Source organism: Aquitalea magnusonii (genome assembly GCF_003202035.1).
Lineage (GTDB): Bacteria > Pseudomonadota > Gammaproteobacteria > Burkholderiales > Chromobacteriaceae > Aquitalea > Aquitalea magnusonii.
The window spans coordinates 1-230686 of record NZ_QJKC01000004.1 but is presented as its reverse complement, the minus strand read 5'-3'; the positions used below and the strand labels follow the sequence as shown (position 1 = coordinate 230686).

Here is a 230686-nt window from a genome sequence, read left to right as displayed (position 1 = left end):
CCCCAAGGGCGTGCTGTATTCGCACCGTTCCACCGTGCTGCATGCCTTTGCCAGTTCGCTGCCGGACAGCCTGGATATCTCGGCCCAGGGTGCCATCATGCCGGTGGTGCCGATGTTCCACGTCAATGGCTGGGGCCTGCCCTACAGCTGCACCATGAACGGGGCCAAGCTGGTGTTGCCCGGCCCCAAGATGGACGGCGTCAATCTGTACGAGCTGATCGAAAGCGAAGGCGTCACCATGGCGGCCGGTGTGCCCACCATCTGGATGATGCTGTTGCAGCATTGCCAGAAGAATCACCTGAAGATTCACAGCCTGAAGCGGGTCATTGTCGGTGGTTCGGCCGCGCCGGAAAGCATGGTGGACCAGCTGGCCGAACACGGTGCCGAGCTGCGCCAGCTGTGGGGCATGACCGAATTGTCGCCCTGTGGCACCACCAGTACGCCCAAGTTCAAGCACAACGGTTGCGACACACCGACACTACGTGCACTGCAAACCAAGCAGGGTCGTCCCATTTACGGCGTGGCCATCCGCATTGTCGACGACGAAGGCAAGCCGCTGCCCAATGACGGCGTGGCCTTTGGCAATCTGCAGGTCAAGGGTTCCTGGGTGCTGTCGCGCTACTTCAAGCGCGAGCTGGACGACTCGCATACCGAGGATGGCTGGTTCAATACCGGCGACGTGGTCACCATCGACCGCGATGGCTACATGAAGATCACCGACCGCACCAAGGACGTGATCAAGTCCGGTGGCGAGTGGATCAGCTCCATCGAACTGGAAAACATCCTGGTGGGTCATCCGGCGGTGGCCGAAGCCGCGGCCATCGGTGTGCTGCATCCCAAGTGGGACGAACGCCCCTTGATGGTGGTAGTGCTCAAGCCCGGTGCCAGCGCCACCCGCGAAGAGCTGATCGGCTTTTACGAAGGCAAGATTGCCAAGTGGTGGACGCCGGACGACGTGGTGTTTCTGGACGAGCTGCCGCATACCGCCACCGGCAAGCTGCAGAAGATGAAACTGCGTGAAATGTTCAAGGATTACCAGTGGGCATGAGCGCTAAGAGCGGCTGACAAAACCCCGTAGAGAACCCGGCCACGGCGCGCCGACGCGACAGTACAAAGAGTACGGCAAGGAGGCGCAAGGCAGGAGCGGGGGTTTTGTCAGCGGGTCTAAGCTGCTGAATTGAATGGACAGAATAGAGCTTTTGCGCTAAATTGTGCATCGCACTGAAGGCCGCAAGGCCTTTTGTGGTGTTAGCCCCTCGAAGCATCAAGCTGGTAACCCCAGCCAGATGTTTCTTCCTCGTGTTGGCCCCTGAGAACCCTCAGGGGATTTTTTTTGCCTGCCTCCCGCCTTTCCTGCGCGCCGCCACCTGGCCGGCCCCTGCTGCCTTGTCGCCGACCTGCCCTGTCAGGGCAGGGATCCGTGCCGCGCTGTTTCCTCGCTGTGCCGTAGCGGTGCTGGTCGCTGGCCAGCCACTTTGCTGTGCTGGATCAAATTGTAAATTAGATTTTCATAATTTAATGATGGCCATGCGTGCTCGCCGCCCGGAAAAAGGCGCATGGCTGAACGAGATTTTAACGGTGAGCTGCAACAATTCGACCCTGATAGCCGCTGACAAACCCCCGCTCCAGCGTGGCGCCGCCTTGCCGTACGCCATGTACCGTCTGCGGCGGCGCGCCTTGGCCGGGGTTCTCCACAAGCTTGTGTGAGCGGCTCTTTAAGCATACGAGGGGAAAACATGAAATCCTTGCGCAGCAAACTGATAGCCTTCAATGCCTTGCTGATGGCCTTGTTTGGCCTGGTGCTGGTACTGCTTGTATTCATCCAGATGCGCGGAGAAATTCTCAGCGGGCTGAATCACGAATTCGATTCTGCGCTCAAGGGGCAGAGCAGCGTGGTGAAAACCTGGCTGGATGACAAGAAACAGGAAATCGCCGCCCAGGCCAGCGTGGCCGGCGAGGCCGATGCCCTGCGTTTTCTCAAGGTGGGCGCCAAGGCCGGTTTCAATGTGAATTACGCCGGTTTTGCCGATGGCCATTCGCTGTTTTCCGACGACTGGAGCGCCCCGGCCGACTACAAGGTGACCGAGCGCGACTGGTATAAGCAGGCCATGGCCGCCGGCAAGCCGATCGTGACCGAGCCCTATGTCGATGAAGCCAGCAAGAAGCTCACCATCACCGTGGCCGCCCCCATCACGCATGCGGGCAGCACGGTGGGGGTGGTGGGGGGCGATGTTTTCGTCGACAGCCTGGTCAAGTCAGTGCTGTCACTGCAGATTCGCGGCGGTGGCTATGCCTTTATCGCCGACAGCAAGGGCAAGCTGCTGGCGCATCCGCAGGCGGCACTGACCCTCAAGCCCCTCAGCCAGCTGGCCCCCGAGCTGACCGCCGACAAGCTGGCCGAGCTGGCCGGGTCGGCCAGCCTGCAACAGGTACGCATGGGCGATCAGGACATGCTGTTGTCGGTGCAGCGCATTCCGGACAGCGACTGGCTGATCGGGCTGGCCACGCACAAGGATGCCATCCTGGCACCGCTTGATACCCTGTTGCTGACTGTGGCCGGCCTGAGCGTGCTGGTGTTTGCCTTGCTGATTCCGCTGGCCGGGCTGCTGCTGGGGCGCATGCTGGGCGGACTGGTGGCCTTGAAAAACGCCATGGAAGACATTGCCCACGGTGAGGGCGATCTCACCCTGCGGCTGCAGGAGGGCGGGCAGGATGAAATCGCCGCCACCGCCCGCGCTTTCAACCAGTTTGTGACGCAACTGGCCACGCTGTTCCGTGGCCTGCGCGACAATGCCGGCGGCGTGATGGCGGGTGTCGGCCAGGTGTCGTCCCAGGTGCAGGGCGTGGCAGACAGCGCGCGCAGCATTTCCGACATGTCTTCGTCCAATGCCGCCACGCTGGAGCAGATTACCGTCAGCATCGCCCATATCGCCGACAATGCGCGGGCGGCCGACCAGCTGGCCAGCGCCACCGGCAGCGGGCTGGAGTCCGGCGCGCAGGGCATGCTGCAGCTGGCCGATGGCATGGAAAGCACGGTGCAGTCGGTGCGCTCGCTGGAAAGCATGCTGGCGGCACTGGAGCAGCGCTCGCAGCAGATTTCCGGCATTACCGAGGTGATCCGCGATATCGCCGACCAGACCAATCTGCTGGCGCTCAACGCCGCCATCGAGGCCGCGCGGGCCGGCGAGCAGGGCCGCGGCTTTGCCGTGGTGGCCGACGAAGTACGCAAGCTGGCCGAGCGCACGGCGCAGGCCACGGTGGAAATTGCCGGCATGGTGACGGCCATCCGCACGGAAACCGGCAAGGCGGTGGGCGATGTGCAGCAGACGGTGACCGTGGTGAACGATGGCGTGCTGCTTACCCAGCAGGCGGTGGCCACCATCCAGTCCATCCGCCACTCCATGCTGGAAGTGGTGAGCAAGATGTCAGAGATTTCCCATTCCACCCAGGAACAGCACAATGCCAGCACGCTGATTGCGCAAAGCTCGGAGCAGATCAACAGCCGGGTGCTGGAAAACGACAGCCTGCTGCAGCAGGCCAGCGAAACCTTGCAGGGCCTCGCCGGCCAGGCCGGACAGATGAATGGCGAGTTTGCCAAGTTCCGGCTGTAAGCCGCTAAAATGCACGAGCGCAGCCGCCTTCGGGCGGCTTTTTACCGTCGGCTGCCGTGCAAGGAGGGCTGTTTGAAGATGCTGTCGCCACTGGCCCTGCTTGCCGCCACGCTGCTGGCCGAGCACAAGCTGCCCGCTGCCTTGCTGGCGGCACAGGATTGTCTGCAGGCCGAGCCGGACAATGCACCGATGTGGAATCTGCTGGGCGTCTGTGCCGCCAGGCTGGGGCAGGGCGAGCTGGCCCGCCACTGCTGGCTGCAGGCACTGCAACTGGATGCGGCGGTGGCCGATGCCCATTACAACCTGGGCTGCCTGCATGAGGACGGCGGCGACACGGCCCAGGCCGTGCTGCATTACCAGGCGGAATTGGCGCACAACCCGCGACACCAGGACAGCCTGTTCCGCCTGGCGCGGCGTTATCAGCAAGAGGGCCGCGCGGTGCAGGAGGCGGCCTGCTGGCGCCGCTTGTTGCGCTTGCAGCCCGATCATGTGCTGGCGCTGCACGACCTGCTGCTGCTGTGCCAGCGGCAGCGGCGCTGGCGGCTGGCGGCGCGCTTGTTGCAGCGGGCATTGCGCTTGCCGCAGTTGAGTCATGCCGAGGCGGCGGCACTGGCGGCGGCCTGTCTGCACCAGGGCATGGCCAGGGAGGCCATGCGCTTGCTGCAGCAATCTGTGCCGCTTGCCCAGGCGGATGCCGGCCAGGCGGCGATCTGGGCACTGGCCTGCAGCGAATTGCGCCAGGCGGCGGCGGCCGAAGCGGCCTGGCGTCAGGCGGTGACCAGCCAGCCACAACAGCCACGGCATCTGCAGAACCTGGGCTATCTGCTGCTGGCACAGGGGCGCTGGCAGGAGGGCTGGCAGGCACACGAAGCGCGCCTGCTACGCCCACCTGTCGAGCTGGGCCTGCCATGTCTTGCTGCGCCGCGCTGGCAGGGCGAGTCGCTGGCCGGGCGACATCTGCTGGTGTGGTTCGAGCAGGGGCTGGGCGATGCCCTGCAGTGTTGCCGCTATCTGCCCTTGTTGCAGGCTGCGCGTCTGAGCGTGGTGTGCCGGCCGGAGCTGATGCGCCTGTTGCACAGCATGGCGCTGAGCTGTCCGGTGCAATTCCTGCCGCTCACCAGCCTGGACATGGCCTTACCGGCCCACGATTGCCATGTTTTTTCCATGAGCCTGCCCTGGTTGCTGCAGCCCGATCCGGCGCGCACGCCGCCAGCACGGTTTGTCCTGCCACCCGTTCCCGCACTGCCGGCCCCACAGCGCAAGCTGCGGCTGGGACTGGTATGGCGTGGCCATGCGCGGCATCCCTTTGATCATCACCGTTCGCTGCCCGACATCCGCCAGCTGACGCCGCTGTTGCAACTGCCGCATATCGAGTGGCTCAGCCTGCAATTGCCAACTGACGCCACCGAGCAGACATGGCTGGGGCAGTGGCCGCAGCTGCAGGCCGGGGAGGGTGGACTGGCTGATCTGGCGGATACGGCGGGCGTACTGGCACAACTGGACGGGCTGGTGACGGTGGACACCGCGCTGGCGCATCTGGCCGGCAGCCTGGGACTGCGCTGCTGGCTGTTACTGTCGGCCAGCCATACCGACTGGCGCTGGGGCTGGGAGGGCGCGCACACGCCATGGTATCCGGCGCTGCGCTTGTACCGTCAGCAGCAGGCCGGCGACTGGCCGGGCCTGCTGGCCCGGCTGGCGGCCGATCTGGCGGCGCTGGCTTAGCGTGGCCAGCAAGGGCGTAACGTTACCGGGAGCGTGACAGAGCTGTCAGCCGCTATTCATCGCCGAGAGCGGACAACCACTTGCCGGGATTCATCAGCCCCTGCGGGTCCAGCAGCTGCTTGATGCTGCGCATCAGCTGCAGGGCAAGCGGGTCCTGGTAGCGCTGCAGCCAGTGGCCCTTGAGCTGGCCCACACCATGCTCTGCCGCCAGTGTGCCCTGATGGCGGTAGACCAGCTCGTAGACGATGGCATTGACGCTATCCTCGTCCTCGAACAGATCGGCATTGTCCGGCCGGGTAAAGCTGATGTTGTAATGCAGATTGCCATCGCCGGCATGGCCGAAGGCAAGGATGCGCACGCCGGGAAAGGCGCGAGTCAGTGCCGCCTCGCACTCGGCCAGAAAGACCGGAATGGCCGAGCTGGGGACGCCGATATCGTGCTTGATGCTGGGGCCATCGCGCTTCTGGGTTTCCGACATGGCTTCACGCAGCTGCCACAGGCGCTGGCGTTCGGCTTCGCTGTGTGCCAGCACGCCGTCACCCAGCGTCTGTGTGGCCAGCCAGTCCACCAGCTGCTGTTGCAGTGCCTGGCTGTCGCCGCTGTCGGATAGCTCCACCAGTACCGCCCACGGCTGGATGAAGGGCAGCTGGCCGGGGTGGTATTTGTCCAGCAGCTGCTGGCAGGCTTGCGACATGATTTCAAAAGTGGTCAGCCGGTCGCCAAAAGCCTGGCGCAAGGCCGACAGCAGGGCGATGGCGGCCTGGCTGCCCGCTACCCCCAGCCAGGCCGTGGCATGGGCGGTGGGCAGCGGAAACAGCTTGAGCGTGGCGGCGGTAATCAGCCCCAGCTGGCCTTCTGCCCCGATAAACAGCTGCTTTACATCCAGCCCGCTGGTGTCCTTGCGCAGGGCGGAGAGCTGATGCAGCACCCGCCCATCCGGCAGCACCACTTCCAGCCCCAGTGTCAGTTCGCGCATGGTGCCGTAACGCAGCACTGCCAGCCCGCCGGCATTGGTGGAAAGATTGCCACCGATCTGGCAGCTGCCTTCGCTGGCCAGGGACAGCGGAAACAGCCGGCCGGCGTCTGCGGCCAGCTGTTGTAGCTGGGCCAGCGTCATGCCGGCCTCCACCGTGATGCTGTCATTGGCGGTGTCGATGGCGCGCAGACGGTTGAGCCGGCGCAGGCCGATCACCAGCTGGCGGCCGGAGGCATCCGGCGTGGCGGCGCCACAGGTGGAGGTGTTGCCGCCTTGCGGCACCACGGCGACCTGATGTGCCTGACACAGCTGCAGCAGTGCCGCCACTTCGGCCGTGCTGCCGGGCAGGGCCACCGCCAGCGGCAGGCCCTGATAGCGGCGGCGGTAGTCCAGGGCGTAGGCGGCGGTATCCTGCGGCTGGGTCAGCAGATGTTGCGGCCCGATGATGGCGGCAACGGCAGCGAGAAACGGGGGCATGTCAGTCATGCTCCTGTTGTGCGCGCAAGGCATCCGGCAGACCGTCGTGTGCGCCCTGCAACTGGCCGGGGCAATCACGCCAGTGACGAGGGCCAAGCGCATCATTGCGCGCCGGATGCAGCGGGTAGTGCAGCTGGTTGTCGTCGCGGTCGCGGTCGCCCACACACAGCAGCCGCACATCGTGCGCGGTATTGTTAAGGAAGCTGTGGGCAATGCCGCTGCCGGCGGGAAAACCCACCGAGTCACCGGCTTGCAGGCGATGCAGCACGCCATCCAGCCAGACATCCGGTTCGCCTTCCAGCACGTAGACGAATTCGTCCTCGGTCTTTTCGGCATGCGGCCAGGAAGTACGACGACCCGGCGGCAGCAGTTCATGATGAATGCCGATGCGCTGCAGGCCAAAAAAGCGGCCCAGCGGCGAACCGATGGACAGCAACTCGCTGCTGCCCGGGTAACTGGCCGTGTCCGCTTCTTGCAGCTCGCGCCAGTGTCTGATGCAGGATGGCCGTTCCATCACGTTTCCCCCTGTGTGTTTCAGTCCGGAATCTCAGCCGCCATCAGCTCATCCGGATGCTGCCAGCCAGGCAGCTGGCTGATGCGCTGCAGCCAGGCCGCCACATGCGGCCAGCTGGCGATGTCCAGTCCGGCATCGCCCAGCCACCACAGATAGGCACTGGCCGACAGGTCGGCGATGGTCGGGGTCGTGCCGATCAGGTAGGCATGCTGGCTCAGGGTGTTGTCCAGCACGGCCAGGTCGGCGCGCACCCGTTGCTCCAGCCAGGCAGTGACCTCGGCCGGTTGCGGGAAGAACTTGCGTGCCAGGCGCAGATTGGGCAGGGAGAAGCCGATACGGTTGCTCTCCCAGCACAGCCATTCGCGCACCAGCTGGCGTTCGCCCGGCGCACCATCCAGCCGACCGTAATTGTCGGCCAGCCATTGCAGGATGGCATTGGACTGGCACATGGCGGTACCGTCCGCTACCAGCACCGGCACCTCGCCAAAGCGGCTGACGGCGCGGAAGTCCTCGGCGCGTTCGGCGCGCGGCAGCGCCAGGTCGACATGAACGTAGTCATGGGATACATCGGCCAGCATCAGTGCCAGGCGCACCTTGTAGCTATGGCCGGAAAAGCAGTTGCCGTACAGAGTCAGTGTGGTCATGTGGTTTTTCTATTGCGGTGTTGTGCTGGCGGCCAGCCTGTTTGCTGCAAGGCTGGCCCGGATGAGGTGGAATGATTGGCAGTGTCGGCGCCTGCTTGTGCCGCGTCAATGCTGCGGCCATGCCCCTTGTCGCAGACCGAGGCCAGCCAGGCGGCGGCAAAGGCCAGCGGCACGGAGAACAATGCCGGGTTGGCATAGGGGAACAGCGGCCGGGCATGGCCGAGCATGCCCACCCACACGGTCGGGCCGCTGATGATCAGCCCCAGCGCAGCCAGCATGCCGCAGCCGCCGCCGGTCAGCGCCCCGCGCGCTGTCAGGCCGCGCCAGTGCAGGGTCAGCAGCAGGACCGGGAAATTGCTGGAGGCAGCGATGGCGAAAGCCAGGCCCACCAGAAAGGCGATATTCAGATTCTGGAACAGGGTGGACAGCAGCACGGCGGCCACTCCCAGCAGCAGCACGGCCAGCCGCGACAGCTGCCATTCCCGCTGTGGATCAGCCTGACCGCGGCATAGCCACAAGGCATACAGATCGTGGCTGATGGCACTGGCACCGGCCATGGCCAGCCCGGCCAGCACCGCCAGGATGGTGGCAAAGGCCACGCCGGCAATCAGTGCCTGCAGCCATGGCCCGCCCAGTAGCGCGGCCAGATGCAGCGCCGCCATATTGCCGCCACCCAGCAGCTTGCCGGCGGCATCATGAAATGGGGCGGCAGGCCCGACCAGCACCAGTGCGCCATAGCCGATCAAGATATTCAGCAGGAAAAACAGGCCGACGATGCCGGTGGCCCAGCCCACCGAGTGGCGGGCAGCACGGCCATCGGCCACGGTGAAAAAACGCAGCAGGATATGTGGCAGACCCAGCAAGCCCAGGCTGAGTCCCAGGCCCAGCGACAGGGCATCCAGCGGGTCGGACAGCGATGGGCCGGGCAAGAGCGCCTGTCCATGGCTGAGCCGGTCTACCTCGGCAAACAGGGCGGGCGCGCTGTAGCCGAAGCGTTGCAGCACCCCGCCGGCCAGCAATAGCGCACACAGCAGCATCAGCGCGGCCTTGCTCATCTGTACCCAGCTGGTGGCCAGCATGCCGCCCAGCCCCACTTGCAGCACCATCAGCAACACCACCAGCCCGACTGCGGCCAGATAGGGCAGACCGAACAGCAACTGCAACAGCTTGCCGGCCCCGACCAGTTGCACGATCAGATAAAACAGCGTGATGGTGAGCGAGCTGATGATGCTCATCAGCCGTACCGGGCGCTCGTCAAAACGGCTGGCCAATACCTCGGCCACACTGTAGCGCCCCAGTGCCCGCAGCTTGTCGGCCAGCAGCAGCATCAACAGCGGCCAGCCGGCCAGCGTGCCTACCGCATACACCAGTGAGTCGTAGCCCTGTCCCAGATACATGCCGATGGAGCCGAGAAAGGCCGCTGCCGACAGAAAGTCGCCTGCCAGCGCCAGGCCATTTTGCCAGGCCGGCAATTGTCCGCCGGCGGTATAGAAGTCATCGGCAGAACGGGTGAGCCGTGCCGCCCGGCGGGTCAGCAGCAGGCTGGTGGCGATGAACAGCAGGAAAAGAAGCGTGGCCGGACTCATGCGTCTGGCTTTCGGTCGCTTGCCCGGATATGCCACAGGGTGACTGCGAAAAACAGCAGAAACAACAGCAAGGCCAGCAGGATGGCGCGCGGCCAGCCGCCGATATCGCCCTGCAACAGGGCCGGTGCGGCGGCAATCAGGCCGAAATAGCCCAAGCAGGCCAGCAAGACCAGCCAGGCGAGGACAGTAGTGGATGCAGGACGAAACTTCATGACAAACCGTGCAGGGCGGCCAGCAGCGAAACAGCAGGCCAGTGTAGCGCATTGCCGCACTGGCCGCCGTGCGGCTTATTTCTGCCAGTAGGTTTTGACATTGACGAATTCATACAGGCCGAACTCCGACAGCTCGCGCCCATAGCCGGAAGCCTTGACGCCGCCAAAAGGCAGGCGCAGATCCGAGCTGGTGTGGCGGTTGAGAAAGACGCTGCCCACTTCCAGCTGCCGTGCCAGTTCCCAGCCATGGGTGGTGTCCGCGGTATAGATGGAGGCACCCAAGCCAAACGGCGTGTCATTGGCCAGCCGGATGGCATCGGCCTCGTCACGGGCGCGCAGGATGCTGGCCACCGGGCCGAACACTTCCTCGTGATAAACCCGACAGCCGGCATGTACATGGTCCAGCACCGTGGCCGGATAGAAGAAACCGGGGGCCGCTGGCAACTGGCCGCCCAGCAACAGGCGGGCACCCTGGTGACAGGCATCCAGCACCTGCGCATGCAGGGCCTCGCGCAGATCGGCGCGGGTCAGCGGTGACAGGGTGGTGGCCGGGTCGCGCGGGTCGCCGGGGCGCAATGCGCTGGCGGCGGCGACAAAGGCGGCAACAAATTGCTCGGCAATTTCCGGCACCACGATCATGCGTTTGGCCGCATTGCAGCTTTGGCCGGCGTCGCGATAACGCGAATTGACCGCATCCTGCGCGGCAGCCTCGACATCGGCATCGGCCAGCACGATAAAGGGATTGCTGCCGCCCAGTTCCAGCACGGTTTTTTTCAGATGCTTGCCAGCCAGGCTGGCGATCAGGCGTCCGGTATGGGTGGAGCCGGTAAAGGCCACGGCGTCGCTGCGGCGGATGGCTTCTTCCACCAGCTCGTGATCGATCCAGGCGATGTCCAGGCAATCCAGCCCGGCGGCGTGCACCAGTTCCAGCAGCAACTGCGTGCATTGCGGCACCGAGGGGGCGGGTTTCACCAGGCAGGTATTGCCCGCCATCAGCGCCGGCACGGCAAAGCGCAGCAATTGCCAGATGGGGAAGTTCCACGGCATCACCGCCAGCACGCAGCCCAGCGGCTCGAAGGCCACACCGCTCTGGCTGGCCTGGGTGGCAATGGATTGCGGGGCCAGCAGGGCAGGGGCCAACTCGGCGTAATAGCGTATCAGCTGCGCCGACTTGTCGATTTCGGCCAGGCACTCGGCGGTGCGCTTGCCGACTTCCAGTGTCACCAGCGCCGCCAGTTGTTCACGGTGGGTTTCCAGTTGCACGGCCAGTTTCAGCATGCGCTCGGCACGTTGGGACACGCTCAGGGCCGCCCAGTGGGTCTGGGCAGATTTCAGCCGCTGGATGGAGTCGTCAAGCTGGGCCTGGCTCCAGCCAGGACGGGTAAACACCACCTCGGCGGTGGCGGGGTTGCAACTGGTAAAGGCATTCATGGCCGGTAAGCAGAGGAATCAGCAGGAGCAGCGACTGTAACAAATCGCCCTGCCTTGTAACAGGGTCTTGACCGGAAGATGCTGGTGATGGCTTGCGCAGGCTCATGCTGTTGCCGGGGCAGAGCATGGCGCACAGCCAAAAAAAGGCCCCGTGAAGCCGGGGCCGAATGTTTCAGGTGAGTGCATGGGTCAATCAAGAAGAGACTTGCAGATTGAAACTCCTCTGACAGTGCTGTACCGCACGGATACGGTGCAGTTGCCATTGGAGTATCGATTCTAGCGGCAAGCCGTTTCTGCCGTTACTGGCTGTAGTGCCTGCTCTGTCATCTTGCCGCAGGCTACATCGTGCCGGCGACCGTGGTCAGCCCCAGTTGCAGGCCGATGACGATGGCGTGGGTGCGGTTGTTGGCATTCAGTTTGCGGATGATGTTGGCGACATGGAATTTCACCGTCCTTTCACTAATGCCCAGGATGGTGGCAATTTCCCAATTGGTCTTGCCATGGCTCATCCAGTGGAAAATGTCGAATTCGCGCTGCGACAGCGGCATGGCGGCGGGAGCGGCCGGCGCCAGATTGGCCACCCGGCCGGCGGCTTGGCGCAGATGCAGCAGCAGGCTGTTCAGCATTTCGGTGAGCTGGCTGTCCTTGCCGATTTCACTGCCGGAAACCGATAGCACACAGACCAGGTTCTGCCGTTCGGACAGTGCGCTGAAGCTGATGCCGTTGCCCATGCCGATGGAGGTCAGTTCCTGGATGAACTGTTTTTCCTGCTGGCCCTTGGCACGGGAAAACTTGTCGGCCCAGTGGATGGGGCCCTGCCCCATGACCGAACGCAGCACCGGGTCACAGCTGATGTAGTTGTGGCTCATGTAGTGCTCTACCCAGTCTTCCGGAAAGCTGACATTCACTACTTTTTCCACGCGGTGCAATTGCTGGTGCTGGTTGATGCGCCCCAGGGTGATCACCATGTGTTTGGTGGGCAGTTGCGATTGCAGGTGGTCCAGATAGAGCTTGAGTTCGTTTTCGGTCTCGATCTGGCCGACGGTATGAATCCAGTCCAGCAGGGTCTTCTGGCTGGCCGGGGACAGGTTGCCCGGTATGGGTTGAGCAAAGGGAAGCTTGCTGTGCATGATGACGTGACCTTCATTGTCGGGTGGCCAAGACGGTGGTCCGCTTGCAATGTTCCAGCGTTCATCATGAAGGCGTGGCAATTTGAGCGCCGGACTCCACTAGCGATGCTTGCTGGCTGGTCTGGAGTTTATTAAGCAGCCACCAGGCGAAACCAGTAGGTAAAGGCCCAAGTAGAGCGATCGCTATGCTGAATAAGTAATTTCTCTATGTTCAGTAAGACTGTGCGGAATTTTCCGGGGTGGCGGGATGCTTTTTCCTGAGTGTTCTGCCCATGTCATGGCCAAAACAGCTGCCGGCTTGTGGCCGGTTTGTGTTTGATGCTCAGGCGTTTTGTCTGCGGCGGGGCAAGGGCAGGCAGGGTGGGCATATGGCACAAATGCCGGGTATGCGGTGCGTCGTGATGGCCGTGGCGGTGGCGGGATCAAGGTTCTGCCGTTGGCTGGCGGCCTGCCTTGGACAGGCTCTTGTGGTGATGCCGTTTGATGTTGCACAGAGTTGGCTTGCCGGCGGTGCTGCAGAATGATGGCGATCCCTTTCCGGGGGGATCTGATGCCGTCCTGGACGATAGCGGCTTTGTTTAAGCTCGAACTATCTTTTGTTGCGGTCTTGAACAATATTGATTGTTAAGCGTATGCCGACCGTCAGCAGCGGGCTTGTGCCCTGGCTGCTGACAGCATGCAGCCGGGTGGCGGTGTGTCGTGATTGATATTAAATGCCAATGTCAAGATGTTGGCAGTGTTTTAAAATCAGAGCGAATTTGGCTTGTTTCTGCCAAAGGACTCCAGAAAATTGTGAAATTTGAAACAGATTACTGGCATTTCAGGCCGGAAACGTAAGTCAAACTTCATTATTCACTGGATATGGTGTACGCTTTTTAAAGAAGAACTACTTAATAATGAAGTTGGCAAATCATGCAGCCGGGGCGGGGAATGCCGTGCATCAGTCGGTCGCATGAGTTCAATGCCGCTCAGGGAACGTTTCAGCTATGGATACTTTAAAAGCTTTGATGGTCTTCATGACCACCGCCGAGAATGGCAGTTTCTCGGATGCTGCAAGAAAACTGGGGGTATCGCCGGCGGCTATCAGTCAAAGCATTGCGCGACTGGAGCAGGAGCTGGAGGTTCGCCTGTTTAACCGGACTACCCGCCAGCTGACCCTGACGGAGGATGGACGCCGCTTCTATGCGCAATGCCGCGGGCCGGTGAACAATCTTGATTCGGCCATCAACCAGCTGAAAGCCAGCCGTGATGAACCGGCCGGTCATTTGCGCGTCAGCATGCCCAATTCTTTTGGTCGCCGTTTCATTTTGCCCATCATGGGCGAATTCTGCGAACGCTACCCCAAGATCCGCGTGTTCTTTGGCCTGGATGACCATTTCAGCGACCTGATCGAAGACGGCTACGATGTGGGGGTGCGTATCGGCATGATGCCGGACAGCCGCATGGTGGCGCGTAATCTGGCGCAGATTCCGCAGTATGTGGTGGCTTCTCCCGCCTACTGGGACAAGCATGGCCGCCCGGCGACCACTGAAGAACTGAGCAATCACGATTGCATCAACTTCCAGTTCCCTACCTCGGGCCGCCTGTACAAGTGGGAGTTCGATCGCAAGGGCGAGCGTATTCCGCTGGAAGTGACCGGCACCTATACCCTGAACGAGATGGAAGCGGTATGCGAGCTGGCACGTCTGGGCATGGGCGTGGCGCAGTTGCCGGGGCACGAGGTGGTGCACCTGATCCGCAATGGCGAGCTGGAAGCGGTGCTGACCGATGTGGTGTCGCTGGAGCGCTCCATCTACATCTGCTTCCCGCATCGCGACCATATCGCTCCGCGTACCCGCGTGTTTGTCGATTTCGTGGTGGAAAAACTGGCCGATCACCCGGATGTGATGGCTGATTTGCCTGGCCTGGATTTGTCGGCCAAGCGCAAGGCGGCAGCCCAGCTGGTTGCCTGATTCAGCAGTGTACTACCGTAAAAAGCCCGGCTTGCCGGGCTTTTTGCATGCTGGCTTGGCGCCGTGTTTCACACTGCCATGAAACGCTGCAGCGGGGTGCTGCTCCAGTCCACGCTATCCAGCAGGTTCTTTACGATCAGGCCCAGTTCGGTGTCGCCTTCGATGATCAGCTTGCGATTGAAGAACAGGGTGTCCGGATCTTCCTCGCGCAGCATCATGCGGGCAAAGTCCGCCAGATTGGCCGATAGCCGCAGGTCTGGCGCAGTGCCGACGCTGGCGACCTTGAAGTGTTGCTCGTCAGCGCAAAAGCCCAGCCGCAAGCCGGCATCCTGCACATGCACTTCAAAGCTGTGCCCGGCCAGCAAGCTCATGTCGGCCGGCAGGATGTCGCGCTTCTTCAATTGATTCAGCGTGGTCACCAGCGCCCAGCAGGGCGGGGTGGCTGGCAGCCGGCCCAGCAGGCTGGCCATGGCGGCGGGCAGGGTGAGTTCAGGAATGCGCATGATGGGTTTCTCCAAGGGCGGCAATGCCGGCTTCGCCACGCCAGTAGCCATCCACCAGACGGCTGTCGGCATAGGGTGCCAGGTCGATGTCGGTGTGCAGCGGGCTGTGCAGCGCCTGGATGGCTTGCTGGTAGCCGGCAATCACCTGCGCGGTGTGCTGCCACTGTGGGCTGATGCGCAGCGCCTGCACGCCCATGGCTGCAATAGCGGCCAGGTGCGGCAGCAGGGAATGGCAGCCGTCCGACATGGTCTGGATGCCGTTGATGGTGAGGAAGGCCTGCTGCTCGCGGGTATTCAGCCGCAGCCCGTCCGGATGCTCCAGGCAGCGGAACTGGCAATCGTCCTTGGACAGATTGTAGTGGCGTGCGGTAAAGCAGCGGGCGGATAGTGCCAGTGGCAGGCGGCCCCAGGCGAACAGCTCGGTTTCGATAGGCTGCCCGGTGCGGCTGAACTGTTGCAGCACGGCAGCCAGGGTGTCGCGGTCCATTTCCACAGGGGGAATCCAGCGCCGTGCTCCCAGCGATTGCAGCAAGGCCAGGGTGTCGGCGTTGTAGATATTCAGGTGATGGCCGGCGACAAAGGGTCGCCCTTGCTGCTGTGCCAGCCGGGCCGCGCCCAGATCATTGGCCTCCAGCTGCAATTCACCGTTTTCCACCAGCTTGCGCAGGCGGCGCAGGTCGGACTCGCTCTCGATCAGCGCCAGGCTGGACAGCACCACCCGGCGGCCGCTTTCGGCCAGTTCCTTGCCCAGGGCGATCCAGTCCTGGCCGCGCAGCTGCTGGCGGCGCGAGCAGACGGCTTCGCCCAGATAGATGGTTTCCAGCGGCCAGTCGGCGGCTTCACTGTAAAACCGCAGGATATCGTCGCGGGACCAGTAAAACAGTACCGGCCCCAGCGTCAGTTGCAATGTATTCATATCAGCCCTGCTTGTTGGGCCGGCATGGCGTGCGAGCCTGCCGGCACGCTGTCATTCATTTCCATGGCCGGTTATAGGCGCCCAGGGTCTGCTGCTGGCCTTCCGCCAGCTTGGACAGTGCCTGGGTCCAGCCCGGTTTCACCGAAAAGCGCTGCGGCTCGCGTCCGGCCGCATCCAGTGCTTCGCGCAGGGTGCGGGTGACTTGCGCCACATAGGCCGGGCTGCGCTGGCGGCCTTCCACCTTGATGGCGGCCACGCCGATATCGATGATTTGCGGCAGCATGGCCATCACGTTCAGGCTGGTGGGTTCTTCCAGCGCGTAATAGGTGTCGCCCTCCACCTCGAAGCGCCCCTTGCACAGGGTGGGGTAGCCGGCTGCTTCGCCCTGCTGGTATTCGTCGATCAGGATGCCATTGAGCCGGGCGCCCAGTGCCTGGCTGCCGTGCTCCCAGCGCACGAACTTGGCCGGCGAGCACACGCCGTGGCTATTGGGCGATTCGCCGGTGGCATAGCTGGACAGCAGGCAGCGGCCCTCCACCATCACGCACAGGCTGCCGAAACCGAACACTTCGATTTCCACCCGGGTGTGATCGATGACCTGCTTCACCTGATCCAGCGTCAGCACCCGTGGCAGCACGGCGCGGCGGATGTCGAACAGCTCTTGCGCCAGATTGATGGCTTCGTAATTGGTGGCCGAGCTTTGCACCGACATGTGCAGGCGCAGCGCGGGGTAGCGGCGGCGGGCATATTCCATCAGGCCGATGTCGGCCAGGATGATGGCGTCCACGCCCAGCTCCGCGCCTTCGTCGATGGCGCGATGCCAGCGGCTGATGTCGCCGCCCTGGGCATAGGTGTTGATGGCCAGCAAGACCTTGCGCTCATGCTGATGGGCATAGCGTATGCCCTCGCGCGCGGTGCGGTCGTCAAAGTTCAGCCCGGCGAAATTGCGGGCATTGGTGTCGTTTTTCAGGCCGAGGTAGACGGTGTCGGCACCGTTGTCCACGGCGGCCTTGAGGGCGGGCAGGCTGCCCGCCGGGCAAACCAGCTCCGGCAGAGGTCGTGTGGCAGGCATGATGGCTTGGTGTCAGCGATTGAAACCGCCAGACAGTAGCAGAGCGATGTGGCGCGGGACTTGTTCTGGGTCAAGCGGCGGGATTGCTGTGCGTGGAAGCTGATTGCCCGTCACCCGGGGGAGCCGAAAGGGATGGCACCACCCCATCTGCCATGCATCCGACATGTTTTTTGACATGACAATTCATAATGCATACAATCTCGCTGAATTTTCAATCTGTTTACATAAATAATTTTATTTTTAAAATTCAATTATTTAATTGATAAAAATATATTTTATGAAAAAAATTATGAAAAATTCATCGAAGGTAAGCTGGGTAAAAATCCTGCCGCTGGCCGGTGTGGTGATGTCGCTGACCGCCTGTGGATCGATGCGTCACTACCAGGCGGAAATGCAGGGCTCCTTGCAAGCAACCAAGCAGGGCAATCTGGATGAGGCGGTGGCAAACCTGGAGAAAAACAATACAGGTAGCGACAAGGATCTGCTCTATTTCCTGGAAAAGGGCCAGCTGCTGCGCCTCAAGGGCGACCTCGCTGAAAGTGTAAATACATGGCTGAAAGCCGATGAAAAAGTCCGCCAATGGGAGGATGAATCCAAGCTGACGGTTGGCAAGGCGCTGGAGGCGGCAGGCAGCGTGGTCGTCAATGACAAGGTGCGCCGCTATGATGGCCAGGATTATGAAAAAGTAATGCTCAGCACCTTGTTGACGATGAATCATATGCTGAGTGGAAATGTCTCCGGTGCGCGTACCGAAATCAAGAAAACCTATGAACGTGAGTCCTTGATCGCCAGCCTGCACGAGAAGGAGTACGACAAGGTCGAGGAAGAAGCCAAGAGCCACAATGTGGAGACGACCTTCAAGAACCTGCGGGGCTATCCCGTTGAGACCCTGGATGACCCTGAAGTCTTGTCCTTGAAAAATGGCTATCAAAGCGCTTTCAGCCATTATCTGGCCGGCTTTGTCTTCGAGTCCTTACATGAGCCTTCCCTGGCATCTGCAGGCTACCGCAAGGCAATTGAATTGCGCCCGAACCAGCCTTTGCTGGAGCAAGGCTTGAAAGGATTGCAAGGGCGCCTGGCACGTAAAGTCAAGGACACCGATGTACTGTTGGTGGTGGAAAGCGGCTTCATGCCTGCGCGCAGTTCCAAGACGATACCGCTGCCCTTTATCTGGAAAAACAAACCGGTCATCACCCAGATTGCCTTTCCGGTAATTCAGCCAAGTCATGACTTCCGGCCAAGCAATATCCAGATTGGCAACAAATCGGTTGAGCTGTCGCCCATCAGCAATCTGGATGCCATGGCCCGCAGGGCGCTGCGTGATGAAATGCCGGGGATTATTGTGCGCAGCAGTATCCGTGCGGCTGCCAAGGGCGCGATGCAACAGGAAATGGGCGAAAAAATGGGGGCGCTGGGTAGTTTGGCAGGCATTATTGCGACTGCCGCGACCGAGCAGGCCGATGAACGTATCTGGACCACCTTGCCGTCCAGTATTTCCATTGCACGTATCAATCTGAAGCCGGGAGTTCACCAGGCAACGATTTCGACACCACAAGGCCCGCGTACCGTTCAATTGAGCGTGTCTGGGCAGTACGCGATTATTCCCCTGCGCCTGCTCGATCAAAGTGTGATTGTGCCCACGCCAAGAACAACTGAGCAGTTGGCTGCCGCCGATGCTGTTAAATCTGCTAATTAAACTGGAAATTTGATGAAAATGAGAAAAATACTCAGCGGGCTTGCCCTTGTCGCCTTGAGTTGTGCGGCTCAAGCCGATGGCCTGGAAAGCAAGCTTGAAGAGTTGGGCAAAATGGACCACGTCAAGGTGGAAGCGGCGCGCGTGGTGAAGCGTAATGAGCTGATCAATATCCAGGTGGAGCTGGCCAACGATTCGACCCGGCCGCAAGTGGTGTTTTATCGCTTCAAGTGGCTTGATGCCAGCGGCTTCATGGTGGGAGGCGAGGAAACCTGGAAACAGGTACTGATTTACGGCAAGGCCCGTCAGACAATCCAGACCGTTGCCCCCGTGCCGCAAGCCGTTGATTTCCGCCTGCAATTGCAGAGTCCTGAAAATACCGTCAATCCAAGCAATTAATTTCAATTTTAAGGGTAAAACATGATTTCCATTGGCAAAACCTCCCGCATGGCACTGTGCGTGGCGACGTTTTCGATGCTGGCTGGCTGTGCCCAGACCGGCTCTCCGCTGATTGGTAACGGCAACGTCAGCTATGGCGACAGCAAAGGGGTCGAGCTGGTCAGCAATGAATTCGGCTCCACCGATCTGCAGCGTCTGGCCGAAAACATGACCCGTTCCCTGGTGCAAGTCCCCTCCATTCGTGGCAAGCGTCTGACCTTGGCCGATGTGCAGAACAAGACCAGCGAATACATTGATACCGCTGAAATTACCAAATCGATTCGTGTGCAATTGATGAAGGCCGGTACCGTGCGTTTTGTTGCCGATGTCAGCCATATGGAAGGTCAGACGCAGGAGTTGATGCGCCAGAATCAATCCGGTCTGTACGACAAGAGCAAATCCAAGAAAATTGGCAAGATGGTGGGGGCCGACTTCCGTCTGACCGGCGGAATTTCTTCCATCGTCAAGAAGAATAGCGACATCAAGGATGTGTATTACAAGCTGAGCCTGGAGCTGGTTGACAACGAAACCGGCGAGTTGGTGTGGGCTGATGAGCAGGAAATTCGCAAGACATCTCGCCGTTAAATCATGCCGGGTTACACCCGGCTTTTGTATTTGGACATTTCCAATGTTGAAGCACTTGCTTAAATCGTTTGGCGGCCTGTGTCTGGCCATGCCATTGCTTGTTTATGCCGCCCCGCCCAAAATCGCCGTATCCAACCTGGCGTACGAGGAAAAGGTAGAAGAATATTTTCGGGTGGTTGCGGCATCCAGCCAGGACAATTTCAGTGCCAGCAATACCCATGTGCGTGCCAATAGCAGCAATCAGTATCTGGAAGTGGAAGGCACCTCCGTTCGTATCGACCGTGGCGAATTGCGTCGCTTTACTTCCGACATCAAAGGCGAGCTGCTGAAATTGCACAGCGTGCAATTGGTGGAGGCCCAGGGCTATAAGCCGACAAAAAACAATGAAAAACTGTTTGATGTCATTGCCCGTATCAAGCGCGGCGAATTCAAGGGGGCCGACTATGTGCTGTTCGGTACGGTTTCTGCCATCGATGTGCAAGACAATGCGGGCATGATTGCAGGCAGCAGCGCGGCATCGGCGGTGCGCAATATGGAGCTGGTCGCTGATTTCAGCCTGGTCAATACCAGAAACTATGGGGTAAAAGCCGCTTTCAGTGCCAAGGGCGAGGGTTCCGACGTCAAGTTGATCAATGCCGGTAGCATTGCGGTCAAGCACCAGAATGGCAAAATCGTTGCGGAAGTATCCAAGTCGCTGGGGAAGGATGTGGTCAGTCAGCTGACCGAGCAGTTCCGGGGCCTGGGCACGATGGCCGTGGAGAATACCGCGGACATGCGTGAGCAGGCGCCGCCTCCAGCCAAGGCGGAGGAAGTCATGATCCTGACACCTCAGCAGACCAAGTAAACCGTCTCCCTTGATGGTTCCGTTTCAGGCCGGGTAGTGAACCCGGCCTGAAGCATTTAGAAGGGCAGCGCCAGCTTGGTCTTGGCCACCAGCACGATATAGCCGACCACCAGCAGGGCGGCCAGCAGCGCCAGGCTGCGTATCTGCTTGGTGCGGCCACGCTTGAGGGCGATGGTGCCCAGCAGCACATAGAGCAACAAGCCGCCGATCTTGGCCAGCAGCCATGGGCTTTGCAGCACTGGCCAGCCACCCATCACCACCAGTGTCACCCCCAGCGCCAGCAACAGGGTGTCGATCACATGCGGCAGGATGCGCAGGGGTTTGAGCGCCAGCATGCGCTGCTGATCCGCCAGCATCAGTCCGCCGCGCACGGCAAACAGCAAAATGGTGAGGTAGGCCAGGCCCATGTGGGCATGTTTGATGATCAGATAGGGATACATGCGGATTCCTGAGTGTTATGCCTTCGGCATTGCGTGATGGCAGCCAAAGGCTGATGGTACACTGACATCCTTGTTTTTCGCCGTGTTCCCGCCATGCTTTTTCTCTATCAGTCCAATCGTCTGGAGCAATTGGGTCAGCTGTATGCCGCCATGTTGCAGGCACAGCCGCTGTCCGACCCCTTTGCCGCGGAAACCGTCATCGTGCAAAGCCGTGGCATGGGGCGCTGGATGACGCTGGATCTGGCGCAGCAGTGTGGCATTGCCGCCAATATCGACTTTGTGCTGCCGGCGGCCTTTGCCTGGCGGCTGATGCAGCAAGTGATGCCGGAGCTGCCGCGCAAGTCCTCGTTTACTCCCGAGGTACTCAGCTGGCGCTTGCTGCAACTGCTGCCCACGCTGGAAGGCGAGGTGTTTGCCCCACTGCAGCGCTATGCCGCCGGTGGCGAGAGCGCCGCCTTCGAGCTGGCCGGCAAGGTGGCCGACATCTTTGACCAGTATCTGGTATTCCGCCCGGACTGGATTCGCGCCTGGGAACGCGGCGAGCGGCTGGATCTGGGCGAGGATGAAGCCTGGCAGGCCGCCTTGTGGCAGCAACTGGCCGCACAGGACCCCAGCCGCCACCGCGTGCGCATGCTGGATGAATTCTTTGCCGAGCTGCGACCGGAGCATCTGCCGGAGCGCATTACCCTGTTTGGCATTGCCAGCCTGGCGCCGATGTATCTGGCGCTGATCAAGCGTCTGGCCGAGCTGACTGATGTCTGCCTGTTCACCCTTAACCCCTGCGAAGCCTACTGGGGCGATATCGTCGATACCCGCCGCAAGCTGAAGCTGCGGGAAAAGGGCGACCTGTTCGCCACCGAAGGCCACCCGCTGCTGGCCTCGCTGGGCAAGCAGGGGCGCGATTTTTTCGAACTGATCGCCGCCGATGCCGAGCTGGATGCCCGCCCGCTGTTTGCCGCGGCCACGGGCGACAGCCTGCTGGCCCGGTTGCAGCGCGATATCCTGCAACTGGACATGCCCGGCCATGATGGCCAGTGGCTGAGCCCGGAGGATAGCTCGATCGAGCTGCATGCCACCCACGGCGCCATGCGCGAACTGGAAGTGCTGAAAGACCGGCTGCTGGCCATGCTGGCGGACGACCCCACGCTCAGTGCGGCCGACATTGCGGTACTGACGCCGGACATCAACAGTTATGCCCCCTATATCGATGCGGTATTCGGCCAGCGCGACGATGCGCCCAATCTGCCCTATGCCATTGCCGACCGCCGCGTGGAGCGCGAAGAACCGCTGCTGGCGGCCATCGGCAATCTGCTGCACTTGCTCGATTCGCGCTTTGCCGCCGACCAGGTACTGGCCTTGCTCGACAGCCCGGCGCTGTTGCAGCGCTTTGGCCTGAGCGCGGAAGACCTGCCCTTCATCCACGACTGGGTGCGTCAGACCGGCATCCGCTGGGGGCGCGATGCCGCCCACAAGGCGGCACTGGGCTTGCCGGCCGATCCGCTGTTTACCTGGCGCTGGGGGCTGGACCGCTTGCTGCTGGGCAGCATCCTGCCGCCGGCCATGGCCGGCGATGACAGCGGCCTGTTTGCCGGCCTGTTGCCGCAGGCGGGTGCCAGCGGCCAGCTGAGCGAGGCCCTGGCGCGATTTGCCAGCTGTTATGCGCTGCTGGACGAGCTGGCCCGCGACTGGGCCACGCCAGCAACGGCGGCCGGCTGGGCCGAACGGCTGCTGCTGGCCTGCGACCGCCTGTTTGCCGTGGACGAAGAGGGCGAACTGGCGCTGGAAGTGCTGCGCGATGCCCTGCAAGAGCTGGTGGACGATGCCGCCATGGCCGACTTTGCCCAGCCCTTCCGCCTGGCCGTGCTGCGCGACTGGCTGCAGCGCAAGCTCACCGTGGCCTCGCCGCTGGGCTTTCTGTCCGGTGGCATCACCTTCTGCGCCATGGTGCCGATGCGCTCCATTCCCTTTCGCGTGTTGTGTCTGATCGGCATGAACGACGGCGCTTATCCGCGCGACGAACGCCCGGTCAGCTTCGATCTGGTGGCGCGGCATCCGCGCCGGGGGGACCGCTCGCGCCGCTTTGACGACCGCTACCTGTTTCTGGAAGCCATCCTGTCGGCCCGCCAGCGGTTGTATCTGTCTTATGTCGGCTTGTCAGCGCGCAATAACGAGCCGCTGCCGCCATCGCCGCTGATTGCCGAATTGCAGGACTGCTTCAAGGCCATGTGTGGCGATGCGGCCACGGCGCAGCTGCTGCTACGCCATCCGCTGCAGCCGTTTTCGCCGCGCTGCTACGACGGAACCGAACCGCGGCTGGCCAGCTTTGAACCCAGCTTTGCCCAGGCACTGGCGGCCCCGCCCAGCCAGCCCCAGCCTTTTGCTACTGAGCTGCCGCCACGGCCGGGTAGCAGCGTGGTGCATGTCAATGACTTCATCCGCTTCTGGAAGAACCCGCCGCGTGCCTGGCTGGCCGAGCGTCTGGCCATTCGCCTGCAAGGCCAGCAGGATGCGTTGCCGGTGCGCGAGCCCTTCAGCGTGGATCGCGATGCCAGCCGCACCCTGCGCAGCCAGCTGGTGGAACGCATGCTGGCCGGCAAGCCGGTGGCTCCGGTCAAGCAGCGGCTGGCAGGCGCTGGCCTGTTGCCACCGGCTGCGCTTGGCCAGGCCTGGCTGGGCAGTGAAAGTGCCAGTGCCGCCCGCCTGGCATACCGGCTGCCCGCCGTGCTGAGCGAAGCCACCCTGCCGCCGCAGCCGGTGAATATCCAGCTGCATGGCCTGACCCTGGCTGGTGAGCTGGGCGGGCTACGGGCCGAAGGGCAGATCCGGCTGGTGATCGGCAAGATGAATGCCGCCGAGCGGCTGGAATGGTGGCTGACTCATCTCTTGTTATGCGCCATGCGCCCCGCAGGCATTGCCTGCCAGTCAGTGCTGTATGACGACAGCGGTCACCTGCGGCTGGACGACGAGCCGGATGCCCTGGAACTGCTATCACCCTGGGTAGTGCGCTGGCAGCAGGGCCAGCAACAGCCGCTGCCGTTTTTTGGCCGCACCAGCTGGGCCTATGCCGAGCAGCTGTTCAAGCAGAAAGAGGCCCCGCAGCTGGCGCTGGCCAAGGCGCTGGATAAATGGGACCCCGGCTTTGTCGGCGATTTTGCCACGGCGCAATGCGAGGAGCCGGTCAACCGGCTGGTGTTCCGCCATCTCGACCCGCTGGCCGACCCGCTGTTTGCCCAATTGGCCGAAACACTGTTATTGCCGCTGCTAGCGCGGCTGGAGGGCCAGGCATGAGCCTGCAGGTACTGAATGCACTGGAATGCCCGCTGGCCGGGGTCAATCTGATCGAGGCCTCGGCTGGCACCGGCAAGACCTGGACCATCGCCGCGCTCTATCTGCGGCTATTGCTGGAGGAGGTCAACGGCGAAGCCCCGCCCGGCATCGACAGCCTGCTGGTGGTGACTTACACCAAGGCCGCCACCGCCGAATTGCGCGAGCGTCTGCGCCAGCAGCTCAGCGATTTTCTCGAGGTGTTGCAGGGCAAGCAGGTGGGCAATGATTTCCTGCAGGCCCTGGCGCAGCGGTTTGCCCCCGGTGCCGCCCGTGATCTGGCCGAACAGCGCCTGCTGGCGGCCATTACCGGTTTTGATGGAGCGGCCATTTATACCATTCATGGTTTCTGCCAGCGCGTGCTGACCGATGCCGCTTTCGAAAGCGGCCAGACCTTTGCCGCCGAGCTGGTCAGCGACGACGACCGCCTGCTGGTGGAAGTGGTGGACGACTTCTGGCGGCGGCGGGTGGTGACCAGCCCCTTGCTGTCGCAGGTACTGGCCGAAGCCGGCGAAACCCCGGATGGCTGGCTTGCCGAAATCCGCCCCTGGCTGGCCAAGCCCTATCTGCAGATGGTGATGCCGGCCCAGCGCGATCTGCAGCAGGCCTTGCAATTGGTCGAACAGTGCTGGCAGCAGCTGGCGGCGGATGCGCTGGTGATCCAGAGCGGTTTTGACCTGCTGCTGGCCACCGAGGGTTTTCATGGCAGCAAGCTAAGTCCCGCCCAACTTGCACGTTGCATGGCTGAACTGCAGCAATGGCTGGCCGAGCCGGACAGCCTACCGGTTCCCGACAACAGTGCTCTCAAGCTGCTGCGCAAACTGACTCCGGAAGAGTTGGCCAAGGCCATGAAAAAGGGCTTTGTCGCGCCGGAGCACCTGCTATTCCAGCGTATCGGCGACTGGCTGGCCGCCTGGGATGGCTATCTGGCCCAGCTGCAGCTGTCGCTGGCCGGGCTCAAGCTGGAACTGATTGCCTGGGTGAACGAGGAACTGGCGCGCCGCCGCAGTCAGGAACGGGTGCGCAGCTTTGACGATTTGCTGACCGAACTGGGCGCGGCGCTGGCAGCTGCCGAGGGCGGCGCACAACTGGCTGCCGCCGTGGCGCGCAGTTTCCGCGTGGCGCTGATCGACGAATTCCAGGATACCGACCCCATCCAGTACGACATCTTCCGCAGCTGTTTTGCCCTGCAGGGCCGGCCCTTGTTTCTGGTGGGCGACCCCAAGCAGGCGATTTACAGCTTTCGCGGTGCCGATATCTTTGCCTATCTGGATGCGCGGCAGGATGCGCCCGCCACCCAGCAATATTCGCTGGATACCAACCGCCGCTCGGATGCGCCGCTGGTCGAGGTGGTCAACCAGCTGTTTGGCCGCGCCCGGCCGTTTTTGCTGGATGCCATCAGCTATCAGCCGGTGCATGCCGCGCCCAGCTCGGGAGCCGTGCTGGAAGTGGCGGACGAGGACGCCGCCTTTACCGTGCTGTGGCAGCCGCCGGAGGGCGACAAGCCGCAAAACAAGGACAGTGCCGCCCGCGCCAGCGCACAGGGCTGTGCCCATGAAATCGCCCGCCTACTGACACTGGCCGGGCAAGACCGGGCTGCCATCATCAAGGGTGGCCAGCGCCGGCCCTTGCGTGGTGGTGACATTGCCGTGCTGGTGTCCACCCATCGCCAGGGCGAACAGATGCGCCAGGCCCTGGCCGAACGCGGTGTGGCCAGCGTGGCGCTGACCCAGGAAAGCGTGTTTGCCAGCCAGGAGGCGGCCGAGCTGCTGGCCTTGCTGCGCGCCTGGGCCGAGCCAGCCAGCGAAAGCCGGCTGCGTGCCGCGCTGGTCACCGAGCTGTACGGGCTGGATGCCGCCCGCCTGCTGGCCGAAGTGGAAGACGAGAGCCAGTGGGAGGCACGGCTGCTGGCCAATGCCGCCGACCACCAGCGCTGGCTGGAGCAGGGCTTCATGAGCGCCTGGCGGCATTTCCTGGCACGCGAGCAACTGCCGCTGCGCCTGTTGCCCTTGCCCGATGGCGAGCGGCGGCTGACCAATCTGTCGCATCTGGCCGAGCTCTTGCAAAGCGAAAGCGACAGCCGCCACGGCATGGCCCCCTTGCTGGCCTGGCTGGAGGGCAGGGTGGCCAGCCCGGCTGGCGGCGAGGAAGCCATGCTGCGCCTGGAAAGCGATGCCGCGCTGGTGAAGATCGTCACCATCCATACCTCCAAGGGGCTGCAATACCCCATCGTGTTCTGCCCCTATCTGTGGGATGGCGCACTGGAGCGGCGCAATACCAGCTTCTGGCGTTACCGCGCAGCCGGGCAGGCCATGCTCAGCCCGGATGTGCTGGCCGATGCCGCCGTGCGCCAGCAGGCCGGTAGCGAAATGCTGGCGGAAAAGCTGCGCCTGCTCTATGTGGCACTGACCCGCGCCCAGCACCGCCAGTACCTGGCCTGGGGCTGGGTCAAGGACATGCAGACGGCGGCCTTGTCCTGGCTGCTGCATGCCACGGATTGTCCGGATCTGCCCAGCCTGCGCGAGCTGGAATTCAGCCCGGCCGTGCTGGAGCAGCAACTGGCCGCACTGGCCGGCCGCTTGCCGGCCGCCTTGCGGCTGCGTCCGCTGGAGGGCGGGCTGAATCCCTTGCCTCTGGCGCAGGGCGCGCGGCAGGACTATAGTGCGCGCCTGTTTCAGCGGCCGGTTTACAGCCCGTGGCGGGTGGCCAGTTTTACCTCGCTCACCCATGGCCGCAGCAGCAAGGCCAATGAGCGGCCGGATCACGACGGCGGCCTGCCGGTGCCGTCGGCAGAGCGCGGCGAGCTGCTGGCCAGCGACAGCCCGTTTGCCTTCCCACGCGGGGCGCGGGCCGGTACCTGCCTGCATGCCATGTTTGAAAACATCGATTTCGGCATGAGCGATGCCCAGCTGCAGCCGGTGGTGGCACAGCAGCTGCGCCGTCACGGTTTTGCCGACAGCTGGCAGCCGGCGGCCCTGCAGCTGCTGCGCCAGACACTGGATGCCGAGCTGGCCCCCGGCGTGCGGCTTGCCGGGCTGCCTGCCGGGCGCAAACTGGTGGAAATGGAATTCACCCTGCCGGTGCAGCAGCTGGATGTGAGCGCCTTGCGCCGCGTGCTGAGCGATCCGGCGCACGGTCTGGCCCAGCCTTTGCGCACGGCCGCCGCCGGGCTGGATTTCCGCACCGTGCGCGGCTATCTCAAGGGCTTTGTCGATCTGGTGTTCGAGGCCGACGGGCTGGTGTATCTGGTGGACTACAAGTCCAATCACCTGGGCGAGCAGGCCACCGACTATGCCCCCGAGCAGCTGCTGCAGTCGGTGGCGCGCGAGCACTACTATCTGCAATACCTGATTTACTGCGTGGCGCTGCAGCGCTATTTCAAGGCGCGCGGGCGGGATTTCGCCAGCTGCTTTGGCGGTGTGCGCTACCTCTACCTGCGTGGCATGGGCAGCGCCGGCATGGGCATCTGGCAGGACCAGCCGGCGCAGGGCCTGCTTGCCGAGCTGGATGGCTTGTTGCGCTGACTGCATCTATCATTGCCTTGCCAATGGCATGGCGTAGACTATGCACCACGCCACTGTGGCGGAAGCCGCGTGGCAGATTGTGCGCGTGATACCGGCAGCTGATGCCGTGGCGCAGATGGTTTTTGAGAATTTATTCCATGAATAAGGCCGTGTTGCAGGAAAAAATGCACCAGCAGCCATAACAGCAGTTCATCACGGGAGAAGGGAATGTTTGAATCGGCAGAAATCGGCCACAGCATCAGCAAAGAGAGCTATCGCGAGCAAGTGCCGCTACTGCGCGAGGCCTTGCTGGACGTGCAGTACGACCTGAAGGAAAAGGCCGATTTCCCGGTGCTGATCCTGATCCACGGCTTTGACGGTGCCGGTCGTGGCGAAACCATGAACCTGATCAACGAATGGCTGGACCCGCGGCTGATCGACACCGTGGCCTTTGCCAGCGCCAATGACGAAGAACGTGCCCGGCCCTGGATGTGGCGCTACTGGCAAAAGCTGCCGGCGAAAGGCCGCATCGGCATGTTTTTTGGCTCCTATTATTCCGATGCCCTGTTCGACCGTGTCTACGATGAGATCGACCACGACGCCTTCGACCGTGAAATCTTCGACATCATGCGACTGGAGCGCATGATCAGCCAGGATGGCGCGCTCATCCTCAAGTTCTGGTTCCATCTGACCAAGGACAAGCAGCGCAAGCGGCTGAAAGAGCTGGAAAAGGATCCGGCCACCCGCTGGCGCGTTACGGAGGATGACAAGGCCAATATGGAGCGCTACGACACCATCCGCAAATACGGCGAACACATGATCCGCCTGACCAATACCGCCTATGCGCCATGGATCGTGGTGGATGGCGAGGATGCCAATTTCCGCAGCCTGACGGTGGGTCAGACCATTCTCAAGGCCATCCGCAACCGCATCAACCAGCACGGTACCGCGGTGGATGTGTCGGAGGCCCCGCCGCTGCTGGCCCCCATCGACGACAAGGTCATTCTGGACACCCTGCAGCTGGACCAGAAAATGGACAAGGCCGAGTACAAGACCCGGCTGGCCGAACTACAGGGCCGCCTGAGCAAGCTGACCCGCGACGAGCGTTTCAAGAACCATTCGCTGGTACTGGCCTTCGAAGGCAATGACGCCGCCGGCAAGGGCGGCACCATCCGCCGCATCACCCAGGCACTGGATGCGCGCAGCTACCGCGTGGTGCCGGTGGCCGCCCCCACCGAGGAAGAGCGCGTCAAACCCTGGCTGTGGCGTTTCTGGCGCCAGGTGCCGGGCAAGGGCGGCATCACCATCTTCGACCGCACCTGGTATGGCCGCGTGCTGGTGGAGCGGGTGGAAGGCTTCGCCCAGGAACACGACTGGATGCGTGCCTATTATGAAATCAACGACTTCGAGCACCAGCTGAGCGAAAACGGGGCGGTGGTGCTGAAATTCTGGCTGGCCATCAGCAACGAGGAACAGATGGCGCGTTTCAAGCTGCGCGAGGAAACCGGCTTCAAGCGCTTCAAGATTACCGAGGAGGACTGGCGCAACCGTGAAAAGTGGAATGCCTACAAGCTGGCGGTCAGCGATATGGTCGATCGCACCAGCACCAGCAAGGTGCCGTGGACGCTGGTGGAAGCCAATAACAAATACTATGCGCGCATCAAGGTGCTCAGCACCATTTGCGCCGCGCTGGAGGCCAGGTTGGGTGCGTAGTTTCCTGCTGTTGTGCTGCTGTCTGTGGCTGTTGCCGGCGCAGGCAGCTGACATCACCCTGCGTGCAGGGGTGGTGGTGGATAATGCCGGCCCTTACAACTTCACCCCGGACAGCCCGATGGCCGGCATCTATCGCGAGGCGCTGGAGCAGATCGGCAAACTCAGCGGGGTGCGTTTCGATATCGAGTACTACCCGGCGCTGCGTATCCAGCAGCTGTTCGAAGTGGCCCGGCTGGATGTGGAAGTCGGCGTCAATCCGGCCTGGCGCAGCCTGTCGCCGGTGGGCGGTTTTTACACCCTGCCCATCGGCACCCTGGATTACCAGCTGTGTGGCCGCATCAATAATGGCCGCAGCGGGCGCTCGCTGGACGAGCTGCACGGCCAGACCATCGGCCTGCTGCAGGGACAGCCGCTCAGTGCCTTTGAAACCGAATTCGCCCGCCACGGCGTGCACTATGAAATGTCGCAGAGCGAAAACGAAGTCCTCAGCAAATTACGCCTGGGCCGGCTGCAGGCCGTGGTGCTGGAGCGGCGCCAGATCGAACGGCTGATGCTGGCCCCGGAGGAGCTGCGTTGCGAACCGGGCGGCCTGATCAGCTCACAGCCGGTCATGCTGCGCCTGCACCCGCAATTCCGCCAGTGGCTGCCCGCACTCAACCGCGCCATCAGCCAGTTGCAGGCCAATGGCAAACTCAAGGCCATTTTCCAGAAATCCCGCGGATGAGTGATTCTTCCCCGGCGCTCACTGCGCCACTGTTACCACAGCAACTGTCCCAGCTGCTGTTGCGGCTGGATCCGGCACTGGATGACAGCACGCTGGCGCTGGTCAGCGAGCTGGCGGCGGCCAATCAGGCCGGCCATGTCTGCCTGCCCATTGCCCACCGGCCAGAGCGCCGGCTGTTGCAGGCTTCCCCGGTGCTGGGGGCGCCTGGCAGCTACGCCCCGCTGATTCTGGATGCGGCCGGGCGGCTGTATTTCGCCCGCCACTGGTTTGACGAACAGAGCCTGGCCCGCAAGCTGGCACAGCTGGCGGCCGACCAGCGGCCGCTGCCGGCCAGCACGCTGGCGCCGGTGCTGCACCAGCTGTTTCCGGCGCTGCCGGCCGGGCAGCCCGACCGGCAAAAGCTGGCGGCAGCCTTGGCAGCCCGCCAGCGCCTGCTGGTGGTGTCTGGTGGGCCAGGCACCGGCAAAACCACCACGGTGGTGCGCTTGCTGGCCATGCTGGTCATGCTGGCGGAGCGGCCGCAGGTCATGGTCATGGCGGCACCGACCGGCAAGGCCGCCGCCCGCCTGAGCGAATCGGTACGCAATGCCCGCGACAGCCTGCCAGTCGCGGACAGCGTACGGGCCCAGCTGCCGCAACAGGCGCAGACCCTGCATCGGCTGCTGGGTTTGCGGCCGGGAGCCGCGCAGCCACGCTATCACGCCGGCCAGCCGCTGCCGCTGGACGTACTGGTGGTGGACGAAGCCTCGATGATCGATCTGGCGCTGATGGCCCGTCTGCTGGAAGCCCTGCCGGCGCAGGCCCGGCTGATTCTGCTGGGCGACCGCGATCAGCTGGCATCGGTGGATGCCGGTGCGGTACTGGGCGATTTGTGCGGACAGGTGGCGTATCTGCCGGCGACCCGCGACTGGCTGACGGAGGCCGGTGCCGGCCCGCTGCCGGCAGATGAGGGCAGGGCGGGGGCGCTGGCCGACAGCGTGGTGTTGCTGACCCATAGCCATCGTTTTCGCGCGGATTCCGGCATCGGGGAGCTGGCACGGCTGGTCAACCTGGGCGATGCCAGCGCCGCCTTGCAGCTATTGCAGGCCGGCCAGCACGCCGACATCCGTCAGGCCGCGCAGCTGGACGATGCCGGGCTGTCGGCCCGCCGGCAGCCCTATCTGGACGCCATCCAGCGTCAGCTGCCGCTGGAGCAGGTGCAGGCGGCATTCGCGCAGTTCATGCTGCTGGCGGCCGAGCGCCGCCAAGTCGAGCAGGCCAACCAGCGCATGGAGGCCCTGCTGGAACAGCAGGGCTGCAAGCAGGCCGGGCGCGACTGGTATGCCGGCCGCCCGGTGATGATCACCGCCAATGATTACGGTGTCGGCTTGTTCAATGGCGATATCGGTTTCACCGTGGAGCGGCCGCAGGGGCTGCGGGTGGCGTTTCCGGCGGCAGAAGGCAGCTGGCGCGAGTTCGCACCGGGGCGGCTGCCGCAGCACGAAACCGTGTTTGCCATGACCGTGCACAAAAGCCAGGGCTCGGAATTCGACGAAGTCTGGCTGCAATTGCCGGCCACACCGGGCCCGGTGCTCAACCGCGCACTGATCTACACCGCCATCACCCGTGCCCGGCAGCGCTTTGCCGTCGCCGGCAGCGACGAGGTGTGGCAGCAGGCGGTACGGCTGGCCCCGGCACGCTACTCCGGACTGGCCGATTTGCTGCGTCAGCCGCGCGTGTGAATTCTGCAACACTTCCACATGGAATATTTGTTTTTCGCCCGCAAGGCGCTGAAAAAATTGGGCAAAATCCTGCTTGCATCCTATGATGGCGCCTTCCCGCGATAGGCAATCTGTTCGGAGTCATCATGCAAGTGGATGGAGTTCTGGGGTATCTGGCCAAGATCACCCGTTTCGATCGCAGTGCATTCACCCCGCTCTTCATCGGTCCGCACCAGCTGGGCTGTGTCAATCAGGTTTGGCTGGAACGCCTGCTGCTGAGCGAGGCCGCGCTGTTTCGCCGTCAGCCGGCCGGATTGGTCTGCATGGTGGAGGGCGATTACGCCGCCATCAGCAGCCAGTTGCAGGCCGCAGCCCGGCGCTGGCACGAGGCCGGCTGGCTCAATGGCTGGCGCAATGAAAACTTCACCGCCTTTCTGGCCGATGGCACACCGCTGTTCGAACTGGAGCGCGCCGCCTTCCGTCCGCTGGGGCTGACCAGCCGCGCCGTGCATCTGAATGGCCTGACCCGCACCCCGGAAGGCGAGGTACGCATGTGGGTGGGACGGCGCAGCCCGGACAAGGCGGTCGATCCCAATCGCATGGACAATCTGATGGGAGGCGGCATTGCCGCCGGCGAATCCATCGAGCTGGCGCTGGAGCGCGAAGGCTGGGAAGAGGCCGGCATTCCCGCCGACCGGCTGGAGCTGCTGCCGCAGACCGGCCTGCTGCTGGCCGAGCGACCGGTGCAGCGCGGCCTGCATCGCGAATGGCTGCATGTCTACGATTTATGGCTACAGCCCAGTGAGCTGCCCTGCAACCAGGATGGCGAAGTGGCCGAGCATGTCTGCCTGTCACTGCGCGAAGTGGAAGAGCTGCTGCTGGCCGAACGCTTCATGATCGACGCCGCGCTGGTGGCGACAGACTGTATGCTGCGCCTGGGCTACTGGCAGCAACATGGTCCCGCCATTGCCGCCGCCATGGCAGGCGTGTGCCACCCGCTGGACTTTGCCATTCATGCCGGCGTTTGAGTGAAACCGGGCGGCATTTCCGGATAATCTCTTTTTGAACCGTGGCAGTTTCTGGCATCATGCTGCAAAAACCTATAAATAATAGTGTTCAGCATCATGAGGAGAGAGGGAAATGTACCGCCTGCGCCTGATTTCGCGCGATTTCGGTGTCGATGACAGTGGTCCGTGGCACTCGACCCACGAGCAGGCGCGCAAGGCTGCCAGGCTGATGTATCTGCTTTACAAGGGCGAAGTCCGCGTAGAGATACATCGGGTCGTGGATTTGCGCAGCCGCAAAATGGAAAAAGTGGAAGAGCTGAAATAAAGCAGCCACCCCCCGCTGGGGCACTCCTGTCCTTTCTGCCTTGCCATCCTGCTGTCCCTGCCTGCCCTGTCTGCAGTCATGTTCATGGGCAATCCGACTGCATCTGAAAAAGATTTTCAAAATTCAACTGCCTGAAAGGGCGACTTTTCCTATTTGGGAATCTTCACTAATACTGTTAAGAGAATGCTTGCTGGGATAGTGCGGATTTCTCCGTATCTTCGCGAGAAGATCCCGCTGGTGACATGACATGTCCAATCCTGCTTGTCGCCTGTCTGCCACATCATGGCAGCACGTCCTGCAAGCAGCAGATTGAACGGTTCTCTTCAATCCTTGGTAGTGGAAAAGTCATGCGCTTATTTTGGCTGTTGTTGCTCTGGCTGTGCCTGCTGGCCGGCCCCATCGCTCGTGCGGCCGTGCCGCCTGCCGGCGGGGCAGTAGCCTTGCAACTGCTGGCGCAAAACGTGTACAGCGGGCAGACCCTGGAGCTGCCGGTACGCGAGGCCGACTGGCTGCAGCACAAGAAACGCCTGCGGCTGGGTGTCGTCGATGACTCTCCCCCCCTTGACATCATCAGTGCCGGCGACAGCTTCCAGGGGCTGAACGCCGATGTATTCGGTTTTGTCGCAAGCAGGCTGGGCCTGCAGCCGGAGGTCTACCGCTACCCCACTCCACAACTGGCACTACAGGCAATGCAGCGGGGAGACATCGACCTGCTCAGCAGCAGCATCCCGCTCAAGCCAGCCACGCCAGGCGTGAGCCTGAGCCAGCCCTATCTGGAAGACCAGCCGGTTCTGGTGGGTTACGCCGATCCCAATCCGCACAAGCTGCGCATCGGCATGCAGCGCATGTATCCCTCGCCTGCCTTGCTGCGCGAGCGCTATCCGGAAGCCGACATCAGCGACTATCCCTCGGTGGCAGAGGGCTTGTCGGCGCTGGAGGCACACCAGATCGACCTGTTTTTTGGCGATGCCATCGTGATCAATTATGTGGCCAACCAGAACCTCGTCGACGACCTGAAAGTCATCCAGCGTTTTGGCCAGCGCAACAGCCGGGCCTTTGCATTGCCGGCCGGCCAGCCGCTGTTGCGGCAGGCGCTGAACAAGGCACTGGGCCTGCTGCGTGAACCGCAGCACCAGCAATTGATCCAGCGCTGGAGTGGTGGGGCACTGCTGCTGCTGCCCCATGTCCTGCCCATTGATTTCACTGCGGAAGAAAAGCAATGGCTCAAGCAACATCCGGTGCTGCGGGTGGCGGCCGGCCACAGTTTTGCCCCCATTTCCTTTTTCGATGACCAGGGCGTGTGGCGTGGTGCCAGCGCCGAACTGCTGGAGCTGATCGCGCAGCGTATCGGGGTCAGGCTGGAAGTGCGCAAGGCGCATTCGCTGGAAAACATTCTCGAAATCATGCGCCGTGGCGAGGCCGACCTGACCACGCTGCCCACCCGCAATGTCGGTAGCGCCGACGACCTGCTGTTTTCCGAGCCGCTGACCCCGCTTTCCTACAATCTGGTGGTGCGGATCAATACCGATCCGCCGCAGACCGTGGCAGACCTGCACAACAAGGTGGTGGCGGTGAATCGCGGGCTGGTCAAGGCCATGCAATGGGAAAAGACCTTTCCTGGCGCCATTTTCAAAGAGGTCAACAATCCGGTTTCCGCCTTTGACATGGTGGAGAACGGCAAGGCTGACATGGCACTGGTTGCCACCATGAACAGCCGCTACTACCTGCCACTGCTGTTCAACGGCAAATTGCGCGAGGCCAACATCACCGGCTTGCCCGGCAATGTGCTGTCGCTGGCGGTGCCGAGCGATCATCGCATCCTGCTGTCCATTCTCAACAAGGCGCTGTTCAGCATCGGCCCGGAGAGCCTGGACAATCTGTTCAATGAACGCTGGCGCACCAATGTGGGGGCCAGCAACCAGAGCTGGTATGACTACAGCCTGGGCCTGATCTATCTGGTGATCGCCGTGGCCAGCCTGCTGCTGCTGGTGTCGCTGGCCTGGAACAGCCGCCTGCGCAAGCAGATCGCCAAGCGCCAGACCGCAGAAAAGGCCTTGAGCGACCAGCTCAACTTCATGACCACGCTGATCGATGTCACGCCTTATCCGGTTTACGTGCTGGACCGCAAAGGCCAGCTGCTCAGTTGCAACGAGCATTATCTGCAGGCGCTGACCCTGACCCGCGAAGAGGCCATGAGCCATCGCGACAATATCGGCGGCATCATCGACATCGACGACAAGTCCCGCTCCACCCTGGCGCAGGATTACCAGCTGGCCATCGAATACGGCGTGCCCATCCAGCGCGACCGTGAAGTCATGCTCAACCGCCAGCACATTTCCGCCTTTCACTGGATACAGCCCTTCCGCGATACCGAAGGCGTGATCCGTGGCGTCATCTGTGGCTGGATAGACATCAGCGAACGGCGCCGGCTGATCGAGGAACTGCAGGCCGCCAAGGAACAGGCCGACAAGGCCAGCCAGGCCAAAACCACCTTCCTCGCCACCATGAGCCATGAAATCCGCACCCCGATGAGCGCGGTCATCGGCATGCTGGAACTGGCCCTGCGCCAGGCCGACCATGGCGTGGTGGATCAGCCCTCGCTGCAAGTGGCCTACGACTCGGCACAAGGTCTGCTGGGCCTGATCGGCGATATTCTCGACATCGTGCGCATCGAATCAGGCCATCTCAGCCTGAACCCGGAGCCCTGTAATCTGCTGGAACAGACCCGCTCCGTCATGCGCATTTTCGACGGGCTGGCCAGGCAAAAGCAGCTGGGGCTGTTTCTGGATGTCGATCCGGCCACACCGGCCCCCTGGCAGGTCATGCTCGATCCGCTGCGTTTCAAGCAGATCCTGTCCAATCTGCTCAGCAATGCCATCAAGTTCACCCAGCAGGGCAGCGTCACCGTGCGCGTGCGCCAGAGCGTGCTGCCCGACCAGCAGTTGCTGGTACAGATACGGGTCACCGATACCGGCATCGGCATCTCGGCCGAAGACCAGCAGCGCCTGTTCCTGCCGTTCGGGCAGGCGGTTGCCTCGCAGCGCAATGTCCAGAGCGGTACCGGGCTGGGGCTGGTCATCAGCCGTACCCTGTGCGAAATGATGCAAGGCTCGCTCACCCTCAGCAGCCGCCCGCACGATGGCACCCGGCTGGATATCGAATTGCGGCTGCCCCTGTCCGGACAAGCCTATGTCGAAGTGGAGGCCGCGCCGTCGGCCAGCCTGCAGGCCGGGCAGTCGGACAAGCTCAGGCTGCGCATTCTGGTGGTGGACGACAATGTGGCAAACCGCCTGCTGCTGTCGCAGCAACTGCGCTATCTCGGCCATCAGACCGATGTGGCCGCCAACGGCCGCGAAGGCCTGGTCATGTGGCAGCAGGGGCGATTCGACGTGGTGTTTACCGACTGCAACATGCCGGAAATGAATGGCTACCAGCTGTCCCAGGCCATTCGCCAGCAAGAGGAGCAGGAACAGCTGGCCCCCGTCCTGCTGCTGGGCTTCACCGCCAATGCACTGCCGGACGAACGCGAGCGCTGCCGCGCCGCCGGCATGGATGACTGCCTGTTCAAACCCATCAGCCTGGCCGGCCTGCGCAGCTGTCTGCAGCAGCACATGCACGGCCGCATCAGTGAAGCCGATCAGGGACAGGACCCCGGCTACAGCCTGGACGAACTCTCCTTCATGGAGGCCGAACAATTGCAGCAATTGCTGGGGCATCTGCAACAGGGTCTGCAAGACGACATGGAATCGCTACGCGCCCTGGTCTTGCTGGGCAATGCCGCCGGTGTCGGACGCATTGCCCACCAGATCAAGGGGGCCGCCCGCATCATCAATGCCAGCCAGCTTATCGCCTGCTGCCAGGCCCTGGAGGAATATTGCCGTCAGCATGAGGAGATCAGCGAGCAGCAAGCCGAGGTGCAGGCACTGTATGCTGCCGTCCCCGATCTGCTGGCCGTGCTCAGCCAGGAAAGGGCGCAGCTAAGCTGAGCCACCAGCCCGCCGCCGCCTGCCTCAGCCACACCGCTCGTCGCCTCCACGACACTTGCTGGTAGTATGGATAAATCTTGTCATTTAAACTGCAGGCAAGTCCCGTTTCCTCCGCTGCCGGCATCCCTGCTCATGGCTGGATGCCGGCACTGCCATGGCCCGTGCGGCCTGCCCGTTCAACTGCTGGAAGGACCTTTCCCCATGCAAGGCAAACAAAACATCATCGATCTGCTCAACACACTGCTGGCGGGAGAACTCACCGCCGTCGACCAATACCTGCTGCACGGCGAAATGTATGCCGACATGGGCCTGCACAAGCTGGCAGAAAAAGCCCTGCACGAATCAGCCCATGAGCGCGAACACGCCCAGGCCATCATCCAGCGCATCCTGTTTCTGGAAGGCAAGCCCGACCTGAGCAAGCGCGAAGCACTGCAAATCGGCAGCACCGTGCCGGAGATGCTCAAGTCCGATCTGGCCGTGGAATACAAGGTCACGCGCGAGCTGAAAAAGGCGATTGCCCTGTGCGAGCAGGAAGCAGACTATGTCAGCCGTGAAATGCTGGTGCTGCAGCTGGACGACACGGAAATGGACCACGCCTACTTCCTGGAAAAGCAGCTGCGCCTGATCGAGCTGACCGGTCTGGCCAACTACCTGCAAAGCCAGATGGCATAAGGACACATCATGAAAGCCGACAAATCCGTTATCAAATTGCTCAACCAGCTGCTGCGCAACGAACTGACTGCCATCAACCAGTATTTCCTGCATGCCCGCATGTTCCGCAACTGGGGACTGCAACGCCTCAACGACTACCAGTACAAGCAATCCATCCGGGTGATGAAGGAAGCCGACGCCCTGATCGAGCGCATCCTGTTTCTGGAAGGTCTGCCCAATCTGCAAGATCTGGGCAAGCTGCACATTGGCGAAACGGTGGAAGAATGCCTGCGCAGTGACCTGCGCTATGAAACCGAAGTACAACGCCCGCAACTGGTGGCCGGCATTGCCCATTGCGAGCAGAAGCAGGATTTTGTCAGCCGCGAACTGCTGCAGGACCTGCTGGAACACTGCGAAGAAACCATAGACTGGCTGGAAACCCAGCTCAGCCTGATTCAGGATGTCAGCCTGGCCAACTACCTGCAAAGCCAGATCGGCAGCTAAGCCCCCGGCGACGGGTACCAGCCCGCCATGCCAGCCCAGGCACCCGGCATTCTGCGGGTGCTTTTCTTTTGTCCGCGCTTCCCTGGCTGGTGGTAACGCGGCCAAGCGGTCAATGCCGCATCCACCTCGCTACATCGTCCATGCGGACGTCCCGGCTGCGTCCTCCCCCATGGCACAGTACAACGCAAGCGGATGGCACTATGTCTTTCCGTGGCAAGACCACGCCAGACAACCAGGACTTCCCCGTCCGGCATGTTTTTGAGACGGCATAGCGGCCCATTTGCAATTGTCATGCAGGCAGTTCAAAACCCGAGAGGACGGAGCGCTCAAGGTGCTGCCGGCTGGCCGCCACTGCTGTGCGGCGGCTGGGCAAGTGGCTGATCCGCCTAGCCGCTTGCGATGCAGTTACAGCCATGTAAACAGATGATATGCTTTTGAGATATTTCATTTGCATGAAAGATGCTTTCATGGAGCCAAAGCGCGATCTGTACCAGATACTTCATGTCAGCAAAGATGCTGACGTGGCCATGATTACTGCCGCTTACAAAATCAGGCAGGCACAACTGGAAAGCAAGCCGGATATCGAGTCTGTCAATGAGCTAAAGCTGGTCAACTGGGCTTATGTGACGCTGCGCGATTCTGTCACCCGGGCGCAGTACGACATGAAAATCCAGAGCACCGCCACACAAGCCAGCCCGGCCATTAGCTATTATCGGGACGCGTCTGAGCTTGCGCATACAGGAGATGGCAAGGGTAAATACACCCTGTTACTGCTGCTTGTCTTTGGCTTGGCTGCGGCCTACCTTTATTCAAATCACAGCAATACGGCAAAGCATTTGGTCAATGAAGGCGCTGCCGTCAACGGCCTGGTCAACAACCAGAGCAAGGAAATTGACATTGCCAAGCAGGCCGAAGAAGAACAGGCGCGGGCCAATGCCGCTCGTGAGCAGGCGCTAAGACAAAATCAGGACACCCAGAAGCTGGCGGCACAACAGCGAGAGTTTGAAGCACAGAGCCGCCGCGATGCCATGGTGGAAATCATCCGCCAGAATCAGCAGGCACAGCAGGAGCAAATGAAAAAGGCGCAGGACAGGATGATACAGTTCCAAGAGCAGCAGCAAGCCAATCGTAGCATTGCCTACTTTGCTTGTTATAACGCCGCACGCAACGCAGCACAGGAGGCGGCTTGCGCCAGAATGAGATAAGTACCTTCGTTGCCAAAGGACCAGGCCGTGATATGCATCCGCGATGACAGGCAGCCCGCATTGAGCGCTTGATACAACAGGGACTGCCGCTGGCTGGACGGGTAAGGCGAGTGGAAATTCTGAAGCCGATGAAAAATTTTCGCCGGAGGCAGGAAAATTTTTGCGGAGCTGGGGTGGGTTCAGCTGCACCAACAGCGGCACAATCGGTGTTGGCAAGGTGAGACCTAGATTTGTATGCGGCATCTAAGTCATTGATATTGTTGGCGCACCCGACAGGGATCGAACCTGTGACCTTCAGCTTCGGAAACTGACACTCTATCCAACTGAGCTACGGGTGCGCTGTGATCTTGCTATAAAGCAGGGCGGATCATAGCGCAAAGGGCATGTCCGAGTCCAGTGTATGGTTTTTGCCTTGCTTCGCGGCTTACCGTATAATCCCTCCCATCTTAATTGTCATTTTTTTCAGGCGAGGCTCGAATGAGTAATGAGAACGGAATGGCTCCCGGTCAGATCATCAAGGTCCTGATTGGTGTCGTTGTGGGTCTGGTAGTGGCGATCTGGTTGCTGGCGAAGCTGGCGACGGGTGGTTACAACGTTGATGCCGAGGTCATGACCAAGGAGGCTGTTGCCGCTCGCCTGAAGCCGGTTGGCGAATCGAAAGCCAGCGACGCGCCTCCGGGCATGCGTAATGGTGAGCAGGTATTCAAGGCGATTTGTATTTCCTGTCACGGCCAGGGTCTGGCTGGTTCGCCGAAGTTCGGTGATGCCGCCGCCTGGGGCCCGCGTATTGCCAAGGGCTGGGACACGCTGACCCAACACGCGCTGCAAGGCTTCAATGCCATGCCGGCCAAGGGTGGCGCGGCTGACCTGACCGACGACGAAGTGAAGCGCGCCGTTGCTTATATGGGCAATGCCGGTGGTGCCAAGTTTACCGAACCGCCAGTAGGTGGTGCAGGTGCGCCGGCCGATCCGGCCGTGGTCGGCAAGAAGATTTATGAAACCGTCTGCACCAACTGTCACGCGGCTGGCGTGGCTGGTGCACCGAAGTTCGGCGACAAGGCTGCCTGGGCTGAGCGTACCAAGGTGGGTCTGGACGAAGTGCAGAAGATCGCCACCAAGGGTCTGAACGCCATGCCGCCCAAGGGTGGTTTTGCTGGCAGCGATGCAGAATTCCGTGCCGCCATCGAATACATGGTGAACAATTCCAAGTAATCGGGATCTCTTTCAGTAAAAACGCGCTGCTTGCAGCGCGTTTTTTTATGTCTTGCCGGCGGGGCCGCGGCTCAGCTGTCGGCCGGTTTGGTTTTTTCGGCCAGCATGGCGCTAAGGCTGGCCAGCTTGGACTTGCCTTCGCTCTTGCTGACGATGGGTTCGGCACCAGGGCGGCCAAAGTGGCGCAGATCGCCTCCGTCGATTTCGGCAATGAAACGTGATGGCTCGACAAACTGCCACTCGCCGGCGCGGCGGCGTTTCACGCAATAGGTGAGGGTGAGCATGCGCTGGGCACGGGTAATGCCCACATACATCAGCCGCCGTTCTTCTTCCACCATGCCGTTATCCACCGATTCGCTGTGCGGCAAAATGCCTTCCTCGGTGCCCACCAGAAAGACATAGGGGTATTCCAGGCCCTTGGAGGCGTGCAGGGTGGACATCTTCACAGCGTCGACCTCGCCTTCGTCGCGGCCTTCCAGCATGGTGATCAGGGCAATGGTCTGCGATAGCTCGATCAGGTTCTTGCTATCGGCCTCGCCCTTGCGCGCCAGCCAGGCTACCAGCTCCAGCACGTTTTTCCACTTGGTTTCGGCAATGCGCGGGCTGTCTTCGCTGTCGTACAGCCAGGCTTCGTAGTTGATGGCCTTGACCAGCTCCATGGCCAGTTCGCCGGCAGGCTCGCGGGTAGCACGGTATTGCAGGCGATTGATGAAGTCGCAGAACTGGCTGAGCGGCTCCAGCTGCGCGCTTTGCACCTGTACGCGAAAGCCGGGTTCGAAGGCGCTGGCAAACAGGCTTTTGCTGCACTGGCCGGCCCAGCCGCCCAGTTTTTCCAGGGTGCCGGTGCCCACGCCGCGTTTGGGGGTGGTCACGGCGCGGATAAAGGCCGGGTCGTCGTCCGGATTGGTGATCAGGCGCAGGTAGGACAGGATGTCCTTGATCTCCGGCTTGTCAAAAAAGCTCTGGCCGCCCGCCATCTGGTAGGGAATGCGCTGGTTGCGCAGGGCTTGCTCGAAAATGCGCGCCTGATAATTGCCGCGGTAGAGGATGGCGTAGTCCTTGAATTCGGTGCGGTATTCAAATTTATGCGCCAGCAGCCGCTGCACCACGATTTCCGCTTCGTGCTCCTCGTCCTTGCATTGCACCACATGAATCGGCTCACCCAGGCCCAGCTCGCTCCACAGCTGCTTTTCAAACAGCTTGGGATTGTTGGAAATGACTGAATTGGCGGCGCGCAGAATCCGGGCGGTCGAGCGGTAATTCTGTTCCAGCTTGATGATTCTCAGTTGGGGAAAGTCTTGCTGCAGCAGGCGCAGGTTTTCCATATTGGCACCGCGCCAGGCGTAGATGGACTGGTCGTCGTCCCCCACTGCGGTGAACTGCCCGCGCACACCGGCCAGCAGCTTCACCATCAGGTACTGGCAGGTATTGGTGTCCTGGTATTCGTCAATCAGCAGATAGCGCAGCTTGCCCTGCCATTTGAGCAGGACGTCCGGGTGGGTCTTGAACAGCTGCACCGGCAGGCGGATGAGATCGTCAAAATCCACTGCCTGGTAGGCGGTCAGCGTGTCCTGGTAGGCCAGATAGGTGCGGGCGCAGATGCTTTCCCATTCGCCCTGGGCTTCCAGCAGCATCTGGTCCGGCCCTTTCAGGTCGTTCTTCCATAGCGAGATCTGGCTTTGCACCTTGCGCACTTCGTCCTTGTGCGTGGTTTTCAGGATGTCGGCGATGATCTTGCCGGCATCGAAGGCATCCAGAATGGAAAACTGCGGCTTGTAGCCCAGATGCGGCGCTTCCTGACGCAGGATCTGCATGCCCAGCGAGTGGAAGGTGGACACGGTGATGCCGCGGATTTCCTGCGCAGAGAGCAGCTTGCCCACCCGCTCCAGCATTTCGCGGGCCGCCTTGTTGGTAAAGGTGATGGCGGCGATATGCCGTGCCGGGATATTCCCGTGGCGGATCAGGTGGGTGATCTTGTAGGTAATGACGCGGGTTTTGCCGGAGCCGGCTCCGGCCAGCACCAGCAAGGGGCCGTCAAGGTGATGAATGGCTTCGCGCTGCGGCGGATTGAGCTGAGGTGCGGACATGGGTGGAGTTCCGGCGGTGAGGCTGGCCGGGCGAAAGCCAGGGCGGCTGTCGGGCGGCGTAGCATCGTGGTAACCAAGGCCGTGCATTGTAGCATGGGGTATCATGAGACTATCCGCGGTTGGCCCGGTGCGACCAGCCGCATTGTCAGAGGTGAAGATGGCGACATACGCAATTGGCGATATCCAGGGCTGTTTCGGCCCCTTTCAGCAACTGCTGCGACAAATCGAATTCAATCCCGGCAAGGATACGCTGTGGCTGACCGGTGACCTGGTCAACCGTGGCCCGGAGTCCTTGCAGGTGCTGCGCTGGGTATTCCAGCAACAGGACCGGGTGCAGATCGTGCTGGGCAATCACGACCTGCATTTGCTGGCGGTGTCCGAAGGCTTTGGCAAGCTGCACCGCAGTGATACGGTGGACGACATCCTGAACGCGGCGGACGGCAAGGTGCTGCTGGACTGGCTGCGCTGCCAGCCGCTGATGATTGCCGAGCAAGGCTATGCCATGGTGCATGCCGGCCTGCTGCCGGAGTGGAGCATAGACAAGGCATTGCGGCTGGCTGAAGAGGTGGAGGACGGCCTGTCCGGCCCTTACTACCGCGACTTCCTGTCACGGCTGTATGGCAACAAGCCCACGCGCTGGGCTGACGACCTGAAGGGCGCCGAGCGGCTGCGGGTGATCGTCAATGCCATGACCCGCATGCGCTTCATCACCCGGGAAGGGGAGGTTGATCTGGCTTACAAGGGCGAGCTGGACGGTGCGCCGGCCAACCTGATTCCCTGGTTCGAGGCCAAGGGCCGGCGCAGCAGCCACACGCCCATCATTTGCGGCCACTGGTCGGCACTGGGCCTGCATGTGACCGAAGACATCCTGTCCATCGACAGTGGCTGCCTGTGGGGCGGCAGCCTTACTGCACTTCGGCTTGAGGATCGGCAGACGTTTTCGCTGCCCTGCCCGGTGTATCGGGAAGTGGCAGCTTGAGGCCCAGGCTGACTTCGCGGAACGCCCGCTCCGACAGGGCAAAACGCGTGGTCAGCTCGCCTTCGCCCGCCTTTAGCGGCTGGCCGTATGTCAGTACGACCTCCATCGCCGGCTGCGCCAGTATCCGCTTGATGCTTTGCCAGAAAGTGGTGTCGCCGGCGTAGGCCGGCGCGGTGGTCAGGCTGCCATCGGGCAGCTGGTAGCGCATGGACACCGGCTGCACCGTACTGCGCGAGGGCAGGGCTGCTTCAAACAGCGAGGCCTTGAATGGCAGGATGCCGTGCCCTTCCGAGGTGGTGGCCTCCGGAAACACCGCCATGCAACTGCCCTTGCCCAGCGCATCGGCCAGCAGCTGGTTGACGCGGCTGGCGTCGCGGCGATTGCTGCGGTCGATAAACAGCGTGCCGCCCGCATTCACCACCCAGCCGATCAGCGGCCAGGAGCGGATTTCGCGCTTGGCGACAAAGCGCGACACCGTGCAGCTGCTCAGTACGAAAATATCCAGCCAGGACACATGGTTGGCCACCAGCAGGGTATTGGGCGGATAAAAGCCCGGATTCACGCCCTCCACCCGCACCGAGATGCCGAGAATCTTCAGCAGATGACCGGACCAGCGCCGCGTGACCACGGCGCGCTCGGCCTGGGCCAGGCGCGGATAACGGGTGGCGACGATGAAAATGCCCAAGGCAATGTGACAGACCAGGCGCAGCAAACGGCTGGCGCGGGTGAGGTAAGACGTGGTAGCAGTAGACTTCAAGGTGCGCGGCGCTTCATGTGCGGGGTTGAATGATCAGCCACTCTAGCATGGCTGGCACAGCGGGCAATAGTAGGAACTCCTTTGGCCTTGCCGTATCTGCCGAATCGGGCTGCTGCAGATGCGACAGGCCTGCTCCTGCCGGTCGTAGACAAAGTATTCCTGCTGGAAGTAGCCGGACTTGCCCTCGGTGTTGACGAAATCGCGCAGCGTGCTGCCACCGGCCTCGATCGCCAGCGCCAGTACCCGCTTGATTTCCGTCGCCAGTGCCTGGCATTCCGCCCGGCTCAGCGTGCTGGCCGCGCGGGTGGGGTTGATGCCGGCATGGAATAGCGATTCGTTGGCGTAGATATTGCCCACGCCAACCACCACGTGATTATCCATGATGACCAGCTTGATGGCGGCGCTGCGCTTGCTGATGGCAGCGTGCAGCACATCACCGTTGAAGTCGTCGGTCAGGGGCTCCGGCCCCAGCGCCTGCAATAGCGGATGAAACTCCAGCGGCCCCACATGCCACAGCATGGCACCAAAGCGGCGCGGATCGCGGTAGCGCAGCACATGGCTGCCCAGCTTCAGGTCGATATGATCATGTTTCTGCGCCGGGGTGGTGGCCGGAACATAGCGCAGGCTGCCGGACATCCCCAGATGGATCAGCAGGGAACCACTATCGAAATGGATGATCAGGTACTTGGCACGACGCGTGACTGCGCGTACTGTCAGACCGGAAAGAATGGCGTCCAGTTGTGGCGGCACCGGCCAGCGCAGGCGGCCATCACGCACGATGGCACCTTGCAGCGTGGCACCGTCCAGATAGGGTGCCACACCACGACGGGTCGTTTCGACTTCAGGCAATTCAGGCATGCTGCTTTTGCTTTCAGGACAAGATTGACTAGATCAAATAACCGAGCGTGCTATTCTACGCGTTCAACCGGCACAGACTCCATGCGAATGACACCGCTGAATCGACCTATTTCCTTGCTGCTGGTGCTGCTGTTGTCAGCCTGCACCACCTTGAAATCCCCCTTGCACAGCAATGCGCCGGCCCCGAGCAATGCGGAAGCGGCTGACGACGAAGCGACAGCCAGCGCCGAGGACACTGCCAATCTGCCCCGGCTGGAGCTGACGCCGCAAATCGTCTATGGCGTACTGGCCAGCGAAATCGCCGCCCAGCGCGGCGCGGCCGGTTCCTCTGCGGTGACCTATCTCGATCTGGCCCGCCAGACCAAAGACCCGCGGCTGGCCCAGCGCGCTGCCGAGTTCGCCCTGTTCTCCGGACAATTGAAAGAAGCCTCCGCTGCGCTGGCCTTGTGGATGGAGCTGGACCCCAGCTCGCAAGTCCCGCGCGAGCAGCTGTTCATCACCATGTTGCGTTCCGGCAAGCTGGCGGAAAGCGAGCCGCTGGTGGAAGACCTGCTCAAGCGCGAGCCGCAGCGTGCCCCCGACATCTTCGTGCAACTGGCGCGGCTGACGGCCCGCCAGTCCGACAAGCAGGCGGCATCGGCGCTGGTCAACCGCCTGGCCAGCCGCTATCCGGAGCTGCCGGAAGCCCGTTTTGCCGTCATCGCCGTGGCGGCAGAGATCAATGACGAAGCCACCATCCAGCGCGAGTTCGACCGGCTGGCGCAGATCGCCCCCAAATGGGATCTGCCGGTAGCCTGGCAAACCGACCGTCTGCGCCGCATCCGGCTGGACCAGGCCATCGATTTCCTGCAGCGCGAACTGCAGCGCCGTCCCGATGCCGGGCTGGAACTGCGCACGGCCTATCCGCGCCTGCTGGTGGGGGCCAAGCGCTTTGTCGAGGCACGCAGTGCCTTTGAAGCCTTGCTCAAGCAGAATCCGGACAATCCGGAACTGCTTTATGCCACCGGTTTGCTGGCCTACCAGTTGCGCGATCTTGACGCAGCCGACCAGCGCCTGAGTGCCGCCCTGCAGCAGAAACACCCGGAAGCCGACTTCATCCGCTTCACCCTGGGCCAGGTGGCAGAAGACCGCCAGGACAAGAGCGCGGCGTATCGCTGGTATGAAAGCGTGGGCAAGGGGCCGCAGTATCTGCCCGCGCAAGCCCGGCTGGCCGCATTGGACGCTGCCGATGGCAAGCTGGACCAGGCGCTGCAGCGACTGGCGCCGCTGGGCGAGGGCGAGCAGGAAAAAGTGCAGGTGGCCATGCAGCAGGCCGAAATGGCACGCAATGCCAAGCGCTACGACCTGTCCTACCGCATTCTGACCCAGGCGCTGGAAAGCTGGCCGCGCTCGCCCGAGCTGCTCTACGACCGCGCACTGGTCTCCGACCAGCTGGGCAATCTAGGCGATGCCGAACGTGACCTGAAGGCCCTGCTCAAGGAAAAGCCGGACGATCCACAGGCGCTCAATGCCCTGGGCTATACCCTGGCCAATCGCAGCAGCCGCCACTTGGAGGCTCTCGCTTATATCGAAAAGGCACTCAAGGCCGACCCGGATAATCCGATGATCCTCGACAGCATGGGATGGGTGCTGTTCAAGCTGGGACGCAACGAAGCCGCCCTGAAATACCTGGAGCGCTCCTACGCCGCCATGCAGGACAGCGAAGTCGCCGCCCATATGGGCGAGGTGATGTGGAGGCTGGGCCGCAAGCAGGAAGCGCTGGGCGTGTGGAACCGTGCGTTGGCGCGCGATCCCGGCAATGAGGCGCTGCAGGACGTCCTCAAGCGTTTCCGTCTGCCATGAAGTGCCCGCTCCTCGTGGCCGTGCTGGCCGGCAGCCTGCTGCTGGCCGGCTGCGCCACGGAAACCGTATTCCGTCCGGCAGGCAGCGCCAGCTCCGCCGTGCAGGACCGGCCGTTTACCGTCAGCGGCCGCATTTCCATCAATATGGATGGCAAGGGCTCGGTCGGCCAGTTCGACTGGTCGCACCAGCCACAAGCCGACCAGCTCTCGGTGAACAGCCCGCTGGGCAGCACGATGGCCCAATTGCGGCGCGATGCCAGCGGCGTCACCCTGCTGGCCGATGGCAAAAGCTGGCAGGCCGCCAATGTCGAGGACCTGACCCACGACGTGCTGGGCTGGACCCTGCCACTGGGCAATCTGGTGTGGTGGATACGCGGCCTGCCTGCGCCGGATGCGCCCTACCAGTTTGCCAGCGATGGCAGCCTCGACCAGCAGGGCTGGACCATACGCTTTGTCAGCGATGCCGACGCGCCAGGCCTCTATCCCAAACGGGTGGAAATGCAGCGTGACAAACTCACCTTGCGTTTGTTGCCGCAAAACTGGCGCTAAGCGCTGATTGTCTTTTCCGCTTAATTCCCGGATGAATTCCCGCATGTCCCCACAATTTCACAGTTACCCCGCGCCGGCCAAACTCAACCTGTTGCTGCACATCGTCGGCAAACGCGCCGATGGCTATCATCTGCTGGAAACGGTCTTCCGCTTCATCGACTACAGCGACACGGTGGAACTGGCGGTGCGCGACGATGGCCGGATTGTCTTGCTCAACCCGATTGAGGGTGTGGCGCCGGAGCAGGACCTGACGGTGCGTGCCGCCCGTTTGCTGCAACAGGCCAGCGGCTGCAGCTTGGGCGCCTCCATCCGTTTGACCAAGCGCATCCCCATGGGCGGTGGTTTGGGCGGTGGCAGCTCCGATGCCGCCACGGTTTTATTGGCGCTCAACCAGCTGTGGCAGACAAATTTCTCCCGTGAAAAATTAATGGAGCTGGGTTTGTCGCTGGGTGCGGACGTTCCGGTGTTCATTTTCGGCAAAAATGCGCTGGCTACCGGGATTGGCGAAAAACTGAATGAAATCAATCTCAAACCAGCCTGGTATGTTGTAATTCATCCCGGGGTACATGTACCAACTGCAGAAATATTTAAAAAATTTGCAGGAAGGGTGTTGACAGAGGAAGGTCGCATCAGCATAATGCGAATCCTCGAAACAACGCAGCAACGACGAAACGAGCTGCAGCAAGTTGTTTCAGAGATGTACCCGGCGGTGAATGAAGTACTGAGCGAGTTGAAAAAATATGGTTCGCCGCTGATGACTGGTTCAGGAGCATGTGTGTTTCTGGAGTGCCAGTCAAAGGAAGAAGCCGATAAAGTTTATCAGGCAATGTCCGTAAAATATAAGGGATTTGTTGCAAAAGGGCTGAATAGCCACCCCTTGCTGGACATTGAATGAAAGTTTATTGGGGAGTCGCCAAGTGGTAAGGCACCGGATTTTGATTCCGGCATTCGTAGGTTCGATCCCTACCTCCCCAGCCAAGACTTTCTCTCAATAGAGAGAGCATGAAAAAAGCGTGTAAGAATCCCTTACACGCTTTTTCTTTATCCTGCTAAGGCAAATGGAATCATGGCGTCATACGACAGTTTGATGGTATTTACCGGGACCGCTAACCCGGAACTCGCTCAAAACGTGGTCAAGCATCTGGATATCTCCCTCGGCCGCGCCGATGTCGGCAAGTTCAGCGATGGCGAAGTCGCTGTTGAACTGCTGGAGAATGTCCGTGGTCGCGACGTGTTCATCCTGCAGTCCACCTGTGCGCCCACCAATGACAACCTGATGGAAATCCTGACCATGGCCGACGCGCTCAAGCGTGCTTCTGCCGGCCGGATTACCGCAGCCATCCCGTATTTTGGCTACGCCCGTCAGGACCGTCGTCCGCGCTCGGCACGCGTACCGATCTCCGCCAAGCTGGTAGCCAACATGCTGACCAGCGCCGGCATCGACCGTGTACTCACCGTCGACCTGCACGCGGACCAGATCCAGGGTTTCTTCGACATCCCGGTGGACAACGTTTACGCCACCCCGGTGCTGCTGAAAGACATCCGTTCCCAGCGCATTGACGACCTGATCGTGGTCAGCCCGGACGTGGGCGGTGTGGTGCGTGCCCGTGCCATGGCCAAGGCCCTGAACACCGACCTCGCCATCATCGACAAGCGTCGTCCCAAGGCCAATGTGGCCGAGGTGATGAACATCATCGGTGATGTATCCGGCCGTACCTGTCTGATCGTGGATGACATGATCGACACCGCCAACACCCTGTGCAAGGCCGCTTCCGCGCTGAAAGAGCGCGGTGCCCAGCGCGTGCTGGCTTACGCCACCCATGCGATTTTCTCCGGCCAGGCCGTGGATCGCATCAAGAATTCCGACATCGACATGGTCGTTGTCACCGACACCATTCCGTTGACTGCACAGGCCCTGGCCTGCCCGAACATCCGGGTTGCCAGCATCGCCGGCCTGCTGGCCGAGACGCTGCGCCGCATCAACAACGAGGAATCGGTGTCCTACCTCTTCAATGAGGAACTGGTTTCGTCGGGCGCTTGCCTGCCGTAACATCAGGCCCGCTGGTCGCGGCGGGGCTGGTGCCTTTAACTTGAAATACTGGAGCTTTACATGGCTTATGAACTGATCGCCGCCAAGCGCGAAGAGATGGGTACTGGTGCGAGCCGCCGCCTGCGTCACGCTGGCAAACTGCCGGCCGTGGTATACGGCAACGGCGCTGCAGAATCCATCGTGCTGGACCACAACACCGTGTTCTACGCACTGAAGGAAGAAGCATTCCACTCCGCCATTCTGGACCTGGTCATCGACGGCCAGAAGCAAGCTGTCATCCTGCGTGACTTCCAGAACCACCCGTACAAACAGCAAGTGATGCACGTTGATTTCCAGCGTGTTGACCTGAGCCAAAAAGTACACGTGAAGATTCAACTGCACTTCGTTAACGCCGACCAATCGGACGCCGTTAAGCTGCAAGGCGCCAAGATCAGCCACATCATCAATGAAGTGGAAGTTCGCGCACTGCCGGGCGACCTGCCGAAGTTCATCGAAGTTGACCTGTCTGCCATCAAGGTAGGCGAAGCCGTACACCTGTCCGACCTGAAACTGCCGGCCGGTGTTGAAATCGCCGCCCTGGTTCGTGGCGAAGACGCAGCCATTGCTCTGGCCAACGCCTAAGCATTAGTGCTTGTTTGACAAGGGCTCGTTGTCAGGCTTTGGCCTGCAGCGGGCCTTTTTACTGGAAAATCCGATCATGTCCGCCATTCGCATGATTGTCGGTCTGGGCAACCCCGGGCCGGAATATGAAAAGACCCGCCATAACGCCGGTTTCTGGCTGCTGGACGAGCTGTGCTGGAAATACAAGGGCAACTGGCGTACCGAGGGCAAGTTCCACGGCGATATTGCCCGCGTGCAGATCGAAGGCCAGGATATCTGGCTGCTCAAGCCGCTGACCTTCATGAACCTGTCCGGCCAGGCCGTGCTGGCGCTGGCGCATTTTTACAAGATACTGCCGGATGAAATCCTGGTGGTGCATGATGAGCTGGACCTGCCGCCCGGCACGGCCCGCCTCAAGCAGGGCGGTGGCCATGGCGGCCACAACGGCCTGAAAGACATTGCCGCGCGCCTGAGTTCCCCGGCGTTCTGGCGCTTGCGTCTGGGCATCGGCCATCCGGGCGACCGCAACGAAGTGGCCAATTTCGTGCTGAAAAAGCCGCGGGCGGAAGAGCAAAGCGCCATTGATGACGCCGTGCTCAAATCGCTGAATCATCTGCCGCTGGCCATTGCCGGCAATATGGCGATGGCCATGAAAGAACTGCATACTGCAGCCAAGTAATGAACCGGGCCGGCGCAAACGGCCCGCCTGATTGTGAACCGATTTCAAGGAATGCTGACATGAGTCTGAAGTGCGGTATTGTTGGCCTGCCCAATGTTGGCAAGTCCACCCTGTTTAATGCGCTGACCAAGGCCGGCATCGAAGCCGCCAACTATCCCTTCTGCACCATCGAGCCCAATGTGGGCATCGTGGAAGTGCCGGACCCGCGTCTGGCCGAACTGGCCAAGATCATCAACCCGCAAAAAATCCAGCCGGCCATCGTCGAATTCGTCGACATCGCCGGCCTGGTGGCGGGTGCGTCCAAGGGTGAAGGCCTGGGCAACCAGTTCCTGGCCAACATCCGCGAAACCGACGCCATCGTCAATGTGGTGCGCTGCTTTGACGACGACAATATCGTGCATGTGGCCGGCAAGGTCGACCCGATTGCCGACATCGAAACCATCGGCACCGAACTGGCGCTGGCCGACCTGTCCTCGGTGGAAAAGGCCATGCAGCGCGAAGGCAAGAAAGCCAAGTCCGGTGACAAGGACGCCCGTGCGCTGATCGCCGTACTGGAAAAGCTGGTGCCGCATCTGGACCAGGGCCAGCCGGTGCGCTCGCTGGACTTGTCCGACGAAGAAAAAGCCATCCTCAAGCCGCTGTGCCTGCTGACCATCAAGCCCGCCATGTACGTGGCCAACGTGGCGGAAGACGGCTTCAGCAACAACCCCTACCTGGACAAGCTGCAAGCGCTGGGCGAGCGCGAAGGCGCACCGGTGGTGGCCCTGTGTGCAGCCATCGAAAGCGAAATCGCTGATCTGGATGACGCCGACAAGGCCGAATTCCTGGCCGAAATGGGCCTGGAAGAGCCGGGTCTGGACCGCCTGATCCGTGCCGGTTACAAGCTGCTGGGCCTGCAGACCTACTTCACCGCCGGGGTGAAGGAAGTGCGCGCCTGGACCATCCACGTCGGCGACACCGCCCCGCAGGCTGCCGGTGTGATCCACACCGACTTCGAACGTGGCTTCATCCGCGCCCAGACCATTGCCTATAACGATTTCGTCACCCTGGGTGGCGAAGCCAAGGCCAAGGAAGCCGGCAAGATGCGCTCGGAAGGCAAGGAATACGTAGTGCAGGATGGTGACGTGATGAACTTCCTGTTCAACGTCTGAGTCAGCAGCGGCCTTGGCCGCTGTTGCATGTGAAACGCCCCTGGATGGTCCATCCCAGGGGCGTTTTGCTTGGCGGGGCGTTCGCCGGCTTGCTGAGGCGGGCTTAACCCTCGGCGCAGCGCATGATGGCGCGGTCGTTGGGCAGGCTCAGGCAGTGTCTGAGGTCGCGCTGCGGGCCGGGCAGGGGGTGGTGGGCCGGGGCCGTTGTGGCTGGCTCGGCCTTGCTGGCCGCCACGGCGGCGGGTATGGGGCTGCTGTTGGCACTGGCTGCTGCCACTTTGGGGGGCTCCGGAGCCACTGGCGGCGCTGGTGCGATGGCCGCAGCGGCGGACGGGGCTGCTGTTACGGATGGGGCTGCTGTTACGGATGGGGCTGCCGTGGCAGGGGGGACGGGGGCCGGCTGAGGCGGTGCGCCGTTCATGCCGCTCATGCCCGCCATGGCGGCCGGCAGCTTGAGCGGCTGGCCATTGGCCTTGATGCCGTTGCTGTCGATTTGCAGGCTGCTGCTGATGAATTTGCCATCATCCTTGATCAGCCCTTGTGCCTGCCATTGCGCCAGCATGACATCGGCGCTTGCCCTGGCCTGGGCGGTTTGTCCGGGGCCGCCGCTACGGGGCAGCAGGCCGTCGAGCAGGCTGCGCTCCAGCGTCATGCCCGCTTGCAGGCTGCTGCGGCGCTGTCCCTGTGCCGCCAGCCAGGGCAGGGTGATGTCGGCCGCTTTGACGCCCGATCCATCAAAAGCGATGGTGAAATTGGCCTTGAAGCTGCCCTGTGGCATGTGGAAGGACAGGCGATCCAGCTTGAAACTGGGGGATTGGGCCAGGAAGGTGCCCATGTATTTGTAGACCAGCGCCATCGACGCCTGCTGCATGGCGGCGGGGTTGGCGCGCAGGTCGGCGCGGTTGTTCAGTGCCAGGGCTTCGCTTTGCCAGGCGGTCAGCGTCTGTTTGTGCAGATTGTTGTAGCTGAAGTCGGCATCGATATTGTCCTGCTGGATGGGCGGCAGTCCGGGGGGTGTCAGCTTGAGGCTGGCCAGGTGGGTGCGATAGCTGACGTCGACATTGCCAGCCTTGTCGCGCACGCTGATCTCCAGATGGGCGGGGCCTAGCTGGGCCAGCGGCAGCGTTCCGCTTTGCAGGCTGGCGCTGTCGAATTGCTGTGTCAGTTGCGAGGCCCACGGTTCTTCCGGCGTGCTGAAGGCGGCCAGGCTGCCATTGAGCTTGAGATTGACCAGGCTCAGCCTGATGTCGCCAGCCGCCGGGACGGTAGCGCGGTAGCTGATATCCGGCAGGGTCAGGTCGTAGCTGACCGGCTGCCCTGCCTGGCTGCGTGCGCTGCCCTTGATGCTGAAGCTGAGGGCGCCGGCCGGGCTGCCCAGAGTGATGTTCTGCCCGGAAAACTGGCTGCTGGTGCTGCCATCGGTGGCGCGGATGGTGTCAATCTGCAGCGGCAGCGGCTGGCCGGGCTGGCCCTGGGCATCCAGCGGGGTGATGGTGGTTTGCGTGCGCGACCAGCGCACGAAAGGCAGCGGAAACTGGTTGATGTGGTAGTCGAGCTGGAAGATTTGCTGCTGGCCGCCCAGCGGCAATTTCAGCTGGGCACGGGCGCTGGAGCTGAACCAGCCGCGATCAAACTGCTGCAGGCTGAGCAAGGATCCCGCGCTGCTGTTGCCCAGCGCGGCAAAGTCGCTGCGCATCTTGTCTTCGCTACGCATGCCGACAATGCCGGGGGCGATGGTGCACCAGCCTGTTACGGCCAGCGCCAGTGCGGCGGCGACTCCGGTGATCAGCTTCATGTTTTCTCCCTGCCGCAGTGGATGCTGGCGGCCTTGTCGGCGTATGCCGACAGACTAACAGGGCTGCTGGCCGACGGCCAGTCTGCCGGCTTGCCGTGCGCTGCATGTGTGGCCCGGCGGGAAAACCCGAGTGTTTTTCTTCGGTATCCAAGGCAGAATGGCGGCTGGCGTGTGGCCGATCTACTGCGGAGCTGTTTTTATGTCGAATTTGTCCCTGCCGCTTCCCTTGCTGGCACTGATTGCTGCGGCCGGTTTGTATGCCGGCATCCAGAACGCGCTGGCCGGCGGTGGTTCCTTCATTACCTTTCCCGCCTTGTTGCTGGCCGGGCTGAACCCGCTGGCGGCCAATATGAGCAGTACCATTGCGCTGTTTCCCAGCCAGATCACCTCGGCGCTGGCCGGGCGCAAGCTGGTGGGCGGCGTGGGACCGGTGCCGTTTCGGCAGCTGTTTGTGGTCAGCCTGATTGGGGGCGTGCTGGGGGCGCTGCTATTGCTGTCGACGCCGGTGAGCATCTTTACCCGGTTGGTGCCATGGCTGGTGCTGTTTGCCACCAGCGTGTTTGCCTGGGGCAGCTTTCGCCGCAAGCCGGTGGTGGCCGCCGATGCCCCCGCGCGTCATCTGTCCACGCCCTTGTTGATGCTGATCCAGGGGGTGATTGCCGTTTATGGCGGTTATTTTGGTGGGGGCATCGGTTTTCTGATGCTGGCGGCGCTGACCATTGCCGGCCAGCAGGTGCGGATGGCCACGGCCACCAAGAATGCATTGGCCATGACCATGAATGCTTCGGCGGTGGTGATTTTTGCCTTTTCGCCGCTGATCAACTGGTCGGCGGTGTTGGCCTTGGGCGCGGGTGGCATTGTCGGTGGCGTGGTGGGTGGCTGGCTGATGCACCGCCTGCCGGAGCGCTTGTTGCGCGGCTTTGTGGTGGTGGTGGGAACCGCACTGACAATATGGCTGTTTGTGCGCTAAACCCGGCGTATGCTGTGACCACTGTAGAAGTTGCTGGCTTGCCGGCGTGAGTATTGATATATTCCGCCTTTGATTAAATTGTTTGTTTAAAATAACTCAGGGTTATTTTGATATGAAAAAAATTCTGCTGGCTACCCTTATCGCCGCCTGCGCTGGCCACGCCCTGGCTGCCGACCTGCTGGATACCGTGAAACAGCGCGGTACGCTGAAAATTGCCGTGGAAGGCACCTACCCGCCCTTTACCTTCAAGGATGCCAATCAACAGCTCACCGGCTTTGATGTGGAAGTGGCCACCGAGGTGGCCAAGCGCCTGAAGGTGAAGCCGGAATTCACCACTGGTGAATGGAGCGGCCTGCTGGCTGGCTTGCAGGCTGGCAAGTTTGACGTGGTGGTGAACCAGGTGGGCATTACCGACAAGCGCAAGGAAACCTTCGATTTTTCCCAGCCTTATACCTATTCCAGCGCCCAGCTGATCGTGCGCAAGAACGAGAGCCGCGTGTTCAAGTCGCTGGATGACCTGAAAGGCAAGAAGGTGGGCGTGGGCCAGGGCAGTAACTATGCCGACATGGTCAAGGCGGTGAATGGCATCGAGGTCAAGGTCTATCCCTCGGCACCGGAGAACCTGCAGGACCTGGCCAGCGGCCGTATCGACGCCGCGCTCAATGACAGCCTGCTGATTCCCTTTGCCATCAAGCAAGCCAAGCTGCCCTTGAAGGCTGGCCATCCGGTGGGTGACATCACCACCATGGGCATTCCGTTTGCCAAGAACAACCCCAAGTTCAAGCAGGCGGTGGACAAGGCACTGAATGACATGAAGGCCGATGGCAGCTTCAAGAAGATTTCGCTGAAGTGGTTTGGTATTGATGTATCCAAGGCGCCGACCGCCGCCAAGTAAGCGGGTCTGGCCCGCTGCGGCCATCGTGTTTTACCGTCAGTACCATTAGAATGGGCTGATTGCTGCGCCCCTGCCGGTCAGGGGCGCAGGTGTTTTTGAATGGGGATGAATACATGGAGTGGGCCGATCTGATAAGGGCCGCCTTGCCGGTCATGCTCAAGGGCGCGTTGTATACCTTGATGTTTGCCGTGGTGTCCATGGTGCTGGGTTTGCTGCTGGGCTTTGTGGTGGCCCTGCTGCGGGTGGGCAAGGTGCCGGTGCTGTCGCAGCTGGTGGCTTTTTACGTCAGTGCCATGCGCGGTACGCCGCTGCTGGTGCAGATTTTCGTGATCTATTATGGCTTGCCGGGCATCGGCATCGAACTGGAACCGGTGCCGGCCGGCATCATCGCCCTGACGCTGAATGTGGCGGCCTATCTGTCGGAAAGCCTGCGCGGCGGCATTGCCGGGGTGGAGCGTGGCCAGTGGGATGCCGGGCTGTCGCTGGGCCTGAGCTGGTGGCAGACCATGCGTTATATCGTGGCACCGCAGGCATTGCGGCTGTCGGTGCCCAGCCTGTCCAATTCGCTGATCAGCCTGATCAAGGACACCTCGCTGGTGTCGGTGATTACCGTGACCGAGCTGATGCTGGCCACCAAGGAAGTGATTGCCCAGACTTTCCAGCCGCTGCCGCTCTATCTGGGTGCGGCGGCCTTGTACTGGATGATGAGTGCCAGCTTCGAGCGGCTGCAAAAGCGGGTGGAGCGCAAGCTGGAGCTGGCGCACCAGCGTTAAGCCACGGCGGGCTGGGGGCTAGGACAGGTATTCGGAAATCTCGATCAGGTTGTGATCGGGGTCGCGCACATACACTGAGTTGATCTTGCCGGTGGCACCGGTACGCAGTACCGGACCTTCGACAATGGCAATCTGCCTGGCTTGTAGTTGCTGGATGACCTCGGCCAGCGGCAGCGCGGCGATCAAGCACAGGTCCAGTGCGCCGGGGGTGGGCAGCTGGGCCTTGGGCTCGAACTCCTTGCCCTGCACATGGATATTGATCTTTTGCCGGCCAAAGCGCAGCGCCAGCCTTTCCACCGCTGGCGTGCCGCCGACGAAGCGCTCCAGCGTCATGCCCAGCGCATCGCAATAAAAGGCGATGCACTCATCCAGGCGGGCGGTGGTCAGTACGATATGGTCAATCGCGGCAATCATGAAGTCTCCTGCGTGTTGGGCGCCCGCCAGGGCCGGCGCCTTGGCAGGCGCGGGCTCAGGCGTGGCGGTACATGGTGTCGATCAGGGCGCGGCAGCGTTCGCTGATTACCTTGCGCCGCAGCTTGAGTGTGGGGGCCAGCTCACCGGCGTCCACGCACCAGGGCTTGTCCAGCAGGGAAAACTTCTTGATGTGCTCCCAGCTGCCGAAGTGCCGGTTGAAGCGTTTCACTTCGCGCTCGATCAGCTCGACGATGCGCGGGTGCAGGCGCATCTCGCTATTGGTAGTGTAAGTGATGCCATGTTCCTGGCACCACTCCTGCAGCCGCTCATACAGCGGCACGATCAGCGCGGCGGCGAATTTCTGCCCGTCGCCCACCACCATGATCTGGTCGATATAGGCCGATTCCTTCAGCTTGTTTTCCAGCAATTGCGGGGCGATGTATTTGCCGTTACTGGTCTTGAACATTTCCTTCTTGCGGTCGGTGATGCGCAGATAACCCTGTTCCAGCACGCCGATATCGCCGGTATGCAGCCAGCCGTCCTGCACGGTTTCCGCGGTGAGTGCCGGCTCCTTGTAATAGCCCACCATGACATTGGGGCCGCGCACCAGGATTTCACCATCATCAGCCAGTTTCAACTCCACGCCCTTGAGCGGAATGCCCACGCTGCCGATGCGCACATCCTTTGCGCTAAAGGGATTGGCGCTGATCACCGGCGCGGTTTCGCTCATGCCATAGCCTTCGGCCACGGCGATGCCGCTGGCCCATAGCAGGCGCGCCAGCCGTGGCTGCAGCGCGGCCGAGCCGACATTCACCCAGCGCAGTTCACCGCCCATGGCCGCGCGCCACTGGCGGTAGACCAGCCGGTCGGCAAGCGCATGTTGCAGCGCAGCCAGGCCGCGTGGCGGCTGGTCGGGCTGGTAGGCTTCGGCGCGGGCGATGGCCCACAGGTAGAGGCGGCGGCGCCAGCCTGACAGATCGCGGGCCTTGCCCACCAGCTTGTCATGCACTTTTTCCAGTACGCGCGGTACCGCGCTGAAGGTATGTGGACGTACTTCCCGCAGGCTGGTGGACAGGCTGTCGACGCTGGCAAAATACACTCCGGTGCCGGTGAACAGGTAGTACAGCACGCCGGCGCGCTCGAAGATATGCGACAACGGCAGAAAACTCAGTGCCCGGCACTGGCCGGCGGGCAGGCGGGTGTGCTCGGCCGTGGCGATGACGGTGCTGAGCACATTGCGGTGCGACAACATCACCCCCTTGGCGCGACCGGTGGTGCCCGAGGTATAGATGATGGTGAATACATCGTCGGCCCGGATGCTGCTGCGCAGCGCAGCCAGCTGGCGCAGATCGCCATGGCGGCCGGCATCGCGCAGCGCGGTCCAGGCGGGCAGCCCGGCCAGCGGGTTCAGTGCGTACAGCGGGCAGCTGCGTCCATCCAGCGCCTGCGCCAGCTTCTTGTGCAGGGCAGCGCTGCCGACAAAGGCCAGCTTGACCTCGGCATGCGCCAGGATATAGCGTGCATCATCCAGCGTGCAGGTGGGGTAGAGCGGTACACTGATGGCCCCGATCTGTTGCAGTGCCAGATCGACAATGGTCCAGGCCGGGCAGTTGTCGGCGGCGATGGCCACCTTGTCGCCGCGTACCATGCCCTGTTGCAGCAGGCCCAGGCTGACGGCATTGACCGCCTCCATCACCTCGCGGCTGCTGAGCGACTGCCACTGCTTGCCGGTTTTGGCAGACAGGCAATCGGCGCGCGGCAGGGTTTCCAGTTGGTGAAAGAGAATGTCAAAAGCGCGTTCTAGCTTCATTCGTACAGCCGTTTGAATCTGAAACGGCGAAAAATAGTCCCAATCGCCGGGGCTGTAAAGAAAATTGCGGCGGATTATTGGGAATGATCAAGAAAATGCCGGCAAGCTGCTGGGTTTTGCCGTGATCATGCTTTTATTCATGCCAGTGGTATGGCCTGCCCGTACCGGCCAGTCCGGCCGCTGGCGGCGGGCTGCCGCAGCATGCAGCAAGGAAAAATCAGGAATACATCATGAAATTTGCCACCAAAACCATCCATTCCGGCCATGACAGCACTCAGCACAGCCGCGCGGTGATGCCGCCGATCTATCAGACATCGGTATTCGAATTTGCCGAAATCGGCGAACAACTGCCCTTTGCCTATGCCCGTACCGGCACCCCCACCCGTGCCGCACTGGAAAGCTGCCTGGCCAGCCTGGAAAACGCCCAGCATGGCCTGGCTTTTGCCAGCGGCATGGCGGCGATCGACGCCGTGCTGCGCGCCACGCTGAAGCCGGGCGATGAAGTCATTGCCGTGGCCGACCTCTACGGCGGCGCCTACCGCCTGCTGACCAAGGTGATGGCGCCGGCCGGCATCACCGTGACCTTTGCCGACCTCACCGACCCCGCCAATCTGGCCGCCATCATCAGCCCTCGCACCAAGTTGCTGTGGCTGGAATCGCCCACCAACCCCTTGCTGAACCTGGTGGATATCCGCGCGCTGTCGGCGATTGCCCACCAGCATGGCTGCAAGGTGGCGGTGGACAGCACCTTTGCCACGCCTTATCTGCAAAACCCGCTGGACCTGGGGGCCGATATCGTGGTGCATTCCGCCACCAAATACCTGGGTGGCCACTCTGACGTACTGCTGGGGCTGGTGGCGGTGAATGAGCAGCAGCTGTTTACCGACATCAAGTTCATCCAGAACTCGGCCGGTGGCGTGCCGGGGCCGCAGGATTGCTTCCTCACCCTGCGCGGCATCAAGACCCTGCACCTGCGCATGGAACGCCACTGCGACAATGCCGAACAAGTGGCGGCCTTCCTGCGTGACCATCCCAAGGTGGAAAAGGTGTTCTTCCCCGGCTTTGCCGACCATCCCGGCCACGACATCGCCAAGCAGCAAATGCGCCGGTTTGGCGGCATCATCACTATCTGGCTGAAACAAGACAGCCGTGCCGAAGCCAGCCGCATCGCCAGCAAGCTGCAGCTGTTTGCCCTGGCCGAATCACTGGGCGGGGTGGAGTCGCTGGTCAACCACAGCTACACCATGTCGCACGGCGGCATGCCGCCGGAACAGAAGGCTGCGCTGGGCATCCGCGAGGGCGGGCTGCGGCTGTCCATCGGTGTGGAAGATATCGAGGACATCCTGGCTGATCTGGCACAGGCACTGGCAGATTAAGCCGTCATGACTTGAAACGGGCTGCGCAACAAGCCGTGTCTGGCTTGTTGTGGCGGCCCTGATGCGGTAAATTACCTGAGTAAATTACTAAGGTATTGCTCATGACCGCCCCCGCCGCAGAAAAATTCACCACCCAGCCCATCCTCTCCTTACACCACTGGAACGACAAGCTGCTCAGCTTCCGCCTGGCCCGCCCACCATCCTGGCGCTTCACCCCCGGCCAGTTTGCCCGGCTGGGCCTGCCGCTGGAAAACGGTGGCATGGTGTGGCGCGCCTATTCCATGACCTCCGCCAGCTGGGACGAGCATCTGGAGTTTTTCTCCATCGTGGTGCCGGACGGCCTGTTTACCTCGCGCCTGGCCCGCTTGCAGGCCGGCGCTGCAGTGCTGCTGGACAACAAGGCCAATGGCTTTTTCACCGTGGACCGCCTGCCCGATGGCGAAGACCTGTGGCTGCTGGCCACCGGTACCGGCCTGGCACCCTATCTGTCCATCCTGCAGCAGCCGGAAGTGTGGCAGCGCTTTGCCCATATCGTGCTGGTGCATTGCGTGCGTGAAGCCGGCGAACTGGCCTATCGCGAGGAAATCGCTGCCTTGCGTCAGCACCCCTTGTGGGCGGAGTGGGGCGAGCGGCTGCAGTATCTGCCGGTGGTGACGCGTCAGGCCGAGCCCGGCATGTTGCAGCAGCGCATTCCGGCCTTGCTGGCCAGTGGCGAACTGGCTGATGCGGCTGGCCTGCCGCTGACCGTGGAGCGCTCGCGCTTCATGATTTGTGGCAATCCGGCCATGGTGGAAGACACCCACCGCCAGCTGATGAAAATGGGCTTTCGCCTGAGCCGGCTGAGCGCGCCGGGCCATCTGGTGCTGGAGAACGGCTGGTAAGCATGGGGCTGGCTAATGGCCGGCCTTGACTTTGTTTAACATATTAATAATATGGAGCAAGGTCAGTCGTGGGCTATTCCCGCGTCTGGCAAGGCCGAGCGGTGATGACACCGCCGGCTGTACGGCCCCGCGCAAGAGGGCCACCCGGAGGAGAAACCATGCACACCATTACCCACCGCGCCGGTCGGCCTGCGTGGCCGCCTGCCATGTGTCGTCCAGTATCTTGCCTGCCGTCAGCCGGGAGCCGCCGATGACCGCCCGCGTGCTGGCGGATGTCAGCATTTCCACCCGTGCAGTCAGCCGCAGCGAACGGGTGGATTTCTGGCGCGAACAAGTAGGACGGCTGCTGATTGATGTGGAGTGCCAGCGCCCGCCAGAGCAGGAGCTGGACGCCAGCCTGCGTTACCAGGACTTCGGCCTGTTCCGCATGGCCACCATCCAGGCCAATGCCCATGCCGTGGCACGCAGCGGCCACAGCATCCGCCATGATGGCCGCGACAGTATCTTTGCCTGTCTGATGCTGCAGGGGCGAGGCTTCAGCCATCAGGGTGTGGACTGCGCGCTGCATGTACCGGGTGATGTGGTGCTGTATGACACCGCCCAGCCCTATGGCCATGGTTTTCCCGAGCAGATGGCCATGGCGGTGCTGGACATTCCGCGCCAGCTGTTCGAGCAGCAGGTCGGCGGCTGGCCGGGGAAGGGGCTGGTCAAGATCGACCACAGTGTCGGTATTGCTGGCTGGGGGCCGCAGGTAGTACGGCAGCTGCTGGCCGAAGGCGTGCCGGCAGCGCTTGCCGCGCGCGCGCATCAGGCCAGCCAGTTGCTGGAGTGGCTGCATTCCTTGTGGGCGGTGCAGTGCGGTCAGGCGCTGGCCGGCAAATCCACCCTGTGCAGTTTGTGGCGTGCCAAGGCTTATATCGAGCAGCACCTGACCGAAGATGAGCTGGACGGCGAGCGCATCAGCCGCGCGCTGGGGCTGTCTGCCCGCCAGTTGGCGCGCATTTTCGAGCAGGAGGGCCTGTCGGTCAGCCGCTATCTGTGGGGGAGGCGGCTGGAGCGCTGCCGCATCGATCTGCAAGACCCGGCGCTGCGCCACCTGTCGGTGAGCGAGCTGGCTTTCCGCTGGGGTTTCAATCACATCGCCCATTTCTGCCGCAGCTACAAACAGCGCTTTGGCGAAACGCCCAGCCATACCCGCCGGCAAGGTCGCAGCCAGCCCGGCGGGCGTAAGTGCTAGAGGGCAGTTCGCTGTGGGCCAAGCTGGTGCTGCCCTTCTGATTGTTTCAGCTTAACCAGCAGCAGCCCCTTGCCTTGCGGCAGCGGGCTTTTCGCTTGGGGGCAGGGCTCAGGCTTGCAGGATGAAGTCGGCGCAGCGTTCGGCAATCATGATGACCGGCGCATTGGTATTGCCGGAAATGATGCTGGGCATGATGGAGGCATCGCAGATGCGCAGCCCTTCCACGCCATTGACCTGCAGCTGCGGATTGACCACGGCAGCGGCATCGCTGCCCATGCGACACGTGCCCACCGGGTGGTAGACGGTTTTGGCATGGCTGCGGATGTGCTCGATCAGCAGCGCATCACTGGCCTCTGCGGCGGGCGAGGGCAGCAGCTCGCCGCTGATCACCTGCTGTAGCGAAGGGGCCCGCAGAATGCGCCGCGCCAGCTTGACCCCGCGTAGCAGGCCAGCCACATCGTCCTCATGGCTGAGCGCACCGCTGACAAAGCGCAGCGGGGCGCGGGCATCGGCACTGTTCAGGCTGACCGAGCCGCGTGATTTCGGCCGTAGCAGGCAGGGGTTGATCGAGATGCCGTGGCCGGGCAGTGGCGCCCGTTCCACATCGCCCACCAGCACCGGCAGCACGTGAAACTGGATATCCGGCCGAGTGCCGCCGTCGGTGCAGGCAAAGCCGCCGCTTTCCACCACATTGGAGGTGAGCAGGCCCGTACGCAGCAATTGCCACTGCAAGCCGTTGCGCAAGGCCTTGAAACCGCGCTCCTGCCCCAGCAGGCTGATCGGCTCGCGGCAGCGGCCATACACCGATACCTCCAGGTGATCCTGATAATTCTGGCCAACTTCCGGCGCATTCTGTACGACCTCAATGCCTTGTTGGCGCAGCTGTGCCGCCGGGCCCACGCCGGACAGCAGCAAAATCTTGGGGGTGGACAGCGCACCGGCGCACAGAATGACTTCGGCTTCGGCATGGGCCTGCTGCTGCTGGCCATCAGTAGTACGCCACTGCACGCCGATGGCACGCTTGCCCTGCCATAACAGCTTTTCCACATAGCAGCCGGTGCGTACTTCCAGATTGTCACGCTGCCTTACCGCTGCCAGATAGGTGGCGGCGGTGCTGCCACGCTGGCCATTGAAGGTGGTGGTATGAAAAAAACCGCTGCCTTGCTGCACTGGGCCGTTGAAATCATCGTTATAAGGCAGGTCGCACTCTTGCGCCGCCTTGACGAAGGCCAGGCTCAGCGGGTGGCGATAGCGGGTATCGCTGACGTGCAGTGGCCCGGCTGTGCCGTGGTAGGGGCCGGACAGCCGCATGTGGTTTTCGGCTTTCTTGAACGCCGGCAACACCTGCTCCCATTCCCAGCCCGTGCAGCCCTGGGCCGCCCAGTCGTCGTAGTCGGCAGCGGTGCCGCGGATATACACCATGGCGTTGATTGAGCTGCCGCCACCCAGGGTGCGGCCTTGCGGTACATGCAGGCGGCGGCCGGCGGCACTGGCCTGTGGTTCGCTGTGATAGATCACGCTGCGCTTGCTGCCGATGACCTTGATGAAGGTGGCCGGCATGTGAATGAAGGGGCTGTTGTCGGGCGGGCCGTCCTCCAGCAGCAGTACCCGCTTGCCGGCTTCCACCAAGCGGCAGCTGATGGTGCAGCCCGCCGAGCCGCCACCCACCACGATGTAGTCATAATGTTGCATTGCCTTCTCCTTGTTCTGCTGCGCCCGTAGCGGGCGGGACTTCAGCTTACGGGCTGGGGAAAAGGCAAGTTGACTGTCACGGCCATCGGTTTTGACCGGGCCTGCCAGCGCGTGGAATCATGCCAGGCGTGCAGGGTGAGGTGATGCGCGCTATGCCTTGGCCTACCGGGGCAGGCCGGGGGGCGCAAGGCTGCCGCCGGTTTTTGTTAGCGGCATCAATAATTGGCAACTATCTTTAAACAGACTGTCGGCATCGCCGAGCAGCGGTACGCCAGCGCGAAGGTGAGAGCGCGCTGACGGCCAATAACAAAATGGGTGGAAACCAGCGGATGTCTTTACCAGAACAAGGCGCCATCGCCGGCGAGCTGCAGGCGGCGCTGCACGATTCGCCCGTGCTGTTGGCCCTGTTTGATCGCCATGACCGGTTGCGTTATGCCAATGCGGCGTTTTGTCAGGCTTATGATGTGGCGCCGCACGAAACGCTCAGCTGGTCCGAGCTGATGCGGCGCAATTATCAGCGCTGCATTGGTGCGCTGATCTATACCCATGATTTCGAAGCCTGGCTGGTGTCGGCCCGTTCGCGTCGTGGCAAGCAGGTTTATCGTGCCTTCGAGGCCGACCTGACCGATGGTCGCTGGATATGGATGACCGAGGCCATGCAGCCGGATGGCAGCATGTTGTGCGTGGCCACCGACATGAGCGAACTCAAGGTGTCCGAGCGCGAATTGCGCCAGGCACGCGACCTGGCCCAGCGCGCGGCACAGACCGATCCGCTGACCAGCATCTGCAATCGCTCCGCCATCATGCAGCAGTTTGCCCGCTTGCTGGCACGGGCCGCGGCTAACGGCTTGCCACTGGCGGTGGCGATTATCGATCTCGATCATTTCAAGCAGATCAACGACCGCCTGGGTCATCCGGCCGGAGACCGCGTCATCATCGACTTTGTGCAGCGCATCCAGCCCATGTTGCGGCCGCACGACGGTTTTGGCCGGCTGGGCGGCGAGGAGTTTCTGTTGCTGCTGCCTGGCTACAGCCAGTCCGAGGCCGAGCTGTCCTTGCACGCCATGCTGGCCGCGGTGGCGGCGTCGCGACCGCTGCCCGAGCTGCCGGGTTTCGGCTATAGCTGCTCGGCCGGGCTGGCCATGTGGCGGGCCGGTGATGATCTGGCCCAGCTGTATGCGCGTGCCGATGTGGCGCTGTACCAGGCCAAGGCCAGCGGCCGCAATACCCTGTGCCGTCATTGAGGCGCCGCAGACCCGGGCCAGAAAAAAGCCGCAGGACAGTGCCTGCGGCTTTTTGCATGGTGCAAGGTGGGCGCCTTACTTGACGCAATCCACGCAGTACACCTTGCGGCCTTCCACTTCGGTAGCCACCAGGCCGTGCACGTCGGTTTCGAAGCCCGGCAGTTCGCGGTTGAAAGCCTGGGCAAAGCGCAGGTAGTCAACAATGGTCTTGTTGAAACGTTCGCCCGGAATCAGCAGCGGAATGCCCGGCGGATACGGGGTCAGCAGCACGGCGGTGACGCGGCCTTCCAGCTGGTCGACCGGCACGCGTTCGATCTCGCGGTGGGCCATCTTGGCGAAAGCATCGGACGGACGCATGGCCGGCTCCATCTCGGACAGATAGATCTCGGTGGTCAGGCGGGCGATGTCGTGCTTGGTGTACAGCGCATGGATGCGCTGGCACAGGTCCTGCAGACCCACGCGTTCGTACTGCGGGTAGCGCGCGACAAAGTCCGGCATGGCGCGCCACAGCGGCTGGTTCTTGTCGAAGTCGTCCTTGAACTGCTGCAGCAACGAAATCAGCGTGTTCCAGCGGCCCTTGGTGATGCCGATGGTGAACATGATGAAGAAGCTGTAGAGGCCGGTTTTTTCCACCACCACACCGTGTTCGGTCAGGTATTTGGTGACGATGGCGGCCGGAATGCCCATCTCTTCGAAGCTGCCGTCCACATCCAGGCCCGGCGTCAGCACGGTGGCCTTGATCGGGTCCAGCAGGTTGAAGCCTTCTTCGATGCCGGCAAAACCATGCCAGTGCGCGCCGGGTTTCAGTTCCCAGTCCACCGGGTCGCAGATGCCGTCGTCGGACAACTCCTCCGGGCCCCATACGCTGAACCACCAGTCGTTGCCGTATTCCTCGTCCACCTTGCGCATGGCGCGGCGGAAGTCCAGGGCCTCCACCAGCGATTCTTCCACCAGTGCCTGGCCGCCCGGCTGTTCCATCATGGCGGCTGCCACGTCGCAGCTGGCAATAATGGAATATTGCGGGCTGGTGGAGGTGTGCATCAGATAGGCCTCGTTAAACCAGGCGGTATCCAGCTGACGGTTTTGCGGGTCCTGCACCAGAATCTGCGAAGCCTGGCTGATGCCGGCCAGCAGCTTGTGGGTGGACTGGGTGGAGAAGATCAGGCTGTCCTTGCAACGCGGACGGCCTTCACCAATGGCGTGGAAGTCGCCATAGAAATCGTGGAAGCTGGCATGCGGCAGCCAGGCTTCGTCAAAGTGCAGGGTGTCCACTTCGCCATCCAGCAGGCCCTTGATCTCTTCCACGTTGTACAGGATGCCATCGTAGGTGGACTGGGTGATGGTGAGGATGCGCGGCTTGAGCTTGGGGTTCTTTTCCAGCGCTTCGCGGGCAAAGGGGTTGGCCAGAATCTTTTTCTTGATGCTGTCCAGCTGGAATTCCGACTTCGGAATCGGGCCGATGATGCCGTAGTGGTTGCGCGTGGGCATCAGGAAGACCGGAATGGCACCGGTCATCATGATGGCGTGCAGATTGGACTTGTGGCAGTTGCGGTCCACCAGCACGATGTCGCCGGCCGCCACGCAGCTGTGCCACACAATCTTGTTGGATGTGGAGGTGCCGTTGGTGACGAAGAACAGGTGGTCGGCATTGAAGATGCGTGCGGCATTGCGTTCCGACGCGGCAATCGGGCCGGTGTGGTCCAGCAGCTGGCCCAGTTCGTCCACCGCATTGCATACGTCGGCGCGCAGCATGTTTTCACCAAAGAACTGGTGGAACATCTGGCCTACCGGGCTCTTCAGGAAGGCCACACCACCGGAGTGACCGGGGCAGTGCCAGGAGTAGGAGCCATCGTGGGCGTAGTCCACCAGCGCGCGGAAAAACGGCGGGGCCAGGCTGTCCAGATAGCTCTTGGATTCGCGGATGATATGGCGCGCCACGAATTCCGGCGTGTCCTCATGCATGTGGATGAAGCCATGCAGCTCGCGCAGGATGTCATTGGGAATATGGCGCGCAGTACGGGTTTCGCCGTACAGGTAGACCGGGATGTCCGGGTTGCGGCGGCGGATTTCCGCCACAAAGCTGTACAACTGGCCCAGGGCGTTTTCCGAGGCGTCGTCGGTCTGGAATTCCTCGTCGTCGATGGACAGGATGAAACCGGCTGCCCGGCTTTGCTGCTGGGCAAAGGAGGTGAGGTCACCATAGCTGGTGTAACCGATCACGCTCATGCCTTCGGCCTCCATGGCCGCTGCCAGTTCGCGGATGCCGGAGCCGCTGGTGTTTTCCGAGCGGAAGTCCTCGTCGATGATGACGATGGGAAAATGAAAACGCATACCTGAGTCCTTGTCGGTCAAAACTCGGACACCACAGCCGGGGATGGCCATTCAGGAAGGCAGCCTTTGCCATGGGCAAGAGCAATACCGTGCACCTGTAACGCCTGTCGGCCCGCAGCTTGCTGCAGTGTCACTCGGTGCGCGTTGGGGCGCAGTCGCCGGTGGGCGAGGCTGGCCTTGAGGCGCGTAAATGTTACTGGGCGCGCACGAAAACCGGGGTGCATCCTGCAGGCTGACGTGGTGTGGCCGCAGACCCCCGGCTTTCTTAGGGAGCAGCCAAATGGTGCGTCCTTCACGTCGGCCGGCTTGGAGAACATCCCAAGAAAGCGCGCATTGTAGACCTTTTACCGTGCTTGTGTTGCAAGGCAATATCAGGGAGTGAAAATATTCTGCAGGTTTGATCAAATATCCGGTTGAAAGCCTTGTCTGGCAAGGGTTTCAGCCCGGCGCTGCCGCGTTAACGGATTGTTTTAAGACAGATTAGCCGGCAGGCGGTGCTGGCGGTTTGAGATTATTTTTTGTCGCGGCCAACTGTTGTTTTTTTTCATTACGGCGGCGGTACAGGCCCAGTGCCTTGAGCACGATGGCACCACCGCTGACCAGCAGCAGGAAAGCCAGCGGTCCGGCCACCAGCCAGGGAAACAGCAGCACCAGCACGGCCAGCGCCAGCAAGGCCAGGCCGATGGTGAGAAAAGCCGCCGCCTCGCTGGTATCGATGCTGCGGGTGCCGCGTACCACCGCACCCAGCGCATCGCCGATGCGTGCCGCCTGGCGCGCCGCGGCACTGGCACTGCTGCGTGCAGCATGGCTGGCCGCCGGCAGCAGGAAGGAGGGGGGCTGGCGCTGGCGCGGCTGGGTCAGTACCGGTGTGCGCTTGTGGCCGCTGAGCACCACCTCGGTGGACTGCTGCAGATCCTGCAGAAAGCGCGCAGCCAGTTCACCGGCCACTGTTTCATCTTCGATGGCGACATCGATTTCACGGTTGGCCAGCCAGCTGGAGATATTCAGATTGGTGGAGCCGATGCGTGCCCAGCGGCCATCGGCCACGGCGGTTTTGGCGTGAATCATCGGGCCATTCCATTCGAACACCCGCACGCCGGATTCCAGCAGCGGCCGGTACATGGTGCGCGACACGGTGGCAATCCAGCGGATGTCGCTGGAGCGCGGCACCAGCAGCCGCACATCCACCCCGTCGCGTGCGGCCTGTTTCAGTGCCGACAGATAGGTGCTGGTGCCCATGAAATAGGCATCGGTCAGCCACAGCGTGCGGCGGGCAAAACTGGCAATCAGCATGTCCAGCCGCATCATGTGGGCGGTGGACGGGGTGGTGGCAATCAGGCGGGCGGCAATGGTGCCGCATTCCGCGATGGGGGTGGGAAAATCCAGCCAGTGCGCGTCCAGTGGCGGGCCACAGCTGGCCCAGCTATCGGCAAACGCCGCCAGCGCCTCGGCCAGCAGCGGACCGCGCAGTGCCAGCCCGGTATCGCGCCAGGGGGCGATGCCGGCTTGCGGCTGGCCTTCCCAGCTGGAACTGATGCACAGGCCGGAAATAAACGCGGTTTGCCGGTCCACCACGATCAGCTTGCGATGGTTGCGCCCCAGCAGGGTCAGCCCGCCGGTCAGCGTGGGCGGGTTATAGGCACGCACCTCGGCGCCGGCACTGGCCAGCGGCCGGAAAAATCCGCCCAGGCTGGCTTTCCAGCTGCCAAGCCAATCGTATAGCAGGCATACCTTGACGCCGGCCGCGGCCTTGTCCATCAGCAACTGGCGGATCTCGCGGCCAAAACGGTCGTTGGCCACGATATACATTTCAATGAATACCGACTCTTCCGCTGCGGCAATGGCCTGTTTCCAGGCGGGAAAGTTATCGCTGCTGTCATACAGCAATTGCACACTATTGCCGGCAATCAGTGGCGCACCGGCCGAGCGCGCGAAGGCCTGGTCGGCCAGCTTGCGCACGAAATCCTGGGTTGCCGCTGTAGTGGCATCGCTACGCATATCACCTCGTGAATGTTGTCAGACAATATTCAAAATATGGTGTTTTTCCCGGTTTTGGATAAGGGCGGTACACGACGGAGAAAGTCGTAAATATGAATATGGGTGTCACAAAACTGGAAGAAAAATGTGCATATTTTGCGGGTTTTCCCTGATTTTTCTACAGAAAAACGCAATCAAGCTGTTGAATTTAAACAATTATTGCGCTGCGGAAAAGCAGCTAATAACTGGTTGCAAGGTCAAGCAAGTTGCCCTTAGAATCGATTCACTCGATTCACAATTATAAGCAGGACAAAGCAATGGACAGACAGCGCTGGTTGCAGGGTACCCTGTACCATCCGGATTTCGAGCAGGACAGCTGCGGATTCGGCCTCATCACCCAACTGGACGACAAACCCAGCCACTGGCTGGTGGAAACCGCCATCTCCTCGCTGGCCAAACTGACCCACCGTGGAGCGGTGGCGGCAGACGGCAAGTCGGGCGACGGCTGTGGCCTGCTGTTCCGCAAGCCGGACGGCTTTTTGCGTGAAGTGGCAGCCGAGGCGGATATCGCGCTGAAGGCAGTGTACGCCGCCGGTCTGGTATTCCACCACCCCGACAGTGAAATCGGCGAGCGCAGCCTGCGCCGGCTGAAAGAGTACCTGGAAGCCCAGCAACTGGAAGTGGCAGGTTTCCGCGTGGTGCCCACCGACATCAGCGCCTGTGGTGAAGCCGCACTGGCCAGCCTGCCGGCCATTTCTCAGGTTTTCGTCAACTGTCCTTTCGGGATGGACGAGCTGACTTTCCAGCGTCGCCTGTACATGGGCCGTCGTCAGGCAGAAAAAGCCAACAAGGTGGACGACCCGTCCTTCTACCTGCCCACGCTGTCGCCGCACACCCTGTCCTACAAGGGCCTGGTGACGCCGGAAAACCTGCCCAAGTTCTTCCTGGACCTGAACGACCCACGTTTTGAATCCAGTCTGGCGGTATTCCACCAGCGCTTCTCCACCAATACCTGGCCGCAATGGAAGCTGGCACAGCCTTTCCGTTTCCTGGCGCACAACGGTGAAATCAACACCGTGCAGGGCAACCGTTACTGGGCGCGTGCCCGCGAGCGCATCATGGCCTCGCCGCACCTGGACATGGACGCCGTGCGTCCCATCGTGCAGACCGACGGTTCGGACTCCATGAGCCTGGACAATATGCTGGAAGGCCTGCTGATGGGCGGCATTCCGCTGTTCCGTGCGCTGCGTCTGCTGGTACCGCCGGCCTGGCAGAACGTCGACTCCACCGACAAGGACCTGCGCGCCTTCTACGAATACAACTCCATGCACATGGAGCCGTGGGATGGCCCGGCCGGCATCGTGCTGACCGATGGCCGCTACGCTGCCTGCATGCTGGACCGCAACGGCCTGCGCCCGGCGCGCTGGGTGCTGACCCGCGACAATATCCTGACCATCGCCTCCGAAGTGGGCGTGTGGGACTACAAGCCGGAAGATGTCGTCCGCAAGGGCCGCGTCAAGCCCGGTCAGCTGTTTGCTGCCGACCTGGCGACCGGCGAGCTGCTGATGCCGGAAGACATCGACGCCATGCTCAAGAGCGCCAAGCCTTACCGTCAGTGGATCAAGGACAGCGCCAAGTATCTGGAACTGTCGATCGAGGACGATGCCGGCATCGAGGCGGTGAGCAAGGAAGAGCTGTCCCGTCTGCAAAAGCTGTACAACTTCAGCTTTGAAGAACGCGACCAGATCCTGCGCGTCCTGGCCGAAGACGGTCAGGAAGCCGTTGGCTCCATGGGCGATGACACCCCGATGGCGGTGCTCAGCCAGAAAGTGCGCTCGCCGTTTGACTACCTGCGCCAGCAATTTGCCCAGGTGACCAACCCGCCGATCGACCCCATCCGCGAAGCGGTGGTGATGTCGCTCAACAGCGTGTTTGGCCCGGAACGCAATATGTTTGAAGAGAGCGCCGAACACGCCAAGCGTCTGGAAGTGCGCTCGCCGGTGCTGTCGCACGAAAAATTCATCCGCGTCACCACCCGGCCGGAACCGTATCTGAAGGCCACCACTTTCGACCTGTGCTACGACCCGAAGGAAAGCTCGCTCAAGCAGGCCATCGAAAAGCTGTGCCAGCACGTGATCGAAGCCGTACAAGAGGGTACGGTGATCGTGGTGCTGTCCGACCGCATCATCACCCAGGGTCGTCTGCCCATCCATGCGCTGTTTGCCACTGGTGCGGTACACCATGCGCTGATTGAAAGCGGTCTGCGCTGCAAGACCAACATCCTGCTGGAAACCGGCACTGTGCGCGACGCGCACCAGATGGCCTGTGTCATCGGTTATGGTGCCACCGCGGTTTATCCTTACCTGGCTTACCAGAGCATCATCGACCTGGTGAACAGCGGTGTGGTCAACTGCAAGATCAACGAAGCGCTGCAGCACTACCGCAAGGGCATCAACAAGGGCCTGCTGAAAGTGCTGTCCAAGATGGGGATTTCCACCATCGCTTCCTATCGCGGTGCCCAGCTGTTTGAAGCCGTCGGCATCCACAAGGACGTGGTGGACCTGTGCCTGAAGGGCACCGTGTCGCGCGTTTCCGGGGCCAGCTTCGAGGACTTCGAGGACGACCAGCAACAACTGCTGCGTTTTGCCTTCAACCCGATGCGCCCGATTTCGCAAGGCGGCCTGCTCAAGTACGTGCACGGCGAGGAATACCACGCCTACAACCCGGACGTGGTGCAGCTGCTGCAAAAAGCGGTACAGAACGACGACTACCAGGCCTACCAGCAATACGCCGACACGGTGAACACCCGTCCGGTGGCCATGCTGCGTGACCTGATGAAGGTGAAACTGGCCGAGCAGCCGATCTCCATCGACGAAGTCGAGCCGATCGAAGCCATTCTCAAGCGTTTCGACTCCGCCGGCATGTCGCTGGGTGCGTTGTCGCCGGAAGCCCACGAGGCACTGGCAACCGCCATGAACCGTCTGGGTGGCCGTTCCAACTCCGGTGAGGGTGGCGAAGATGCTTCGCGCTATGGCACCGAGCGCATGTCCAAGATCAAGCAGGTGGCCTCCGGCCGCTTTGGTGTCACCCCGCATTACCTGGTGAATGCCGAAGTGCTGCAGATCAAGGTAGCCCAGGGCGCCAAGCCGGGTGAGGGTGGCCAGCTGCCGGGCGACAAGGTGACCGGCCTGATTGCTCGCCTGCGTCACGCCAAGGAAGGCATCAGCCTGATTTCGCCGCCGCCGCACCACGATATTTACTCCATCGAAGACCTGGCCCAGCTGATCTTCGACCTGAAGCAGGTCAACCCGACCGCGCTGGTATCGGTGAAGCTGGTGGCCGAGCCGGGCGTGGGCACCATTGCCGCCGGTGTGGCCAAGGCCTATGCCGACCTGATCACCATCTCCGGTTACGACGGTGGTACCGGTGCCTCGCCGCTGACCTCGGTGAAATACGCTGGTTCGCCGTGGGAACTGGGCCTGTCCGAAGCCCAGCAAGTACTGCGTGCCAACGGCCTGCGTGGCCGGGTACGGGTGCAGACCGACGGTGGTCTGAAAACCGGCCTGGACGTGATCAAGGCAGCCATCCTCGGTGCAGAAAGCTTCGGCTTCGGTACCGGCCCGATGGTGGCGCTGGGCTGCAAATACCTGCGTATCTGCCACCTGAACAACTGCGCCACCGGCGTGGCTACTCAGGAAATCAAGCTGCGCTCCAAGTACTTCCTCGGCCTGCCGGAAATGGTGATGAACTACTTCCTGTTCATTGCCCGCGAAACCCGCGAATGGATGGCCAAGCTGGGCGTACGCAGCATGGAAGAGCTGATCGGCCGCATGGACCTGATGGAACTGCTGGAAGGCGAAACCACCAAGCAAGCCAAGCTGGACCTGTCGCCGCTGCTGTCGCAAGGCACGGTGCCGGACGATGTGCCGCGCTTCTGCATCAGCGACAGCAACCCGTCCTTCGACAAGGGCGAGCTGGCCGAGCAGATCCTGGCCGATGCCCTGCCTGCCATCCATAACAAGCAGATGCTGGAACTGTCCTACCCGATCGAGAACATCCACCGTTCCATCGGTGCCCGCCTGTCCGGCGAAATCGCCCGCGTGCACGGCGCCGCTGGCCTGCCGTTTGGCTGCCTCAAGGTCAAGTTCAACGGTAGCGCCGGTCAGAGCTTTGGCGTGTGGAACGCGCCTGGCCTGCACCTGGAACTGGAAGGCGATGCCAACGACTACGTCGGCAAGGGCATGGCCGGTGGCCGCGTCACCATCTACCCGCCGAAGAATGCGGCGTACGACAGCGGCGAAGCCATCATCATCGGCAATACCTGCCTGTATGGCGCCACCGGTGGCCAGCTGTTTGCCGCCGGTGTGGCCGGCGAGCGCTTCGGTGTGCGTAACTCCGGCGCGCTGGCGGTCATCGAAGGTGCGGGCGACCACTGCTGCGAATACATGACCGGTGGTACCGTCATCGTGCTGGGTGAAACCGGCTACAACTTCGGTGCCGGCATGACCGGTGGTTTCGCCTTCGTCTACGACCCGGGCGAGCGCTTTGCCTACCGCTACAACAATGAACTGGTCGACATTCACCTGATCAACGGCGAAGCAATGGGCATGTACCGTGCCTTCCTGCTGGAGAAGATTGCCAAGCATGTCGAGCTGACCGGCTCCGAAACCGGCCGTGCCATGCTGCAAAACTTCGACGACTACGTGGACTACTTCTGGCTGGTGAAGCCGAAGGCCGCCACGTTGGACAGCCTGCTCAAGGATTGACGATCAAGGGCGGGGCGTGCTGCCCCGCCGCAATGGAAACAACAGGGCCTGCCGCCATTTACAAGGCCGGGTCCGCAGTCAGGAAACGATCATGAGTGACGTATTCCAGTTCATGAAGCTCTCCCGCAACCCCGGCGAAAAAGTCGAAGCCGCGGTGCGCAAGATTGAGTTCAAGGAAATTTATCAACCGCTGCACAAGGTGGACGCTGCCGACCAGGCCGGGCGCTGCCTGTCCTGTGGCAACCCCTATTGCGAATGGGAATGCCCGGTACACAACTACATTCCCAACTGGCTGAAGCTGGTGACCGAAGGCAAGCTGTTCGAAGCCGCCGAAATGTCGCACAAGACCAACAGCCTGCCGGAAATCTGCGGCCGTGTATGCCCGCAAGACCGCCTGTGTGAAGGCTCCTGCACGCTGAATCAGGGTGGTTTCGGTGCCGTGACCATCGGCAGCATCGAAAAATACATCACTGACGAAGCCTATAAAGCTGGCTGGCGTCCGGACATGTCCAAGGTGATCTGGAGCGACAAGAAAGTCGCCGTCATCGGTGCCGGCCCGGCAGGCCTTGCCTGTGCCGACGTCTTGGTACGCAACGGCGTGAAGCCGGTGGTATACGACCGCTACGAAGAAATCGGCGGCCTGCTCACCTTCGGCATTCCGGAATTCAAGCTGGAAAAGGCCGTCGTGCAGCGCCGTCGCGAAATCATGCAAGGCATGGGCGTGGAATTCGTGCTGAATACCGAAATCGGCAAGGACATCGAAATCGAAGCCCTGCTGGAACAGTACGATGCCGTATTCATGGGCATGGGTGCCTACAAGTACATGAAGGGTGGCTTTGCCGGTGAAGACCTGCCGGGCGTGCTGGAAGCACTGCCTTATCTGGTCAACAATGTGCGCCAGTGCATGGAAACCCTGCCCGCAGGCGAGCCAGCCATCTCCATGGCCGGCAAGCGTGTGGTGGTGCTGGGTGGTGGCGACACCGCCATGGACTGCAACCGCACTGCCATCCGTCAGGGTGCCAAGCGCGTCACCTGCGCCTATCGCCGTGACGAGGCAAACATGCCGGGCTCCAAGCGCGAAGTGGCCAACGCCAAGGAAGAGGGCGTGGAATTCCGCTGGAACAGCCAGCCGGTAGGCATCGAACAACTGCCCAATGGCGCGCTGGCGGTGATCCTGGCCGAAACCCGCCTGGGTGAGCCGGATGCCCGTGGCCGTCGCAATGCCGAAATCGTACCGGGCAGCGAAGAGCGCATCGAGTGCGACCACGTCATCATCGCCTTCGGCTTCCAGGTGGAAGCAGCCAGCTGGTTTGACCGCGCCGGCATCAGCAGCCAGCCCAATGGCCGCACCATTGCCTCGGAAAAGTCCAGGTTCAAGTACCAGACCAGCCACGCCAAGATCTTCGCCGGTGGCGACCAGGTACGCGGTGCCGACCTGGTGGTACGTGCCGTGTTCGAAGGTCGTCAGGCAGCGGAAGGTATCCTGAGCTATCTGCAGGTGTGGTAAGCAGGGGTAGCCTGAGCGCTTGAGTAAAGAAGCCCGCCGACTGGCGGGCTTTTTTCATGAATCATGCGATAATTGCCAGCTGAATAGATATCGGCTGAACCTCCAGGCTCCGGAACCATATGAAAATCAGATTAGGACCACTGCACGCAAAGCGTAGAGCCATGTTTGGCAAATTGGCCTTATGGCTGTTGAAGCGTGCCCCAGCTCCGGTATTCAAGCCGGAGTCCATCAGGAAAGTCCTCTTTCTGAGAGACAATGACAAGTTTGGTGATCTGATCGTATCCACCATCGCTATTCGGGAACTCAAACTGGCGGGAAAACAGGTCGATGTGATAGCAGGTTTGCGCAATGCCGAGTTGCTGAAATTGAATCCACATGTAGATCAACTGCATGTACATAACGACAAGCTGTTCTCGGTGATCAAACTTGCCTTGCAATTGCGTAAAGAAAAGTATGATCTGCTGATTGACCTCAGGAATGAAGTTCCAACTTATAAGGATATTGTCCTGATGAGTTGGAGCAAGGTTCGGCATGTTATTGGCTTTAATCGTGAATTATACCCGGTGTTTGATGTCAATTTGAAAGAAGATTTCAGTTTGAATCAGCATGCTGCCTGGCGGAACTTTGCTTTGCTGGAGGCATTGCATATCGATTGCAAGCATTGCAACAGACATTATGATGTTCATATTGATTCTGTTGAAGAAGGCAAAGTACAAACCTATCTCAAAAATCTGCCTAAGCAGCGAACCTTGCTAATCAATCTAAAAGGTGAAGGGCCATACCGGCGGCTGGATCAAGCGCAACTGGATGCTATTCTTGCCTACATGCAGGGGAATTATGCTGATTGGAATATCGTACTGACTGCAAAGCCGGAGGATCTGGCTGGCATTAGTACAATTGGTATGCAGAAATCTCCATTTAGAACCTATTTTGCTGCAGTGGCATTGGTAAAATATGCTGATGTGGTTATTTCGCCAGATACCTCCATCGTTCATGCAGCAGCTGCATTCGACAAACCGCTGCTAGGACTGTATGAAAAAGACAGAACGTCAACTTATTTGAATAGCCGAGCTTGGGGGCCAAATAACCAAAATGCTGTTGTTGTTCAGTCAAGTGAATTTTCGGTTTACTCAATTCCATTGCCAGCCTTGGTCGAGGGGCTGGCCCAGGTCATGAATAATAATTTTCCACATATCAATGAGAGAAAAATTTCATATGATATGGCTGAAATAAAAAATTAAGAGGATTGCATGTTTAGTCATTTCAATGCTAATGCTTGGGTGAATTCTCGATGGCATGGCTCATTGGTTATCCTGTTGTCGTTTCTATTTGTTGCCACTTGCAGTGTTTCACACACCGTCGCATTACGCTATGTATTGCAAGCCTGTTTACTGTTACTTGCGCTACCTTTGGTTGCTGGTAGTATGCCTGTTATACGTACAGCCAAGTATCCCATCATGTTTCTTGGCTTATTCATGGCATATGCAACATTACATACTTTGTTTCTTAGTTACTGGCCAGATATTTCGAGAGCAGAATTACGTAGCCAGTTGGGCATCGCTGTATTGTGGTTTTCCATCGGAATGGTTTTGTTCCGGGTCTCGCGCAAGTTTTCGATTGTTGACGTCGTCATCGCCGGTGGCGTTGCACTGGCGATGACCGAGTTTTGCATCGAAGCCTACAAATACCTCACAACTGGTACCTGGCCGTACCGAGAAACATTTTCCACTCCCACGTATCTTGAGTTCACCTTCCTGATCAACTTCGTGTTGGCCTTTGTCGTCGCCACCCTGTGTTTTGGTCATTGGGGCCGGCAAAGGGTCAGCCGTATCAGCAAACCATGGTTGCTGGCCATTCTGGCTTTGTTCGTGTTTGTCAGCCTGCATGCTGCTGCCCGTAACGGCATGATAGGCATGGTCTACCTGAGCTTTTCCATGTTGCTGTTATATTCCATTTTCCAGGGTGTGAAGCACGGCTGGGCTAAGCTATTACTGATCTGGCTGGTGGTGATTTCCAGCCTTGGTGGGCTGGTCACTTATGCCATCAAGAAAGACAGTAGAAATTTGGCATTTTCAGAGTCAGTTGCAGCTGGATGGGATTACAAACATTACCCTGCATGGACTGGTATTGGCCCACTACCATTGATGTCCAATGGTGAGCCAATGGACGACTCTGCCTTTAAGCGCGTAGCCTGGATTCACAGCGGTCTGGACATGATTGCCAGCCATCCCCTTGGGTTTGGCTTCATGCGCGAAGTATTTGCCCAGGCGGCCACCAGCATGGGCATCAAGAATAATCTGGGGCATGCGCATAGCGGTTTCATTGACCTGGGTGTAGCCTTGGGTGTTCCCGGTATCGTACTGTGGTTGCTGTTTTGCGGCAGCCTGTTTTTCACCGGCTATAGGCGCTTCCGCTATCAACAGGATGTTCGCGGACTGATGCTGATGCTGATGGTGTGTGGTTTCCTGGGACGCATGCTCAACGAAAGCATCTTCCGCGATCACATGTTGCAGTTGTTGTTGTTTGTAGCTGGGGCCTTGCTTGCCGAATTGGCCCATGAAAATTACTCAGGCGCAGTCGATACTGCCAAGTAAATATTGTAAGCAACTATTTCATCGCACATGATTAGTCATTTTGGCTTTTTTTGCCATGCTTTGCAAGTACCATGACTCCCTGAGTAAGTGTTTATAAACTGTTATCTGATTCTAAGCATACTTCATTGCACATTTCAGGTAGGCTGGTGACAAGTAGTTGGTGATACTGTATTGCATCAAGTGTGATGGGTTGAATACTGATTTAGCCAAAAGTTCAGAATTTACTTCTTTTGGATTCATACATTCCTATAGGTTTGAAGAGCTCTTTCATCATTATATGTCATCAGTTGCATGGTAAAGTATTCTGTGTGATTTTGTAGGGCGGCGAATGAAATTTATTTGTAGGCATCTTTTTATGATGCATTTGCACTTCTTATTGTGGTGGCTTGCCGTTTTATAACTGTATTATTTTATGTTGTGCTAAATGGTATGACTATTCACCGATTAGTGAATAGGGTCTAATTGTGCGGCAGTGATGTATTGTCCGTGGTTATTGACTTGATTGGGTCATTTTATTTGGACATGCCGCATCTTTGACATTGCTTGATATGTGTTAAGATTAAAGTTGATATTTTTTATCTTCCACTCTGTTTTTGGAGTCATTTAAATGAAGGCAGTATTGCTAGCTGGTGGTTTGGGGACCAGAATTTCCGAAGAGACTCATCTCAAACCTAAACCAATGATTGAGATCGGCGGTCGCCCAATCCTTTGGCATATCATGAAAATGTACTCTGCGCATGGTATTAATGATTTTGTTGTGTGTTGCGGTTATAAGGGTTATGTCATCAAAGAGTACTTTGCAAACTACTTCTTGCATATGTCAGATGTTACATTTGATATGCGTAGCAATGAAATGCAAGTGCATCAGAATAACGCCGAATCCTGGAGGGTGACGCTTGTGGATACTGGTGAAAGTACCATGACAGGTGGGCGTCTACGCCGTGTGGCTCAGTATGTAGGTGATGAAGATTTCTGCTTTACCTATGGTGATGGTGTTGGTACGGTTGATATTCGTGCATCCATTGAGTTTCACAAAGCTCACGGCAAGCAAGCTACTGTAACCGCTGTCCAGCCACCTGGCCGGTTTGGGGCGTTGGAAATCAACGGGAGTAGCGTCAATAGTTTTATGGAAAAACCGACTGGTGACGGTGCTTACATCAATGGTGGTTTTTTTGTCCTGTCGCCAAAGGTAATCAGTCTTATAGACGACGACACTACCATCTGGGAGCGCCAACCTCTAGAAGCGTTGGCACGCTCAGGTCAGCTGCAAGCCTTCAAGCATGATGGTTTCTGGCAGCCTATGGATACCCTGCGGGACAAGCAGCACCTGGAAGAACTGTGGAATAGTGGTAAGGCACCGTGGAAGGTGTGGGAATGACCCCCGAGTTCTGGCAAGGCAAGCGTGTTTTACTGACTGGGCATACCGGATTCAAAGGTAGCTGGATGTCCTTGTGGCTTCAGTCGCTTGGTGCTGAACTGCATGGATTCGCTTTATCACCACTCAGCTCTCCATCCTTGTTCGAAACCGCTGGACTAATGCACGGTATGCGTTCCGAGATCGGAGATATCCGTGATTACGACCATGTGTTGCGCGTAGTTCAGGATTTTCAGCCTGAAATTGTCATCCACATGGCGGCCCAGCCTCTTGTGCGTTATTCCTACAGGCATCCGATAGAAACATACGCCACCAACGTGATGGGAACCGTGCATCTTCTTGAAGCAACTCGGCAGGTTGGTAGCGCCAAGGTGATTGTCAACATCACGACAGACAAGTGCTACGAAAACCGTGAGTGGGTATGGGGGTATCGTGAAGATGAGCCTATGGGCGGGCATGATCCATACAGCAGTAGCAAAGCTTGTGCAGAACTGGTCAGCTCTGCCTATCGCCGTTCCTTCATGCAAGAGGCGGGCATTTCACTAGCAACAGTCCGTGCTGGTAATGTGATTGGTGGCGGTGACTGGGCTGAAGATCGTCTGGTTCCCGATATGCTGCGGGCCTTTGAAAAAGGATTGCCTGTAGTTATTCGCAATCCGCTTTCTACTCGCCCTTGGCAGCATGTACTAGAGCCGCTTTCCGGATACCTAGATTTGGCAGAAAGGCTCTGGCACGAGCCTTTGGCTTTTGCTGAAGGATGGAATTTCGGTCCCAAAGACGAAGATGCCAAACCGGTAGAATGGATTGTGTCCAAGTTGTGCGACAAATGGGGTAGCGGCGCTAGCTGGCGCTTAGATGATGCTGCTCAGCCGCACGAAGCTGGTTTTCTAAAACTGGACATTTCCAAAGCCCGCCATCTGCTTGGTTGGGGCCCTCGTTGGTCATTGGAGCAGGCGCTGGAAAAGATTGTTTTGTGGCACAAGGCCTGGCTGGCAGGTGAGGACATGCGTCAACTGTGTTTGCAACAAATCCATGAATATCAAAAAACTCCCATTAAGTATTAAGAGTGTGAATCAATGACGGATACCAAAATTCTTCGTGAGAAAATCAGCCAACTGGTGGCTGAATACGCCGAGCAAGCGCTGGCGGCAAAACCTTTTGTACCAGGACAGACCGTTGTGCCGCCGTCCGGCAAGCTTATCGGGGCTGAGGAGCTGCAAATGATGGTGGAGGCCTCGCTGGACGGTTGGCTGACGACTGGCCGCTTCAACGACGAATTCGAGCGTAAGCTTGCTGAGTTTTACGGTGTCAAATATCTTATTACCGTTAACTCTGGCTCTTCGGCCAACCTTGTTGCTTTTAGTACGCTCACATCACCCAAGCTGGGCGAAAGAGCTATCCGCCCAGGTGACGAAGTCATCGGTGTGGCCGCAGGCTTTCCCACTACCGTAAACCCGATCATCCAGTTCGGCGCAATTCCTGTATTTGTCGATGTGGAGCTCGGTACTTACAACATTGATGCCAGCAAGATAGAAGCTGCCATCAGTTCGAAAACCAAAGCCATCATGCTAGCCCACACCTTGGGCAATCCGTACAACTTGGAAGTCATCTCCGCGCTGTGCAAGAAGTACAATCTGTGGCTGGTGGAGGACTGCTGCGACGCACTGGGCTCCACTTACGATGGCAAGATGGTTGGTACATTCGGCGATATCGGTACTGTTAGCTTCTATCCGGCCCACCACATCACCATGGGCGAAGGTGGTGCAGTATTCACCAATAATGAAGAACTGAAGAAAATCGCGGAAAGTTTCCGCGATTGGGGCCGTGATTGCTATTGCGCACCAGGCCGCGACAATACCTGTGGCAAGCGTTTCTGCCAGAAACTGGGCAGCCTACCGGAAGGCTACGATCACAAGTACACTTATAGCCATCTTGGTTACAACCTCAAGATCACGGACATGCAAGCGGCCTGCGGTTTGGCACAGCTGGCCAAGGCTCCTGAGTTTGTACAAAAGCGCAAGGACAACTTCGCCTACCTCAAGACTCGCCTTCGTAGCTGTGAAGAGTTCCTCATTTTGCCAGAGGCTACTGAAAAGTCTGATCCTTCCTGGTTTGGCTTTCCGATCACGCTTCGTGAAAATGCACCAGTTTCTCGCGTGGAATTACTGCAGTACCTTGATCAATATCGCATAGGCACCCGTTTACTGTTTGCGGGCAATCTGACACGTCAGCCTTATATGATAGGTCGAAATTACCGTGTTGTGGGTGAGTTGACTAATACAGACATCGTCATGAACAACACCTTCTGGATTGGAGTCCAACCAGCATTGACCGAAGAAATGCTGGATTGGGCGGCTACCAAAATTGAGGCCTTTTTAGGTGTTAATTTTTGATTAAGTCTATGGTGGCCAGCCTTAATAGGCTGGCTAAGAAAAAAGGTATTTCGACCGAAGAGCTCCTCCGCTATGTACTTGTTGGAGGAGGTAATACCATTTTTGCTTATGTATTCACTGTGGTGGTCTACTATCTATTTCAGCAAAAATTTCACATCGTACTAATTGTTATCTTTACTAACATTGTGTGTATTACAGTATCATTTTTCACAAACAAATTTCTTGTGTTTAGAAGTAAGTCGCACTGGTTTTTAGAGTATTTGCGCTGCTATGTCGTATATGGAGGTAGTACTGTTCTTGGAATCGCGGGGCTATGGCTGTTGGTAAGTCAGATTGGAATCCCATTCTGGATTGCACAGGCTGGTCTTATGGTGATTAGTGTCGTTTTTTCGTATGTCGGTCACCGAAAATTTACATTTAAGAGCGTAAGATCATGAGCAATAAAAAAATTGTTAGCATCGTTGCAGGTTGTTATAACGAAGTGGACAATGTTGAAGAGTTGACTAGGCGAGTTGGGCTGGCTATGAGTCAGTTCCCAGAATTGGACTATGAAATAATTCTGATTGATAATGACAGTGTCGATGGTACTGATTTAAAAATAAAGCAGCTATGTGAGGCGGATAAACGGATAAAGGCAATTTTCAACGTCCGCAATTTTGGGCATATACGTTCACCATATCACGCTTTGCTTCAGGCCCAAGGTGATGCCGTGATCGGCATGGCTTCAGACCTGGAGGATCCGCCGGAGCTAATTGTTGATTTTGTCAATAATTGGTTGAAAGGCAGTAAAATAGTCATTGGGGTTCGCCGATCGCATCAGGAAAAAGGACTTACGCCTTATTTGAGGAAATTATATTACTCGCTGATTACTAGGATATCAGAAGTCGATCAAGTGAGGAACTTTACCGGTTTTGGCCTTTACGATAAAAAGGTAATGGATATTTTACGTGATATGCAGGATCCTTACCCATATTTTCGTGGGTTGATCTGCGAGATTGGCTATCCACGCGTGGAAGTCCCTTTTGATAAGCCATTGAGAAGATCAGGGCTATCAAAAGGAAATTTCTTTGTTTATCTTGATAGTGCTTTGCTTGGGGTGGTAAATCACTCCAAAGCTCCTTTACGTCTCGCAACCATTATTGGTGGCTCCATGAGTGGCTTGAGCTTCATGCTTGGGGTTTATTATCTGGTGCGGAAACTTATTGCGTGGGATGATTTTCAAGTAGGTTTTGCACCTCTTGCAATAGCATTATTTTTCTTTCTAGGTGTTTTATTTTTCCTTGTTGGAATGTTAGGTGAGTACATTGGCCTTCTGGTGACGCATACGGTTAAACGACCGATGGTTGTCGAGCGGGAACGCGTCAATTTCGAATAAATAGCTATGAATACATCAATTCCTGCCGGTTTTTCTCTTTTTAAACAAGATTTGAATGAAATCATTCAGAAAACGAGTGATGTTCACCATGATTTTGAAAACGGTAATGTCTTTATTACCGGCGCTAGTGGTTTCTTTGGCATATGGTTAGTTGAAGCGTTCCTTTGGATAGCACGTGAGCGGCGGATGAATCTGACGGTTACTGTGCTACTTCGTGATACTGCCAAATTTTTTGCACGCTATCCTCATCTTCGTGGCAATGATGCGCTGCGGTGGGTGGAGGGTGATCTCGATGATTTCAAGTTTCCTGATCAGCCTGTCAGTCATATCATTCATGCTGCGTCTGTACCCAATCTTGGCGGGTATGATGATTGGGCGAGTGAACATATATGCGCTGGCGTAATTGGTATGGGCCGGGTTCTGAAATTGGCCGCAGAAAAACAGGTCCGAGCGTTGCTTGTTACGAGCTCCGGTGGTGTCTATACCTCGGTGCTTGAATACCAGAGTGAAAGTGGCTTTGTCGAAGAAGTTGACAGCATGGCAGCGTTGACGAGTGAGAAGGTTGTCTACGGTCAGACCAAGCGAATGATGGAAATCATGTCTGCGGCAGAGGCAAGAAAACATGGTTTCAAATTGGCCATCGCGCGATGCTTTGCTTTCGTCGGTCCTTATCTACCCATGAATGCCAACTATGCAATTGGCAACTTCATCCGCGATGCCCGTGCGGGTAAGGACATTGTGATCATGGGTGATGGTACTCCACTACGCTCCTATTTGTATGCTGCTGACTTAGCTGCATCCTTGATCCGAATGTTGGTGAAGTCACGCAGTGGCGTGCCATACAATATTGCCGGTAAGGAAGTACTATCCATCAAGGAGCTTGCCCTGCTGGTTGCTCAGTGCCACGATATGCCAACCGAGTCGGTAAAAGTAATGACGCAGGTAATCTCTGGTGCACCGGTAAATAAGTATCTGGCTGACATCGATAAAGCCTCCAAAGAAGGACTGCTTTGTGACTCCACCAGTCTAGTGGATGCCATTACTAGAACAAGCAAATGGCTTGATCAGAAAGCATGATGTCGGTAACCCATTAAGAATATATTTTGAGCAATTGCAATGAAAAATGTTGAGCTCTCCAGAATTTCTGTTAATGCGGAATCCAAAATTTCCGATATCGTCAGCTGTATTCAGAACAGTGGCTCAGTAGCGTGCTGTCTTTACTACAATAATGAAGGAAAATTCGAGAATATATTCACTGATGGTGATGTACGTCGTGCCTTCTTGGCTGGGCGAGGGCTGGCCGACTCTGCACAGGAAGTACTCAAGATCAAGCAAGCGAGTAGCAGATCAAAGCCGATTACTGCTAACGAAGATGCTACGGAAGATACACGACGTGACTTGTTTACCGAGCATAGCTTACGACAGCTAGTGCTGGTAGATCAGCTTGGAGATCCGGTAGACGTAATTGGTGCTGATTATCTTTGCCATGAGTATGATTTCCAGAAGAAGAATTTTTCAGCCATTGTCATGGCGGGTGGCTTCGGTACGCGCATGCGACCTTTTACTGACACCACTCCCAAACCGATGCTGAAAGTGAATGGGCGTCCAATTCTGGAAATTAGCATCATGAAAATGATCGAGTTCGGTGTACGTAAGTTTTACATCACTACGCACTATCTACCGGAGAAGATCATGGAGCACTTTGGCGATGGTAGCCGCTATGGTGTCGAAATTAAATATATCAATGAAGACACTCCTTTAGGTACCGGTGGTGCATTGGCTCTGGTAGATCAACCAGATGAGCATATGTTGGTTTTCAATGGTGATATTCTCACCAATCTGAATGTACGAATGTTTTTTGCAGATCATATGCGAACCAATGCTTGTATGACTATTGCTTCCACTCAGTACCATGTTGAAGTTCCATTCGGTGTAATCGCTGAAGAGGATGGTGTGGTTGCGAAGATTGATGAGAAGCCGGTCTACAAGTTCATGGTTAATAGCGGAATGTATTTCCTATCGCGTGAGGTTTTCCAATATTTGCCAGCATCAGAAAAATTTAATATGACCGATGTGGCTGAGTGTTTGATCGAAAAAGGGAAAAAAGTATCCTGTTTCCCAATTTTTGAGCATTGGTTGGATGTAGGTCGCCCTAGTGATTATGATATCGCGGCAACAATTTTCGAGTGAGCCTACGAGGCTAGCTTTCATTGCGGATCACCTTGCTGAGTAATTAAATTGCTAACCTTAAAAAGGCTGCCCTTAGTTTTTTTTCTACTGTTTTTCTCTTGTTACTTTTCTTTGAGTAATCCAGGATATTTTTGGGATGACTGGGTCTGGATTTTTAAAGGAAAAGAGGAGGCTATTCGTATTGGGCGCGAGCTCGGAATCTGGTGGGGTGGGTATGCTACTTATGCGATAAATAGTCTGCCTAATCCTGCACTGGCTATACGGTGGTTCGTTTTTGTATTTTGGGGAGCCGCCTCTGTATTGGTGGCCAAGTTTTTTCGGCGCGAAGAATGGGTTAATGCTCCAATGGCTTTTGTTTTGGCACTGTTGCATGCCATTACGCCTGTTGCCTTGGTTCGGTATCAAACAAGTGTAGCTTTTTATTGTTTGTATATCGCTTGCTTCTGGTTTGGAGCGTTGATTTTTTCTAAAAATCGTACTCTGTACTTAAGGTTAATTTCATTACCTTTTTTCTTTTTCTCTTTTTACCTTAATTCATTGCTGGTTGTCTATGCGTTGTTGCTGGCATATTTTTTCTTTCGCTATCCATTGGGCTCTAGGCTACAGATTACGAATTGCAAGAGCTTGTGGGCTTTACTCAGAAAGAATGCCGATGGTGTGCAGGTTGCTTTTTGGGCTGAGTTGTTCATCTTCTTAAGATCAAATGCAGCTTTCGTTTTGCTTCCGATTGTTTTTTATGTATTGAAATGGGTAACGACACAACATTCTCAAATGTATGCTGATTATAATGCGATTCAATTTTCAGATTTGATTTGGAATGCATTTAAAATTTTGCCGACCTTTTTTAAGGCCGTGCGCGATCTTCTTGCTGTCGCTTTTTTTGGTAGTACTACTAAAGGCTTGGTTATTGCTTTTGCCATCAGCTATTCTTTGCTAATGCTTGCTTTTCAGGGGAAAGAGCTGCTGCTTCGTCATGCTGGAAAGTCAATAGCATTGGCGTGTATGGGGATTGTTTTTGGCTGCTTCGCCATTTTACCTTACGTACTGGTAGGCAAGCCACCCGTACTTACAAGTTATTATGAAGGTCGTCATATTTTACCTGGACTGCCTGCAGTTTTGCTTTTTTTGCTTGGTTGTATTAGCACTGGTCTGGCTTTTGTCCGGCATGAGCGCGTTCGTGTCCAATCGGGCTATGTCATCATTTCCTGCTTGTTTGCGTCATTTTCAATGACATCCATGTTTATTGGTGCTGACGTGTGGCGGGACTGGATGCGTCAAGATGCAATATCTGGCTATATAAGAAATAATGCAAAAGAATTTCATGATGTTGGGACCTTTATTATAGTTGATCACACCTCGGGGTATCGTGTAGGTAAGCGAAATATATGGAATTATGAATACACCGGTAATATCATTTACGCCAGAGGCGGAAAAAATAGTCTTGGGGTTGGTGTGAATGAATACCGTCATTGGGGCAATAATCTAATGTTGATTCACGATGCCTCCTATCGTGAGCGTTACAATATTAGCCAATATGTTTTTTCTGCTAGGCATGTCTTTATTGAGATAGACAACGGAAATTATTACCCCAGTCTTGGGACGGTGTTTGCTATTTCAGCATACAGCCTGCTGGGCGAAAAGTGGAAGTCGGAGTCTGGTAAGTTTTTTGAAATTAACTTTCACGAAGAAGCACGGATTTATCCAGTCATGCTGGGAAAGTTACGTTTACTGACAGCTAAGTTGGAAAATTATAAGAAGGTTTATGGTAATTATCCTTTGTCGAATAGGATTGCTGCTCCGGGTAGTGTTTCGTTAATGCGAAATGGCCGTGTCGCACCTATACCGCTTAGTTATGCGGATACTGGTGGAAATGGTTTGGCAGATAAATTTGTGGATATTCCAAACTTCGAGATGGAACCTGGCTTCTTGTATTATTCTAATGGACAGGATTACAAGTTAGTTTACGAAAATGCACCAGATTATAATTATGCGAAAGTGGCGATGACAAAGAATTTGGACCCAAGACATCTTGGGTATGGTTTTTGGACGGTTGGCGCTACGAAATGGTAATTAAGGAAATGAGACATTCTGATGATTCTGTCATTTTTTCGCCTGCCCGGCCTGATATAAAATCACTGACTGGTCTGCGTTTTTTTGCGGCATTTTTTATTTTGCTTAATCATCTTTTACTCGGTTTTGTCTCTAGGGATACCATGTTTTTTGGGCGATTTCTTGCAAATTGCGCTTTTCTTGGGATGGATATTTTTTTTGTTTTGAGTGGATTTATTATTCACTATAATTATAGTGTTAAAATCAATGGTTCGTTAAAAAAATTCTATGCGTTTTTTGTGGCACGTTTTTCTCGGTTGTATCCTTTGTTTTTAGCAACTTTTATTATTGATTTGGTATTGGTTACTCGTGGTGGTGGTGTCCCGTGGCCAGATGTGCTCCGAGTGATTCCTTTTTTTATATCAATGTCCCAGTCTTGGTTTTATCAGTTGGCGAGCACGGGGGCTACTTTTTACTATATTTTTCCGCGCGCAAGTATTACATGGTCTGTTAGTACTGAAATGCTTATGTATGCATTTTATCCATTGTTATGGTACTGGCTTGTAAGAGTGCGTAGTTTTTCTCTGAAAATGACCGGAATTTTAACAATATTCAGCATACTGGTTCTTTCCTCTGCTTTTAGATGCCTGCATACTAATGAGGCATTTTTTGATAGGATTGGAGTCAGTATTTTTGGTGATATTTCTTCTGTTTCACGAAGCCCTGAATTTTCTTTTTCATTTTGGGTTTGGTATGTTTCTCCATACTCAAGGTTGTTGCAGTTTATATGTGGTATTGTCGTCGCGGATTATTGTTTGAAACAATTTGATCGAGTATTGAATCGTTCTGAAACGATCTTTGTTAAAATTGGTAGCTTGCTGTCATTTTTATATGTTTTAGAAACTTTCCTCCCTCAGAAATATGCCTTTCCGCTGTTTGATGAAATTTTCCAACTATTTGGTTATGCCCCCATTGTCTGCTTTTGTATTTATTATTGCTATGTTTGTCCAGTCGGGCATTTCTCCAGGCTTCTTTCCACGAGTTGGTGTGTGAGGCTGGGTGAACGTAGTTACTCTATTTATATTTGGCATATTTATTTTTACGGTTTTGTCTTGATGTTGCCGGGAACGCGGTTCCTGCATGTGGTCATGGCATGGGTAGGTATTTATATTTTTTCAGCGATTTCTTATGAGTGGCTGGAGAAGCCCCTAAGACAGCGCATGCGCAAGTTGTTGTCTTGGGCATGATCTCCTCCCCTTTAGACATGTCATTCGAGGTGGCTATGGCATTTGGCAGTCAAAACAGTGTTTTCATCATCGCCGAGGCGGGCGTCAATCATAACGGCGACCGCGAAATGGCTTTTCGCCTAGTCGATGCAGCAGTATCCGCCGGGGCCGATGCGGTCAAGTTCCAGACATTCAAGACAGAAAAGCTGGTTTCGCGGTCGGCACCGAAAGCGGCATATCAAGCGAAGCAGACTGGTGCCGGGAGCAGTCAGTATGAAATGCTAAAGCAACTGGAGCTTTCGCATGACATCCATCATGAACTGAAGGCCTATTGTGTCAAACGCGGCATCCAGTTTCTTTCCACGGCTTTTGACGAAGGTAGTTTGGACTTCCTTTGTGAAATGGATATGCCGTTTTTCAAAGTACCTTCCGGGGAGCTGACTAACCTTCCGTTGCTGTGGAAATTTGCTCATACTGGCAAACCGTTAGTGGTATCTACTGGAATGGCTACGCTTTCCGAGGTGGAGGCTGCGCTTGCAACCATTTGCCATGCCATTACTCACGAAAGCGAGCCCGCCTCTTTGGGTGAGGTTTGGCGCACTTGGTCTTCGCAAGCAGCGAGAGCAGCGCTTGCAGAACAAGTTGTCTTGCTCCATTGCACTTCGCAGTATCCGACTCCGATGCATGAAGTGAACCTTCGCTCCATGCAAACGCTGGGCAAGGCTTTCGGACTGCGCATTGGTTATTCCGATCATACGGAAGGCACCCTGATCCCGACTGCCGCAGTAGCGCTTGGCGCAGTGGTGATTGAAAAGCACTTCACGCTGGATCGCACATTGCCAGGGCCTGATCACGCCGCATCCCTCGAACCTGCTGAACTGGCCCAGATGGTTGGTGCTATTCGCCAGCTGGAAGTGGCAATGGGAAGTGCAACGAAGGCCCCCAATGATAGTGAGTGGGATACGCGGGCGGCCGTCAGAAAGCAGGTGGTTGCCGCTCGCCCAATCAAGGCGGGGCATCGACTGGAGCGCGACGATCTGGCTACCGCACGGACTGGCGATGGCCTTGGTGCGGAGCACTTGTGGGATCTTGTGGGCAGCACAGCCAAGCTGGATTTGAATGTTGGCGACCATCTGTAGTGTGATGTTGGCGCAATGCGATTTTGACTGGATTGAATGATTATGCAGAAACAAGTTTGTATTCAGGGTCTTGGTTTTGTCGGTGCGGCCATGGCTGTTGCTTGCGCCCAGGCTGGCAAACGCCAGCAGGGAAAGCCTTTATATCAGGTTGTGGGACTGGATCTGGACAGCCCGGTGGGCAGGGAGCGCATACGCAAGCTGAATGAAGGTGTCTTTCCCTTCGGCACCACGGATAATGACCTGATACGTCTGACCGCCGATTCGCATGCAACCGGTAACCTGAACGCTACGTCCGATATCGAACCGTTGCGAACAGCAGACGTGGTTGTAGTGGATGTGCATTTCGATATTGGCGATCTTAGCGGGGACGGCCATCTCAAAACCGGGCCTTTCCTTGAGGCCATCAAGACGCTTGGCCGAAACATTCCGCAAGGATGCCTCGTGATTGTGGAAACGACTGTGCCGCCGGGCACCTGCCGCAACATCGTCAAGCCTGCGCTGGCGCAATGCGCGCTTGAGCGAGGTTTGCCGGAGGATGCGTTTTTACTGGCGCACGCTTATGAGCGGGTGATGCCTGGAGACCAATATCTTGCCTCCATCACGGATTACTGGCGTGTATTCGCCGGCGATACGCCGGCTGCCGCGGATGCCTGCGAAGCCTTCATGTCCACGGTGGTCAACGTGGCGGAGTACCCGCTTACCCGCCTTTCCAATACAACGGCTTCGGAAACTTCCAAAGTTCTGGAAAACAGCTATCGCGCACTGACCATCGCTTTCATGGACGAGTGGGGCAAGTTTGCCGAAAAAGCCGGCGTCGACATGTTCGAAGTCGTGGGCGCCATCCGCAAGCGGCCCACACACAGCAATATCCGCCAGCCGGGTTTCGGCGTGGGGGGCTACTGCCTGACCAAAGATCCCTTGTTCGCCGATCTGGCTGCGAAGGACATATTGGGTCTGGACGGCATCGAGTTCCCCTTGTCGCGGATGGCCGTGCGGATCAACCAGGCCATGCCGCTTCACCCTGTAGACAAGCTGCGGACGCATCTTGGCGGACTGAATGGCGCGAGAGTGCTGCTGGCGGGCGTGTCTTATCGTCAGGATGTGGCGGACACCCGTTATTCTCCCTCCCAGACATTCTATGAGATTGCGGTTGGGGAGGGCGCGGTGGTCATGTGCGCCGATCCATTGTTGAACTATTGGGATGACCTGCAGATTCCGGTGGATGATGCCTTGCCATCGTGCCCTGATGTGGATGCGGTGGTGTTTGCCGTGCCGCACAAGGAATACAAGAAACTGGATCCGGTTGCATGGCTGGACGGGCGCACGCCTTATATTCTGGACAGCAATGATTGCCTCAGCGCCGCTCAGCGCGAAGCCTTTGTGCAAGCGGGTTGCCGGGTCGAATCTGTCGGTCGCGGCTCTTGAGCCGGATTGCCTTATCAAATTTTGAAATTATTCAGGAGCTGACGTGAAAGTACTCATTACTGGCGGTGTAGGTTTTGTTGGCGGCCATCTGGCCCGTTCCCTGGCTTCCGAGGGGCATGATGTAACCTTGCTGGACAACTTCAAGCGGGGTGTGCAGGACCCGTTCATCGAGTCTTGCATCAATGAGTTGGGCGTAAAGGTGCTGAAAGCGGATTTGCTGGATGAATCCACCCTGCAGGATTTGCCGACCGACTTCACGCATGTGTACCATCTGGCGGCCATTATCGGCGTGACCCATGTATTGCAGCGACCTTACGAAGTACTGGCCGACAATACCAAGATGACTGACAACGTTATCCGTCTGTGTCGCCGCCAAGAGAAGCTGCAGCGTTTGCTGTTCAGCTCCACTTCTGAAGTCTACGCTGGCAGTCTGATCCATATGGACATGCCGATTCCGACCCCTGAGACCACCCCGATTGCCCTGACCGGACTGGACCAGCCTCGCACTAGCTACATGCTCTCCAAACTGTACGGCGAAGCCATGTGCAATATGAGCGGCCTGCCGGTTACCAATGTCCGCTTGCATAATGTCTATGGCCCGCGCATGGGAATGTCCCATGTGATTCCGGAGTTGTTGTTCAAGGCGTGGAAGGCGAAAGATGGCGATACGCTGGATGTATTCAGCGTGGACCATCGTCGTACCTTCTGCTACGTCAGCGATGCGGTGCGCATGATTCGTGCGCTGACCGAATCCGAAAGCGCTCTGGGAAAGACTGTCAACATCGGTAATGAATCGCCGGAAATTTCCATCGGCGAGTTGGCCGAAGTAGTGGTAACCACTGTAGATCGCAAGCTCAATCTTGTGCCGCAACCTGCGACACCGGGCTCCCCGTCGCGCCGCTGCCCCAAGACCGGTCTGTTGCAAGACCTGACCGGCGTCAGCGGGGAGGTGTCCTTGCAAGAAGGCGTGCGCCAGACCTTTGACTGGTATCTTGCCAATGTCTTCCAGGGCGGGGTGAGCGCAAAATGATCCCCTTGGCCATTCCGAACCTGGCCGGCAACGAGCGGGCCTATCTCAACGAGTGCATCGACTCCACGTTTGTTTCGACAGTGGGGCCCTTCGTCAACCGGTTTGAACAGATGGTGGGAGAGGCTGCGGGCTACGCATATACCGTTGCCACTTCCGCCGGCACCACAGGGCTTCATGCCGCGTTGATCGCGGTGGGCGTCGAGCCAGGTGACCTCGTGATCATCCCAGGGCTCAGTTTTATCGCCACGGCAAACGCGGTTGCTCACGCGCACGCTCTGCCGTGGATGCTGGATATTGATAGCGAAAGCTGGACGCTGGATCCGCGCCAGCTGGAGAAAGCCTTGCGCGAAGAAACCGCGCGCAATGAGCACGGAGCACTGCTTCATAAGGCAACGGGCAAGCGTGTCGCGGCGATTGTGCCGGTATACACGCTGGGCATGCCGGCCGATATGGATCCCATCGTTGCCCTCGCGCGTGAGTTCCGCTTGCCGGTAGTTGCCGATGGGGCGGCTGCGTTGGGCGCGCGCTACAAGGGCCGCAGCCTTGGCGAGCTGGGCGCAGATCTCACCATGTTCTCATTCAATGGCAACAAGACCGTCACTGCTGGCGGCGGCGGCGCAGTCTCCGGCAATGACGAGGCTCTTGTCAAGCGAGTGCGTCATCTGACTACGACTGCCCGCGTCGGTGCTGATTACGATCACGACATGGTCGGCTTCAACTACCGGATGACTAACATCCAGGCTGCCGTCGGTTGCGCCCAAATGGAGTTGTTGCCTCGCTTTGTTGCACGCAAGCGCGAGATCAGCGCTTTTTACGACAAGCGTTTTGCCGCGCTGCCAGGCGTTTTGCCATTTCCCATGCCGGACTTCGCCGAAAGCGCCTGCTGGTTCGCCGGATTTGTGCTTAAGGAGGGCGATTCGGCAGCGCTGCGAGCCCGCTTGCGCGAGAAGGGCATCGACGCGCGTCCGTTCTGGAAGCCGCTGCATTTTCAGGCTCCCTTTGCCGCTTGTCCGCGTGGCGACTTGTCAGTCAGCGAGAGCATCTGGCAGCGGATCGTAACCTTGCCGTGCTCCACTGGCATCAGTGATGCTGAACTGGAGCAAGTGGCCGCCATCGTGATGGCGGAGGTGGGGTTGTGAGCGATCAAGCCCCTCGCAGGATTTGCTTTGTCACGGCCACCCGCGCCGATTACGGCCATTTGTACTGGGTAATGAAGGCGGTACAGGCAGATGCCGCATTACAGTTGCAGGTGATTGTTACCGGGGCGCACCTGTGCGAGCAGTGGGGCCGGACAGAGCAGGTGGTTGTGCGGGATGGTTTCCCTGTCGATGCACGCATCGAAATGCAGATGGCGGGTGATTCGGGCGTTGGCGTCAGCAAGTCCACCGCTTTGGCCACGATGGGGTTTGCCGAAGCCTATGAGCGCTTGTCTCCGGATCTGGTCGTGCTGTTGGGGGACCGTTATGAGGAGCTGGCAGCCGCGCAGGCCGCTTTGTTCATGCGTGTACCTGTAGCGCACATTCATGGCGGTGAAACCAGTGAGGGTGCGATGGACGAGTCCATTCGCCACGCGGTTACCAAAATGTCGCATGTGCACTTTGCCGCCGCAGAGGCCTACCGGCAGCGCATTCTGCAGATGGGTGAAAATCCGGCGATGGTATTCAATTACGGCGCGCCGGGACTGGACCACTTGCAGCGGACGCCGATGATGTCTCTTGCCGAGCTGGAGCAGGATCTTGGCGTGGCCCTGGCGGAGAAGCCGGTATTTCTCGTCACGTACCATCCCGCCACGCTGGGCGATATGGAGCCGGGCGCTGCAGCTGACGAACTAATGTCGGCGCTCGAAGCTTATCCGGACGCTGCGGTGATTTTCACCGGAGTCAATGCTGATGCCGGCAATGCGGCCATAAGCTCCCGGATTCAGGCCTATGCGGCGCGTTACCCGCAGCGGGTGCGCTTTTTCAACTCGCTGGGGCAGCGGCGATATCTCAGTCTGATGCAGTGTGCCGACGTGGTGATCGGCAACTCCTCCAGCGGGCTGATTGAAGCGCCGGCCGTACGGGTGCCAACGGTCAATATCGGCGACCGTCAAAGGGGCCGATTGAAAGCCTTGTCCGTTATCGATTGTCTCGAGAATGCCGGCGATATCCGACGCGCCATTGATCTTGCCCTGTCCGAGTCGTTTATGGCGGGACTGCCGCAGGATGTTTCGCTCTACGGCAAGGGCGACGCCGCCGTCAGGATTGCGCAAAAACTGAAGACGGTTGGGCTTGATGGCGTTCTCGCCAAGAAATTCTATGACTACATGCCTTCAGGCAACTGAGCGCGAAGAGCGAATCATGAGTAAACCCATTTATGTACTGGGCGCGGGCGGTCACGCAAAGGTAATTATCGACGCTTTGCAAAGTCAGGGCCTGACGCCGTCCGGCGTTGTCGATCCCGTCGCGCAACCCGGCGACAAAGTGCTGGGCATTGAGGTGATTGGCGGCGACGATGTATTGCAATCCTTTGCGCCGGACTCCGTCTGGTTGGCAAACGGCGTTGGCGCCACACCCAAGAGCCGAGTCAACGCCAAACTGTTCGCAATCTGGCGCGACAAGGGATACCGCTTTATCAATGTGCGGCATGCCAGCGCCATCGTTTCGGTTCATGCGCAGGCGCATGAAGGATCGCAAATCATGGCGGGGGCTGTCGTGCAGGCCTCGGCGGTGATCGGCGCCGGCGTGGTCGTCAATACCGGGGCCAGAATCGATCATGATTGCGTTATCGGCCAACACTGTTTCATCGCGCCATCTGTCACGATGTGCGGCGGCGTGCAGGTGGGTGAGCGCACGTTTATCGGGGCCGGCGCCGTGCTGTTGCCGGGGGTCCGTGTCGGCAGCAATGTGCTCATCGCCGCGAATGCGGTAGTGGACGCCGATGTCGCGGATGGCGGTTGCTTACTGCGCGCCTGACCGGCTTGTAAAGCCAAATCATTTGAAGAGTTCATCATGAATGTATCTGATGTAGTGATCCGCTTTCTGGAGAAAATCGGTACCCGACATGTATTCCTGCTGTCGGGCGGGGGCATCATGTATCTGCTGGATGCGCTGGGGAAAAGCGAAAAAGTGGATTACGTGTGCAACTATCACGAACAAGCTTGTGCCATTGCCGCCGATGGTTATGCCCGCATGTCCGGCTTCGGTGTTTGTTTCGCTACTTTCGGGCCCGGCGCGGTCAATGCCTTGTCCGGGGTCGTGGGCGCCTGGTATGACTCCGTACCGATGCTGGTGGTATCTGGCCAGGTACGTTCCAATCTGGTGGCGGACTATGACAAGGTAAGGCAAGTGGGACCGCAAGAAGGCAACGTACTGGAAATGGTGAAGCCAGTGACGAAATATGCCGTTTCCCTGCGTGATCCGTCCATGATCCAGTACGAACTGGAAAAGGCCTACCACATCGCCAAGAATGGCCGCCCCGGTCCGGTGTGGATCGAGCTGCCGCTGGACATGCAGTCCGCCGAGGTTGATCTGGATACGCTACCCCATTGGCAACCTGAGGCTCCGGGCGATGACGCTTGGCGGACGCAGCTGGATGAGGTGGTGAAGTCATTGGAAAGTGCGGCAAGACCCGTGTTGATCCTGGGCAACGGCGTGCGCCTCTCTGGTATGTACGAGGCAGTGAGAGGGCTCGTTGAGCGACTGCAGATTCCAGTGCTGACGCCCTACACCGGCAAGGATTTGCTGGAATCGGACAACACCTGCGCCTTTGGCACTTTTGGCACGGCCGGGCAACGGCATGCCAACCTGATCATGCAGAACGCGGACCTGATTTTGGGGTTGGGGGTGGGTTTCTGCGTGGCAAAGACTGGCTTTGAAACTTCCAAGTTTGCAGTGGGTGCCAAGAAAATTTTTGTTGATATTGATCCGGGCCAGCTACAAGCCCATCCCTTGAAAGCGGATATGCCATTACTGGCGGATTTGCGCGGCTTCGTGCCAGCACTGCAAGAAAAGCTGGCTGGCTATGAGGCCCATAACGCGAAATGGCTGGAACTGTGTCGTTATTGGGAGGACAAGTATCCTCTGGTGACGGACGCACAGCGAGCAGATTGCGGCTTTATCAACTCTTACGTATTCATGGAAGCCCTGTCCCGTTTGTCGGCTCAGAACGATATCATCGTCACTGGCAATGGTCTTGATTGCGTCAGCTTCTATCAAGGTTACAAGATCAAGGCCGGTCAACGCGCCGCACTGAACGGTAATTGGGGATCGATGGGCTGGGATTTGCCGACAGCCGTTGGCGCGCACTATGGCACGGGGCAGCGGGTGTTGTGCATTGCTGGTGACGGCGGTGTAATGCTGAATAGTCAGGAGTTGCTCACTATCGGTGCTAACAAGCTGCCGATTAAGGTGTTCATCTTCAATAATGACGGTTACGGCTCAATCAAGGCGACACAGGACAACTTGTTTAATTCTCGCTATGTGGGCGCTAATCCGCAGTCCAATGTTTTCAATCCCGATTTCGAGGCGCTGGCCGCTGCTTATCGTTTGGGCTACTCCAAGGTGGCTGAGCACTCTTCGCTGGACGAGGTGTTGGGGAAAGTACTGGCTTCCGATCAGCCCGAGGTATGCGAGGTGATGCTGTCTTCGGAGCAGTGGATTTCTCCCAAAGCATCCACTTTCCGTAATGCGGAGGGCAAGCTGGAGTCCAAGCCGCTGGACGATATGTTCCCTTTCCTGCCTGATGAGGAAACCCGGCACAACCGGGAGTTGGCTCGTGCCATTGTCTGATCGCCGGACGATAAAAAACACCCGCCTTGGCGGGTGTTTTTTATTGTACAAACCCTAAAGGTCTTACCCTTTCAGCCGATTGATGGCGAAGTGGATGCCGCGTCGCAGATCGCCCGTAAGCACGCGACCAAGGAATACCGTTACCCAGGCCCACAAGATGGCCAGCGGTCTGGGCAGCTTGAGGATAGGCGCGACCCAGATATAGAAAAGCGGCGAGCTGCCAAACCGGTCATGGAAGCGGCGATAGGCGGCTGTGAGATCCCCTGCGCGGGAAAGTCGTTGGCGCAGCAGGTTGAACGGATAGTAAGAAATCAGCATTTTTTTGCCGAAGGCCTTGATGGCGTCTTCGGTCAAGCCTTTGGGCTGGAACGAGTCTAGGATGCGGAAAATGCGTTCAACAAAGACCTCGGAGAAGTCGTACCCACCAGAGTTGTTGCGTTTGCAGGCAAGCATGTAACGAGCAACAAAGGCATTGCGGGGCTTGGAGATAATGGCCTGAATCACCAGGTTCACCTGTACCAGATTGGTGCCGCAAAACTGGTTGGCGTCAGTAGAAGCCTGTACCTCTTTGTTGATGATGCAAGCGGAGATAAAGCTGATCAGCGCACCGATTTTGTACAGAAAACTTCCGGCATCGCTGTAGTCGATTACTTCGCCGCCACCGCCTGGAAATTCCTGTACGTAGTCTTTTTCGTAACCATAAGACTTCATGCATACTACGCCGTAGTCATTGGCTTGTAGGATGTCGAGCAGGTCCGCCAGTTTCCCTTCCAGATAAAGATCGTCATCCCCCATGATCTGAACGTATTTGCCTTTGGCTTCATTGAAACATTGGGCAATGTTGGCGTCTGAGCCTATGTCCTGAGGGTTGCGGATGTAGCGTACAGGCAGCCCCTCCCGGATGGCAGCCTCGACCACCTGGGGGGTGTGGTCGCTGGAGCCATTGTCTGACACGATGATTTCCACTCGATCCGGGTGCACCCCGCGCATCTCCTTGACGAGATGATCAAGGTTGATTTTAAGAAAGTCTGCGCGGTTGTAAGTGGGAATGGCGATGCTCAGTAGATATTGGCTGGTATGGGACATGGGGGGCAATCTTTTCTGGATATGATTCAAGGCCGATCGCGTTGCAGGGCGCGGCGGTCAGACTCTCCAGTCGCGGTTGTATCTTCTCCACAGGAGGAGCGCGACCGGAATGTTGATGAAAATATAGATGCTGTCGAGCACTGCGATCATGCCGCTTACCGAGTAGCGCGGCACAACAATCAGGGTGCCGATTACTGCCACAACGGTAGTGGAAACGATGAGCAACAGAAACGGCTCCCGCTTGAAGCTTCTCAATTGCACAGTGAGGCCGCCAATGAACTGGTTGGCCAGCGTGTAGGCGAGCAGGCCCGCGAAGTCCGGCAGGTCGAGCAGGCGCTGAACAAAGCGTACTTGGGGAAACAGACTGACCAGCAACAGCGCGACAGAGGCCATGCCGATGAACATTGACAGCGAACGCATGAAGTTGCGCCGGAAGGTCGTGTCCAGCAAGTGCCAGTCCTTGTTTGCGGCGGCCAAGGCCATGGCTGGGACCCGCCGCGTAAGCCAGGATTGTGAGAGCAGACTAATGGTGTTGACAATGGCGAGGGACAAACCGAGCTTGCCGGCCACGACAGCCCCTTGCATATGAAACAGCAAGGGGATGTTGATCTGGGTGAGCAGGTAGCCGCATAGCCAGTTGAGAGCAAGCCGCCATTGCAGGGGCCAGATTTCTTGTCGCCAGGCGAATGTGGCGCTGCGATTTTGTACGGCGGTGAGCAGTAGATTTTTGCGTTTCAGCAGCAGCCAGCCAGCAGGAAGCAGCATGGCGATGGCTGGCGCCATGACGGTGGCCCATAACCCTCCATGCAAGAAGAAGGCGGCCCAGCACAACACTGAGCCGCACATGATTTGCAAAAGACGAACAATATAAACGCGAGTGATTTGCCCGCTGCCTTCCAGAATGGCCAGGAAGGGGATGGACAGCAGGCTCAGTGCAGTAAAACTGCAGATGGCGACCCAGGGTTGCAACCAGTTCAGCGTCTGGTCCGCGTGTTGCGAGCTGAAGAAAAGATAGCCTCCCGGCAGCATCAGCAGCCAGAAGGCCGCAGCCATCATGCCGTACCAATGAAAAGCCCGCCCGGTCAGTGCCGAGCAGTAGGCTGCGTTGGCGCCTTCTATCCTGTAGTCCGCGCTCCAGCTGGCGTTGCTGAAGCTGTGTGCGGATACCTGGATCAGTACGCTGGAAAGGCCCAGTTCGAATAGCGTGTAGAAAGCGGCCATACTGGTGAAGCTGTAGTACCAGCCTTGTTCTTCCGCCGTAAGAAAGTGGACGGCAAGCAGGGTGGTCACTAGGCCCGCGCCGGCTTGCCACAGCCGGAACAAGAGGATGACGATCAGATCAAAGCTGGGTTTCATGATCGGCGGGGCTCAGCAATCATACTTGGGTGGCAGGATTTTGGCGTCGAGAGCGCGCTGATTGATAAGGCTACGTTCCTTGTCGAATATCCAGCCCCATTTGTTGAAATAACGGGCCGCGGACTGTATGTGGATCCACATCAGTCTGATATTGCGATACGAGGCCTTACCAAATTCGTGAACGACAACAGCCTCTGGGATGAAGACCACACGCCCAAGACGACCAAGCCGGCGTACAAGGTCGGTGTCTTCCATATACATGAAGAAGCGCTCGTCAAAGCCACCCAGCTGCTGCAGCGCGGCCGTGCGCGTAGCCAGGAAGCAGCCGGATGCGTTGGGCAGATCAATGCGACGGTCGTAGCCGAACCATTGCATTTCGTAGTCGTAGTCGAGTCGCTTGGCCAGAAAGGGTAGAAAGCGGCGGGCAAACAGGTTGGCTGGTGTGGGCAGCAGTTTATTCAGTCGCTGCAGGCGGCCATCAGGGTAGCGCACCAACGGTGCGCAGGCGACGATGTCAGCCTTTTCCTCCAGCGGAGCAATGAGTTTTGTTACCGTGTCGGCGCTGAATTCGATGTCCGGATTCAGGATGAGATGCACATCGCTGTGCAGACCGGCAATGGCCCGATTGTGTGCCGCGCCAAAGCCAATGTTGCTGCCGCTGTGACGATAGTCATGTCGACCAAAAAGTGCAGCCAGCGTCGTTTTGGGCGAGTTGTCCTGTACTACCAGATGAATGGGCATAGTGCTAGCGTTAATGCTGGCCAGCAGCCGTTGCAATTGTGCAGCCGGATTGTTGTACAGAACCAGAGAGGCGCTTACATGCATGGGGAGTCTTGGTTCGGGGTCAGTTGGAGAGCTCGGCCTTCGCAAAGCGCTCGCCTACCATATCTTTGGCGGACAGGATGGGCTCGATGTTGTTCAGTGGCCATGCGATGTCCAGTTGCGGATCATTCCAGAGGATTGAGCGTTCCGCGTTGACGTTCCAGTAGGCGTTAGCCTTGTACTGCACTTCAGCATGTTCGCTTAGGGTAAGGAAACCGTGGGCAAAGCCTTCCGGAATCCACAGTTGACGCTTGTTGTCAGCAGACAGCATGACACCAACCCATTGACCGAATGTAGGCGAGCTACGGCGGATATCCACAGCAATGTCATACACTTCGCCCAGCGTGCAGCGTACCAGCTTGCCTTGGGCAAAAGGTGGCATCTGGTAGTGTAGCCCACGCAACACACCCTTGCTGGAGCGGCTGTGGTTGTCCTGAACAAACTCAACTTTGCGGCCAATAGCCTGATCAAAGTGCTGCTGGTTGAAGCTTTCGAAGAAAAAACCTCGGTCGTCACCGAATACGGCAGGTTCAATGATTTTGACGTCCGCAATGGCGGTATCGATGATTTTCATGAATGGCTTGCTTTCTTACTTCAGCAGCTGCAGCAGGTATTGCCCGTAGGCATTTTTCTTTAGCGGTTGCGCCAGCTGTTCCAGCCGGGATGCATCAATCCAGTGCTGCACGTAGGCAATTTCTTCCAGGCAGGCTACTTTCAGGCCCTGACGGTTTTCCACGGTGGCAATGAACTGGCTGGCTTCCAGCATGGATTCGTGGGTGCCGGTATCCAGCCAGGCATAGCCACGGCCCATGGTCTGTACATCCAGCTGGCCTTGTTGCAGGTAGTGATTGTTGACATCGGTGATTTCCAGCTCGCCGCGCGCTGAGGGGCGAATGGATTTGGCGATGTCGACGACCTGATTGTCGTAGAAGTACAGGCCGGTGACGGCATAGTTGGACTTCGGAGTGGCAGGTTTTTCCTCGATGGACAAGGCCTTGCCCTGGGCGTCGAATTCCACCACGCCATAACGCTCCGGGTCCTGTACGTGGTAGGCAAACACACTGGCACCTTGCTGTTTGGCGTTGGCCGCTTTCAGCAGTTTGGGGAAGTCATGGCCATGGAAGATATTGTCGCCCAGCACCAGTGCCGAAGGCGCGCCGGCCAGGAAGTTTTCGCCAATGATGAAGGCCTGTGCCAGTCCGTCCGGGCTGGGTTGTACCGCGTATTGCAGGCTGATGCCCCACTGGCTGCCATCGCCTAGCAGCTGTTCGAAGCGCGGGGTGTCCTGCGGGGTGGAGATGATCAGGATGTCGCGAATCCCGGCCAGCATCAGGGTGCTGAGCGGGTAGTAGATCATCGGCTTGTCGTAGATGGGCAGCAATTGTTTGCTGACGGCCAGTGTGGCGGGGTATAGGCGGGTGCCGCTGCCCCCCGCCAGGATGATGCCTTTACGTTTCATCTGCTTGCGTCCTGCATCAGGAATTGAAGATCTGCTGGAACACCTGTTCCACGCCGCTCTGCCATGCTGGCATGATCAGGCCGAAATTTCCCTCGATTTTACTGCAATTCAGCCTGGAGTTGCCGGGGCGTTTCGCCGGGGTCGGATAGGCGCTGCCGGGAATGGCGTGCAGGTTTTCCGGCTTCAGTTGAAGTGCCACACCGTAACGTTCCGCCAGCGCAAGCAGGAATTCGGTATAACCATGCCAGCTAGTGCTGCCGCTGCTGGTGAGGTGGTAGGTGCCAAGCAGTGTTTTGTCCTGACTGGTTTGCCACTGTTTGATGATGTGGGCGCTGATATCGGCAATCAGCGCCGCGGGGGTGGGCGCGCCAATCTGGTCGGCCACCACGTTCAGGCTGTCGCGTTCGCGCGCCAGTCGTATGATGGTTTTCAGGAAGTTGCCGCCATGTGCCCCCACCACCCAGCTGGTGCGCAGGATGATGTGGTCTGCACCGCTGGTAAGAATGGCTTGTTCACCCTGCCATTTGCTTAAGCCATAGACGGACTGTGGATTGGTCGCATCGTCCTCTGCATAAGGGCTGGCCTTGTCACCATCAAATACATAGTCGGTGGAGTAGTGCAGCAACAGTGCATTGTTTGCCGCGGCCCAGTCGGCCATCGCGGCTGGTGCGGCGGCATTCACAGTATGGGCCAGCTGCGCTTCACTCTCGGCTTTGTCCACTGCGGTGTAGGCCGCCGGGTTGACGATGATGTCCGGCTGGGTTTGATCCAGCACTGCGGCAATGCCCGCCGGGCGGGAAAGATCCAGTTGCTGGCGATCCAGGCAGATGCACTCGCCCAGCATGGCCAGCGAGCGGCGCAGCTCAAAGCCCAGCTGGCCATTGATGCCGGTAATCAGGATGCGGCTCATGCCTTGTTCCCGTAGTGTTGCTCCAGCCATTGGCGATAATTGCCGCTGGTGACGTTGCTGACCCAGTCCTGATTATCCAGATACCACTGTACTGTTTTGCGGATGCCGCTTTCAAAGGTTTCTGCCGGTTTCCAGCCCAGTTCGCGTTCCAGCTTGCGTGCATCAATCGCATAGCGGCGGTCATGGCCGGGGCGGTCCTGTACATAGGTGATCTGCTCGGCGTAGCCTGTACCATCGGCTTTGGGGCGTAAGGTGTCCAGAATGCTGCAAATGGTGTGGACAACGTCCAGATTGGCTTTTTCGTTCCAGCCGCCAACATTATAGGTTTCACCCAGGCGACCTTGCGCCAGCACGGTGCGGATGGCACTGCAATGGTCTTTGACATACAGCCAGTCGCGGATTTGCTGGCCATCACCGTAAATTGGCAAGGGCTTGCCGGCCAGTGCATTCAGGATGACCAGCGGAATCAGCTTTTCCGGGAAGTGATAGGGGCCGTAGTTGTTGCTGCAGTTGGTGGTGAGCACCGGCAGGCCGTAAGTATGGTGCCAGGCGCGTACCAGGTGGTCCGAGGCGGCCTTGCTGGCCGAGTAGGGGCTGTTGGGTTCGTAGCGGTTGCTTTCGCTGAATGGTGCGTCAGTGGCGGACAGGGTCCCGTACACTTCATCGGTGGAAACGTGCAGGAAGCGGAAGGCTGCCTTGGCTTCGCCTTCCAGTGCATTCCAGTAGGCCCGGACAGCTTCCAGCAAGTTGAAGGTGCCTACCACATTGGTCTGGATGAACTCACCCGGGCCGTGGATGGAGCGGTCAACATGGCTTTCCGCCGCGAAGTTGATGACAGCGCGAACCTGATATTCCTGCAACAGGCGGCTGACCAGTTCCCGATCGCCGATATCGCCTTGAACAAATACGTGGCGCGGGTCGCTTTCCAGGCTGGCGAGGGTTTGCAGATTGCCGGCGTACGTCAGCTTGTCCAGGTTGATCACACCTTCGCCATTGCCATTCAGCCAGTCCAGAACAAAGTTGGCTCCAATGAAGCCGGCACCGCCAGTCACCAATATCATTTAACAATTCCAATAAGTAAGTGGTTTTTGCTATGGGCAGAGCCATGGTAAAGTAGCCCGCTGTTAATTATTGCAATGTATCCGCTTGCAAGGCGGATATTATAAGACAAAATCGGCCAGCTTCTTACCGGACGGTCCTGTGACTGCTCTACGAATACGGTTAATTACACTTTTACGCCCTTTCAGGCCCTGACTTCCTATGTTGCAGATACTATTGCTCGCGCTGTCGGCTTCGCTTTTTTCGGGGCTGTTGTTGATCCGTTACTCTCATTTGCATTCCCGCTATTCGACGGATAGTGATGTCAATGGTGTGCAGAAATTTCATGCGACACCAGTGCCCAGAATTGGTGGATTGCCCATCATGATTGGTCTGATTGTCGGGTGTGCGCTATCTGGATTTCTGAATTCTTCGGTTTGGGTTTTGTTACTGTTGTTGTCGGCCTTGCCGGCATTTGCTGCGGGCTTTGTCGAGGATCTCACCAAGAAAATCGGCCCTTTGCCGCGCCTGCTCGCCACCTTTGTGGCAGCGGCGCTGGGCTATTTCCTGCTGGGGGCCGGGCTGGCTCGACTGGATATTCCGCTGATCGATACCTTGTTGGGGCATTACTGGTGGCTGTCTCTGCTGCTGACCATGGTGGCAGTGGGCGGCGTGGCGCATGCGGTCAACATCATCGATGGTTATAACGGCTTGTCGGGCATGGTGGCGGTGTTCATCTTCCTGGCCATTGCTTATGTCTGCTTTAAAGTGCAGGACATTGTATTGATGAGCGTGTGCTTTGCCATGGTCGGAGCCATCTTCGGTTTTTTGTTCTGGAATTTTCCGCGTGGGCTGATTTTTGCCGGAGATGGCGGAGCCTATCTGATCGGCTTCATGATTGCCGAAATATCCGTATTGCTGGTGGCGCGCAATCCGGCGGTGTCGCCGTGGTTTCCTCTGTTGTGTGTGATTTATCCGGTTTTTGAGACGATTTTCTCCATTTACCGGCGCAAGTTTCTGCAGGGGCGGGCGGTGGGCTACCCGGATGCACTCCATCTGCACCAGATGGTGTACAAGCGCATGGTGTTGTGGATGGTCGGCTCCAAAGAGGCCCACCATCTGACCCAGCGCAATAGCATGACCTCCCCTTATCTGTGGGCCCTGGCCTCTTTTTCGGTGGTGCCGGCCATGCTGTTCTGGAATCACACCTGGGTGCTGATGCTGCTGGTGCTGCTTTTTGTACTGGCCTATCTGCGGCTGTACCGCATGATTGTCCGTTTCAAGACCCCGCGCTGGATGGTGTTGCGGCGCGACGACTCTTCGCGCTGAACCTTCACTTAATGCCGGCAAGGGCTGGCAAGTTTTTGCCGGCCCCCCTCTTGAAACATCGTTTCCCCGTCCCTATTATTAGCACTCGTCAGGGGTGAGTGCTAAAGCCCGCCCCGTACTGCCATCCTGGCAGATGATTTTTGCTTTCAACAGCCACTTGTATTAGGAGAGATCAATGGCAATTCGTCCGCTGCACGATCGTGTTGTTATCAAGCGCCTTGAGGCTGAAGAAAAGACTGCTTCCGGTATCGTTCTGCCGGGTGCAGCTGCTGAAAAGCCCGACATGGGCGAGGTGCTGGCTGTCGGTAACGGCAAGGTTCTGGACAATGGCGAGCGCCGTCCGCTGGAACTGAAAGTTGGTGACAAAGTGATTTTCGGCAAGTACTCCGGTCAGTCCGTCAAGGTTGACGGTGAAGAAGTCCTCGTGATGCGCGAGGAAGATGTAATGGGCATCGTCGAGTAATTCCGACCCATACCGACTTCTAAACGACCCTATAGAATTCTGGAGATTTGAGAATGGCTGCAAAAGACGTAAAGTTTGGTGATTCCGCTCGTGCCAAGATGGTGGTTGGCGTCAACATCCTGGCTGACGCTGTCAAGGTGACCCTGGGCCCGAAAGGCCGCAACGTGGTACTGGACCGCTCCTTTGGCGCGCCGACCATCACCAAGGATGGTGTTTCCGTTGCCAAGGAAATCGAACTGAAAGACAAGTTCGAAAACATGGGCGCGCAGATGGTGAAGGAAGTGGCTTCCAAGACTTCCGACGTGGCCGGCGACGGTACCACCACTGCCACCGTACTGGCACAGGCCATCGTGCAGGAAGGCATGAAGTTTGTTGCCGCCGGCATGAACCCGATGGACCTGAAGCGTGGCATCGACAAGGCGGTGATTTCCCTGGTAGGTGAAATCGCCAAGATCGCCAAGCCATGTGCCACCAGCAAGGAAATCGCTCAGGTTGGCTCCATTTCCGCCAACTCCGATGCCGATATCGGTGAAATCATCGCCACCGCCATGGAAAAAGTGGGCAAGGAAGGCGTGATCACCGTTGAAGACGGCAAGAGCCTGAACAACGAGCTGGACGTGGTGGAAGGCATGCAGTTCGACCGCGGCTACCTGTCCCCGTACTTCATCAACAACCAGGAAAAACAGATTGCCGCTCTGGACAATCCGTTTGTTCTGCTGTTCGACAAGAAGGTTTCCAACATCCGCGACCTGCTGCCGGTACTGGAGCAAGTGGCCAAGTCCGGTCGTCCGCTGCTGATCATCGCCGAAGATGTTGAAGGCGAAGCGCTGGCTACCCTGGTGGTCAACACCATCCGCGGCATCCTGAAGGTGGTTGCTGTCAAGGCTCCGGGCTTTGGCGACCGTCGCAAGGCCATGCTGCAGGATATCGCCATCCTGACCGGCGGTACCGTGATTGCCGAAGAACTGGGCCTGACCCTGGAAAAAGCCACTCTGGACATGCTGGGCCAAGCCAAGCGTATCGAAGTGGGCAAGGAAAACACCATCATCATCGATGGCGCTGGTCAGGCTGATGCCATCCAGGCCCGTGTTGGTGAAATCCGTCGCCAGATCGAAGAAGCTTCTTCCGATTACGACCGCGAAAAACTGCAAGAGCGCGTGGCCAAGCTGGCCGGCGGTGTTGCCGTGATCAAGGTTGGCGCGGCCACCGAAGTGGAAATGAAAGAGAAGAAGGCTCGCGTGGAAGACGCGCTGCACGCTACCCGCGCCGCTGTGGAAGAAGGCGTTGTGGCTGGTGGTGGCGTGGCCCTGCTGCGTGCCCGTTCCACCCTGGACAGCCTGAAGACCGACAACGTCGATCAGGATGCTGGCGTGAAGATCGTGCTGAAGGCCATCGAAGCCCCGCTGCGTCAGATCGTCAAGAATGCTGGCGACGAGCCGTCGGTTGTGGTGAACAAGGTGCTGGAAGGCAAGGGTAACTTCGGTTACAACGCGGCTACCGGCGAATACGGCGACATGCTGGAAATGGGCGTGCTGGATCCGGCCAAGGTAACCCGCTCGGCCCTGCAACACGCTGCTTCCGTTGCCGGCCTGATGCTGACCACCGACTGCATGATCGCCGAACTGCCGGAAGACAAGCCGGCTGCTGGCGGCATGCCGGACATGGGCGGCATGGGTGGCATGGGCGGCATGATGTAAGCTGCTTCGGCCTCTCGCTGAACCTGAAAACCCCGCACTTGTGCGGGGTTTTTGTTTTTCTGCACGATGACGGGGTATGGCTGGCTTCTCTGGCACAATAGGCGGCAGCTCATTTCGCAAGGACGGATCATGCAATTACCGCAATTGATTGCCAGCATCGATGAATGGCTGGAGCCATGGCGTTATCAGGACTACGCGCCCAATGGTCTGCAAGTGGAGGGCAGGGCAGAGGTACGGCATATCATCACGGGAGTGACTGCCTCACAAGCACTGATTGATGTGGCGATTGCCCGCCGCGCCGATGCCATCCTGGTGCATCACGGCTATTTCTGGAAGGGAGAGGATGCCCGGCTGGTGGGCATGAAGCGTGCGCGCGTGGCCAAACTGTTGCAGCATGACATCAGCCTGATCGCTTACCATCTGCCACTGGATGGGCATGCAGAACTGGGCAATAACGCCACGCTCGCCAAGCGACTGGGCTGGCAGGTCGAGGGACAGACGGGGGAGCAGGGATTGTTATGGCATGGCCGCTGGCCGGCGGCTGCCACGGCAGCAGAGCTGGCCGAGGCCATTTCGCTCGGCCTCGGCCGGCAGGCCATGCTGCTGGGCCCGGCCGAGCGGCCGGTGCGCCGGCTGGCCTGGTGTACGGGAGGGGCGCAGTCTTTTTTTCAGGAAGCCATCCGGCTCGGTGTTGATGCATTTGTCACCGGCGAAGTCTCGGAGCAATGTTTCCATCTGGCCAACGAGTATGGCGTGGCATTCATTGCCGCCGGGCACCATGTAACCGAGCGCTACGGCGTACAGGCGCTGGGCGAGAAGGTTTCTCATTTACCCGGCATAACTGTTGAATTTGTCGATCTTTTCAATCCGGTTTAGACAAATCTACCCAACCTGGCTCAATTTATTTGCATAGGCGCTTCATGTCCCTACTGGTAATCAGGTAAAATCGTCTGGTTTGAAGTTTGAGCTCGGTTTCCACGTTTGAGGATGACTGTAATGAGTGAACAACAAGTCGATACGGGGCGCCGTCGGTTTCTGACGGTAGCAACCAGCGCTGTTGGGGGTGTGGCCGTTGCCGGGGTGGCAACGCCGTTTCTGATGAGTTTCTTCCCGTCTGAACGGGCAAAGGCTGCTGGCGCACCGGTTGAGGTGGATATCAGCAAGCTGGAGCCGGGCCAGAAGATCAACGTCGAGTGGCGTGGCAAGCCGGTATGGCTGTTGTCCCGTACCAAGCAGCAAGTTGCCGACCTGCCGAAGAACGACCCCAAGCTGGTGGACCCCAAGTCCGAAGTAGACCAACAACCCAAGTACTGCCAGAACGAAGGCCGCTCCATCAAGCCTGAACTGCTGGTGGCCGTGGGTATCTGTACCCACCTGGGCTGTTCGCCGACCTTCCGTCCTGATCTGGCACCTGCCGATCTGGGCCCGGAATGGCTGGGTGGCTTCTACTGCCCGTGTCATGGTTCCAAGTTCGACCTGGCTGCCCGTGTGTTCAAGGGTGTGCCGGCTCCGAAGAACCTGGAAATCCCGCCGCATAAGTATCTGTCCGATACCCGCCTGCTGATTGGCGACGACAAATAAGCTTAGGGGGAAAAATGAGCAAAGGACAAAAGCTGCTGAACTGGATTGACGATCGCTTCCCGCTGTCGTCGATGCTGAAAGAGCACGTTACCGAGTACTACGCACCGAAGAACTTCAATTTCTGGTACTTCTTCGGCTCGCTGGCCATGCTGGTGCTGGTTATCCAGATCGTGACCGGTATCTTCCTCACCATGAACTACAAGCCGGATGGCACGCTCAATGGTGCCGGCATTCCGGTGGCATTCGCCTCGGTGGAATACATCATGCGTGATGTGGCCGGTGGCTGGATCATCCGCTACATGCACTCCACCGGTGCCTCCATGTTCTTCGTGGTGGTCTACCTGCACATGTTCCGTGGCCTGATCTATGGCTCCTACAAGCAGCCGCGCGAGCTGGTGTGGGTGTTTGGTTGCCTGATCTTCCTGTGCCTGATGGCCGAAGCCTTCATGGGTTACCTGCTGCCCTGGGGCCAGATGTCCTTCTGGGGCGCACAGGTGATCGTGAACCTGTTCGGTTCCATCCCGGTCATCGGTCCGGACCTGTCGGTGTGGATTCGTGGTGACTTCGTGGTATCCGATGCCACGCTGAACCGCTTCTTCGCCCTGCACGTGATTGCTGTGCCGCTGGTGCTGCTGGCCCTGGTGGTGGCTCACCTGATTGCCCTGCACGAAGTGGGTTCCAACAACCCGGACGGCGTGGAAATCAAGAAACTGAAGGACGAAAAGGGCATCCCGCTGGATGGCATTCCTTTCCATCCCTACTACACCGTGAAGGATATCTTCGGTGTGGCCGTGTTCCTGATCGTGTTCTCCGCCATCGTGTTCTTCCTGCCGGAAATGGGTGGTTACTTCCTCGAGCATCCCAACTTCGACCAGGCTGACCCGCTGAAGACCCCGCCGCACATCGCGCCGGTATGGTACTTCACCCCGTTCTACGCCATTCTGCGTGCCATTCCGTCCTTCCTGGGTACCCAGGTATGGGGTGTGATCGGCATGGGCGCTGCGGTGGTGGTGATTGCCTTCCTGCCGTGGCTGGATCGTTCGCCGGTCAAGTCCATCCGTTATCGCGGTCCGAAGTTCAAGTTCATGCTGGTCTTGTTCATCATCGCCTTCATCGGTCTGGGCATGCTGGGCGCCATGCCGCCGACGGCTGGCCGTACCCTGATTTCGCAGATTCTTTCGTTCATCTACTTTGCCTTCTTCCTGGGTATGCCGTTCTACACCAAGAACGATGTCGGCTCGGTACCGGTACCGACCCGCGTGACGGAGACCAATGGCAAGCGCCAGTTGCAGTTCCTGGTGCTGGTGGCGGTGACGATCATCGCGGCCTATCTGTTCGGCACCAACGTGTAAGCAAGGGGAAAGGACATATGAAAAGCAAAATCCGCCACCTGATCGCTGCCATGGCGCTGGTGTTGCCGGTCAGCGGCACGGTTCTGGCCAATGAAGGCCCGACGCTGGAAAAGGCGCCGATCGACATTCAGGACACGGAAAGTCTGCAGCGCGGCGCGCAGATCTTCAGTAACTACTGCCTGTCCTGCCACTCGGCCAGCGCCATGCGCTACAACCGTCTGGAAGACATCGGCCTGTCCGAAGAGCAGATCAAGGCCAACTTGCTGCCTGACGGCGCCAAGATCGGCGACCAGATGAACATCAGCATGGACAAGAAGGATGCCAAGGTATGGCTGGGTGCGGCACCGCCGGACCTGTCGCTGATTGCGCGTTCGCGTGGTGCTGACTACCTGTACGCCTATCTGCGTGGCTTCTACCGTGATCCGACTCGTCCTACCGGCTGGAACAACCTGGTGTTCGACAAGGTCGGCATGCCGCATGTGCTGTGGGAAATGCAGGGCGAGCAGGTACTGAAGACCGAGAAGAACGCCGCTGGTCATGAAGAGCACAAGCTCGAACTGGTCAAGGCCGGTAGTCTGACCAAGCTGGAAAACGGCAAGGCCAATACCGTGGAGTTTGACAAGCGCATGGCTGACCTGACCAACTACCTGGTCTTCATCGGCGAGCCGGCACAAGTCAAGCGTCACCAGATCGGCTATGTGGTACTGATGTTCCTGGGCCTGCTGCTGTTGCCGCTGACCTACTTCCTGAAGAAGGAATACTGGAAAGACGTGCATTAAGCCCGGCTGCTGCATGACGAAAAAGGCGGAAATTTCCGCCTTTTTTCTTTTGTAATCATGGCTTTGCGATGTAGTTGTGGAAATTGCCTGCCTGAAAATGGTAAAATCATCGCTTCGATCGAAAATGATTGCCTCTGTCAAGGATATCCGCTAGCCATGATGACTCTTTATTCTGGAATTACCTGCCCCTTCAGCCAACGTTGCCGTATCGTGTTGTATGAAAAGGGAATGGATTTCGAGATCATCGATGTGGACATTCACAACAAGCCGGAAGACCTGGCTGTGATGAATCCCTACAACGAAGTGCCGGTACTGGTAGAGCGCGACCTGATCCTGCACGAATCCAACATCATCAATGAATACATCGATGAGCGTTTCCCGCACCCGCAGCTGATGCCGGCCGATCCGGTGATGCGTGCCCGTGCCCGCCTGTTCCTGCACCGTTTCGAGAACGAGCTGTTCTGCAATGTGAAGGTGCTGGAAGCCGGCGCAACCGGCAAGGAAGCCACCAAGGCCCGTGAAGCCATCCGTGACGGCCTGACCACCATTGCCCCGGTGTTTGCCAAGCAGAAGTTCATGCTGGGCGATGACTTCTCCATGATCGACGTGGCCATCGCCCCGCTGATGTGGCGTCTGGAGCATTACAACATCGACCTGGGCAAGCATGCTGCACCCATCCTCAAGTACGCGGAACGCATTTTCCAGCGCCAGTCTTTCATTGACTCGCTGACCCCGTCCGAAAAGGCCATGCGCAAGTAAGGAATGACCATGAGCGCCAGCACCAAGCCTTACATGATCCGTGCCCTGTATGAATGGTGCACGGATAATGGCCATACGCCGTTTCTGGTGGTGTGGGTGGACGAGCACGCAGATGTCCCGCGCGAATATGTGAAGAATAACGAAATCGTGTTGAATATTGCAGCCGGAGCCACCCAGAACCTGCGTATCGACAACGAGTGGGTGTCGTTTTCCGCGCGGTTTGCCGGGGTGTCGCGTGATATCTGGGTGCCTGTCGGCAATGTGATGTCCATTTTCGCCCGCGAAACCGGCGAAGGGATGGGCTTCGAGGTCGAGCTGGGCAGTGCGACGCCGGCACCGGCACCGGCGCTGTCTCCGGTCGCCGCCAGCGAAACCGAGCCGGCCGCGGGCAAGGCAGAGGATGCCGCCGCACCGCGGCCCAGTGGTCGGCCCAGCTTGCGCATCGTCAAGTAAGGCCACTGCTGTACCATGCCAAGCCGGGACGCGTTCCCGGCTTTTTTATGGTTCCTTGCTGACCATATGGGCTTGCAGCAAGGGAATGTCGGTCAGCTCCTGCAGCGGATTGCCATGCAGCCTGACCTGGTTTTTGCCATGAGCCTTGGCTTCGTACAAGGCCATGTCCGCCAGCTGGTAAAGTTTGGCGAAACTATTGCCGTCACTGGGGTAGCAGGCAATGCCACAGGAGAAGGTGGACGAAAATTCCACTGCTTCCACCCTGTAGCGCAAATCGGAAAAACGGCGGCGTAGCATTTCCAGCCGCATCCAGCCATTGCGTTGATCAGCGGCAGGCAGTACCACGATGAATTCCTCGCCCCCCAGCCGGCAAACGATATCGGCCTGACGACAATGGCGGCGCAGCAGGTCGGCCAGCGCACACAGTACCTGATCGCCGGCCATGTGGCCGTAGCGATCATTCACCCCTTTGAAATTGTCCAGATCGATCAGGGCAAAGGTCAGCGGCTGTTGTTCGCGTTCGGCCCGGCTGATTTCCCGGCTGAGCGTCTCCTCCAGATAGCGTCGGTTGTAAAGTCCGGTCAGCGGGTCGTGCAGGGCCTGTTCGCGCAGGGTGTCCTGCAGGGTTTCGATTTCATCGATGCGGTTTTTCAGTTGCATATAAGCCTGATGCAAGGCTTCCTCGGCGCGGCGCTGGCGCGAAATGTCGCGCAGCACCAGCATGCGGCCACCCAGGGTGACCCCCGACTCCCGGATGGGAAAGGCGCGTACTTCCAGAATGGCGCGTGAGCCCGGGCCATTCAGTTCCACCTGATGGGCCCCATCCTGATCGGCGACCGCAAGCAGTGCGGCAATCTGCAATGGCTGGCCGCACAGTACGGCGGCTGGCTTGCCAAACAGGTTGGCCGCCGCCGGGTTGATATCGAGCACGGTCTTGTTGGGGTCAATCACCACGATGCCATCCCCCATGGCATTGAAGGCATTGCCACGGGCAATGGGCACGACATACAGCATGCGCAGATAAAGCAGGTCAAAGGCAAACACCATGCCGGTGATGGCAAAGCACAAGGGGGTGGGGTCCAGCCCGCGCAAAGGGATGTTGCCGGACAGATAAAGCAGATTGCCAGCCCAGGGAACGATGGCGCCCAGCATCAGGATCAGCGACTGGCCACGGTAATGGGGAGGGTAAAAGTGCAGGGTCCGCAGCAACAGCAAGGAGCCCAGCAGCATCATCAGATAGGAATAGCCGGCGACCAGCAGCCAGAACAAGGGGCCGTGGTTGAAAATCAGCAAATTATAGCCAGATGGTGAAGGCTGATAACTGCTCCAGATCAGGCCGTGCCGTTCATTGCTGATGGCCAGCGCCAGACTGAGCAGGGGGATGAGGAACAGCATGGCGATGCTGCGCAGGCGCAGAGCCTTGTCCAGCTGGTTGTAGTCGGCGGCCAGCAGGAAAAACAACACCGGCGCGCTGAGGGTGCCGAGGTATTCCAGCTTGGACCAGAAAATTTTCTCGCGCAGCATGGAAGAGGACAATTCCAGCATGGCACTGCCGGCCCATATCGTCACTGCCAGCATCAGCCAGGCCAGCCAGCGCGCGCCCGTCACCTGGCGTCGCTCCCAAGCCAGGATGCCGATGGTGGCAGCACTGAGTGCAGCCAGGCCGGCAGTCGCTGAAATGGTGGTGAATACAAAGGACATGCGCTTTTCTATGCAATATGACTATGCTGATGGCAATGTTGAAGTGTAACCCCTGTCAGCGAAGTTTCATCCACATTTTTACGTCTCTAGGTATAATTACGGCACTCCCGAGGAGCGCTGCGAGGTTCATCCCCAGGCTCGGGCTTCTTGCAAACGGCGCTCACCTGACTAAACTCCGTGCCGAAGCCGGAATAGCGGGTGAGCCGCGTTCTGGCCGGCGTGTAAAAGGACTTTGCACGATGGCTGAATTCACCGATTTCCATGTCGCCGACATCAACCTTGCCGCCTGGGGGCGCAAGGAACTGGCAATCGCCGAAACCGAAATGCCCGGACTGATGGCGCTGCGCGAAGAATTCGCGCACCAGAAGCCGCTGCGTGGCGCGCGTATCGCCGGTTCGCTGCACATGACCATCCAGACTGGCGTGCTGATCGAAACCCTGGTGGCACTGGGTGCCGATGTACGCTGGGCTTCCTGCAATATCTTCTCCACGCAAGACCACGCCGCTGCTGCCATTGCCGCGGCCAATATCCCGGTGTTTGCCTTCAAGGGCGAGAGCCTGGACGAGTACTGGGAGTTCTCCCACAAGATCTTCGAATGGCCTGAGGGTCAGGAAGCCAACATGATTCTGGACGATGGCGGCGACGCCACCTTGCTGCTGATGCTGGGCAGCAAGGCCGAACAGGATCGCAGCGTGATCAGCCACCCGGCCAATGAAGAAGAAACCGCGCTGTTTGCCGCCATTGCCCGTTATCTGGAAGTGGACCCGCACTGGTACTCCAAGCGTCTGCCGCATATCAAGGGCGTCACCGAAGAAACCACCACCGGTGTGCATCGCCTGTACCAGATGCAAAAGGAAGGCCGCCTGCCGTTCCCGGCTTTCAACGTCAACGACTCGGTCACCAAGTCCAAGTTCGACAATCTGTACGGCTGCCGCGAATCGCTGGTGGATGGCATCAAGCGCGCCACCGACGTGATGATCGCCGGCAAAGTGGCCGTGGTATTGGGTTACGGTGATGTGGGCAAGGGCTGCGCCCAGAGCCTGCGTGGCCTGGGTGCCACGGTATGGGTCACCGAAGTGGACCCGATCTGTGCCCTGCAAGCAGCGATGGAAGGCTACCGCGTGGTACGCATGGATGATGTGGCCGACCAGGGCGACATCTTCGTCACCACCACCGGCAATGTGTCGGTGATCACCCATGATCACATGGTCAAGATGCGCAACAACGCCATCGTGTGCAATATCGGCCACTTCGACAGCGAAATCGAAGTCGCCAGCCTGCGCCAATACCAGTGGGACAACATCAAGCCGCAGGTGGATCACATCATCTTCCCGGCTCAGGGTAATGAACCGGCCAAGCGCATCATCCTGCTGGCCGAAGGCCGCCTGGTGAATCTGGGTTGCGCCACCGGCCACCCCAGCTTCGTGATGTCCAACTCCTTCACCAACCAGGTGCTGGCGCAGATGGAAATCTTCCAGCACGGTGAAAAGTACGGCAAGGAAGTCTATGTGCTGCCCAAGCATCTGGACGAAAAAGTGGCCCGCCTGCACCTGAAGCGTATCGGTGCCAACCTGACCGAGCTGACCGACGAGCAGGCTGCTTATATCAGCGTGCCCAAGCAGGGTCCTTATAAGCCGGCGCACTATCGTTATTGATAGCGGGCTGTAAGGCAAACGGACAGGGCAGGGTAGAATGCACCTGTCCGTTTTTCTATCCGCGGGCTGCTACCGCTTTGACACGCTGCAGTATAAAAACAAAGCCTGCCGCTCCGAGCAGGGACAGAGACGATCATGAACCAACAGAAAAAAACCTTCAGCTTCGAGTTTTTCCCGCCCAAGACCCCCGAAGGCGTGGCCAAGCTGCGTACCACGCGCCAGCAGCTGGCGCAGTTCAAGCCGCAGTTTTTCTCGGTGACCTTCGGTGCTGGCGGCACCACCCGCGATGGCACCCTGTCCACCGTGCTGGAAATCCGCAGCGAAGGCCATGCCGCCGCGCCGCATCTGTCCTGCATCGGCTCGACGCGGGAAAACATCAGCGCCATCCTCAACGAATACCGCAATCACGGCATCCGCCACATCGTGGCGCTGCGTGGTGACATGCCGTCCGGCATGGTGGCCGCTGGCGAATTCCGCTATGCCAACGAGCTGGTCGAGTTCATCCGCAGCGAGCATGGCGACCATTTCCATATCGAAGTGGCGGCCTATCCGGAATTCCATCCGCAGGCCAAGTCGGCCGAGGACGACCTGAACAATTTCGTGCGCAAGGTCAAAGCCGGTGCCAACTCGGCCATGACCCAGTATTTCTTCAATGCCGATGCCTACTTCCGCTTTGTCGACGAGGCCCAGGCGCGTGGTGTGGACATCCCCATCGTGCCGGGCATCATGCCGATTGCCAACTTTGGCCAGCTGTGCCGCTTCTCCGACATGTGCGGGGCCGAAGTGCCGCGCTGGCTGCGTCAGCGCATGCAGTCCTACTATGACGATACGGCCTCCATCCGCGCCCTGGGGCTGGATGTGGTGACCGAGCTGTGCGACCGTCTGCTGGCCAATGGCGCGCCGGGCCTGCACTTCTACACCCTGAACCAGGCGGGCCTGGTGTCCACCGTATGGCAGCGACTGGGTTTGTAAGCGCTAGCAGGCCATCATGAGAAAGCCCGGCACTGCCGGGCTTTTTGCATGGTCGGGCGACGCCGCAGATCAACCGCTGTGCGGTGTTGCCGCATGGGCGCCGGCCGTTTCCACCCGGTTGCGCCCCCGGTGCTTGGCCAGATACAGCGCCTTGTCGGCATCGCGCATCAGCTGGTGTTCGGACTGTGGCGGTCCGTGCAGGCTGGCCACGCCGATGCTGATGGTGACCCGGTCGCCGGCACTGCTGCGACCATGGGCAATGGCCAGCTGCCAGACGGCCTGGCGGATGGCTTCGGCCAGCGTGGCCGCCGCCGTGGCCTGGTAGCCCGGCAACAGCACGGCGAATTCCTCGCCGCCGACCCGCGCCACCAGATCGGTGGCGGCGGGGAGCTGTGACTGTATGCAGAGCGCCACCTGGCGCAGGCACTGGTCGCCGGCGAGGTGGCCATAGCTGTCATTGAATTGCTTGAAAAAATCGATGTCGATCTGCAAGACGCTCAGCGCCTTGCCTTGGTCGCGCGCCTCGCGGACGCACAGGGCGAGCTGCTCGTCGAAATGGCGCCGGTTGGCAATGCCGGTCAGGCCATCGCTGAAGGCCATGCGCGCCAGGTCGGCATTGGCGGCGTGCAGCTGCTGCTGAGCCAGGCCCAGTGCCTGCAGCTGCTGGCGGCGGATGATGGTATTGGCCAGCGTTTCACCCAGCAGGCGCGCCTGCTGCTGTTCCTTGCCCAGCCACTGGCGCGGGTGGCTCACCATGTCGCAGCCGAACAGCCCCACCGGGCGGCCCATGTGATCGATGCGCAGCATGAACAGGCTTTGTACCCCGTGTTCTTCCAGTTCCTGGCGCTCCAGCACGGCCTGCTCGGGCAGCGCCGCCAGCGTATCCACTGACAGTAGGCCATGCTCCTGCAATTGCTGGCAGGCCCAGCTGCGCTGTAGCATGCTCTGGCCTTGCAGGGCGTGGGTGGTGGGCGGGATGCCGGAAGCGCACCATTCGTGCACGGTATTGACCAGCCAGTCATCGGCAAAGCTGATCAGATAACAGCGCTCTACCTGCATGAAGTGTCCGATCTCGCCCAGTGCCATCTGCGTGGCCTGATCGATGTCATGCAGCGGAATATTGATGAAGCGGGTGGAAATGCCGGCAATCAGCTGCTGAAAGCTGAGCAGCTGCTTGAGCTCGCGCGTGCGTGCGGTCACCAGGCCGGCCAGCTGGTCGCGATGGCTGGCCAGCTCGTTTTCGATCCGCTGCCTTTCCTGCAGGTAGTGGCTGATATTGTTGCTCATGCTGCGGAAAGCCAGGGCCAGTTCGCTCAGCTCATTGTCGATCTGGCCATGCTGCTGGCCGGGCAGTAGCGGTGGCAGCTGCATGCCGGGCTGATAGTTGCGCACGATTTCCGCCATGCCTTGCAGCGGGCGCACCAGCCGGCGGTTGAACAGCAGCCACAGCAGCAGGGCCAGGCCGAAGAAGCCCAGCAGGAAGGCCAGGGTGGCGCTGGCCACTTCCTGGCGCATGGCGCTGTAGATGTGCTGGCGGGAAACAGTCAGCTGCAGGTTGCCAATTGCCTCCATGCTGTGTGGCGAGTACAGGGGCAGCTGGTATTGGCCGCTATTATCCGGCCCGCCCTGTTCCGGGTTGTCATAGCGCAGCGACTGGCCCAGCTCGGTGCGCAGGACCACACTCTGCACGCCGGGAATCTGCGCGATCAGCCGTAACTGCAGCTGGATGGCCGGAATATCCACATCCCAGGCACTCTGGCTGAGCAACGGCAGGTAGAGGCGCGATACCGTGGCCGGTATCGCATCCATCTGCTGCTGACCGTTGCGCCAGACCAGGGCGGCTTTCAGGCCGGTCACCACAGCCCCGAACAGCAAGGTATACAGCAGCAGCTGCCAGATCAGCTGGCGGGTGAGTCTGCGGGTTGGCATATGCCAGCTCCTATGGCCTGTTAGCGCGATGCGGCACGGCAGAGTTTGTTAAGAGCGGCTCACAAAAAGGCATTGCGTCCGTGGTGCAAGGTGGCCAACACGCGTGCGCTAGTACGCATCGCGCCAGCAGCGGCTAGTCCAGCACCATGTCGAAGCGAAAGGCGTAGTGCTGCAGGGCTGGATTGGCAAATTTGCTGAACTGTCTGAAACGGATGCTGCTGAAATCATTATCGGCAAATCGATGCTGAAAGTGCAGGGCTTGTGGCGCGGAAATGCTGCTGAACATGGCCGGTTGCAGCTGCAGGCCTTCGCTGGCGAAGTCGTGGCCGTGTTGATAGTCGTACAGCAGCACCAGGCTCCAGGCCCCGGTCATGAAATGGCCGGCGGCCAGGGCGCTGAGCCGTCCTTGCTGGCGTTCGACCATGGCTTGCTGTGAGTTGTTGATGGCGCTGAGCAGTACCTCGCGGCCGGCTTGCTTGCCGCTGCGATGGATGGCTTCTTCCAGGCCGAAGGCCATTTCGTCATTGGCTGCCCATACCAGATTGATCTGCGGATGGCGTTGCAACAGCCACAGCCCCTGCTGCAAGGCGCGCTGGCGTTCCCATTCGCCATAAACCAGCTGCGTCAGCCGCACCTCCGGATGGGCCGCCAGCACGCGCTGGGCGGCAGCCACCCGTTCGCTGGAGGCCGGGGTGGCGTGGTCGCCGGCCATCATCAGCACATGCAGTGGCGTGCCGGGGGGGAAGTGCCGGCTGGCCTCGCTCAGCAGTCCCTGCATGGTGAGCGTGCCGGCGGTGGCATTGTCCGGCGCCAGCGAGCCCAGCCAGTGTTTCAGCCTTTGCCGCGGCAGGCCGCTGTTGCGTAACTGGGTGGGGGTGAGCTGGTTGAAGCTGAGAAAGCAGGGGATGCCGGCCTGTTCCGCCAGCGACAGCAGGGCGGGGCCGGTCAGTTTTTCGTTGACCAGCAGCAGGTAGTCCGGTTTGTGGCGGCGCAGGGTGACGGTGCGGGTCAGCTTGACCATCTGCAAGGGATCGCGTTCGGCGTACAGCACTTCCAGCTGGATATCCAGTTGCTGTGCCGCCGCCTGCATGGCCCGCGTTGCACTGAGCCAATACGCTTCGTCATGGCGCCCCGGCGAAATGAAAGTGACCGAAAATGCCCATGCCGTACTGTGCAACATTATTGCAACAGCCAGGGACAGGGAGTGCAGTTTTCGGATCATGCTCATGCCGGGGCCTTTGCTTATTCCTCCAGGATATATCGGATGGCGCAGCGCTTCAGGCGGGCTGGCCGGCTCACAGGCTGCGGAGCTGGCTGAGCGGTAGCGAGGTCGTGCGCTTGATTTCTTTCAGGACAAAGCTGGATTTCACATCTTCCACGCCTTGCTGTTGTAGCAGCTCATCCATGACAAAGCGCGAGAAATGTTCCAGATCTTCAAAATAAACTTGCAAGAGGTAGTCCATTTCCCCGGTCATTGCAAAGCAATTGATCACTTCCGGCCAGCGCTGGACGGCATCGATGAAACTTTGCACATGGGTATTGCCACGCTTCTCCAGCACGACACGGACATAGGCCTGCAAACCGAGGCCGATTTTTGCCGGGTCGAGCAGGGCGACATATTGACGGATGACGCCGGACTCCTCCAGTTGCTTGAGACGTCTCAGGCAAGGTGAGGGAGAAAGGGCCACTCTTTCCGCAAGCTCCACATTGGTCAACCTGCCGTTGAGCTGCAGCTCCGACAGGATGCGCAAGTCTGTCTTATCTAGCGTAAGACTTGGCATGTAAACTCCTCTGATTTGAATTTTTTGAAATTATATTTCTAGTTATTGTTTGTCTGGGGAATGTTTGCAAGAAAATTGCCAGGCGTTTTCCCTAGAATAAATAGCCTAACCCGGACATTTTACACGGTGGCGCGAGATCACTGGATAATGTCGGCAAAGATAGAGGAGAGCCCCCGGTGAGACACATACAATCGTGCCGCCTGGGAAAGACGACAGCCCCGGCTGTCGCACGGCATGGCGCACCCCACTGCGTGCACCTGCCGGGTCTGGCCCGTTGCGGCCGGCCGGTTTGCCTGTACAGCCGCCCTGCGCTGTGCCGCCTGCCGACTTGCCGACGCGCCGCCATCTCCTCCGCTTTGTCCATTGTCCCCCTGTCTTGACTGCTGCTGCCGTGCCCGGCCGGTTGTGACCCTTGCCGTATTGCACATCAGCCATTGCGCCCGGCTTGTGATCCAGGTCCGCGCAGCCAATGGATAAAGAGGAGAAAAGATGAAAATGGAAGCACTGCTGCAAAACCCGCTGGCGACCGACGGTTTCGAGTTTGTCGAGTACACCGCCCCCACTGCCGAAGGCATTGCCGATCTGCGCCAGCTGTTCCTGTCGCTGGGTTTTATCGAGGTCGCACGCCATCGCAGCAAGAATGTCAGCCTGTACCGTCAGGGCGACATCAATTTCATCCTGAATGGCGAACCCACCCAGCCCGCCAATGAATTTGGCAAGGTGCACGGCCCCTCCGCCTGTGCCATGGCCTGGCGGGTCAAGGATGCGGCCAGGGCCTATGAATATGCGCTGGCCCACGGTGCCAAGCCTTATGTGCGGCCCATCGGCATGATGGAGCTGAACATTCCCGCGGTGGAAGGCATTGGCGGCTCGGCACTGTACTTTGTTGATCGCTACGGACCGGCGCACAATATCTACGATGTGGATTTCCTGCCGCTGGAGGGCGTGGAGCAGCACCCGGCGGGTGTCGGCCTGATCGAGATCGACCACCTGACCCACAATGTTTTCCGCGGCAATATGGGCAAGTGGGCGGATTTCTACACCGGCATCGGCAATTTCCGTGAAATCCGCTACTTCGATATCGAAGGCAAGCTCACCGGCCTGGTGTCCAAGGCCATGACCAGCCCCTGCGGCAAGATCCGCATTCCCATCAACGAATCGTCCGATGACAAGAGCCAGATCGAGGAATTCCTGCGCGAATACCATGGCGAAGGCATCCAGCACATCGCGCTGACCACCCGCGACATCTACCAGACGGTGGAAACGCTGAAAGCCGCCGGCACCCGCTTCCTGGATACCCCGGACACCTACTACGACAAGGTGGACAGCCGCGTGCCCGGCCATGGCGAGGACCTGGCCCGCCTGCGCAAGAACAGCATCCTGATCGATGGCGCGCCGGTGGAAGGCGCGGGCATTCTGTTGCAGATTTTTACCGAAACCGTGATCGGGCCAATCTTCTTTGAAATCATCCAGCGCAAGGGCAACGAGGGCTTTGGCGAGGGCAACTTCCGCGCCTTGTTTGAATCCATTGAAGAAGACCAGATCCGCCGTGGCGTGCTGAAGGCCGACTGATCTGCACCGTGACTGCGTGGCGCGCAGCCTGCTACTGCGCGCCGCCCCGCTAAATCGACAGCCTGCGGCGCCTGGCGCGCCACAGGCGCAAGGAATGGCCCATGCGTAAATGGATAAGTTTCCCGCACCGGGAAGGGACAATCTCCCGTCAGGCCCATGCTGATCTGCCGGCCGAGGGCATTTATGAACGTGAAGTCGGGCGCAGCGGTTTTTTCGGCCCGGCCACCCATCTGCATCACAAACACCCGCCCACCGGCTGGTCGGCCTGGGAAGGCCCGCTCCAGCCGCGTGCCTTTGATTTGAATGAGCTGCCGAAAGAGACAGCGGCACCGTGGAGTGCGCCGCTGGTCTTGCACAACAGCCAGTGCCAGCTGCGCATCTGGACCTGCAGCCAGGCCATGACCCAGTTGTTCCGCAATGGCGATGGCGATGATTTGTTATTCATCCATGCCGGCAGCGGCGAGCTGTTTTGCGACTACGGCCACCTGAGCTATCGCGATGGCGATTACATCCTGATTCCGCGTTCCACCAGCTGGCGTATCGAGCCGGCGGACACCACCACCATGCTGCTGATCGAGGCCAGCAATGGCGCTTACCAGCTGCCGGACAAGGGACTGGTGGGGCCGCATGCCATTTTCGATGAGGCCATGCTGGATGTGCCGGCCATCGACGATGCCTTCAAGGCGCAGCAGACCGAGGACGAGTGGCAGGTGGTGATCAAGCGCCTGAGTGCGCTGTCTACCGTGACCTATCCGTTCAATCCGCTGGATGCCATCGGCTGGCACGGCAATATCGCGGTGGCGCGCATCAACTGGCGCGACATCCGCCCGCTGATGAGCCATCGTTATCACCTGCCGCCCTCGGCGCACAGCACCTTTGTGGCGGATGGCTTTGTCGTCTGCACCTTTGTGCCGCGTCCGATCGAATCCGACCCCGGTGCGCTCAAGGTGCCGTTCTATCACAACAATGACGACTACGACGAAGTCATCTTCTACCATGCCGGTGACTTTTTCAGCCGCGACAATATCAAGCCCGGCATGCTCACCTTCCATCCGGCCGGTTTCACCCATGGCCCGCATCCCAAGGCTTTTGCCAAGGCCATGACCGAGCCGAAGAAATTCACCGACGAAGTGGCGGTGATGATTGATACCCGCAGCGCGCTGGAGCAAGGCCCCGGCCTGCCTGCGGTGGAGTGGACCGGCTATGTCGACAGCTGGAAGCCCAAGACCTGAACCAGATCACCGGGCGGCTGGCGCGACGCGCCACACCGCCCGTCAAGGAAAGCACACCGATGAAACTTGCCACCTACCGCAATCACACCCGCGATGGCCAGCTGATGGTTGTCAGCCGCGACCTCAGCCAAGCCGTCGCCGTACCGCATATCGCCGCCAGCCTGCAGGTTGCGCTGGATGACTGGAGCCGCTGCCAACCAGCCTTGCAGGAAGTGTATGCCGCCTTGAACCAGGGGGCGGTCAACGGTGCCGTCGCCTTCGACCAGTCCGCCTGCCACAGCCCCTTGCCGCGTGCCTATCAATGGGCCGATGGCAGCGCCTACCTCAATCACGTGGAGCTGGTACGCAAGGCGCGCGGTGCCGAAGTACCAGCCAGCTTTTACCAGGACCCGCTGATGTATCAGGGCGGCTCGGATACCTTTCTGCCGCCGCATGCCGCCATTCCGCTGGCCGATGTCAGTTGGGGGCTGGATTTTGAGGGCGAAGTGGCGGTGATTACCGACGATGTGCCGCTGGGCAGCCAGCTTGACGATTGCGCCGGGCATATCCGCCTGCTGATGCTGGTAAACGATATCACCTTGCGTAACCTGATTCCGGCCGAGCTGGCCAAGGGCTTTGGCTTCTTCCAGAGCAAGCCGGCCACCGCCTTCTCGCCGGTGGCAGTCACCCCGGACGAACTGGGCCACGCCTGGCAGGACAGCAAGGTCCATCTTCCGCTACGGGTGGAATACAACGGCAAGCTGTATGGCCAGCCACAGTGCGGCGTGGAGATGCAGTTCAACTTCGCCCAGCTGGTGGCACATGTGGCCAAGACCCGCGCGCTGGCGGCTGGCTCGATTGTCGGTTCCGGCACCATTTCCAATCACGACCGCGCCACCGGCTCCTGCTGTCTGGCCGAGCAGCGCATGATCGAGATCATCGAAACCGGCGAGGCGCGCACGCCTTTCATGCAGCCAGGCGACCGCATCCGTATCGAAATGCTGGATGCTGCGGGCCATTCCATTTTCGGCTGCATCGACCAGCAGGTAGCCGCCCATGACTGAGCGTGTGCTGTATGGCTACTACCGCTCCAGCGCGGCCTACCGGGTGCGCATTGCACTGAATCTGAAAGGCCTGCAATACCGGCAACAGCCGGTCAACCTGCTCAAGGGCGAGCAGCGCGCTCCGGACTATCTGGCACTCAACCCGCAAGGGCTGGTGCCGGCGCTGCTGGATAATGGCCAGTTGCTGACCCAGTCGCTGGCCATCTGCGAGTATCTGGACGAAGCCTATCCGGCTACGCCGGCGCTGTTGCCATCCGGCCTGAGCGAACGCGCCCGCGTGCGCGCGCTGGCACTCAGCATCTGCGCCGACATCCACCCGCTGCACAATGCCCGTGTGCTCAAGTATCTGGAGACCGAACTGGGCCAGGACGATGCGCAGAAAACCCAATGGATACGTCACTGGATAGCCAATGGCTTTGCCGCACTGGAACAGCAATTGGCGGCTAAGCCTATGCCGTTTGCCTGTGGCGATGCCCCCGGCCTGCTGGATGCCTGCCTGGTGCCGCAGGTATTTGCCGCGCGGCGTTTCGGGCTGGAGCTGACGCCGTATCCGCACATTGTGCGCGTTGATGCCGCCCTGGCCAGCCTGCCGGCCTTTGCGGCCGCCCATCCGGCACGGCAGGCCGACGCCCCGGCTGACTGAGCACTGCGCCGGCCGGCCGCGAAAATCAGCCGTCTTTTTCAGACTTTTTGAAAAATATCTTGACGCAGCATGGCGGCTCTGATTTAATGCGTGGCTCTGATGACGCGAAAGCGTAGCAGTGATGGCCAGTTAGCTCAGTTGGTAGAGCAGCGGATTGAAAATCCGCGTGTCCGTGGTTCGATTCCGCGACTGGCCACCAAATCACCGCAGCTGTCAGACGGCCAGTTAGCTCAGTTGGTAGAGCAGCGGATTGAAAATCCGCGTGTCCGTGGTTCGATTCCGCGACTGGCCACCAGAATTCACGCAAAAGCCAAGCTCAATGCTTGGCTTTTTGCTTTGCTGCAGCCCGCTGCGGTGTAGTCCTGCGGCTACATGGTGGCGGGTGTAAAATTGCCAGCTCCCACTACAAGCGGAGTTTTGCCGTGTACCGTTTCATCGCCTCCGATCTGGACGGCACCCTGCTGGATGAACACCACGCTGTCAACGCGCTCACCGCGCAAACCCTGCAACAACTGGAAGCGCAAGGCCTGCGCTTTGCCCTGGCTACCGGTCGCCATTATCTGGATGTAAAAGGCATACGCGATGCGCTGGGGATTTCCGCCTATCTGATCAGCTCCAACGGTGCCCGCGTGCATGATGCGCAAGACCGGCTGATCCACAGCAGCAATCTGGACCCTGCCATCGTGCGCCAGATTGCCCAGCCGGAATTTGCCGCCGGCACCATCCTCAATTTCTATCTGGACGATGCCTGGCTGATCGACCAACCCTACCAGTATCTGCTGGACCTGCATGCCGACTCCGGCCTGCATTACCACATTGCGCCCTTGCATCAGCATGATGGGGCAGGGGTGGCCAAGGTCCTCTATATTGCGGACCATACCCATTTGCTGACGGTGGAGGCCAGGCTGCACCAGGCCTTGGGTGAGCGTGCCTATATCACCTTCTCGGCAGACAATTGCCTGGAAGTGATGGCGCCTGGCGTGTCCAAAGGTCATGCCTTGCGGCTGGTACTGGACGAGCTGGGTATCAGCCCGGCCGATTGTCTGGCCTTTGGTGATGGCCAGAACGATATCGAGCTGCTGCAGACAGCTGGCCACCCGCGAGTGATGGCCAATGCCCACCCGCGCCTGGCATCGCAACTGCCGCAGGCACAAACCGTGGCCAGCAATGTCGAGTCCGGCGTGGCCCTGCATCTGCGCCAGCTGTTTGCCTTGTAGCCGCCGGGCGTTGTTCCGCACGCAATGAAAAATGGCTGCAATCGGCAGCCATTTTGATTGTTGATACGTGGCATCTCGCTTTCTTGCGAGAAAGCGAGGCTCCCTTTCAAGGAAAGGGCGGGGGGATCGGGAATCGATGGGAAGGCTGCGGAATCAAGCAGTAAATCGAAAGGCCCGGCTTTGCCGGGTCCCATACCATCGCACCAAATTACTGTGGCAGCAGCCTGAGGCTGCCAGTGGCAGCCCTTGTTGTTGCTGGCTAGGCTGATCAGCCCTGCAAGGCTTGTGCCAGCACGGCGGCCTGTTCGCCCACCACCAGATGCCAAACACCCGGCTGGGTCTGTACGCAGGCCACCACGCCGGCTTGCTGGGCGGCCGCCTGATCAAAGGCCGCCGCCTGTTTCAGCTCGACGCGCAGACGGGTATGGGCGATGGCCTCCACCTTTTGCACATTGCCACGGCCACCCAGTGCGGCCAGCACGGCGGCGGCGGTGGCGGCAACTTGCGGATCGGCGGCCACGGCGGCCGGCGCTGCCGCGGCGCTGACTGCGGCGGCAGGGCTGGCACTGGCGGCGGCTGCCGGCAGTTCGGCATCGTCACCGGCGGTTTTCAGGTAGATCTCCATATCGGTTTTCAGGTTTTCCGACTGCGGGCCAAAGATGGCCTGAATGCCGCTACCCACCTGTACCACACCAGAGGCACCCATGGCCTTGAGTTTGGCCTGATCTACCTGTGCCGGGTTTTTCACCGCAATGCGCAGACGGGTGATGCAGGCGTCCAGATTGGTGATGTTGCTGCGACCACCAAAGGCCAGCACCAGGGCGCGGGCGCGCTGGTCTTCGCTGACGGCGGCCTGTGCTTCGCTGCTTTCATCTTCACGACCCGGAGTTTTCAGGTTGAACTTGAGGATGACGAAGCGGAACACGCTGTAATAGATGACGGCATAGATCGGGCCGAGGATGAATACATACCAGGCGTGATGTGACTTGTTGCCAATCAGGTTGAACATCAAAAAGTCGATGCCACCCTGCGAGAAGGTAAAGCCCATGTGCATGTCCAGCGTATTGGCCACAAACTGGGCCGATGCCGCCAGGCAGGCATGGATGAAGTACAGCACCGGTGCCACGAACAGGAAGGCAAATTCGATGGGCTCGGTAATACCGGTCAGGAAGGAGGTCAGCGCGGCGGAAATCATGATGCCGCCCACTTTCACCCGGTTTTCCGGCTTGGCGGTATGCCAGATGGCGATGGCAGCAGCCGGCAGGCCGAACATCTTGAACAGGAAGGCACCGGACAGCACGCCTGCGGTCGGGTCACCGGCAAAGAAGCGGTTGATGTCGCCGTGGATGTGCTTGCCGCTGGCATCGACAAAATCGCCCATTTCAAAGAAGAAAGGCACGTTCCAGATGTGGTGCAGGCCAAACGGGATCAGCAGACGTTCGACGAAGCCGTAGACGGTGGCCGCGGTACGCGGGTCGCTGACGGCAGCCCACTGCGAGAAGGACTTGATGGCACCACCGATGGGCGGCCAGACAAAGGACAGCACCGCACCCAGCACGATGGCGGCCACGGCAGTGACGATGGGCACGAAGCGCTTGCCGGCAAAAAAGCCCAGATACTGCGGCAGGCTGATGCGGTAGTACTTGTTGAACATGTACGCCGCCAGGCCACCGGCCAGAATACCGCCGAACACGCCGGTCTGGATGGAGGGCATGCCCATGATGGTGTCGGGTTTCACACCCAGCAGCCCGGCCATCACGCCCAGCGTGGTGGTCATCACCAGGAAGCCGATGGTGGCGGCAATGGCGGCCACGCCGTCATTTTCGGTAAAGCCCAGCGCCACGCCCACGGCAAAGATCAGCGGCAGATTGCCGAAAATCACGTCGCCGGCGTTTTTCATCAGCGACAGGATGGCCAGCAGCACGGTGCTCTGGGTGTGGAAGTCGGTGGCGCCAATACCCAGCAGCAGGCCGGCTACCGGCAATACGGCTACCGGCAGCATCAGCGATTTGCCGATTTTCTGCAGAAAAGCGAAGGATTGATCAAACATGATAGTGATTCCTGCGTAATGCCCCCAGCCGCCGGGCGGCGGGGGCCAGCACCGTCCGGGCCAGCCGGACGGCAGGTTTCATTGCGCTTAACGCGCCTGTTGCGCCAGATGGGCGCGCACTTCTGTCACGGTGGAAAGCGCCAGCACCTGCTGCGCCAGCGCACGGCATTCGTCCATGCTCCAGCGCGCCAGTGTGGCCTTGACGCTGGCCACCGCCGGGGTGCTGACCGACAGCTCGGTCACGCCCAGGCCGACCAGCACCGGCGCCGCACGTTCGTCGGACGCCAGGCCGCCGCACACTCCCACCCACTTGCCGTGGGCACGGGCACCGTCGCAGGTCATGGCAATCATCGCCAGCACGCCCGGATGCAGGGCATCGGCCTGCTTGGCCAATTGCGGATGGCCGCGGTCCATCGCCAGTACGTACTGGGTGAGGTCGTTGGTGCCAATGGAGAAGAAATCCACTTCCGGCGCAAAACGCGCGGCCAGAATGGCAGCTGATGGTACTTCCACCATGATGCCTACCTTGACATCGGCATGGCCGCTGGCAGCTTGCTCTTCGGCCAGAATGGCCTTGGCGGCGCGCAGCTCGTCCAGCGACGCCACCATGGGGAACATGATGTGCAGGCGGGTGAGCGGTGCGGCTTGCAGAATGGCGCGCAGTTGGGTGCGCAGCAGGTCCGGATGGTCCAGGCTGACACGGATGCCGCGCAGGCCGAGGAAGGGGTTGTCTTCCTTGGGCAGCGGCAGGTAGGACAGCGGCTTGTCGCCACCCACATCCAGCGTACGCACTACCAGCGGGCGATTGCTGCCCAGTTCGCGGGCCACCGCGCAGTATTCGGCAGCCTGCTCGGCTTCCGACGGGGCGGTGTCGCGGTTATCAAACAGGAATTCCGAACGCAGCAGGCCCACGCCTTCGGCACCGGCTTTTACCGCTTCGCGCGCATCGGCGGCATTGCGGATATTGGCCACCACTTCGATACGGCTGCCGTCGCTGGTTTGTCCCGGCTGCTGCGACATGGCCTGTTCGGCGGCGCGACGTTCAGCCAGACGGGCGATGGCGGCTTCGGCTTCGCTCTTCTCGGCGGCGGTAGGGGCAATGTTCAGCGTGCCGGCCGTGCCGTCCAGAATCACCTCACGGCCATCTTGCAGCGCCAGTGCTGCTTGCGAGATACCGCAAATGGCCGGAATGCCGAGCGAGCGGGCCAGAATGGCCACATGGCTGGTGGCACCGCCGGTACGGGTGCAGAAACCCAGTACCTTGTCCGGGTCCAGCGCAGCGGTGTCGGACGGGGCCAGGTCTTCGGCAATCAGGATGGAACCGGCCGGTACGTCCAGCTCGGCTTGCTTGACGCCAGCCAGCAAGGCCAGCACGCGGCGGCCCACGTCGCGGATGTCGTTGGCGCGTTCACGCAGCAGGGCGTTGTCCTGCGCTTCCAGACGGGCGGAATAGGCACTGAAGGCGGCACGCCAGGCCCAGGCGGCGGATTTGCCATCGGCCAGGCTGGCATAGGTCAGGGCCAGCAGGTCCGGGTCTTGCAGCAGTTCCTGATGCATGGACAGGATGGCGCGCTTGGCCTGGTCTTGCAGCTGGGCCTTGATGGCTTCGATCTGCTCGGCCGCTTCTTCGCAGGCACGGGTGAAGTTTTGCTGTTCCACCACGCCGGCGGCACCGGCTTCCACTACGTCGAATTCTTGCAGGCGGTGATGGAAGATACGGCCAATGGCGATGCCGGGCGAAGCACCCACGCCAGCCAGCACGCCAGCGCTGTCCTGCTGCAGCGGCTGGGCAGCGGCCGGGGCCGGCGCCGCCGGGGCTTCGTCCAGGCTTTCGCCGCAACGGTCCAGCAGCAGTTGCGACAGTTCGGCAATGGCGGCGGCGGCATCGCTACCGGTGGCCAGTACCCGCACCTGATCGCCATTGACCGTGGCCAGGCCCATGATGCCGACTACCGATTTGGCATTGGCCACCTTGTCGCCCAGCTGCAGCTGGATGTCGGCGGCAAAGCGCTTGGCGGCGCTGGCAAATACCGCAGCAGGGCGGGCATGCAGGCCGGCCGGGTTGCTCAGGGTGATGGTTTCCGAGCTCAGGCTTTCACCTTCGGCCTGGCTGGCAGCGGCGGCGGCGCCTTGCAGCTCCAGCGTCATGATGATGCTTTTGCCGGCTTCGACCAGACCGCTGGCACAGGTGAGTTTTTCCACCACTTCGCCATTGGTGATGATGATCTGGGTGAGCAGGCTTTGTGCGCGGCGCGCCACCAGGTCCAGGTCGAAATCGATCAGCGGCTGCCCCGCCTTGACTTGCTGGCCTTGTTCCACCAGCGGAGCAAAGCCTTCCCCTTTCAGCATGACGGTGTCGATGCCGATATGTACCAGCACTTCTACGCCGTTGTCCGAGGTAATGGTCAGGGCATGGTGGGCGGAGTGGATATTGCTGACCGTGCCGCTGACCGGGGCCAGCAGCGAGCAGGAAGTCGGGTCCAGGGAAATGCCGTCACCCACCATTTTGCCGGCGAATACCGGATCGGGGACGGTGTCCAGGGCAACCAGCCACCCGGAAAGGGGGGCGAGAATGTCCAGTCGTGGCGCGGGAGAGGCCATGTGAAACTCCTCAGGAGTTGATTGCAACAGTTATTTTATTACGAGCGATTGTTGGGGCAGGATTAAGCCGCAACTTAGCGCCAAAGGCAAGTGCCTATTCAGCCGATAGAACGCAAGAATATTGTTATTGCAGGATTAAACCTGTTTTTGTCCAGTGTTGTGTAGGCAGATTGCAACGTTGTTATCATGCCAATATTGTAATTTAGCTACAGCCTTGATGTGAAAGTGGCTTGATGGCCGTCAACAAAATCATCTGGCGTTGCTGCAGCTTTGCCACAGCTGGCGGGCCGGCGCGGGCGGGAGGCCTGGCACAAGCATCAGCACTCCAGCATAACGGGATGCCGGGTGGCGACAAGTGCTGATGGTCTGGCGGAAGGACAAGTAAAAAGGGGCGATGCGCCGTATCTGGCGCATCGCCCCTTGTTGCTGCCGGCTCGACAGGATCAGGCTTGGCGGGTGTCCGCTGTGTCGCCCAGCAGGAACAGGGCCAGCGAGCTGCTGATCAGGAAGGCCGGATATTCCCAGCCGCCGTTCGGATTGGTAAACATCCAGCCATTGGCACCGTGCACCAGCACGATGGTGCCGGCCAGCAGCGGTACCAGGGCCAGTGCCACCCAGCGTGCCTTGATGCCGAGAATCAGCAGCAGGCCGCCCGCCAGCTCGGCAGCCATCGACAGGTAGCCGACAAAGCCGGGCAGGCCCAGGCTGGAGAAAAACTGGGCGGTACCGGCCGGGCCGAACACGAACAGCTTGGTGGCACCGTGGGCCAGATACATCAGGCCCAGCGAAACGCGCAGGATGAGGGCGGACAAAGCGGGAGAGGTGGTATGCATGGTAAAGCTCCTGTAAGGGTGGCGCCGCGGGCCATCATGGGCCGGGCGTGTGCAGTGGGAGCATTGGACCATGGTCTTTCGGCTGAATAAATATGCTATAAATGAAGATATTGTTTACTGGGTGGAAATTATATGGACAGGTTTTCTGAAATTCGCGCCTTTGTCACCGTGGCCGAGCAAGGCAGCTTTGCCGCAGCGGCTGACCGGCTCGACCTGTCGCGCGCCATGGTGACCAAGCTGGTGTCGGCACTGGAAACGCGGCTGGGGGTGCGGCTGATGCATCGCACCACGCGGCGCTTGTCGCTGACCGAGGCCGGCGAAACCTATCTGGCCCAGGCGGGCAACCTGCTGGCCGAGCTGGATGATCTGGACGCACTGCTGTCGCAAGGTGCCAGCAAGGCCAGCGGCCGGCTGCGGGTGACCGCACCAGTGTCCTTTGGCATGCGCTTTCTGGGCGGTGCCATTGCCGGCTTCCAGCGCCAGCACCCGCAGGTGGAGGTGGAGCTGTCGCTGAACGACCGCAAGGTGGACCTGGTGGAAGAGGGCTTTGACCTGGCCATTCGCGTGTCCAATCTGGCGGATTCCTCGCTGATCGCGCGGCCGCTGGCCAAGGTGCGCGACCGGCTGTGCGCGGCACCGGACTATCTGCTGCGCCGCGGCGTGCCGCAGCATCCGGATGAACTGGCCGAGCATGACTGCCTGCTGTACACCCTGACCAGCCAGTCCACGGTATGGGAGTACCAGGGGCCGGATGGCAGCACTGGCCGGGTCAAGGTCAAGGGAGGCTTGCGCGCCAATAATGGCGACATCCTAACCAATGCCGCCATCCAGGGCATGGGCATCATCCGCCAGCCGGAATTCCTCTTGCAGCAGGCACTGGCCGACGGCAGGCTGCAAACCATCCTGCCTGATTATCAATGGCTGTGTCTGGATGTGTCGGCGGTATACCCGGTGCGCCGGCATGTGCCGGGCAAGGTGCGGGTCTTCGTCGATCATCTGGTGGCATTTTTTGCCGAGCAAAAAAATAGCCCGTCCGGTGACGGGCTGTAAGACTGACTGAAAGGTCGAATCGTTTGCTGGCTTAATGCTTGGCCGGTACGGCATCCACTTCCGGCAGCACTTCACCGTTCAGCACGCGCTGCATGCGGTCGGTGTCCAGTGCCTTTTCCCACTTGGCCACCACCACGGTGGCCACGCCATTGCCGATCAGGTTGGTGATGGCGCGCGCTTCGGACATGAAACGATCCACGCCAATCAGCAGCGCCAGGCCTTCCACCGGCAGCTTGCCGCCCAGGGTGGCCAGGGTGGCGGCCAGGGTGATGAAGCCACCGCCGGTAACGGCGGCCGCACCCTTGGAGGTCAGCAGCAGCACGCCGATGATGCCCAGCTCCTCACCCAGGCTCAGCTGCACATTGGTGGCCTGCGCGATAAAGATGGCCGCCATGGTCAGGTAGATCGAGGTGCCGTCCAGATTGAAGGAATAACCTGTCGGAATCACCATGCCCACCACCGGTTTGGCGCAGCCCAGGTGTTCCATTTTTTTCATCATGCCCGGCAGGGCGGATTCGGACGAAGACGTACCCAGTACCAGCACGATTTCTTCCTTGATGAAGGCGAGGAATTTGAAAATGCTGAAGCCGTTGAAACGGGCGATGGCACCCAGCACGATAAAGACGAAGGCAAAACAGGTGAGGTAAACGCAGGCCATCAGAAAGCCCAGCTGCTTGAGCGAACCTACGCCGTATTTGCCGATGGTGAAGGCCATGGCACCGAAGGCGCCGATGGGGGCCAGCTTCATCAGCATGTTGATCACGCCGAACAGCGCATGCGAAAACTCGTCCAGCATGGCAATGACCGTCTTGCCGCTATTGCCCATGCGGGTGAGCGCCAGGCCCAGCAATACCGAGAACAGCAGCACCTGCAGGATTTCACCGCTGGCAAAAGCACCCACCACGGTATCCGGGATGATGTGCATCAGGAAGTCCACGGTATTCATGTCCTTGGCGCCAGCGGCGTACTTGGCCACCGATTTGGCATCCAGCGTGTGCGGGTCCACATTCAGCCCGGCACCCGGCTGCAGCAGGTTTACCACCACCAGGCCGATCACCAGCGCAAGAGTGGTCACCACTTCAAAGTACAGCAGCGATTTGATGCCGACCCGGCCTACTTCCTTCATGTCGCCCATCTTGGCAATGCCCACCACCACGGTGGAAAAAATGATGGGCGCAATCATCATCTTGATCAGCTTGATGAAGGCGTCACCCAGCGGTTTCATCTTGGCGGCGGCTTCCGGATAGAAGGCACCCATCAAGACGCCGATGGTAATGGCAACCAACACCTGGAAGTACAGGCGTGAGTAAAGCGGTGTTCTGGCTTGCATGTCTGGTCTCTTGTTCGCAGATGTTCGGATATCGAGCGTTGTGCCGGACCCTGCAGGGTCCTGTTATATCTAACATCCTAGCAAGCGATCGGTTGCCAGCTAATTGCTGATATCCCTAAGCTGGCGTGTCATGCCATAGGCAGCTTCCGGTTTGCGCCAGAACCAGTTGGCAGCCGTGAGTGTTCGCTGCAGATAGTTATTACTGTTACTCTCAATAGTTTATCCGGTGTGCAAGATGATGGCCGCGGCGGCCAGCCTGCATCCCGGCCATGGGCGGTGCTGCCCACGGCGGCGGCAGTGCGCTCATCCTGCGTGTGGTCAGAGAAAGGGAAAATTTCATGAGTCAGGCAGCCATCATTCCTGCGGATGTACGTGAACGTATCCACCAGCTTGCGGCCCTGCTGTATGAGCAACATCACCAGCAATGTTTTCCGGTGCTGGCTGATGTGTGCCGGCTGGGCGGGGTGGACATGAATGTCGCCAGCCAGCTGTTCATGGAGTGGCGGATGAGCCAGCAGGTCAATATTGCCCCCTTGCCACAGCGCCTGCCTGGCGAACTCAAGGAGCTGGCCGGGCTTGTTGTCGACCGTACCTGGCAGCAGGCGCAGCAGCTGGCCAATCAGTATGTGCAGTCAGCACAGGCCGCCTGGCAGGACGAGCGGCAGGAACTGCTGGCCGAGCAGCGCGATCTGGCCTTGCTGTGTGAACAACAGGCGCAGGAGCTGGACGCAGTCCGGCAGTATTTGAGCAAGGCACTGCTGCACGATGCAGCAGTGCCGCAGCCCGCAGCAAGCCAGTGGGCGCAGCCTGAACGGGCCCAGGACGAGCTGCTGCGGCGTTTGCAGCAAGAGCTGGCCGAAACGCGTCAGGCGCTGGCGGAGTCGGAACAGGCTTTGTGCCGCATGCGGGAGCAAGCGCAGCCTGCGCCAGAGCCGCTGCCCCCGGATGAGCAGGTAACCACATTGCAACAGGAAGTGCATGCCTTGCGCAGCCGTCTGGCACAGGCCGAGCAGCAGGCAGACGAGGCAGGACAGCAGCAGCTGCAGGGACAAGAAGCAATGGACGCGCTGCAACACCAACTGGGGCAAATGCAGGAGGAACTGCGCACACTGCGCTCCGACAAGGAAAGTGCCTACCGCGCCGTGGCCAATCTGCGCCAGCAACTGCAGCAACTCAAGCAGATAAAGCAGGAGACACCGCAGGAAGAGGAGGAAAGGCTGGCGCGGCTGAAGGCGCTGGCGTTCAGTCCCAGCCTGCCCAGCCAGCTGGCGCCCGATGCAGAGCCGGCTGAGCAAATATGGAAGGCCCGCTAGCCGCCAAGGCTCAGTGGAACTGGCGGATGTAGGAGGCGACGCCGCCAAGCAGCATCTCGATGGAAATGGCAGTCAGGACCAGGCCCATCAAGCGTTCCAGCGCGGTGATCGCCTGCTCGCCCAGCAGCTTTTGCAGGCGGCCGGAAAACAGGAAGACCACGGTGGTCACCAGCATGCAGATGGTGAGCGCGCCTATCCACTCCAGCATGCGCGCCGGCTCGCGGGTGGACATCAACAGCACGGTCGCCATGGCCGAAGGCCCGGCAATCAGCGGAATGGCAATCGGCACGATAAACGGCTCGCCATGCATCTTGTCGCTGCCGAACACGCTGCCGCCCTCGCTGGGGAAAATCATCTTCAGTGCAATCAGAAACAGAATCACCCCGCCCGCCACCTGCATCGACTGGTCAGTCAGATGCATCACGTCCAGAAAATTACGGCCGAAGAACATGAAGGTCAGCAGTACCAGAAAGGCAATCAGGCATTCGCGGTAGACCACCTTTTTACGCCTTTCCGGTTTGACCTGTTTGAGCGCGCTGATGAACAGCGGGATATTGCCCAGCGGGTCGGTAATCAGGATCAGCAAGACCGTGGCGGAAATGAAGGATGTTTGCATGGTGGTGTCGACGTGTTGGTCAGTAAGGCATTCTGCCGCTGGCAGATTTTATTTTAGTTGCTGCCGGCCAAGGGATGCGGGCAGTAAAGCAAACAAGCCCGGCAATGCCGGGCTTGTCGTATTCGGCAGACGCAGTTTATTCGGCGTCAGCCACGCCGCTTGTATCACCGTCCGTGACCGGTTTTTCGCGACGGGCGCTGCCAGCCACCATGGGAATGGCAAACAGCCGGCAAGGTAGCGAGCCATTGAACAGCGGGGTGCGGCGTTTGACCGACAGGTGGATCAGGTCGGACAGGCGCAGGTCGCCGGTAAAGAAGTGGGCAGTCCAGCCGGCAAAGTGGGCTTTCAGCCAGTCGCCCAGCTGCGGGTACAGTTCAGCCAGTGCATCCTGCTCGTCCATGCGCACGCCATAGGGCGGGTTGGTGACGATAAAGCCGCTGTCGGCAAACGGACGTGCTTCCAGGATGTCCTGTGCCTGCAGCTCGATGGCATCGGCCAGACCGGCACGTTGCAGGTTGGCGCGGGCCACCGGCAGCATGTTGCGGGCGCGGTCGCTGCCCTTGATTGCCAGATCACGTACCGGCAGTTCGGCGGCGCGGGCTTCGCTCAGCAGCGCTTCCCAGGACAGGGCGTCAAATTCGCGCAGGCGCTGGAAGCCGAAGCGGCGTTTGCGGCCCGGTGCGCGTTTGAGCGCGATGTCGGCGGCTTCCACCAGGAAGGTACCGCTGCCACACATCGGGTCCAGCAAGGGCTGGCTGCCATCGTAACCGGCAATCAGCAGAATGCCGGCCGCCAGGTTTTCCCGCAGCGGCGCTTCGCCGGTTTCCTCACGCCAGCCACGCTTGAACAGCGGCTCGCCACTGGTATCCAGATAGATGGTGGCATGGTCGCGGGTGAGGAAGGTGTGGATGCGCATGTCCGGTTCGCGGGTGTCCACATTGGGACGACCGGCATTGGCCTGACGGAAGCGGTCGCACACGGCATCTTTCACCTTGAGCGAAACAAAATCCAGGCTGCGCAGTTGCGCGCCGATGGCATCGGTCTTTACCTTGATGCTGCGCGATACATCGAACCAGCGCGGCCAGTCGACCTGCATCGCCAGCTGGTAGATGTCGCTTTCCTGCTGGTAGCCGCCCTCGGCCAGTTTCAGCAGCACGCGGCTGGCGGTGCGGCTGTGCAGGTTGGCCTTCATCATGATGTCGGCGTCGCCATTGAAGGCCACGCCACCATCCACCTTGCTGACATTGCTGGCACCCTGCGCATTGAGTTCGGCGACCAGCGTCATTTCCAGGCCGCGCGGGCAGGGCGCGAACATGGCCAGCTGATTGTGGCGCAGGCCGGACAGGGCATACACCGACTGCGCTGCCGGCTTGCCGCTCCAGGCCGGCTTGGCGCTGTCACCGTGCTGGCGGCTGTCGTGCTGGCGCGGTGCGCGCGGGTCGCGCTCCATGCGGCGGTTATTGTCGAAGGGCTTGAGGCTGGACGGGGAGTTGCCGCGCTCGCGTGCTTCCCAGCTGCGTTCATTGCGGGCATCGCGCCGCGGGCTGTCCTCGCGCTGGAAGCGCGGCTCGCGCGGTGCGCTCTCGTCACGGCGTTCTGCCGGTTTGGAGAACAGTTTGCGCGGTGCATTTTCTGCTGCCGGCTCGTCACGACGGAAGCGGTTTTCCCGCTCGGCGCCTGGCGGCGGCAGGATTTCCGGGTCGTAATAACTGGCTGCATCATGGCGCGGGGCTTGCTCACGCGGCTGTTCGTCACGGCGGAAACGATTGTCACGCGGCGCGCTGTCATCAGCACGCCCTGCAGGTTTGGAGAACAGCTTGCGCGGTGCATTTTCTTGCGCGGGCTGGTCACGACGGAAGCGGTTTTCCCGTTCAGCGCCCGGCGCCGGCAGGATTTCCGGGTCGTAATGACGGGCGGCATCGTTGCGCTCGAAGCGGCGCGGCGCCTGTTCACGCGGCGGCTCGTCGCGGCGGAAGCGGTTGTCACGCGCAGCGCTGTCATCACGACGCTCGGCCGGCTTGGAGAACAACTTGCGCGGGCCTTGTTCTACTGCTGCCGGAATGGTTGGCGTGGCGGCCGGCGTGTCGCCTTCCACATGACGCGGCATGGGCGGCTTGTGCTCGATCTGGCGATCCGGCTGGCTGTTCAGCGGTTTGCGGCCGGACGGGCCACGGTCGCGCTGATAGCTGCGTTCGCCTTCCGGGCGGCGCGATTCATGCAGATCGCCACGGCTGTCGGCCGGGTGCAGGCTGCGCGGTGCCGAGGCATCGCGTTCGCGCGGCGGGTAGGGCTTGCGCTCGCGGTCGTCGCGGTTGAACGGCTTGCGCTCACCATCACGCGGCTCGAAGCGGCGTGGCTCGCCATCGCGCGGCGGATAGGGCTTGCGCTCGCGGTCGTCGCGGTTGAACGGCTTGCGCTCACCATCACGCTGCTCGAAACGGCGTGGCTCGCCATCGCGCGGCGGGTAGGGCTTGCGCTCACGGTCGTCACGGTTGAACGGCTTGCGTTCGCCATCACGCTGCTCGAAGCGGCGTGGCTCGCCGTCACGCGGCGGGTAGGGCTTGCGCTCACGGTCGTCGCGGTTGAACGGCTTGCGTTCGCCGTCACGCGGCTCGAAGCGGCGTGGCTCACCATCGCGCGGCGGGTAGGGCTTGCGCTCACGGTCGTCGCGGTTGAACGGCTTGCGCTCACCATCGCGTTGCTGGAACTGGCGTTCGCCCTGGCGTGGCGGCTGGCCGGCGGCTGGCCGGCGCGCCGAGTAAGGATCGCGCGGGCCGCTGGCTGATGGCGCCTTTTTCTGGATGATGGGCCCCTTGGCCGCGCCTTCGGCTGATGCTGCGGCGTTGCCGGCGGCAGGCTGAGCGGGGGAGGTGTCGCTGCTGCTGACATCGCGGCGCAGATTGGCGCGCTGGCGTGAACGGAAAGTGGCCATGGGTACATCCTTCAGATAAGCAAGCTTTAAGCAATCTTCCATTTTACCTTATTTGCAGGCGCACTGCTTGGTGCTGCTCCGCCTTTGCGGTAGCATGTCCGGTTCCCTTTTGCATAAACGCGGGCTCGCATGTTGCAGGATTCATTTGCCACCCGCCTGGTGGCCTGGCAGAAACAGCATGGCCGGCACGATCTGCCCTGGCAGGTGCGCGACCCCTATCGGGTATGGCTGTCCGAGATCATGCTGCAGCAAACGCAGGTGACTGCGGTGCTGGAGTACTACGCTCGCTTTCTGCAGCGGTTTCCCGATGTGGCTGCGCTGGCGGCGGCCTCGGTGGACGAGGTGCTGGCCTTGTGGAGCGGGCTGGGCTATTACAGCCGGGCACGTAATTTGCATAAGGCAGCGCTGATGGTGATGGAGGAGTTTGGCGGGCAGTTTCCTGCCCAGCGCGAGGCCCTGCAGCGCCTGCCGGGCGTCGGGCGCTCCACCGCCGCGGCCATTGCCTCCTTCGCTTTCGCCCAGCGTGAAACCATTCTGGACGGCAATGTCAAAAGAGTGCTCACGCGCTGCTTCGGCATTGCCGGTTTTCCTGGTGAAAAAGCGGTTGAAAAGCAATTGTGGGCGTTGGCCGAAGCGCTGCTGCCTGCCGATGGCAGCCAGATGACCGCCTATACCCAGGGCCTGATGGACCTGGGCGCCACCGTATGCGGCCGCAAGCCGGCCTGTACCGTGTGTCCGATGGTGGATGGCTGCGTGGCGGCGCAACAGGGGCGCACCCATGAACTGCCAACCCCGCGCCCCAAAAAAGCGGTGCCCACCCGTCATACTGTTATGTTGCTGGCGCAGCATGGTGAGCGGATCTGGCTGGAGCGGCGTCCGCCCTCCGGTATCTGGGGCGGGCTGCTGTCCTTGCCGGAATTTGCCGACAGCATGGCGCTGGAGCGCTGGCTGGAGTGCATGGGCCAGGGTGATGTGCTGCCCTCCTGGCCCGAGCTGGAACATGTGTTTACCCATTATCGCTTGATCATTACCCCGGTGCCGGCGCGGCTGGATACGCTGGCCGCCACCGGAGTGCAGGAATCCGCCGGACAGTGGATACCCTTGCAGCAGGCGCTGGAGGCGGGCTTGCCCGCACCGGTGAAGCGACTGTTGCAACGTCTGCTGGCCTGACCGACGGAAGTTGGCATCCATTTTTTGTGCAGCGCTGCTGCCCAGGTGTGAAATATGGTTTCCGTAGTACGTTCGATGGCCGATACCCTGGCCGATGCTGCCGACCCGAAACGGTGGCTGGAACAGATGTCTGCCGCCCTGCCCGAGGCGGAAGCCAGCTTGCTGGCCCGCGCCTTTGATGCCGCGCGCGAGCTGTATCGCGGCAAGGGCCTGGTCAGTACCGGTGAGGACCTGTTCAGCCATGCGGTTTCCGCCGCCGCCATCGTGGCCGACCTTAACCTCCTTACCGACGCCATTGTCGCCACCCTGTTGTTTGCCGTGCCGGACCACAAGCCCGACTGGCAAGGCTGGATGACCGAGAACTTCGGCCAGACCGTTACCGTGCTGGTGGATGGCGTGGGCGGGGTGCGCCGCATTACCGAGCTGGCGCGTATCGACAAGCTGGAAACTCCGGAAGAACGTGCCCGCCAGGCGGAAACCATGCGCAAGATGCTGCTGGCCATGGTGGCGGATATCCGCGTGGTGCTGATCAAGCTGGCCTGGCGCACCCAGACCATGCATTACCTGCCCCATGTGCATGACGAAGCGGTGCGGCGCGCCATCGCCACCGAAACGCTGGACCTGTTTGCCCCGCTGGCCAACCGCCTGGGCGTGTGGCAGATCAAGTGGGAGCTGGAAGACCTGGGCTTCCGCCACACCGAACCGGATAGCTACAAGAAAATTGCCAGGCTGCTGGACGAGCGCCGGCTGGAGCGCATCGACTACATCGACCGGGTGCTGGATACCTTGCGCTCCGAGCTCAAGGCCGCCGGGGTCAAGGCCGAAGTGGCCGGGCGGCCCAAGCACATATTCTCCATCTGGAAAAAGATGAAGAAGAAAAAGCTCGACTTTACCGAGTTGTATGACATCCGCGCCGTGCGCATCCTGGTGGAAAAACTGCCGGATTGCTACACCGCGCTGGGCATCATCCACGGCATGTGGCAGCCCATTCCCGGCGAGTTTGACGACTACATTTCCCATCCCAAGGCCAATAATTACCGCAGCCTGCATACGGCGGTGATCGGCCCGGAGGACAAGGCGCTGGAGGTGCAGATCCGCACCTTTGAAATGCACGAGCATGCCGAATTCGGCGTGGCCGCCCACTGGCGCTACAAGGAAGGCGGCAAGGGCGATGCGCAGTACGAGGAAAAAATCTCCTGGCTGCGCCAGCTGCTGGACTGGCGTGAGGAAATGTCCGACCGTGAAGGGCTGGCCGAAGCCTTCAAGACCGAGCTGTTCTCCGACACCATCTATGTGCTGACCCCGCAAGGCCGGGTGCTGGCGCTGCCGCATGGCGCCACCCCCATCGACTTTGCCTATGCCATCCACACCGGCCTGGGCAACCGCTGCCGTGGCGCCAAGGTGGAAGGGCAGATCGTGCCCTTGTCCACGCCGCTGCAAAATGGCCAGCGGGTGGAAATCCTCACGGCAAAGGAAGGCGGGCCATCGGTCAACTGGCTGCACGATGGCTGGGTCAAAAGCCATCGCGCCATTTCCAAGATCCGCCAGTACATCCGCATGCAGAATGCGGATACCGTGCGCGAAACCGGCAAGCAGCTGTTCGAGCGCGAACTGGCCCGTCACCCGCACCAGCAACCCAATCTCACCCTGCTGGCGGAAAAGCTGGGTTATGCCAAGCTGGACGAAGTGTATGGCGCCATGGGCCATGGTGAACTGAGCACCCGCTCTGTCGCCAATGCCATTGCCAGTTTTGCCCCGCCGCCGCCGGCTGATGTGGAGCCGGAAAGCATCATCCGCGCCAGCAAGGGCGGCCATGACGCCGGTGGCATCCTGATCGAGGGGGTGGACAACCTGATGACGGTGCTGGCCAAGTGCTGCAAGCCGGCACCGCCGGACGCCGTGGTGGGCTTTGTCACCAAGGGTCGCGGCATTTCCATTCACCGCACCAATTGCCTAACGCTCAAGCGCCTGTCGGCCGATGTGCCGGAGCGGCTGATTGCCGCCGGCTGGGGTGACCAGAAAAGCAGCGTATTCCCGATCGATATCGAGGTGGTATCGCTGGACCGTGGTGGTCTGCTGCGTGATATTTCCGACGTGCTGTCGCGCGAAAAGCTCAACCTGATTGCCGTGCACACGCTGTCGCGCGATATGCGCGCCAAGATGCGCTTCACCGTGGAAGTGCGCCAGGTGCAGGACATCAGCCGCGTGCTGGCGCGCATGATGGAACTGCCGGGCGTCACCGACGCACGCCGCGTATAAGCCGCCATGAGTGAAGCGTTCTGTGGCAGCAAGGCGGCGCTGTTTTATCAGGACAGCCTGCTGGTGTATCTGCGTGACGACAAGCCCGGCCTGCCCTTTGCCGCCTGCTGGGATTTTCCCGGCGGCGGGCGGGAAGGGCAGGAAAGCCCGTTTGCCTGTCTGCAGCGTGAAACACAGGAAGAGTTCGGCATTTTGCTGCAGCCTGCACAAATCATCTGGCAACGCAGCTATCCCAGCTGGCAGCAGCCCGGTGCGCTCAGTTTCTTCATGGCAGGCCGGCTCGACGCGGCGCAGGCCGCAGCCATCCGTCTGGGTGACGAAGGCCAGTGCTGGCGCTGGATGCCGCCTGCCGAATACCTGGCCCTGGGTGCCGCCGTCCCCTATCTGCAGCAACGCTTGCAACACTATCTGCAACACATGGCCGGCTAGGCTGCACGGCGGCCACTCCAGACTGCGTTGGGCCTTGAGACCATTGTCCTGTTCGTCCGCTTACTGCTATTCCTGATTGCTTTCAGCTAAAGATATTTTCATAATCACTCTCTTGAATCTGCGGGCATGGCGACTGGCCATGGCCTGGCATGCAGATGACAACCCAGCAGGAATCCCATGTCAGAACTCATTACTGCCGCGCGCCGCGCCCTGTCCATGATGGACCTCACCTCTCTGAACGATGACGATACTGATGCGCGCATCGTTGCCCTGTGCCAGCAGGCCAGCAGCAGTGCCGGTACGGTGGCGGCAGTCTGCGTCTATCCCCGTTTTGTCGCGCTGGCACGTCGCACGCTGGATGAGCTGGGCCTGGCGCAGGTCAAGGTGGCCACCGTGACCAACTTCCCGGCCGGCGGCGCTGATGTCGCACAGGCCGTGGCCGAAACCACAGCCGCCATCGCTGCCGGTGCCGACGAGGTGGACGTGGTGTTCCCCTATCGCGCGCTGCTGGCCGGCAATGCCGAAGTCGGCGCCGAGCTGGTGGCTGCCTGCAAGGATGCCTGTGGCGACAAGCTGCTCAAGGTCATCATCGAAAGTGGCGAGCTGAAAGAACCGGCACTGATCCGTCAGGCCAGCCTGATCGCCATCGAGGCCGGCGCCGACTTCATCAAGACCTCTACCGGCAAGGTGCCAGTCAATGCCACGCTGGATGCGGCGGGCATCATGCTGGCGGCCATTCGCGCCACCGCTGCCCAGTGTGGCTTCAAGGCCGCTGGCGGCGTGCGCACGGCGGCTGAAGCCGCCGAATACATCGACCTGGCCGAGCACCTGTTGGGCGAGCACTGGGTGACCGCCGAGCATTTCCGTTTTGGTGCTTCCAGCCTGCTGGCCAGCTTGCAGGCGGAAATCGCCGGCACGGCCACTGCGCCCGCCAGCGGCTACTGAAACCCGCTGCAGGGCAGGCGCGGCAGCGCTTGCCATACTAGGGCCGAAGCCTGTCTTCGGCCATCATTTTTTGCGGCCGCTGCCGCAGGAGAAGCCTATGTTTTTGCCACAAGAAGTCATTCGCAAGAAACGCGATGGCCAGACGCTGTCGGCCGAGGACGTCCGCCAGTTCGTGGCCGGCATCACCGATGACAGCGTGGCCGACAGCCAGATTGCCGCTCTGGCCATGGCAGTGTATTTCCGCGGCATGGAGCTGGAAGAAAATGTCGCACTGGCCCTGGCCATGCGCGATTCCGGCCGCTGTCTGCACTGGGCCGACCTGCAGCTGCCCGGCCCGGTGCTGGACAAGCACTCCACCGGCGGGGTGGGCGATGTGGTGTCGCTGATGCTGGGACCGCTGATCGCCGCCTGTGGCGGCTTTGTGCCGATGATTTCCGGCCGCGGCCTGGGCCACACCGGCGGCACGCTGGACAAGCTGTCGGCCATTCCCGGCTACAACCCCTTTCCCACGCCCGAGCGTCTGCGCCAGGTGGTGCGAGAGGTGGGCGTGGCCATCATCGGCCAGACCAGCGACCTGGCCCCGGCCGACCGCCGCTTTTATGCCACGCGTGACATTACCGCCACCGTGGAATCCATCGCGCTGATCACCGCCTCCATCCTGTCCAAGAAACTGGCCGCCGGGCTGGATGTGCTGGTGATGGATGTCAAGGCTGGCAGCGGTGCCTTCATGCCCAGCATGGCAGACTCCATCGCGCTGGCCGAACGCATCGTCGAGGTGGGCAATGGCGCCGGCGTGCGCACCAGCGCGCTGATCACCGACATGAGCCAGCCGCTGGCCAGCACTGCCGGCAACAGCCTGGAAACCGCCGAGGCAGTACGTTATCTGAAAGGCGATGAGCGCAATCCGCGCCTGCACGCCATCACCATGGCCTTGTGCAGCGAAATGCTGCTGGCCGGCGGCCTGGCCGCCAGCGAGGACGACGCACGCCTGCAGCTGGAACAGGCGCTGGACTCTGGCCGCGCTGCCGAGATCTTTGCCCGCATGGTGGCCGAGCTGGGCGGACCGGCAGACTTTGTCGAACACCCCGCCCGTTATCTGGCACCGGCACCGCTGGTACGCCCGGTCTATGCTGAGCGCAGCGGCTTTGTCGCCGCCATGGACACCCGCGCCCTGGGCATGGCGGTTTGCGCACTGGGCGGCGGCCGTCGCCTGGCCAGCGACCAGCTGGACTACCGGGTCGGCCTGACGCAGTTTGTCGAGCTGGGACAGTGGGTGGCCGCCGACCAGCCCCTGCTGTTGATTCATGCTGCCGATGAAGCAGGGGCTGACGAAGCCGCCCGCCGCATCCGCAGCGCCATCAGCCTGAGCGAGGCAGCACCAGCGGCCTTGCCGCTGGTCTATCAGACCATCCACCGCCGCTGAGCACAGGAGACTACATCATGCAACGCGCCATCATCCTGATACTGGATTCACTCGGCATCGGTGCCGCCGCCGATGCACCGCAATTCGGCGATGCCGGCAGCAACACCCTGGGCCATATCGCCATGGAAGCCGCCGCCGGCCGTGCCGACAAGGGCCGCAGCGGCCCGCTGCACCTGCCCAATCTGTCGAAAATGGGGCTGGCGCATGCCTGTCAGCTGTCCTCCGGCTACTTTCCGGCCGGCATGGACCAGGCCGCCCCGCTGGCTGCCTATGGCTATGCCCGCGAGCTGTCCAGCGGCAAGGACACCCCATCCGGGCACTGGGAAATCGCCGGGGTGCCGGTACTGTTCGACTGGGGCTATTTCCACGACAAGGACAACAGCTTCCCGCGGGCCCTGCTGGACGACATCGTGAGCAAGGCCGGCCTGCCGGGCTATCTGGGCAACTGCCATGCCTCCGGCACGGACATCCTTGACCGGCTGGGCGAAGAACACATGCGTAGCGGCAAGCCCATTTTCTATACCTCGGCCGATTCGGTATTCCAGATTGCCTGCCACGAACAAAGCTTCGGGCTGGAGCGCCTGTATCAGCTGTGCCAGATCACCCGCGAGGCACTGGAACCCTACAATATCGGCCGCGTCATTGCGCGCCCCTTTATCGGCGAAGGCAAAGGCAGCTTCTCCCGCACCGGCAACCGCAAGGACCTGGCGCTGCCGCCGCCAGCTGCCACCGTATTGCAAAAGCTGGCCGAGGCTGGCGGGCAGGTGGTGTCCATCGGCAAGATCGCCGACATCTACGCCCATGTCGGCATCACCGAGCAGCACAAGGCCACCGGTTTCGACCAGATCTGGGATGCCACGCTGGCCGCCATGCGCAACACGCAGCAGCGCGCCATCATCATGGCCAACTTCGTCGATTTTGACTCCAGCTACGGCCATCGTCGCGATGTTGCCGGTTACGCGCTGGCACTGGAAACCTTCGACCGCCGCCTGCCCGAGGTCATGGCGGCCTTGCAGCCGGACGATATCCTGATCCTGTCGGCCGACCACGGCTGCGACCCCACCTGGCCCGGCTCCGATCACACCCGCGAGCATATTCCCGTGCTGTGCTACGGCCATGGCGTGCCGCCGGGCTCCATCGGCGGGCGCGACAGCTTTGCCGATATCGGCCAGAGCGTGGCTCAACATCTGGGCCTGCCGGCCATGGACTACGGCCGCTCCTTTCTGCACTGAACAATCCCACAAGGAAAACCACAATGGCTACACCGCATATCAACGCCCAGCCGGGTGATTTCGCCGAAACCGTGCTGATGCCGGGCGACCCGCTGCGCGCCAGGATGATTGCCGAAACCTTTCTGCAGGATGCCCGCGAGGTGACCAGCGTGCGCAATATGCTGGGCTACACCGGCAGTTACCAGGGCAAGCGGCTGTCCGTGATGGCGCACGGCATGGGCATTCCCTCCGCCAGCATCTACACCACCGAGCTGATCCAGCACTACGGGGTGAAAAACATCATCCGCATTGGCTCCTGCGGCGCGGTGACCGCCCGTACCCAGCTGCGCGAGCTGTATATCGCCATGGGTGCCAGTACCGACAGCAAGGTCAACCGCATGCGCTTCAACCAGCATGATTTTGCCGCCATCGCCGACTACGAACTGCTGCGCACTGCCATGGATGTAGCAGCCGAGCAGGGGCGCAAGGTCACCGTGGGCAATGTGTTTTCCGCCGACCTGTTCTACGGCGTGGAGCCCAATATGCTGGAGGTGCTGGAGAAAATGAATGTGCAGGTCATCGAGATGGAGCTGGCCGGCATTTACAGCGTGGCGGCACAGTACGGTGCCCGCGCGCTGGGCATTCTCACGGTTTCCGACATCATCCCCACCGGCGAGGCCGCCAGTGCCGAAGAGCGGCAGACCACCTTCCGCGAGATGATGGAGCTGGCCCTGGCCACTGCTGTCCGGCTGTAAATCCGCCGGAATCGCTGCATATTGCAATGCAGCATCGGTGCGGGTTTTTCCGGCTGTTTTCCGCAAAACCAGCACCGAAAAGCAGGTTTTCCATTGTGCCTTACAAGTGTAAACCCCGTTTTCAGCGGTGCTTTTCCTTTGCATAACAACGTGTTGTGAAGGTGTTGCACACTGTGTCGCCAATTTTAGTGCGGTGCACAAAAAAGTCTTGCCAAACCGGGGTGCGGTGCAGATAATGAAACCTGCATCAGGACGTGGCATGCAATGTGTGCGTTTTGGTGTTGTCTCCTCCATCCTCCTTCTTTTAGGTGGAACTTGGCGCAATCAGAATGGATTGCGCCTTTTTTTTTGCCTGCTGCGCGCTGTCCAGCCCTGGATGGTGGAAAAGCGCCCGTTTGCCTGTTTTTGCAACAACTGTGGCAAAAACGAGCGGTTTTTGCCCTGGTTTTGCTCCCGCCATTTTCTTTGTCGCACAATGGTTTGACAGTGCAAAGGCCACTGTACTAGAATCCGTAACTTTCAAGAATTACGATGGAAGAGTTCCATGAAGACCTTTTCTGCCAAGCCGCATGAGGTTAAGCGCGAGTGGTTCGTGGTCGACGCCGAAGACAAGGTGCTGGGTCGCCTCGCCGCCGAAATCGCTCACCGCCTGCGTGGCAAGCACAAGCCGGAATACACTCCGCACGTTGATACCGGTGACTACATTGTCGTAGTCAACGTTGACAAACTGCGTGTTACTGGTAACAAAGCGCTGGACAAGAAGTACTACCGTCACTCCGGTTACCCTGGTGGCATCTACGAACGCAACTTCACCGAACTGCAAAACCAGTTCCCGGAGCGCGTTCTGGAAAAAGCCGTCAAAGGCATGCTGCCGAAGGGTCCGCTGGGTTACGCCATGATCAAGAAGCTCAAGGTGTACGCTGGTACCGAACATCCGCACACTGCCCAGCAGCCCAAAGTGCTGGAATTTCGTTTTTAAGGCATAGAGAATGAACGGTAAATACTACTACGGCACCGGCCGTCGCAAGAGCTCCGTTGCTCGCGTGTTCATGCAAAAGGGTAGCGGTCAGATCATCGTTAACGGCAAGCCGGTTGACGAATACTTCTCCCGCGAAACCGGTCGCATGGTTATCCGCCAGCCGCTGGTTCTGACCGAAAACACCGAATCCTTCGACATCAAGGTTAATGTTGTCGGTGGTGGTGAAACCGGCCAGGCAGGTGCGATCCGTCACGGTATCACCCGCGCTCTGATCGACTTCGACGCAGTTCTGAAGCCGGCTCTGTCCGCTGCAGGCTACGTGACCCGCGATGCACGTGAAGTTGAACGTAAGAAGGTCGGCCTGCGTAAAGCTCGCCGTGCCAAGCAGTTCTCCAAGCGTTAATCGCAAGGTTTGCTGTTTTCAGAAAAGCCGCCTCCGGGCGGCTTTTTCCATTGTCACCGTCCCCATCTCCATCTCCATCCCCATCCCGCTGCTGCGGCAATTTGCCACCGCTGTTGCTGCTTTCTGCTGCGTCATCGCTGTTTCCTGCCTGCTGTTGGCTGCCGGCTGTTCGCTGACATGACCATATTCACATTAATGTCTTTAAAGTGTCATTTAAATTAATTAGTTTACAAAGAAAATGCCGCAAGGTTTAACGGGTTTACCCTTGCCGTATCTCGGTGTAAGGTGGCCGCCTTTTCATGGCCTGGCACAGGGTGCCGGCCGGATCGGCAGGGGCTTGATGTCGTCTGCCAACAGTTGCTCAACGGGAAAACCAGATGTCTTTGAAACAACGCTTGCTGGCCTTTGTCGCCTGCTTGCTGGTGGTGGTGGTGGCGGTACTGTCGGTGCTGTCCTACCAGCGCATGCGCACGGAAATCATCGAAGGGGTAAGGCATGAGCTGGATGCGGCCATGCTGGGCAATCGCAATGCACTGGGCAACTGGCTGGCCCAGCGCAAGGATGCGGTGGAGGCCACGGCCAGTTTGCTGGTGAGCAGCGGCGACGTGCTGCCGCAGTTGCAGCAGGGCAAGGCGGCCGGCCGCTTTGATCAGCTGTTTGCCGGCTATGCCGACAAGCGCATGGTTTACCAGCTGGCTGACAAGCACGCACCGGAGGGCTATGACCCGACCGCCCGCCCCTGGTATAAGCAGGCCGCTGCCGCAGGCGCCAGCATTGTCACCGAGCCCTATCTGTTTGCCTCGACCAAGAAACTGGGGGTCACGGTGGCCTATCCCTTGCTGCGCAATCAGCAGCTGCAGGGAGTGGTGGGCGGGGATATCTCGCTGGAAGGCATCATCAGCCTGGTACAGGGCATCAAGCTGCGCGGCGATGGTTATGCTTTTCTGGCCACCCGCAGTGGCAAGATCGTGGCACATCCGGCAGCGGACAGCACGCTCAAGCCGGTGGCCGAAGTGATGCCAGGGCTGGATGCAGCCTTGCTGCAGCAGGCAACGGACAGCAGCCAGAGCCAGGAACTGGAGATCGCTGGCCATGCGGTATTCCTGCAGCTGACGCCGGTGCCCGGTTCGGACTGGGTGCTGGGCAGCGTGGTCGACAAGGCGGCCATCCTCGCGCCATTGCAGGGTTTGCTGATCACGCTGGTGGTGGCGGGCTTGCTGTGCAGCGTGCTGGCCATCGTGCTGGCCCAGCTGGCACTGACCCGTCTGCTGCGTGGCCTGATGCGCCTGCGTGATGCCTTGCTGGAAATTTCCAGCGGTCAGGCTGACCTGACCCATCAGCTGCATGTGGAACAGCAGGATGAGATTGGCCAGACTGCCGAGGCGTTCAACCGCTTTGTCGCCAGTCTGCGCCGCATGTTCATCGATGTGCGCGAACACGCCTTGTCGCTCAATAGCGAGCTGGACAGCCTGAAGCAGGTGACGCACACCGTGAGCCAGCAGTCGGAGCGACAGTCCGAGGTGTCCAGTGCCGCCGCCGCCACCATCGAACAGATTACCGTCAGCATCAATCACATTGCCGATAACGCCAGCATGGCCGAACAAGTGGCGAGCCAGACCGGGGCCACCTCGCAGCACTCGGCACAGGCGGTGGGCCGGCTGGCCGATGATATTGCCCATATTGCCCAGGAAGTGGGCCGGCTGGGTGGGGCATTGAATGCGCTGGGCGATCGCTCCGGCCAGATGAACACCATCATCGGGGTGATTCGCGATATCGCCGATCAGACCAATCTGCTGGCACTGAATGCCGCCATTGAGGCAGCACGCGCGGGCGAGGCCGGCCGTGGCTTCGCCGTGGTGGCGGATGAAGTACGCAAGCTGGCCGAGCGCACGGCCAAGGCCACGGTGGAAATCGGCCAGCTGATCGACGCCACCCATGGCGATATTCGTACCGCGCTGAACGACATGAGCGAGACGCAGCGCTCGGTGGCCAGCGGCGTCGAGGCCTCGCGCAGCGTGGCGCAGGACATGTCCGGCATTCAGGGGCAGATTGCCCAGGTGGTGGGGTCGATCCACGATATTGCCGACTCCACCCGCGAGCAGTCGGTGGCCACCACCGAAATGGCACGGGCGGCCGAGCAGGCCAACCGCGCCACCATGGAAACCGATCAGGCGGTACAGGGCGCCATGCAGACCGTAGCTGAATTACATCGCCTGTCGTCCGATCTGCAAGCCATGGTGGCGCAGTTCCGCCTGTGAGCCTGGCTGGCTGGCGCAGGGGCCAGAACGATGTTGCATCGCGCAAGGCTAGTCCTTAGACTGTCGCTTTTGCGACGTTTATTTATACAAGGAAGTACAGCATGATCAAGGTGGGCATCGTCGGCGGTACCGGTTATACCGGTGTCGAACTGTTGCGTCTTCTGGCCGGTCATCCCGGTGCCGAAGTCGTGGCCGTTACCTCGCGCAAGGAAGCGGGCATGAAAGTGGCCGAGATGTTCCCCAGCCTGCGTGGCCGCGTGGATGTGGCTTTTTCCACCCCGGATGACACCCCGCTCGATCAGTGCGATGTGGTGTTTTTTGCCACCCCGCACGGCGTGGCCATGGCCCAGGCACGCGAACTGCTGGCTGCCGGGGTCAAGGTGATCGACCTGGCGGCAGACTTCCGTCTGAAAGATCCGGCGGTATTCCAGCAATGGTATGCCATGGAACACAGCTGTACCGACCTGCTGGCCGAGGCGGTGTATGGCCTGCCGGAAGTGAACCGCGATGCCATCCGCCAGGCACGTCTGGTGGGCATGGCCGGTTGCTATCCCACTTCGGTCCAGCTGGGCCTGCTGCCGCTGCTGGAAGGCGGCAAGCAGCTGATTGATACCCAGACCCTGATTGCCGACTGCAAGTCCGGCGTGTCCGGTGCCGGGCGCAAGGCCGAAGTTGGCGCGCTGCTGGCTGAAGCCGGGGATAACTTCAAGGCCTATGCCGTGAAGGGCCACCGTCATTCGCCGGAAATCGAGCAAGGCTTGTCCGCCATTCATGGCGGGCCGGTCAAGCTGACCTTCGTGCCGCACCTGACGCCGATGATTCGCGGCATCCACTCCACCATTTACGCCCGTATCAAGCCGGAGGCGCTGGATACCGACTTCCAGGCGCTGTTCGAGCAACGCTATGCCGGAGAGCATTTTGTCGATGTGCTGCCGGCCGGCAGCCACCCGGAAACCCGCAGCGTGCGTGGCTCCAACACCGCACGCATCGCCGTGCATCGTCCGGGCAATGGCGATCTGCTGATCATCCTGGTGGTGGAAGACAATCTGGTGAAAGGCGCGTCCGGTCAGGCGGTGCAGACCATGAACCTGATGTTCGGCCAGCCGGAAAATGCCGGTCTGGACATCGTGCCGTTGCTGCCTTGACGCACTCGGCGATTGAATGTTGGCCATTCGCCCCGATATCCGACTAAAATAGTAGGTGAATGGCCGCAGGGCCGAAATCGATTTGCGAGGTGAACCATGTCTGCTACTACCGAAATGCCGTCCCCGATCAACTTTACCGACAGCGCTTGCAACAAGGTGCTGGACCTGATCGCGGAAGAGGGCAATCCTGATCTGAAACTGCGCGTATTCGTGACCGGTGGTGGCTGCTCCGGTTTTCAATACGGTTTTACATTTGACGAAATCGCCAATGAGGACGATACCGCTATAGAGAGAGACGGTGTCACTTTCCTGGTTGACCCGATGAGCTACCAGTACCTGGTGGGCGCGGAAATCGATTATCAGGAAAGCCTGGAAGGCTCCCAGTTTGTCATTCGCAATCCGAACGCCACCACCACTTGTGGTTGCGGTTCCTCCTTCTCGGTGTAAACCGGGGCGAATGCAAACAGGAGTAGAATGAAAACCCGGACTCTGTTCCGGGTTTTTTTGTATCGGGGAAAATCAAGATGAATAAATTGCCGCCGCTGGTATTGCCCAAGGTGGAATTCAATCGCGAGTTCAGTTTCAGCGATGCCGATTTCGAACGCATCCGCAAACTGATCTACAAGGAAGCCGGCATTTCGCTCAATCCGTCGAAGAAAGACATGGTGTACGGGCGGCTGGTGCGGCGCATTCGCGAGCTGAAACTGGCCAGCTTTGCGGCCTATGTGGATTTTCTGGAGTCGGTGTCGGGCAAGCGCGAGTTCGAGCAGTTCGTCAACGCCCTCACCACCAATCTGACCTTCTTCTTTCGCGAAGAACATCATTTCCCCATCCTGGCCGAGCATCTGAAACAGCGGGCCGCGGCCGGCGCCAGCGAGCTGTCCATCTGGTGCGCTGCTTCGTCCACCGGAGAAGAGCCGTATTCGCTGGCCATCACCGCGCTGGAAGCCTTCCCGCTGGCCAGCAAGCCCAGCATCAGCATCGTGGCGACCGATCTGGACACCAGCGTGCTGGAAACCGGGCGCAAGGGCATTTATTCCGACGACAAGATCGCCCGCCTGCCGCCCGGCCATGCGCAGAAGTATTTCGACAAGCTGCCGGATGGCAACTATCAGGCCAAGGCGGTGCTGCGTAACATGATTACCTTCCAGCGGCTGAACCTGATCGAAAACAACTGGGCGCTGCGCAAGCAGTTTGACGCCATTTTCTGCCGCAATGTGATGATCTATTTTGATCGTGACACCCAGTTTGGCGTGCTGAAGAAATTTGCCCCGCTGCTGAAGCCGGACGGCCTGCTGTTTGTCGGCCATTCGGAAAATTTCTATTTTGCCGCCGACTATTTTCATCTCAAGGGCAAAACCGTTTATCAGCACGCGGCGAAAAAGTAGCCGCCAGCCCATTGAGGGGGCTTGCCTTGCGGCGTTACTATCCAGCTTCTGTATCGAGTTAGCCAAACGGGCAGGCACGTCTTGCCCGTTGTCACGTCTGCTGGAGTCGACATGAAGGTAGCAGTGCTGGGGTCTGGTGTGGTGGGGGTGTCCACCGCCTGGTTTCTGGCCCGGGCAGGGCATGAAGTGGTAGTGCTGGACCGTGCCTGCGGGCCGGCGCGCGAAACCAGCTTTGCCAATGGCGGACAGATTTCGGTCAGCCAGTCCGAGCCGTGGGCCAATCCGTCGGCCCCCTGGCAAATCCTGCAGTGGCTGTTGCGCGACGATGCCCCGCTGTTGTTCCGCCTGCGGCTGGACCCGGCGCAATGGCGCTGGTGCTGGCAGTTCCTGCTGGAATGCCGAGGCCGCCGGGCCGAAGCCAATATGCGGCAGATGCTGGCGCTGGGGCGCTATAGCCGCGATACCCTGCAGCAGCTGCGCGCCGAGCTGGGGCTGGACTACCAGCAGCAGACCCGTGGCATCGTGTCGCTGTTTCATACCCAGCGCCAGCTGGACGAGGCCGCCCATGTGGCCGCGCAAATGCGCGAGCTGGGCATGGACAAACACATCATCAGCCGCGAAGAGCTGGCGCGCATCGAGCCGGCACTGGCCGGCATCGCCCCCACGCTGGCTGGGGCCAGTTATTGCCCATCGGACGAATCCGGCGATGTACATCTGTATACCTGTGCCATGGCCGAACATGCGGCGCGCGCCGGGGTGGAGTTCCGCTTCAATACCCGCATCAATGCGCTGGAAACTGACAATGGCCGTATCAGCGGCGTGTCGGTCAATCTGCCGGAGGGAAATTATCGCCGGGTGACGGCCGACGCTTACGTGCTGGCGCTGGGCAGCTATTCACCGCTACTGGCGGCCCCTCTTGGCATACGCCTGCCCATCTACCCGTGGAAGGGCTATTCCGCCACCCTGCCGCTGCGCGACCCGGCCACGGCACCGGTGGCCAGCATTACCGACGAAGCCTACAAGGTGGTGATTTCCCGTTTGGGCAAGCGCCTGCGCATTGCCGGGACGGCAGAGCTGGCGGGGTATTCCAGCAGCCTGAATGCGCTGCGCTGCCAGGCACTGCTCAAACGCGGTCAGGCACTGATGCCGGATGTCGCCGACTGGGATGCCGCCGAGTTCTGGAGCGGCCTGCGGCCGGCCACACCGGGCAATGTGCCGCTGATCGGGCGCAGCCGCTATGCCAATCTTTACCTCAATACCGGCCATGGCACGCTGGGCTGGACGGAAGGTGCCGGCAGTGGCCGGGCGCTGGCGGAAATCATCAGTGGCCGCACCCCGCCCATCGATTTTGCTTTTCAGGGGATGTGATCCGGCGCAGCGAGGGGCATGGTAGCAATGCTAAAATGCCGGCCTGGATCATCAACCTGGAGTCGGACCATGCGTATCGGAACCCCGCTCAGCGCCAGCGCGCTGCGTGTCATGCTGCTGGGCAGTGGCGAACTGGGCAAGGAAGTTGTCATCGCGCTGCAGCGCCTGGGTGTGGAAACCATCGCGGTGGACCGCTATGCGGATGCGCCGGCCATGCAGGTGGCACACAGCAGCCATGTGATCGACATGGCAGATGCCGCCGCGCTGCGCGCCCTGGTGGAGCAGCGACGCCCGCATCTGATCGTGCCGGAAATCGAAGCCATCGCCACCGAGGAACTGCTGCGCATCGAGGCCGATGGTCTGGCCGAGGTGATTCCCACCGCCCGTGCCGCCAACCTGACCATGAACCGCGAAGGCATCCGCTGTCTGGCGGCAGACGAACTGGGCCTGCCCACCTCGCCGTTTGCCTTTGCCTCCTCGCTGGAGGAATTGCAGCAGGCCATCGACGCCGGTATCGGCTACCCCTGCCTGGTGAAGCCGGTGATGTCGTCCAGCGGCAAGGGCCAGTCGCTGCTGCGTGGCGCGGATGATGTGGCCAAGGCTTGGCAGTATGCCGTCAGCGCCGGTCGCGTGGACAAGGGCCGGGTGATTGTGGAAGGCTTTATCGATTTCGATTACGAAATCACCTTGCTGACGGTACGGGCCAGCGATGGTGCTGGAGGCATCGCCACCCACTTCTGCGAACCCATCGGCCATCTGCAAAGAAATGGCGACTACGTGGAAAGCTGGCAGCCGCAGCCGATGAACGAGCTGGCCTTGCTGCGTGCCCGTGAAATGGCCAAGGCGGTGACCGATGCCCTGGGCGGCCGTGGCCTGTTCGGGGTGGAGCTGTTCGTCAAGGGCGATCAGGTGTGGTTCTCCGAAGTCAGCCCGCGCCCGCACGATACCGGGCTGGTGACGCTGGCCACCCAGCGTTTCTCCGAGTTCGAACTGCATGCGCGCGCCATTCTGGGCTTGCCGGTGGATGCCAGCCTGCGTAGTGCCGGCGCCTCTGCGGTGATTTACGGCGGCATGGAAGAGCAGGGCATTGCCTTTGACGGCGTGGCCGAAGCATTGGCGGTGCCGGGTGCCGACCTGCGCCTGTTCGGCAAGCCGGAAAGCTTTGTCCGCCGCCGCATGGGGGTGGCCGTGGCCCAGGCTGACCATGTGGAAACCGCCCGCGAACGCGCCCGTCTGGCCGCGTCGCTGGTACAGCCGGTAAAGGGGTGAGCATGCAGGATATGACGCCCTATCAGCTGATGGGTGGTGAAGGCGTGGTGCGCTGGCTCACCAACCGCTTCTACGACATCATGGACAGCGACCCCTCGGTCAAGGTGCTGCGCGACATGCATCCGGCTGATCTGGCCGGTTCGCGCGAAAAGTTGTTCATGTTCCTGTCCGGCTGGCTGGGCGGACCGGGCTTGTATATGGAAAAGTTTGGCCATCCGCGCCTGCGCATGCGCCACATGCCCTTTGCCGTGGATGGGGAAATGCGCGATCAGTGGATGCAGTGCATGACCCAGGCCGTGAACGAACTGCTGGTGGAAGACTGGCTCAAGGCCAAGCTGCTGGAAGCCTTCTACAACACCGCGGATTTCATGCGTAATCAGGAAGAGTAAGCTTCGGTCTGCTTCGGTGTCACCGGACAACCCTCTGCATGGCGAAAGCGGGCAGAGGGTTTTTGTTTATCTATTGTCCGGCAATGGCGGAATGGAGTAGGTGCCAGTGACATGGGCTACCGGCTCGTCGCTGCCGGCGGAGTACAGCAACACCTCGCCCACCGCCAGCCGTTTGCCCAGCTTGAGGATGCGCCCCTCGGCAATCACATCCTGCTGCGGTGGTTTGCGCAGGAAATTGATGTTGAGACTGGTGGTGACCGCCAGTTCCACCTTGCCTATCATGCCCAGCACCACGGCGTAGAGGGTGGCATCGGCCAGTGCCATCAGGGCCGGGCCGGCAATGGTGCCGCCGGGGCGGATCAGCTCGGGGTTGAAGTGCATGCGCAGACGGGCCGTGCCGTTGGCAATGTCTTCGGTCCGCATGCCGAACAGCTTGACCAGCGGCAGTTCGCTGTCGATCAAGGCCTGGAATTCTGCAACGCTGATCTGGCTCATGGGTGGCTCGGGTGATGGCAGAGCACCATGGTGCATGACCGTTACGTTAACGTCAATTTGCTGCCGTCATGCATGGTGCAGTGGTCGTATCGACCCGCGCTGGTGCAGAGGTCAGCGCGGGCGGTGGCCGCGTTCTATCAGTACGCCAACCCGGCGCACGCCAGGCAGGATGCCCAGCTTGGTGACAGAAACCTGTACCCAGGGTGCGCCAAAGTCTTCGCGAATCACTTTGGCGATGTACTCGGCCAGCGCTTCCAGCAGCAGGAAGTGTTGCTCGGACAGCGCCTTGCGCAGGCGTTCCACCACCACACCGTAGTGAATGGTGTCGCCGATATTATCGGTATGGCAGGGCACTTCACTGGGAATGCCGATTTCCAGGTCGATTTCGATGGTTTGCGGATTTTTCCGCTCCCACTCATAAACACCGATAATGGTGTCGGCGCGTACTTCGCGCAGGAAAATGATGTCCATTGCTATGCCGGGAGTTGGGCTTTGTCGCCCGATACCGTAAAATCCGAAGCCTTCTATTCTAATGGATACACCATGACCACGACAGCTTTTGCCTTCGTTGTTGCGGCCTACCTGCTGGGCTCCCTGTCCTTTGCCGTGATCGTGAGCAAGGCCATGGGCATGGCAGACCCGCGCAGCTATGGCTCCGGCAACCCCGGTGCCACCAATGTCCTGCGTTCCGGCAAGAAGACTGCCGCCGTCCTCACCCTGCTGGGTGACGGGGCCAAGGGCTGGGTGGCGGTGGCGCTGACCGCCTGGTTCGGGCCGCGTTACGGCCTGGGCGAACAGGCGATTGCCATGTCGGCACTGGCGGTGCTGATCGGCCACATGTGGCCGGTGTTTTTCGGTTTCAAGGGTGGCAAGGGCGTGGCCACCGCGGTAGGCGTGCTGTTTGGTTTCAATGTCTGGCTGGCCCTGGCGGCCATCGCCACCTGGCTGTTCATGGCTTTTGTGGTGAAGATTTCCTCGCTGTCGGCCATCGTCGCCTGCGTGATGGTGCCGGTGTATGCCTACTTCATCGTGCAGCCGTCCTCGCCGTATTTTGGCACCTGCATCATCATTGCCATCCTGGTGATCCATCGCCACAAGTCCAACCTGATCAAGCTGTTGACCGGGCAGGAAGGCAGGATTGGCGAGAAGGCCGGCAGCGGCGATAAACAGTCTTGAATCTGATCGGTATGACTAATGCAAAAAGCCCGCGCAAGCGGGCTTTTTCTGGCTGAGGGTGCTGGCTGACTAGCCGTCCGACAGCACTTTCACATGGGCGGTGACGCTGCGCGCCAGCGAGGACAGATCATAGCCGCCCTCCAGCACCGACACGATGCGGCCATCGGCATACTGGTCGGCAATCTGCATCAGGTGGCGGGTCACCCACTCGTAGTCGGCTTCCACCAGTCCCAGCGAGCCCATGTCATCCTCGCGGTGGGCATCAAAACCGGCAGAAATAAAGATCATCTGAGGCTTGAAGTCGTGCAGGCTGGGCAGCCACACGTTTTCCACCACTTCGCGGAATTCCCGCCCGGTGCTGCCGGCCTTGAGCGGCACGTTCACCATGTTTGCCCCCACCGGGTTGTCGCCACAGTAGGGGTAGAAGGGGTGCTGGAAGATGGACACCATCATCACCCGCGGGTCGTCACGGAAGATGTCTTCGGTGCCATTGCCGTGGTGCACGTCGAAGTCGATCACCGCCACCCGCTCAAACTTGTAGGTGGACAGCGCATGGGCAATGCCGACCGCGATATTGTTGAAGAAGCAGAAGCCCATGGCCTTGTCGTGCTCGGCATGGTGGCCTGGCGGCCGGATGGCGCAGAAGGCATTGGGGGCCTTGTCCTCGCACACCAGTTCCACCGCCTTGATCACCGCGCCGGCAGCGTGGCGCGCTGCCGACAGGGTGCCGGGTGCCATGGCGGTATCCGGGTCCATGCGGAAAGTACCGACGCTGGGTGAACAGGCTTCGATATATTCCACATAGCGTGGCGGGTGGACCCGGGCCAGCTGCTGCTCGGTCACCTCCGGTGCTTCGACTTCATGCAGGCTGTCGTAGATTTGCGCGGCCATCAGTTGGTCCCTGATGGCAATCAGCCGCTCCGGGCATTCCGGATGGCCTACCCCCATATTGTGCTGCAGGCAGACGGGATGGGTGATGTAGGCAGTGAGTCCATTTCTCTGTAGACGGTTTTTTAGCCAAGTGAACACGAGCGTTTCCTTGTTGCGTACGATTGTTTGCGTACAATGGACGCGAGTTTTATCTTTATGTCTTTTCGATAAATACTGCGCGCAACCGGGTCCAAATGCAATCACTCAGCCTTGCCTATCGTCAACTGAACACACTAATTCTGGGCAAGCCGCGCGCCATCCGGCTGGCGCTGGCCTGCCTGATCGCCCGTGGTCACCTGCTGATCGAAGACCTGCCCGGCGTGGGCAAAACCACGCTGGCGCATGGGCTGGCTGCCGTGCTGGGCCTGCATTATCAGCGTGTGCAGTTCACCAGTGACCTGCTGCCGGCCGACATTCTCGGCGTCAACATCTATCAGCGTGAAACCGCCAGTTTCCGCTTCCACCAGGGGCCGGTGTTCAGCCAGCTGTTGCTGGCGGATGAAATCAACCGTGCCTCGCCCAAGGTGCAATCCGCCTTGCTGGAGGCCATGGAAGAGCGCCAGGTGTCCATCGATGGTGAAAGCCATCCGCTGCCGACGCCATTTTTTGTCATCGCCACGCAGAACCCTTCCGAGCAATTGGGCACTTTCCCCTTGCCGGAGTCGCAACTGGACCGTTTCCTGATGCGCATCTCGCTGGGTTATCCGCCGCCCGAGGCCGAGCGTGCCCTGTTGCTGGGACAGGACCGGCGTACCCTGCTGGCCGATATCGGTGCCACCCTGACGGCAGCAGACTTGCTGATGTTGCAGAACAAAGCCGCCGCGCTGACCGTCACCCCCGATCTGGCCGATTACGTGCTGGCGCTGTTGCAGGCGACCCGGCAGGAGCGCAGTTATCTGACCGGGCTCAGCCCGCGTGCCGGTCTGGCGCTACTGGCGGCAGCCCGCGCCTGGGCATTGCTGGAAGGGCGCGATCACGTCTTGCCGGAAGACGTGAAAGCAGTCTTTCCCCATGTCGCCGGCCATCGGCTGGGCTTGAGCGGTGATGCATTGGGCAGCCTGAACAAGCTGCTGGATCATGTTGCTATTCCGTAAGTCGCTGCAGCGCTGGCTGCTGGGCCGCCTGCCATTGCAGCGGGCTGGCCGGCTGGGGCAGAAGCGTATTTATCTGCTGCCCACCCGCTTTGGCCTGCTGCTGTTGCTGGTGGCGCTGGCAGTATGGGTGGGTGCGCTCAATTACGCGGTCAGCCTGGCCTATGCGCTGGCGTTCTGGATCATCGGCCTGATGCTGGTGGCCGTACTGATGGCTTACCGCCAGTTGTCCGGCCTGAGCTGGACGGTGCTGCCAGGCGAGGGGGTCTTTGTCGGACAGCATGCCGATTGCCGGATACGACTGGACAATGACTCTGCCCTGGCGCGCCGCCTGCAATTACGCGCCGGGCAGGAAGGCGAGCCCCTGTCCTGCCTGCTGGCTGCCGGCAGCAGCCAGTCGCTGGCGCTACCCTTGTTGCTGGCTCGCCGTGGTCGTCATGCTTACCCTGCCTTGCAGCTGTGGAGCACGGCACCGTTCGGCCTGATGCGCGCATTTGCCTGGCTGCGACCGGATGGCCATGTGCTGGCCTATCCTTTGCCGGTGCCCGATCGGGAACGCAATGATCTGCACAGCGAACAGGGCAGTGGCCGGCAGAGCGGAGATGATGAGGAGGATTTTTCCCATCTGGCCGAATACCGTCAGGGCGATACGCCGCGCCAGATTGCCTGGAGCGTACTGGCACGGCGTGATGTACTGGTGAGCAAGCGCTTTGCCAGCCAACCCAGAGGCCAGTCGATACGCCAGCTGGCCTGGCAGGATTACCCGGCCACCGTGGATGTGGAAAGCCGGCTGTCCCGCTTGTGCTGGCGGGTGCAGCAATGTGAAAAAGCCGGTCAGCATTACCGTCTGCACTTGCCTGGCGTGCTGATCGAGCCGCAGCCGCAGCAGCGTGAGCTGGCGCTGGCGGCCCTGGCGGAGTTCCAGCTTCCATCATGATCCGATCATTGTTGCGACAAGGTGAAATGGCAGTACTGCTGGCCGTGGCCCTGGTCATCCTGCCGCTATTACTGTTGTTGCCGCCGTGGCTGCCCATGCTGGTGCTGTGCATGCTGGCTTTGCGTGCTGTGCTGCTGCGCCGTCAGGCCGTCCTGCCCTCGCTCTACTTGCTGCTGCCCTTGCTGCTGCTGGCCATAGGCGGGCTATGGCTCAGCCTGAACACGCTGGTGGGCCGTGAAGGTGGGGCTGCCTTGCTGATCCTGTTGCTGGGCTTCAAGAGTTTCGAGTCACGCCAGCAGCGAGACTGGCAGGTATTGCTGGCTTTGGGCTTCTTCCTGGCGGCCATGCCCTTGTTGTTCGACCAGTCGCCGCTGGCCGCGGTGTGGCTGGCCATCAGCTTGCTGGCGCTGACCTGGGCCATGTTGATCCTCTCCGGCGAAATGGTGGAGGGCAGCCTGCGTAGCGCCATGCAGGCGCTGTCATTGTCACTGCCGCTGATGCTGGTGCTGTTCGTGGTGATGCCGCGCCTGCCCGGGCCGCTGTGGAGCATGCCGCATGACCAGCATGTCGCCGGCACCGGCCTGTCCGATAGCATGGAGCCGGGTAGCATCAGTCAACTGGTGCAGCAACAGGAGCCGGCATTCTCGGTGGTGTTTGCCGAGCGGGTTCCTGCGGTGAGCGAGATGTATTGGCGCATCATGATTTTTGATGATTTCGATGGGCGGCGCTGGCAGAACGTCCGTGGCCTGAGCAGCGAGACCGTGCGGTGGCAGGGCGGCCGGCTGGTGTCATACAGTCTGACGGGCAAGCCCAGCAAAGCGCGTCTGCCGTTGCTGGAATACACGGTGACCGCGCCGGCCGGCGGTGTGCTGGAGCCGGGTAATCTGTTCAAACTGGCGCGTGACGGTGACGAACTGTTCCGTTTTCAGGCGGAAAGCCTGCTCGCCGGCCATTACCGTACCGTGCTCAGCCGGGCCGATCAGGATTTCTACCGCCATTTGCCGCCTGGTAATCCGGCCAGCCGCCAGCTGGCCTTGCAGTGGCGTGCACAGGGAGGGGATGGGGCCGGCTTTATCCGTACCGCCTTGCAGTATTTCCGTCTGGGAGGTTTTGCCTACACCTTGCAGCCGCCTTTGCTGAACAGCGAGGACGGCATTGATCAATTCATGTTCTCCAGCCGGCAGGGCTTTTGTGAGCACTATGCCTCGGCGCTGGCCTTCATGGCGCGAGCTGCCGGCATGCCGGCGCGCATCGTCACCGGCTATCAGGGCGGGCAGTTCAATCCGGTAGGGCAGTTCTGGCAGGTCAGATCATCCGATGCCCACGCCTGGGTGGAAATCTGGCTGGCCGAAAGCGGTGAATGGCTGCGGGTAGACCCGACGGCCGCCGTGGCACCCGACCGGGTGGCGCAGGGGGTCAGCCAGAGCATCCCCGCCATGCAGCCGCAGCTGCCCGTACTGGGGCGCAGCATGCCGGGCTGGTTATTGCGTGTGCAGCAAAACTGGCAGGCTGCCGGCTTTGCCTGGCAGCAATGGGTGGTGGGCTATGATGCCGGCAAGCAGCTTAATCTGTATCGCTGGCTGGGCCTGGGCGACCAGGTTGACAGTGGCACAGTACTGCGGGCGGTGCTGATCGGCGGCAGCCTGGCCTGCCTGCCCTTGTTGCTGTTGTGGCGCCGCCGGCCTTCGGTGCCACCCTTGCAGCAGGGGAGGCATCGGCTGGTGCAGGCTCTTGCAGCCATGGGCATCGTGGTGGTGGACAGTGATGGCCCGCTGGATATATTGAACAAGGCGCGTCGCCTGCCCGAGCCGGATTACCGCCAGCTCAAGGCCCTGCTGAAAGAGTATGCCGCCATGCGTTATCGGCAGCCTGCAGCGCCGCAACAGGCCCGGCAATGGTTGCGTCGGGTCAAAGCCTTTCGCCCCGGCCGTCAATGAAACAGCCCCGCCAGGGGCGGGGCTGAAACCGGCTGAGTACTGGGTGGCGGCTTACAGCAGGAAGTCGCGGGAAATACCCTTGCGACGCAGGATGCGGCGCAGTTGCTCCAGGCCTTCGATCTGAATCTGCCGTACCCGCTCGCGGGTCAGGTTCAAGGCGGCGGCCAGTTCTTCCAGCGTGCAGATTTCATGGCCATTCAAGCCGTAACGGCGCTCTATCACCATGCACTGCTTCTCGTTCAGCTGGGATAGCCAGTCTTTGACAAACATTTCCAGCTGGCTGTTGTGCAACTGGATTTCCGGCTCTTCATGCTGCTCGTCCGGGATCGATTCACCAATCGACAGCATGGGATCGATATCCAGCGGTGCATCCAGTGAGGCCATGCGCTCATTCAGGTTCATCACCTTGCGCACATCCTCCACCGGCTTGCCGACCAGGTGAGCGATTTCGTCCAGCGTCGGTTCACGGCCGATCTGGCTTTCCAGATGGCGCGAGGCGCGCAGATAGACGTTGAGCTCCTTGATCACATGCACCGGCAGGCGGATGGTGCGCGACTGGTTCATGATGGCGCGCTCGATGCTCTGCCGGATCCACCAGGTGGCGTAGGTGGAGAAACGGAAACCGCGTTCCGGGTCGAACTTTTCCAGCGCGTGCATCAGGCCGATATTGCCTTCTTCGATCAGATCGAGCAGGGCAAGGCCACGGTTGATGTAGTGTTTGGCAATGTTGACCACCAGGCGCAGGTTGTGCTCGATCATCTTTTGCCGGGCTTCAAACTCTCCCGCCACCACACGTCGGGCCAGCGCCAGCTCCTGGGCCGGTGTCAGCAAGGCATTGTTGCCGATATCGTTCAGATAGATCTGAGTGACATCTGCTACCTCTTCGGTAACACTTTGACGCTCCGCCGCTTCTTCGGCATCTGCTTCGGCAGCTGCTTCTTCTACGGCTTCTTCTTCAAGAATTTCCTCTTCTTCAAGGATATCGCTGTCTTGGCTCATGATTCCCCCCGCTACGGTGGTTCCTTGCAGGGGGAAATACCCCTGCTCAGGATTTGTTGTCTAGGTACTGCATCGGATCTACCGGTTTCCCGAAACGGCGAATCTCGAAGTGCAGTTTTACCTGATCGGCATCGGTATTGCCCATTTCGGCAATCTTCTGCCCTTTCTTGACACTTTGCCCCTCCTTCACCAGTAACTGGCTGTTGTGTGCGTACGCAGACAGGAATGTTTTGTTGTGTTTGATGATGATGAGCTTGCCGTAGCCCCTCAAGCCATTCCCGCTGTATACCACTTTGCCATCGCCGGCTGCGATGACGGCCTGGCCTGTGCGGCCACTGATGTCCAGCCCCTTGTTGCTGTCCGAATAAGCCCGGATCACCTTGCCTTCGGTCGGCCAGATCCAGGCGACTGCGTCTTCGCCTAGCGCTGTCTGCGATTTTTCTTCTATTTTGTTCTTATTTTCCGATAATGCCGCTGGGGAGCTACTGTCCTTTTTATCGGCTTGTGCGATCGGAGCTGAAGCGCTGCTGTTTTTGCCGATCACCGCCTTCTTGCCGGCACTACCTTCGCTTTGTTGTGCCAGACTCCGGGCTGCCTCTTCCGAGTAGGGCAGTTTGAGCGCTTTGGGGTAGTTCTTGCTGCTCGTCGCTGCCGGATTACCATTTTCTACTACAGCAGTATTACGCGAACTTTGCTGCACTACCGTTACGGTTTCCGCCGTTTTGGCCGCAGTGGGCGGCACCGTATTGCCGGTCGAATCCGGTGGTGTCAGGCGCAAGACCTGACCGACCTTGATATTGGTGTCCGGCAGATTGTTCCATGCCGCAACATCCTTGTACTTCAACCCGTTGTTCAGCGAGATGCGATACAGGTTTTCACCTGGTTGTACCACATGGGTCTTTTCGCCAGCGCCAGATTGCACCGGTTTGGCAGCCAGGCTGCCACTACTCTGGTAGGGGCTGGCCACGGCGACTTCGGCGACCGGTGCGGGAGCCGATTTGCTGATGCCAGTACCCGCGGCGATCTGGGCCGGGCGGGCGGATTCTACCGGTGCTGCTTGTTGCGCCATGCTGCTGCAGCCGGTAAGAACGGCGGCCGTCAGTGACGCCGCAAGCCAACGCTTTGAATGCTGTTTATGCATGCCTGGAGATTTTATATGTCAGTTAGTTGGGTTTTGTAAATCATTTGACAGGTTATGTGTGGTGTTTTTGCAAGAGTTAGTTACGGCCGGGCAATAGTGGGACAAATTTCACCGGATCCAGCCGGGTCTTTTGCAAGCCTTGCGTCGTCTTCTCCAGCAACCACAAATGCTGTTCGGTATCGCCAACGGGCATGATCAGACGCCCGCCTTCCGCCATCTGCTCGACCAGTGCTTCCGGAATATTGCGTGCTGCAGCGGTCATGATGATGCCTTCGAACGGTGCGGCTTCCGCCAAGCCGAAGTGGCCATCGCCGTGTACCAGCCGTGCGTGCACCAGCTTGGCCGCCCGCAGATTGCGTCTTGCTTTGTCCAGCAGAACGCCAAGTCGTTCAATGGAGTACACCTCGGCCCCGGTCTTCAACAGTACGGCGGTCTGATAGCCGCAGCCAGTGCCGATTTCCAGTATTTTCCCCGGTTTGCGTCCGGCCAGCAGGATTTCAGTCATCCGGGCCACGGTATGTGGCTGCGAGATGGTCTGGCCGTGGCCGATGGGGAGGGACACATCGTCATAGGCGCGCGTGGCCAGTGCCTGATCGACAAACAGGTGGCGCGGGACTTCGGACATGGCATTGAGCACTCGCTCGTCCTGTACGCCAGCCTGGCGCAAGCGTTCTACCATGCGCTTGCGGGTTCGATCTGACAGCATGCCATAAGCCTGACTGTCTTGTGTCACGGATGAAGCCATGTGTTGATTCCGTCCAGTTGGCCGAAAGCGGTGAGGTCGAGCATCAGCGGGGTAACAGACACATGGTTGCCCGCGATGGCGGCGAAGTCGGTGCCTGGGCCGGCATCTTGTGCGCTGCCGACCGGTCCTACCCAGTATATCGTCTCTCCGCGCGGATTCTTTGCTTTGATTACCGGTTCGGCATGATGGCGGCGTCCCAGCCGGGTGACCTGCATGGTTTGCAGCTGTTCTGGCGGAACATCCGGGACGTTGACATTGAGCAGCACCGGCTGGGCAAATGGCTGCTGTTTGCAGCGGGTGACCAGTTGATCGGCTACCTGGGCGGCGCTGGCAAAGTGCTGGCCGCTGTAGCCGGCCAGCGAGATGGCAACGGCAGGGATGCCGAGCAGAAAGCCTTCGGTGGCGGCGGCCACCGTACCGGAGTAAATGGTGTCGTCGCCCATATTGGGGCCATGGTTGATGCCGCTGAAAATCATGTCGGGACGGAAGTCCAGCAGGCCGGTTACCGCCAGATGCACACAGTCGGTGGGTGTACCATTGACATAGTGAAAGCCGTTGGCGGCCTGGCGTACGGTGAGCGGTCTGTCCAGTGTCAGCGAATTGCTGGCTCCGCTGCGGTCTCGCTCGGGGGCCACGACGACAACCTCTCCATGACGGGACAGTGTTTCGGCCAGGGTACGGATCCCCGGGGAAAAATAGCCGTCATCATTGCTGATCAGGAACTTCATGCTGTGCTTCCAGGTTGGACGCCTGATTGTATCGCTGCCGTGGCGCTGTGGAAAACCGCAGCGGCATGACAGACAAAGAAAAACCCGCCGTGGCGGGTTTGCATGATCAGGCGTAGTAGCGCTGGCTGAAGTCGAGCATGCGTTCAATGGGGACGCGGGCGGCATCCATCTGTGCGCTGCTGAGGTAGTCGATGCGCAGGCCCTCGCCTTGCTGGGCGCGTTTGACGGCCTCGATGGTATTCATCTTCATGTAAGGACAGGAGTTGCACTGGCAGCCGGCGTAAATCGGTGCCTGGCGCAGGTCCAGGTCCGGGCGGGCCAGGCCCATGTTGTAGAGAATGCCGTCTTCGGTAGCGACGAAAATCACCGCCTTGCTGTCACCCTTGAACGCTTTGACCCAGTTAAGCATGCCGGAGGTGGAGCCGACGTAATCGGCTTTCTTCAACACCGGCAGCGGGCTTTCCGGGTGGGCGATCAGGTATTTTTCACCGCTGGCGGCGGCAAAGGCTTCGTCCAGTGCGGCTTCATTGAACTTGTCGTGTACTTCGCACACGGCGGACCACAGCGGCATGTCGTATCCGTACTGGTCGTTCAGATAACCGCCCATATTGCGATCGGGCGAGAAGATGACCTTTTTGCCCTCGGCATACAGGTGGGCAATGATGTCGTCGACATTGCGGCTGGTGACAATCCAGTCGGACAGCGCCTTGTGTTCGGCGCTTGAGTTGATGTACGACACATGCACGTGGTCGGGGTGGCTTTCGCGCCAGGCCTTGAGCGCAGTGACATCCGTCTGGGTCACCAGCGAACAGGTGGAGCCTGCATCCGGCAGGATGACTTCGGCCTGCGGGTTGAGGATTTTGGCGGTTTCGGCCATGAAACGGACGCCGGCAAACACGATGATGTCGGCATTGGCTTCTTTGGCGTACAAGGACAGCTCCAGGCTGTCTCCCACCTTGTCAGCCATCTGCTGGATTTCCGGCTGGGTATAGTAGTGGGCAAGGGTGACGACGCGCTTCGTCATGATGGGCTGACTCCTGCTCGCCAGCGTGCTGCGGGCGGGCTGAATGAATTTGTTGCGATGCAACGCAATGGGTTGCCAAGCAGGCAAGATTAGCAATATTGCAGTGCGATTACCACCAGTAAAGCGGCCCCGGGTCCGTCAGGTGCCATTGGTCTTTGCTATAAAATTCATTTGTGAGCTGCTTGCCTGAAGTCAACATGACATGTTGATGTTTGCGGGAAGATGGCTTGCGGCCAACCGCGGCGATCTGCTGCCCTGCAGCGGCGCTGGCCTGTGTGCCAGTAGGGGAGGGTGATTTGTATTATCGTTACTCCTTATTGTGCAATGCACAATACTGTCGCAACATGATCGGGAAATAATGGCGGCATGGTTAACGCAAGCCGCTGTGTCACAAAGGGTTTTCGCTCGTCAGCTGCCACGGCATCCGGCAAGGCGCCTTTAAACGATGCTTTATTGCTTGATTCAACAGAACTGGAACTACTGCCATGAGGCCTCACTACCTTACTTCGCTCTTTTCGCCGCGTAATGTCGCGGTTGTCGGTGCCAGCGATACCCCGGGGTCCATCGGTCAGGCGGTGTTTGCCAACCTGCTGGCTGGCAATTTTCAAGGCAAGCTGTTTCCGGTCAATCTCAATCACAAAGTGGTTGGTGGCATTCCGGCCGTGCCGTCGGTACGCCTGATCGACGCGGCGGTGGATATGGCGGTGGTGTGTACCGCAATCCGCACCCTGCCGGCCATCATCAAAGACTGTGGCAAGAAGGGCATCAAGGCGGTGCTGCTGGCCAAGGAGTTTTCCGACAGCGAACAGCTGGAGCGCGAGATCCTGAATGAATCGGTCTCGATTGCCCGCCATTACGGCATCCGTGTGCTGGGGCCGAATGTACTGGGCCTGATGCGACCGGTGGCCGGTTTCAATGCCACCAACTACACCAGCAAGGTGCGGCCGGGCAATATGGCGCTGGTGTCGCAGTCCTCTGCCTTGTGTACCGCCATGCTGGACTGGGCCGACAGCAAGGGCATCGGTTTTTCCAGCGTGATTTCGGTGGGCGAGGCGCTGGATGTCGATTTCGGTGAGATCCTGGATTACCTGGTGGCAGATAACTTCACCCAGGGCATTCTGTTGCATGTTCACCACATTCATCATGCGCGCCGTTTCATGAGTGCACTGCGTGCGGCCGCCCGTACCAAGCCGGTGGTGGTGATCAAGTCTGGTCGTTACCAGGACGATGTGACCGGGGTGACGCATTCGAGCAACCTGATCGAGAGTGGCGATGTGTTTGACGCGGCGCTGTCGCGGGCCGGTGTATTGCGCGTGTCCTCCATTGCCCAGCTGTTTACCGCGGCCAAGGTGCTGGCGGCCAATTTCCGCGTGGGTGGCAAACGGCTGGCCATTGTGACGAACGGTATCGGCCCCGGTGTGCTGGCGGCCGACAGTGCATATACCAATGGTGTGGAGCTGGCCAGGCTGAGCGACAGCACCATGGAGCTGCTCAACAATGCCTTGCCGCGCAACTGGTCGCATGGCAACCCCATCGACCTGATCGGCGACGCCAGCCCGGTGCGTTTTCGCACGGCGGTAAAGGCCTGTATCGACGACCCCAATGTGGATGGGGTACTGGTGATCTTCACCCCGCAGGCCGGCACGGATCACCTGACCACGGCGCAGCTGATGATTGGCCTGCAGCGTGAATCGAGCAAGCCGATGTTCCTGTCCTGGCTGGGGGATGCCAAGGTATCAGAAAGCCGCGACCTGTTTTCCAAGGCCAAGTGTGCCCATTTCCGTGCGCCGGAATATGGCATCGAGGTATTCCGCAACCTGGCCTCCTACCATCACAACCAGCAGCTGCTGTTGCAGACCCCCAGCCCGCTGGAGGGCAAGCGCGAGGCCCCGGATCTCAGCCGCGCCCGTGCCGCCATCGCCGGCGCCATGGCGGAGGGACGCACCGTGCTCTCCGAACGGGAATCCAAGGAGGTGCTGGCGGCTTTCCGCATTCCGGTCAACCCGACCCTGCTGGCGCGTACCGAAGACGAGGCCGTGGCACTGGCCGAGCAGATCCACTACCCGGTGGTGCTGAAGATCGATTCACCGGACATCATCTACAAATCCGATGTCGGCGGCGTGGAGCTGAACATCAGCAACGAAGCCACCTTGCGTGCGGCCTTCCGGGGCATTCTGGAACGCGCGCACCAGGCCATGCCGGAAGCGCGCATCGATGGCATCTCGGTACAGCCCATGCGCAAGCGGCGCTTTGCCCGCGAGGTGATGGTGGGGGTGACCCATGACAGCTCGTTCGGGCCGGTGATCACCTTTGGTGCCGGTGGTATCGCGGTCGAAGTGATGCATGATCGCGCCCTGTCTTTGCCACCGCTCAACAAGTATCTGGTGGGCAGCATGATACGCAAGACGCGCATCGGCCAACTGCTGGGCGCCTTCAAGAACCTGCCCGCCGTGGACATGGATGAGCTGGTCGATGTGCTGCTGCATGTGTCGGAAATGGTGTGCGAGCTGCCGGAACTGCGCGAGATGGACATCAATCCGCTGGTGGCGGATGAAAAAGGGGTCATCGCCCTGGATGCGCGCATCATCGTCGAGCCACTCAAGCCCGATGTGAAACGCTATGGCCACATGGCCATCATGCCTTACCCCATGCACATGGTACGCAGTGCCACGCTCAACGATGGCATGGCGGTCACCATCCGTCCGGTGCGGCCGGAAGATGCCGAAATGCAGCAGGAGTTCGTGCGGACCCTGTCCGACGAAAGCCGCTACAACCGCTATATGTCCAGCATCAAGCAGCTGTCACAGACCATGCTGGTGCGCTTCACTCAGCTCGATTACGACCGCGAGATGGCGCTGGCCATGACCTGCGAGACGGAAAAAGGCGAGGAGCAGCAGGCGGTGGCGCGTTTCATTACCGACCCGGACAACGAGGGCTGCGAGTTCGCGCTGGAAGTTGCTGACAAGTGGCAGGGCAAGGGCATTGGCTACATCCTGATGAATGCCTTGTTTGATGCCGCCCGCGAGCAAGGGCTGAAGGTCATGCGTGGCGAAGTACTGGCCGGCAACAAGGGCATGCTCAAGCTGATGCACAAGCTGGGCTTTACCGTGGAAACCCACCCGGAAGACCGGGCGCTGACCATCGTAACCAAAATCCTGTAAGGCAGCATGGGTGGCGGATGGCCGCCCGGGTGGTCATGGGGTGTGGTTTTTATCCGTCAAACAGGGCTGTCCTGCCTGCTGATATGGGCCACACCGGGCCGCAAGCGTATTAAGCGCTTGCAAGATAAGGGAAAAGTGCCATAGAATCGTGGGCTTTTCTACGATACCGTTTTTATCTAAGGACAATCGACAATGGTAGTGATTCGTCTGGCACGTGGCGGCGCCAAGAACCGTCCGTTCTACAACATCGTGGTGACCGATTCCCGTAACCGTCGTGACGGTCGCTTCATCGAGCGCGTTGGCTTCTACAACCCGGTAGCTAACGAGAAGGAAGAGCGCGTGCGCCTGACTTCCGATCGTCTGAACTACTGGATCGGCGTTGGCGCTCAGGTTACCGACGCCGTAGCCAAGCTGCTGAAAGAGCAGAAGGTTGCTGCCTAATCGTTCGTTGACTCAACTAACGGACTAAGGCGCATGCGCAAAGAAGATCTCGTCTTGATGGGGTTTGTGCGTGGCGCCTTCGGTATCAAGGGCTGGGTGAAAGTCCAGGCCGATACCGAATACGCTGACGGTCTGTTTGACTACCCGGTCTGGTGGCTGGGCAAGGATGACAGCTGGAAGCCGTACACATTTGAAAACGGGGCAGTGCAACCCAAGGGTTTATCCGCCAAGCTGCAAGGCGTTGACGATCGTGATGGGGCGGAAGCCCTGCGCGGCCTGCAGGTTGCCGTTCCCCGTAGTGAATTGCCGGAAGCCGGTGAAGACGAATATTACTGGTCCGATCTGATCGGCCTGTCTGTCGTCAACCAGCAAGGCGTGGTGCTTGGCAAGGTGACCGAACTGATGGAAACCGGTGCCAACGACGTATTGGTAGTTGAAGGTGAATACGGCCAGCGGCTGATTCCCTTTGTCGGCCAGTTTGTGCTGAATGTAAATCTGGCCGAGGCCAGCATTTCAGTAGACTGGGGCCTCGACTACTGATGCATATCGATGCCATCACGCTGTTTCCGGAAATGTTCGATGCCATCGCCCGCTTTGGCGTAAGCCAGCGGGCGCTTGATTTGGGCATTTGGGATTTCCAGAAATGGAATCCACGCGATTTCACCCATGACAACTACCGCCGTGTGGACGACCGTCCCTATGGTGGTGGGCCTGGCATGCTGATGCTGATCGAACCGCTGGAAGCTGCCATTACGGCAGCCAAGGCGCGACAGCAGGCAGCAGGTGTCGAAGAGAGCCATGTGATTTACCTGTCACCGCAGGGCCGTGCCTTGTCGCACGAGAAAGCGGTGGAGCTGTCCCGACGTCCCGGTCTCATTGTATTGTGCGGCCGTTACGAAGGGGTGGATGAGCGCTTGATCGAGCGCCAGGTGGATGAGGAGATTTCCATTGGCGACTATGTGTTGTCCGGTGGTGAGCTACCGGCCATGGTGCTGATGGATGCAGTCATCCGGCTGCTTCCTGGTGTGCTCAACGATGCCCAGTCTGCTTATGAAGATTCATTTGTGAACGGACTCCTTGATTGTCCGCACTATACCCGACCCGAAGACTATCAGGGCATGCGGGTGCCGGATGTACTGCTATCCGGAAATCATGCACTGATTGCCAAGTGGCGCTTGAAGCAGGCGCTGGGACGGACGTGGCAACGTCGCCCGGATCTGCTGCAAGGCCGCTCTTTGACAAAACAGGAATCTCGGCTGCTGGCAGAGTACCAGCAGGAACAAGATATCCTCAAAAAACCGGAGTAACACATGGATCTGATCCAGAAACTCGAGCAAGAAGAAATCGCCCGCCTGGGCAAGACCATCCCGGAATTCGCTCCTGGCGATACCGTTGTGGTTCATGTCAAGGTAAAGGAAGGTAACCGCGAACGTCTGCAGGCTTACGAAGGCGTGGTGATCGCCAAGCGTAACCGTGGTCTGAACAGCTCTTTCATCGTGCGCAAGATGTCCGCCGGTGAAGGTGTTGAGCGTACTTTCCAGTCCTACTCCCCGCTGGTGGCTTCTGTAGAAGTGAAGCGCCGTGGTGATGTACGTCGCGCCAAGCTGTACTACCTGCGTGGTCGTACCGGCAAGTCTGCACGTATCAAGGAAAAACTGCCGGCTCGCAAGCAAGGCTGATCCTGATACCGTCAGGTATGATGAAAGCGCAAGGCAGCTGCCTTGCGCTTTTTTTGCGTCTGCAAGCGGGGCAAGGTGAGGGTAGGACATGAGTGGCGAGAGCATAGACCGGTTTCTGGATCATCTGTGGCTGAGCGACGGGCTGTCCGCCAATACGCTGGCCGCTTACCGTCGCGACCTGCTCAAGCTGCAGCGGCAGTTGCAGGCGCAGGATGCCGAGCTGGATACGGCGGATCAGGCGCTTATTCAGCGCGCCTTGCTGATGGCGGTTGATACCGAAAAGCCAGCCACCCGTGCCCGCCAGCTATCCTGCTTGCGGCGCTATTACCAGTTTCTGCTGGCCAGCGGCCAGCGGGCCGATGATCCGACCACGCATCTGGGCAATCCCAAGCTGGGGCAGCGCTTGCCCAAGGCGCTGTCTGAGGGCCAGGTCGAGCTGCTGTTACAGGCGCCCGATGTGGAAACGCCGCTGGGTCTGCGCGACAGGGCCATGTTCGAAGTACTCTATGCCACCGGCTTGCGCGTATCCGAACTGGTCGGGCTGACGCTGCAGCAGCTGGACATGGTGACCGGCCTGATCATTACCCGCGGCAAGGGCAACAAGGAGCGCATGGTGCCCTTGGGGGAGATTGCACTGGACTGGCTGGAGCGCTACTTCAGGGAAGCCCGTGTGCTGTTGTTGGGCGGGCTGCCCTGCGATGCGGTGTTTGTCACCCAGCGCAAGGCAGGCATGACACGGCAGATGGCCTGGCACCTGATTGCCGGCTATGCGCGGCAGCAGGGCTTGCCGCCCATTGGTCCGCACGTGCTGCGACACGCCTTTGCCACGCATCTGGTCAATCATGGTGCCGACCTGCGCGTGGTGCAGCTGCTGCTGGGACACTCTGATATTTCCACCACGCAGATTTACACCCATGTGGCGCGGGAGCGGCTCAAGCAGCTGCATGCCCAGCATCACCCGCGCGGCTGAGTCGGGAGGGCGCGCCAAAAGAAAACGCCCGCACAGCATGCGGGCGTTGTGTTGATGGCGAGATGCGTCAGGCTGGTTCGGCAGCCAGGGTTTCCTGGTCGAATTGCAGCTCGACGACATCCTGCTCGTTGACGGTGACCGTCACCTCCCCACCATTGGACAGACGGCCAAACAGCAGCTCGTCGGCCAGTGCCTTGCGGATGGTGTCCTGAATCAGCCGCGCCATCGGGCGCGCCCCCATCAGCGGGTCAAAGCCACGTTTGGCCAGGAAGGCGCGCAGCGCATCGGTAAAGTGGATTTCCACCTTCTTGTCGCTGAGCTGGTGTTCCAGCTGCATCAGGAACTTGTCCACCACCTGCATGATGATCTGCTCATCCAGCATCTTGAAGGAGATGGTGGCATCCAGCCGGTTACGGAATTCCGGGCTGAACAGGCGCTTGATGTCGGCCATTTCATCACCGGCAGCCTTGGACTGGGTAAAGCCCAGTGTCGGCTTGGACATGGCTTCGGCACCGGCATTGGTGGTCATGATGATCACCACGTTGCGGAAGTCCGCCTTGCGGCCGTTGTTATCGGTCAGGGTGCCATGGTCCATCACCTGCAACAGTACGTTGTAGATGTCGGGATGGGCCTTTTCGATCTCGTCCAGCAGCAGTACGGCATAAGGATGCTTGCTGATGGCCTCGGTCAGTTGACCGCCCTGCTCGAAGCCGACATAACCCGGAGGCGCACCGATCAGACGGCTGACCGCATGGCGCTCCATGTACTCCGACATGTCAAAGCGAATCAGCTCCACGCCCAGCACATAGGCCAGCTGCTTGGCCACTTCGGTCTTGCCCACCCCGGTTGGTCCGGAGAACAGGAAGGAGCCGATGGGTTTTTGCGGATTGCCCAGGCCGGAGCGCGTCATCTTGATGGCCGTGGCCAGGCTTTCGATGGCCTTGTCCTGGCCGAACACCACGTTGCGCAAATCGCGCTCCAGGTTTTTCAGCACATTGCGGTCATCCGTGGACACCGTCTTCGGCGGAATGCGGGCAATCTTGGCCACGATCTCTTCGATCTCGGACTTGTTGATCACCTTTTTCTGCCGCGACTTGGGCAGGATCTTCTGTGCCGCCCCCGCTTCGTCGATCACGTCGATGGCCTTGTCCGGCAGGTGACGGTCGTTGATATAGCGGGCCGACAGCTCTGCCGCAGTGGACAGTGCGGACTGGGTGTACTTCACGCCGTGATGGGCCTCGAAGCGCGATTTCAGCCCCTTGAGGATTTCCACGGTCTGTTCCACGGTCGGCTCGGCCACATCGATCTTCTGGAAACGCCGCGACAGGGCGTTGTCCTTTTCGAAAATGCCGCGGTATTCGTTATACGTGGTGGCACCAATGCAGCGCAGGCTGCCATTGGACAGTGCCGGCTTCAGCAGATTGGACGCATCCAGCGTACCGCCGGAAGCCGCACCCGCCCCGATCAGCGTGTGAATCTCGTCGATGAACAGGATGGCGTGTTCATCTTCGGTCAGCTGCTTGATAACGGCCTTGAGGCGCTGCTCGAAATCGCCGCGGTACTTGGTGCCAGCCAGCAGGGCGCCCATGTCCAGCGCATAAACGGTGGCCTTGGACAGGACATCGGGCACTTCGTTGTTGACGATGCGCCGCGCCAGCCCCTCGGCAATGGCCGTCTTGCCCACGCCGGCTTCACCCACCAGCAGCGGGTTGTTCTTGCGGCGCCGGCAGAGGATTTGCACCGTGCGTTCCAGCTCGTGCTCACGACCAATCAGCGGGTCGATCTTGCCATCGCGTGCCTGCTGGTTGAGGTTGAGCGTGTAGTTTTCCAGCGCGCCACCAGGACCGGCAGATTGCTCTTCGCCCTCGGACTCGTTGTGTTGTTCGCGTGGCTCGGGCGGGTGTTGCGGCGAGCGCTGTTTGGTAATGCCGTGCGAGATGAAATTGACCACATCCAGCCGTGAAATTCCCTGTTGATGCAGGTAATACACGGCATGTGAGTCTTTTTCACCGAAGATGGCTACCAGAATGTTGGCGCCAGTCACTTCCTTCTTGCCGGAAGACTGCACATGCAGGATGGCGCGTTGAATCACCCGCTGGAAGCCCAGCGTGGGTTGGGTTTCGACCTCGGTTTCCCCCGGAACGGTAGGGGTGTGTTCGTCGATGAAGTCGCCCAGCTGTTTTTTCAGCTGGTCGAGATTGGCCCCGCAGGCGCGCAAAACATCGGCGGCGGAGGGATTGTCGATCATGGCAAGCAGCAAATGCTCCACGCTGATGAACTCGTGGCGCTTGCGCCTGGCGTCCATGAACGCCATATGCAGGCTTACTTCAAGCTCCTGGGCAATCATCAGTTTTCCTCCATTACGCACTGAAGCGGATGCTGGTGTGCTTTGGCAAATTGCGACACCTGTTCAACCTTGGTGGCAGCCACGTCTTTGGTATAAACGCCACACACGCCGTGACCTTGCGTATGGACTTGCAACATGACTTGGGTAGCCTTTTCCCTGTTCATGTGGAACAACTGCTGCAACACTTCCACCACAAATTCCATTGGGGTGAAATCATCGTTCAATAACAATACCTTATACATGGGGGGAGGGGTGGTCCTCACCCTTGACACCTCTTTGACGGCGTCGTTGCTGAACTGCGTGGACATGTCGACTTTCAGTTAAACCGCGGTTTACTTCAATTTTGGTTCCCCCAGACTTTTTTTCAAGGGGCGAGTGCGAATTCCTTTTGGACTTGACGCTATCACGATGGTTGCGTAGAAATGCTGTTCAGGTGCTTGGCTTAGCTGTTTGGCATTCCCGGATAAGCCGGAATGGACAGCAGGCTTTAAGTTGGTCGGCCTCACCAGCCATAGTCAATCAAGGAAGTAACATGTCAATTGGTACCGTTAAGTGGTTCAACGACGCTAAAGGCTTTGGCTTTATTACCCCGGATGAGGGTGGTGAAGACCTGTTTGCCCATTTCTCCGCCATCAATATGCAAGGCTTCAAGACCCTGAAAGAGGGTCAACGTGTAAGCTTTGACATCGTTAGCGGCCCGAAGGGCAAGCAAGCGTCGAACATCCAGGCTGCCTGATCAGGCAGAGGATGCGCCAGGATTGCCAGGTGCGCTGACCTGACCGGTCAACGTCCCGACAGCTTCAAACAGAACCCCGCCAACTGGCGGGTTTTGTTTTTTCATCAAACGGTACTGCTGGCACAGCGTATGCCGACTCCAGGGCGCAGCAACTGCCCCCAGAGTGCCAGCAAAGTGATGCTGCCCACCATGGCCAGGCTCAGCCAGGGTAGCGCCGGCAGCTGCCATTGGCGGGACATGTCCAGCAGCCACCCTCCTCCAACATAGCCCACAGCACCGCCCAAGGCCAGGCCAATCCGGCTGCAGCCCAGATAGCTGGCACGGGCATGCGTCTTGGCCAGACTGGCGACATAGGTTTCCCGCGCCGGCTCCATGATGATGGAGCCAAGAAAGAACAGGGCCAGAATGGTGAAGGCAGCCAGTGGGTGTCGCACGCCGCTCATGCTGGCCAGGCTGATGCTCATCAGTGCCAGGCCGATCAGCATGCGCTGCTCGCGTCGCAAATACCGCTCTCCCCAGCGTGCCAGCGGATAAAGCAGGCTGAGTGACAGGCAGGTTTCCAGCATATACATCCAGCCTACGGCCTGATAGCTGCCTGTCAGTTGCTTGATGGTGACCGGCACCAGCAGCATCACTTGTACCGCAAGCATGTAATAGCCGCTCAGGGTCAGTACAAAGCGCATGTAGCGCCTGTCGTGCAAGACGGTACGCATGGCGTGCCAGGGAGAGCTCTTGCCCGTGGCGACCCGGTACGGCGGCAGCAACAGGGCATTGACCAGTGCGGCCAGCATGAACATGGCGCAGCCTGCCAGACCCACCCAGCGAAAGTCGAATTGCAGCAGCCAGGAACCCAGCAGGGCGGCTGCCACCGCACCGGCGCTGTCCTGCATCATCAGGATGGCGTAGAAGTGTGGCCGCTCTGCGGGCCGTACCAGTTTGGCCACCAGCGCGGTGCGTGGCGGATCGAACAGGGTCCCGCCCAGACCGGAGAGCAGGCAGGAGGCAAACAGCAGCCAGGGGGCATGCGCCAGTGCCATGCAGGCAAAGCCGGCGGCACGCAGCAGCATGCCGCAGACAATCAATGGCTTGGCGCCGTAGCGGTCGGCCAGCGAACCTCCAAACAGGCCCAGCCCCTGTTGCATGAACTGGCGCATGGCCAGTGCCAGGCCGACGACACTGGCACTCCAGCCTAGCTGATCGACAAAGTGCAGGCTGATCAGCGGAAAAACCATGAAGAAACCGAATATCACCAGCAGGTTGTCCAGCAGGATGAATGCCTTGCCCAGTTTGCGTGCCCTTTGTGCAGAAGCCATGTGCTCTCCTCATTCGAACAGCATTTTAGGGAGGCGGCCTGCTATTATGTAAGTCGACTTCTACTAATATTTCATATGCGATTTTTTTATGTCTGTGGCTTTGTCTGATCTGGAGTTATTGCTGGATGTGGCTGAGCTGGGCAGTTTCAGCCAGGCGGCGGCCAAGCGTGGTTGGTCGCAGCCACAGGTCAGCCAGCGCATCAGCCTGCTGGAGCAACAGTGGGATGTCCGCCTGTTTACCCGGCATCGGCGCGGTGCGGTGGCCACCAATGCCTGTCAGGCTTTTCTTGTTGCGGCGCGCCAGTCGCTTGCGGCTTACCGGCAAGGGCTGGAGGCCATGCAGGGCACACCCAGTGTGCCGCGCATCCGGCTATCCTGCCTGCCATCGCTGACCTCGCCGGTGTTCGGCCCCTTGCTGATGAAGCTGGCGGATGCGCCGATGGAGATTCGTTGCAGCACCGACCATTCGCAGCAGATCATGCAGGACCTGCTGACCGGGCAGGTGGAGGTGGGCTTTGTGCTGAAATGTCCGGCCATGGCCGGCATCCAGATGGAGCTGCTGTGGCGCTCTCCCATTGTTGCGGTGGTGGCTGCCGCTCATCCCTTGGCGGGCCTTGCCGGGCCGCTGGCGCTGGCCGATATTGCCCGGCACCGTATTGCGCCGCAGTTCTGGGGAGATGAGTGCGAGAGCCTGATCCAGCAGATCCGCATGGTGCGGCAGCTGCCCAGCCCGATTCATGCGGTGCAGCCGGCCTCGGCCGCGCGTGAGCTGGTATTGCGCCATCATTTTGTCTCTTTCATGCCGGAACTGTCGATCAAGGCGGATCTGCAGGATGGCACCCTGGTCAGGCTGTGCCTGCCGGAGCTGCCGGCATGGCATTGGGAGGTGATGATGGCCTGGCGTGCCGGCAAGCGGGTGGATGCGACAAAAACGCGGGTGCTGGATGCGGCGCGCGCCTTGGTGGATGACTGAAGCGAACAAGGCCCGCGGGGGCGGGCCTTGTGGCGGGATGGGCCTGTTGCTGGCTTACATGCGGGCGATCATGGCGTCGCCAAAGCCCGAGCAGGACACTTCGGTCGCACCTTCCATCAGCCGGGCAAAGTCGTAGGTGACCTGCTTGTCGGCAATGGCGGCTTCCATGGACTTGATCACCAGGTCAGCGGCGGCGGTCCAGCCCAGGTGGCGCAGCATCATTTCCGCCGACAGGATGAGCGAGCCGGGGTTGACCTTGTCCAGCCCGGCGTATTTGGGCGCCGTACCGTGGGTGGCTTCGAAGCAGGCATACTGGTCCGAGATATTGGCGCCCGGGGCAATGCCGATGCCGCCGACTTGCGCGGCCAGGGCATCGGAGATGTAGTCGCCGTTGAGGTTGGTGGTGGCGATCACGTCGTATTCGGCCGGGCGCAGCAGGATTTGCTGCAGGAAGGCATCGGCAATGGCGTCCTTGACGATGATTTCGCGGCCGGTTTTCGGATTGTTGAACTTGCACCACGGGCCGCCGGCAATCAGTTCGGCGCCGAATTCGCGGCGTGCCAGCGCATAGGCGGTATCACGGAAGTTGCCTTCGGTGAACTTCATGATATTGCCCTTGTGGACGATGGTGAGGCTGCTGCGGTCATTGGCAATGGTGTAGTTGAGCGCCGCGCGTACCAGGCGCTCGGTGCCCTCGACCGAGATGGGCTTGATGCCGATGCCGGAGCTGTCCGGGAAGCGGATTTTCTTCACCCCCATTTCATTTTGCAGGAAGGCGATCACTTTCTTCACCGCATCGGAGCCGGCTTGCCATTCGATACCGGCATAGATGTCTTCGGTGTTCTCGCGGAAGATCACCATATTGACCAGTTCCGGTTGCTTGAGCGGCGAGGGTACGCCCTGAAAGTACTGTACCGGGCGTACGCACTGGTATAGATCCAGCTCCTGGCGCAGGGCCACATTGAGCGAGCGGATGCCGCCTCCTACCGGCGTGGTCATCGGGCCCTTGATCGACACCGCGTATTCTTTCAGTGCATCGAAGGTTTCCTTGGGCAGCCATTCGTCCGGCCCGTACAGGCGGGTGGATTTCTCGCCGGCATACACTTCCATCCAGTGGATTTTCTTGGCCCCGCCATAGGCTTTTGCCACGGCGGCATCAATGACCTTGATCATCACCGGGGTGATGTCGATGCCGATGCCATCACCTTCGATAAAGGGAATGATGGGGTGGTCGGGGATGGCTTGCCCCGGAATGATTTTCTGTCCTGCTGCGGGAACCTTGATATGGGATTCACTCATTGTTGTTCTCTCCTTGTCTGGGGTAAGGGGCTGCGGCTGTCCGCAGAGTCTCTCCACTCACTCAGCCTAGACCGTGGCGGGGCGCTTGCAGAGGATTATCAGACAAATTTTCTGGAAAATCGTTGGCAGGGCAAGGGCGGACAAAAAAGCGCCAGGACGAATCCTGGCGCTGTGGGGGAGGGCATGCGCACGACAGTGCGCCAGTGCTGGCTTAGGCCAGGGCAGCTTTCAGGGCTGCGTTAAAGGTGGCGCTCGGGCACATCACGGCCTGGCACTTGGCGGCATCCGGCAGGTAGTAGCCGCCGATATCGGCCGGCTGGCCCTGTACGGCCTTCAGCTCGGCGATGATTTGCTGCTCGCTGTCTGCCAGCTGCTTGGCCAGCGGAGCGAACTGGGCTTGCAGTTCGGCATCTTCGGTCTGCTCGGCCAGTGCTTCGGCCCAGTAGCTGGCCAGATAGTACTGGCTGCCACGGTTGTCCAGCTCGCCGGTGCGGCGCGACGGCGACTTGTCGTTGTCCAGCAGCTTGCCGGTGGCGGCATCCAGGGTCCTGGCCAGGATCTTGGCCTTGTTGTTGCCGGTCTTGATGCCCAGTTCTTCCAGCGACACCGCCAAGGCCAGGAATTCGCCCAGCGAGTCCCAGCGCAGGTGGTTTTCTTCCAGCAGCTGTTGTACATGCTTCGGTGCGGAGCCACCTGCACCGGTTTCATACATGCCACCACCGGCCATCAGCGGCACGATGGACAGCATCTTGGCCGAGGTGCCCAGTTCCATGATGGGGAACAGGTCGGTCAGGTAGTCGCGCAGGATGTTGCCGGTGACCGAGATGGTGTCCAGGCCGCGGGCGACGCGTTCCAGGGTGAAGCGCATGGCGCGCACTTGCGACATGATGTGGATTTCCAGACCGCTGGTGTCGTGATCCTTCAGGTAGGTTTCCACCTTCTTGATCAGTTCCTTTTCGTGCGGACGGTACGGGTCCAGCCAGAATACGGCCGGCATGCCGGAGTTGCGGGCGCGGGTCACGGCCAGCTTCACCCAGTCGCGGATCGGCGCGTCCTTCACCTGGCACATGCGCCAGATGTCGCCGGCTTCCACGTTCTGGCTCAGCAGCACTTCACCGGTAGCCAGGTCGACGATGTTGGCCACGCCGTCTTCGGCGATTTCAAAGGTCTTGTCGTGCGAGCCGTATTCTTCGGCCTTTTGTGCCATCAGGCCCACATTGGGCACGGTGCCCATGGTTTTCGGATCGAAGTTGCCGTGCCATTTGCAGAAGTTGATCATCTCCTGATAGATACGGGCAAAGGTGGATTCCGGCATGACGGCCTTGCAGTCGGCCGGCTTGCCATCGGCACCCCACATCTTGCCGCCGTTGCGGATCATGGCCGGCATGGAGGCATCGACGATCACGTCGTTGGGCGAGTGGAAGTTGGTGATGCCCTTGGCGGAATCCACCATGGCCAGACGCGGGCGGTGTTCCTGGCAGGCGTGCAGGTCGCGGATGATTTCTTCGCGCTTGGTGGCCGGCAGGGTCTCGATTTTTTCGTACAGATTGGCCATGCCGTTGTTCACGTTCACGCCCAGCTCTTCGAACAGCTTGCCGTGCTTCTCGAAGGCATCCTTGTAGTAAATCTTCACGCAGTGGCCAAACACGATGGGGTGGGACACCTTCATCATGGTGGCTTTCACGTGCAGCGAGAACAGGATGCCGGATTCGCGGCAGTCTTCCATTTCCTGTTCGTAGAAGTCACACAGTGCCTTCTTGCTCATGAACATGGAATCGATGATTTCGCCAGCCTGCAGCGCCAGCTTGGGCTTGAGCACGATGGTTTTGCCGCTGTTGGTGGTCAGCTCCATCTTCACATCGCGCGCCTTGTCCAGGGTCATGGACTTTTCGCCGTGGTAGAAGTCGCCATGGTGCATGTGGGATACATGGGTTTGCGACCATTGCTTCCATTCACCCATGGAGTGCGGGTGCTTCTTGGCGTAGTTCTTCACCGCCAGCGGCGCGCGGCGGTCGGAGTTGCCTTCTCGCAGCACCGGGTTCACGGCGGAGCCCAGGCACTTGGCGTAGCGGGCTTTCAGGGCGTGGTCGGCGTCGGTGGCGGGCAGTTCCGGGTAGTCGGGCAGGGCATAGCCCTTGGCTTGCAGTTCCTTGATGCAGGCGATCAGTTGCGAAACCGAAGCACTGATATTGGGCAGCTTGATGATGTTGGTGTCCGGGTTCTGGGTCAGTTTGCCCAGGGCGCTCAGGGTGTCCGGTACTTTTTGTTCTTCAGTCAGGTATTCGGGAAATTCGGCCAGTACGCGGGCAGCAACCGAGATATCTGCCGTTTCGACATTGATGCCGGCTGCGCCGGTAAAGGTACGAATGACCGGCAGGAAGGCGCTGGTGGCCAGCGCCGGTGCTTCGTCGGTCAGGGTGTAGATGATGGTCGGCTGCTTTGTGGGCATACTCTATCTCCAATGATTATTTTGACGTCAGAACGACTGCGCAAGGCGGCTTTCGCACACCGGGGGATGTTCCGCTAGGCGCGTGGAAAGGCACTGCAGCACGCGGGCGTTTTACCGGACTGCGCTAGGCAGGCTGTGCGTGGCAAATGGGCCCGTAGACTGGTGGGTGACTTTCGGAAATGAATTATACCCCTCAAATCTGCGCACTGTTTGTAAGTATCCGAACTTTGCCATTTCGACAAGAGAAACAACTGTTCGAATGTGAATTTTCCGCACCGGTGCTGTGAGCTGCACTCCACAGCATAGCCACTGTAACTGACAGGGATGCGAAGAGTTTGTTGCAGTTGCCTGCCGGGAAGGTCCGGCATGACCGCGCCAGTCACTCCTTGCTATCATCCGGCGCATTACTCGTTAACGGTTTGCCAGAAAATGTCCCAGCTCATCCTGTTCAACAAGCCTTATGGTGTCATCTGCCAGTTTTCCCGGCACGAGCTGCATCCCACGCTGAAAGACCATATCGCGCTTCCCGGCGTCTATCCGGCAGGCCGGCTGGATACCGACAGCGAAGGTTTGCTGCTGCTCACCGGCGAAGGTGCCTTGCAGCACCGCATCAGCGACCCGCGCTGGAAGCTGCCCAAGACCTACTGGGTACAGGTGGAGGGACGGGTGAGCGAGGCACAGCTGGAGGCCCTGCGTGCGGGGGTCGACCTGGGCGATTTTGTCACCCGGCCGGCGCAGGTGCGGCAGATCGAGCCGCCGGCGCTGTGGGAGCGCAAGCCGCCGGTACGTTTTCGCAAGACCGTACCGGACTGCTGGCTGGAAATCATCATCAGTGAAGGCAAGAACCGCCAGGTGCGGCGCATGACGGCCAAGGTGGGCTTGCCCACGCTGCGCCTGGTGCGGGCGGCCATCGGTCCCTGGCAACTGGATGGACTGCAGCCGGGTGAGCTGCGCAGCATCGAGGTGAATCTTGAAGATTTGCCGGCGCTGTCGCATGCTGAACGTCCGGGGCAGAGCACTGCCCCTGCCCGCAAGGGCAGCGTGTCAGGCAGCAAGGCGGGGCCGCAGCCGTCATTCCGCTTTGCCCGCAGAAACAAGCCATGAGTGCCTGTCGTCGGGTGTGATGGGCGCGGTGGCCATACCGAGGCCAGAGCATGCAGATTCCCGAGTATTACAATCCGGTGGCGCGTGATATCGCTCAGGCCCTGATCGATGGTTTTGACAAGCACTACCGGCTGTTTCGCAACTGCAATCGCCAGGCCAAGGGCTTGTTCGAGCGCGGCGACTGGCAGGGGGTGCAGCAGGCCATTCGTGATCGCATCCAGTTTTACGATGAACGGGTGGTGGAAACGGTAGCCCGGCTGCATGGGGAGTTTCATGCCGATCTGCTGGACGACGAAATATGGCAGCAGGCCAAGCTGTATTTCATCGGCCTGCTGACCAATCACAAGCAGCCGGAGCTGGCGGAAACCTTCTTCAACTCGGTGTTCACCCGCATGCTGCACCGGGATTATTTCAACAACGACTTCATCTTCATCCGGCCGGCCATTTCCACCGAATATATCGAGTCCGATCCGCCGTCCTATCGCAGTTACTACCCGGCCAGCAGCAGCTTGCGCCGGGTGATGCGGCAGATCATCGCCGACATGGGCTGGAGCCGCCCCTTTGTCCGTCTGCGCCGCGATCTGGCGCTGGTCTTGCAATACGCCAATGATTTCTTTGCCGGCGCCTGGCCGCATGCCGAGGCCAATCTGCAGATACAGGTGCTGTCCTCCCCGTTTTACCGCAACAAGACTGCTTATATTTTCGGCAAGGTGGTCAATGGCGGGTTGAGCTATCCCTTTGCCGTGCCGGTATTGCACGCTGCGAGTGGCGGCCTGTATCTGGATACCGTGCTGTTGGAGCCATGGCGTATCGGCGTGCTGTTTTCCTTTAGCCGCGCCTACTTTCTGGTGGATATGGAAGTGCCCTCCGGCTATGTGCAGTTTCTGCGCAGCATGCTGCCGGGCAAGACCAAGGCCGAGCTTTACACCATGCTGGGTTTGCAGAAGCAGGGCAAGAACACCTTTTACCGTGATTTCATGCAGCATCTGCAGCATTCCAATGACCAGTTCATCATTGCACCGGGCATCCGCGGCCTGGTGATGCTGGTGTTCACCCTGCCGTCCTATCCCTATGTGTTCAAGCTGATCAAGGATGTGTTTGGCGGCCCCAAGGAAATAGACCGCGACACGGTGAAGCAGAAGTACCGGCTGGTGAAGCGGCACGACCGGGTGGGACGGATGTCGGACACGCTGGAGTTTTCCAATGTCGCCTTTCCGCGCAGCCGTTTTACCCAGGAGCTGCTCGAGGAGCTGCGCAGCCTGGCACCTTCGATGATGGAGGAGGGGGAGGACAGCATTGTCATCCGCCACCTGTATATCGAGCGGCGCATGAAGCCGCTGAACCTGTATCTGATGAACTGCGATGAGCAGGAAAAAGAACGGGTGATCCGTGATTACGGCCTGGCCATCAAGGAGCTGGCTGCCGCCAATATCTTTCCCGGCGACATGCTGTTCAAGAACTTCGGGGTCACCCGTTATGGCCGGGTGATCTTCTACGATTACGATGAAATCGAATATCTGACCGATTGCCATTTTCGCCAGATACCTGAAGCGCCTAATCCGGAAATGGAACTGTCCGGCGAGGTCTGGTATCCGGTGGCGCGCAACGATGTCTTCCCCGAGGAGTTCGGCACCTTCCTGCTGGGCGACCCGCTGGTGCGCAAGACCTTTTTGCAGCATCACCGCGACCTGTTGACGCCGGAATTCTGGCAGCAGCGTCAGCAGCGCATCCGCGCTGGCTATATGGAGGATTTCTATCCGTATCCGGAAGAAATGCGCTTTGTGCATGCACAGGCGCGGCGGTGTGCCGGGCGCAACTGAAAAAGGGAAGCCGCGGCTTCCCTTTTGCATGCCTGTGTCGAGTTTCAGCCGGCATGGGCTGCCTTGGGCTGGGGATACTCTTCGAAATAAGCCAGTGGACCGGCTGAAGTCAGGCCCAGGCAGAAACGGCGGCTGGCGGGGAAGGCCTGTTCGGTGCTGCAAGCCTGCAGCAGCTCGAACAGGCTGCTCAGTTCCAGGAACAGCTCGCGCAGGTAATGGCTGTTTCTCAGCCACAGACGGATTTGCCGGGCCTGTGGGTGTGGGCTGAGCAACTGCACTTGCCCGTGCTGATCACTGCCCAGGCAAATGGCGGGAGGGATGTGTATGCCGCGGCTCACCAGTTCGAGACGGGCTTGCCGTCCCAGGCTGCCCAGCAGGGTTTTGGCTTGCAGCCGCAAATTGTCACTCAGGGTGGCGGGCGGCAGCGCCTGCCCTTTGCTGATGGCGGATGTAGCCTGGCGGGGGGATTCGGTCAGCGGCATGTTCTTGCTCCAGAGGGATGGGATACCTTGATGGTAGAAGGGCAGGCCGGATGGGGAGTCTGATGATTGCTACAGAATTTTCTCTTTGATGAGTCGTAAATTCCGTGTTCTTGGTGGGCTGGCATGGTGCTGCCAAGAATGCAGGGGAAGTGCTTTTCTCTGCCGTGTGCCGGCAGCACCCTGTCTTGTCGGCTGGGTAAACCGCGAGGTGACTTTGCCGGGCAAGGGCAGGGGGATCAAGGCGGGCAGCTTGCGCAATGCAAGGCTTGTCTGGAGAGGCGTGGTGTGGCCGGGGTGGTGGCAGAGCCGTGGCACATCAGCTGTTCAGCAGCCGGGGGAGACGGATGTCTCCCCCGGTCCGCTAACTGAATGCACAAACTATTGTGGGTAGGGACTGCACGCATGGTCCTCGAAATAAGCAATGGGACCGGCACTGGTCAGACCGATATGAAAGCAGGATGTCTCGGGGAAGATTTCACCTGCGGCTTCGGCGGCACGCACCAGCTCGAACAACACTTCCACTTCTTTGAACTGGCTGGACAGCTTGGCATTGTCAGTGAGCCAGCTGAGGATTTCATCGGATTGGGGATGGTTGTTTTCCAGGGTAAGGCTGCACGCCGGACAACTGACCAGACTGATGGCAGGCGGCATGCTGATCTGACGTTCCACCAGTTGTTCTTCCGCGAGGCTGGCAAACTTGGCCAGTTGCTTGTTGGCGCGCTCGCGGATGGCTTGAAGGGTGATGCTGCCATCATCTCCAGTGTGTCCAAACAGGCGAACAAACCCCGGGTTGCTGGCAGTGCTCTGCGACGACATAGTGCTTACTCCTGTTCTCTGCGTGTCATGATTTTTTCATCATAGATGATGCTTGTCATTTTGCTGTATCAATTCAGCAGTTTTTTCACTTGATAGAGAAAGTCGAGTGCCTGACGCGGGGTGAGCTCGTCCGGGTTGATGTCTTGCAGCATGTCCAGCGCCGGATTGGGCTCGCTTTCCACGCTGTTGGCCATGGCCGGCGGTGCGCTGAACAGATCGGGCTGGACGCGGGCGGCCGACTGGTTTTCCAGCTCGACGAGATAGCGTCTGGCCTCGCGGATGACCTTGGGCGGCACCCCGGCCAGCTGGGCCACCGCCAGGCCGTAACTCTGGCTGGCCGGGCCTTCGTCCACATGGTGCATGAACACGATGCGGTCCTTGTGCTCGACGGCAGACAGATGCACATTGGCCACGGCCGGGTATTGTTCGGCCAGGGTGGTCAGCTCGAAATAGTGGGTGGCGAACAGGGTGTAGGCGCGGCTTTTTTCGATCAGCGCCTTGGCGATGGCCCAGGCCAGCGCCAGGCCGTCGAAGGTGGAGGTGCCGCGGCCCACTTCGTCCATCAGTACCAGCGATTGCGCGCTGGCGTTGTTTAAGATATTCGCCGTTTCGGTCATTTCCACCATGAAGGTGGAGCGGCCGCCGGCCAGGTCATCCGAGGCGCCGATGCGGGTGAAGATGCGGTCGATCTGGCCGATGACGGCGCGCTCGGCCGGCACGAAGCTGCCGATGTGCGCCAGCAGGGTGATCAGTGCATTCTGCCGCATATAGGTGGATTTACCGCCCATGTTCGGGCCGGTGATCAGCAACAGCTTGCGCTCGTCGCTGAGGCGGGTGTCGTTGGCGATGAAGCGTTCCACCTCGGCCTCCACCACCGGGTGACGCCCCGCGATGATTTCCAGCCGGGTATCGCTGACGAACTGCGGCTCGACATAATTGTTGCTGCTGGCGCGTTCGGCAAAGGCAGCCAGCACGTCCAGCCCGGCCACGGCCTGGGCGATCAGCTTGAGGTCGGGAATATGCGGCGCCAGCTGGTCCAGCAATTGTTCGTACAGCTGTTTTTCCAGTGCCAGCGAGCGGTCCTGTGCCGACAGGGCCTTGTCTTCGAATTCCTTCAGTTCCGGCGTGATGTAGCGCTCGGCATTTTTCAGGGTCTGGCGGCGGCGGTAGTCGTCCGGCACCTTGTCGCCCTGGGCGCGCGAGACTTCGATATAAAAGCCGTGCACGCGGTTGAATTCCACCTTGAGGGTGGTGATGCCGGTGCGCTCTTTTTCACGGGCTTCCAGTGCCAGCAGGAAGTCGCCGCAGTCGGTCTGGATGGCGCGCAGCTCGTCCAGGTCGGCATTCAGGCCGTGATTGATCACCCCGCCATCCCGTAGAAAGGTGGCCGGTTCCGGCAGGATGCTGGCTGTCAGCAGGCTTTCCACCGGTGAGTTGTCCGGCAGCAGCCGTGCCAGTTCTCCCAGCAGCGGGGCGTCCAGGCGGCTGGCCAGCTGCTTGGCACCGACCAGGGCCTTGAGCGAGTCACGCAGCGCGGCCAGGTCGCGCGGACGGGCACTGCGCAGGGCGATGCGCGCGGTGATGCGTTCGATATCGGCGACTTCGCGCAGCTGGGCGTGGACATCCTGATGCACCGGCAGCAGGGCGCGTACCGACTCCAGGCGGCGTTGCAGCTTGCCATGCTGGCGGATGGGGTGGTGCAGCCAGTGGCGCAGCAGACGGCTGCCCATGCTGGTGGCGCAGCTGTCCAGCAAGGAGGCCAGCGTGGGCGAGGGTTCGCCGCGTATGGTTTCGGTCAGTTCCAGATTGCGGCGGGTGGCGGCGTCCATGCGGATCAGCTCGCCGGCATCCTCTACCGCCAGCTGGGAAATATGCGCCGGGTTCACGCTCTGGGTGGATTTGACATATTCCAGCAGCGCGCCGGCTGCCCCTACCGCGACTGGCAGGGTGTCAGCCCCGAAGCCCGCCAGATCGTGGGTGCCAAAGTGGCGGGTGAGCGCCAGTTGGGCGGATGCGGTATCAAACTGCCACGGCGGCAGTTTTTTGCGCGGGCAGCTGACCTGTTCGAAGATGTTCAGGCCGCTGTCGTCCGGCAAGACCAGCTCGGCCGGTTTCAGCCGCTCCAGTTCGCTGGCGAATTCTTCCACGCCGGTTTGCATGATCTTGAATTCACCACTGGCCATGGACAGCCAGGCCAGGCCCAGCGTGCCCTTGTGCATGTTTACCGCCAGCACCAGGTTGTCGCGCTTGTCGTCCAGCAGGGCGGCATCGGTCAGCGTGCCGGGGGTGACGATGCGTACCACCTTGCGCTCCACCGGGCCTTTGGCCAGGGCCGGGTCGCCAATCTGCTCGGCAATGGCCACCGATTCGCCCATTTTCACCAGCCGCGCCAGATAGCCTTCGGCGGCGTGGTAAGGCACCCCGGCCATCTTGATGGGATTGCCACCGCTGGCACCGCGGGTGGTGAGGGTGATGTCCAGCAGGCGTGCCGCCTTTTCCGCATCCTCATAGAACAGCTCGTAAAAATCGCCCATGCGGTAGAACAGCAGCTTGTCGGCATGCTGGTTTTTCAGGGCAAAGTACTGCTGCATCATTGGCGTATGTTGTGTTTTTTCTTGCACTGTAATTGCTTGATATTTAATGAGTATTATTGCAACGCATTGTTTTTGAATGAAGTTTCTGTTGGCGTTTGCGTTGCGCGTCTTGTTGTCTGCGCTTGACTGCAATGTAACTTCACTTGCAAGTCTGGTATAGTTTTTGTGTTTGGTTTTTTTGAAAACCTACACTGCACATTTTGTGGTGTGAAAACCTATACCGGAGAATTCCATGTTTGACGCTCGGGCTGCAAAGCTACTGGGTCCTGGTCAATATCTTACCAGCCCCGATCATCCCGGTCTGCGTTTAGAAGCGCGAGGTGATCGCCGAACGTGGACATACCGCTATCGCAGCCCGGTCAGTGGAAAGCTGCGGCAAGTCAAGATAGGCCTGTGGCCAGAAATGTCGATGCATGCCGCCATTGTGGCGTGGGAGCAATTACGAGCACGGCGAGACTCGGGGATTGATATTGCAGATGAGCGAAAAGCCGTGCGGGTTGCCGCTTTGGCCGACAGTGCGCAGCCCAAGGCAAAGAAAGAAAAGCCCTACACTGTGCAGGATGTCTGTGATGATTACGTTAGGGGGCACATTCGACCGGCCCGTGCGAAGAAGGGTGCGACAGAGGTTGAGCGGCTATTTGCAACGATGCTGGGGGATGCCGCGCAGTGCATTGCTGCAGACATCACCCGCACTCAGGCGTTTGATCTGATCCAGTCATATGCCAGTACGCCGGTCGTTGCAAAGCAGCTGCGCCGCGAGTTGGGGGCGGCTTGGGACTTTGCTTTGGATGCTGGTAGATTGCCGGACAACGCGCCGAACTGGTGGCGGCTGATTTTGCGAGGGAAGCTAAAATCGAAAGGCAAGAAGCTTCAGGGGGAGTACATCGGGACGTCAAAGCGCGTGCTGAGCCCTGCAGAGACTGGCCAGTTGATCCGCTGGCTGCCCAATTTCACGCGCTTGATTGACGATGTCTTGACGCTCTATCTGTGGACAGCGGCCCGTGGTGTTGAGATCGTCATGATGGAGGGGCGCGAGATCATCAATGAGGGAGGCCAATGGTGGTGGGTGCAACCTAAGGCGAAAACAAAGAATGCTCGGCATGAGCGAGCTGTTGACTTGCGAATTCCTCTGTTTGGTCGAGCGCTGACGATTATTTCCCGACGAAAAGAATTATATGGTGAGGGTTGGCTGTTTCCCGCCAGGCTGCCGGGAAAGAGATATGAGCCGGTTCAGCAAAAAACAATTCAATCAACCGTCTACTACCACCAGCCATACTGTCAGAGCTGCCCGGACAAAGTAAGGTTGCGCGTGCCGGTGACGCATTGGGCCCCGCATGATTTGCGCCGCACGGCACGGACAAGGCTATCAGCAATTGGATGCCCGAGTGATGTTGCTGAAACCATCATCGGGCATCTTCTGCCTGGTGTTGAAGGGGTGTACAACCAGTACACTTTTGATGCAGAAAAAATTGTTTGGCTCAAACGGTTATCAGACCATCTTGAGGAGTTGGCTTCCGAGGTTTCTTAGCGCCAGTGTTCGGCGGCGGCGGGATATCGGATAATGGCCTGTTTTCTGACCACTCAACAATCTCACGCCACAGCCAGCCAACCCGGTTGCCGGAAATCTTGCGAGGGCCGGGCAGGTCTCCGGCGCGGACCAGTGCCTGCACGGTGGAGACTGAAATGGACAAGGCGGCTGCTACCGTTTGCAGGTCCATGAAAATCGGCTGAATGCGCGGTTTCGGATCGTACTGTTTCCGAAGTAGTTCGTCAGTTTTCATTTTGTTGTCTCATTTCACATGCGCCCAGGTATCCCGGCGCAAAATCTTTTCCACTGTTCTGACATGCAGCCCGTAGCGTCTGGCCAGTCCGGCCGCGCTGTAGCTGCTGTTCAGCATCTCAATCAGCCGCTGTTTTCTGGCGTATTGTCGGCGGATCTTCGCGACAGTCATTTCATCCAGCTTTGCCTGGGGCAGGTCGGTGCCGTGTTTGGCGTAAAGTCGGGCACCGGTAGCGCGCCACTCCTGCCTATCCATGTTGTGTGTGCTTTGTCTCATCAATCTTCACATCCGGGCCCCATTGTCCTGGCGGCCAATCATTCGGGTCTTGGGCAGGTATCCATTCCTGCCGGGTCACTGTAGCTCCAGCCATTGACCGCGGCAGCTCCGGGCCGACGTAAATTTCAGCGCCGGTCAGCCGCTGGTGGTAGCGGTATTGGGTCATAGCTGAGCCAGCAGAGGTTCCAGCTTGTTTCCGGCTGCCAGCCAGTCTCTGATCCAGCGCGGCTGCTGACCGCGACCGCCCCACGTCATCGCAGGCATATCCGGCATCTTCATAATGAAAATGGATTTCATCCCGTGCTGGATGCGTGCGCGCTCTCGGTCTTTAGTTGTCAGCGCCACATCCGCAGCTATCTGACCAATCATGGGCGCATCCGCCAGCAGGTCGAGTTGATGGAAGGTCATGGCTCAATCCTCCGAAACTCGACTACCCAGACCCAGGGGTTTGCATTCCAGCCGCTGTCGCCCCAGCCATTGATCTTCGTCCAGAGCATCGAGTAAAGCTCCTCCGGTGCGTACCAGTTTCCACTGGTATCGAGCTCGGCCTCGCAGGACTTCACGCCTTCCGCCAGCGCGTCCGACTCGCTGATATTCTGCAGTCGCTCCACGCGCACGCTGACGATTTCAAGTAGGATGCGGCTGGCCCAACGAGGAAGGTGGATACTTGGCCGTTTTTTCTCATGGCCGTATATGAACGGATTGAAGTTGGCTGGAGTGGTGCGCTGCTCCATTGCATTGTCGGCAAAGTATCGGATCATGCATTCACTGGTTCCGCTCGGCAGAAAGTCCCACGTCTCCCGCACCCACAGCCGGTCTCCGGGTTGGCCGTATGGGCAGTTGTTAGCTAAGCTATGCCCAAAAATTGCGGGTATGCTTTTGACCTTTTGAGACCAGCTCGCACCGTATACCTGCCAGAAATTTCCATTCAGCACAGGCTGAGTCTTCATGGCTCGCCGAGTCTGCGTTTTGCTGCCATCTAGCAGCGCCCTCACCATCGGCGCACAGAACAAAATTGGGCGCTCTTTCATGCTGCAATCCTTTTTCATGCAAATTTCCTCCTGTAAATTTTGGTCATGTCTGATTTGACGGAATAGCCGCGCCGAAGCAGTGTGTTTGCCAGCTTGGCGCGGTCTCCATGGCTGTGCTGTGCTTGGCCAAGTAGACCGAAGTAGCTATTTGCCGCCTCAAATAGGGAGCTGCGATCCATGTGGGCACAGCGCTCGATGGCCTGCCGCTGGCTGCGGCGGCGCGTAGTGCGAGACCATGGCTTGATTACCTGGCCAACGAAGTCCACTCCGCGATCCACCGGTTGCAGGATGGTTTTCTTGGGGTTGATCTGTACGTGCAGGCGCTGCTGCAGGAATTCTTCGATCCTGCCTTTTGCCCCGTTCAGCCACTGAGGTGACTCATGCAGCAGGATGAAATCGTCCACGTAGCGCACGTAATACCGGGCCTTGATCTGGTGCTTGGCAAACTGATCAAGCGCATTGAGGTACACGTTCGCGAAAAACTGCGAAGACAAGTTGCCAATTGGCAGGCCGCGATTGGTCGGCTGATTTAGTAGCTGTTTGTGTGCTGGAACGCGCTGCATCAGCTGGGTGCGGCCCCGGAATTCGAAGTCGGTTCGCGGGTCGTGGAATAGCACTATCTCCGCTAGGCGCATCCACCACGGCTCAGGAATTTTGGCGGCAAGCTGGTGGCGCAGCACGTCCTTGTCGATGCTGACGAAGAAGTTGGCCAGATCCAGCTTGAGGTAGTGCACGGGGCGGCTCCAGTTCTGGCTGGCGCTCCGGATCATGCCATCCAGCTGCTGAGCGGCGTAAAGCGTTCCGCGCCCGGGGATGCATGCGCAGCTATTTGTGATGAATGAAGCGTGAAAGCGTGGTGCGATATGGTTGTAGAGCAGATGATGCACCACGCGATCGCGAAACGCTGCTGCCCATACTTCGCGTGGCTTGGGCTGGGTTACTACAAAGCAGATGGATTGGCCAGGGCGATAGATGCCTGCCTGTAATTCATCAAATAGCCCAATCAGGTTGCGCTCCAGATTGGCCTCGAATGCCAACTGGCTGCGGCTGTTCCGCTTTGTGCGGCGGCAGTCGAAGTAGGCTTCCACCAAGTCGCGGAAAGAAAAGTCGGCATGGCCGGCACTTGAATCTGCGGACGGCCCGCGCACGGAGCTCATTGTCCTTGTGGTTGTTGTTCTGGTTGCCATCATTGAAGTTCTGATTCCATGCGTTGTTGGGCGAGTACTGCGTCATTTCGTACGATCTACATCGCACAGCCGAAGGCGTGCCGATCGGCTGTGAAACTGCGCCAGGCCAGCCCGGCTGCTGCCGGCGGTACCCCTAGAGCGCATGTCGGTGGCCTTGTGAGCCAGCGGTACGACCAGATTCAAAAATCGCACAGGCAAGACCGCCTTGACGGTCATGCAGCAGGCGATGCGGTAGCGGCTGATTTCCTTTTCCAGCCTTGTGCCTGTTTCCCGATTTTGTCTGTCTGCTCTATCGCCGCTGCGTATTGGCCACGCGAGATAAGTCGCATGTCCACGGAGAGGCGAAGTGTCAGCTCAATGACTTGCAGGTTTTCCAGCAGCATCTCCAGGTGGGGAGCCTTGTTTCGAGTCGAATTGGCTCGATAAACCAAGCGAACCAGCGAGACACAGTCTTTGCGCAGGTCGTCGCCAAGAGAGCGCTTGAAGTCCCTGTCCATGTTTTTCGTCAGCGTGGTAACCAGGGTCAGCAAGTCGTAAGTGACTTTGTAAATCGGGAGTTGGGTATGCAGTGCCATGCCGAAATGGCGCGGGCTTGCGCCCGCGCTAAATGAATAAAGGGTTAAATGGATGAGATTCTGCGGACGGCCCGCGCACGGAGCTCAACGCCCTTGTGGTAGCCGCCCTGGGTGCCACCATTGAAGCCCTGAACCCATGCGACGCCGGGCGAGTACTGCGTGCTGGTCCAGTGCCAGCCGGCTTGTGGAAATGCCTCGGGCGCCATGGCATAGCACAGGGCGGACTCGCGTCGGCTGGGTAAGTACCAGTCAGCAAATCCGCAAATAACCAGTCCAGCAGCCCACTCTGCGGCAGGGTGGGAATGCTTCGACTTGACCAGGGAATGGGTATTGGCGAGGCCGTCCCATTGGCATTTAGCCTCCGGCTCATCCTCCTCATATCCTCCCCATTGGATGTCTTCAACAAAGCCGCCATCGCCAGAAGCAATAACCAGGTGGTAATCGGGAATAGAAATCCCGCGCGCTTTGCCAGCGTAAATACCGCCTTGCTCATCCCAGTGCTGGCCAATGTCTGGCACGGTCTTGGATGTAAAAATGGCAGGGGCCTGGGGTTTCATGATGCTGTCGATGATGATGCGAGCTGCATCCTCGGCTTGAACCAGCAGCGTTGCTGAGCCGACAGGGATGGAGATGGTGCTTTGTTCCATGTGATTCTCCTTGCGGTTAGGTAAATTGCCGAGCGCGGTGCGCCCGGCTAAAAGGGATGAATGGATTAAAGGATGAGGATTCTGCGGACGGCCCGCGCACGGAGCTCAATGCCCTCGTGGTTGAGGTCCTGGTAGCCATCACTGAAGTCCTGAGACCATGCGGTGCCGGGCGAGTACTGCGTACTAGCCCAGTACCAGCAGCAATCAAATGCCTCAGCGTTCTCGTCCTGGAATGCGCTGACTGCGGTCTGTGCCGGGGACTGCTCGGTATAAAGGAATCCAGCCGGGATGCTGCTGGCGTTGTCGCCATCGCGGAATGAGCAGTAGTTTTCTTGACCGGTAGGCTTCAGGTTGCGGTAGCAGATTTCCAGCTCATCTCGACTGGGGATATACCAGTCCGCGTGGCCGCCGATGTTCAAGGCGAGCGCCCATTTGGCGAGTTCGCTGCCAGCTTCTGCCATGGCGCTGGTATTGGCCATGCCGTCAAAGCAACTGCGGGCTGCTTTGATATCTTTGCTGCGCGGGCCCCATGCCATGTCGGTTTCGCCTGGCGCTTTCGGGGAGACGATCAGCGCGAATTCATTCGAGCCAATACGAATGCGTCCGGCAAAGAAGCCGCCTTCAAAGGCTTCGCCAATGGCGGGAGTTTCCAGTACTGCGGGAACTGCTGGTTTCGGTGCGTTCATCTTTGCTTCTCCTTGAAAAAATAAATGGTGCTTCAAACTTCGCCGCCGTCGCTCTCCACCAGGTCTGCGGGGTAGCGGCTATCGCAGCAATCGGGGCAGCCGCAGGTTTCTTTCGGCTGGCGCATGGTTTCGCACTCGCCGGCTGGCGGCGTGGTGCGCGGTATCAGGTGGTGGTCCGCATAGTTTTGGTAAGTCATAGAACGTGCACCCAAGTGGTGTAATTCAGAATCTTGTGGATGGTGGTCTGGTGGACTTGGTAGCGCATGGCCAGCTGGCGCTGGCTATGGGTGCCCGCGTCGGCCCGTATCTGCCGGACCATATCGGCATCAAGCTTGCTTTGCGGCAGGTCGGTGCCGTGTTTGCAGAATTCCCGGTTTCGCGCCAGATACTCGTCGCGTGGCAAGCCGTGCTTGCGGCGGATGCGGGTCGCCATCACGCCACCGTCAACCGCGCCGGCAGCAGCACAAGGGTGTCTGCCAGCATGTAAAGGCTATTCAGCGAACCATTGTTTTTGATGGTGAAGTCGATGCAGCCGTCCGGCAGTAGCAACTCCGTGCTGTGATCCTGCTGGGTCAGGCCGGGTCGGGTGATCAGGACCACATGGCCGCCGAGCGCGTGGACCATGTCTGCTTCAGCAGTCGGCGTCGGGGCTGTGGCGGCATAGCGCACGCCGGAAATGACGATGTTGCGCCGGCCCTGTTCCATCCATTCACTGGCGGTGGTTTGGGTGACCTTGATGAAGTAATCCCATCCGGCTGTAGCGCGCTTGTAATCGCCCCAGCGTTGTTGAATCCAGCGCGGTGAGCGCTTGCTGGCCAAGTCGGCATGCGGTAACCCGGTATCCAGCAGGTAGGTGACAAAGTCGTGATCGCGGCATTCCAGCAGCGTGAGCATCCGGGTCGGGTTGTCTTTGTGGTCCTGGTTTTCCAGCAATGACTTACCGAAGGTGGTCAGGCCATAGGCCTCCACTACCTCCCTTCTGATGGTGTCCGCAAAGCCAATTTTCACAAACCCGTGGTGGGAGACAAGGCGGTCGGCAACCGTATCCTTGCCGGACTTCAGTTGGCCAGTCAGGCCGATCAGTAATGGGCTCATGCTGCCCCCCGTTGTTCAGAAATAATCAGGTTCACCAGTTGCGCCACATCGGCTATTTCAAACTTGGCGATGGGTGCCGGGATGGTGACGTATATGCGGTTTTGTTCAGTAAAGGCGCGAAGCAGGGCGGCCAGAATCCGGGCCTCATACTCCGCATCGTGCAGGGCGTGGTGCTTGATCTTGCCCTCTGGCCATTCCGGCATTTCCACATGCAGGCCCAGCTGATTGGCGAGGTTCTTGGTGCTGCGCAGGCAGCAGTTGCGCCAGTAGGGCCAGCGCAGTCCGTGCTGCTTGAATGCGTGTTGCAGGACGGCGTTGTCAAAGTCGCTGCCATTGCCCCAGATGGGGTAAGGGTTCAGCTGTAGCCAGGCATTGAGGGAGTTAAGCGCAAGAGATATTGGAATCGCATCGTAGTCATTGCAAAAAGCTTCGCTAAGGGCGGCATCTGACTGCTTTACCCACCAGTCAGCAGTATCTTGGCTGGTAGATCTGCCAGCTTGATTGTGCCGAGGGTGATCCCAGAGAAGAGGGCGATACCAGCTGCCCAGCGTGATGCATTCGGTTTCAGTGATTTCCACCGCCACCAGGCCAGCGGTCAGGATGACGGCAGATGGCTGGGTATCCAGCGTTTCAAGGTCGACGATGATGTGTCGAGTCGGTTTCATGGTGCTTCCTTGTGGTTGCTTCCCGAAGCCGCCGCATTGCAGCGGCTTGAGGAAGCCGGCCGGGTGGCCGGAGGAGTGGTTACACGGTGCCGAAGTAGATCGGGCAGTCGGTGATTTCGGCTTTCAGCTGATCGATGGCGGCTTTGGTGGCCGCTTCCAGCACCTGGTCAGGGCGATGCAGATCGAACCAGATCGTCAGGGCGCCAGATTCGCGGTTGATGCGGAAACGGAGGAAGGCTTCGATGAAATAGCCCTGGCCGCCGGCGTACGGCACCACGCCGATACCAAAGCGCTCGAACATTTGCAGCTTGCCCTTGGTCTGGTCGCTGCCTTCCTCGACGTACTCGAACTGCACCTGGCCGTTTTGCACCTTGGTGCCGCTGCGATAGCGCACGGTGCTGGTCATTTCCAGATTGGTGATGAATTCCAGTACGTCGGCGGCGTTGGGATATTGGCGGGTCGGGTCGGCGGGGTTCGTCGAGGCAATGTTGCTGATGTTGTCGGTCAGGAAAGTTGCCAGTTTGGTCTGGTCGCCTTTTTGGCCGTTCATGCCGGTCCAGTTTTTCCACTCGACAGTGGTCTGCGGGTCGAAGCGTGCAATATGGTCTGCAAAGCCGGCGCCGGTGGCCGAGTCGCCGTTGATGATGGCTTTGAACTTCACGCGGTTCGCCGCATAGTCGGCATCGACAATGATTTGCGTGCCAGCCTGCTTGTGCAGATTCACATAGCTGATAAAGCTATCGGCTTGGTGAATATTGGTGGTGCCTTGCTTGCGCAGGGGCGTTTCGCGCAGCTTGGATTGTTCTTCAGCTTTCCAGCTGCCGTCGCCGGCCGGCAGCAGCAGGAAAGGGGTGCCGTTGATGAATTGAACAAAGGGCTTCTGGGCGGCAGCCAGCGCGGCTTGTACGTTGCATTGCTCGGTCATGGTCTACTTTCAGTCGGGAAGGTTGATGGATCAGTTGCCGCCAGCAGCCTTGAGGGCTGTCGGGGTAGTGGGTACTGCGGCCAGCGGCTGAGTGTTTTCCGACTTGGGGGCGGCTTCCAGCTTCAGCTCGGTCTGGCGTGGGTCCTGGCGTTGCAGGGAGCCGGACGGCAAAGCAAACATCAGGGTGCCGGCCTTCTTCTCGCGTGGGATGGTGACTTTGATGTCGTCGGTAATGGTCACCACGGCGTCACCCTTACTGGCCGGGTCGACATTCAGCTTGAGGGTAAGATTCCCTTTCTTGCCGGTAGCCAATACCGCATTCACTACCTGTGCCAGTTGCTCGGTAAGTTCTTCCACCATCTCGCCGGCGCGGATGTCGCGAAGTTGATCAGTTGCTGCGCGCATGTCGTTCTCCAGTGCTGTTGAATAAATTGATCAGGCCGATGCCAGGCAGTGGTCTACCGCTTCGCGCAAGGCGAAGGTGACGCTGCGGCCGTTCGGGTGTTTGGCAAAAGTGGGTGCGGCCATGTTGATGACCTTGTCGGCGCGGCCGCGGCCACGGCCCTGCGTTTCACTGCCGGCCACCACAATCTTGATCAGCGGTTTGCCCAGGCCCGGCGCAGGCTTGAGGCCATACTTGTTGGCGGTGTAATCGCTGACGCCAGTCACTTCGGCGCGGACGCCGTGGTGCTGCTCGGCGATCTGCATAGCCACTTTCGCGGCCCGCAGCTTGTGTTCCGGCTTGTCACCGGTAATCAGGATGGTTTTCATGGCGTGGGCTTTCACAGGTGGCCCCACTTGAGGCCGTTGCTGATGGCTTCGGCCAAGACCAGCGCGGCAAGCCATGCAAAGCCCCAGCCAATGCCAAGGAAAAAGTGTTTGGTGGCCAGGCGGCCTTCTTCGCTGAGCTTCATTTCAGGGCGCTTAGCTTGGTGACGGTAGGAGTCAGGCTGATGGCCATGGTGAGGTCCTTAAAGTCCCACCATTCGTCCGCAATGCTGAAAGTCTGGCCATCCTCAAGGTCTACCGAGCTTGGGCAATTGGCTTGCGTCAGCTGCTGCAGCTGAAACTGAAGTGATGCGCGAAATGCTTCGCGCCGGTCGCGCACTTGCGCTTCCATCATTTGCAAATCAGCCAACTCAGCAGCGGTGCTGCGGACCATTTCTTGCAGGGTGCTCATTACGGTTCCTCTCGCTCGATTTTGCGGTTTTCAATCTCGCGGCGGGCGGCTGCTCGGAGACGATCTTTTTCCGTTAACTTGATGCAGGGACGATCACTAATCGATCTGTCACCGCCTTGGTAAATCTTGAACTCCGCCGGGCGGTGCCGATGGGGCGGGTTATTTGCATCAAGCTTTTTTTCAAGTGAAATCTGTAATCTCTCGGCTAGCCATGCTTCAACCAAATGACTTGGCCACCCGACGGAAGCGCCTCCCAATGAAATTGAAGGGACAAACTTTCCCTCATTTCCAAGCTTGTAAATGGTGGTTTTAGACAGCCCCGTCAAAAGACAAACCTCCCGCAGCCGCAGTACTCGAGAGCCAGTAGGCCATGCCGGTGGGCATGATTTCTGTCCGGAAGTCATAGCAGTGCCTCCCGCTCAATACGGCGGTTTTCAATCTCACGGCGGGCGGCCAGGCGGCGGCGTTCTTCTGCTGTCGGCTGGATGCGCAGGCTGTGGCCGGTGATTTCGTTGCTGCGCTGACAGGCGCGGCGTTCGAGGTAATCGCGTTGTGGGCTGAAAGTGCGCATGTCAGCCCCGCTTGATGACGGCGTAGACGGCACGGCCGTTGTGGAAAGACGGACTCTTGATGGCGTAGCCGGCAGCGCGCAGTTCGCGTGCGGTCTGGTCGGTCAGGCTGGAATCAAGAAGGGAAAAAGCGGCCGGGGTGGCCTTGTGCTGCTGAACGGGGCGAAGTGCGGTCATGGCGCAAATCCCTGTCGGCTGTTGAACATGGCTCAACTATAGCCAATGGATTTGAAATGTAAAAGCCATGTGCTATGATCAATTCAATTCCTGTGGCAATAAAGCCACAAATTCCAATTGCCAATGTGGCAATAGCAGTTTGCGGACACGACATCCATGATTCAGGCCATGAGCCATCACCCATTACCATTCGCTACTCGTCTGGCCCGCCTGATGAGCGGATATCGAAACGGAATCGGAATTTCCGATCGGGCGCTTGCGCGTGCAATCGGCGTCAGCAAGCAAACTGTTTCGAACTGGTTGAGGGGTGGAGTGGTGCCGCAGCGCCAGCATTTTCAGGCCCTGGCCGGTTTTTTCGGGGTTTCGGAGTGGTGGCTTGAGCATGGAGAAGTCCTGCTCGATACAGAGTGGCCGGTGCGAGTGCGCGGCGTGGCGGAAAGGTTGAGCTCTCTATCTCCGAATCGATTGGAGATTCTTGAAAAACTACTTGAGGATTGGTCCGGAAAGTAAAAAGCCCGCAAATGCGGGCTCTTTTTTTGAAGATGCGGGCGGTGGCGCCCTAAACTTCCATTTCCATTCGCTTCACGACGCCGACGATCTGGGTGCCTGGCGTGAACTCAAGTAGGCTGTACCTGGGATTGAGCGGCTTCAAGTAGCATTGTCCGCCATCGACAACCAGCTGCTTGAATGTAGCGCTGTTTTCACCTGGTCGTTTCGCCACCACAAATTTCCCATGGAGCGCATCTTCTTCAGGTTCGACGATGATGATGCATCCTTCGGGGAACCGCGGTTCCATGCTGTCGCCTTGAACGCGAAGAGCGAATGTTCCGGCTTTGGAGTGATACGTGGTGGCAATCCACTCTTCCGCATCACCTGGTACAAAATTATCAACAATTTCCATCCAAACACCTGCTTGTACCCAAGAGATTAAAGGAACTCTACCACGTATCTCGGGTCCGGGCATGACGTTGGACTGTCCATTGTCATTCTGTGCGATATCCATGATTTTGCGTCCAAGAGTAGGACTGAAGTCAGAGATGGCGCAGCCTAGCCCCCGAGCAAAGCGGGTAGCCTGATCTAGATTTAAGGCGCGGCGACCATTTAGCAGGTTGCCAACGGTGGCTTGCCTGCCTAGTCCAAATGTCTCGCCAAATAACTCCTGGGACTTGCCCCAGCGCCTTAAAAATAGGTCCTTCAGCCGTGCGGCATCTTCAATTTGCCACGCTTCCAGTGGCTTTCTCTTTTCTGCATTCATGTCGCGCATGATAAGTCATCCCTGACTAACTTCTTAGAATTAATCGGCCAAAATTTCCAACGGCTATAAAGTTCTTGCAAACTATAAAAGCCTTTGGCTATTATTGGCGACATGATTCTGACCGTGCGCCTAGCCCATCCGTTACTGCGTTCATCGCGTAGGTGTGTACCAGGCGCTTTACTGATTCCCCCGCAACGCTCAACTACCCCGTAAGCGATGCGTTTAGCTGATTTGCATAAATCAGCGTTTTTTATATGTGCCGTCAGCATAGAGCATGCAGGCGGGTTTGAGTACCTACAAAACGATTGAAAATCGTAGGAGGACCGTAGGATGAGCATTCTTGAAGCGGCCCGGCGTGATGCCGAGCAATGGGTGGGGACGCAAGAGTCCCTGAGTAAAGACGTGTGCGGCAGCGCGAATGGGCTGCGCCACAAACTGTCCGGCTTCAAGGGTGCCAAGCTGAGCGTAGAGGATGCCTTGTCCCTCATGCTGCTGACCCGCGGTCGCCACACCATCACAGAAATGTGCCGGGAGCTGGGCGGCGTGTTCGTCGAACTGCCTCCGCCGGAAGAGCCGGTGGAAAACACTGACCTACTGGCCGAATCCCAGGCTATCACCGTGCGCATGGCCGAGTTGTTTGACTCGGTCAATACCGCCATCACCAAGCACAACGAAATCGATACCGGTTACCGCCTGCATATTCAGGACCGTGGCCAGGCGCTGACCGAGCAGGTGGTGAAGTATCTGACGCTGCTGATGCAGATCTACGGTACCGAGCAGCCTGCCGCCCCGGTAAGGGAAGTGCAGAAAGCCAAGGCTGGCTGATGCAATACCGCCTGCCTTTCTCCCTTCATCGGTTGAAAGTGCAGGCGTGGCGCATACGCATGCTGCCGGCTGATCAGCGGCGGCAGGCAGGCAAGGACCTGCTGCAATCGATCAAGCATTACCTGGATAGAAAAGAGCATGGCTCAGACGTATCGAGACCCGACTTTTGAGGAAGTCGCCCGCCGTGAGGCGCAGGCCCAGCGCCAAGCCAGCATGGCCGAAGCGCAGGCTGAGCGTGATGCCGAATGGCGCGCCAGCAAGGAATACCGCCGCATGCGGCGTCAGCGGATACGCCGACTTACCCTGCGGGCCATGAATGGCCGCTGAGTGGGTGCCGACCGCAGGATTGGCCGGGCAGGTGTTTGATGGGCCGTGTTGTTACATCGATAGCTGGGATATGGCGTTTCAGCAGCAGCTGCGGCTGATTGCCACAGCGCCTGGTGTAAGCGATAGACGCCAGCTGCTGGCGGAAATCGAAAGGGACGGTGGGCCAGCGGCCCGCCGACGAATGGAATCCGCCCTGAAGCGGATCTGGAAGAAAGGCAAATAATGCTTCGCCCGCAACCCATCTTGACCGTTCGCCGTGGTCGGGACTATGCTTCACCCGTTGCGTTCAATAGCGCGACCGGGATTGGCGTCCTGACACTACAAGGCGAACAGCCGCCTCGCGGCTATTTTTGTTCGCAGCGCATGCGCGCGTCCATGGTTTCTATGGCGGGCCGTGCGGGGGTCTCTTCGGAGACGCCGGGTCCTTGTAGCCGGTACGCCAACTCCGCATCGGTCTGCCACCCTCGATTGGCGTCGGTTGTGGCAGGTCTTTCCTCGATCTACAAGGAGCCTTGCCATGGCTAATCAGATTGTTCCTCAAGCTGCGTCCGCAGCGCCTATCCGTACTTTTATTGCCAATATCGGCGGTGATGCCGTCCTGGCATGCGATGCCCGTGAGCTGCATGCGTTTCTTGGTGCCAAGACGCGTTTCAACGATTGGATTGCTGATCGCATTCAGCAGGGGGAATTCGTTGAAAATCAAGACTTTGTCAATTTTACTGAAAATTCAGTAAAAATCGGGCGCGGCCGGCCTGCTGTGAATTATGCGCTTTCTATCGACATGGCCAAGCACCTGGGCATGATGGAGCGTAACGAGCAGGGCAAGGCCATTCGCGCCTACTTCATCCGCATGGAGCGTGAGGCCATGCGCCGCGCCATGGCGCCGGTGGATGGGCATGCTGCCCCCATGTCAGCTGCTACCCGCACTGAGCTGGCCAGCGAGTTCACCCGCCTGCTGGACTGCGCCAAAAATATGGCGGTTCCTGACCTGGAACTGTCCTTCCACATCCGCTATGTGCAGCGCTTTGAGGTTGACCACTGGCATGAGCTGAGCGAGGCGCAGGCACGGCTGGTGCTGGCGGAAATCCGCGTGGGCTTTCTGGCTGATATCGCCAGCGACCTGCTGCAGCATGCCTACGACCGCTGCCTGATGAAGCGCTTTGAAGGCCTGTACCCGGCGGTGCACAGCGGCATTCGCCCGGACGGCATCCCTTGCGGCGATTACGTGATCCGCGTGACGCGCGACAAAGTGCTGATCAACTACGGACAGGATTTCTGATCATGACGACCGCAAAGCTGAAACCTTCTGCCACGACGCGCTTGCTGCTGGAGCAGTATGCGCCACGTCCAGTGCGTCAGCCGTGGCATCGCCGCTGGCTGCTTAGATTGCTTCGTCGCTGAGTAGCATGTCCACGGTGGTGGTGAGCCAGGTTTCCAGATGGTGCAGGGCTTCATCTGGCAGGGCTGACTCACCATTCATCGTCGCCAGCGTGCGGCGCGCTTCTTCTTGCAGATGATTGGCAATTTCCACGCGCCGGCCGCTATTGGCCACAACGGATAGCAGCAGCATCTGTACCCCCATCAGGTTGCCAGTGAGCTGGTTGATGCGGGATTCGTGTTCAAGCATGTCCATGACGGTGTTTCCGGTCGGTGAAATGCCGCCAGTGTAATGTATTTGGTATTGGGAGACTAAGGTGGGTGCAAGTCTTGAGGGTGTTTGGGCGCAGTTTGTCGATCACGACATGCCGCAGATCGATATGCACCAGCTGCGGGCGGACGGCAAGAAATACACCTATGGGCCGAAGAAAAAAGCCTGGTACCGGTTGTATGAGTATATTTCCGCCAAAACAGGAAAGTCCTATTTCAGCGGCGTGTTTGGCTACAAGGCCGACAACTGGAAGGTGGAGTCTGACGGCTCCTATCAGCAGATATCGCCAGAGGAGCGCGAGGCTGCTGCCCGTGAGTGGAAGCGCAAGGATGATGCACGCTTGGCCAGGGAGGCGCGTGCGGCAGAGTTTGCTGCCAATCGTGCCAAGCAGCAGTGGAAGGATGCATCGCGCGAGGGTGTGTCGGCGTATCTGGAGCGCAAGAAGGTGGCCCGTGCAGAGGCTGTGCGCTTTATGGCGGATGGCAACATCATCATCCCGTTGCTGCGCTACGACACATCCACCATGGTGGGCAGCCAGAAGATAGCACCTGACGGTAGCAAGCTGTTTAACAAGGGCATGGCCAAGGTAGGGGCGGCGTGTCGGCTGGGTGATGAGCCGATGGATGGCGAGCTGATTCTGCTGGCTGAGGGCTATGCCACGGCTGCCAGCGTGCGGGAGGGCGTGGCGTATCAGCATCCGGTCTACATGGCGCTGGATGCCGGCAACCTGGTGGCAGTGGCCAAGATACTGCGTGCCAAGTACCCGGCCAGCCCGCTGGTGATTGCGGCGGATGATGATTACCGTACTGGTGGCGCGGGCAAGGCCAAGGCTGAGGCCGCTTGCCGTGAGGCTGGCAATGCGCGCTATGTGCTGCCGGCATTCACCATTGCCCGGCATCAGACCGAGGGCGATGAGTTGCCTGAGGCGACTGACTTCAACGACCTGCATGTGCATGAGGGTATCGATGTGGTGGTGGCGCAGTGGCAGGCGGCGCTCTCTCCCGCACCCTCTCATGACTTGTCGAGCGAGGCCGCTGCAGAACCAGCGCCTGACACGGATGCCGGGGGTGCGGGGGGTGAGGCATCGTCGGCCATTGCGCGCCTGCTATACAAGCAGTACGCCCTGGTGGAGGGTAAAACCCGTGTGATCGACAAGGCCAGCGGCAGCGAATACACCATGGCGGCGCTGAAGGCGCGCTTTGGCAAAGAGCCGGTGGATGGCTGGCTGGCGCGGCCTGACAAGCTGCTGGTGACGCAGGCTGAGGTATCGGCGGCCAAGCGGGCGCGGGATGAGCAGGCGCGGCGCACTGATCCGGCGATGGTGCCGTACATGCAGCGCTATGTGTATCTGGATGGCTCGACATCAGTCTGGGACAGCAAGCTGCGCGAGGTGATACCGGCTGCTGCGGCCAAGCTGGCCATGGGCGGCTCTTACGATTACTGGGTGGATTCGCCTGAGCGGCGCGTGGTGCCGCTGGCAAATGTGCGCTTTGCGCCGGGCGTTGATCTGCCTGAGGACGGGTATATCAACTTGTGGTCTGGCATGGAGATGCAGCCTGACTGGCCAATGCCTGCCCACCAGCTGCCGCGCGATATCTGGGCGCTGATTGCGCTGTTCCCCAAGTGCCACCATATCCTGCGGCTGGCCTTGCATCTTTGTGATGGCCGCATGGAGGTGCTGGAATGGTTGCTCAACTGGATTGCCTATCCCTTGCAGCATGTAGGAGCCAAGATGGATACGGCCATCCTGATGCACGGCAGTGTGCACGGTACCGGTAAATCGATGTTCTGGGAAAAGGTGGTGAAGCCGCTGTATGGCCGCTATGCCATTACGCTGGGCCAGTCCGAGCTGGAAAGCCAGTACACCGGCAGCCGTTCGGCCAAGCTGTTTTTGCTGTTTGAGGAGGTAATCAGCAGCAAGCAGCGCTACAGCCAGACGGGCAAGCTGAAGCATATGATTACCGGCCTGACGCAGGTGATCGAAAAGAAATTCATGAATGCCTGGGAGGAGAGCAATCACGCGCAGTGCGTGTTTCTGTCGAATGCCATCCAGCCGCTGCACATTGAGGCTTACGACCGGCGCTTCCTGGTGATCTGGCCGCTGGAGACGGCGGCGGACGATATCTATATCGATGTGGACCGCGAGGTGAGTGAGGGTGGCCTGGAAGCTTTCTATGCCTTCCTGCAGGCGCTCCCGCTGACGCTGACTGTGCAGCAATGCCCGGAGGCCGAGCGTACCGGTGACCAGTGCACCCCTGATTGCCCTGCATGCGCCGGGCTTGGCCATGTGCAGCGATCAGAAGCTGTGAAGTTCGACCGCCACACCAAGCCGCTGATGACCAATGAAAAGGCGCGGGTGATCCGCTACGGCCTGTCTGGCTGGGAACTGTTCTTGCATCAGTGGGTGCATGAGGAGCTGGGCGAGTTGCCTTTTGTCAGCTGCTCCACGCGCGATCTGTACCGGGTGTACCGCTGGTGGTGCAATGATACGGGCGACCATGCGCCGATCAGTGAGAACAAGTTCAGCATCAATGTCAGCTGCAGCGTGCCTGGTAAGCTGAGCAAGCGGAACAAGGCGCGTTGGCGCTTTGGCTCGCACGGCACGATGAAGCAGGGGCAGGTATTCAAGGTGGGAATGGAGCCGGATGGGCTTGCCGAAATGGACTATCTGGGCGACCATATCAGCAAATTTCGCCAGGGTGCCAAGCAGTTGGGTATCGACCTGGCTGGAGAGGTATCAATGTGAAGGGTGTGACGCCGATGTGAAGGGTGTGTGAAGGGCTGAAACCCAATAGGGGCGGCCTTTTGTGAAGGGTGTGAAAGGTTTTGCAGGCTCCGCGTGTGTGCGCGGGGCCTTTTTTATTTCCCCTTTACCCCATCATCTTGGTGATGTCAGAAAAATTTCTCTCATGCGTATGCGGGAAAACATATTCACATCCTTCACATCCTTCACAAAAGCTTATCCCTATTAGGTTTCAGGGCTTCACATTGCGATCACATTTTAGCGTGGGTATTCACATTCTGATTTAATCGGTGATTCCCGATAAATATTTGAATCTATTGGGGCAAAGAGTAAAATATCAGGACAAAATAAGCCTGGCATGACTGGGCTAAGGGGCCTCCTCGGGGTTTCACGGAGGCGAAAACGTGATCAAGCAGATAGATGATCTTTTGTGGCAGTGGGCGGCATGGGTGGACCGGCGCGAAAACAACGGGCTGGGCTACAAAATGTCGTCATTGAATGGCCAGATGGCAGCGGCAGCTACGCTGCATCCTGAGGCAAGGCCGGCCGGGCTGGATGGCCGGGTGGAAGAGTTGATGTCGCTGGTGGACTTGCTGTTGTGCCGCAAGGTAAGGCCGGACAGCAAGGCTGTCATCGACCGCTACTACCGCAGTCAGGTGGGTGGCGTGCTGGCAGTAGCCACCATGCAGCGGCGTCGGTCGGATTCGCATACCGCCCAGTATGCAAGCGAGGCCGGTGTCAATCGCTCTACCATTCAGCGCTGGGTACACAATGCCCAGGCTGAGCTGCAAATGGCGCTGGAATCATGCCGCACGGGCATCCGGCAGGTGGGTGTGTTTGGTGTTGTGGCTGACCTGGAGAAAAATATTCAGGCGGCGAACGATTAAACCGCTTGACAGGCCGTGCGGCACTTAAGTACATTTCAGCTACGCTCGCAGCAGTTGCGTTCAAAAACCCAAGTCAAACGGCTTGGGTTTTTTCATTTACAGATCGCCTCCGTTCTGGTTTCGACCAGGGCGCGCCACCTTGACCGGTGGCACCCATGTCACCCCGTGCATCGCATGGGGCTTTGTTTTGCCTGCTTGCCAGGCCTGCCGCATAGCTAGCGGCCACCATTCAGCCCTGCCATTGAGCGGGGCTTTGTTGTTTCTGGGGGTTCTCATGAACAAGCCGAGTCCTTTTGCCCGTGCTATTGCATTTATGCAGGCGCTGGCTGCTATTTCCGCCATGCCGATTGCCCAGCAAATGCTGGCGCGCGCCCACCTGGGCACGTATGAGTCGAATGGCCATGGTCGTGACCGCTTTACTGGCCGGTTCAATAACCATCGCCGCACTCGCCACCAAGGCCCGGCGTGGAAAACGCAATGGGCTGAAAGCGGCTGCGGCGCGCGCGAAGTTGCACGGCGACAGCGCCAGATTGCCCAAGGCATGCTGCAAGTCAGTCCGGTTTGATGGCATGAGCGGTTGGCCATCGTGCCGTAGAACCTACGGGTAATCCGCGCGTGTCACAAGGAGTGGCCATGATTGCGATCAGCGTCAAAACGAATGTGAAGGACATCACCAAACGGTTGAACTTCATCGCACGAAAGCAAGTGCCGTTCGCGACTGCCCAGGCGCTGACCGTCATGGCCAAGCAGGTGCAGGCCGCTGAGTCGGATAACCTGGTGAAGAAGTTGAAGCACCCTTCACCGTTTACCCGCAACGCTGTTGGTATGAGAGCTGCCAGAAAGACCAATCTGGAATCTCAGGTCTTTATCAAAGACCGGACGGCAAAGTACCTGAATCCATTTGAGGCTGGGGGTGAGCATGTGTTGCCTGGCCGCGCATTGCTGAACCCGAAAAACGTCAAGCTGAATGCATATGGCCAGTTGCCGCGAAAGCTGCTTGCGCGGCTGAAGGCGCGGCCAGATGTTTTCATAGGCGAGGTTCGTTTCAAAGATGGTCGTGTCATCAATGGCGTTTGGCAACGGCCGCCTACAGGTGAGCGCCAGCGTGGCCGGAATGGCAGCAAAGGCAACACCTGGAACAAGGTGGATGGCAAGCGAACTGGTGGTTTGAAACTGCTGATCCGATTTGGCGATGCCTTGCCTGTCAAAACCCGTCTCGAATACCACGCCCTGGCCCGCAGCATTGTGGACAGGGATTTCAAGAAAGTGTTTGCCGAGCAGCTGCTGAAGGCGCTGGCGTCGGCGAAGTGAGGGATGCATGAGCAAGCTTTTCACGCGTATCTGCGCGAACTATGAAGGCGACGGCGACATTGAGGCATGGTCGGCTGAGATCTGGGATGGTGAGCGCCTGCTTGCTTCGGCTTGCCATCTGGCGTCGAGCGCAGCTGCCCGCACTGCTGCTGAGTACCTGCTGTTGGGATTGGTCAGCAGCTTTGATGGCTTGGCCCGCGCCACGTCAGCAGAGGTTACGGTGGCTTTGATGGATCTGCGCAAGGCATGTGGTGCTGCAATAGATGCTGTGCCTGCCGATGTGCTGGCGGGTGCGTTCTCCGATGCCGTGCGTGGCATCGAGGTCGACCGGATCGGCCGCCTGCGCCTGGCGATGGAGGCGGTAAGGCATTGATATTGTCCTTGGGTCCTTCCTCGGGGGGTAGGTCCCACGGGCATTGCGCGCCGCGATCGTTTTCTAGTCACGGGATTTCTCTAGGGGGGTTATATGGTGCATGGTCTTGCCCGTCCCGGCACTCAGGCCGAGTTCGGCGCTTTGGTCGGCATCAGCCAGCCAGCGGTTAGCGATCTGCTGGCCCGCGGCATCATCGCCCCTGGTGGAAACCTGATTGACTGGCTGCAGGCCTACTGCGCGCATCTGCGCGAGCAAGCTGCTGGCCGTGCAGCTGATGGCGGCGCTTCGCTGGTTCAGGAGCGCGCCCGCCTGGCCAAGGAACAAGCCGACAAGGTGGCCATGCTGAACGAGCGCATGCGCCGCGAGCTGGCCCCGGTCTGGATTCTGGAAATCATTCTGGCCAGCATGGGACGGCAGGTTGCCGGTGTGCTGGAGGCCATCCCCATCAAGATCAAGCGCCAGTCGGATGACATTCCGACTTCGGTGCTTGAGTTCATCACCCGCGAAATCACAACAGCCCGAAACCTGGCCGCGTCGGTGGAGTTCGACTGGAGCGTACTGGAGAATGGACAAGAGCGAGATTCAGAAGGCCATCAGGCGGGGTCTGGCCCCGATGGGGGCTCCTGATCCGCTGACGCTAGCAGAGTGGGCGGCCAAGCATTTCTACCTGTCGGCCGAATCGTCCTATGTCGAGCAGGCGTGGGAGGCCTATCCGTTTCAGGTGGCGGTAATGAACGCCATCAGCAACGACGACATCAGAGAAGTGGACTGGCTCAAGTCTGCCCGGGTGGGATACACCAAGATCATCCTGGCCGCGATGCTGTATCACGCGGAACATAAGAGGCGCAATCAGGCTATCTGGCAGCCGACAGACGATGACTCTGACGAGTTCGTCAAGGTCGAGCTGGAGCCGGCCCTGCGAGACGTAACCGTCATGCGGGATGTATTCCCTCAGTATCTGGCCCGGCACAAAACCAACACCCTGCGGCAAAAGAAGTTTGTCGACTCCCTGTTGCATACCAAGGGCGGCAAGGCTGCCAAAAACTACCGTCGCATCTCAATCGACACCGGCTATCTGGATGAGGCTGACGCCTTCGACCGGGACGTGGAGAAAGAAGGCGACCCGTTTACACTGGCCAAAAAGCGCACCGAGGGTGCCACCTTCCCCAAGATGGTGGTGGGCAGCACCCCCAAGCTGAAAGGGTTCTCGCTGATCGAGGACCGCGCTGAGCTGGCGGATGAGTTTTTCCGGGCACATATCCGCTGCCCGCATTGCAATGAGTGGATCACCCTGACATGGGGTGGCCGTGGCGAGCCGCATGGTTTCAAGTGGGTCAACAATGACCCCGACACCGCCGCGCACCTGTGTCCGGAGTGTGCTGGGCTGTTTACCCAGGCCGATTACCTGACGGTATGGAAAACAACGCGCTGGATCAGCGCCAGCGGCATCTGGACCGATGACGGGCTGAGGTTCTTCAACCGCGCTGATGAGCTCGTCCCGGCTCCGGGCCATGTTGCTTTCCACATCTGGACTGCATACAGCCCGCAGGCCAGCTGGGCCGATATCGTCCGCGAGTTTCTGGCTGCTGCTGAAAAAGCCAAAGCGGGTGATATGTCGAAGATGAAAACCTTCGTCAACACCACGCGCGGCGAGGTCTGGGAAGAGGATGTCGAAAAGACAGACTCTGATGCACTGGAAGCCCGCGCCGAAGCATATCCGCTTCGGCAGGTGCCCATGGGCGGCCTAGTGCTGGTAGCCGGCGTCGACGTCCAGGCCGACCGGTTTGAGGTAGTGGTTTGGGCAGTCGGCCGTGGCGAGGAAACCTGGGCAGTTGACTACGTTCAGCTGCGTGCCAATCCGGCAGACGAATCGGAATGGGACAAGCTGGATGATTACCTACTGACGGCATTCCCGCATGCTGCCGGTGGCATGTTGCAGATCGAAGCATCCGCTATCGACACCGGTGGCCACTATACCCACCAAGCCTACAACTTCTGTCGTCAGCGTGTGCGCCGCAAAGTGTTTGCGGTGAAGGGTGACTCCCAGCAGGGTAAGCCGGTCAAGGGCCGATCTTCAACGCAGGACGTCAACTGGCGCGGCAAGGTCATCAAGCGCGGTGTGAAACTTTGGCTGGTCGGTACTGACACTGCGAAGGACTTGCTGCATGGCCGATTGCAGATCGCTCACCCCGGCGCAGGGTACATCCATTTCAGCAAGGAATTGCCTTCCACCTTCTACCAGCAGCTGACAGCCGAGCACCGCATTCTGGCCAAAACGCAATCTGGCGATCAGTACCGCTGGGTGAAGCCGTCCGGCCGGCGCAATGAAGTCCTGGACTGCACAGTCTATGCGATGTTCTGCGCGCAGCAGTTGGACTTGAACAAGTTTACTGAACGCATGTGGCAGCGGCTGGAAGAAGCCGTGCAGCCCGCGACGGGCGATATGTTCTCAGCGCCGTTGCCGCCGCCCGCTGCGGTGGTGAAGCCGGAAGCGAAACCGATTGTCGCAACCAAACCAACAACAACGCCCAAGCTGGCCAGCCGGCTGGCATAAGGATTCTCATGACACCTCCCAGTTTGCTCCAGGGCATGACAACTGCCCAACTGCAACAGGCACTGGTCGATGCACAGGCCGCGCTGGTGCAGCTGCAAATGGGCAGCAAGGGCGAGTCGTTCGCGTATGCCCAGGGTGATGGTTCAAAGTCCGTCACATACACGCGCACCAGTCTGCCGCAGCTGACCATGCTGATCCGTCAATTGCAGCAGGCGCTGGGGATGATCCCGCAGGCTCGCCGGCCAATCAGAGTCAGGTTTTGAACATGGAAAACCCCGTACAAATTCTGGGGCCGGATGGCCGGCCACTGCCGCCAGCCCGTAGGCCGGGGATGCTGATTGGCGGAAATGGGTCTCCCTATGACGCTGCCGATAATATCGGCAGTCACATGGCGGACTGGAATCCGATGATTCTGGGGCCGGATGTCGAGCTGAACATGTACCGGGACCGCATCGTGTCCCGTGTGCGCGATCTGGTTCGGAACGATGGCTGGGCATCCGGCGGTGTTACCCGGATTCTCGACAATGCCATCGGTGCCAATTTCCGGCCAGTTTGCAAACCCGATTACCGTGCATTGGCCGATATGACCGGCAACGATGAATTCAATGCAGAATGGGCTGATCAATTTGGCCGTGCAGTAGAGGCCCGCTGGCGTACTTGGGCGAATGACCCCGGCCGGTGGTGTGATCTGCATCGGAATCTGACCGTGGCCCAGATGATGCGTCTGGCCTTCCGCCACAAGCTGGTGGATGGCGATGCGCTGGCCATTTTGCACTGGAAGCCTGGCAACATCAGTCTTGGCCGTGCGCGCTATGCCACGACAGTGCAAATTGTTGACCCTGACCGCCTGAGCAACCCGCAGCAGCATACCGACTTGCGCTATATGCGCGGTGGCGTCGAGATCAATGAAGACGGTGCGGCAGTGGCCTACTGGATTCGCAAGGCCCACCAGGGGGATTGGTTTGTCGCTGACAAATCGATGACATGGGAACGGGTGCTGCGTGAAACAGCATGGTGCCGGCCAATCGTGGTTCACGACTTTGATGCCGACCGTGCCAGCCAAAATCGTGGTGGCGCTGGCGTGCTGGCTCCTGTCGTGCAGCGGTTGAAGATGCTGGTGAAGTATGACAGCACCGAGCTGGATGCCGCGATTATCAATGCCGTGTTCGGGGCCTACATCGAAAGCCCGTTTGATAGCGAGTTTGTCGAACAGGCTCTGGGCGGGGGCGATGAGCTGAATGCGTACCAGGCTGGCCGTAACGAATTCCATGGTGATCGTCGGCTGTCGCTAGCCGGTGCGCGGATTCCCACGCTGTTCCCTGGCGAAAAAATCACAGCGATTTCAGCTGCCCGGCCGGCTAGCAACTTCGGCGACTTCGAGCGTGCAGTGCTACGCAATGCGGCAGCAGGCATGGGCATCTCCGCCCAGCAGCTGTCGCAGGACTGGTCGGATGTGAACTATTCCAGCGCGCGCGCCAGCTTGCTGGAGGCGTGGAAAACACTGACGGTTCGTCGCACCAATTTTTCCATTGGCTTTGCCCAGCCCATTTTTTCAGCGTTCCTCGAAGAGGTCTTTGAGGATGCCGATTTGCCCCTGCCGCCTGGTGCGCCTGATTTCATCGAAGCCCGCGCTGCATATAGCCGCTGCACATGGATGGGTCCCGGTCGTGGCTGGGTTGACCCGGTCGCTGAAAAGCAGGGCGCTGTACTGGGTATGGATGCCGGCCTGTCGACGCTGGAAGCTGAAGCGGCGGAAAACGTGGGAGAGGACTGGGAAGAAATCCTGGACCAGCGGCAGCGCGAAATCGCAGCCTTCAAGCAGCGCGGCCTGACGCCGCCGTCTTGGGCGGGCATGCAAACTGCGCAGGAAGTGATCAAGAAACCGGAGGCAGTATGAAGTTTGCCCACCTGGCGCAGCGGTTATTCAACGTGCCGCTTGCCATTCACCCAGCCAAGGCTGAAGTGATTATGGCCTCTTTGGCTGAGCGCTTAGGGGTCACCCATATCGCCCATGCCGGGCCGGCAGAGGCCGGCGCATGGGATGACGATGACGACTACTACAATCGGCAGGGTGATAACCCGCGCGCCGGTTACGACCTGCTTGGCTCTGCCGCTGTTATACCGATCCGCGGCACGCTGGTGCAACGTCTCGGGACGCTTCGGCCTTACTCCGGCATGACGGGGTATGACGGCATTCGGCAAAACTTCCTGATGGCGATGTCCGACCCGAAGGTCGAAGCCATCGTGCTGGATATCGATAGCCCGGGCGGGGAAGTGTCGGGCTGCTTTGACCTGGTCGATGCCATTTACAACGCCCGCGGCGAAAAGCCTATCTGGGCAATCCTGAATGAATCCGCCTATTCAGCTGCCTATGCTATTGCCAGCGCGGCTGACCAGATCACCGTGCCGCGAACTGGTGGCACGGGTTCCATCGGTGTCATCTGGATGCACATGGACTGGAGCAAGGCGCTGGCCGAAGGCGGGTTCAAAGTCACTTTCATCACCCATGGTGAATGCAAGGCTGATGGCCACCCTGAAATCCCCCTCAGCAAAGAGGCGCGTGAGCGCTTTCAGGCTGACATCGATGCGATGGGTGATTTGTTTGTCCGGACTGTCGCGCGCAATCGTGGCCTTTCGGAAAAAGTGGTACGAGGCACACAGGCGCGTACCTATCTCGGGGCAGAAGGCATCAGCCTTGGCCTCGCGGACCGTGTTGCGGCGCCAGATGCCGCATTTTTGGCCTTGCTCCAGCAGCTGGCCGCCAATTAGAAGGAAACCATCATGGCAAAAGGACTTGCTGCCAACTTCGCTCATCTGCTTGGCCTTGGCGCTAAGCGTGCCGCAGGCGATGAAGAGAGCAAGCGCGCACGCCGTGCCGAAGATTCCGATCAGGACGAAGAAGACAAGGACAAGGATTCTGCCCGCCGGGCAGAAAACGAAGACCCGGACGATGATCGTGATGAAGATATGGAAGAGGATGATGAATCCGAACCCAAGTCCAAGGGCAAAAAGGCTAAAGGCTCGCGCGCTGAAGATGATGACGATGATGCTGACGCCGAAGAGGATGACGATGAAAAGGAAAAGGCAGCCCGTCGCGCCGAACGTGCACGTTGCGCAGCCATTTTCCGCTGCACTGAGGCGGCCACGCGGCCCGACATGGCCGCACACCTCGCTTTCAACACCGGTATGAGCGCTGCCAAGGCCATCGACATGCTGAAAGTGGCTGCTGCAGGTGGTGCGCCGCGTGGTCGTAGCCTGGCCAGCCGTATGGTTGAGGTGCCGAATGCGAAAGTCGGTGCTGAGGGTGGCCGCGCACTGAGCCCGGATAGCCCGGAAGCCCAGGCAGCTGCGATCGCCGCCGCGGTCAACAAGGTCCGTCAATAACAGGAGCCTGATACATGGCACTTTCTGTCACTTCCGTGGGTGATAACACCCAGGCGCCGAGCATTTCGGCTGTCACTTATATCCCGGATCAGCTGATCGCGGGCAACCTCAAACTGGTCACTGACAATGTCAACCTGGCATTGGGCACCCTGCTGCGCGGTACCGTGCTGGGGCAACGTCAACTGGGCACGCCCGCAGCCGTTGCCGGCAAGCCGGCCGGTGGCGCAAACACCGGTAACGGCACCATCACTCCTCCTGCGCTGGGTACTGGCGCCAAGGCAGGCGCCTATGTGCTGACCTTTACGGCCGCCACTACCTTTTCCCTGACTGCGCCGGATGGCACGCAGCTGGCCAGCGGTGCTGTGGGTACTGCGTACGCTGGTCAACTGGGCTTTACCGTTTCTGCGGGTGGCACCGCTTTTGTTGCGGGCGATGGTTACACCATTACCGTGCCGGCCGGCGATCTGGCCTATGTGCAGTCGGTCGCCACCGCCAAGGATGGTAGCCAGCTTCCGGTTGCCGTCCTGGCCGATAACGCCGATGCCTCCGGCGGCGTGGTTGTCGCTCCGGTGTATCTGCAGGGCGAGTTCAACGGTAATGCGCTGATCTACGATGCCAGCTGGACGCTGGCCGCGCTGAAACTGGCAATGCGTCCGCTGGAAATCTACATCAAGTCGTCTGTCAGCGCGTCCGACCCGTCGTAATCCCTGGCGGCAATATCCCATTTAGCCCACCTCATGGTGGGCATTTTCATTTAAAGGCCCGCAATTGCGGGCCTTTTGCATGGAGGCATCCATGGGTGCAAATACCTTCCTTTTCGACACCAATACGCTGATTGCGCTGGTGCCGAACTTGAAACGCAGCCAGAAGTTTCTGCTGGACAAGTTTTTCCCGGGCATCGTGATGTCCGAAACCGAGTTTGTCTCGATCGACGTTGATGTCGGTAAGCGCCGCATGTCGCCGTTTGTCTCGCCGATGGTGGAAGGCAAGTTGGTTGAGCAGCGCCGCTACCAAACCAACATGTTCAAACCCGCCTACATCAAGGACAAGCGGGCGCCGGATCTGCGTAAGCCGGTCCGCCGCATGATTGGTGAGCGTATTGGTGGCGAGCTGACCGGTGCCGAGCGTGAAATGGCCAACCTCCAGTTCGAGATGGAAGATCAGCTGGATATGCTGGATCGCCGCCTGGAGTGGATGGCTGCTCAGGCACTGATGAGCGGCAAAGTGACCATTGCCGGCGATGGCTTCCCGACCTCTGTGGTCGATTTTGGCCGCGATGCATCGCTGACCACTACGCTGACCGGTGCTGCACAGTGGGGCCAAACAGGCGTGCTGCCTTCTCAGTCGATTGAAAACTGGGGTCACCAGGTGCTGAAGAAATCTGGTGGCCAGTGTACCGATATCGTTTTTACCACCACAGCTTGGGAATTCTTCCTGGCTGACCCGGTGGTCAAAGCAGCAATCTGGTATCCGGGTGGCGGCGGCCAAGGCAACAGCATCAATGTTGGTCCGCAGATCCAGAAGGGCGCCCAGTTCAAGGGTGTCTGGGGTCAGTACAACCTGTGGGTCTACAACGACTGGTATGTCGACGATAACAACGTCGAACAGCCGATGTTGCCGGACGGTACCGTCATCATGTGCGGTTCCGATATGCAAGGTACGCGTGCCTTCGGCCAGATTCTGGACCCTGACCACGCTTATCAGGCCATGCCGTACGCGCCGAAGACCTGGGTAGAAAAAGACCCGGCTCAGCGCATTCTGATGCTGCAATCCAGCCCGATCGTCATCCCGTCCCAAGTGAATGCCTGCTTTGCTGCGACGGTTTGCGCTCCGGTTGTTAACTGATAGGTGGTGACCATGGCTAAGACTGTCAAAGCCTATGTGCTGACTGGCACGGTGGTTACCGAAGCCGGCCGATTCGGCCTCGGTGAGCAGGTCGAGGTTGAGCAGGCTGAATACCAGTACCTGTCCGATCGCGGGATTCTTGGGTTGGCCCCGGATGCCACTGCTACGGTGCCGGGCTCCGCCACGGTGTCTGCAGAAACTGACGACGCCGGCCCCAGCGTGACCGTGGTGACTGAAGAAGCGAGCAGCTGATGATTGACTGGGACAAGCAAGTGCTTGGCCCTGTCATTGGTGTGTTTGGCGAGCCGGCTGAGATAACCCCTCAGTCGGGTTCGCCTTACTCGGTTTCCGGTGTGTTTGATGAGGCCTACAAGGCTGTGGATGGGTTCAGTGGGGTTGAGTCGATTACCTCTGTTTGTCCGGTATTCGGCATTCAGGCTTCAGCCTGCCCGGCGCGGCCCCAACAGGGCGATGCGGTCACGATTATTCGCCTGGGCATCACTTATCTCATTCGGGATATTCACGATGACGGACATGGCCATCTCAAGCTGTTGATGAATTACGCTTCCGGAGGCTGACATGCTGTATCGCAATTTGCTGCGAGATGCAATTGTCGCAGCCATTCAGCAGGCAAATACACTGGCCGGATTGAGTGTATGGAATAACCGCGATGCTCCACTAATGCTGCCGCAGTTGCCGGCAGTGATTGTTTCGGCGCCCAGCGAGCACAAGGAAAGCATGGGGCGAAATGTGCCCATGTTTAACACCATTGCACAGATCCACATCAATGCTCGCGTCCAGGCCGCCGACCTCGGTACTGCAGTGGCTGATCTTGATGTGTTGGTTGAGCAAATCGAAGAAGCCATCTTTGCTAGCCCGGATATCACCAGACAGATTCAGCAATTTGCATCTGTCGATACCGAAGTCGATTTTTCGGCCGAGCAACGCTACCACATAGGCGAGGCGCAAATAGTTATCGCGTTGGAATTTCCGCAGCTATACAACCCCAACGTCACCACGCAATTGACCGATATCGGGATCCACACGCAGGTAACTGCGCCTGGCGCTAGTAGCCCGATTGCCCTGGATATGGATAGTCCGCTTCCGACCGCGTAGGAGAGACCATGTTTGTAAAACCCGCACCGGGCCTGAGTGTCCGGGATCCCGATTTGCTGGACCTGCTGCCCGACGAGGGCCGCGAAGTGCCCGACACCGACTACTGGCAGCGCCGTGTGCGCGATAAGGACGTCGAGCTGGTCGGCGCGCCCCAGCCCGTTCCGGGCGATTAAGCCCCAACCCCCTACGTAAAACCCCGCTTCGGCGGGGTTTTTTGTTTCTGGAGCGTCTGAATGACCATCCCGTTTAAGAATATCCCGGCCAACATCCGGGTGCCGCTGTTCTACGCCGAGGTCGACAACTCGCGCGCGAACACGGCGCAGGCCAATCAGCGTGCGCTGATCATTGGCCAGATCACCTCCGCCGGCACTGCGGTAGCCAACATCCCGGTGATCAGCCAGGGCCCCAGCGACGCCCAAACCGTAGGCGGCCCCAGTTCGATGCTTGCCCTGATGACCGCTATGTATCGCATGAACGACCAGTTCGGCGAAGTATGGTATCTGCCGTTGGCGGATAACGGCAGCGCCACGGCCGCTACCGGCACGGTCACCATCGGCGGTGCGCCGACCGCCAACGGCACCCTCTACCTGTATGTGGGTGGCGTGCGCTATGCGGTTCCGGTGCTGACCACCCAGACATCAGCGCAAATTGCCACGGCGATTTCCACGGCGATCAATGCAGATGTTGCTTGCCCGGTTGGAGCTTCCGCTGTTGGCAGTGTCGTCACGTTGACTGCCGACAACAAAGGCCCGTGTGGTAACGATATCGACCTGCGCGTGAACTACCTCGGCCCGGTTGGCGGCGAAATCCTGCCAGCAGGTATTACGGTCACTCTTGTTCAGATGAGTGGTGGTGCTACCCCGCCGGACATGACCACTGCGATCGCTAACCTGGGTGACATGCCCTTCGATTTCATCGTCTGCCCGTACAACGACACCATCAGCCTGAACGCGCTGCAGACTTTGCTGAATGACACGACCGGCCGCTGGAGCTACGCCAAGCAGATCTACGGGCACGTGTTTGCAGCCAGCCGGGGCACGGTCAGCACGCTGACCACGCTCGGTACCGGGCGCAACAACCAGCACGAGACCATCCTGGGCTTCTACGACAGCCCGACGCCGAACTGGTTGTGGTCGGCCGCGCTGGCGGGTGCCGCGGCGGTATCGCTGCGCGCTGACCCGGCCATGCCGCTGCAGACCGTGGCGCTGCAGGGCGTGCTGGCCCCGCCGCTGCAGAGTCGCTTCATCCTGTCCGACCGTAACACCCTGCTGTACGACGGCATCAGCACCTTTATGGTCGGTCAGGACGGCACGGTCTACATCGAGAACCTGATCACCTCCTACCAGAAAAATGCGTTCGGCAACCCGGACAACAGCTACCTGGAGGTGGAGACCCTGTTCACGCTGATGTACGTGCTGCGCTTCATGCGGACGATGGTCACCAGCAAGTACGCACGGATGAAGCTGGCGGCCAACGGCACCCGTTTCGCTGCCGGTTCGAACATCGTCACGCCGGACATCATCCGTGGCGACATCATCGCGGCCTACCGCCAACTCGAGTACGACGGCGTGGTGCAGAACGGCGATGCGTTCAAGGCGGGTCTGATCGTCCAGCAGGACAGCAACAACCCCAACCGCGTCAACGTGCTGTGGCCGGGCATCCTGATCAACCAACTGCGCATCTTCGCGCTGCTGGCGCAGTTCCGTCTGCAGTAACCCTTACCAATCCAGCACAGCCGCCTTCGGGCGGCTTTGTGCTTTTCTGGGAACCGTAAATGGCTGATACCACCAACCTGCTCGCCGGTACCGCAACGCTGACCGTCGACGGCACCGCGTACATGCTGGAAGGCGAGCTGAAATACAACGTCTCCAAGGTGACGCGCGAAACCATGAAGGGCATGGACGGCGTGCACGGCTACAAGGAGACGCCGAACGCCGGTTATATCTCCGGCCGCTTCCGCGATACCGGTAGCCTGACCGTGGCGCAATTCAACGCCATGACCAACGTGACCGTGACCGCCAAGCTGGCCAACGGCAAGACCATCATCGGCCGCAACATGTGGACGGTCGAAACCCAAGAAGTTGACTCTGCCGAAGGCACCGTTGAGGTGCGCTGGGAAGGCATGAGCGTCGAGGAGGCGTAATGGCTGAAGAAAACAAAGCCGAAGTGCCGGACGAGCTGACCATCGAGCTGCGCAAGCCGGTCGAGCTGGCGGGCGAAACGACCTACGTGCTCGAACTGCGTGAGCCGACCGTCGACGAGCTGGACCGGTTCATGAAAGCGCTGGACAAGCACGGCCCGATCGAGGCGACAAAGCTACTGATCTCGGCTGTGTCCGGTGTCAGCGTCGCGGTGCTCGGTAAGGTAGGTGCCCGCGACTTCAAGACCGCGGAAAGCTACCTGTCGAATTTTTTCGGTTAGCGCCGGCCGGCAAACGGCCTCCGGACTGGGAAAGTCGCATTGTCGAGGTGACCAAGTTTTACGGGTGGGGGCCGCATGATGCATGGGGTCTCACTTGGTCGCGCGTTGAGTGGTGGCATGGCCACATGATGAGGATGATGAGTAATGGCGGCTGAAAACCAGTTCCGGTTAACGATCACGGCCGTGGATAAAGCCACGGCCGTTTTTAATCGCATTCAGACTCGGCTTGGTTCGTTCGGTAAGCGATTTGCGATCGGCAAGCGTCTTGGCGAGCTGGATAGCCAGCTCAGCCGGATGCGTTTCGATGCTTTGTCAAAGAAGGCTGCGAGTTTTGGCAATAGCCTTGCCAAGGCCGCGGAACCGATGAGTATCGTCGCGGGCGCAGCCACTGTCGGCGGTCTTGCTGCTGCGGCATCGAGCTGGGCCAGCCTGGGTAGTAGCGTGCTGCAAACTTCGCGGGTAATGGGTATTACCGCGCGGGATCTGCAATCGCTACGCGGCGCAGCCAGTCTCGCCGGCGTATCGACCGAGCAGCTTGATAGCGGTATCGCACAGCTGGGCAGCACGCTCAACGACGCGCTGTACGGCCGAAACATGCAAGCGTTGGCGTTGCTCAACAAGCTCGGAATCGGCATCCACCGCACCAAGGATGGTGCGATCGACACGACGCGGGCGCTGAAAGACATGTCTGATGTGCTCGCAAACCCGAAAATGAATGCGCAGACCAAAATGATGCTCGCAAGTCAGTTCGGCATTCAGTCGCTGTTGCCGATGTTGCTGGACGGCAGTAAGAAGCTGGATGCGGGGCAATCGCGTGCTGCGCAATTGGGTGCTGTGCAATCTGATGCAGAACTGAAGAAGGCGGCTGAGACCGAGCAAAAGAAACGCGAGGGGGCGCTGGCTGGGCAGCATGCTCAGAACTGGCTGGGTGACGCGATCAGCCCGATCTACAACCGGATCATGGTAACGGTTACTAAGTGGCTATCCGAATCGCCAGGCATGACCATCGCCAGTAGCGCGGCGCTGGGCGTGGCAGGAGCGTGGCTGATCAAAAAGACCGTCACTTCCGTATCTGGCAGGCTTTTGAGTGCGGCGGCCAAGTCGGTATCCGCTGCGGTAGCTGATGCGGGTGGCGCTCAGGCCGCGGCAACGGGGGCTGAAGTTACCGGAATTCTCGGGGGTTTGGGTTCCGCTATCACCGCGTGGATTTCGCGGCTTTGCGCGCCTGCCTATCTGATGCTGCATTCCGACTCGCTCAACGCGGGAGAGAACGAATGGGCTAAGCAGCACATTCAGAAGCTGGGCGGATCCAAGACTTGGCATGGCCTCGATATCGCCGGCGGCGATTATGCAGCCCTGCGCGACAAGGCCCGTGGTGCATATCGGCCGTGGTATGAATTCGGCGACGAGAACGACCCGGCCTACATTCAGCGCTACATCAAAGAGCATCCGAAAGAGGCACCGAAGGGATGGACAGAAGCTGTAGCTCCAAGCGACAAAGGCAACCCGAGCCAGGTGTCCAAGCAGCTGTTCGATAAGTTAGAGGCACAATACCAACTGCCGAAAGGCATTCTTGACAGTGTCTGGTCGACCGAGTCTGGCCGCGGTAAAAATATGCGCTCTCCAAAAGGTGCGCGCGGCCATTTTCAGTTTATGCCGTCCACGGCCGCGCAGTATGGACTGAAGAACCCGGACGATTTGATTGAGTCATCGGAAGCTGCCGCGCGTATGCTGCGCGATCTGCTGCGACAGAACCGCGGCGATGTGCCAAAAGCCTTGGCAGCATGGAACTGGGGGCAGGGCAACCTGAATAGCAAAGGTATCGGGAATGCACCTGCCGAAACTCGTGGATTCATCGCAAAAGTGGCGGCGGGTATGGGGGCGGCGCCTTCGCCGTCCGCGCAGTCGGCTGCTTCGCAGTCAGCCCCAATATCAGGGTCGCCGCCAGGACGAGGCGCGGCGCCGGGCGACTCTAACGCTCAAATCGCGGCGCTCCTTGTGCAACTGAACGACAGCGTTGCAAAGCTCGGGCAACTCAAAGTCAACGTGCAAACGCACGTTACCGGGTTGCCTCATGGCGCCGCTGCAGAGTCTAAAGTGGCAAGCAGTGTTGATTCGCGATTCAACTATCCGATGCCGGAAATGGTGACCCCATGAGCTTTCAGGATGTACTTAACGGCGTGCAGCAGGCTGCCGGTGCCGTCAGTGGTGTCATGTCTGCGGCCAATCAACTGCTCGACGCGCTCGGGCTCGGCGCGCCCAGCTACCAGGACCAGCTGCGGCCCGCGTCGTACCGGGGCGTTCCGTTCATCGTGCTGGCTGCGGATGGCAAGTTTGGCAGGCGTAATGCGCTACATGAGTACCCGAACCGCGATACGGTGTGGGTGGAAGATATGGGGCGCGCAGCCCGCCAGATCAGCCTGATCGGCTTTTTGGTCGGTGACGACGTGATCCAGCAGCGTGATCAGCTGATCGCTGCCGCCGAGTCCAAGGATATGGGTGAGTTGGTGCACCCGACCCTGGGCACGCTGTACGTCAGTCTTGATACGTTGCGCGTCACCGAGAAATGGGACTCCGCACGCGTGTTCGAGATTGCGCTGGCGTTCACCGAGTCCGGTCTGCGGGAATTCCCTTCTGACACTACTGATACCACTGCTGATGTAGATGGGGCGGCCGCAGCCGGTGGCCTGGCTGCTGTCGCAGATTTTATGCATCAGGTGGCCGATGCGGTGAAGCAGGGCATTGCGATCGTTCAGCAAGTTGTAAATACCGTGACCAAGTGGGTCGGCATCGTCAAGAACGTCATCAATGCCGCACGTAACCTTTACAACGCAATCGCTGGCATCCCTGGGTATTTCGGGCGTTTTCATGGCCTGCTTGACTCGTATTCCGGGCCGGTGCCGCGCACGCCCACGGCGACTGCTGTAGCAGTGCGCCAAGCCATTGCGGCGGGAACGCAGCAGCGCGATGTCGTCGTGAGCAGCCTGGGTAGCATGTCGGCGGCAGCTGGTGCGCTGAGTAGTGACCCTGGAACGATCAATGCCTTTGCAGCTTCAGTGCAAGCTGTGGTTGTCAATGTGCTTGCGGCGTGCGCAAATCCTGCAGACGCAATCAGTGCGCTGACGCAAATGGCGCAGTTTACTCCGCCGGCACTGCCGCAAGACACGTCGCAAATCGGCACGGCAATGGCAGCGGCACAAAGTGCCACCGCAGCATTGTTGCGCCGCAGTGCGGTAATCGGCGCATGCCAGGCTTCGGCGCGCTATCTGCCGACCAGCTACGACGATGCTGTAGCGATGCGAGCTCAAATGTGCGCGCTGCTAGACGGAGAAATTCAGTTTGCCGCTGATGCGGGGCAGGATGAAACCTATCAAGCACTGCGCAGTCTGCGCGCTGCAGTAGTGGCTGACTTGACTGCTCGGGGTGGAAAGCTGTCGCGCGTCACCACTGTTACGACGCCGACGCCAGTGCCGGCGCTTTTGCTGGCCCTGCGGCTGTACCGCGATCCGACCCGCGCTGACGAATTGATCCGGCAGGCCAGCCCGATTCACCCAGCGTTCATGCCGACTAGCTTCAAGGCCCTGGCGCAGTAGCTTACGGCGTCACCATCTCCGGCATCGGGTACTTCCGCATGATTTCGGCCTGCTCGGCGCTGGAGATCGGTTTGACCGGCCCGCGTTTGATCTTCTGGCAAAAGAACGAAGTCGGGTGGCCCTGTTGGTGGTAGCTGGTTGCGACGCGCGGCCCTTGTTGCTGGCACTCGGCCATCGTCTTGTACTCGGTGTAGGCCATTTGGCCGCCTTGGTAGCCGTCGGCGAATACCATGGTCAGGACAAAAACGGTAATCATCATGGTCCTTTCTTGCAAAGAAACCATTCTGCATTAACAAACCGCCCGCGTGGCGGTTTTTTCTTGGGTGCGATATGGATGACGATCTCACGATTCTGACCGCGACTAGCCGAATTTCTGGCTGGACCGGCATCAGTGTCACCCGCGGCATAGAGCGCTTTCCGTCTGGCTTTACGGTCAGTATGAGTGAACGCTTCGACGGTAACAATTTGCGGGAGGTAGCGGTCAAGCCTGGCGATTCGTTGCAGGTACTGCTGGGTAGCGATGTAGTGGTAACCGGTTACGCCGATCGTTTCGTGCCGGCTCTTGGCGCGCGCCGGCATAGTGTTTCGCTTGTTGGCCGAGGCCGGTGCCAGGATCTGGTCGACTGTTCGCATGCGTGGAATGGCTGCCAGATGAGCAGCGTGACCGTTGAGGCAATCGCACAAGGGCTCTGCGCTCCGTACGGTATATCGGTCACAGCGCTGGCGGATGTCGGGGCACCGATCCCTCAAGTCAATCTAGCCTGGGGTGACACGCCATATAGCGTGATCGAGCAGCACGCTCGCTATCGGCAGTTGCTGGTTTATGAGGATGCATATGGCAATCTGGTACTGAACCAAGCGACGCTACCGAAAAATGGTGCGTCTTACCCGACAATCGAAGAGGGGAAATCGCTAGAAGCAGGTGGATCGCTGTTTGCGATGGATCAGCGTTTCAGCGAATACGTGGTGCGGCGGCTGGCGATCGACTCCATGTCTGACGTAGGCACAGGCCCGGACGTGCTTGCCACGTTTGAAGATTCAGGGGTGCCGCGCTTCCGCCGCCGCAGCATCATTGCCGAGACCGGCGATGGTGCCGATTTCTCGGTATCAAAGGCGCGCGGACAGTGGGAAGCTGCGCGGCGGGCCGGGCGCAGTTTGGCGGTGAATCTCACCGTCGATAGCTGGCGCGACGGTAGTGGAAAGTTATGGGAACCCAACACGTTGGTCACTGTAACAGCGCCGTCGCTTCGGCTGCAGTGTGTGACCTGGCTGATTTCTGAAGTGACTTATCGCCGCGACGAAACCGGCACACATGCCGACCTAGTTGTCATGCCTCCGCAGGCGTTCTTTCCGCAGCCGATCCTGTTGTTTCCCGGATTGCAGGATGTGCTACCGGCTACTGGAGCCCCTTCGAAATGATCCAGCAATTCGAACGTCTCATGAACCGTGTCTGGATGCTCGTCGGGCGCGGGAAAATCGGCCCTGTCAACGATGCAGGGGCCATTCAAGTGGTGCAAGTGCAGCTTGGCGCATCCGAAGTGCGCGACAACACGCGCCGAGCTGCTGAGTATGGTTTCACCAGCAATCCGCCGTCCGGAACCGATGCTGTGCTCGTTTTTGTTGGTGGAGACCGCTCAAATGGTGTGATCGTTGCCACCAACCATCAGCCTTCGCGTCTTAAAGGGTTGCTGCCTGGTGAAGTGGCCATTTTCGATAATCAGGGCCAGTCCATCTACTTGACGCGCGGCGGTATCGTCGTGAACGGTGCAGGGTTGCCGATGACGGTCAATAACACTCCAACGATCACCGTCAATGCCGAAGCAAAAGTGGTGCTCAATACTCCAGAACTCAATGTCGCTGGCCAGATCAATGCAGGTGGCGATATTACCGACAATGCCGACGCCGGCGGCAAGTCAATGGCGCAGATGCGCAGCATCTACAACAGACATGACCACGCCGTGCCGAATGTACAGGCCGGCAACTCAACGGCGACAAGTAATCCGCCGAATCTGCAAGAATAAAAGACGTCTCAACCCATAACCCGCTTCTGCGGGTTTTTTTGCGACCATTGCTATGTCTGACATTAAAACCATCTGGAATAGCGATTTCGAGACTGGGGACTGGGGATTTAATCCGACGACGGTTGCGCGGCAACCGATTTTAGTTACATCGCCGACGCCATTCGCCGTTTGCGATGGCAATGTATCGAGCTTCCCCCTGGTCTCAGCCCCGGGCGTTATTGATACTGTCGTTGCTTCGATCTACCGCAATGATTGGCAAGGCAATCAGTTGTTGTATCCGACGCCACGGACAAACCGCTGTCCCTACAGCGACGCATTCAACCAAAGTTCGGCTTGGGCGTTGAACTCAGCTAGCGTAACGACCAGCGCCACCCTGGCTCCGGACGGAGTTTCGAGGGCGTGCGAACTTGTAGAAGGAACAGGCACCGGACAGCACTGGATGTTCTGGACCGTCTCAACCCCTATAGGGCAAGTAAGCGCCGGATCCATCTACGTAAAGGCGGGCGCCAGGTCCGCTGGGCGGATGCTAGTTTACGACGGTAATTCTACTTTCTTTGGGGTATGGTTTGACTTGTCCGCCCAGACGGTGAGTGCAACGCGCTCCAACGGCACCGTTCTTACAAGCAGCATAACAGCAGTCGATGGCGGTTGGTTCAGGTTGAGTTTTGGTGGCAACTACACCAATAGCAGTACAGTCCAGGGGATCTATTTCAACTTAGCTAACAGTCCCGGAAACGTGTCCTACACCGGCGACGGTGTATCAGGAATCTACGTGTGGCACGCGCAGTTGGAGCCAGGTTCTACAGCTACCCCGACAATCCCAACTAACGGGGCTCCCGTAACAGTTACAGACTACACGCTTTCACCCAATGGGCTATTGACGCTCGCAACGGCGCCAGCAGCAGGCGCTGTGCTGACATGGACGGGCAGTTATGTCCTTAGCACAGTAAGCCCTGGTGGTGATCTCCAATCTGGAAGTGACATACAGACCGCACTGCTTATCAGTCTTTTTACCGACCGGCTTGCTGGTACAGACGACAAGATCCCGGACGGAACCGGCGACCCCCGTGGCTGGTGCTGCGATGACCCAAGCAGCCCTATCGGCTCGCGCCTCTGGCTGCTCCAGCGTGCAAAACAGACAACAGAAACCGCAAATCGCGCACGCGATTACATCGTCGAGGCATTGCAGTGGCTGATCGATGATGGGGTTGTTGCCAAGTTTGACATCCGTACGCAATGGGTCGGTCCGGGCAAGCTCGGGGCTTGGGTTGTTGCATATCGGATGGATGGTTCAACAGTTGCTCAGCAGTTCGGCTGGGCATGGAAGGGGATGAATTGATATGCCGTATACCCGGCCTACATTGACGGCACTGCAAAATCAGGTATCCCAGGATATAAGCTCAGCGGTACCCGGCAGCGATGGTTTGCTGCGCTTCAGTAACCTCAGCGTGCTTGGCAAAGTGCAAGCTGCTTTGGCGTATATGCACTACGGCTATCTTGACTGGATTGCTCAGCAAGCGACGCCATTCACTGCGACGGGTGAATATTTGCAAGGCTGGGGTGCGCTGAAGAAAACCTATATCAAGCCTGCCGCCCAATCCTCCGGCAGCGTGACATTTCCCGGCGTGCCCGGCACGCTGCTGCCGGCTGGCTCCGCATTTGCCCGCGGTGACGGAGTTGGTTACACGACCACGGCGGATGCGACGGTGGGTGCCGGTGGCTATGTAATCGCGCCAGCCATTGCAAATGCAGACTCGCAAGCGCTGACCGGGGCATTCGGTAATACTGCGGCCGGCACGGTGATGACGCTGGTTTCTGCAATTGCCGGGATTTCGTCGAGCGGTGTTGCGGCGACGGCATTTACCGGCGGCGCAGATCTTGAGGCAGATGATGCATTCCGGCAACGTGTGATGATTGCGTTTCAGTCTACGCCTCAAGGTGGTGCCAATAATGACTATCTGACATGGGCGTTGCAAGTGCCTGGCGTCACGCGAGCCTGGGTCGCCAATAACGGCTTTGGGGTGGGCACGGTAGTGCTCTACGTGATGCTTGACAACGCAGAGTCGGCTAACAACGGTTTTCCGGTCGGCACAAATGGCGTCTCGCAGTACGACCAAGGGCCTGGTGGTTTGCCGCGTGGCACCGTGGCCGCTGGCGATCAGTTGACGGTAGCAAACTACATCTGTCCTTTACAGCCAGTGACTGCGCTGGTCTACGTAGTAGCGCCGAACGCAAACCCGGTCAACTTCACTATCAGGGGCATCCCTGTTAGTGCGCAAATTGCAGTCAAAGCGGCAATCGCCAGCGTGCTGCTGCGCCAGGGTGCACCAGGTGGCCAAGTCAGCAGTGCGTCGCCGGGGTGGATCAGTACCGCGGCAGGAGGCCAAGTTCCGCTTGCTAACATCTGGACAGCCATTGCTGCCGTCTCCGGGATTACCGACTTCCTGATCCTGTCGCCATCTGGCGCCGATATTTCTAGCCCGGTAGGTTCTGTTCCGACCCTGGGCACGGTCACTTTCCTGTGAGGTCACATGCCTGCACCCAACTACTCAGCGGCCGACTACTTGGCTGCGATGCAGAACTTGTTGCCGCGAGGCAAGGCCTGGCCGAGAGAGCCGGGCGCGACGATGACGCAAGGCATATTCGGGCTGGCGCCGACTTACGAGCGTCAGCACGCTCGGGCCAATAACTTATTGATCGATGCCTTTCCGGCCAGCGCCTACGAGCTTCTGCCGGAATGGGAAGCCGCGGTCGGCTTGCCGGACCCGGTGCTCGGTTTGGCCCCAGCCGTGCAGGGGCGGCGGCAGCAGGTCGTTGCCAGGCTGACCGCCATCGGTGGCCAATCCGCTGCGTATTACCGGCAGCTGGCCGGGGCGCTGGGTTACAGCATAACGGTCACAAACTATGCCCCGTTTCGTTGCGGGCAAAGCGCCGCCGGGCAGCCGGCCGGATCGCAAGACTGGTGCCATGTATGGTCTGTCAACGCTGCGCTTAACACGATCATCAGGTTCGCGGCTGGGCAGTCCGGGGCGGGGGAGCCGTTGGCGAGTTGGGGCAATGCTCCGCTGCAGAGCCAGATCCAATCTGCAGCTCCTGCCCACACTGTTGTTCAGTTCCACTATTCATGATGAGGTAGCGCATGTTTCAAATTGACAACTCCACCGCTGCGACCGCGCAGCCGGCACCGACAAGCCCGGGAACTCCGGGCTTTTTTACTGATGGGAACCCGCTGACCGGTGTTGCACCCACTATTGTGCCGGCTGAGTTCTTGAATGCTGTGATGCTTGAGATGTGTAACATTGTTACTGGGGCCGGCCTGACGCTTAGCAAAGCGTCATTTACTCAGCTGCGAGACTCAATCAAGCGCATTTGCCAGAAAACTGTCGTGCTGACTGATACCGGTTCAGTAAATACTTATGTTGCGACAAATAGCCCGGCTTTGTCGGCTAGTGATCTGGTTTCCGGGCTGCTGCAGCAAGTGAGTATCAGGTCCGCAAATACCGGCGCTGCGACCTATTCGCCCGACGGGCTGTCCGCTGCGCCGATCTACGGCCTCGCATTGCAGCCATTGCAAGGCGGAGAGTTGCCGGCTGGCGGTATTGCTGTTCTGATGCGTGCAACTATTACGGGGGTGAACGGAGGAAGCCCTATCTGGATTTTGATGGAATGCGCGGGTGGGGCACAGCAAATAACGGCGGGTACTGCCGCAAATCACGCAATGCAGCTTGGGCAATCTCAAACTCAAGCGGGTACGGCATTTACCGCGGCAGGCGCGGCACCGGCTTATACCCTGACACCGTCGCCGGCAATTCAGGCGTACGCATCGCCGCAGCGCTTCAACGTCACATTCCCGACCGCCGGCACAACTGGCAG

The 230686-nt window shown here is 59.6% G+C and carries 214 protein-coding genes, 4 tRNA genes and 1 riboswitch (1 of these 219 cut by a window edge); of the genes, 140 read left to right on the top strand and 78 right to left on the bottom strand.

Going from position 1 to position 230686, the window contains the following annotated elements; genetic code table 11:
- The 3 genes from DFR38_RS06210 to DFR38_RS06195 form a co-directional block, all read left to right on the top strand.
- Positions 1-1048: the 3' portion of a 3-(methylthio)propionyl-CoA ligase gene (locus tag DFR38_RS06210; RefSeq protein WP_059287415.1), read on the top strand. 575 nt of this gene lie to the left of the window's left edge; the window shows 1048 of its 1623 coding nt (coding positions 576-1623); its start codon lies off the left edge, out of view; it ends in the stop codon at positions 1046-1048.
- A gap of 688 nt (positions 1049-1736) precedes the next feature.
- Entirely contained in the window at positions 1737-3611 is a 1875-nt protein-coding gene (locus tag DFR38_RS06200) for a methyl-accepting chemotaxis protein (protein ID WP_110313148.1), read from the top strand.
- A gap of 78 nt (positions 3612-3689) precedes the next feature.
- Positions 3690-5333: a tetratricopeptide repeat protein gene (locus tag DFR38_RS06195; protein WP_158527698.1), complete on the top strand. Its 1644-nt coding sequence runs from the start codon at positions 3690-3692 to the stop codon at positions 5331-5333.
- 52 nt (positions 5334-5385) lie between these two features.
- Here the strand turns inward: DFR38_RS06195 and DFR38_RS06190 are convergent, their stop codons facing one another.
- The 7 genes from DFR38_RS06190 to DFR38_RS06165 all read right to left on the bottom strand — a co-directional run bounded on the left by DFR38_RS06190 (position 5386) and on the right by DFR38_RS06165 (position 12303).
- Complete coding sequence (locus DFR38_RS06190) at positions 5386-6786, bottom strand: FAD-binding oxidoreductase (RefSeq protein WP_110313146.1); 1401 nt, start codon at positions 6784-6786, stop codon at positions 5386-5388.
- A gap of 1 nt (position 6787) precedes the next feature.
- Positions 6788-7300 carry a cupin domain-containing protein gene (locus DFR38_RS06185; protein ID WP_059286063.1) on the bottom strand — a complete coding sequence of 171 codons (513 nt, stop codon included), beginning with the start codon at positions 7298-7300 and terminating at the stop codon, positions 6788-6790.
- Positions 7301-7320: 20 nt separating this feature from the next.
- Entirely contained in the window at positions 7321-7944 is a 624-nt protein-coding gene (locus DFR38_RS06180) for a glutathione S-transferase family protein (protein WP_059286064.1), read from the bottom strand.
- On the bottom strand, positions 7941-9530 hold the full coding sequence (locus tag DFR38_RS06175) for a sodium:solute symporter family transporter (RefSeq protein ID WP_211310747.1): 1590 nt from the start codon (positions 9528-9530) through the stop codon (positions 7941-7943). Before DFR38_RS06175 ends, DFR38_RS06180 begins: the two co-directional genes overlap by 4 nt.
- Complete coding sequence (locus DFR38_RS21420) at positions 9527-9742, bottom strand: DUF485 domain-containing protein (protein WP_059286067.1); 216 nt, start codon at positions 9740-9742, stop codon at positions 9527-9529. The genes DFR38_RS06175 and DFR38_RS21420 overlap by 4 nt, the downstream gene beginning before the upstream one ends.
- A 75-nt stretch (positions 9743-9817) precedes the next feature.
- Positions 9818-11173 (bottom strand): NAD-dependent succinate-semialdehyde dehydrogenase, encoded by a 1356-nt coding sequence (locus DFR38_RS06170; protein WP_110313144.1) that lies wholly within the window; start codon positions 11171-11173, stop codon positions 9818-9820.
- Positions 11174-11511: 338 nt separating this feature from the next.
- A complete protein-coding gene (locus DFR38_RS06165; protein WP_059286767.1) occupies positions 11512-12303 on the bottom strand; it encodes a helix-turn-helix transcriptional regulator in 792 nt (263 codons plus the stop codon).
- A 986-nt stretch (positions 12304-13289) separates the two neighbouring features.
- On the opposite strand from DFR38_RS06165, the gene DFR38_RS06160 reads away from it, so the two are divergent.
- The gene (locus DFR38_RS06160) at positions 13290-14255 is read left to right on the top strand and encodes a LysR family transcriptional regulator (RefSeq protein WP_059286768.1); all 966 of its coding nucleotides are present in this window, start codon (positions 13290-13292) and stop codon (positions 14253-14255) included.
- Positions 14256-14323: 68 nt separating this feature from the next.
- Here the strand turns inward: DFR38_RS06160 and ubiT are convergent, their stop codons facing one another.
- From ubiT to ubiU, 3 genes are read right to left on the bottom strand one after another with little or no spacing between them, the layout of a single operon-like run.
- On the bottom strand, positions 14324-14758 hold the full coding sequence (ubiT, locus tag DFR38_RS06155) for a ubiquinone anaerobic biosynthesis accessory factor UbiT (protein ID WP_059286769.1): 435 nt from the start codon (positions 14756-14758) through the stop codon (positions 14324-14326).
- On the bottom strand, positions 14745-15674 hold the full coding sequence (locus DFR38_RS06150; RefSeq protein WP_059286770.1) for a U32 family peptidase: 930 nt from the start codon (positions 15672-15674) through the stop codon (positions 14745-14747). The genes ubiT and DFR38_RS06150 overlap by 14 nt, the downstream gene beginning before the upstream one ends.
- Positions 15675-15729: 55 nt before the next feature.
- Positions 15730-16746 carry a ubiquinone anaerobic biosynthesis protein UbiU gene (gene ubiU / locus DFR38_RS06145; RefSeq protein ID WP_059286771.1) on the bottom strand — a complete coding sequence of 339 codons (1017 nt, stop codon included), beginning with the start codon at positions 16744-16746 and terminating at the stop codon, positions 15730-15732.
- A gap of 277 nt (positions 16747-17023) precedes the next feature.
- On the opposite strand from ubiU, the gene DFR38_RS06140 reads away from it, so the two are divergent.
- The 4 genes from DFR38_RS06140 to DFR38_RS06125 are packed head-to-tail and all read left to right on the top strand — an operon-like array spanning position 17024 to position 20306.
- Complete coding sequence (locus tag DFR38_RS06140; RefSeq protein WP_059286772.1) at positions 17024-18442, top strand: COG3014 family protein; 1419 nt, start codon at positions 17024-17026, stop codon at positions 18440-18442.
- Between the two features lie 12 nt (positions 18443-18454).
- The gene (locus DFR38_RS06135; protein WP_059286773.1) at positions 18455-18838 is read left to right on the top strand and encodes a DUF1425 domain-containing protein; all 384 of its coding nucleotides are present in this window, start codon (positions 18455-18457) and stop codon (positions 18836-18838) included.
- Positions 18839-18859: 21 nt separating this feature from the next.
- Positions 18860-19462, top strand: a complete 603-nt coding sequence (gene lpoB / locus DFR38_RS06130; RefSeq protein ID WP_193394295.1) for a penicillin-binding protein activator LpoB — start codon at positions 18860-18862, stop codon at positions 19460-19462.
- Positions 19428-20306 carry a penicillin-binding protein activator LpoB gene (locus DFR38_RS06125; RefSeq protein WP_146215925.1) on the top strand — a complete coding sequence of 293 codons (879 nt, stop codon included), beginning with the start codon at positions 19428-19430 and terminating at the stop codon, positions 20304-20306. The genes lpoB and DFR38_RS06125 overlap by 35 nt, the downstream gene beginning before the upstream one ends.
- Positions 20307-20362: 56 nt before the next feature.
- Here the strand turns inward: DFR38_RS06125 and DFR38_RS06120 are convergent, their stop codons facing one another.
- Positions 20363-20746, bottom strand: a complete 384-nt coding sequence (locus DFR38_RS06120; RefSeq protein WP_059286775.1) for a SirB2 family protein — start codon at positions 20744-20746, stop codon at positions 20363-20365.
- A 93-nt stretch (positions 20747-20839) separates the two neighbouring features.
- On the opposite strand from DFR38_RS06120, the gene recC reads away from it, so the two are divergent.
- The 11 genes from recC to DFR38_RS06065 all read left to right on the top strand — a co-directional run bounded on the left by recC (position 20840) and on the right by DFR38_RS06065 (position 39388).
- The gene (recC, locus tag DFR38_RS06115; RefSeq protein WP_110313142.1) at positions 20840-24034 is read left to right on the top strand and encodes an exodeoxyribonuclease V subunit gamma; all 3195 of its coding nucleotides are present in this window, start codon (positions 20840-20842) and stop codon (positions 24032-24034) included.
- Entirely contained in the window at positions 24031-27594 is a 3564-nt protein-coding gene (gene recB / locus DFR38_RS06110; protein WP_110313141.1) for an exodeoxyribonuclease V subunit beta, read from the top strand. Before recC ends, recB begins: the two co-directional genes overlap by 4 nt.
- 207 nt (positions 27595-27801) lie before the next feature.
- The gene (pap, locus tag DFR38_RS06105) at positions 27802-29286 is read left to right on the top strand and encodes a polyphosphate:AMP phosphotransferase (protein ID WP_110313140.1); all 1485 of its coding nucleotides are present in this window, start codon (positions 27802-27804) and stop codon (positions 29284-29286) included.
- Positions 29279-30010 (top strand): substrate-binding periplasmic protein, encoded by a 732-nt coding sequence (locus tag DFR38_RS06100; protein ID WP_158527697.1) that lies wholly within the window; start codon positions 29279-29281, stop codon positions 30008-30010. The genes pap and DFR38_RS06100 overlap by 8 nt, the downstream gene beginning before the upstream one ends.
- Positions 30007-31731 (top strand): exodeoxyribonuclease V subunit alpha, encoded by a 1725-nt coding sequence (gene recD, locus DFR38_RS06095; RefSeq protein WP_110313138.1) that lies wholly within the window; start codon positions 30007-30009, stop codon positions 31729-31731. Before DFR38_RS06100 ends, recD begins: the two co-directional genes overlap by 4 nt.
- 125 nt (positions 31732-31856) lie before the next feature.
- Positions 31857-32738, top strand: coding sequence for an NUDIX hydrolase (locus tag DFR38_RS06090; protein WP_059286208.1), 882 nt, complete (start codon positions 31857-31859; stop codon positions 32736-32738).
- Positions 32739-32850: 112 nt separating this feature from the next.
- Positions 32851-33042 (top strand): hypothetical protein, encoded by a 192-nt coding sequence (locus tag DFR38_RS06085; RefSeq protein WP_059286209.1) that lies wholly within the window; start codon positions 32851-32853, stop codon positions 33040-33042.
- A 347-nt stretch (positions 33043-33389) separates the two neighbouring features.
- Positions 33390-37028, top strand: coding sequence for an ATP-binding protein (locus DFR38_RS06080; RefSeq protein ID WP_158527696.1), 3639 nt, complete (start codon positions 33390-33392; stop codon positions 37026-37028).
- A 201-nt stretch (positions 37029-37229) separates the two neighbouring features.
- On the top strand, positions 37230-37700 hold the full coding sequence (bfr, locus tag DFR38_RS06075) for a bacterioferritin (protein ID WP_110313136.1): 471 nt from the start codon (positions 37230-37232) through the stop codon (positions 37698-37700).
- Between the two features lie 9 nt (positions 37701-37709).
- Entirely contained in the window at positions 37710-38183 is a 474-nt protein-coding gene (gene bfr / locus DFR38_RS06070) for a bacterioferritin (RefSeq protein ID WP_059286212.1), read from the top strand.
- 452 nt (positions 38184-38635) lie between these two features.
- A complete protein-coding gene (locus DFR38_RS06065) occupies positions 38636-39388 on the top strand; it encodes a DnaJ domain-containing protein (RefSeq protein ID WP_059286213.1) in 753 nt (250 codons plus the stop codon).
- A 261-nt stretch (positions 39389-39649) separates the two neighbouring features.
- Here the strand turns inward: DFR38_RS06065 and DFR38_RS06060 are convergent.
- Positions 39650-39726: transfer RNA gene (locus tag DFR38_RS06060), tRNA-Arg, on the bottom strand.
- A 157-nt stretch (positions 39727-39883) separates the two neighbouring features.
- Here DFR38_RS06060 and DFR38_RS06055 point away from each other — a divergent pair.
- Positions 39884-40600, top strand: coding sequence for a c-type cytochrome (locus DFR38_RS06055; RefSeq protein WP_244909885.1), 717 nt, complete (start codon positions 39884-39886; stop codon positions 40598-40600).
- 71 nt (positions 40601-40671) lie between these two features.
- On the opposite strand, the gene DFR38_RS06050 is transcribed toward DFR38_RS06055, so the two are convergent.
- On the bottom strand, positions 40672-42687 hold the full coding sequence (locus DFR38_RS06050) for a UvrD-helicase domain-containing protein (RefSeq protein WP_110313134.1): 2016 nt from the start codon (positions 42685-42687) through the stop codon (positions 40672-40674).
- Positions 42688-42844: 157 nt separating this feature from the next.
- On the opposite strand from DFR38_RS06050, the gene DFR38_RS06045 reads away from it, so the two are divergent.
- Positions 42845-43666, top strand: coding sequence for a symmetrical bis(5'-nucleosyl)-tetraphosphatase (locus DFR38_RS06045; RefSeq protein ID WP_059286220.1), 822 nt, complete (start codon positions 42845-42847; stop codon positions 43664-43666).
- Here the strand turns inward: DFR38_RS06045 and DFR38_RS06040 are convergent.
- On the bottom strand, positions 43593-44423 hold the full coding sequence (locus DFR38_RS06040; protein WP_059286215.1) for a lysophospholipid acyltransferase family protein: 831 nt from the start codon (positions 44421-44423) through the stop codon (positions 43593-43595). The two genes, DFR38_RS06045 and DFR38_RS06040, sit on opposite strands and share 74 nt — an antisense overlap.
- A 42-nt stretch (positions 44424-44465) precedes the next feature.
- The gene (gene mutM, locus DFR38_RS06035) at positions 44466-45281 is read right to left on the bottom strand and encodes a bifunctional DNA-formamidopyrimidine glycosylase/DNA-(apurinic or apyrimidinic site) lyase (protein ID WP_059286216.1); all 816 of its coding nucleotides are present in this window, start codon (positions 45279-45281) and stop codon (positions 44466-44468) included.
- Between the two features lie 87 nt (positions 45282-45368).
- Between mutM and DFR38_RS06030 the strand changes: the two genes are divergently transcribed.
- From DFR38_RS06030 to ychF, 8 genes are all read left to right on the top strand, one after another.
- Complete coding sequence (locus DFR38_RS06030; protein ID WP_239688679.1) at positions 45369-47123, top strand: tetratricopeptide repeat protein; 1755 nt, start codon at positions 45369-45371, stop codon at positions 47121-47123.
- The gene (gene lolB / locus DFR38_RS06025) at positions 47120-47671 is read left to right on the top strand and encodes a lipoprotein insertase outer membrane protein LolB (RefSeq protein WP_110313133.1); all 552 of its coding nucleotides are present in this window, start codon (positions 47120-47122) and stop codon (positions 47669-47671) included. The genes DFR38_RS06030 and lolB overlap by 4 nt, the downstream gene beginning before the upstream one ends.
- A 43-nt stretch (positions 47672-47714) precedes the next feature.
- Positions 47715-48566, top strand: a complete 852-nt coding sequence (gene ispE / locus DFR38_RS06020) for a 4-(cytidine 5'-diphospho)-2-C-methyl-D-erythritol kinase (protein WP_059286221.1) — start codon at positions 47715-47717, stop codon at positions 48564-48566.
- Between the two features lie 8 nt (positions 48567-48574).
- Positions 48575-48649: transfer RNA gene (locus tag DFR38_RS06015), tRNA-Gln, on the top strand.
- 88 nt (positions 48650-48737) lie between these two features.
- Positions 48738-49721, top strand: coding sequence for a ribose-phosphate pyrophosphokinase (locus DFR38_RS06010; protein WP_045846690.1), 984 nt, complete (start codon positions 48738-48740; stop codon positions 49719-49721).
- Positions 49722-49781: 60 nt separating this feature from the next.
- Positions 49782-50342 (top strand): 50S ribosomal protein L25/general stress protein Ctc, encoded by a 561-nt coding sequence (locus DFR38_RS06005; protein WP_059286218.1) that lies wholly within the window; start codon positions 49782-49784, stop codon positions 50340-50342.
- A 73-nt stretch (positions 50343-50415) separates the two neighbouring features.
- Positions 50416-51000: an aminoacyl-tRNA hydrolase gene (gene pth / locus DFR38_RS06000; protein ID WP_199052543.1), complete on the top strand. Its 585-nt coding sequence runs from the start codon at positions 50416-50418 to the stop codon at positions 50998-51000.
- 59 nt (positions 51001-51059) lie between these two features.
- A complete protein-coding gene (gene ychF, locus DFR38_RS05995; RefSeq protein WP_059286219.1) occupies positions 51060-52151 on the top strand; it encodes a redox-regulated ATPase YchF in 1092 nt (363 codons plus the stop codon).
- A gap of 103 nt (positions 52152-52254) precedes the next feature.
- On the opposite strand, the gene DFR38_RS05990 is transcribed toward ychF, so the two are convergent.
- A complete protein-coding gene (locus DFR38_RS05990; RefSeq protein ID WP_110313132.1) occupies positions 52255-53946 on the bottom strand; it encodes a DUF945 family protein in 1692 nt (563 codons plus the stop codon).
- A gap of 199 nt (positions 53947-54145) precedes the next feature.
- On the opposite strand from DFR38_RS05990, the gene DFR38_RS05985 reads away from it, so the two are divergent.
- The 3 genes from DFR38_RS05985 to DFR38_RS05975 all read left to right on the top strand — a co-directional run bounded on the left by DFR38_RS05985 (position 54146) and on the right by DFR38_RS05975 (position 56584).
- Positions 54146-54916 (top strand): sulfite exporter TauE/SafE family protein, encoded by a 771-nt coding sequence (locus tag DFR38_RS05985; protein WP_059287395.1) that lies wholly within the window; start codon positions 54146-54148, stop codon positions 54914-54916.
- 112 nt (positions 54917-55028) lie between these two features.
- Positions 55029-55811: a transporter substrate-binding domain-containing protein gene (locus DFR38_RS05980; RefSeq protein ID WP_059287396.1), complete on the top strand. Its 783-nt coding sequence runs from the start codon at positions 55029-55031 to the stop codon at positions 55809-55811.
- Between the two features lie 113 nt (positions 55812-55924).
- A complete protein-coding gene (locus DFR38_RS05975; RefSeq protein ID WP_059287398.1) occupies positions 55925-56584 on the top strand; it encodes an amino acid ABC transporter permease in 660 nt (219 codons plus the stop codon).
- Between the two features lie 18 nt (positions 56585-56602).
- Here DFR38_RS05975 and DFR38_RS05970 read toward each other — a convergent pair whose 3' ends face one another.
- Positions 56603-56998 (bottom strand): VOC family protein, encoded by a 396-nt coding sequence (locus DFR38_RS05970; protein ID WP_059287397.1) that lies wholly within the window; start codon positions 56996-56998, stop codon positions 56603-56605.
- Between the two features lie 55 nt (positions 56999-57053).
- Positions 57054-58808 carry an AMP-dependent synthetase/ligase gene (locus DFR38_RS05965; RefSeq protein ID WP_110313131.1) on the bottom strand — a complete coding sequence of 585 codons (1755 nt, stop codon included), beginning with the start codon at positions 58806-58808 and terminating at the stop codon, positions 57054-57056.
- 230 nt (positions 58809-59038) lie between these two features.
- On the opposite strand from DFR38_RS05965, the gene DFR38_RS05960 reads away from it, so the two are divergent.
- The 3 genes from DFR38_RS05960 to DFR38_RS05950 all read left to right on the top strand — a co-directional run bounded on the left by DFR38_RS05960 (position 59039) and on the right by DFR38_RS05950 (position 62302).
- Positions 59039-60184: a trans-sulfuration enzyme family protein gene (locus tag DFR38_RS05960; RefSeq protein WP_110313130.1), complete on the top strand. Its 1146-nt coding sequence runs from the start codon at positions 59039-59041 to the stop codon at positions 60182-60184.
- Positions 60185-60285: 101 nt separating this feature from the next.
- On the top strand, positions 60286-61065 hold the full coding sequence (locus tag DFR38_RS05955; protein ID WP_059286511.1) for a ferredoxin--NADP reductase: 780 nt from the start codon (positions 60286-60288) through the stop codon (positions 61063-61065).
- 250 nt (positions 61066-61315) lie between these two features.
- On the top strand, positions 61316-62302 hold the full coding sequence (locus tag DFR38_RS05950) for a helix-turn-helix domain-containing protein (protein ID WP_059286510.1): 987 nt from the start codon (positions 61316-61318) through the stop codon (positions 62300-62302).
- A gap of 108 nt (positions 62303-62410) precedes the next feature.
- Here the strand turns inward: DFR38_RS05950 and DFR38_RS05945 are convergent, their stop codons facing one another.
- Positions 62411-63994 (bottom strand): GMC family oxidoreductase, encoded by a 1584-nt coding sequence (locus DFR38_RS05945; protein ID WP_059286509.1) that lies wholly within the window; start codon positions 63992-63994, stop codon positions 62411-62413.
- A gap of 329 nt (positions 63995-64323) precedes the next feature.
- Between DFR38_RS05945 and DFR38_RS05940 the strand changes: the two genes are divergently transcribed.
- Positions 64324-65238, top strand: a complete 915-nt coding sequence (locus tag DFR38_RS05940; protein WP_059286508.1) for a GGDEF domain-containing protein — start codon at positions 64324-64326, stop codon at positions 65236-65238.
- A gap of 75 nt (positions 65239-65313) precedes the next feature.
- Here DFR38_RS05940 and DFR38_RS05935 read toward each other — a convergent pair whose 3' ends face one another.
- Positions 65314-67569: an arginine/lysine/ornithine decarboxylase gene (locus DFR38_RS05935; RefSeq protein WP_059286507.1), complete on the bottom strand. Its 2256-nt coding sequence runs from the start codon at positions 67567-67569 to the stop codon at positions 65314-65316.
- A gap of 480 nt (positions 67570-68049) precedes the next feature.
- A complete protein-coding gene (locus DFR38_RS05930) occupies positions 68050-69567 on the bottom strand; it encodes a phospholipase D-like domain-containing protein (RefSeq protein WP_110313129.1) in 1518 nt (505 codons plus the stop codon).
- Between the two features lie 102 nt (positions 69568-69669).
- Here DFR38_RS05930 and DFR38_RS21200 point away from each other — a divergent pair, with 102 nt between their 5' ends.
- The 21 genes from DFR38_RS21200 to DFR38_RS05835 all read left to right on the top strand — a co-directional run bounded on the left by DFR38_RS21200 (position 69670) and on the right by DFR38_RS05835 (position 97384).
- Positions 69670-69822, top strand: coding sequence for a hypothetical protein (locus tag DFR38_RS21200; RefSeq protein ID WP_158527695.1), 153 nt, complete (start codon positions 69670-69672; stop codon positions 69820-69822).
- A 41-nt stretch (positions 69823-69863) separates the two neighbouring features.
- Complete coding sequence (gene gltB / locus DFR38_RS05925) at positions 69864-74312, top strand: glutamate synthase large subunit (protein ID WP_059284763.1); 4449 nt, start codon at positions 69864-69866, stop codon at positions 74310-74312.
- 91 nt (positions 74313-74403) lie between these two features.
- Positions 74404-75819 (top strand): FAD-dependent oxidoreductase, encoded by a 1416-nt coding sequence (locus DFR38_RS05920; RefSeq protein WP_110313128.1) that lies wholly within the window; start codon positions 74404-74406, stop codon positions 75817-75819.
- Positions 75820-75980: 161 nt separating this feature from the next.
- Positions 75981-77060, top strand: coding sequence for a glycosyltransferase family 9 protein (locus DFR38_RS05915; protein ID WP_059284762.1), 1080 nt, complete (start codon positions 75981-75983; stop codon positions 77058-77060).
- Positions 77061-77069: 9 nt separating this feature from the next.
- A complete protein-coding gene (locus DFR38_RS05910) occupies positions 77070-78413 on the top strand; it encodes an O-antigen ligase family protein (protein WP_082693280.1) in 1344 nt (447 codons plus the stop codon).
- A 607-nt stretch (positions 78414-79020) separates the two neighbouring features.
- Entirely contained in the window at positions 79021-79791 is a 771-nt protein-coding gene (gene rfbF, locus DFR38_RS05905; RefSeq protein WP_059284760.1) for a glucose-1-phosphate cytidylyltransferase, read from the top strand.
- A complete protein-coding gene (gene rfbG, locus DFR38_RS05900; RefSeq protein WP_059284759.1) occupies positions 79788-80852 on the top strand; it encodes a CDP-glucose 4,6-dehydratase in 1065 nt (354 codons plus the stop codon). Before rfbF ends, rfbG begins: the two co-directional genes overlap by 4 nt.
- Before the next feature lie 12 nt (positions 80853-80864).
- Positions 80865-82181 carry a lipopolysaccharide biosynthesis protein RfbH gene (gene rfbH, locus DFR38_RS05895; protein WP_110313127.1) on the top strand — a complete coding sequence of 439 codons (1317 nt, stop codon included), beginning with the start codon at positions 80865-80867 and terminating at the stop codon, positions 82179-82181.
- Positions 82182-82189: 8 nt separating this feature from the next.
- Positions 82190-82618: a GtrA family protein gene (locus tag DFR38_RS21840; protein ID WP_059284758.1), complete on the top strand. Its 429-nt coding sequence runs from the start codon at positions 82190-82192 to the stop codon at positions 82616-82618.
- A complete protein-coding gene (locus DFR38_RS05885; protein ID WP_059284757.1) occupies positions 82615-83556 on the top strand; it encodes a glycosyltransferase family 2 protein in 942 nt (313 codons plus the stop codon). The genes DFR38_RS21840 and DFR38_RS05885 overlap by 4 nt, the downstream gene beginning before the upstream one ends.
- 6 nt (positions 83557-83562) lie before the next feature.
- Positions 83563-84633 carry an NAD-dependent epimerase/dehydratase family protein gene (locus tag DFR38_RS05880; protein WP_082693279.1) on the top strand — a complete coding sequence of 357 codons (1071 nt, stop codon included), beginning with the start codon at positions 83563-83565 and terminating at the stop codon, positions 84631-84633.
- A gap of 39 nt (positions 84634-84672) precedes the next feature.
- Entirely contained in the window at positions 84673-85746 is a 1074-nt protein-coding gene (locus DFR38_RS05875; protein ID WP_059284754.1) for a nucleotidyltransferase family protein, read from the top strand.
- A 111-nt stretch (positions 85747-85857) separates the two neighbouring features.
- Positions 85858-87816 carry a hypothetical protein gene (locus DFR38_RS20900; RefSeq protein ID WP_146215923.1) on the top strand — a complete coding sequence of 653 codons (1959 nt, stop codon included), beginning with the start codon at positions 85858-85860 and terminating at the stop codon, positions 87814-87816.
- A gap of 8 nt (positions 87817-87824) precedes the next feature.
- Complete coding sequence (locus tag DFR38_RS05870) at positions 87825-89042, top strand: acyltransferase family protein (protein ID WP_158527694.1); 1218 nt, start codon at positions 87825-87827, stop codon at positions 89040-89042.
- Positions 89039-90160, top strand: coding sequence for an N-acetylneuraminate synthase (gene neuB, locus DFR38_RS05865; protein ID WP_199052497.1), 1122 nt, complete (start codon positions 89039-89041; stop codon positions 90158-90160). The genes DFR38_RS05870 and neuB overlap by 4 nt, the downstream gene beginning before the upstream one ends.
- Positions 90161-90202: 42 nt before the next feature.
- Complete coding sequence (locus tag DFR38_RS05860) at positions 90203-91585, top strand: nucleotide sugar dehydrogenase (protein ID WP_199052496.1); 1383 nt, start codon at positions 90203-90205, stop codon at positions 91583-91585.
- Positions 91586-91628: 43 nt separating this feature from the next.
- Positions 91629-92615 carry an NAD-dependent epimerase/dehydratase family protein gene (locus DFR38_RS05855; protein ID WP_059284751.1) on the top strand — a complete coding sequence of 329 codons (987 nt, stop codon included), beginning with the start codon at positions 91629-91631 and terminating at the stop codon, positions 92613-92615.
- Positions 92612-93754 carry an aminotransferase class I/II-fold pyridoxal phosphate-dependent enzyme gene (locus DFR38_RS05850; RefSeq protein WP_059284750.1) on the top strand — a complete coding sequence of 381 codons (1143 nt, stop codon included), beginning with the start codon at positions 92612-92614 and terminating at the stop codon, positions 93752-93754. The genes DFR38_RS05855 and DFR38_RS05850 overlap by 4 nt, the downstream gene beginning before the upstream one ends.
- A complete protein-coding gene (neuC, locus tag DFR38_RS05845; RefSeq protein WP_059284749.1) occupies positions 93751-94938 on the top strand; it encodes a UDP-N-acetylglucosamine 2-epimerase in 1188 nt (395 codons plus the stop codon). Before DFR38_RS05850 ends, neuC begins: the two co-directional genes overlap by 4 nt.
- A 16-nt stretch (positions 94939-94954) precedes the next feature.
- Positions 94955-95569: an acetyltransferase gene (locus DFR38_RS05840; protein ID WP_059284748.1), complete on the top strand. Its 615-nt coding sequence runs from the start codon at positions 94955-94957 to the stop codon at positions 95567-95569.
- 36 nt (positions 95570-95605) lie between these two features.
- Positions 95606-97384 (top strand): thiamine pyrophosphate-binding protein, encoded by a 1779-nt coding sequence (locus DFR38_RS05835; RefSeq protein ID WP_059284747.1) that lies wholly within the window; start codon positions 95606-95608, stop codon positions 97382-97384.
- Positions 97385-97447: 63 nt separating this feature from the next.
- Here DFR38_RS05835 and DFR38_RS05830 read toward each other — a convergent pair whose 3' ends face one another.
- Genes DFR38_RS05830 through rfbB form a run of 7 tightly spaced genes read right to left on the bottom strand, consistent with a single transcriptional unit; the run spans position 97448 to position 104078 of the window.
- Complete coding sequence (locus tag DFR38_RS05830) at positions 97448-98470, bottom strand: glycosyltransferase family 2 protein (protein WP_059284746.1); 1023 nt, start codon at positions 98468-98470, stop codon at positions 97448-97450.
- Positions 98471-98527: 57 nt separating this feature from the next.
- Positions 98528-99826 (bottom strand): hypothetical protein, encoded by a 1299-nt coding sequence (locus DFR38_RS05825; RefSeq protein ID WP_059284745.1) that lies wholly within the window; start codon positions 99824-99826, stop codon positions 98528-98530.
- A 12-nt stretch (positions 99827-99838) separates the two neighbouring features.
- On the bottom strand, positions 99839-100651 hold the full coding sequence (locus DFR38_RS05820) for a glycosyltransferase family 2 protein (protein ID WP_082693276.1): 813 nt from the start codon (positions 100649-100651) through the stop codon (positions 99839-99841).
- Between the two features lie 19 nt (positions 100652-100670).
- On the bottom strand, positions 100671-101222 hold the full coding sequence (gene rfbC / locus DFR38_RS05815) for a dTDP-4-dehydrorhamnose 3,5-epimerase (RefSeq protein ID WP_059284743.1): 552 nt from the start codon (positions 101220-101222) through the stop codon (positions 100671-100673).
- A 15-nt stretch (positions 101223-101237) separates the two neighbouring features.
- Complete coding sequence (rfbA, locus tag DFR38_RS05810; protein WP_059284742.1) at positions 101238-102107, bottom strand: glucose-1-phosphate thymidylyltransferase RfbA; 870 nt, start codon at positions 102105-102107, stop codon at positions 101238-101240.
- Positions 102108-102123: 16 nt separating this feature from the next.
- Entirely contained in the window at positions 102124-103017 is an 894-nt protein-coding gene (gene rfbD, locus DFR38_RS05805; RefSeq protein ID WP_082693275.1) for a dTDP-4-dehydrorhamnose reductase, read from the bottom strand.
- The gene (gene rfbB, locus DFR38_RS05800; RefSeq protein WP_059284740.1) at positions 103014-104078 is read right to left on the bottom strand and encodes a dTDP-glucose 4,6-dehydratase; all 1065 of its coding nucleotides are present in this window, start codon (positions 104076-104078) and stop codon (positions 103014-103016) included. The genes rfbD and rfbB overlap by 4 nt, the downstream gene beginning before the upstream one ends.
- 421 nt (positions 104079-104499) lie before the next feature.
- On the opposite strand from rfbB, the gene DFR38_RS05795 reads away from it, so the two are divergent.
- The 9 genes from DFR38_RS05795 to DFR38_RS05755 all read left to right on the top strand — a co-directional run bounded on the left by DFR38_RS05795 (position 104500) and on the right by DFR38_RS05755 (position 112468).
- The gene (locus DFR38_RS05795) at positions 104500-105384 is read left to right on the top strand and encodes an MraY family glycosyltransferase (protein ID WP_233170345.1); all 885 of its coding nucleotides are present in this window, start codon (positions 104500-104502) and stop codon (positions 105382-105384) included.
- Between the two features lie 175 nt (positions 105385-105559).
- Positions 105560-105847 carry a co-chaperone GroES gene (gene groES / locus DFR38_RS05790; RefSeq protein ID WP_045846653.1) on the top strand — a complete coding sequence of 96 codons (288 nt, stop codon included), beginning with the start codon at positions 105560-105562 and terminating at the stop codon, positions 105845-105847.
- A 53-nt stretch (positions 105848-105900) separates the two neighbouring features.
- Complete coding sequence (groL, locus tag DFR38_RS05785; protein WP_059284738.1) at positions 105901-107544, top strand: chaperonin GroEL; 1644 nt, start codon at positions 105901-105903, stop codon at positions 107542-107544.
- A gap of 129 nt (positions 107545-107673) precedes the next feature.
- The gene (locus DFR38_RS05780) at positions 107674-108420 is read left to right on the top strand and encodes a Nif3-like dinuclear metal center hexameric protein (RefSeq protein WP_110313126.1); all 747 of its coding nucleotides are present in this window, start codon (positions 107674-107676) and stop codon (positions 108418-108420) included.
- A gap of 120 nt (positions 108421-108540) precedes the next feature.
- Positions 108541-109125 (top strand): ubiquinol-cytochrome c reductase iron-sulfur subunit, encoded by a 585-nt coding sequence (gene petA / locus DFR38_RS05775; RefSeq protein ID WP_059284737.1) that lies wholly within the window; start codon positions 108541-108543, stop codon positions 109123-109125.
- Between the two features lie 14 nt (positions 109126-109139).
- Positions 109140-110477 carry a cytochrome b gene (locus DFR38_RS05770; RefSeq protein WP_110313125.1) on the top strand — a complete coding sequence of 446 codons (1338 nt, stop codon included), beginning with the start codon at positions 109140-109142 and terminating at the stop codon, positions 110475-110477.
- A gap of 17 nt (positions 110478-110494) precedes the next feature.
- Positions 110495-111256 (top strand): cytochrome c1, encoded by a 762-nt coding sequence (locus tag DFR38_RS05765; protein WP_059284736.1) that lies wholly within the window; start codon positions 110495-110497, stop codon positions 111254-111256.
- A 156-nt stretch (positions 111257-111412) separates the two neighbouring features.
- On the top strand, positions 111413-112015 hold the full coding sequence (locus tag DFR38_RS05760) for a glutathione S-transferase N-terminal domain-containing protein (RefSeq protein ID WP_082693274.1): 603 nt from the start codon (positions 111413-111415) through the stop codon (positions 112013-112015).
- A gap of 9 nt (positions 112016-112024) precedes the next feature.
- Positions 112025-112468 (top strand): ClpXP protease specificity-enhancing factor, encoded by a 444-nt coding sequence (locus tag DFR38_RS05755; RefSeq protein ID WP_059284764.1) that lies wholly within the window; start codon positions 112025-112027, stop codon positions 112466-112468.
- Positions 112469-112513: 45 nt separating this feature from the next.
- On the opposite strand, the gene DFR38_RS05750 is transcribed toward DFR38_RS05755, so the two are convergent.
- Positions 112514-114169, bottom strand: a complete 1656-nt coding sequence (locus tag DFR38_RS05750; RefSeq protein ID WP_059284734.1) for a histidine kinase N-terminal 7TM domain-containing diguanylate cyclase — start codon at positions 114167-114169, stop codon at positions 112514-112516.
- A gap of 104 nt (positions 114170-114273) precedes the next feature.
- Positions 114274-114338, top strand: a riboswitch (S-adenosyl-L-homocysteine riboswitch).
- A 70-nt stretch (positions 114339-114408) separates the two neighbouring features.
- On the opposite strand from DFR38_RS05750, the gene ahcY reads away from it, so the two are divergent.
- Positions 114409-115824, top strand: coding sequence for an adenosylhomocysteinase (ahcY, locus tag DFR38_RS05745; RefSeq protein ID WP_059284733.1), 1416 nt, complete (start codon positions 114409-114411; stop codon positions 115822-115824).
- 135 nt (positions 115825-115959) lie between these two features.
- Positions 115960-116796, top strand: a complete 837-nt coding sequence (gene metF / locus DFR38_RS05740) for a methylenetetrahydrofolate reductase [NAD(P)H] (RefSeq protein WP_059284732.1) — start codon at positions 115960-115962, stop codon at positions 116794-116796.
- Positions 116797-116865: 69 nt separating this feature from the next.
- Here the strand turns inward: metF and DFR38_RS05735 are convergent, their stop codons facing one another.
- The 3 genes from DFR38_RS05735 to DFR38_RS05725 all read right to left on the bottom strand — a co-directional run bounded on the left by DFR38_RS05735 (position 116866) and on the right by DFR38_RS05725 (position 120506).
- Positions 116866-118725 (bottom strand): GGDEF domain-containing protein, encoded by a 1860-nt coding sequence (locus DFR38_RS05735; protein WP_110313124.1) that lies wholly within the window; start codon positions 118723-118725, stop codon positions 116866-116868.
- Between the two features lie 133 nt (positions 118726-118858).
- Positions 118859-119953: an ABC transporter substrate-binding protein gene (locus tag DFR38_RS05730; RefSeq protein WP_082693688.1), complete on the bottom strand. Its 1095-nt coding sequence runs from the start codon at positions 119951-119953 to the stop codon at positions 118859-118861.
- Between the two features lie 67 nt (positions 119954-120020).
- Entirely contained in the window at positions 120021-120506 is a 486-nt protein-coding gene (locus DFR38_RS05725; protein ID WP_089085887.1) for an Lrp/AsnC family transcriptional regulator, read from the bottom strand.
- A gap of 489 nt (positions 120507-120995) precedes the next feature.
- Here DFR38_RS05725 and hppD point away from each other — a divergent pair, with 489 nt between their 5' ends.
- The 7 genes from hppD (at position 120996) to DFR38_RS05690 (ending at position 126213) form a co-directional block, all read left to right on the top strand.
- Positions 120996-122078, top strand: coding sequence for a 4-hydroxyphenylpyruvate dioxygenase (gene hppD, locus DFR38_RS05720; protein ID WP_110313123.1), 1083 nt, complete (start codon positions 120996-120998; stop codon positions 122076-122078).
- 101 nt (positions 122079-122179) lie between these two features.
- The gene (locus DFR38_RS05715; protein ID WP_059287478.1) at positions 122180-123310 is read left to right on the top strand and encodes a homogentisate 1,2-dioxygenase; all 1131 of its coding nucleotides are present in this window, start codon (positions 122180-122182) and stop codon (positions 123308-123310) included.
- A 59-nt stretch (positions 123311-123369) separates the two neighbouring features.
- Positions 123370-124353, top strand: coding sequence for a fumarylacetoacetate hydrolase family protein (locus DFR38_RS05710; protein WP_059287479.1), 984 nt, complete (start codon positions 123370-123372; stop codon positions 124351-124353).
- Positions 124346-124996 carry a maleylacetoacetate isomerase gene (gene maiA / locus DFR38_RS05705; protein WP_110313122.1) on the top strand — a complete coding sequence of 217 codons (651 nt, stop codon included), beginning with the start codon at positions 124346-124348 and terminating at the stop codon, positions 124994-124996. Before DFR38_RS05710 ends, maiA begins: the two co-directional genes overlap by 8 nt.
- Positions 124997-125119: 123 nt before the next feature.
- Positions 125120-125195: transfer RNA gene (locus tag DFR38_RS05700), tRNA-Phe, on the top strand.
- A 20-nt stretch (positions 125196-125215) separates the two neighbouring features.
- Positions 125216-125291, top strand: a tRNA-Phe gene (locus tag DFR38_RS05695).
- A 127-nt stretch (positions 125292-125418) separates the two neighbouring features.
- A complete protein-coding gene (locus DFR38_RS05690) occupies positions 125419-126213 on the top strand; it encodes a Cof-type HAD-IIB family hydrolase (RefSeq protein WP_059287665.1) in 795 nt (264 codons plus the stop codon).
- Between the two features lie 268 nt (positions 126214-126481).
- On the opposite strand, the gene ptsG is transcribed toward DFR38_RS05690, so the two are convergent.
- The 3 genes from ptsG to DFR38_RS05675 all read right to left on the bottom strand — a co-directional run bounded on the left by ptsG (position 126482) and on the right by DFR38_RS05675 (position 131697).
- Positions 126482-128263, bottom strand: a complete 1782-nt coding sequence (gene ptsG, locus DFR38_RS05685) for a PTS glucose transporter subunit IIBC (protein ID WP_110313121.1) — start codon at positions 128261-128263, stop codon at positions 126482-126484.
- Positions 128264-128350: 87 nt separating this feature from the next.
- Positions 128351-130864, bottom strand: coding sequence for a phosphoenolpyruvate--protein phosphotransferase (gene ptsP, locus DFR38_RS05680; RefSeq protein WP_110313120.1), 2514 nt, complete (start codon positions 130862-130864; stop codon positions 128351-128353).
- A gap of 443 nt (positions 130865-131307) precedes the next feature.
- Entirely contained in the window at positions 131308-131697 is a 390-nt protein-coding gene (locus DFR38_RS05675) for a DoxX family protein (protein WP_059287071.1), read from the bottom strand.
- Between the two features lie 132 nt (positions 131698-131829).
- Between DFR38_RS05675 and DFR38_RS05670 the strand changes: the two genes are divergently transcribed.
- A complete protein-coding gene (locus tag DFR38_RS05670; RefSeq protein WP_059287070.1) occupies positions 131830-132747 on the top strand; it encodes a LysR family transcriptional regulator in 918 nt (305 codons plus the stop codon).
- Between the two features lie 31 nt (positions 132748-132778).
- On the opposite strand, the gene DFR38_RS05665 is transcribed toward DFR38_RS05670, so the two are convergent.
- The gene (locus tag DFR38_RS05665; protein WP_059287069.1) at positions 132779-134077 is read right to left on the bottom strand and encodes a dicarboxylate/amino acid:cation symporter; all 1299 of its coding nucleotides are present in this window, start codon (positions 134075-134077) and stop codon (positions 132779-132781) included.
- Positions 134078-134415: 338 nt separating this feature from the next.
- Between DFR38_RS05665 and DFR38_RS05660 the strand changes: the two genes are divergently transcribed.
- Complete coding sequence (locus DFR38_RS05660; RefSeq protein WP_158527693.1) at positions 134416-135390, top strand: DNA-binding protein; 975 nt, start codon at positions 134416-134418, stop codon at positions 135388-135390.
- Between the two features lie 10 nt (positions 135391-135400).
- Here DFR38_RS05660 and DFR38_RS05655 read toward each other — a convergent pair whose 3' ends face one another.
- Both DFR38_RS05655 and DFR38_RS21775 read right to left on the bottom strand, forming a co-directional pair.
- A complete protein-coding gene (locus DFR38_RS05655) occupies positions 135401-136006 on the bottom strand; it encodes a MarC family protein (protein ID WP_045846629.1) in 606 nt (201 codons plus the stop codon).
- Positions 136007-136142: 136 nt separating this feature from the next.
- Positions 136143-138938 carry a THUMP domain-containing class I SAM-dependent RNA methyltransferase gene (locus DFR38_RS21775; RefSeq protein WP_342352548.1) on the bottom strand — a complete coding sequence of 932 codons (2796 nt, stop codon included), beginning with the start codon at positions 138936-138938 and terminating at the stop codon, positions 136143-136145.
- A 129-nt stretch (positions 138939-139067) separates the two neighbouring features.
- Between DFR38_RS21775 and mutY the strand changes: the two genes are divergently transcribed.
- The 7 genes from mutY to deoD all read left to right on the top strand — a co-directional run bounded on the left by mutY (position 139068) and on the right by deoD (position 147130).
- The gene (gene mutY, locus DFR38_RS05645) at positions 139068-140108 is read left to right on the top strand and encodes an A/G-specific adenine glycosylase (RefSeq protein WP_425320046.1); all 1041 of its coding nucleotides are present in this window, start codon (positions 139068-139070) and stop codon (positions 140106-140108) included.
- Between the two features lie 54 nt (positions 140109-140162).
- The gene (locus tag DFR38_RS05640) at positions 140163-142367 is read left to right on the top strand and encodes a RelA/SpoT family protein (RefSeq protein ID WP_059284594.1); all 2205 of its coding nucleotides are present in this window, start codon (positions 140163-140165) and stop codon (positions 142365-142367) included.
- Between the two features lie 6 nt (positions 142368-142373).
- On the top strand, positions 142374-142796 hold the full coding sequence (locus tag DFR38_RS05635; protein WP_059284595.1) for an NUDIX hydrolase: 423 nt from the start codon (positions 142374-142376) through the stop codon (positions 142794-142796).
- 177 nt (positions 142797-142973) lie between these two features.
- The gene (gene deoC / locus DFR38_RS05630; RefSeq protein WP_059284596.1) at positions 142974-143741 is read left to right on the top strand and encodes a deoxyribose-phosphate aldolase; all 768 of its coding nucleotides are present in this window, start codon (positions 142974-142976) and stop codon (positions 143739-143741) included.
- 97 nt (positions 143742-143838) lie between these two features.
- On the top strand, positions 143839-145164 hold the full coding sequence (gene deoA / locus DFR38_RS05625) for a thymidine phosphorylase (RefSeq protein WP_110313119.1): 1326 nt from the start codon (positions 143839-143841) through the stop codon (positions 145162-145164).
- A 17-nt stretch (positions 145165-145181) separates the two neighbouring features.
- Positions 145182-146396, top strand: coding sequence for a phosphopentomutase (locus DFR38_RS05620; protein WP_059284597.1), 1215 nt, complete (start codon positions 145182-145184; stop codon positions 146394-146396).
- 23 nt (positions 146397-146419) lie between these two features.
- Positions 146420-147130 (top strand): purine-nucleoside phosphorylase, encoded by a 711-nt coding sequence (gene deoD, locus DFR38_RS05615; RefSeq protein ID WP_059284598.1) that lies wholly within the window; start codon positions 146420-146422, stop codon positions 147128-147130.
- 304 nt (positions 147131-147434) lie between these two features.
- On the opposite strand, the gene DFR38_RS20895 is transcribed toward deoD, so the two are convergent.
- The gene (locus DFR38_RS20895) at positions 147435-147629 is read right to left on the bottom strand and encodes a hypothetical protein (RefSeq protein WP_146215922.1); all 195 of its coding nucleotides are present in this window, start codon (positions 147627-147629) and stop codon (positions 147435-147437) included.
- Between the two features lie 45 nt (positions 147630-147674).
- On the opposite strand from DFR38_RS20895, the gene rplM reads away from it, so the two are divergent.
- The 9 genes from rplM to DFR38_RS05570 all read left to right on the top strand — a co-directional run bounded on the left by rplM (position 147675) and on the right by DFR38_RS05570 (position 156329).
- Entirely contained in the window at positions 147675-148109 is a 435-nt protein-coding gene (gene rplM, locus DFR38_RS05610) for a 50S ribosomal protein L13 (protein ID WP_059284599.1), read from the top strand.
- 10 nt (positions 148110-148119) lie between these two features.
- Entirely contained in the window at positions 148120-148512 is a 393-nt protein-coding gene (rpsI, locus tag DFR38_RS05605) for a 30S ribosomal protein S9 (RefSeq protein WP_045846620.1), read from the top strand.
- A gap of 377 nt (positions 148513-148889) precedes the next feature.
- On the top strand, positions 148890-150770 hold the full coding sequence (locus tag DFR38_RS05600; RefSeq protein WP_146215921.1) for a methyl-accepting chemotaxis protein: 1881 nt from the start codon (positions 148890-148892) through the stop codon (positions 150768-150770).
- Between the two features lie 101 nt (positions 150771-150871).
- Positions 150872-151915, top strand: coding sequence for an N-acetyl-gamma-glutamyl-phosphate reductase (argC, locus tag DFR38_RS05595; RefSeq protein ID WP_059284602.1), 1044 nt, complete (start codon positions 150872-150874; stop codon positions 151913-151915).
- Between the two features lie 96 nt (positions 151916-152011).
- On the top strand, positions 152012-152362 hold the full coding sequence (gene erpA, locus DFR38_RS05590; RefSeq protein WP_059284603.1) for an iron-sulfur cluster insertion protein ErpA: 351 nt from the start codon (positions 152012-152014) through the stop codon (positions 152360-152362).
- Between the two features lie 77 nt (positions 152363-152439).
- Positions 152440-153303 (top strand): CheR family methyltransferase, encoded by an 864-nt coding sequence (locus tag DFR38_RS05585; protein WP_059284604.1) that lies wholly within the window; start codon positions 152440-152442, stop codon positions 153301-153303.
- Between the two features lie 111 nt (positions 153304-153414).
- The gene (locus DFR38_RS05580) at positions 153415-154671 is read left to right on the top strand and encodes a D-amino acid dehydrogenase (protein ID WP_110313118.1); all 1257 of its coding nucleotides are present in this window, start codon (positions 153415-153417) and stop codon (positions 154669-154671) included.
- A gap of 69 nt (positions 154672-154740) precedes the next feature.
- Entirely contained in the window at positions 154741-155940 is a 1200-nt protein-coding gene (gene purT, locus DFR38_RS05575) for a formate-dependent phosphoribosylglycinamide formyltransferase (RefSeq protein WP_059284605.1), read from the top strand.
- A gap of 2 nt (positions 155941-155942) precedes the next feature.
- The gene (locus DFR38_RS05570) at positions 155943-156329 is read left to right on the top strand and encodes a group II truncated hemoglobin (protein WP_059284606.1); all 387 of its coding nucleotides are present in this window, start codon (positions 155943-155945) and stop codon (positions 156327-156329) included.
- Positions 156330-156395: 66 nt separating this feature from the next.
- Here the strand turns inward: DFR38_RS05570 and DFR38_RS05565 are convergent, their stop codons facing one another.
- Together DFR38_RS05565 and DFR38_RS05560 are read right to left on the bottom strand one after the other, a co-directional pair.
- Entirely contained in the window at positions 156396-156824 is a 429-nt protein-coding gene (locus tag DFR38_RS05565; RefSeq protein WP_059284607.1) for a PaaI family thioesterase, read from the bottom strand.
- 111 nt (positions 156825-156935) lie between these two features.
- Positions 156936-157295 carry a dihydroneopterin aldolase gene (locus DFR38_RS05560; RefSeq protein ID WP_045846611.1) on the bottom strand — a complete coding sequence of 120 codons (360 nt, stop codon included), beginning with the start codon at positions 157293-157295 and terminating at the stop codon, positions 156936-156938.
- A gap of 72 nt (positions 157296-157367) precedes the next feature.
- Between DFR38_RS05560 and plsY the strand changes: the two genes are divergently transcribed.
- Positions 157368-158000: a glycerol-3-phosphate 1-O-acyltransferase PlsY gene (gene plsY, locus DFR38_RS05555; protein WP_059284608.1), complete on the top strand. Its 633-nt coding sequence runs from the start codon at positions 157368-157370 to the stop codon at positions 157998-158000.
- A gap of 69 nt (positions 158001-158069) precedes the next feature.
- Here the strand turns inward: plsY and DFR38_RS05550 are convergent, their stop codons facing one another.
- Entirely contained in the window at positions 158070-159029 is a 960-nt protein-coding gene (locus tag DFR38_RS05550) for a histone deacetylase family protein (RefSeq protein WP_110313117.1), read from the bottom strand.
- Positions 159030-159124: 95 nt separating this feature from the next.
- On the opposite strand from DFR38_RS05550, the gene DFR38_RS05545 reads away from it, so the two are divergent.
- From DFR38_RS05545 to DFR38_RS05535, 3 genes are read left to right on the top strand one after another with little or no spacing between them, the layout of a single operon-like run.
- Positions 159125-160024, top strand: a complete 900-nt coding sequence (locus DFR38_RS05545; protein WP_059284609.1) for an AAA family ATPase — start codon at positions 159125-159127, stop codon at positions 160022-160024.
- A complete protein-coding gene (locus tag DFR38_RS05540; RefSeq protein WP_110313116.1) occupies positions 160008-160958 on the top strand; it encodes a DUF58 domain-containing protein in 951 nt (316 codons plus the stop codon). Before DFR38_RS05545 ends, DFR38_RS05540 begins: the two co-directional genes overlap by 17 nt.
- Positions 160955-162895, top strand: coding sequence for a transglutaminase TgpA family protein (locus DFR38_RS05535; RefSeq protein WP_059284610.1), 1941 nt, complete (start codon positions 160955-160957; stop codon positions 162893-162895). The genes DFR38_RS05540 and DFR38_RS05535 overlap by 4 nt, the downstream gene beginning before the upstream one ends.
- A gap of 51 nt (positions 162896-162946) precedes the next feature.
- Here the strand turns inward: DFR38_RS05535 and rpoS are convergent, their stop codons facing one another.
- The 5 genes from rpoS to nadA form a co-directional block, all read right to left on the bottom strand.
- Complete coding sequence (gene rpoS, locus DFR38_RS05530; protein WP_059284611.1) at positions 162947-163894, bottom strand: RNA polymerase sigma factor RpoS; 948 nt, start codon at positions 163892-163894, stop codon at positions 162947-162949.
- A 46-nt stretch (positions 163895-163940) separates the two neighbouring features.
- Complete coding sequence (locus DFR38_RS05525) at positions 163941-165035, bottom strand: peptidoglycan DD-metalloendopeptidase family protein (protein WP_059284612.1); 1095 nt, start codon at positions 165033-165035, stop codon at positions 163941-163943.
- 76 nt (positions 165036-165111) lie between these two features.
- Positions 165112-165780 (bottom strand): protein-L-isoaspartate(D-aspartate) O-methyltransferase, encoded by a 669-nt coding sequence (locus DFR38_RS05520; RefSeq protein WP_059284613.1) that lies wholly within the window; start codon positions 165778-165780, stop codon positions 165112-165114.
- A complete protein-coding gene (gene surE / locus DFR38_RS05515; protein ID WP_059284614.1) occupies positions 165765-166508 on the bottom strand; it encodes a 5'/3'-nucleotidase SurE in 744 nt (247 codons plus the stop codon). Before surE ends, DFR38_RS05520 begins: the two co-directional genes overlap by 16 nt.
- Before the next feature lie 106 nt (positions 166509-166614).
- Positions 166615-167532, bottom strand: coding sequence for a quinolinate synthase NadA (gene nadA, locus DFR38_RS05510; protein WP_059284615.1), 918 nt, complete (start codon positions 167530-167532; stop codon positions 166615-166617).
- Between the two features lie 485 nt (positions 167533-168017).
- Between nadA and DFR38_RS05505 the strand changes: the two genes are divergently transcribed.
- From DFR38_RS05505 to xerD, 6 genes are all read left to right on the top strand, one after another.
- Complete coding sequence (locus DFR38_RS05505) at positions 168018-170693, top strand: bifunctional acetate--CoA ligase family protein/GNAT family N-acetyltransferase (RefSeq protein WP_110313114.1); 2676 nt, start codon at positions 168018-168020, stop codon at positions 170691-170693.
- A 192-nt stretch (positions 170694-170885) separates the two neighbouring features.
- A complete protein-coding gene (gene rpsP / locus DFR38_RS05500; RefSeq protein ID WP_045846601.1) occupies positions 170886-171134 on the top strand; it encodes a 30S ribosomal protein S16 in 249 nt (82 codons plus the stop codon).
- A gap of 57 nt (positions 171135-171191) precedes the next feature.
- Complete coding sequence (gene rimM / locus DFR38_RS05495) at positions 171192-171674, top strand: ribosome maturation factor RimM (protein ID WP_059284679.1); 483 nt, start codon at positions 171192-171194, stop codon at positions 171672-171674.
- Positions 171674-172441, top strand: coding sequence for a tRNA (guanosine(37)-N1)-methyltransferase TrmD (gene trmD / locus DFR38_RS05490; RefSeq protein WP_059284676.1), 768 nt, complete (start codon positions 171674-171676; stop codon positions 172439-172441). Before rimM ends, trmD begins: the two co-directional genes overlap by 1 nt.
- A gap of 3 nt (positions 172442-172444) precedes the next feature.
- Complete coding sequence (gene rplS / locus DFR38_RS05485; protein ID WP_059284675.1) at positions 172445-172813, top strand: 50S ribosomal protein L19; 369 nt, start codon at positions 172445-172447, stop codon at positions 172811-172813.
- Between the two features lie 88 nt (positions 172814-172901).
- On the top strand, positions 172902-173783 hold the full coding sequence (gene xerD, locus DFR38_RS05480; RefSeq protein WP_059284674.1) for a site-specific tyrosine recombinase XerD: 882 nt from the start codon (positions 172902-172904) through the stop codon (positions 173781-173783).
- Positions 173784-173850: 67 nt separating this feature from the next.
- Here the strand turns inward: xerD and clpA are convergent, their stop codons facing one another.
- On the bottom strand, positions 173851-176130 hold the full coding sequence (clpA, locus tag DFR38_RS05475) for an ATP-dependent Clp protease ATP-binding subunit ClpA (RefSeq protein WP_059284673.1): 2280 nt from the start codon (positions 176128-176130) through the stop codon (positions 173851-173853).
- A complete protein-coding gene (gene clpS / locus DFR38_RS05470; protein ID WP_059284672.1) occupies positions 176130-176438 on the bottom strand; it encodes an ATP-dependent Clp protease adapter ClpS in 309 nt (102 codons plus the stop codon). Before clpS ends, clpA begins: the two co-directional genes overlap by 1 nt.
- A 224-nt stretch (positions 176439-176662) precedes the next feature.
- Here clpS and DFR38_RS05465 point away from each other — a divergent pair, with 224 nt between their 5' ends.
- Positions 176663-176866 carry a cold-shock protein gene (locus DFR38_RS05465; RefSeq protein WP_045846595.1) on the top strand — a complete coding sequence of 68 codons (204 nt, stop codon included), beginning with the start codon at positions 176663-176665 and terminating at the stop codon, positions 176864-176866.
- Positions 176867-176970: 104 nt separating this feature from the next.
- On the opposite strand, the gene mdtH is transcribed toward DFR38_RS05465, so the two are convergent.
- Positions 176971-178179: a multidrug efflux MFS transporter MdtH gene (mdtH, locus tag DFR38_RS05460; protein WP_059284671.1), complete on the bottom strand. Its 1209-nt coding sequence runs from the start codon at positions 178177-178179 to the stop codon at positions 176971-176973.
- An 88-nt stretch (positions 178180-178267) separates the two neighbouring features.
- Here mdtH and DFR38_RS05455 point away from each other — a divergent pair, with 88 nt between their 5' ends.
- Positions 178268-179152, top strand: coding sequence for a LysR family transcriptional regulator (locus tag DFR38_RS05455; RefSeq protein ID WP_059284670.1), 885 nt, complete (start codon positions 178268-178270; stop codon positions 179150-179152).
- 54 nt (positions 179153-179206) lie between these two features.
- Here DFR38_RS05455 and icd read toward each other — a convergent pair whose 3' ends face one another.
- Together icd and DFR38_RS05445 are read right to left on the bottom strand one after the other, a co-directional pair.
- Positions 179207-180451: an NADP-dependent isocitrate dehydrogenase gene (icd, locus tag DFR38_RS05450; protein ID WP_059284669.1), complete on the bottom strand. Its 1245-nt coding sequence runs from the start codon at positions 180449-180451 to the stop codon at positions 179207-179209.
- 211 nt (positions 180452-180662) lie between these two features.
- A complete protein-coding gene (locus tag DFR38_RS05445) occupies positions 180663-182900 on the bottom strand; it encodes an NADP-dependent isocitrate dehydrogenase (RefSeq protein WP_059284668.1) in 2238 nt (745 codons plus the stop codon).
- Positions 182901-183329: 429 nt separating this feature from the next.
- On the opposite strand from DFR38_RS05445, the gene DFR38_RS05440 reads away from it, so the two are divergent.
- Both DFR38_RS05440 and aceK read left to right on the top strand, forming a co-directional pair.
- Positions 183330-184004 (top strand): pseudouridine synthase, encoded by a 675-nt coding sequence (locus tag DFR38_RS05440; protein ID WP_059284667.1) that lies wholly within the window; start codon positions 183330-183332, stop codon positions 184002-184004.
- A 50-nt stretch (positions 184005-184054) separates the two neighbouring features.
- Positions 184055-185824, top strand: a complete 1770-nt coding sequence (gene aceK, locus DFR38_RS05435) for a bifunctional isocitrate dehydrogenase kinase/phosphatase (RefSeq protein ID WP_059284666.1) — start codon at positions 184055-184057, stop codon at positions 185822-185824.
- A gap of 44 nt (positions 185825-185868) precedes the next feature.
- Here aceK and DFR38_RS05430 read toward each other — a convergent pair whose 3' ends face one another.
- The 3 genes from DFR38_RS05430 to mutS form a co-directional block, all read right to left on the bottom strand.
- Positions 185869-186306, bottom strand: a complete 438-nt coding sequence (locus DFR38_RS05430) for a hypothetical protein (protein WP_059284665.1) — start codon at positions 186304-186306, stop codon at positions 185869-185871.
- Positions 186307-186684: 378 nt separating this feature from the next.
- Positions 186685-187122, bottom strand: coding sequence for a hypothetical protein (locus DFR38_RS05425; RefSeq protein ID WP_110313113.1), 438 nt, complete (start codon positions 187120-187122; stop codon positions 186685-186687).
- Positions 187123-187190: 68 nt separating this feature from the next.
- Positions 187191-189716, bottom strand: a complete 2526-nt coding sequence (mutS, locus tag DFR38_RS05420; RefSeq protein WP_110313112.1) for a DNA mismatch repair protein MutS — start codon at positions 189714-189716, stop codon at positions 187191-187193.
- Positions 189717-189948: 232 nt separating this feature from the next.
- On the opposite strand from mutS, the gene DFR38_RS05415 reads away from it, so the two are divergent.
- On the top strand, positions 189949-191244 hold the full coding sequence (locus DFR38_RS05415) for a tyrosine-type recombinase/integrase (protein ID WP_059284664.1): 1296 nt from the start codon (positions 189949-189951) through the stop codon (positions 191242-191244).
- Here DFR38_RS05415 and DFR38_RS05410 read toward each other — a convergent pair.
- From DFR38_RS05410 to DFR38_RS21190, 20 genes are all read right to left on the bottom strand, one after another.
- Positions 191195-191497: a helix-turn-helix transcriptional regulator gene (locus tag DFR38_RS05410; protein WP_193394265.1), complete on the bottom strand. Its 303-nt coding sequence runs from the start codon at positions 191495-191497 to the stop codon at positions 191195-191197. The genes DFR38_RS05415 and DFR38_RS05410 overlap by 50 nt on opposite strands.
- Before the next feature lie 9 nt (positions 191498-191506).
- Complete coding sequence (locus DFR38_RS05405) at positions 191507-191752, bottom strand: hypothetical protein (RefSeq protein ID WP_059284663.1); 246 nt, start codon at positions 191750-191752, stop codon at positions 191507-191509.
- A 183-nt stretch (positions 191753-191935) separates the two neighbouring features.
- Positions 191936-192181, bottom strand: a complete 246-nt coding sequence (locus tag DFR38_RS05400; RefSeq protein WP_059284662.1) for an H-NS family nucleoid-associated regulatory protein — start codon at positions 192179-192181, stop codon at positions 191936-191938.
- Positions 192178-192822 (bottom strand): hypothetical protein, encoded by a 645-nt coding sequence (locus tag DFR38_RS05395; RefSeq protein WP_239688507.1) that lies wholly within the window; start codon positions 192820-192822, stop codon positions 192178-192180. The genes DFR38_RS05400 and DFR38_RS05395 overlap by 4 nt, the downstream gene beginning before the upstream one ends.
- Positions 192819-193961 (bottom strand): RNA-directed DNA polymerase, encoded by a 1143-nt coding sequence (locus tag DFR38_RS05390; protein WP_211310745.1) that lies wholly within the window; start codon positions 193959-193961, stop codon positions 192819-192821. Before DFR38_RS05390 ends, DFR38_RS05395 begins: the two co-directional genes overlap by 4 nt.
- Before the next feature lie 242 nt (positions 193962-194203).
- The gene (locus DFR38_RS05385) at positions 194204-194566 is read right to left on the bottom strand and encodes a four helix bundle protein (RefSeq protein ID WP_059284661.1); all 363 of its coding nucleotides are present in this window, start codon (positions 194564-194566) and stop codon (positions 194204-194206) included.
- Between the two features lie 44 nt (positions 194567-194610).
- A complete protein-coding gene (locus DFR38_RS05380; protein WP_059284660.1) occupies positions 194611-195213 on the bottom strand; it encodes an Lcl C-terminal domain-containing protein in 603 nt (200 codons plus the stop codon).
- A gap of 65 nt (positions 195214-195278) precedes the next feature.
- The gene (locus DFR38_RS05375) at positions 195279-195899 is read right to left on the bottom strand and encodes an Lcl domain-containing protein (RefSeq protein ID WP_059284659.1); all 621 of its coding nucleotides are present in this window, start codon (positions 195897-195899) and stop codon (positions 195279-195281) included.
- A 32-nt stretch (positions 195900-195931) separates the two neighbouring features.
- Positions 195932-196096 carry a hypothetical protein gene (locus tag DFR38_RS21195; protein WP_158527692.1) on the bottom strand — a complete coding sequence of 55 codons (165 nt, stop codon included), beginning with the start codon at positions 196094-196096 and terminating at the stop codon, positions 195932-195934.
- The gene (locus DFR38_RS05370; RefSeq protein ID WP_059284658.1) at positions 196093-196332 is read right to left on the bottom strand and encodes a hypothetical protein; all 240 of its coding nucleotides are present in this window, start codon (positions 196330-196332) and stop codon (positions 196093-196095) included. The genes DFR38_RS21195 and DFR38_RS05370 overlap by 4 nt, the downstream gene beginning before the upstream one ends.
- Positions 196332-196994 carry a nucleoside/nucleotide kinase family protein gene (locus tag DFR38_RS05365; protein ID WP_059284657.1) on the bottom strand — a complete coding sequence of 221 codons (663 nt, stop codon included), beginning with the start codon at positions 196992-196994 and terminating at the stop codon, positions 196332-196334. The genes DFR38_RS05370 and DFR38_RS05365 overlap by 1 nt, the downstream gene beginning before the upstream one ends.
- Positions 196991-197659, bottom strand: a complete 669-nt coding sequence (locus tag DFR38_RS05360; protein WP_059284656.1) for a 3'-5' exonuclease — start codon at positions 197657-197659, stop codon at positions 196991-196993. The genes DFR38_RS05365 and DFR38_RS05360 overlap by 4 nt, the downstream gene beginning before the upstream one ends.
- Before the next feature lie 79 nt (positions 197660-197738).
- A complete protein-coding gene (locus tag DFR38_RS05355; RefSeq protein WP_059284655.1) occupies positions 197739-198584 on the bottom strand; it encodes a DUF2303 family protein in 846 nt (281 codons plus the stop codon).
- Positions 198585-198614: 30 nt separating this feature from the next.
- The gene (locus DFR38_RS05350) at positions 198615-198989 is read right to left on the bottom strand and encodes a hypothetical protein (RefSeq protein WP_059284654.1); all 375 of its coding nucleotides are present in this window, start codon (positions 198987-198989) and stop codon (positions 198615-198617) included.
- A 30-nt stretch (positions 198990-199019) separates the two neighbouring features.
- The gene (locus tag DFR38_RS05345) at positions 199020-199355 is read right to left on the bottom strand and encodes a hypothetical protein (protein ID WP_110313110.1); all 336 of its coding nucleotides are present in this window, start codon (positions 199353-199355) and stop codon (positions 199020-199022) included.
- A gap of 11 nt (positions 199356-199366) precedes the next feature.
- The gene (locus DFR38_RS21675; protein WP_275576101.1) at positions 199367-199498 is read right to left on the bottom strand and encodes a hypothetical protein; all 132 of its coding nucleotides are present in this window, start codon (positions 199496-199498) and stop codon (positions 199367-199369) included.
- On the bottom strand, positions 199495-199764 hold the full coding sequence (locus DFR38_RS05340) for a hypothetical protein (RefSeq protein WP_059284652.1): 270 nt from the start codon (positions 199762-199764) through the stop codon (positions 199495-199497). The genes DFR38_RS21675 and DFR38_RS05340 overlap by 4 nt, the downstream gene beginning before the upstream one ends.
- Positions 199764-200168: a helix-turn-helix transcriptional regulator gene (locus DFR38_RS21835; RefSeq protein ID WP_082693262.1), complete on the bottom strand. Its 405-nt coding sequence runs from the start codon at positions 200166-200168 to the stop codon at positions 199764-199766. Before DFR38_RS21835 ends, DFR38_RS05340 begins: the two co-directional genes overlap by 1 nt.
- Positions 200165-200335, bottom strand: a complete 171-nt coding sequence (locus DFR38_RS21355; RefSeq protein WP_170124153.1) for a hypothetical protein — start codon at positions 200333-200335, stop codon at positions 200165-200167. The genes DFR38_RS21835 and DFR38_RS21355 overlap by 4 nt, the downstream gene beginning before the upstream one ends.
- A 1-nt stretch (position 200336) precedes the next feature.
- Entirely contained in the window at positions 200337-200510 is a 174-nt protein-coding gene (locus DFR38_RS21190) for a hypothetical protein (RefSeq protein ID WP_158527691.1), read from the bottom strand.
- A gap of 156 nt (positions 200511-200666) precedes the next feature.
- On the opposite strand from DFR38_RS21190, the gene DFR38_RS05330 reads away from it, so the two are divergent.
- Positions 200667-201020, top strand: coding sequence for a helix-turn-helix domain-containing protein (locus tag DFR38_RS05330; protein ID WP_082693261.1), 354 nt, complete (start codon positions 200667-200669; stop codon positions 201018-201020).
- A gap of 49 nt (positions 201021-201069) precedes the next feature.
- On the opposite strand, the gene DFR38_RS05325 is transcribed toward DFR38_RS05330, so the two are convergent.
- Positions 201070-201774 carry a LexA family protein gene (locus tag DFR38_RS05325; RefSeq protein WP_082693260.1) on the bottom strand — a complete coding sequence of 235 codons (705 nt, stop codon included), beginning with the start codon at positions 201772-201774 and terminating at the stop codon, positions 201070-201072.
- A gap of 321 nt (positions 201775-202095) precedes the next feature.
- Here DFR38_RS05325 and DFR38_RS05320 point away from each other — a divergent pair, with 321 nt between their 5' ends.
- The 3 genes from DFR38_RS05320 to DFR38_RS21500 all read left to right on the top strand — a co-directional run bounded on the left by DFR38_RS05320 (position 202096) and on the right by DFR38_RS21500 (position 204196).
- Entirely contained in the window at positions 202096-202590 is a 495-nt protein-coding gene (locus DFR38_RS05320; protein WP_059284649.1) for a phage regulatory CII family protein, read from the top strand.
- Positions 202591-202728: 138 nt separating this feature from the next.
- On the top strand, positions 202729-202917 hold the full coding sequence (locus tag DFR38_RS05315) for a hypothetical protein (protein ID WP_059284648.1): 189 nt from the start codon (positions 202729-202731) through the stop codon (positions 202915-202917).
- Between the two features lie 517 nt (positions 202918-203434).
- Positions 203435-204196, top strand: a complete 762-nt coding sequence (locus tag DFR38_RS21500; protein ID WP_110313109.1) for an antA/AntB antirepressor family protein — start codon at positions 203435-203437, stop codon at positions 204194-204196.
- 102 nt (positions 204197-204298) lie between these two features.
- Here DFR38_RS21500 and DFR38_RS05300 read toward each other — a convergent pair whose 3' ends face one another.
- On the bottom strand, positions 204299-204550 hold the full coding sequence (locus DFR38_RS05300; protein WP_059284644.1) for a hypothetical protein: 252 nt from the start codon (positions 204548-204550) through the stop codon (positions 204299-204301).
- A gap of 61 nt (positions 204551-204611) precedes the next feature.
- Here DFR38_RS05300 and DFR38_RS05295 point away from each other — a divergent pair, with 61 nt between their 5' ends.
- From DFR38_RS05295 to DFR38_RS05190, 22 genes are all read left to right on the top strand, one after another.
- On the top strand, positions 204612-207311 hold the full coding sequence (locus DFR38_RS05295; RefSeq protein ID WP_146215920.1) for a DUF5906 domain-containing protein: 2700 nt from the start codon (positions 204612-204614) through the stop codon (positions 207309-207311).
- Between the two features lie 401 nt (positions 207312-207712).
- Positions 207713-208195, top strand: coding sequence for a hypothetical protein (locus DFR38_RS05290; protein ID WP_110313108.1), 483 nt, complete (start codon positions 207713-207715; stop codon positions 208193-208195).
- A gap of 139 nt (positions 208196-208334) precedes the next feature.
- Positions 208335-208760, top strand: a complete 426-nt coding sequence (locus DFR38_RS05285; protein ID WP_146215919.1) for a hypothetical protein — start codon at positions 208335-208337, stop codon at positions 208758-208760.
- A gap of 68 nt (positions 208761-208828) precedes the next feature.
- Positions 208829-209506: a hypothetical protein gene (locus tag DFR38_RS05280; protein ID WP_059284640.1), complete on the top strand. Its 678-nt coding sequence runs from the start codon at positions 208829-208831 to the stop codon at positions 209504-209506.
- A 7-nt stretch (positions 209507-209513) separates the two neighbouring features.
- Entirely contained in the window at positions 209514-209879 is a 366-nt protein-coding gene (locus DFR38_RS05275) for a hypothetical protein (RefSeq protein ID WP_059284639.1), read from the top strand.
- A 93-nt stretch (positions 209880-209972) separates the two neighbouring features.
- A complete protein-coding gene (locus DFR38_RS05270; RefSeq protein WP_059284638.1) occupies positions 209973-210506 on the top strand; it encodes a terminase small subunit in 534 nt (177 codons plus the stop codon).
- On the top strand, positions 210445-212433 hold the full coding sequence (locus DFR38_RS05265) for a phage terminase large subunit family protein (protein WP_059284637.1): 1989 nt from the start codon (positions 210445-210447) through the stop codon (positions 212431-212433). Before DFR38_RS05270 ends, DFR38_RS05265 begins: the two co-directional genes overlap by 62 nt.
- Before the next feature lie 8 nt (positions 212434-212441).
- Positions 212442-212696 carry a gpW family head-tail joining protein gene (gpW, locus tag DFR38_RS05260; RefSeq protein ID WP_059284636.1) on the top strand — a complete coding sequence of 85 codons (255 nt, stop codon included), beginning with the start codon at positions 212442-212444 and terminating at the stop codon, positions 212694-212696.
- Positions 212697-212698: 2 nt separating this feature from the next.
- Positions 212699-214330 carry a phage portal protein gene (locus DFR38_RS05255; RefSeq protein ID WP_244909887.1) on the top strand — a complete coding sequence of 544 codons (1632 nt, stop codon included), beginning with the start codon at positions 212699-212701 and terminating at the stop codon, positions 214328-214330.
- Positions 214327-215202: a S49 family peptidase gene (locus DFR38_RS05250; RefSeq protein ID WP_059284635.1), complete on the top strand. Its 876-nt coding sequence runs from the start codon at positions 214327-214329 to the stop codon at positions 215200-215202. The genes DFR38_RS05255 and DFR38_RS05250 overlap by 4 nt, the downstream gene beginning before the upstream one ends.
- A gap of 12 nt (positions 215203-215214) precedes the next feature.
- Positions 215215-215817 (top strand): hypothetical protein, encoded by a 603-nt coding sequence (locus DFR38_RS05245; RefSeq protein WP_059284634.1) that lies wholly within the window; start codon positions 215215-215217, stop codon positions 215815-215817.
- Positions 215818-215831: 14 nt separating this feature from the next.
- Positions 215832-216521: a head decoration protein gene (locus tag DFR38_RS05240; protein WP_110313106.1), complete on the top strand. Its 690-nt coding sequence runs from the start codon at positions 215832-215834 to the stop codon at positions 216519-216521.
- A 91-nt stretch (positions 216522-216612) separates the two neighbouring features.
- Complete coding sequence (locus DFR38_RS05235; protein ID WP_059284632.1) at positions 216613-217662, top strand: major capsid protein; 1050 nt, start codon at positions 216613-216615, stop codon at positions 217660-217662.
- Positions 217663-217674: 12 nt separating this feature from the next.
- Positions 217675-217914: a hypothetical protein gene (locus tag DFR38_RS05230; protein WP_059284631.1), complete on the top strand. Its 240-nt coding sequence runs from the start codon at positions 217675-217677 to the stop codon at positions 217912-217914.
- A complete protein-coding gene (locus tag DFR38_RS05225; protein WP_059284630.1) occupies positions 217914-218240 on the top strand; it encodes a head-tail joining protein in 327 nt (108 codons plus the stop codon). The genes DFR38_RS05230 and DFR38_RS05225 overlap by 1 nt, the downstream gene beginning before the upstream one ends.
- A 1-nt stretch (position 218241) precedes the next feature.
- The gene (locus DFR38_RS05220; RefSeq protein ID WP_059284629.1) at positions 218242-218778 is read left to right on the top strand and encodes a hypothetical protein; all 537 of its coding nucleotides are present in this window, start codon (positions 218242-218244) and stop codon (positions 218776-218778) included.
- 8 nt (positions 218779-218786) lie between these two features.
- Positions 218787-218951, top strand: a complete 165-nt coding sequence (locus DFR38_RS05215) for a DUF2635 domain-containing protein (protein ID WP_082693259.1) — start codon at positions 218787-218789, stop codon at positions 218949-218951.
- A 60-nt stretch (positions 218952-219011) separates the two neighbouring features.
- Positions 219012-220493, top strand: coding sequence for a phage tail sheath subtilisin-like domain-containing protein (locus DFR38_RS05210; RefSeq protein WP_110313105.1), 1482 nt, complete (start codon positions 219012-219014; stop codon positions 220491-220493).
- Positions 220494-220552: 59 nt separating this feature from the next.
- Positions 220553-220921, top strand: coding sequence for a phage tail tube protein (locus tag DFR38_RS05205; RefSeq protein ID WP_110313104.1), 369 nt, complete (start codon positions 220553-220555; stop codon positions 220919-220921).
- Positions 220921-221199: a phage tail assembly protein gene (locus DFR38_RS05200; protein ID WP_059284628.1), complete on the top strand. Its 279-nt coding sequence runs from the start codon at positions 220921-220923 to the stop codon at positions 221197-221199. Before DFR38_RS05205 ends, DFR38_RS05200 begins: the two co-directional genes overlap by 1 nt.
- Positions 221200-221343: 144 nt before the next feature.
- Positions 221344-223356, top strand: coding sequence for a lytic transglycosylase domain-containing protein (locus tag DFR38_RS05195; protein WP_110313103.1), 2013 nt, complete (start codon positions 221344-221346; stop codon positions 223354-223356).
- A complete protein-coding gene (locus tag DFR38_RS05190; RefSeq protein ID WP_059284626.1) occupies positions 223353-224792 on the top strand; it encodes a DNA circularization protein in 1440 nt (479 codons plus the stop codon). The genes DFR38_RS05195 and DFR38_RS05190 overlap by 4 nt, the downstream gene beginning before the upstream one ends.
- Before the next feature lies 1 nt (position 224793).
- On the opposite strand, the gene DFR38_RS05185 is transcribed toward DFR38_RS05190, so the two are convergent.
- Positions 224794-225051 carry a hypothetical protein gene (locus DFR38_RS05185; RefSeq protein WP_059284625.1) on the bottom strand — a complete coding sequence of 86 codons (258 nt, stop codon included), beginning with the start codon at positions 225049-225051 and terminating at the stop codon, positions 224794-224796.
- Positions 225052-225122: 71 nt separating this feature from the next.
- On the opposite strand from DFR38_RS05185, the gene DFR38_RS05175 reads away from it, so the two are divergent.
- The 6 genes from DFR38_RS05175 to DFR38_RS05150 all read left to right on the top strand — a co-directional run.
- The gene (locus DFR38_RS05175; protein WP_146215918.1) at positions 225123-226211 is read left to right on the top strand and encodes a phage baseplate assembly protein; all 1089 of its coding nucleotides are present in this window, start codon (positions 225123-225125) and stop codon (positions 226209-226211) included.
- Positions 226208-226813, top strand: coding sequence for a phage baseplate assembly protein V (locus DFR38_RS05170; protein WP_059284622.1), 606 nt, complete (start codon positions 226208-226210; stop codon positions 226811-226813). The genes DFR38_RS05175 and DFR38_RS05170 overlap by 4 nt, the downstream gene beginning before the upstream one ends.
- Positions 226814-226865: 52 nt before the next feature.
- Entirely contained in the window at positions 226866-228152 is a 1287-nt protein-coding gene (locus DFR38_RS21415; RefSeq protein WP_204377403.1) for a phage head spike fiber domain-containing protein, read from the top strand.
- Position 228153: 1 nt separating this feature from the next.
- The gene (locus DFR38_RS05160) at positions 228154-229338 is read left to right on the top strand and encodes a baseplate J/gp47 family protein (protein ID WP_059284621.1); all 1185 of its coding nucleotides are present in this window, start codon (positions 228154-228156) and stop codon (positions 229336-229338) included.
- 6 nt (positions 229339-229344) lie between these two features.
- On the top strand, positions 229345-229941 hold the full coding sequence (locus tag DFR38_RS05155) for a YmfQ family protein (RefSeq protein ID WP_059284620.1): 597 nt from the start codon (positions 229345-229347) through the stop codon (positions 229939-229941).
- 11 nt (positions 229942-229952) lie between these two features.
- On the top strand, positions 229953-230686 hold a 734-nt coding region (locus DFR38_RS05150; protein WP_211310739.1), incomplete at its 3' end, for a hypothetical protein.

Coding starts and splice junctions, on each gene's coding strand:
- DFR38_RS05585 (WP_059284604.1), top strand. CDS start 152,440: ATGAATAAATTGCCGCCGCTGGTATTGCCCAAGGTGGAATTCAATCGC.
- DFR38_RS06010 (WP_045846690.1), top strand. CDS start 48,738: ATGGCGTCATACGACAGTTTGATGGTATTTACCGGGACCGCTAACCCG.
- DFR38_RS06190 (WP_110313146.1), bottom strand. CDS start 6,786: ATGCCCCCGTTTCTCGCTGCCGTTGCCGCCATCATCGGGCCGCAACAT.
- DFR38_RS05240 (WP_110313106.1), top strand. CDS start 215,832: ATGGCACTTTCTGTCACTTCCGTGGGTGATAACACCCAGGCGCCGAGC.
- mutS (WP_110313112.1), bottom strand. CDS start 189,716: ATGATGCAGCAGTACTTTGCCCTGAAAAACCAGCATGCCGACAAGCTG.
- clpS (WP_059284672.1), bottom strand. CDS start 176,438: ATGTCCACGCAGTTCAGCAACGACGCCGTCAAAGAGGTGTCAAGGGTG.
- DFR38_RS05640 (WP_059284594.1), top strand. CDS start 140,163: ATGGTTTCCGTAGTACGTTCGATGGCCGATACCCTGGCCGATGCTGCC.
- DFR38_RS05620 (WP_059284597.1), top strand. CDS start 145,182: ATGCAACGCGCCATCATCCTGATACTGGATTCACTCGGCATCGGTGCC.
- DFR38_RS05355 (WP_059284655.1), bottom strand. CDS start 198,584: ATGACCGAGCAATGCAACGTACAAGCCGCGCTGGCTGCCGCCCAGAAG.
- DFR38_RS05725 (WP_089085887.1), bottom strand. CDS start 120,506: ATGCCAAGTCTTACGCTAGATAAGACAGACTTGCGCATCCTGTCGGAG.
- DFR38_RS05390 (WP_211310745.1), bottom strand. CDS start 193,961: ATGAGCTCCGTGCGCGGGCCGTCCGCAGATTCAAGTGCCGGCCATGCC.
- DFR38_RS06055 (WP_244909885.1), top strand. CDS start 39,884: ATGGCTCCCGGTCAGATCATCAAGGTCCTGATTGGTGTCGTTGTGGGT.
- gpW (WP_059284636.1), top strand. CDS start 212,442: ATGACACCTCCCAGTTTGCTCCAGGGCATGACAACTGCCCAACTGCAA.
- DFR38_RS05535 (WP_059284610.1), top strand. CDS start 160,955: ATGATCCGATCATTGTTGCGACAAGGTGAAATGGCAGTACTGCTGGCC.
- deoD (WP_059284598.1), top strand. CDS start 146,420: ATGGCTACACCGCATATCAACGCCCAGCCGGGTGATTTCGCCGAAACC.
- DFR38_RS06140 (WP_059286772.1), top strand. CDS start 17,024: ATGAAAAAAATTATGAAAAATTCATCGAAGGTAAGCTGGGTAAAAATC.
- DFR38_RS05875 (WP_059284754.1), top strand. CDS start 84,673: ATGAAAAATGTTGAGCTCTCCAGAATTTCTGTTAATGCGGAATCCAAA.
- DFR38_RS06150 (WP_059286770.1), bottom strand. CDS start 15,674: ATGAATACATTGCAACTGACGCTGGGGCCGGTACTGTTTTACTGGTCC.
- DFR38_RS05870 (WP_158527694.1), top strand. CDS start 87,825: ATGAGACATTCTGATGATTCTGTCATTTTTTCGCCTGCCCGGCCTGAT.
- DFR38_RS21835 (WP_082693262.1), bottom strand. CDS start 200,168: ATGACTTCCGGACAGAAATCATGCCCACCGGCATGGCCTACTGGCTCT.
- DFR38_RS05560 (WP_045846611.1), bottom strand. CDS start 157,295: ATGGACATCATTTTCCTGCGCGAAGTACGCGCCGACACCATTATCGGT.
- rfbD (WP_082693275.1), bottom strand. CDS start 103,017: ATGAGCCGCATCCTGATTACCGGCATCAATGGCCAGCTGGGCTTTGAG.
- DFR38_RS05755 (WP_059284764.1), top strand. CDS start 112,025: ATGAGCGCCAGCACCAAGCCTTACATGATCCGTGCCCTGTATGAATGG.
- DFR38_RS05215 (WP_082693259.1), top strand. CDS start 218,787: ATGTTTGTAAAACCCGCACCGGGCCTGAGTGTCCGGGATCCCGATTTG.
- ispE (WP_059286221.1), top strand. CDS start 47,715: ATGTCCCCACAATTTCACAGTTACCCCGCGCCGGCCAAACTCAACCTG.
- DFR38_RS05425 (WP_110313113.1), bottom strand. CDS start 187,122: ATGTCGTCGCAGAGCACTGCCAGCAACCCGGGGTTTGTTCGCCTGTTT.
- rplM (WP_059284599.1), top strand. CDS start 147,675: ATGAAGACCTTTTCTGCCAAGCCGCATGAGGTTAAGCGCGAGTGGTTC.
- xerD (WP_059284674.1), top strand. CDS start 172,902: ATGAGTGGCGAGAGCATAGACCGGTTTCTGGATCATCTGTGGCTGAGC.
- DFR38_RS05300 (WP_059284644.1), bottom strand. CDS start 204,550: ATGGACATGCTTGAACACGAATCCCGCATCAACCAGCTCACTGGCAAC.
- DFR38_RS05175 (WP_146215918.1), top strand. CDS start 225,123: ATGGATGACGATCTCACGATTCTGACCGCGACTAGCCGAATTTCTGGC.
- DFR38_RS05985 (WP_059287395.1), top strand. CDS start 54,146: ATGTCGAATTTGTCCCTGCCGCTTCCCTTGCTGGCACTGATTGCTGCG.
- DFR38_RS05455 (WP_059284670.1), top strand. CDS start 178,268: ATGTCTGTGGCTTTGTCTGATCTGGAGTTATTGCTGGATGTGGCTGAG.
- DFR38_RS05525 (WP_059284612.1), bottom strand. CDS start 165,035: ATGCATAAACAGCATTCAAAGCGTTGGCTTGCGGCGTCACTGACGGCC.
- DFR38_RS05380 (WP_059284660.1), bottom strand. CDS start 195,213: ATGGAACAAAGCACCATCTCCATCCCTGTCGGCTCAGCAACGCTGCTG.
- DFR38_RS06135 (WP_059286773.1), top strand. CDS start 18,455: ATGAAAATGAGAAAAATACTCAGCGGGCTTGCCCTTGTCGCCTTGAGT.
- DFR38_RS05195 (WP_110313103.1), top strand. CDS start 221,344: ATGGCGGCTGAAAACCAGTTCCGGTTAACGATCACGGCCGTGGATAAA.
- DFR38_RS05750 (WP_059284734.1), bottom strand. CDS start 114,169: ATGTCCTTTGTATTCACCACCATTTCAGCGACTGCCGGCCTGGCTGCA.
- recD (WP_110313138.1), top strand. CDS start 30,007: ATGAGTGATTCTTCCCCGGCGCTCACTGCGCCACTGTTACCACAGCAA.
- recC (WP_110313142.1), top strand. CDS start 20,840: ATGCTTTTTCTCTATCAGTCCAATCGTCTGGAGCAATTGGGTCAGCTG.
- DFR38_RS05375 (WP_059284659.1), bottom strand. CDS start 195,899: ATGAACGCACCGAAACCAGCAGTTCCCGCAGTACTGGAAACTCCCGCC.
- DFR38_RS05730 (WP_082693688.1), bottom strand. CDS start 119,953: ATGAGCATGATCCGAAAACTGCACTCCCTGTCCCTGGCTGTTGCAATA.
- argC (WP_059284602.1), top strand. CDS start 150,872: ATGATCAAGGTGGGCATCGTCGGCGGTACCGGTTATACCGGTGTCGAA.
- DFR38_RS05765 (WP_059284736.1), top strand. CDS start 110,495: ATGAAAAGCAAAATCCGCCACCTGATCGCTGCCATGGCGCTGGTGTTG.
- rfbB (WP_059284740.1), bottom strand. CDS start 104,078: ATGATATTGGTGACTGGCGGTGCCGGCTTCATTGGAGCCAACTTTGTT.
- ychF (WP_059286219.1), top strand. CDS start 51,060: ATGAGTCTGAAGTGCGGTATTGTTGGCCTGCCCAATGTTGGCAAGTCC.
- lpoB (WP_193394295.1), top strand. CDS start 18,860: ATGATTTCCATTGGCAAAACCTCCCGCATGGCACTGTGCGTGGCGACG.
- DFR38_RS05940 (WP_059286508.1), top strand. CDS start 64,324: ATGTCTTTACCAGAACAAGGCGCCATCGCCGGCGAGCTGCAGGCGGCG.
- purT (WP_059284605.1), top strand. CDS start 154,741: ATGCGTATCGGAACCCCGCTCAGCGCCAGCGCGCTGCGTGTCATGCTG.
- DFR38_RS05825 (WP_059284745.1), bottom strand. CDS start 99,826: ATGAAACCCAGCTTTGATCTGATCGTCATCCTCTTGTTCCGGCTGTGG.
- lolB (WP_110313133.1), top strand. CDS start 47,120: ATGAAGTGCCCGCTCCTCGTGGCCGTGCTGGCCGGCAGCCTGCTGCTG.
- DFR38_RS05350 (WP_059284654.1), bottom strand. CDS start 198,989: ATGCGCGCAGCAACTGATCAACTTCGCGACATCCGCGCCGGCGAGATG.
- DFR38_RS05190 (WP_059284626.1), top strand. CDS start 223,353: ATGAGCTTTCAGGATGTACTTAACGGCGTGCAGCAGGCTGCCGGTGCC.
- DFR38_RS05445 (WP_059284668.1), bottom strand. CDS start 182,900: ATGCCCACAAAGCAGCCGACCATCATCTACACCCTGACCGACGAAGCA.
- nadA (WP_059284615.1), bottom strand. CDS start 167,532: ATGACGAAGCGCGTCGTCACCCTTGCCCACTACTATACCCAGCCGGAA.
- DFR38_RS05280 (WP_059284640.1), top strand. CDS start 208,829: ATGATTGCGATCAGCGTCAAAACGAATGTGAAGGACATCACCAAACGG.
- DFR38_RS05225 (WP_059284630.1), top strand. CDS start 217,914: ATGATTGACTGGGACAAGCAAGTGCTTGGCCCTGTCATTGGTGTGTTT.
- DFR38_RS05440 (WP_059284667.1), top strand. CDS start 183,330: ATGTCCCAGCTCATCCTGTTCAACAAGCCTTATGGTGTCATCTGCCAG.
- trmD (WP_059284676.1), top strand. CDS start 171,674: ATGCATATCGATGCCATCACGCTGTTTCCGGAAATGTTCGATGCCATC.
- DFR38_RS05770 (WP_110313125.1), top strand. CDS start 109,140: ATGAGCAAAGGACAAAAGCTGCTGAACTGGATTGACGATCGCTTCCCG.
- DFR38_RS05990 (WP_110313132.1), bottom strand. CDS start 53,946: ATGAAGCTGATCACCGGAGTCGCCGCCGCACTGGCGCTGGCCGTAACA.
- DFR38_RS06185 (WP_059286063.1), bottom strand. CDS start 7,300: ATGGAACGGCCATCCTGCATCAGACACTGGCGCGAGCTGCAAGAAGCG.
- DFR38_RS05970 (WP_059287397.1), bottom strand. CDS start 56,998: ATGATTGCCGCGATTGACCATATCGTACTGACCACCGCCCGCCTGGAT.
- DFR38_RS05315 (WP_059284648.1), top strand. CDS start 202,729: ATGGCTCAGACGTATCGAGACCCGACTTTTGAGGAAGTCGCCCGCCGT.
- DFR38_RS05945 (WP_059286509.1), bottom strand. CDS start 63,994: ATGCAACATTATGACTACATCGTGGTGGGTGGCGGCTCGGCGGGCTGC.
- DFR38_RS21775 (WP_342352548.1), bottom strand. CDS start 138,938: ATGGCCACTTTCCGTTCACGCCAGCGCGCCAATCTGCGCCGCGATGTC.
- DFR38_RS05570 (WP_059284606.1), top strand. CDS start 155,943: ATGCAGGATATGACGCCCTATCAGCTGATGGGTGGTGAAGGCGTGGTG.
- DFR38_RS21500 (WP_110313109.1), top strand. CDS start 203,435: ATGGCTAATCAGATTGTTCCTCAAGCTGCGTCCGCAGCGCCTATCCGT.
- DFR38_RS05210 (WP_110313105.1), top strand. CDS start 219,012: ATGACCATCCCGTTTAAGAATATCCCGGCCAACATCCGGGTGCCGCTG.
- DFR38_RS06030 (WP_239688679.1), top strand. CDS start 45,369: ATGACACCGCTGAATCGACCTATTTCCTTGCTGCTGGTGCTGCTGTTG.
- DFR38_RS05270 (WP_059284638.1), top strand. CDS start 209,973: ATGGTGCATGGTCTTGCCCGTCCCGGCACTCAGGCCGAGTTCGGCGCT.
- DFR38_RS05370 (WP_059284658.1), bottom strand. CDS start 196,332: ATGGCGACCCGCATCCGCCGCAAGCACGGCTTGCCACGCGACGAGTAT.
- ptsP (WP_110313120.1), bottom strand. CDS start 130,864: ATGGCCTCTCCCGCGCCACGACTGGACATTCTCGCCCCCCTTTCCGGG.
- DFR38_RS05245 (WP_059284634.1), top strand. CDS start 215,215: ATGGCAAAAGGACTTGCTGCCAACTTCGCTCATCTGCTTGGCCTTGGC.
- DFR38_RS05655 (WP_045846629.1), bottom strand. CDS start 136,006: ATGCAAACATCCTTCATTTCCGCCACGGTCTTGCTGATCCTGATTACC.
- rplS (WP_059284675.1), top strand. CDS start 172,445: ATGGATCTGATCCAGAAACTCGAGCAAGAAGAAATCGCCCGCCTGGGC.
- rimM (WP_059284679.1), top strand. CDS start 171,192: ATGGGGTTTGTGCGTGGCGCCTTCGGTATCAAGGGCTGGGTGAAAGTC.
- DFR38_RS05830 (WP_059284746.1), bottom strand. CDS start 98,470: ATGTCCCATACCAGCCAATATCTACTGAGCATCGCCATTCCCACTTAC.
- DFR38_RS06170 (WP_110313144.1), bottom strand. CDS start 11,173: ATGAATGCCTTTACCAGTTGCAACCCCGCCACCGCCGAGGTGGTGTTT.
- DFR38_RS05160 (WP_059284621.1), top strand. CDS start 228,154: ATGCCGTATACCCGGCCTACATTGACGGCACTGCAAAATCAGGTATCC.
- DFR38_RS06175 (WP_211310747.1), bottom strand. CDS start 9,530: ATGAGTCCGGCCACGCTTCTTTTCCTGCTGTTCATCGCCACCAGCCTG.
- DFR38_RS21415 (WP_204377403.1), top strand. CDS start 226,866: ATGTCTGACATTAAAACCATCTGGAATAGCGATTTCGAGACTGGGGAC.
- rpsI (WP_045846620.1), top strand. CDS start 148,120: ATGAACGGTAAATACTACTACGGCACCGGCCGTCGCAAGAGCTCCGTT.
- DFR38_RS06120 (WP_059286775.1), bottom strand. CDS start 20,746: ATGTATCCCTATCTGATCATCAAACATGCCCACATGGGCCTGGCCTAC.
- rfbA (WP_059284742.1), bottom strand. CDS start 102,107: ATGAAACGTAAAGGCATCATCCTGGCGGGGGGCAGCGGCACCCGCCTA.
- DFR38_RS05205 (WP_110313104.1), top strand. CDS start 220,553: ATGGCTGATACCACCAACCTGCTCGCCGGTACCGCAACGCTGACCGTC.
- DFR38_RS05760 (WP_082693274.1), top strand. CDS start 111,413: ATGATGACTCTTTATTCTGGAATTACCTGCCCCTTCAGCCAACGTTGC.
- icd (WP_059284669.1), bottom strand. CDS start 180,451: ATGAGTGAATCCCATATCAAGGTTCCCGCAGCAGGACAGAAAATCATT.
- DFR38_RS05920 (WP_110313128.1), top strand. CDS start 74,404: ATGAGTGACGTATTCCAGTTCATGAAGCTCTCCCGCAACCCCGGCGAA.
- DFR38_RS05675 (WP_059287071.1), bottom strand. CDS start 131,697: ATGCATACCACCTCTCCCGCTTTGTCCGCCCTCATCCTGCGCGTTTCG.
- DFR38_RS06125 (WP_146215925.1), top strand. CDS start 19,428: ATGAGCAGGAAATTCGCAAGACATCTCGCCGTTAAATCATGCCGGGTT.
- DFR38_RS05885 (WP_059284757.1), top strand. CDS start 82,615: ATGAGCAATAAAAAAATTGTTAGCATCGTTGCAGGTTGTTATAACGAA.
- mdtH (WP_059284671.1), bottom strand. CDS start 178,179: ATGGCTTCTGCACAAAGGGCACGCAAACTGGGCAAGGCATTCATCCTG.
- DFR38_RS05365 (WP_059284657.1), bottom strand. CDS start 196,994: ATGAGCCCATTACTGATCGGCCTGACTGGCCAACTGAAGTCCGGCAAG.
- rpoS (WP_059284611.1), bottom strand. CDS start 163,894: ATGAGCCAAGACAGCGATATCCTTGAAGAAGAGGAAATTCTTGAAGAA.
- DFR38_RS06045 (WP_059286220.1), top strand. CDS start 42,845: ATGGCGACATACGCAATTGGCGATATCCAGGGCTGTTTCGGCCCCTTT.
- DFR38_RS05360 (WP_059284656.1), bottom strand. CDS start 197,659: ATGAAACCGACTCGACACATCATCGTCGACCTTGAAACGCTGGATACC.
- hppD (WP_110313123.1), top strand. CDS start 120,996: ATGAAAATGGAAGCACTGCTGCAAAACCCGCTGGCGACCGACGGTTTC.
- DFR38_RS05185 (WP_059284625.1), bottom strand. CDS start 225,051: ATGATGATTACCGTTTTTGTCCTGACCATGGTATTCGCCGACGGCTAC.
- gltB (WP_059284763.1), top strand. CDS start 69,864: ATGGACAGACAGCGCTGGTTGCAGGGTACCCTGTACCATCCGGATTTC.
- DFR38_RS05965 (WP_110313131.1), bottom strand. CDS start 58,808: ATGAAGCTAGAACGCGCTTTTGACATTCTCTTTCACCAACTGGAAACC.
- rfbG (WP_059284759.1), top strand. CDS start 79,788: ATGACCCCCGAGTTCTGGCAAGGCAAGCGTGTTTTACTGACTGGGCAT.
- DFR38_RS05430 (WP_059284665.1), bottom strand. CDS start 186,306: ATGCCGCTGACCGAATCCCCCCGCCAGGCTACATCCGCCATCAGCAAA.
- deoA (WP_110313119.1), top strand. CDS start 143,839: ATGTTTTTGCCACAAGAAGTCATTCGCAAGAAACGCGATGGCCAGACG.
- DFR38_RS05220 (WP_059284629.1), top strand. CDS start 218,242: ATGCTGTATCGCAATTTGCTGCGAGATGCAATTGTCGCAGCCATTCAG.
- metF (WP_059284732.1), top strand. CDS start 115,960: ATGAACCAACAGAAAAAAACCTTCAGCTTCGAGTTTTTCCCGCCCAAG.
- DFR38_RS21190 (WP_158527691.1), bottom strand. CDS start 200,510: ATGACCGCACTTCGCCCCGTTCAGCAGCACAAGGCCACCCCGGCCGCT.
- DFR38_RS05820 (WP_082693276.1), bottom strand. CDS start 100,651: ATGCATGTAAGCGCCTCTCTGGTTCTGTACAACAATCCGGCTGCACAA.
- recB (WP_110313141.1), top strand. CDS start 24,031: ATGAGCCTGCAGGTACTGAATGCACTGGAATGCCCGCTGGCCGGGGTC.
- mutM (WP_059286216.1), bottom strand. CDS start 45,281: ATGCCTGAATTGCCTGAAGTCGAAACGACCCGTCGTGGTGTGGCACCC.
- pap (WP_110313140.1), top strand. CDS start 27,802: ATGTTTGAATCGGCAGAAATCGGCCACAGCATCAGCAAAGAGAGCTAT.
- DFR38_RS05880 (WP_082693279.1), top strand. CDS start 83,563: ATGAATACATCAATTCCTGCCGGTTTTTCTCTTTTTAAACAAGATTTG.
- DFR38_RS05200 (WP_059284628.1), top strand. CDS start 220,921: ATGGCTGAAGAAAACAAAGCCGAAGTGCCGGACGAGCTGACCATCGAG.
- deoC (WP_059284596.1), top strand. CDS start 142,974: ATGTCAGAACTCATTACTGCCGCGCGCCGCGCCCTGTCCATGATGGAC.
- DFR38_RS21675 (WP_275576101.1), bottom strand. CDS start 199,498: ATGAAGCTCAGCGAAGAAGGCCGCCTGGCCACCAAACACTTTTTCCTT.
- DFR38_RS05340 (WP_059284652.1), bottom strand. CDS start 199,764: ATGAGCACCCTGCAAGAAATGGTCCGCAGCACCGCTGCTGAGTTGGCT.
- ahcY (WP_059284733.1), top strand. CDS start 114,409: ATGGCTGAATTCACCGATTTCCATGTCGCCGACATCAACCTTGCCGCC.
- DFR38_RS05505 (WP_110313114.1), top strand. CDS start 168,018: ATGAGGCCTCACTACCTTACTTCGCTCTTTTCGCCGCGTAATGTCGCG.
- DFR38_RS05735 (WP_110313124.1), bottom strand. CDS start 118,725: ATGCCAACCCGCAGACTCACCCGCCAGCTGATCTGGCAGCTGCTGCTG.
- DFR38_RS05330 (WP_082693261.1), top strand. CDS start 200,667: ATGATTCAGGCCATGAGCCATCACCCATTACCATTCGCTACTCGTCTG.
- DFR38_RS05835 (WP_059284747.1), top strand. CDS start 95,606: ATGAATGTATCTGATGTAGTGATCCGCTTTCTGGAGAAAATCGGTACC.
- DFR38_RS05860 (WP_199052496.1), top strand. CDS start 90,203: ATGCAGAAACAAGTTTGTATTCAGGGTCTTGGTTTTGTCGGTGCGGCC.
- DFR38_RS05265 (WP_059284637.1), top strand. CDS start 210,445: ATGGACAAGAGCGAGATTCAGAAGGCCATCAGGCGGGGTCTGGCCCCG.
- groES (WP_045846653.1), top strand. CDS start 105,560: ATGGCAATTCGTCCGCTGCACGATCGTGTTGTTATCAAGCGCCTTGAG.
- DFR38_RS05915 (WP_059284762.1), top strand. CDS start 75,981: ATGTTTGGCAAATTGGCCTTATGGCTGTTGAAGCGTGCCCCAGCTCCG.
- DFR38_RS05250 (WP_059284635.1), top strand. CDS start 214,327: ATGAAGTTTGCCCACCTGGCGCAGCGGTTATTCAACGTGCCGCTTGCC.
- DFR38_RS05320 (WP_059284649.1), top strand. CDS start 202,096: ATGAGCATTCTTGAAGCGGCCCGGCGTGATGCCGAGCAATGGGTGGGG.
- DFR38_RS06005 (WP_059286218.1), top strand. CDS start 49,782: ATGGCTTATGAACTGATCGCCGCCAAGCGCGAAGAGATGGGTACTGGT.
- DFR38_RS05255 (WP_244909887.1), top strand. CDS start 212,699: ATGGAAAACCCCGTACAAATTCTGGGGCCGGATGGCCGGCCACTGCCG.
- mutY (WP_425320046.1), top strand. CDS start 139,068: ATGTTGCAGGATTCATTTGCCACCCGCCTGGTGGCCTGGCAGAAACAG.
- petA (WP_059284737.1), top strand. CDS start 108,541: ATGAGTGAACAACAAGTCGATACGGGGCGCCGTCGGTTTCTGACGGTA.
- plsY (WP_059284608.1), top strand. CDS start 157,368: ATGACCACGACAGCTTTTGCCTTCGTTGTTGCGGCCTACCTGCTGGGC.
- neuB (WP_199052497.1), top strand. CDS start 89,039: ATGATCTCCTCCCCTTTAGACATGTCATTCGAGGTGGCTATGGCATTT.
- DFR38_RS06200 (WP_110313148.1), top strand. CDS start 1,737: ATGAAATCCTTGCGCAGCAAACTGATAGCCTTCAATGCCTTGCTGATG.
- DFR38_RS05975 (WP_059287398.1), top strand. CDS start 55,925: ATGGAGTGGGCCGATCTGATAAGGGCCGCCTTGCCGGTCATGCTCAAG.
- DFR38_RS05415 (WP_059284664.1), top strand. CDS start 189,949: ATGTTTGACGCTCGGGCTGCAAAGCTACTGGGTCCTGGTCAATATCTT.
- DFR38_RS05275 (WP_059284639.1), top strand. CDS start 209,514: ATGAGCAAGCTTTTCACGCGTATCTGCGCGAACTATGAAGGCGACGGC.
- ubiU (WP_059286771.1), bottom strand. CDS start 16,746: ATGCCTGCCACACGACCTCTGCCGGAGCTGGTTTGCCCGGCGGGCAGC.
- bfr (WP_110313136.1), top strand. CDS start 37,230: ATGCAAGGCAAACAAAACATCATCGATCTGCTCAACACACTGCTGGCG.
- DFR38_RS05780 (WP_110313126.1), top strand. CDS start 107,674: ATGCAATTACCGCAATTGATTGCCAGCATCGATGAATGGCTGGAGCCA.
- DFR38_RS05930 (WP_110313129.1), bottom strand. CDS start 69,567: ATGCGTAGCGATGCCACTACAGCGGCAACCCAGGATTTCGTGCGCAAG.
- DFR38_RS05950 (WP_059286510.1), top strand. CDS start 61,316: ATGACCGCCCGCGTGCTGGCGGATGTCAGCATTTCCACCCGTGCAGTC.
- DFR38_RS05935 (WP_059286507.1), bottom strand. CDS start 67,569: ATGCGTTTTCATTTTCCCATCGTCATCATCGACGAGGACTTCCGCTCG.
- DFR38_RS05600 (WP_146215921.1), top strand. CDS start 148,890: ATGTCTTTGAAACAACGCTTGCTGGCCTTTGTCGCCTGCTTGCTGGTG.
- DFR38_RS05155 (WP_059284620.1), top strand. CDS start 229,345: ATGCCTGCACCCAACTACTCAGCGGCCGACTACTTGGCTGCGATGCAG.
- DFR38_RS05400 (WP_059284662.1), bottom strand. CDS start 192,181: ATGACCTTCCATCAACTCGACCTGCTGGCGGATGCGCCCATGATTGGT.
- groL (WP_059284738.1), top strand. CDS start 105,901: ATGGCTGCAAAAGACGTAAAGTTTGGTGATTCCGCTCGTGCCAAGATG.
- DFR38_RS06085 (WP_059286209.1), top strand. CDS start 32,851: ATGTACCGCCTGCGCCTGATTTCGCGCGATTTCGGTGTCGATGACAGT.
- DFR38_RS06180 (WP_059286064.1), bottom strand. CDS start 7,944: ATGACCACACTGACTCTGTACGGCAACTGCTTTTCCGGCCATAGCTAC.
- DFR38_RS05665 (WP_059287069.1), bottom strand. CDS start 134,077: ATGCAAGCCAGAACACCGCTTTACTCACGCCTGTACTTCCAGGTGTTG.
- DFR38_RS05410 (WP_193394265.1), bottom strand. CDS start 191,497: ATGAAAACTGACGAACTACTTCGGAAACAGTACGATCCGAAACCGCGC.
- DFR38_RS05635 (WP_059284595.1), top strand. CDS start 142,374: ATGAGTGAAGCGTTCTGTGGCAGCAAGGCGGCGCTGTTTTATCAGGAC.
- rfbH (WP_110313127.1), top strand. CDS start 80,865: ATGACGGATACCAAAATTCTTCGTGAGAAAATCAGCCAACTGGTGGCT.
- DFR38_RS05325 (WP_082693260.1), bottom strand. CDS start 201,774: ATGCGCGACATGAATGCAGAAAAGAGAAAGCCACTGGAAGCGTGGCAA.
- DFR38_RS05345 (WP_110313110.1), bottom strand. CDS start 199,355: ATGAAAACCATCCTGATTACCGGTGACAAGCCGGAACACAAGCTGCGG.
- DFR38_RS06065 (WP_059286213.1), top strand. CDS start 38,636: ATGAAAGATGCTTTCATGGAGCCAAAGCGCGATCTGTACCAGATACTT.
- DFR38_RS05235 (WP_059284632.1), top strand. CDS start 216,613: ATGGGTGCAAATACCTTCCTTTTCGACACCAATACGCTGATTGCGCTG.
- clpA (WP_059284673.1), bottom strand. CDS start 176,130: ATGATTGCCCAGGAGCTTGAAGTAAGCCTGCATATGGCGTTCATGGAC.
- DFR38_RS05910 (WP_082693280.1), top strand. CDS start 77,070: ATGTTTAGTCATTTCAATGCTAATGCTTGGGTGAATTCTCGATGGCAT.
- DFR38_RS06195 (WP_158527698.1), top strand. CDS start 3,690: ATGCTGTCGCCACTGGCCCTGCTTGCCGCCACGCTGCTGGCCGAGCAC.
- surE (WP_059284614.1), bottom strand. CDS start 166,508: ATGAAGTTCCTGATCAGCAATGATGACGGCTATTTTTCCCCGGGGATC.
- DFR38_RS05465 (WP_045846595.1), top strand. CDS start 176,663: ATGTCAATTGGTACCGTTAAGTGGTTCAACGACGCTAAAGGCTTTGGC.
- DFR38_RS05545 (WP_059284609.1), top strand. CDS start 159,125: ATGCAATCACTCAGCCTTGCCTATCGTCAACTGAACACACTAATTCTG.
- DFR38_RS05710 (WP_059287479.1), top strand. CDS start 123,370: ATGAAACTTGCCACCTACCGCAATCACACCCGCGATGGCCAGCTGATG.
- DFR38_RS06080 (WP_158527696.1), top strand. CDS start 33,390: ATGCGCTTATTTTGGCTGTTGTTGCTCTGGCTGTGCCTGCTGGCCGGC.
- DFR38_RS05580 (WP_110313118.1), top strand. CDS start 153,415: ATGAAGGTAGCAGTGCTGGGGTCTGGTGTGGTGGGGGTGTCCACCGCC.
- DFR38_RS05395 (WP_239688507.1), bottom strand. CDS start 192,822: ATGAAAAAGGATTGCAGCATGAAAGAGCGCCCAATTTTGTTCTGTGCG.
- DFR38_RS05520 (WP_059284613.1), bottom strand. CDS start 165,780: ATGGCTTCATCCGTGACACAAGACAGTCAGGCTTATGGCATGCTGTCA.
- erpA (WP_059284603.1), top strand. CDS start 152,012: ATGTCTGCTACTACCGAAATGCCGTCCCCGATCAACTTTACCGACAGC.
- DFR38_RS21355 (WP_170124153.1), bottom strand. CDS start 200,335: ATGCGCACTTTCAGCCCACAACGCGATTACCTCGAACGCCGCGCCTGT.
- DFR38_RS05715 (WP_059287478.1), top strand. CDS start 122,180: ATGCGTAAATGGATAAGTTTCCCGCACCGGGAAGGGACAATCTCCCGT.
- rfbC (WP_059284743.1), bottom strand. CDS start 101,222: ATGAAAATCATCGATACCGCCATTGCGGACGTCAAAATCATTGAACCT.
- rpsP (WP_045846601.1), top strand. CDS start 170,886: ATGGTAGTGATTCGTCTGGCACGTGGCGGCGCCAAGAACCGTCCGTTC.
- DFR38_RS05230 (WP_059284631.1), top strand. CDS start 217,675: ATGGCTAAGACTGTCAAAGCCTATGTGCTGACTGGCACGGTGGTTACC.
- DFR38_RS21840 (WP_059284758.1), top strand. CDS start 82,190: ATGGTGGCCAGCCTTAATAGGCTGGCTAAGAAAAAAGGTATTTCGACC.
- DFR38_RS06165 (WP_059286767.1), bottom strand. CDS start 12,303: ATGCACAGCAAGCTTCCCTTTGCTCAACCCATACCGGGCAACCTGTCC.
- DFR38_RS06090 (WP_059286208.1), top strand. CDS start 31,857: ATGCAAGTGGATGGAGTTCTGGGGTATCTGGCCAAGATCACCCGTTTC.
- ubiT (WP_059286769.1), bottom strand. CDS start 14,758: ATGCGCATTCCTGAACTCACCCTGCCCGCCGCCATGGCCAGCCTGCTG.
- maiA (WP_110313122.1), top strand. CDS start 124,346: ATGACTGAGCGTGTGCTGTATGGCTACTACCGCTCCAGCGCGGCCTAC.
- ptsG (WP_110313121.1), bottom strand. CDS start 128,263: ATGTTTGATCAATCCTTCGCTTTTCTGCAGAAAATCGGCAAATCGCTG.
- DFR38_RS05840 (WP_059284748.1), top strand. CDS start 94,955: ATGAGTAAACCCATTTATGTACTGGGCGCGGGCGGTCACGCAAAGGTA.
- DFR38_RS05955 (WP_059286511.1), top strand. CDS start 60,286: ATGACCGCCCCCGCCGCAGAAAAATTCACCACCCAGCCCATCCTCTCC.
- aceK (WP_059284666.1), top strand. CDS start 184,055: ATGCAGATTCCCGAGTATTACAATCCGGTGGCGCGTGATATCGCTCAG.
- DFR38_RS05670 (WP_059287070.1), top strand. CDS start 131,830: ATGGACAGGTTTTCTGAAATTCGCGCCTTTGTCACCGTGGCCGAGCAA.
- DFR38_RS05850 (WP_059284750.1), top strand. CDS start 92,612: ATGATCCCCTTGGCCATTCCGAACCTGGCCGGCAACGAGCGGGCCTAT.
- DFR38_RS21195 (WP_158527692.1), bottom strand. CDS start 196,096: ATGACTTACCAAAACTATGCGGACCACCACCTGATACCGCGCACCACG.
- bfr (WP_059286212.1), top strand. CDS start 37,710: ATGAAAGCCGACAAATCCGTTATCAAATTGCTCAACCAGCTGCTGCGC.
- DFR38_RS05405 (WP_059284663.1), bottom strand. CDS start 191,752: ATGGATAGGCAGGAGTGGCGCGCTACCGGTGCCCGACTTTACGCCAAA.
- DFR38_RS05170 (WP_059284622.1), top strand. CDS start 226,208: ATGATCCAGCAATTCGAACGTCTCATGAACCGTGTCTGGATGCTCGTC.
- DFR38_RS05565 (WP_059284607.1), bottom strand. CDS start 156,824: ATGAGCCAGATCAGCGTTGCAGAATTCCAGGCCTTGATCGACAGCGAA.
- DFR38_RS05540 (WP_110313116.1), top strand. CDS start 160,008: ATGTTGCTATTCCGTAAGTCGCTGCAGCGCTGGCTGCTGGGCCGCCTG.
- DFR38_RS05960 (WP_110313130.1), top strand. CDS start 59,039: ATGAAATTTGCCACCAAAACCATCCATTCCGGCCATGACAGCACTCAG.
- DFR38_RS06050 (WP_110313134.1), bottom strand. CDS start 42,687: ATGTCCGCACCTCAGCTCAATCCGCCGCAGCGCGAAGCCATTCATCAC.
- rfbF (WP_059284760.1), top strand. CDS start 79,021: ATGAAGGCAGTATTGCTAGCTGGTGGTTTGGGGACCAGAATTTCCGAA.
- DFR38_RS05660 (WP_158527693.1), top strand. CDS start 134,416: ATGAGTCAGGCAGCCATCATTCCTGCGGATGTACGTGAACGTATCCAC.
- DFR38_RS21420 (WP_059286067.1), bottom strand. CDS start 9,742: ATGAAGTTTCGTCCTGCATCCACTACTGTCCTCGCCTGGCTGGTCTTG.
- DFR38_RS05385 (WP_059284661.1), bottom strand. CDS start 194,566: ATGGCACTGCATACCCAACTCCCGATTTACAAAGTCACTTACGACTTG.
- DFR38_RS05980 (WP_059287396.1), top strand. CDS start 55,029: ATGAAAAAAATTCTGCTGGCTACCCTTATCGCCGCCTGCGCTGGCCAC.
- DFR38_RS06160 (WP_059286768.1), top strand. CDS start 13,290: ATGGATACTTTAAAAGCTTTGATGGTCTTCATGACCACCGCCGAGAAT.